Source organism: Candidatus Nitrosotenuis uzonensis (assembly GCF_000723185.1).
Classification (GTDB): Archaea; Thermoproteota; Nitrososphaeria; order Nitrososphaerales; family Nitrosopumilaceae; genus Nitrosotenuis; species Nitrosotenuis uzonensis.
On record NZ_CBTY010000006.1, the window covers coordinates 169,919 to 334,658 of the forward strand.

Genomic DNA, 164,740 nt, shown 5'->3' on the forward strand with positions numbered 1-164,740 from the left:
AAACTTGAAGGCGGAGAAAATCCACACGCACACGATTAGAAAGAATATTTCTTCTCTTTTCTTTTATTAAACAAATTTTAAGCTGTTCTTTTCACCTGATTTTGCAGAGGTCGCCTAGCTCGGTAGGGCGCGGGCCTTGAGAGCCTGTGTGCGCAAGCACCCGGGGGTTCAAATCCCTCTCTCTGCGCTATTTTCCCAGATTGCTTATCTGTGCAAGCAGTGCTGATAGCTGGATCTCCGGGTTTGCACCTGACAGGATGCGATAGTCGTATTCTGCGATTGCCTGCGATATCTCCGCAAGGTTTGGCTGCTTTGTCCTGTATACTGCCTCATTAAGATACTTTAGAAAATCAGATTCTGACATTCCATATACCTTGATCAGTTCTATCATCTTGTTTCTTGCCTCCAAGATCTTGCCTGCCACTGCAAGCTTTAGCACTGCATCTACATCGGAGGTTCTAGTGAGACCTGCAGATGCCTTGACGTTTTCTTCTGTGACGGCTCCAAGACTTGATGATGCCTGAAGCAGGTTGATTGCGTGTCTTAGGTCGCCTTCGGTATAATCATAAATCATCTTGAGGCCATCTTCGTCGACTTTTACCTTTTCCTTTTTTGCAATTTCCTTTAGGTGTGTAACCACGTCATTTTCCTCTATTCTTGTGAACTTGAAGACTGCGCATCTGCTCTGTATTGGCTCTATTATCTTTGATATGTTGTTTGCAATCAGGATAAACCTGCAGAACTTTGATGTATCCTCTATTATCCTGCGTAGTGCAGTCTGGGCATCACCTGTCATCTCGTCAGCCTCATCTAAAATGATTATTTTGAACGGAATTTCGGTATCAAGGCCTGCAAATCTTGAGAATTTTTTTACCCTCTCTCGTACCATGTTTATTCCGCGTTCGTCTGATGCATTAAGCTCCAATGTGTATTCGCGCCACCTTTCCCCAAGAATCTCCCTTGAAAGGCAAAGTGCAAGTGTCGTCTTTCCAATTCCAGCAGAGCCTGAAAACAGCAAATGTGGCATCTCCGAGACGTTCTTTAGGAGAGCGGTGATACTTCCAACTATCTCTTTCTGGTTTACAATATCTGAGATTTTCTGCGGCCTGTACTTTTCAACCCACATGGTGTTTGAAATTGACATTTAGTGGATCTGAGAACACATTACTAATAAACCACGCTTGCAAGGATCAAAAGATCCAAGCTACTTGTAAACACAATTGATCGATCGTATCCATTAAATCCTTGAACGATGTTTTTTAAATGTTGAAAATTAACGACCTCCTTCAGGTTTATTCCATTGGGTACGCCATACAGGATGTAAAGACGGTAATCAATCATGATTTTAAGATAAACGTGTCTGGAATTACGATCGACGGAAAACAGGGCGAGGTACTCAACCTTCCTCGCTGGATTGGGCAGACACTAGAGTCAGAAAATCACGCAGAAATCCAAGAGACCGACATGGGAGTTGAGCTTACACAGTCAATATCAAAGGAGAATTTTCAGGGCGAAGAGCTGTCGCACCTAGAGCCTGACTTTTACATCAAAGTTACAGGATACATCCAAAGACAGTCAGAGAAAGAAAAGGACAAATTGCAAAGTCTTCTTAAAATGCTCATACGCAGGAGGCTCGGCAAGATAATTCCCAGGGCAAATTCTATGGATCTTACAGCCGATCTGGCAAAAAAATTATCCGTTGAAGAGAGGGCGCTGTACAACCAGATTCACAAGAATAGCGCAGAATTCATGGAACAAGTATTTGGTGAGGAAAAATGACACTGGAAACACAAACACAATCCGCATTAATTGATCAGATACAGAACTTTCTTGCTTCATTTAAGGACAAGTCCGGAACTTTCCATTATGTAGAAGAAATAGACCAGATGATGGCAAAGCAGACCAAGTATATCGTAGTAGACTATAATGATGTAGTCTCTCAAAAGGAGATCGAAGTAAAGTTTAATCTGGAGCCAGACGCAGTGCTGTACGCGTTCTCTAGAGCAATCAAGAACATTCTCGAGGAAAGATTCCCTGATTACGCGCAAAAGATTTCAGATGACATACGAGTAAGGATTGCGAACTATCCTATTCAGAGAAGCCTTCGCCAGATAAACGCAGAGGTTATCGGCAAGATGACAAGCGTTTCTGGCATGGTTGTGCGCGCATCGGAGGTAAAACCGCTTGCAAAGAACATGGTATACAAGTGCCCAGAAGGTCACCTGACAGAGATTCCGCTTGAGCGCGGTATGATGATATTTACGCCTACCAAGTGCTCGCACGAAAAGTGCTCACAAAGAGACCTGCGAATAGACCCTGAGACAAGCAAATTCATCGACTTTCAGATTGTAAGGTTGCAGGAACTTCCAGAAGATCTCCCTCCGGGACAGCTGCCCCATTATGTTGATGTGACAATAAAGCAGGACTTGGTGGACAACGCAAGGCCAGGTGACAGGATAATACTTACAGGAATCGTACGAATAGAGCAGGAACAGATAACCGGAACGCGTGTGCACAGCGGGTTGCACAGGTTAAGAATTGAAGGAAACAACATAGAGTTTCTGGGAGGCAAGGGGTCAAAAAATTCCAGACGTTCAGAAAGAGAAGAGATCTCACCAGAAGAGGAAAAAATAATCAAATCTCTTGCGAGAAGCCCAGACGTATATGAGAGACTGATTGGCTCGTTTGCACCACACATCCAGGGGCACGCAATAATCAAGGAATCAATTTTATTGTTAATGGTCGGCTCGACGCAGAGAGTTCTTCAGGATGGCACAAAGATAAGAGGCGACATCAACGTGTTTCTTGTCGGTGATCCTGGCTGCCTTGATGGTTCTACCAAGGTAATACTGGCAGACGGCAGAATCGTGGATCTTGAATCACTAGGAAAAAATCATCTTGAGGAAATAAACGTCAGAATGCAACACGAATACGGTGATGACACGGCTACAGTATTTCATAAATATGAAAACCAAAAGGTAATTGAAATTGTGACTGAAACTGGGAAAAACATAATTGGGACGTACAACCATCCACTGTTTACAAAAAATGGATGGAAAAGACTTGATGAGCTAAAAGAAGGCGATGAACTAAGAACCATAACGCACATTCCATGCACAATCAAAAATTACGTGCCGACCGACTTTGGCGTGGTTACAAGAAGTGCATATCATGGCAAGATTCCAGAGTTTGTAAACGAGGAGCTCGCCGCATTCATGGGATTTCTCACAGGCGATGGCTGGTGCAGGACAAACGGCTACAGAATTGATTTCATAGTGTCTCAAAAGGAAGAAGATCTCTTGCAGCCGCTGCTTCAGATGGGAAAGAACCTCTTTGGGCTTGAACCAAAAATCTCCAAGCGTGGATACCCCGGACAGCTTGTAATGATGAATGATGGCAGACAGATCACAAGAACAATGTATGTGACAAACGTTGAATACAACTCAAAAAATGTTGTAGAAATGCTGGAATTCCTCAAGGGAGGATCATGCGGTAGGCATGTGCCTTCCTCGATATTCCAGTCCCCAAACAGCGTAGTGGCTTCCTATTTGAAATGGCTGTTTGAAGCAGATGGCACCGTTTTCAACATGGGGCGGGCAAGGCGTGCAATACAGCTGAGATCGACTAGTATCAGATTGTTAAGGGACGTACAGATGCTGTTGCTAAGGTTTGGAATTCATTCCAGAATAATACAGCATGAAACTGGAAGTAATCTTGTTATCCGACGAGGTACATCAATTGTCAAATACGCCAAACACGTCGGATTTGTATCAAATACCAAGGCGTCAAGGTTGAACGATCTTGTCCGATGGGCACTTGAAACAAGACGAAATCAGCGACATGATGAGGAATACGAAAAAATTGTAAAGATAAACTATCTTACAAGATCACAAATTGTGTATGATGTTGAAATTCCAAAAACACACAAATTCATTGCTAATGGTATATTGTCCCACAATACTGCAAAAAGCGAAATGCTAAAGTTCTGTGCCAGAGTGGCACCCAGGGGGCTGTACACCTCTGGTAGGGGATCTACTGCTGCAGGACTTACCGCAGCTGTAGTTCGTGACAAATCCGGAATACTCATGCTCGAAGCTGGAGCCGTAGTTTTGGGCGATCAAGGTTTAGTCTGCATAGACGAATTTGACAAAATGAAGCCAGAAGACAGAAGCGCCCTTCATGAGGTCATGGAACAACAGTCTGCAAGCATTGCAAAGGGTGGTATAGTAGCTACACTTAATGCAAGAACATCAATCCTTGCGGCTGCAAACCCGATGTATGGAAAATATGACCCATTCAAGAACATTACGGAAAACGTGGCATTACCGATCCCATTACTGACAAGGTTTGATCTTATCTTTGTAGTACGTGATATTCCATCAAAGGAAAAGGACAGGAACATTGCAAAGCACATCATCGGTATGCACAAAAAGTCCTCATCTGATACAAGGTCTTTAATCGATGTTGATATTTTCACAAAATACCTCTCATACTGCAAAAGAATCGACCCTATACTCACGCCGGAAGCAGAGGAAAAGATTCTCGAATATTATCTAAAAATGAGAAACGTGGAATCGGAGGAAATGATCACAGTGACGCCAAGGCAGCTTGGAGGACTTGTCAGGCTTGCAACTGCCAGGGCAAGACTCTTACAAAAGGATCAGGTAGACGGCGAGGACGCAGACCGAGCCATATTTCTAATCCAAAGCATGCTGGAGGATGCAGGCGTTGACGTTAACACGGGCAAGGTGGACCTTGGGGTATTACAGGGAAGGCCTCACAGCGAGGTCTCAAAACTGCAGCTGTTCATGGATGTGCTAAAATCACTTGAGGGTGACAGCAAGACTGCAGTAGAAGAGAAGCTGTTCGTAAAGGAGCTTGTCAAGACCACAAAATTCACTGAAGAAGAGGCAAGGAATTTTATTCGAAGAATGCTCCGCGAGGCATCAATTTATGAATCCAAACCCGGCCACTATAACCGTGTATGAGAATAACGGAATTACCACTGGCCAATTCTGCCTTTAAGCTTCTAGAAGAGATAAACATCAAAGAGCTCTTTCCGCCGCAAAAAATGGCAGTTGATGCCGGGCTGCTTGAAGGAGAAAACATTCTGGTCTCTGCTCCTACTGCAAGCGGAAAGACCATCATTGCCATGCTTGCAACAATGCAGTTTCTTGAAAAAAACAGGGCAAAGGCAGTATACCTATCACCTCTGAGAGCACTTGCATCCGAAAAATTCTCAGAATTTAAAAAACTCGAAAAAATCGACTTTGGCAGAAAAATCAACGTGGCAATATCTACGGGAGATTTTGACTCTGTTGACGAGGAGCTGGAAAAGGCAGACGTGATAATACTTACTAACGAAAAAATGGATTCTCTTATACGGCATGGCGTTGAGTGGATAGATAACATCGGACTTGTTATTGCAGACGAGGTACATCTTATTGGCGATGCAGACAGGGGGCCAACACTTGAGATCGTGCTGACCAAGCTCAAGGAGATGGAGTCCAAACCGCAGATTCTGGGGCTGAGTGCAACTATTACAAACTCTGATGAGATTGCTCAATGGCTTGGATGCAAACTGGTATCAAGCGAGTGGCGGCCAGTGCCTCTTGCGGAAGGAGTATTTGACGGTGGCCAGGTATACTGGAGCAACGGTAAATCAGATGAGGTCGAATCCAGTATCAGAGGGCCGGCAATAGACTTGTGCATTGACACGATAAAAAGCGGAGGCCAGTCGATAATATTTGCAGAGACTAGGATGCGTTCTGCATCGCTTGCCACCAAAGGAGCAGAAGCCGTCTCAAGATTGCTCTCTGATTCGGAAAGGGAGGAACTAGATCATATATCGCAAATGATTCTTTCTGAAAACGAGCATACTGACCTTATCAAAACACTAGCATCTCTATTAAAAAAGGGTGTAGGATTCCATCATGCTGGACTGAACCAGAACTGCAGAAAGGTAATAGAAGAAAAATTCAGAGAAGGTAAGATAAAACTGATTGCGTCAACGCCGACTCTGGCAGCAGGTGTCAACCTGCCTGCAAGAAGAGTCGTCATATCGAGCGTGCTCCGTTACGATGTAAAGGCTGGAACGAACAAGCCAATCAGCGTCCTTGAATACAAACAGCTTTGCGGTAGAGCCGGACGGCCCCAATATGACAAATTCGGTGAGGCAGTAATAGTTGGCAACTCTAACAGCTCTGATTTGACAGAATACTATATCAACGGTGTACCGGAGCCAATAGAGTCACAGCTGGCAAATGACAGGTCGCTTCGAATACACATTCTGAGCCACATAGTGTCAAACCCGGGAATAAAAAATGACGATCTACTTGAGTTTTTTTTAAAAACGCTTGCGGGAAGGCAGACAAGAAAGAACACACTCAAGTTTGCAATCGAGATTGCAAAAAAATTCCTCATAAATGAAAAGCTCATAGTGCAAAAGGCAGAAAGATTTGCAGCAACAGAATTTGGCAAAAAGGTCTCGATGCTGTACATTGATCCAGTTTCTGCAATTTACTTTAAACGCGCGCTGGAAATTGTTTCGGAAAATGGAAAACACACTCTTGGATTTCTCCATCTTGTGACAAACTCTGAGGAGTTTTTCCCCAAATTCTCTCTTCGAAACAAGGACTATGAAATGGCAAGTGTCCTGATTGAAAACCGTGCATCCGAGCTTATCGAGAGGATATCAGAGTATGACTGCTCAAGGGGCATGCTTGCGCTCCATTCCTGGATAAACGAAGCATCCGAAGTGAGCCTCTCAGATAACCTGAACGTGGAATCAGGCGATATGCACAGGATGGTGGAGATTGCTGACTGGCTGCTTTACTGCCTGTATGAGCTTGCAAAGCTGTTAGAACGGACGGACCTGCTAGAAGAGATATCCGTACTTAGGGCAAGAATCAGATATGGAATAAAAGAGGAGCTTGTAGATTTGACGCAGATACGCGGCATAGGGCGAGTCCGCGCGCGCAAGCTGTATGATCGGGGAATAAAGACGATTGAAGATCTAAGAAAGATACCAGTCGAGAAGCTAGCTGAGATTGACAAAATTGGGGCCACTCTGGCAGATAATATTAAATCCCAACTGTCAAAAGTTAGGTAGTGCAATCCGAGATAATATCTGCGATAACCGGCTCTGCCATCTCCTTTCTTGTGGTGATTGCACTAACTCCTGTCTTGATAAAGTCGCTGACAAAACACAACTGGACCGTAAAAGACGTCAACCGCGCAGGAGGGGCAATGGTGCCAAGACCTGGTGGCCCTGCAATCATTGTGGCAATCATAATATCAGAAATATCAATATTTTTTCTTCTTCCACAAAGTGAGCTTGTAGCAAAGCAGATTGCCGCAATACTGACCACGACGTCTGCTGCGTTTGTAATAGGATTAATAGATGATAGGAAGGTGATGGGAGGGTGGTTCAAGCCCCTTGCATTGGCAGCATCTTCCATTCCGATAATAGCTCTTGGTGTATACGAACCAAATCTAGCATTTCCGATCTTTGGAGAGGTGAAGATTCCTGCATTGTACCTTGGCGTTATTGTAATTATGATATCGATTACAGGTAATACGATAAACTCTATTGACGTAATGAATGGCATTGCATCGGGATTTATGGCAATAGCATCAATAGCACTCGTACTGTCTCTTATCATACTGCAAAAATACAATGTGGCAATAATGGCCCTGCCGCTGGTATTTGCGTCACTGGCGTTTTACAGATATCACAAGTTTCCAAGCAAGATATTTCCAGGCGACTCAGGAGCGCTTACTCTTGGAGCAATGTATGGCGTTATAGCAATAATCGGACGGGTCGAGGTGGTGGCCGCAATAGCGCTTCTTCCCGCAGTCATCAATTCATTCTTGTTCTTATCCAGCGTCAAGAAGATAGTGGAACACAGACAGATAAAGGGGCCTACAACCCACACCGATGATAACAAAATAACTGCTACGAAAGAAAAGGATGCGCCAATAACTCTTGTGCGGCTCTTAGTAGCAGCAAAACCACTTACAGAAAAAGAGATCGGATTTGCTATTTTCAGACTAGCAACTTTTTCGGCCGTACTTGCTTTAATCTCAGCCTTTCTTATGGGGGTAAGGATTTGGGGCAACCCTTGATGTATTCATTCATTGCAATAATGTGGGTACTCATACTTGCAGGCGGCGGCATACTGGTAGTATTGGTATCACAAATATCTATTTCAGGATACGGAGAGCAGATGGATTTTCTTATTGCCTCGGCAATAAAGGCAGTAATCGCAATAGTGCTTGTGGTGCTCTGGATAATAGTTCTAACAAAGCTGAAAAACAAGATTTTCCAAAAACAGATAAGATCCTAGGACTCCCAGTCTTTCTGTTTTTTGTCATATTCTTGACGCGAATATCTTGGCCTTGCAGGCACTCCTGCAACCACAGTATTGTCTGGCACATCCTTTGTGACAACGGCACCCATTGCAACAACGCTGTTGCGCCCTATGGTCACACCTGCCTTGATCACTGCACGTGATCCGATTATGGCGCCGTCCATTATGGTGACTCCAACCATCTTCTTACTTGGGGGATACGGATCGTTTGTGAGCGAGGCTGCAGGTCCTATGAAGACATTCTTTCCTATTCGCGAGAGAGGTGGGATGTAAACAAGTCCCTCTATCATGGTGTTCTGTCCAATCACCACGTTATAGTCTACATGTGCAAGTGAGCCTATCTTGACGTTATCGCCGATTATGGTGTTATCCCCAACGTATGCAAAATGCCAGATTTTGACATTTTTTCCTATTTTTGCCTTCTCTGAGATGTAGTTGGTGACCAAGCTATCACAGGTGCCATGGTTTTGCGTCTTTAATTATTTTCTGGGGAAGAGAGTTTTTGTGTTTTTCAAGAAATGCAATATCCTGATTTTTGTCCCTCAGCTCATCTGGAAGCATTATTGGAATTTCCTCTATTATGGGATAGAATCTTTCACAATTGGCGCAGTACAGTGAGCCTTCGACTACAACCTGGTCTTTTGATTCCAACTCGTACATTTCCAGCGGAAAGTGTTTGTCTATAGGACATGCCAAGATGTCCAGCATTTTTTTGTTCATTGTAACTCCAAGTATAACGGGACTCCTTTCTGGCTGGAAATAAGTGCTGCTTCGGCTATTCTAGTCACGTTCACTGCATCCTGTGGTGTGACCCGCGGCGTTTTCTTTGATTCTATACAGTCAAGAAAATGCTTTATCTCTAGTGTGAGCGGCTCTGCTTTTTCACTGCGCGGTATCTCAGAGCCCTGGTCTTTTTCAATTCTGACTTCTTGTGAGATAAAGTCAGCTGAAATTATTCCGTCAGTGCACACTGCGCTAAAATGCCTGACACGCGCTGGCGTTATCCAGTTCGATGAGATTATGGCCACCTTGTTGTCCTTGAATCCAAGCATGATGGTGGCAAAGTCTTCATGATCGTGTTTTATCTTTCCAGATCGGGCAAAAACTATCTCCGGGGTGTCATCAAAGAGCCACATTGCTGTGTCGATATCGTGCACCGCTGTATCGTATATTATTCCAACATCTTTTATGTGAAGTGGCATTCTGTTTTCCCTGTGAAATTCCAACATAATCAGCTCGCCGTATGTCTTTGACTTGACAAAGTTCTTCACAGTCTCTACTGCAGGATTGAATCTCTCTATGTATCCGCATGTGAGGGTGACGCCGTTCTTTTTGGCAAGGTGTACAAGCTTTGCACCCTCTTCTGACTTGTACGTCATGGGTTTTTCGATAAATACATGTTTTTTCATCTCTAGCATTTTTGTTGCGAGTTTGTAGTGGGTGGAAGTCGGAGTACAGATGAAAGCAGCGTCAAACTTTTCAGATTCTAACATATCTTCAATTGCAGTGTAATAGTTTACGCCGTACTTTTGGCCAGTGTCTTTTGCCCTTACTGCATCAGCATCGCATACTGCACAGAGGGCGCCAAACTGTGATAGTACTCTTGCGTGATTTTTACCCCAACCGCCTACACCGATTTGAGCTACTCTCATTCTAATACACCGGCGTTATCCAATCCTGATGGTTCTGGTCTGTGCCCATGGCTGCCTTATTGTAGGAATCCAGTATCTGCTTTGTAATGTTTCCTGTTCGTCCGTCCCCTACCTTCTGGCCGTCTATATTTATTATGGGAATTATCTCCGCTGCAGTTCCAGTAAGGAATACTTCATCTGCAAGGTAGATCTGACTTCGAGTTATCTCTTTTTCAATTGTCGAGTATCCTAATTCATCTGCTAATGTCATGACCGAGTCCCTAGTGATCCCTTCCAATGCGGACGAGCTAAGTGGCGGCGTAATCAGGGTGTTATTTTTTACAATGAAAACATTCTCTCCTGGCGCCTCGCTTACATTACCATTAATGTCCAGCATTATTGCCTCGTCGTAACCGTTCCTCTTGCATTCCTGTGTGGCAAGAATGGAATTAAGATAATTGCCTCCCATCTTTGCAAGGGTAGGTGCGGAAAGGTCGCTAAATTTCCGCCACGATGAGATGCCGGCACTTATGCCGTTTTTGTTGAAAAGGTCGCCGAACGGGAAGGCAAACATGGCAGCGTGCGTTGGAGCACTCGGCGTCACGTGAAGATTTATCCCATACTGCCCTACAAAATAAAACGGTCGTATGTAGCAGGATCTTCTTATCTTGTTCTTTTTGCACAAGTTTATGGCAGCGTCAAATATCTGATCATCTGTGTAATTAAGTGAAATAGAGTAGAACTGTCCTGACCTTCTGAATCTTTTGATGTGGTCGTTCAGCCTGAATATGTTTAGGTTTTTTCCGTTCCAATACGCACGTATTCCCTCAAAGATGGATGTGCCATAGTGTATTGCATGCGTGGTGATGGGCACATGTGCCTTCTCATACGTGACGAACTTGCCGTCAAACCAGACATACTTTGAGATTGCCAGCTTCATAACCTGCCTTCAAGTGAGATCTTAATCTATTTTTGTTTGATGCCTACCTTGGGGAACTTCATTCCTGCGATTCTTGTCGTGGTATCCTCGGCTGTAGAATACCTTTCTACTATGTGCCAGTTTGCCTCGATGATCTTTACTACCTGCTCTGGCACGTCATTCTTCCAATCAGTATTCTTGCCTTGAGCCGCCTCGTACATCTTGTTCTTAACTGAGGAAGCTGAGATCTCCTTGCGCGTTCCGACTCGCGGGTTCAATCTGTATGCCTTTAGCATTATTCCCTCAATCTTATCGCCCGTGTATGTGTAATAATCGCGGCCAATACCGCTCAGGATCTGACTTCTCAGCTTCCAAGAGTATGGTGATAGTAGTGGCGGAAAATATCTCCAGAACGGGGAATAGAACGTATAATTTGGAGAGACTTGCACCGAGTCACCAAATACTGAAATTATCATCTCCTTTCTTGTCTGAAAGTCAAACGGGAAACTCCTGCTGTTTATCTCTGTTGTACCGCACATAAAGACTACTGGCATGACTACGACCTCGGATTCTTTTTTTAGCTCCTCTATTATCTGCACATGCGCGTTGGTAAGCGGGTTTAGGTGTGCAAGGTATACTGCAACTGTCAAGCGATTTGATTTGATTTTGGGTATATTTATGATTAAAAGTGGGGACGATGGGACTTGAACCCATGATCTCCAGCGCCCGAGGCTGGCAGTATACCAAGCTAACCTACGTCCCCGATGCTCAAAGAAAATGACACAATATTACTTTTGGTGCGATTGAATGGAAAGTAAAAGCGGGCCAGAAGGGCTTCGATCCCTTGACCACTGGATTAGAAGTCCAGCACTCTATCCATGCTGAGCTACCGGCCCAACGCTTTTCAAATTTATAGCATTTTAAGGGTTTTCACCATCTTTTCTGGTTCGAATCTCTTATCATCTTGAAGAGAAACTGTTGGCAGTATCCTGCATATGCTCCAAAATACTCTCTTAACTCATCGTGCAAAATATGATATCTTCTTTCAGTGAGACTTTCATCAACGGTAAATCTTCCCGGATAATAATTGTGCAACGCACGCAGCATCCACCTGTCAAGTGGGAACGCATCTGTCTTTTCAAGCGAGAATAACATGATGCAGTCTGCCACCTTGTTTCCTATCCCATCAATCTTGCAGAGTTCATCTCTTGCGGTGTGGTAATCTGATTTTTTCAACAGCTCCAAGTCGATTGCACCGCTCCTAACTGCCTCTGATGCAGCGTGTACATATTTTGTCCTGTAGCCAAGACCGCATGATGAGATCTCTGAAATGCTTGCACTTGAGATTTTTTTTGCATCCGGGAATAGAAAGAATTCCTTTCCATTAAATCTGACTTTTTTACCGAATTTTTTTGCAAGTTTGTACAAAGACAGCCTTATGTTCTGTATGTTCGAGTTTGCCGAGACGATAAATGAGATGTAGCATTGAAACGGGTCCTGCCTTAGAAGCCTCATGCCTGCAAACCTCTTTGTGGCCTCCTTGATTATCACATCCTTTGCTATCTCTCTGATTACCTTGTTAAAATTATCACTCTGCCTGAAAAGATCGTATTTTTCACCGCTGTAAGAAACTACGATTTCAGGGTTGCTCTGATCAACTAAAAGCACGTCGTCACCGTGTATTCCGTACCATTTGTTGCCGTATCTTTCCCACAAAAATACTTGGCCGCTGTTTATGGTGTGCTCTAGGTTCAGCATTATACTGAAATTACATCGCCAATCTGCGGTGCATGTGCCTCAAGGCCAAATCTCTGATGAATTTCCTCGGCAAACTTGGTGCAAGAATCTCCGTCACCGTGAACTGTGAGCACCTTGGGGCTTCCCTTCATGCGACTTACCAAATCAAATAATGCAGTTCTGTCAGAATGGCCAGAGAATTCAAACTGGCGTACTTGGGCCTCTGCCTTTTGTTCCCGGCCATGAATCATTACCTTGCCGGTTTCCAGAAGCTTTCTGCCAGGCGTTCCCTCACCTTGGTATGAGACAAGCGCAATGCCGTTCTTTTTATCAAATGCGAGCTCTTGCAGATAGAAAACAGCGTTGCCTCCAACAAGCATTCCTGCAGGAGAAATGACTACGCACGGTTCGCTCAACTCGCGTTTTCGGTGAGCCTGATTCTTTATCCATACTGTGTTCTTTACTGCGTCTCTGAAGACGTCGTAATCACGAAGGTACTCGGGATACTGCATGATTATCTCATTAACACTGAGCGCCATCCCATCCATGACTATTTTGTGCTTGAATTTGGCGTTCTTTAGAACACACGCAATCTCCTGCGAGCGTTCTACTGAGAATGAGGGGATGAACAGCGTTCCCTTTTGGTCAAGTATCTCGTTTGCAAACTCGATTAGTTTTTCCTCGGACTCTTTTCGCGGCATCTGGGTTGTCTGGGAATACGTACTTTCTGTTATGAGAAGGTCGATCTCTCCTATGTCAAGGTCCATCTCGCGTAACATACGAGAACCATTCAGATTCACATCGCCTGTATAGAATATTTTTTTGCCATCTGATTCTACAAGGACAGAACTGCCTCCAACCACGTGGCCCGAATCGCGTAACTCAAAGCTAGAATTGCCTCTCCTTATCCTTTGCTTGTATTCTACGGGTATTGCATGGGAGTACATCTTGTTTACCTCGGGCAGGCCAAACGGATGTATGTCCTTTTCAAGCTTTAACATGTCCTCAATTAGGAGACGGCTAAGATCAAATGTCGGTGGCGTTGCAAACACATCGGCGTTTCCACTTACATACATTAATGGGACATATCCGGAATGGTCAAGGTGTGCATGGCTTATCACTATGGTGTCTACCTCTCTTGGCATGACATGAAGCGGTGTTGCAAGGTTTTTTCCAAGGTTCACGCCATAATCTAAAAGATAGTTTGCCCCATCTGCATTCACCAAAAAGCCAGATCGGCCTACTTCGAGGCCAGCACCTAATACTTTGACCTTCAAGAATTTGATTTTCTCTGGTCTATCTTAATACCTTGCCTCATTTAGCTCGATCATTCCATTTGCGATGTAATCTTCAAAAGCTTTAATTAGTCAAACCTAAGATCCACCTTTATGGGTAGAACTTTCGACCAATGGTGGAATTCAATCCCAGCAGACCTACGCAGCAAAGTACGCGCAGGCGATGAGGGAAACAAACCACTGCTAAACCAGATTAACTGGGTTTGGGTAAAAAATCTGATGGATAAAAGAGCTGACTTGAATCCAACAGCAGCAGAGCTGCTCGACTGGGTAACAAGCGGCCAGATAGATGCAATGCGAAAGTAGAGCACCATCTGATATCATCTTTTTATCTTTTGAAATTTTTCAAATTTTTGCGATCTGATTTTTCTATAACGCTGTTGAATTTTTTAATCATAGTTTAAATAGTTACGAAAAGAGATTACATTTAGTGAAATAAATGCCAATAGCAATACTTCCAGACGTAGATGAGCAAAGATGTATTGGATGCGCACTATGCGTTGAAATCTGTACATCTTTAGGCCCAGACGTACTTCGTGTAAAGCCTGTTGAGGGCTGGAAGAGAGGTAAAGCATTTGTCTTTTATCCAGAAAGATGCATCTCCGACGGAGCATGCATCGGAGTTTGCCCAACAAAGGCAATCTTTTGGATGAGACCAATGAACTACACAGCTGGTCAACCAGTTCCTCTCCACAAGAACGGAGTTTTCGTAAAGGGCTGGGCAGAAGACGCAGGCCTTTAAACGGGTCTTCTTCTATTTCTTTTTACTTTTTATTTTCTTGAGCCTAGTTCTAGCTGGGAATTTTGCAAACTCTTTTAGGAATCTGTCATCCGTGATGTGGACTGTCTTGAACTTGTTGTTTGAAAAGAATTCTGTCCACGTCTTGGCAAATTCTGGAAAGTCATCTGGTTTGTATTGTATGTCTGCCATGACATAGTGTGATGCAGGATAGAGGTCGGAAAGCTCAAGCGGTGTTATTCCAAAGAACGGATTGTAGATGCACACTTGAACCTTGTCAGGCCTGAATTTTTTCATTATCTTGGAGTATTCATCTGAGAGATAATACGGCCTTCTTTGCGAGTCCGGAACTATTACTGCCTCTTTTTTATCAGATCTGAATTTTCGCACAGTCTTGTGGTGCAGGTAAATCTCTGGCCTGAACTGGTCCTCTGGAGATGACAAAAATAGTGCGCGCTCCTTAAAGCGTGGCGTGGTCCTGGCAAAAAACTCCGGGTTTTCCGTGAATATGCCAAGTGTTTCGAATAGCTTGGGATGGGCACGTATCTTCTTTACGGTGTATTCCCACAGCCTTCCTTCATGTATTGCCTGCTTGACTCTGTCTACTTCGGACTTTATTGCGTAGAGGTTGTGTAGTGCGATGGCGTTAGTACGGTCCTGATCGGCAAGGCTTGAAATCTCCTTTGGCGTATGCCTTGAGCATATCTCGCAACTACATGCAAAATACTGCATCTCAGATAGGTGTGCCGTCCTGTCCTCCGTTATGTATCTGTCATGCTTGGCATAGAGCATGTATGATGCCGAATCGAACGTATCGCATCCCAGAGCTACAGCTATTGGTATAGTGAGTGGATGGCCTGCTCCGAACAGGTGGAGCGGAATGGATGATGGGATGAGCTTTTTTGCGTGCAGTATCATCTCTGCTAGAATTTTGTATTCATATGACTCCATCACTTCTACAGGACTTCCAAGTGCAAGCATCTTGTAGCCGAACTCGACTAGCGCCTTTGTGGACCTTTTCACAAGGTCATAATGCTCAGCTCCCTGTATTGGACCGCACCAGATCTGTCCGTTATGGTCGGCTGCATCCAAGGTGTCCTTTGATATCCTCAGGGTATAGTCTACATACTCGGTTGCTTTCTTCTTTGGCAGTCCGTATCCTGTAGGACGGTCAAGCGGTATTGCGATATCTGTCATTATTTTTCTCTCATATGATGCCATCTCTGGCGAAGAAACATCCACTTTGCCATATTCTAGCACCTGATAGCCGCCAGAGTCGGTCATGACTGCACCATCAAAATCTATTATGTCGTGAATGCCGCGTCTCACTGCCTCCTCACCGTACCTGTTCATGGTAATGTACGCGTTTGTTATCACAAGCGAGAATCCGATTTTTTTCAGCTTTTTTGCAGGTATGGACTGGTTTACAGGATGGATCACAGGTACAAATGCAGGCGTTTCTACCTTGCCATGGTTTGTATGCAGAATGCCGATCCTTGCGGCCATGTCTGTCTTTAGTACCTCGAACATATCTCTCACTGTGGAAAGAACCTTGCAAGGTCTCTTTTTTTTGCTACTATTTCAAGCCAGTCGACATTATCTCCACCTGATTTTTTCCCAAGAATCAAGAGTGCCTTCTGGGTCATTTGTTTTATTGAAATGTTGGTGGTATCTATCTGTGCGGTCTTTTTTGCGCCAAAGCTTTTCACTGCGTCATACAAGATGACTCCGAGGATCTCACTCCCGGCATTTTCTATTGCCTTTCTTTTTGTGTATTTTCTTTTCTTGTAAATTGCAATCAATTTGTAGGGATTTTTGCGTAAAATCAGGGCAAATTTAACTTGTGATCTAGGTATCACGTACGGTGCAAGGTGGCCTACGACTATGGCGTTCTGTATTCTAATCTTCTTTACTATCTTTGCCAGCTGGGCCGTATCAACATCGAGCGTGCCACCACTCTTCTTGAAGGCTTTGCTCTCTACTGCAATCTTGTTTAAATCGACAATCTCGACTCTGAGCTTGGAGGCAAGATTTCTTGCCAATGTGTGCTTTCCGACCCCCGGATTTCCTGTTATTACTAACACACACTTGATCAAAGCCGCACCCGATTAAATGATTTGGGCTGTACAATAATATGAAGTCGGCAAGAACTGGCTTCTGTGCAAATAGGGCTTTTAGGCAAGGCGAACGTTGGAAAATCGACGTTTTTTTCGGCTGCAACAGAGACCGCTGTGCCAATAGGAAACTATCCATTCACCACAATTGAGCCAAACGTTGGAGTCACATACGTTAGGACCAAGTGCGCCTGCAAGCATTTTACAATCGTTCATCAGAATCCGCACTGCATGAACGGGATAAGATTGGTGCCGGTCAAGTTGATTGATGTTGCAGGGCTTGTTCCGGGAGCACATGAAGGGAAGGGTCTTGGCAACAAATTCCTTGACGACGCAAGGCAAGCAGAAGTACTAATACACGTAGTTGATATTGCGGGGACAACTGACATACAGGGCCAGCCAGTTCCTGCTGGAACACACGATCCGCTCGAGGATGTGGAGTTTGTCGAATCAGAATTTGATTTGTGGTTCAAGCAGATACTTGATAGGGAATGGCAGAAGCTACTCAGGGAGATCACACAAAAGACGGCCACATTAACGGAAGGAATCGCAAGGAGGTTCAGCGGTCTTGGAGTCAAAGAATTTCTTGTATCTGAGGTTCTCAAAGAATCAGGTCTTGTAACAAAAAAGCCTGCAGAATGGAGCGATAGTGATATTTTGAGTTTTGTGAGAATACTTCGGAAAAAAACAAAGCCTATTCTTATAGCTGCAAACAAGGCCGACTTGTGTAAGGATCTCTCAATCGTGGAAAAGATCAAAGGTCATGTAGTGCTGTGCAGCGCCGAGTCGGAGCTTCTTTTGCGCAAGGCAGTCAAGGCAAATCTGATAAAGTATGTTCCGGGGGATTCAAGCTTTGAAGTGCAGGGTAATGCAACACCGCAACAAAAGCAGGCGCTTGAACTTGTACGCACAGTACTTGGCAAGATAAAGACTACCGGAATACAACAGGCGCTAAATCATGCGGTATTTGAGACGCTCAAATTCATCACTGTATATCCAGTCGAGGATGAGGCAAAACTCACAAACAAGGACGGGGTTGTTCTGCCTGATGCAAGACTGCTGCCTTTGGGATCTACCGCAAGAGATCTTGCGGCAACTATACATGCTGATCTTGCAAAAGGATTCTTGCATGCAGTTGATGTGAAGACAAAGCAGAGAATAGGCGCCGACCACATACTAAAGGACGGAGATGTAATCAAGATAGTCTCCACTATGAGCCGTGGATAAGATGCTGTGTCTTGGGTTTGAGAGCACCGCTCACACATTCTCATGTGCAGTGGTTGAAAAAAAAGACCATAGGGGAAGAATACTTTCTGACGTGAGGAGAATATACCGGCCTCCGGAAGGGCAGGGAATACACCCAAGAGAAGCGTCACGACACCACATAGAGTGCAGCTCTGAAGTACTTGCAGAATGCCTCAAAGAGGCAAACCTGACAATAAAGGACATTGACATCATATCCTATGCTGCAGGGCCTGGGCTTGGACCGTGTCTGAGGGTGGCAGGAGTGATTGCAAGGACGATATCCTCATACTACAAAATTCCAATTTATCCTGTAAACCACGCAATAGGACATATAGAACTTGGCAAGCTTCTCACGGGAGCAAATGATCCGCTGGTACTGCTTGTCTCAGGCGGCCATACCATGCTTGCCGCATTCAAGGGGAAAAAATGGCGCATATTTGGCGAAACACTTGATATCACGCTCGGACAGTTATTGGACCAGTTCGGTCGCTCACTCGGCTTTGCATCTCCATGTGGAAAGAAAATAGAGGATCTTGCACTCCAGTCGGAAAATTATGTAGAACTTCCGTACCTTGTCAAGGGGAATGATGTCTCATTCTCAGGTCTTTTATCTGCTACAAAAAAGATATCAAAGAACGTGGCAGACGCATGCTATTCCTTACAGGAAACTGCATTTGCGATGATTGGCGAGGCAACAGAAAGAGCGCTATCGTTTACGGAAAAAAGGGAGCTTTTAGTGGTGGGCGGTGTTGCTGCAAACAAGAGGCTTTCTGGGATGCTAGAGAAAATATGTACAAGACAGGAAGCCGCGTTTTATGTCTCACCAATACAGTATGCAGGAGACTGTGGCTCACAGATTGCCTGGACTGGGCTGCTTGAATCTACGGTAAAAAATGGAGCCAAGATGAGTGATACTTTTGTGAGGCAGTCTTGGAGACTGGATACTGTGGAAATTAACTATTAAGCGAGTCTATCGCGTTCTGGATGTCTTTTTGCCAGCTGCCGGTGTTAAAGACGCCAAACTTGAACGTTTTCTCGCCTTCTGCAGTCTTGGCAGTAAAGCAGACTTTTTTTATTAGCAGGCCCTCCTTCCAGACCTTGGTGATATCACCCAACTGCACATCAAGCACCGTGTCGCCTATCTTCTTTGTAAAATCAGCAATCCTGCCACGCGTCTTGTCAAAGGCGATGCGTTTGTTTGTAAGCGTGAGTATGCCTGCACCCAGAGTATCCTCGTTACAGTCTTCCTGCTTTAGCCGCTTTTCTGACTCGTCCATGCAGTAAATGCCCAATCTTGGGTTATAATGGTATTTTTTCTGGCAAAAAGAGCAAATATCCACAAATTACACAATGTTGGTATGAAATTGCTCAAAAAGGGAGCAGAAGGAGACATCTATCTTACAAAGTATGACGGAATGATTGCGGTTCTAAAGACACGAAAGAGAAAGCCGTACAGGAATCAGACATTGGACGATAAGATAAGAAGGTACAGGACAATACACGAGGCGATGATCTTGGCGGAGGCCAAGTTGTTTGGCGTGCCGACGCCTCTGGTCTACAGGGTGGATACCAACGAGTGCACCATACTGATGCAGCACATTCCGGGAATTGCAGTAAAAAACCTAAAACAAAAAGAGTTGACTGCGGCGTGCAGCCAAATAGGCAGGATAACAGGAATACTTCATAGGAATGGGGTAATGCACGGGGATCTTACCACGTCTAATTTTATCTCGTACAAAAAAAGGATCTTTGCAATAGATTTTGGCCTTGCACAAAAAACGCCAAGGCTTGAAGATCACGCAGTGGACATAAGACTGTTCAAAGAAATACTTGGAAGTGAGCATGTGGAATGCATGGGCAAGTTGCTTTCGGCGTTTTTGAAGGGATACAGATCATCTGTTGGCACTCAAAGATTTTCTAAGGTAATTCATCATGTGTCTGTAATTGAGGGGCGTGGAAGATATGCGCAGGTCATATGATGTATTTTTTGCATCATCGAACAGGCACAAATATGCTGAGGTAAGGGACATTCTGGAAAAATTCCAGATAAGAGCTGGTTTTTTTAAATTCAATCCTGTTGAGATACAATCAGATTCTATATCTGATATAGCAAGACAAAAGGTCATTGACGCATATGAAAAATGCAAAATGCCGGTAATAGTGGAGGATGTGGGCCTCTACATAACATCGCTTAATGGGTTTCCGGGACCGTACTCGTCATTCGTGTTCAAGACGATAGGTAACAAAGGGATAGTGAGATTGTTGGGAAAAAATCGCAATGCCGAATTTCTCTCCGTCGTTGCATTTTATGATGGCAAAAAAAGACCAAGGCTCTTTGAGGGGAGGGTCCGCGGAAAAATAGCAAAAAGACTGGAACCTGGAGGATGGGGGTATGATCCGATCTTTATTCCTCGGGGAAAAGACAAGGCATATGCACAGCTTGATGACAAAAATTCTGTATCGCACAGGTATAAAGCGCTTGCAAAATTTGCTACCTATATGCTGCAATCCAGCGATCGATAGGCTTTTGCTGATTCTGCAACACTACTATTCTTGAGGACTCGCTATCATCCATTATGGAATAGACACCGCTCTTTTTTGCAAGCTCTGTTGCAAAATGCTGGACCTCTGCAAACTCTAGCATGTTGGTCCTCTCAAGTCTGTTTGTGGACCTACCAATGTGCATGTATGATTTTATCTCGATAAAATGTATGCCGGAGTTTTTTATCATACTGGCAAATGCTTCGATATCCTGCAAAGAATTGTTGTAATCTCTGATAAGTGTCATGCGCAAGACTGTCCGTGTGTTAAGATTTGACATTATCTGCAGAGTATTATGCCATCTCTCCCAAGAGTCGGTGTATCTTGGTTTGTTTATTCTCATAAATGATTCCCGATCCGCTGCGTTTGTAGAAAGGTAAAGCTGGGTTGGAAGCGCGTCCTCATCAACAAGTCTTTGTATCATGTGGGGTTCCTGTCCGTTTGTCACAAGGAATACTGATTTTGTTGCAGGCAGAGATTTGAGGTATCTTATCAGGGCTGGAAGCTTGGGATACATCGTTGGCTCTCCTGAAAGTGAGATTGCATAGTGGCTTGGCATAAGTGACTCGTCAAGCTTTTTTCTGTCTGACTTTGGGTCGCCATAGTGTCCCATGATCAGCTTTCTTCGCTCTTCCATAAGCTTATCTAACATCTGCTTTGGCTCAGCAACCTTTCCGGGATCCATCTGGAGCGAGTCATAAAACTCCATAGGGCGCCAACAGTAAACGCATCTGTTCTCACAATGCATTCCTGCAGGGGAGAACTCCATGCACTGGTGGGTCGATATGCCATAGAATTTGTGCTTGTAGCATCCCACGTCACCCTTGAAAGACTTTTTTGTCCAGTGACACAGCTCCACTGTTGCATGGTCTGCTACGCCATACTTGGCTTTTTTTAGCTGTTTCACTATTGAAGGTCTTATCTGAATTAGATCGTCCTGCTCTACAAACTCTCCTGAACAGCTCAAACTGGAATTGATTGCATTTTGTGCAATATCAAATCTTCTTTGGTGATCGTATTATGAAATTATTACAATATGTATGTTTATTTTGGAAAATAATTTGAACTAAATTTTAAATATTATAATTTCCTATGATGTTTAATGCGGATAGTTGTAATCTATAACAAATAATCCGCGCGTGGCCTAGCAGAACTGCAAGGTGAGCCATGAACGCACTGGCGTTATGGCATCGAGAGGTGTTCTCTCAATGTTCTGCGCTTGAGGCCACGCCCAAATTTTCATGATAAAAAAACTCACTGATTCTGTAAATGGGGACATGCCCAAGACGCAATCAAAAATTTAAATTTATTGTCACAGTCTGGAAGCTGCAATGAAAAAAGGTACGATCATATCAAGACTTCCACATCTGAGAAGGCATCAACAACAGGATGTGCAGGTACCAAGCCATATTGAGACAATACAGGGAAATGGATTTTCTTGGACCGACATTCTCAATCCGACACGCGCTGAAATTGACAAACTAGGCCAGATGTATGATTTTAACACCCTTAATCTGGATGACTCGATATCGAAGATACAGCTTGCTAAAATTGACAACTATGATGATCACTCGTTTATAATATTGCATTTTCCTCCCATGATAATTAAAAAAGGCATGCCACGATTTTCCCAGCTATCTGTATTCATAGGTAAAGATTTTCTTGTCACCATACATAACGGCGACTTAAAGCCGCTAGTAGACATGTTCTTGCAGTGCAAGGAAAACCAGCAACGACGCGTTGAGCTACTCTCAAAGTCGCCCGGATTCCTATTGCATAAAATCATTGATGCACTTGTAGATGATCTGTTGCATACGTTGCGCAGAATTGTGGCTAATCTGGATGAAATTGAAGATGATGTGTTTGACGAGAACAAGTCAACACCAAAAAAGATCTCGCTTTTGAGGCGTGAGATCACAATACTTAGGAGGATAGTGAACCCGCTGCGCAAGATTGTACTGGAAACATCAAAGAGTACGCAGAGATTCTCAAGCCCTGACGATGATCTTGTCATACATTTTGATGATGTCATAGACCACATCGACAAGGTGGTTGAGACACTCGATGAGGCAAAAGAAACGATGGAGATCTACAAGGATACAGACTTTATGCTCTCAACTGAAAAGTCAAACAAGATACTTGCAACTCTTACCATCATATTCACCCTGTCTATTCCAGCAACCGTGATAGGCGCAATGTATGGGATGAATGTGAATCTGCCTGGGGGGATAGAAACAGGCGCGTGGCTATTCCTTGGAGAATATACTACCTTTATTGTGATGTTAATTCTATCTATAATACCGTCAATTCTGATGTTTCTGTGGTTCTACAGGCGTGAATGGCTAGTGTATTAGTTTACTTCCAGGGCGAAAGATAGTTTGCGCCCCACCATACCAAAGCTACGGTTATTGCCATTGCGATAAACCAGCCTTTTCCTTGCATTTACTCGGTTTTTTTATATGGAATAATTAAATTTGTCCCTGATTTTCGGTCGTAGTTACGTTAATACCCCTTTTGTGGGGAGTAGTGCTTGCGGCCTTCGTAGTACAGTGGCTAGTATAGGGGACTGTGGATCCCCGGACAGGGGTTCGATTCCCCTCGAGGGCCTACAATCCTTGATTTCGGTCCCCAAAGGTCGTCGACCTTATACTATTGAAAGGACAATGGACCTGTACAACTACAAGGAAAGAGTAGGTAACGCAATCATACGATACCAGCAGAGCGACGACTACAACACGAAAAAAGTAGTCGAATTTACGAACAAACTGATAGCAGAAAATCTCTCCTACGCCAGAATCTGGAAGTACATCTACAGTCTCCGCGAAATTGACAAGAGACTCGGCGGCAAGAGTTTTGATAGTGTAACAAAACGCGACATCGAGAACCTCATCTCGGAGCTCAACACTTCGCACTACAGCGAGTGGACAAAGCACAGCTACCGGGTCGTAATCAAGAGGTTCTGGAAGTGGCTCAAGGGCGACGAGAACTATCCCACCGAAGTGAAATGGATCAAGGCCTCCTGCAAGCAGAGAAACAAAATCGCAATCAGGCCGGAGGACGTTCTCACATCTGACGAGATTCGTGTGATGGTGGAGAACTGTGCCACCGTCAGGGACAAGGCGATGCTCCTGACTTTGTTCGAGTCTGGCATGAGACCCGGCGAGCTTCTGACGATGCGGATAAGGAATGTGAATTTCGACGAGCAAGGCGCATACATCTCTGCTACTGGAAAGACAGGGGACAAGGTGGTCTTCGTCTATCTCTCGGCACCTCTGTTGAGCCAGTGGATTTCACAGCATCCACAGAACAGCGACCCAGATTCATTTCTGTGGATAAGCCTGAACCAGAGAAACTACCTCTCTTCCAATATCACTTGCAAAAGACATCTTTGAATCTCAAGAAATGGAAAAACAATATCTGCAGAGAAAAATACCGTCGAGCTGGTGTTAAAACAATAAAAAAAGAATTATGAGATGGTCATAGATCCGCATTGCAGTTCATGCAGTATCTCTGACCGTCTGACGTGACATCTTGGTCCTTCTTGGGATGATCGCACTTCTTAGGTAGTCTTTGTATTTTCACTGTCTGAATCTCTGACAAGATCTTGGCAAGGTAATCTGCTTTGCCTTGTGATACTCTTGCCATGCCTCTTCTGATTCTATCTACTGAATATCTGTCATCGTACGGACTTTCATTGAATATCTTGACAGTTTGGACCTCACAATCTCTTAGATTCTCTATCATTTTGATTGCAGTTTTGAGAGTCATTAACACTTTAAACTCGAGTTGTTTTTTGAATTTTACAATTATAGAATATCCTTCATTAATTGTTAAATAATTACGAATTAAAATATTATTGATGACAGATATCGCGAAATTCCGTAAAATTATTGGTGAAATAAAGACATTGAAAAAACTTCATTGGAAGGATCCTAAAACATCAGTTTGGATAAGCAAGGTTTTACGTTACCTGAAAAACGAATTTGGGGAAGATTCAGATTATTATAAACAGTTTTACCGTGCTACTCATGGGCCTGTGGCAGTTTCATCTGGGACTCCTGATCATGTGTTTCAGCAGAGTCATCTAGAAAGATTGGAAAGATATGGTGGATATTTGAAAGCATTCTTAGAAGAGCTTCAAGAAGAGGATCCGATCCAAGAAAGTAAATTCCCAAAAGAACTGAAACTCCATCCAAAAATTGTTGCTGTGAGTGAAAAACTCTATCGCAACAAACACTACTCACAAGCAATTTTTGAGGCTGTTAAGGTATTGGAAATGGAGATTAAGACAAAAAGCCGAATCAGAGACAAAATTGGTGTCAACTTGGTTAATCATGTCTTCAATAAAGATCATCCAACTATCAAGATAGTTGAAGGGGATGAATCCGCACAAATCGATGAAAGAGAAGGATTCAGATTCTTGTACATGGGAGCATTCCTTGGAATAAAAGATCCTAAGTCTCATTCAACGCCTAATTTAGAAGATTCAGCAAAGGCCTTGGAGTATATTGCCTTTCTTAGTCTTTTGATGAAGCGATTAGATGAAGCATCTGTTTGAAATACTGTCTAATCGCCTTCGCTCATTCTGGTTTTCCCTTTTCCACGCGGGGCTCTGGGAAAAGGACGCTCCCGCTGAAACCAGATGGCTCGGCTCCGGAATTAACCAAACGAGGTGATTGAATGTTCGTGCTAAATGGGAATGCTGACAGGATTCTTGAGACCTTGATGTCCTGCGGCTTGACGGAATACGAGTCTAAGGTCTACTTCACTCTGCTTCTGACAGAGAAATCGAAGATGCTTGAACTCTCCAAGAAGAGTTCCGTCCCTCAGTCCAAAATCTACCTTACAGTAGACGGTCTAAGGGACAAGGGTCTGGTGGACGTGAGCGATGAGATGCCCAAGACCGCCGCACCCAGAAAGTTCGAGCCGTATCTGGGCAAGGCGATAAATGAGAAGCAGAAGGAAATCTCGAACCTGATAGAGTCGGGAAACTCCATCAGGGACATAATCTACGGTCTGAGACCCGTGGCGGTGAAATACAAGAACAAGTATCGGGTCTTCGAGCCGAAGCACAGGAGAAAATGTCTGACCTGACAGCTACACAGAACTCAGCAAAAAGCTAAATAGTTCTGTTAGGTATACAAAACTCAAGAATTGAAGGACAAATCTAACACAAGTTCTCCTTCGATAGTAAAAGGGACCGAAACCCGTGATGGGGCTCCCCTCGAGGGCCTTCAATCCTTGATTTCGGGCCCCAAACGTCGTCGACCTTTTACTATTGAGAGGACAATGGACCTGTACAACTACAACAGGGGGGGACTAGACACAGCATAATGGAACTTCATGAACCATATGGAAAGAAAGATAATGACTACAAAGAGGATTTTGAGAAGTTTTGCAGAAAATTATTTAGTTCCAGAATCTAATTCTCTGCAGCATGGAAAAATCGAAACTGGAAAAGAAATTCACTTCTATGATTGACACTTTCAGACAGGAATATGAGAAACTGTCCCCTGAAGAAAAACGATATTGCGGTCCAGCAGAGTCACTAAGCAAGCTTTGTCAAATTTACATTATCACATGCAAAGATTACGAATTGTACTTGGTCATCAAGACGAGTTTTCCAGATCTTCCGGATAAATTAGTCAAGGTAATTGAGGTCACACCGAAGAACTTTGAAAAACAGCTCGAGGATTTTTCAAATCAGGACATCTGGAAGAGAGAAATCGAAGGTGAATTCGGAAAAACTAGAACGTATGATTTCTTTCTACCGCAAATAGTTGAGTTTGGAAGAAAGATGAGGCAGAGAAGTCTGGAACTGCAGAGTAAATTAACTGGCTTTTGGGGGAATTCTCTTGCCTTTTGGGATTTTGCAGGCAGCATAGATGATATCGATCTTGACGCAAAAGCAAAATTCACAATCCAAGTCTGCAAGAACTCATTCACACGTTTACAAGCACAAACGACGAACGATGATGTTCAGCCTTCAACATTCGCCCCCAAGACAGGGTGGGGCGCATATTTCTATCCATTCATACTGATTGGAGAATTCAAAAAGACTTTCATGGGACAGTTGTCAGGCGGTGATCATCTTCACCTTGACGACACCGTATATGACGGCAAATTCGATCACATCCATCTGATAGTCAATAGAGATGGTTTGGTGGGACTTGATACCGAGGAAGGAACCAAGGCAAATAATGTCATCAACACGATATTTGGAACTGCCTTGCTGCTTGGATTGAATTGTTATGCCAATAGACTACATGAGTTGGCTACCGTGTTTGTCAAGGACAGATTGTTCGTGCATTCGTGGCAAATCGCAGGATTGCGTACTGTGCCATATGACTATAGGAGCAGGTATGTCAAGCTGGACGTATTACGTCGATTGAGTGTTCCTATTGAGGTTTTAACGGAAATACTTCAGACGGCAGAAAAGATCTGGCAGGGCAAGTTTGCGGGTGAGCTCAGGCTGTTACTAGAATCATACACTCACGCGCAAAACAACGAATTGCTACAGTCATTCAACACATCATGGTTGGTAATTGAGAAATACTTGAGGCAGAAGTGGGACAAAAAACTACAATCTGACGGAATGAGAAAGCAGCTGAAAAACTGGGATCTTGGCAGGATTCTTGATGTCTTGAAAACTGATGATGACATAACAGCTGACGATTTCCATAAAATGGACGAACTAAGAGAAACCCGTAACATCGTTTTTCATGGCAAAGATGAGATTGATGTGAAGAAATCAATAGAATGTTTTGAGGCGGCCCTTACAATCATAAGGAATGAGACGGAAGTCAGCAAAAAATTCGATTCTTCACAATTTGAGACAATCGATGTCTAAGCGCAATATCTGCATTATTTGTTTTTTTGATCTTTTTTACGATTATTTGTATTTGTTTTACTTTTAATCTCCTCAAATTTTTGTGTCGCAACTTCGATTTTTAGATTAATGAGCTCGAGTTTTAGATTTTCTATCTCTAAACGAGCGTCAACATTTTTAATTTCTTCTTGTTGATTTATTTTTAATGAATCTTGATGATCTGGTTTTTGTGGACTATCCGATTTATCCACATCTGACTTGAGAGAATTGGATAGTTTCTTTACGTATAAGGGAATCGCAGTCCCACTTACAGCAATAATTAACAAACCGAGGGCGAATATTTCTACTCCCAATCCTAGGAACCTAAATGCTACATCTAATATCCGATCTTGTGATTTTCCTTCTGGAAGATCGATTCCGTGATTCGCTTCTATTGCACCAGCAATAAGAAATGCTACACCAGCAGAAGACAACACTCCGCCAACAGTAAGCAATACTGCTAATCCGACATTAGTCATTGCGATTTTTTTATCAAATTCATATTTGTCCAAATTGCTACCATCGTTGTATCTCACGTAATTGGTTTAAACTTACCTTTCGGCAACCTATCGTATTTATCTATAGTAAAAAACTATAATATTATAGTAAATTACTATAATTGGTGAAAACAATGGACGAAACCATGCACAGAATACTGGATATGTTATCAAGGAACCTGGGAAGGCCGATGTCGATACACGAGCTTACCAGCAAAATGGAGCAGACGTACGGCAGCGCCTACTACGCTAACATACATGAAAAAATCCAGGAAATGGCTCAGGATCTCTTAATCACACTTTCGAGGTCCGGCAGGTCTTCCATAATATCTCCCTACTTTGAGAACTATCTGCTAATCGACTTTTTTGCGGAAATGGAGCTGATTAGGAAGCAAGACTTTCTGAAGGGAAGGCAGGAGATGCAGATGCTGATGATGGAAATACACACTTTCATGCACAACATCCCTTTCATCAAATCCATCTCCTTGATGAGTCCGGAAAGAAACTCGAAGCTGAACAAGGCCGAGATCATGTTTCATTTGAAATCTTCAAACAAAAAATCATCTGAAGAGGCAAAGATTGAGATCAGTGCCATAATGGCCAACCTTCAGAGAATGCACAACATCAGAATAGACTATCTGATTTTGGAGGATGAAACGTTTCTTGACCTGCTGAGATCAAACGAGAGTAATCCCGTCAGGGAGATGCTGCACAACAAGATCACAATTCTGTATCCGCAGAGCTTTTGGATGTCGATAAGGGGAGAGATTTTGAGGGGCACCACGATAGTCACGGAAGAGAGCGAGACGCACCCCGCAAAGATAAGCGAAGAGAATCTGGTCTTCAATCTCGCGAGGTTCGGCTACACGGAGTTTGGGCCAAAACTAGAACAAGGTAGACCTATCTGTATGGAGTACATCATATCCGCGATAATGTTTCACAAAGACGCAAGAAGGATGGATGCAATCCCGATAATTCTTGCAAAGAACTCCAAGAAAACAAGCTACGACCTACTGCTCTTTTTGGCGCGAAGATATGATTTCGAGGGGAAGATACTGGGCATCCTCAAGGCGCTCAGAAACCTCGTCGCGCACGGGATGGCCAACGTTGACGAGTCTATAAGGCTGCTCGAGGCCATGAAAATAGAAGAGGTCAAGGCAAACGCTAAGAGCATGAAGGAGAAACTGAGGCTGTATAATGTCACTTGACAACACAAAGCTGCTTGATTTTCTAGGAGAAGTCGACAAAGAGCTGAGTCGCAGAATTGTGGTGGTGGCAGTAGGCGGGACTGCGATGACTCTTTTGAAGGCAAAGCCGTCCACCATCGACGTTGACTTCACGATACCGGGGGAGTTCTACGACGAGTTTGAAAAGGCAAAGAAGATCGTCAATCCGGGATTCAGAGTCGATCTATTCCAGGACGGTGCGGTGTTTATCACGATGCTTTCAGAAGACTATCTGAAGAAAAGCAAGCCGATAAGGACCAAATTGAAAAACATACAGTTGAGGGCGTTGAATCCTGTAGACATAGTCATTACAAAAATTGCCAGACTGGACGAAAGGGATGAGCAAGACATAGAGTCATGCATCAAGAAATTCAAGATCAAAAAGAGTCAGATCATAAAACGCGCAAAGGCCATCGGTTATTCTGGTAATGATGAGGTTTTCAAAGGCAACCTAGAAATCATGCTGAAAAAGTTTTTTGGATGAATAAAAGAGCATATGAAAACCTGGATCATGCTGTTTTAATCGTTGATTCACTAAATGATGAACATGTCGAATAAAACCGAAATCACAATGGCGATGCTCATGGCAATGCAACCGAGCCATCATCTACTCTACATAAAATCAAGGGTGATGAAAAGAGCACTAGACGATCCGAATTTTGGACTCAAGAAACCGATTGATGATAAAGAACTTGAACTGTTGACAAGAGAACTCTTACGCATCGAGATAATTGCAACTACTATTCACTATGCAGAAGTTTTTGCATCCAGATTATTGGCAATGAAAAAATACAAACGGTTTCATAAGTTTCTCCTTGAATACTATCCAAGCGAGATTATAAAATTCTATAAAAATATGAATAAAAAGAACAACAGCTATGTTTCAAGCTTGTTGCAATATCCACGGATGAGCCGGATATTGCCCAATGAATCCAAAAAAGAAATAGAAAAATCAGTGCGAGACGTGCGCTTAGAGCTGAATAAACTGGCAAAATTCTATCTGAAATGGCACGACTTTTACAACAGCTATAAGCACGGTTTTAGGGTATTTGCAAGCAAGCCAAACCCATATGACGACTTTACGCTAGCTGGATACATCACCGACCCTAAGAGTCTCAACTCGTTTCAAGTGCGATTGACAAACGACAAAATCGAAGAGGCGTTAGATTACTGCGATTTTATGTTCAAAATTCTTAGCACTACCGAGGACATATTCATTCAACATAAAATTAGAAAAAATAATAAGATGAAAATTACCGTATTCGTAAAAAATAGAAGGCGCAAATAACGTAAAAAGTCTGAATCCGATAATTAGTTATTTTCACATTAAGCAGTTTCAAGATACGGCTTTTCCAGTGCGAAAAGAATGGATTGCCTGCATTTGAACTTCGGTATCTTCTCGGCAGGCGTCATATGACTATTGAATTCTGGATATTTGTTGATCCCATAAAGTGACACAGTAGTGGCTCTTACGACTCCATCTAAGTCGTCCCATTCCTCTACACCATTTATTGCAAGTATCTGTGCCACCGTTTCTTTTGGATATTGTGCCAACAGTCCTTTTTGCGCTAGATCTTTAATGTAGCGAATTGCATCGGGTATCTCATCCATTTTTATCATTTTGGTTCTTATCCCAATTGTATTTAGCGCCTCAATGTAAGTGGAGAAAGGAATCTCTTTACCTGGATGCCTTTCTATAATGGTTTCAGTGCGAATGATTTTTTCTATTCTGTCTTGATTGAATTGAAAATCAGGATGGGACAGTTCTGTGATGTTTACGACTTCACAAGCCTCTTCTGACACCATCTTAGCGATTACACTGAAACTCATAGTTGGCTTTCCACTAAATGTCATATTGGAATCATCGGATAATGCAGCCATGTTTGCACCAATTTTCTTCTCTTTTTTTGCGATGGACAGGGCCATCATCATGGATTTTATCATTGGGTGGGGATACCATTGTTCATCACTTTGTTTATCTATTGTTTTTAGATATTCCAACATGGTTTTGCGAAAAACTCCGAAGGACAGAAATTGAAATGATCTCTGATCTATGAACTGTTGCATGACTTTAAGGCCTTTTTCGTATTTTACCGAATCAACTTTACTTTGAATTGGAGGAGACAGGCTATTACATTCCCATTTGTCAGGAGTCTTGAGTTCAACATATGATGGATATGGAACTTTTCGCAGCAATTGCCCAGTCTCTCTTAATTTATTGACGTACCTTTCAATTCCCATTTTTAACATGTTCAGATTAGTCTGTGCCTCTGCAAAAACATAGAAAGCAAGGGCCTCCTGCATATCTCCAGAAAACTCATCAAAAACTACCCATTTCCCTCTAAGTTTGTCCCAATTTACATAGAAGCATCCCTCTCGAAGCTCTTGAAAATGAGAATGAATACCAGAACGATTTTCCATGTTTTTGATTAGAAAGTCGACGTTAAACCCATCCGTATTTTGGCCGGTTTTCTTGAGAATCTCGTAGATGCTTCTTTGGTCGTTGAGCTTATCATGAAGGTAAGAGAGCCTGTATTTTCTTGCACACTTTGCAGCAGCCTTATCTATTCTATCGTTATGACATCCAAATTTTTCATCTCGGATTCTCTTGCCGCACATACCTTAAGGCAAATTACATCTTTACCTGTATGTCAGATTTTCAAAAACCGGACATGCGTAATATTCCGACCCTATATGAAACAGAGGATATCCCGGCACATGGGAAGATAATCTACCAGAAATGGGAGATTTCACAAATTGGTTTTTACTGGCTTATTGCAGAGCTTGACATAAAGGAAAAAATTGCATATGGATACGCCAATCTCAACAATGACATGTTTGCAGAATGGGGCTACATTAGCATCACTGAGCTTATGGACAATAATGCTGTGCAATGTCAGGACTGGGAACCATGCACTTTTGAGCAGGCCCAAAAAATAATGAAGCAAAAGCGTTCAGGATAGAACCACATTTAGATAGCAAATACAATAAACAGGCATGAAAGTGCTGTATTTTGAACAAAAGATAACACTAAAGGATGACTATCCGCAACCAAAATCTGGAGAAGCCCTAGTAAGAGTTAGACTTGCAGGAATATGTGGAACCGACCTTGAGATGATACGCGGCTACATGGACTATACTGGTGTGCTAGGACACGAGTTTGTAGGAGTGGTGGAAAAGTCCAATAATTATGACCTTGTAGGAAAGCGCGTTGTGGGGGAAATTAACGCAGGCTGTGGTAGATGTACATACTGTTCATCTGGACTTGAGAGACACTGTCCGCAAAGAACTGTTCTTGGAATCTACAAACGTGATGGCGCATTCGCACAATATCTCTCACTGCCAGAAAAAAACCTACACACTATACCTGACTCGATCTCTGATGAGGAGGCAGTATTCATAGAGCCGCTAGCTGCCGCATTTGAAATAGAAGAGCAGATTCGTATACAAGAAAATCAGAAAATAGCAATAGTTGGTGACGGCCGGCTTGCCCAGCTGATTGTGCGCGTGTTAAAAATAAAAAACAAAAACATCACATGTTTTGGAAGACACCAAAACAAGCTGCATATGTTACAAAAAATGCAGATTGCGGCCAAGATGGGCATCTCAAAAGATGACGAGCACACATTTGATGTGGTAGTGGAAGCAACAGGCAACGAAAGCGGTTTTTCTGACGCGATAAAGCTAGCGAAACCTCGTGGCACGATAATTCTTAAATCGACCTTGGCGTCAAAGGGAAATCTGGATTTTGCACCTGCAATAATTAACGAAATAACCATGGTCGGCTCCAGATGCGGGCCATTCAGACCTGCAATCGAGGCGTTAGCATCTGGCGTAGTAAAAGTAAATGATATGGTATCTGCAGTTTATCCTATTGAGGAATTTGAGAAAGCATTCGAGGAAGCAAAAAAGCCTACAAATATCAAGATCCTTCTAAGACCTTAAAAGATCCCATACTTGCTTGACTCCATTTCTTCTTTAATGGCAAACTTTATCCTAAGCCCTTTTTGATCCATTTTTTGCTGTAGCCAGAACAAAAACTTTTTCTCAGGAGTCTTTCCCTTTAACTTTTCAAAGTCATGACCCATCTGATCTGCAAGCTTTTGTACCAGATCCGCACGCACGGAAACTACAAAAAAATGCCATCCAAAGGCGAACTCAGAATCGGTTACCACAAAACCATCGGTTTCATGAACCATCTCTTCCAAAAGAGTGAGTGTGGATGTTATCTCGCGGCTTGACTTGTCATAATCAGTTGCGGAAACATTGATGTTTACTCTGCTCATGAGTTTAGTTACCTTTTGCAAGATAAAAGGCTGACTGTGAAATCATTCAAGGAGATGCTTTACTTCTATATTGAAAAAGTTACGCAGAATTTCAACGTACGCCTTTATGGGGTCGGGCATCTCCTCGGTACACGAAAGTCCGAGTTTTTTTGCATTTATCCATATTGTCACAGTCTGCAATATGGTTAGAAATCTATCATTTCCTGCATCAGGAGATCCTATTGCCTTGGTATACCTTTCTGCATGTTCCCAGGCGGTGGTAAAGTCAATACACTCTGTGTCAAATACAGCTCTGATCTGATCCTTGAGTGTCTTTGTAGTTTTAAGTGGTGTACTGTGCAATATATATGGAAAGTTTACCTTGCTTGGAAGCACCCATGGCAGCGGATCAAATATTGTAATTATCCTAGCTTTGTCAAGCTTGGAAAATTTTTCCATCATAATTTCTGTTACCGTTGTGTCGGAAAACCAGAACAGGATCACAGTCGCATCAGAAATATCGGATTCTAATATGTCCTCACATCGTACTTGAGATTTTTCCAGACCACGCGTTGTTTTCTTGGCCTTTTCGATTTTTTTCACATCGATGTCGATGCCAACTGATCTTGCTCCAAACTCTTTCTCAGCAATTACAAGCGAATTTCCTGTACCGCATCCAAGATGATAAAACACATCGTTCTTACCAAGGTCTGCAAACCTGAATATGTCCCTTAACGAATCATCTAGAAGCTGGACATCATCGCCCGATATTATTGAGGGTGGCAAGGACGAGATATATTCTTCAATTCTCACAAATTGTTTTATGGTTTTGGAGATTATAACTTACTCTCTGATGTTCTCAAGATTGGAGACTGCTTGCCACAGCGTCACTCTAACATATGACGGCATGTTTGGATCCTGTGTAATATCGTCAAGCTGGCTTATTGCGTTTGCTGCCCTTACCGACATTGGATCATCACTTGATTTGAGGCTGCCGATTAGATCCGTGAGGCTTTTTTTGATATTTTTTGGGGTAGTGGGGTTTGCGGCAACTTGCGTTAGAGTCTGAACTGCCATATCAAATGATTTTTGGTTTTGTGCCTTTTTGTCCGCCATGCCCGCTATCTTGTAGATAATACTTAATTTAAAATCATACCTCTACAAAAACGCTGTCTGACTCTATTACTGTCCTGTATGATTTCAAATCACTTATTTTTGCTGGAAATTTTTCCAGCTTTCCTGTCTGGCAGTTAAACTTTGCTCCGTGCCAGCCGCATGTGACCGTATTGCCTTCAAGGGCTCCTTCAGAGAGACTGGCCCCAGCATGCGTACACGTATCATCACATGCATAAAAATTACCATTTATGTTTGCAACTAGGATGTCCCTGCCGTCCACTGAGACCTTTTGCATCTTTCCTTGCGGAATGTCTGATATCTTTCCAACTATTATCTTGCCCATGATTTAGAAGATCTTACTGCCGATAATAGCTTTACGGGACAAACTTGACCGTGTTTTCCAATTTGCCTAGCATTTCTATTTCCATCTCTATTTTGTCCCCATCCTGCAGAAAAACCGCATTGGGCTTGTTTAGCATCACTCCTGCAGGCGTACCTGTTGAGATTACGTCTCCTTTTTCCAGAGTCATGACTTTGCTTATCTTTGAGATGATGGATGGTATCTTGATGAACATGTTGGATGTGGAGGAATCCTGCCTTAGGCTTTCGTTGATCCAAGTCCTCAATTTCAGATTCTGAGGATCAGCAATCTCATCTGCAGTCGTTATCCATGGTCCGCATGGGGCAAACGTGTCAAATCCTTTTGCTCTGCCAAACTGCTTATCCTGTGCTTGTACATCCCTTGCAGAAACGTCGTTGAACACCATGTATCCAAAAATATGCGAGAGAGACTCACTTTCAGGTATGTTCTTTCCACCCTTCCCAATTACGAGCGCAAGCTCCACCTCATAATCAAGTTGTTTTACAAAACTCGGACAAACAATCTCAGAGTTTGTCCCATTAAGGGTAGTTCTTGGAATCATTACTATTGCTGGCTCTTGCGGGGGCGTCAAGTTCTGCTCCTTTGCATGGTCTACATAATTGAATGCAAGGCAAATTATCTTTGGCGGATTTGGAATTGGTGCCAAAATCTTTACGTCGGAGATACTCACAGCATAATCTAACTTTGGATTTTGTGATATTACCTCACTGTACCAGCCATCAAAGAGAAATTCTTTGATTGTCAGTGGAATCGGAATTCCAGTCTTTGAAATTATCTCTTCTTTTGTGGCTATTTTTCCATCCTTGACAAAACCATAAGTTTCCTTACCTGAAATCAAAAATCTACCTACCTTCATGTCTTATCACTTGTGAGTGTAAATTGCCTGCAACTGTGAATCCTTTCTGCAGTAACCAAATCTAACAAACTGAATTTCTGCTCCCTCTTTGAGCTGGTTGTAATATGGTTCTGTAAATACGTTGAGCTCCTCAAGACTATTCTCATTGAATTCTTCTCCATGAAACAGTATGCTTGGAACCAGTATCTTTAGTCTCTGTGCAGTGTTCTCTGATAACCAATGTATCTTTGGAATATCTTGTCTCAAGTCGTCTCCTGTGTATTGACCTTCAAGAGCAGAATCATTGCGTGTTATCTTGATGTTGCCAAGTCCCATGAATCGTATCGTATCTTCTGGCTTTGCACGTGCCAAGTCGTCTTCCTCAACTAGGAGACTCTGTCCTAGCTCGACAATCCTTGTACCAAGATCTTTTGTAGGGTGATTATGCATAGTTATTGTCTTTGGCAGCCCACTCACATCAATTACCTTGGGGTTTTTTATCATATGAAGCCTAATACTTTCACCATCAACTATTTTGCGATTGAATGATTCTAGTGTTTCAAACGGGGCTTGAGTGTCTGCCTTTGTGAACCCAAGGGAGAGGACGAATTTTCTTATGGCATCCGGCCTTATTCCGCGGCGCCTAAGTGCTTCAAGTGTGGGAAGACGGGGATCATCATATCCTGAAACCTTTCCCTCTTCGATTAGTGGTCTTAGAATCCTCTTTGAGACAGGCATGCCCTCAAAACCCAGTCTTGAGAATTCAATCACCTTGGGTTTGCGCATCTTTAATGCTTCCAGTATGGAATAATACAACTCGTTTCTCAGCTCATACTCTTTAGTCCTGAATGCATGCGTTACCCCATCAATACTGTCCTCTATTGCAACTGCAAAATCGTAACTTGGATATACCCTGTACTTGTCGCCAAGTAATGGGTGTTTTGTCTCTATTATTCTGAACATTACAGGATCCCTCATCACGGTATTCTCAGACTTCATGTCTCCACGAAACCGTACTATTGCATCACCCTGTTTGTATTTTGAAAACATCTTCTCCCATCTGTCAAAATTCTGCACCTGTTCTCCGAGGCTGCATTTGCAAGCTTTCATTTCACGCCTGTTGGCAGAAATTGTCTCCTGTTTGCAAGTGCATACATACGCAAAGCCGCCTTCTAGCATCTCTTTGCCCTTTTTGTAGAGAATCTCAATGTCATCTGAGGTGTTTTTTACAACATCATATCTTACACCAAGCCAATCTAGGCCTACTTTTATTGCTGCATAATATTCAAGTCTTTCAGCCTCCGGGTTGGTATCGTCAAATCGCAGGATCAGTTTTCCACCATACATTCGTGCATATTCTTCATCAATTATGGCCGCCTTTGCATGCCCTATGTGGGGGTAACCGTTGGGTTCTGGGGGAAATCTTGTTATCACCTTTCCATGTTCTGCTCCTTCAAGAGGAGGCAATCCCTGCTGTTCTTCATGCTTTGGTTTTTCCTCAAGAAGATCAGCAAAATTCTGTTCCACCTCTTTTCTTATCTGGCTAGCGCTCATCTTGTTTACCGATGCAACTATTTCAGAAATGATTGGCATTATCTCCTTGACATGTGCCCGCAGATGTGATTCTTGGCCAAGCACCTTGGCAAGAACTATTTTGTCTTGCGTTTTTCCATGATCAAGAGCATTCTGCAGCGCTAACTTGCGTATTTTCTCCTTTGTCTCATCGTCCAAATTACAAACTCCTTTTTACGACAAAATCCAAAAGCGACATCATCTCTGACTTGGCTGTACCTGAATATGGTGATAATGCATTCCTTGCCTTTTCTGCATACTGCAAGGCTGATTTCCTCACATCGTGCTCTATCTGAAGCGAGCGCATTAATTCCACTGCCTGATTTATCTGGCTTTTTGTTGCCTTGGGGTTTCCAAAAACTGCCATTATTGCCTTTTTCCTTTTAGCGTCCGCCTTTCTTATTGCCAAAACTATGGGAAGTGATTTTTTGCCTTCGCGTAGATCATTTCCCACCGGCTTCTTTGTCACTTTTGGATCCCCTAGCACGCCGATAAGATCATCAATTATCTGGAATGCCACGCCCAAGTTTCTTCCAAATGATGCAAGATTTTCGATATCTCTTCCTGTTCTCTTGGCGCATATTGCTCCCATGGCACACGAAACCTCAAAGAGGGCTGATGTTTTTTTCTCCACCATCTTTATGTAGTCTTCTCTCTTGGGAATTTTCTTTCCTTCCGCCATCTTTATGTCAAGCACTTGTCCCTCGCAGACATCCACACATGCTTCTGCAAGCCTTTCTACTAGCTTTGATGAAACTGCTGTATTATGGACGTTGGAAATGGAAACGGTCTGAAACGCTTTTGAGAAAAGAACATCGCCTGCAAGTATGGCAAGAGGCATCCCGTACCGTGTATGCACTGTGGGAACGCCATGCCTTATCTCGTCATTGTCCATGATATCATCATGAACAAGCGTGAAATTGTGGATCATCTCTATTGCAGATGCAGCTGCGAGGGCGTCTTTTATTGAACCTCCAAGCATCTGGCAGCTCTTAATTACAAGGTATGGGCGTAACCTTTTTCCGCCATTAACTATGAGGTGTGAAGCAGCTCTGTAAAGTTCCTCGGGTCTTCCATCAAGTCTTACCTTTAGGTATCTGTTTACCTGTTTTGCTGTGTTCGGAAGAGTTGAGGTCAATTCAACAGTCTCCAGTTACCTGTTGGAAAGTGATGTTTAAGTGATTCTTCCAGCCTGTTTTTTTGTTCTATCCACTTTGCAAGTGTTTTATGGTGTTTTTGCAGCATGGTGTTATCTGATTTTTCCAAAAGATGCAGAGCAACTAGCATCCAAGGGCAGTAATTCTGGGGATTCCTTTCTATATCGGAGAACAACTCATCAGGGGATGCCCACTTTACCTCGCTTATCTCGTCCTCCACCAACTTGACCGAAAACGAATCGTCAACTATTCCCACAAGAGTTCCGCAGATCTCGTTCTCAGAGCCTATGTTCTTGTATGGTACATGGTATTCGAACTTGAACAAATAGTCCAATCTGCACGAAGCGCCTATCTCCTCTGGAAGCCTTCTCTCAGCAGATGAGACGTACGTTTCGCTCTTCCTTGGATGGCTTGCCACCGTTCCATCCCAGTCCCCTGGCCAAAGCATCTTGCTTGGGCTTCTTCTGGTCAGCAATAATCTGTCTTTTTTATCAAATAAAAGTACTGTGAATGCCCTGTGAAGCTTGCCATCAGGTAGGTGACATCTCACCTTCTCTTCCATTCCAATGGGATTGTCATCCTTGTCTACCAAAATGAGATATTCTGACATCTATCTTCCTCCAAACAACGTGCCTTCGAATTTGGACCTTTGCACTGCCTTTACTATTCTCTCAGGATGGTTTCCATTCACGAAAAACACCTTCAATCCGATCTTTGAGATTGCAGTAGCTTCCTCAACCTTGCGGCTCATGCCGCCAGTCACATCCATCGACACGTCCTTTGCGGAAAAAGCCTCGCCATTCATTTGACGTATGAGTTTTTGTGATTTTAAATCAGAATAAAGTCCGTCAACGTTTAGTACAAATATGGAAAGACGTGGCCGCAGAAATTTTGCAAGTATGCTCATTATCTTGTCCCCTGACAGTATGTATGATTTTTTATTTCCGTACCAGAGGGCATCACCAAATGTGACCGGAACCAGTCCTGATGATGCGATCTTTCCTATCTCTTTTATCTTGACTGGTATGGGCTTGTTCCCAGACATAAAGTCGGTGGGGGGCAGACAGTAGGGATTTAGATTATTTTTCTCAAGAATATCAAGTATTATCTTGTTGAGCTCTACCATAGAGTTCTTTACAACAGACACCCCATGCATGTTGTATTTGGCTGGCTTGGTATGCATGTCGTATTTTACTGACCAATAGTGACCAAATGAGCCGCCACCGTGAACTATAACAAATGGCTCTTTTATCCTGCGCAGCTGGGATGCAATCCTGGTAATGGTGACCATTCTTGGTGAAAGGGGTTTTTCCTTGTTGGTAATAATTGAGCCGCCAAGCTTGATTAGGATCATAATGTCCCTTCCGAAAGCAGGCAGTTAAAAATCATAGGTGCCATCTTATGGGATAATCATTTAGCTAGTGTACAGCCAATCCAGAACTATGTTAGCTCAAGTTTGTGTTGCAGTCCTAGCATATCCACTTTAACTCCGAAACACTGATGCCCGCTCTCACAGAGAACCTTCATGGTACTTTCAATGTTGGACTGGTCCACTAGTGCGATAATGCATCCTCCATCTCCGGCCCCGGTTATCTTTGCGCCGTAGCTGGTGCTCTTTGCAAGATCCACCATGACGTTAAGCTTATCATTTGATACGCCAATCTGTTCAAGATATTTCTGATTCTGAGACATTCTCTGACCGACAACTCTAAGATCACCATTTTTGAGTGCTTCCAGTGCATCTTCGATCAGCCTTTCCTCTTGGGTGCATAAGAGTGAGAATATTGCAGGATTGTTGTCTTTGTATTTTCTTACACGCGACACAACGGAGCTTGTCGAATGAGAGATCTGCGAGTCTGCCACGATCAGAGTGAAATTGGGCTCAAAATCCAATTTGGCAGCATACCCGTCGCGATGGTATTCTATTGCGCCTCCAAGAGTGCATACTGTGGTGTCTGCCCCTGAAGTGCTCTCAAATACTGTTCTTTCTGCTTCTAGTGCAAGCTCAAGTACGCGATCCCTTGTCTGGTCTGCAAAGAGCCCCAGAATGGAGCTTGCTGCAGCAACACAGCATGCAGATGAGGAACCAAGGCCTACTCCTGCAGGAAATTCTGCATATATGCCGATCCTGATACCCGATGTGGAATTGTATTCTGCAAGAATCTTCTTCGCAAGGTGTACGATCGGTCTTAAGGACGGCTCAACAGAAGACACTTGGTCACTAGTTGATAACAGCGCGTTACCAACCGATGATGTTATCTCTATTTTACCATTGTCCATTAGCTCAGACTCTACTGTTATTCGCCTATCTATGGCGCACAGTATTGCTTTTCCGCCATATACGATAAAGTGTTCACCAAACAAGATTATCTTGCCTGGTGCAGATGATACCGACTTCAACTAAACACAATTGAGGCGTAGCCTACAACGGAGTCCTTGCTTCCCGCAACGTCGCCGCTTGTGGCGTATTTGAGAAGCATTGCTTCCCTTGCGCCAAGTTCCTTGCATGCAACCATTGTAGCTGCAATCGCACCGTATCCGCACGCACTCACCCTCCTGTTCTCTAGCACATCGTAGAATCTTTCCACATCCATTTCTAGTATGGGCTCAATTAGCGCTTTGTCTTGTCTGTGCGCTATTTCGTTCTGCTCGTAGTGTGTAAAATCCGAAGAGCCTATTATCACTGCTTTTTTCTCCTTGGCAATATTGGCTACAGCCCGCCCAACTTCCAATGCAAATTCATAGTCTTGGTTTAAAATGCAAATCGGCAGGATTGTGAATTTGGACTTGTAATATTGGAGCATGGGCACCTGTACCTCTATGCTATGTTCTCGTGTGTGGGAGAAAAAGTCTATCTCTATCATTCTGGACAATTTGTTTATTTTTTCTGCAGCATCCGAGTCAACTTCCACGTTGCCCAGAGGGCTGGCCCAAACTGCATCCTTCATAGTGGCCACTTGGCAACCAAGACCCCAGTGATTAGGGCCTAGTATTATTGCAACTTCAAAGTCCTGTTCAGATATTGCCTCAAACGAGTGAGTTGCAATAGGACCAGAATACATGTATCCTGCATGGGGACAGATTGCGCCAAATATCTTCTTTGACAGCTTGGTTTTGCCTACGCCGTATTCGTTGTAAATGGAACTCTTGATTGACTGTATAAGCTCATCCTTTTCGCTTGGGTAGAACATGCCAGCAACCGCCGGTGTTCTAACTCGCATTTACTCGTTTTCCTCGTCTGTTATCTTTGTCTCGAAATCGTCTATTTCGTACTTCATAGGATCGGTTTCTTGCATCTGGCCCTTCTGAATAAGTATCTCACGTGCTAGGAGCCAAAACACTGTGGCAAGCGACTTTCTTCCCCTGTTGTTTGCTGGTATGACAAGGTCAATCTTTGATGTGACATTGTCTGTGTTTGAGATTCCAATTACTGGTATACCTGCATTTGTTGCCTCTATTATGGCCTGAGAGTCAACCTGCGGATCTGAGATTATGACTAGCTTTGGCTCAGTGTAATATGGAAGGGACGGATTGGTAAGTGTTCCAGGCATGAATCTGCCTAACATCTTTCTTGCACCTGTTATCTCACAGAACTTTTCTATGGGTGTGCTTGCATATTCTCTGCCAGAGCACACTAGAATTTTTTCAGATTCTATTCTGTTGATGAACTTGGCTGCAGTGTTTATCCTTGCAAGTGTCTTGTCAAGGTCTATCATATAGAGGCCTTCGGGGCTTGCCTTTGTGATAAATGGCTGCATGAACGTGGTCTTTACAGTGGTACCTACCCTGATTCCTGTGGACAGGATCTTCTTTTTGATGTCTTGACTTTCTGCCTGCTGAGCCATGTGATTTTAAACCTCTGCCATACCCGATATTAAACTATGCTCTGATAGGCGTATGAGCTCGTTCAGCTTTGATACCCGCTCGCCTCCAAGTACGCCTACCTTTAACATCTTGGAACCGGTGGCAACTCCTATGTGGGAGATCTGATGGTCAGTGGACTCGCCAGATCTATGGGATGTTATGATTCCTATCTTGTTCTTTGTTGCTATCTGGGCAAACTCCAATGCATCATAGAGGCTTCCTGCCTGATTTACCTTGAGTATGACACCGCTGCATGATTTTTTGATAATTGCTTTCTTGAGAATCTTTGGGTTGGTGACGGTAAGATCATCGCCTGTAACGTATGTTCTTGGAAACTTTTTTCTAATAATGGCCATCTCGGAGAACGCCTCTTCATGTACTGCGTCCTCGGCGTAGATGAGTTTGTATTTTTTGATAATGTTTGATGCAAAGTCAATTTGTTCTTCCGGGGTGTTCTCAAACCCTGCTCTTTCGTAGACGTATTTCTTCTTCTTTTCGTCCCACTGTGTGGATGATGCAAAGTCGACCCCGAGTGCAACCTCCTTTCCGAGAGTGTATCCGAGCCTCTCGCAAGCCTTTGCGGAAATCTCTAGTGCTTCCTCGTTGTCCATCTGAGGTGCCCACCCCCCCTCATCTCCTCTGCCGTTTGTAAACCGTGAATCTGATTCCTGGAGGAGCTTACCAAGCTCTCTGTGCACTGCAAAGTTTCTCTCTATTGCCTCCCTTGGAGATTTTGCGCCGATGGAACAGATCAGAATCTCTTGTATATCTGGGGTACCTGGGCCTGCATGGGCGCCCCCACCCAAAATATTTCCAAGTGGAAAGGGGAATTTTGGCCTCTTTGTTTGGGATATTATCTTGAACATGGGCTCATCAAGGGCTTTTGCTGCAGAGTCTGTGGCAGCGATTGTCAGGGAATATGCTACGGCGCCTCCTATCTTTGAATAGTTTGGGGTGTTATCGATTTTTCTTATTTGAGATTGGATTGACTTGAGATCGTCAGAGTCCAGGCCAATGAATTTTTTTATGTTTTCGTTTAGGATCTGAAGGCTTTTTTCCGGCTTGTTGTCTGCAAAACTTTGGGCTTCGTATTTTCCAACACTTGCACCTGATGGAGCACATGCCCTGCCAAGATACCTTTTGTCAGAAATTATGTCAATTTCGATTGTTTTACTTCCACGGCTGTTGTAGACAAGCCTTCCTTTAACGGAAGTTATCTTTGGCAAATTACTCTAGCTCAGATTGTACTTCCAGGTATCGTCTCTGGATTGCCTCGTAGAACGGGATTATCTGCTGCATTGTCTCAACAGTGGTCAGCATCATCCTTCTACAGCAATATCTTTTCAGGCCGAGCGAATCTAGAACCTTACCGGGTTCCTCTCCTGACTTTATTCTATTTTGATAATCTTCATGTCTGTCCGCAATAAGATTTCCACAAGTAAAACATCTGACTGGAATTAACACGAAATCAAAAAGTGATCAAGGATTATAAAAACCCTGCACGGACGCTTTGTGCGGGAGTTGCCAAGCCCGGCCAACGGCGCTAGCTTGAGGGGCTAGTATCTTAGGATTTCGTGGGTTCAAATCCCACTTCCCGCATTTTTACAATATTTACTATTTCATCCTCAATTATCTTCTTGAATAGGGAACTAAAATTAGCCTTACAACTGGGATCATGTCTGAATGAGAGTGTGATTTCTCATTCCACAAACTATGTGTGCAGATTAAGAGTTTTTCCATATTTTACAAAAAGCTACTTGCCTTTCATACTTTTGATTAGCTCAGAGCGCCTCATCTCCTCTGTGATGGCAATTCTAGTTTCCTCAACTAAGATTCTGTCTACATCAAGCTTCTTTCTTGCCTCTTTGATTATCTTATCAAAATGCGCAAACGGGTATAATGTAAGGTAAAGCTCTTCCATCACATCAAACAGACTTTGCGCATCTTCAGCTCTGCCTACTCTTATTTTGTCATAGATATTCCTTCTTAACTCACCTATGCAATCCATAAGTCCAAGAACGTATGATTCCTCTCTTACGCCAAGAGATTCGTGGGTAGGAACTTGGTTGCCCTCTAGTATGGCAAGCAGGGACGATGCCTCGACGAATTCCTGTTCTGGAGTTACAAGGTATCTATGTAAGCTGGAATCAGTATGTTTTCTGTATTTTTCCAACAGTCTTCTTGCAGTCTCTATTTTTTTTCTTGCACTTTTTGTATTATTCCTGTGACATTCGATTATTGCCTCACTGGACAAATTCACAATCTGGCGCGTGTTCTTCAGTAGCATCTCTCGTTCATCGTTAGTCTTTTCGAGGATTTTTGATATCTTTCCGAGCGAGTTTTTTGCTCCCTTTAACATACCACAGGACACAATGACTTGGATAAAGTCTTTTTCCAATGAATTTATTTTATGTAAAACTTGAAGCTTGGCATGGAAATTACGGTAAAACAGATGTATCAGATTGAGGAAAATGGTCACCAGATGGGCTTCCCAAGACAGCTTATGATGGAAAATGCCGGCGCATCGATGGTAAAGAATCTTGTAAATCAATTCGGCGATCTATCATCAAAAAAGGTTCTCGTGTTTGCTGGGCTTGGTAACAACGGTGGCGATGCACTTGTGGTTGCAAGACATCTTGCAGGACATGGAAGCTCTGTTTCTGTAGTACTCCTTGGAAATCCCAAAGACATCAAGACTGTAGAATGCAGGACAAACTGGCAGGTGTTGCAAAAGATGAAGTCGGTTTCAATCAAGACACTGGAGGATGCAAGCTCGATGGAGCCTGATATAATAATTGACGGAATTCTGGGTACTGGAATCTCCGGAACAATAAGGGAACCACACGCATCGGCAATAGATCTGATTAACCATCTCTCAGCTTACAAGGTTGCAGTTGACGTCCCCTCAGGATTAAACCCTGACACAGGAGAGACGGCCAACAAATTTGTCAAAGCTGACATGACAGTTACGTTTCATAGGATGAAAAGAGGAATACCAAAAAGAATAGATCTATGCGGCAGGATATTTGTAGAAAAGATAGGCATACCGCCTGAGGCAGAGATGGGCGTTCTATGATAGTACACCAGATACCTGTGGGCAAGATGCAGAACTTTACTTATGTTGTAGAGGATGAGAACACAAGCGAGGCGATAATAATAGACCCATCATGGGATCTCCAAACTGTAATGAACGTAGTTGAAAAGAACGGCTTGAAAGTAAAGTATGTCGTTAATACTCACCACCATTTTGATCACACGATAGGAAATGAAGCAATTTCAAAGCAGACTGGCGCAAAGATAATCCAACACAAGATGTCCCAGCTAAAGTACGACATACCTGTATCTGATGGTGATACAATAAACTTTGGAAACTCGGAATTAAAGGTGATACACACCCCAGGCCATTCCAAGGACAGCATGTGTCTTGTAGGTGACGGAAAGATATTCTCCGGTGACACGCTATTTGTTGGCACATGCGGCCGAGTAGACCTTCCTGGTGGAGATGCACGGGAATTGTACCACAGTCTTGTTGACACACTCCGAAGCCTTGATGACGATCTCATGGTGTATCCTGGACATGACTATGGCTCGACACCTACGTCAACGCTGGGAACGCAGAAAAAGACAAACTTTGTAATGCAGCCAAGAACGGAGCAAGAATTTCTGGAAATAATGGGGCAGTAATTGCAAAAAAATATCGATATACTTGTTGACACAAAAAAAGGACAGGCTCTTATTGACTGTCTTGAGAAAAAACAATTCCTGTTCTCACTTGTTATATCATACACCGATACATGCACAGTTCCAGGAATAACGATGGCAGGAAAAAGTGCGGAACTATTACAGTACACGCCTCCTGCGGATGCAGAATTTTTGAACTTTGGATATTGTAAGTGTGTTAATGCAGTTCCAGTATCACCGGACGGCAAGCCTACGCCAGGACTTTTGACAAAGACGGCGCTAGAATCTGCAAGTATACCTAACGTGGTGATAAATGCAGGGAGCAAAATCGCCCCGATGCTGCCTTATTTTGAAACTGGTCTGCCATACGGAAAAAATATTGCTATTGAGGCGGCAATGTCGTTGGATACAGTATCGCGCGCAGTAGAATATGGCAGGATGATAGGGAGATGTCTTGGCTCTACTACTGACTGTTTGCTAATAGGTGAAAGCATACCTGGGGGCACTACTACTGCGCAAGCGGTGCTCTCAGGATTAGGATTTGAGGCAAAGGTGAGCAGCAGCATGGAGCATAATCCATTGCATTTGAAAAACAGGATCGCCCTGGAGGCGCTGGGAAGAACGAGCAGAAAAGATCCCTTCAGCATAGTAGCTGGAGTTGGAGACCCATTGATACCTGCTATCGCAGGCATACTTTCTACTGCGTCCCTGCAGACAAAGGTCATACTTGCAGGTGGTACGCAGATGGCCGCAGTGCTCGCCTTTGCAAAATCTGCAGGATATAACAGGGACAACACCGCCATCGCCACCACCTCTTATGTGATTGATGACAAATCGGCCAATCTAGTTGATACTGTAAGACAAATAGACCAAATACCTGTATTTGGTGTTCGACTGGCTCTTGGAGACTCTAGAATTGACGGACTTAGGGCCTATGCAAACGGGTCGGTAAAAGAGGGAGTGGGTGCAGGCGGTGCATCTCTTGCAGCAATGCTCAAAGTTGGAATTGGCTCATCACACTTGTTGCATCTTGCAGAAAACCAGTATGAAGAAATCTTTGCAAACGCTGCCTAGGTGCAGGCGTGATAATGACTATTTTACTGTTACTGACTTGGCAAGGTTTCTTGGATAATCAGGATCGGTATTCTTTTCTACTGCACAATAATATGCTAGCAGTTGAATTGGGATGATCTCTATTAGCGGATAGAACGCATCATCTATTGCAGGAATCTCTATCCAAAAATCGTATACATCACTAGGCTTGTCGGATATTCCGATTATTTTTGCACCTCGAGCCTTTATCTCACGCGCGCTGGTCAGGGTGTCACTATAGGTATGATCATTAGGATTGATAATGATCACATAGACACTAGAGTCCATGAGTGCAAGTGGGCCGTGTTTGAGCTCGCCGCCGGGTATGCCTTCTGCGTGTATGTATGTGAGTTCCTTTAACTTGAGGGCTGACTCTGATGCAATCGGATAATGAACTGCTCGACCTAGAATGTAAATGTCTTTTATCTCACGCAATTCCTTTGCAATCTCTTTTATCTTTGTATGGTCTGCAAGAATTCTTGATACGGCGTCTGATATCTTACGCTCGTCAAGTTTGATACATCCGTCACAGAGCTTTTCGGTTATTTTGTATATTATGCTCAGCTGCGCAGTAAAGCTCTTGGTTGCCGCAACGCCTATCTCTGGACCGCAGTTCATTCCCATCACCAAGGCAGATTCTTGCGCAAGCGATGAAGTAAGAATATTGACAATTGATAGTATCTTTGCATTTGATTTCTTTGCAATATTGACTGCTTCCAGCACATCTGCACTCTCACCACTCTGAGATATTGCGATGAGGATAGAGTTAGGCTCTATGGCATCTGGGGAAAAGAAGAGTTCGCTTGAGATTATTGGCTCTGTTTTTATCTTGGCGTATTTCTGCCACAGATATTTTGCCACAAGGGCTGCGTTGTAACTAGTCCCACTTCCTGTGATGTAGATGTTTCTTGCATGCCTGATGAATTCGGTGGCATTGCTTACTGCATCGCGTGAGCTTTCGCCAGCCCTGACTATTGTGTCGGGCTGCTCTGAGATTTCCTTTAATGTAAAGTGTGCGTAATCTCCCTTGTAGACATCGGCAAATTCCTTTGACACTTTTGTTACCTGGTGCTTGACTGGATTTCCATCAAAGTTGAATATCTGCAGTCCAAGCCTGTCTAGGATGACAAATTCGCCGTTGTCAAGATAAATTACATCGTCAGTTTTTTCAATGAAGCCAAGCACATCGCTGGAAAGAAAGTATCCGTTCTTTCCGATTCCTATTATGAGAGGCTCGTGGTATTTTGCAGCCGCAAGTGTGCCGCTCTCAAACATTGCAACAAATGCATAGTGGCCCTTTAGCTGTGATGTTGTTTTTATCATGGATTTTTTTATATCTAGCAATTCATCAAAGTTAAACTGCAAAAGATTTGCAATCACCTCGCTGTCTGTCTGGCTCTTGAACTGGTATCCGCGTTTTTCCAGATCAGCCTTTAATTCAGAATAATTCTCAATGATGCCGTTGTGCACTATGGCTATCTTGCCTGAACTGCTAGGATGTGGATGGGCATTAACATCGGTAACATTGCCATGTGTAGCCCACCTAGTATGGCCTATTCCTATATGTCCTGGGAGAGTATCAAGATGAAGCATATTGTTGACATCTGACACCTTTCCTACACCCTTTTTCACAAGTATCTCTTGCTGGTCCTTTGTTGCAACGCCTACACTATCATAGCCTCTGTACTCCATTCTCTTCAGACCGCGAACCAGAATGGGGGCCGCACTACCATCTCCATAATATCCTATTATCGAACACATTTGATATCTGATCTATTCTTGTTGCTAATAAAAATAAGCTTCTTAGGATTCGTCTTTGGATTCTGGTTCTTCAGAAGTGCCATCGGTTGCCTCAACGGTTTCTGCAGCGGTTTCCTCGACTGCAGTTCGTTCTGTTTTTGACTGTAGGTTTTCCAAGATTCTTGGTGATAGTGAGATGTTCGATTCCTCCTCTACTGTTACCGTATATGATGGAATTGTAATGACCCTGTCACCTATGCTGACATGGCCGTGCACTATGGCCTGCCTTGCCTGATACGGAGTCTTGAACGCGAATTTTCTTTGTACTATTGTTTGCAGTCGTCTTGAGAGAAGCATATTGATATCAAGATTCAATACGTCATCAAGTGTGGCGCCGTCCTTGACTAGCCCTATCCTTGTAAGTGATTTCATAAGTATGGGTTCTTTCTGTTCTCTTATTTCCTGTCTTAGTGCTAACAATGATCTTGCTTGATGTCTGACTCTTGAAAGCTCAGTCCTTGCCTTCCACAACTCTCTTTTGTTCTTTAGACCGTATGTTCCAAGAGTATTGAGGTCTTCCATCATAAAGTCGTAGTTCAGTGGGCGCTTGGGTCTTTTCCATACTCTGCTTGGATATTTTGGATCTCCCATTCACTTACACCTATTTCTTGGCCTTTGCATCAGCTGCAGGCTTTGCAGGAGCTTTTGCCGGTGCCGCTGCAGGTGCAGCCGCTGCAGCTGGTGCTGCTGCCGCTGCAGGTGCAGCCGCTGCAGCTGGTGCTGCAGCCCCTGCTGGTAACACCTTGCCTCCTTTTCTTACTCCAACTGATGCTCCCTTACGACCTGTCGTACGGGTTCGCTGTCCTCTAACTTTTAATCCATACATGTGACGAAATCCCCTCCAACTGTTAACTTGTTTTTCTCTCTCAATATCGTTTCTTACGGTAAAATCAATATCTGAAGTGATAAGATGCATAGTCTTACCTGTTTCCAAATCCTTCCTTCTGTTAAGAAGCCAGGCAGGAAAATTAACTGACGATGTGTCCCTGAGTGACTTTTCAATAATCTCTACTTGAGACTCGGTAAGAAATCCAATGTGGCTGTCTGGATTCAAGTCCAGAGTCCTGATTATGGCATTTGCAAAGTTCTTTCCTACGCCCTTTATCTGAGTGAGTCCCACTAGGAGCTTTTTATCTCCTGGAATATCCTTTCCGATTATCCTGACAATGTGTCTGTAGTCTTGTGCGGACAAGTATTGGAACGTCGGCCCAACCCCGATAAAAACCCTGCTCAAATAGGTATGGTACGATGATGGAATGTTCAGTAATGTTATATGATAATTTGTCTGTAATGGTATTGTTTGGCCGATCTTAGGGAGACAATTCGTAAAATATATGGTTCCTCACCAGCTTATTCTCAGACAAGGGCTGGACTCCCAGAAAATTACGAGCAAATCAGGACGATCCGTGATCTTTTGGACATCAACTACAAGATGGTAGACGCAAGAGAGCAAATAAGACAGAATCTTATTGCAGCAATGCGCTCTGGCCAAAAAAAATACCCTGGAATAATAGGATATGATGATGACGTCGTACCGGCACTTGATAGGGCGATTCTCTCAGGACATGACATATTCCTTGTAGGGCAAATAGGACAAGCCAAGACAAGGCTTGCAGAGACGATAGCAAAACACTTGCTCTCGCCAATTCCTGTGATAGAGGGAAGCATCACTAATGATTCTCCAATGGATCTGCCTGCAGATGATCTGGCATTGTTGCTCGAAGGACAAGAGCCGGACAGCAGTTCACCAAAATTTCATATCGGTCCAGAGAGTGTGGAAAAAATTCTTGACAACAAATTTGATACCAAAGTAAAATGGGTTGAAGGTGCTCAGAGATTTAGATACGTACTTGCAACGCCAGACATATCGGTAAAAGATCTAGTCGGTTACATTGACGCAATAAAGGTAGCAAAAAAAGGAGTGGAAATGTACAAGATAGATTCATACTCTCCGGGACAATTAATGCAGGCAAAACATGGAATCTTCTGTATAGATGAGCTGCCCGTGCTCGATCCAAGAAAACAAGTAGCACTTCTGTCAGTACTGCAGGAAGGAAGGTATACGACTGGTTCGTATCCTGTTATATTTGAGCCAAAGACTATGTTCTTTGCAACCGCAAATCCGATTGACTATACTCACTCTGGTAAAATAATAGAGCCGCTATACGATAGGCTGAAAAGTCACATTCACACTCATTATCCTAAAACGATAGATGATGAGACATTGATAATGCTGCAGGAAGCAAAAACTCCGCAATGTGTGATACCATCATTTGTGTTAAAGACTCTGGCAAGATTGGTACAAAAGGCACGGACAAGCCCCGAGATTAATCAGACAAAGGGAGTAAGCGTAAGATTCGGAATACATGGATTGGAACTACTTGTCGGGGAGTCGGAAAGGACAAGGGCTATTCCAAAGCAAAGTGCCACAGTTCTCCGGCATTCTGATATGTATTGCCTATCACAGATAGCCAAGTTTGAGCTCTCTGAAATAGATGACACACTTGAGAACCGATTACGTGTATTCAGGCATATTCTTGATGACTCTATTCGGGAAACATGTCTTGAGTATTTGCATGGATTGGATGCCTCTGCACTTGATGCAATAAAACAAGAATTCTCAGGGAAAACATTCCGAGCATCACAGAAAATTGTTTGGAAGGACGGCGAAGCTTCGTACGAGAGCCAATTGGGTGGTTTTGCGCGCCTCACAGAACTGGTGGAAAGCCAAGTAAAACAGGTAGCGGATGTACAAAAGGAGCTTGAAAGTAAAATGTCGGAGAGCGGTGTCTTGAACAAAAACATACTGCTGACTGATTCTGCTGCCGGAGAGCTTAGAGCGGCCGTACTTGAGATGATACTTGATGGACTGTGCTTTACGAGCCCAAAAGTTCTTGAAAGAAAAGAGGGCACATATGTCGCAGTCTGATCACACAAATTTTGTATATTCTGCAAGCAGGGAGGAAACAGGTGGAGAAAAAAACGAGGGCTATGAGCCTCTTGACCAAAAAACATTACAGATCTTATTGGAATCCCTTGCAAGGCAATCAATAAGAGAGAAAGCTCCAACCTTGGATGAGCTTGAAGGAATTTTGAAAAATGATCTAGAGTCAAAATCCGATTCTGGAACCAAGACAAAATCCGAGGATACGCCAAAAAGCGACGATCTGCATTCTATTACAAAACTGCTTTTGGAGCATGGATATCTAAAAGATGAGAAACACTGGCTTACAAAAAAAGGGTTTTTCGCAATTGGTGATCACATATTGAGGGATATTATGAGTGAGCTGAAGACAGGAGATTTTGGACTGCATGAAACGCGAGCTGTTGGTACAGGCACCACCATACTTGACACCACAAAAAAATTCGAAATTGGAGATGACATAAGGATACTAAATGTTCCGACTACAATACTGAATACAATAACAAGAATAACAAAAAGCAAGGATCTTAGGTTTCCACTCGACATTGAGATAGACGACTTTGAACAGTTTGAAACTGTGGATGATGTGAGGGCAGCAGTAGTATATTGCATAGATCTGAGCTCAACAATGAAATCAGCGCTTGCAGGTTCTGGAATGAGCAGAATTGAGGCTGCCAAAAAGGCACTTTGGTCACTTTACGTTCTAAACAAAAGGTTCTTTCCAAACGACACCATCATGATTATAGGTTTTGCATCAATGGCATCAATAGTCAATCCCGTTGACATTCCGTTTCTAAAAACATATGATGCAAATGACGAGTTTCTTCATTACACCAACTATCAGGCAGCACTCAGATTGGCAAGAAAAATACTACAAAAAGAATCCGCGACAAACAAGCGCATAGTACTGATCACCGATGGCCAACCAAGTGCCTGCTTTGTTGATGATGAATTCCAAAAAAATAAGATACTTGAGGAAAAACCGTATTCTAATTTTTATGCGCCAAATATGTCTCTTCTCTCAAAGATAAGAGAAGAGAAAAACATCAAAATCGAAGATTCTGGAAGCCTTGTCTATTTGTGTTATCGTTACAAAAAGGTTGATCCGAAAATAGACGAAAGAACTATTTTGGAAGCAAAAAAATGCAGACGCGAGAACATAGAAATAGATTCCATAGTGGTAAGCGAGGAAATGGAGCTTTTAACATATGTGCAAGAAATGGAAAAGCGGATTCACGGCCGCACATATCATATCAACCAGGACAACATGGACAAGGTACTGGTGGTAGACTATATTTTTAACACCAAGAAGATATTAGGTTCCAAAAACATGTAGTTGCATGACCGAAAAAAGTGAGAATGCCAAAGTAATAGAGCACCTTTTCAATCCTGAGATATCTGTCATCCTCTCAGAACTTGAACATGGGCCGAAGGCATCATCAAACCTTGCACAGTCTTTAGGCATATCCGAACAGGAAATAAGAGAACGACTTGGACTTCTCATTCAAACAGGGTATGTATATGCTAGCAAGATTCCACTTGAATACTCTGTTGACACAGAAAAAATTGCCAAGCTGATGGAAAATGATGAGAACTACAAGGGTGTAGTCGACGGACTTACAGAGCTTGATAGCTACCTTAACTAGACTTTCTGCGAGTTTTTACTGCATAAATAACTGCAATGCCTACTCCAACGAATCCAGAAATTATTGCCGCCTGTCCAAATATGTTGAGTGCCACGATAGATTTGTCAGGCATGTGCGATAGACCTATGAGTGCTCGAGTCTCCTGCGAATCGATATTTTCAAGCACCATCCTATATTCTCCTTTTGATGATAAGTCAAACTGCTCTTCGGTCCTGTCTTCATCGATGGTTTTAGAAACTATTTGGTTGCCGAGAGGATCAAAAATCCTCACCGACATTGTCACGCCTGACAGCTCGGTATGTACTATGTAAATTCCTGTTTTCGCTACCGCCGGATCCATCTGCCGACTAAGCTCAAGCGGAGAAGCCTGACTTACGAGGCCATCAGTTATGGCAACTCCCTGCGTAATTATGGCAGAACCATAAAATGAGATTACCATGCCTGCAGCAACCAATCCTCCTGCCACAAAAAGCACCAGATGGGGTTTTTTCATATTTTATCCCTCTGCATGCCATATTATTGAGTTGTGTTTCTAATTGGATCCTAAAAGTTAGCCTATACTAACAAAGTTAGCCTAGGCTAACTTTTAAATAAACAAAATTACAACATCTACTGTACGTTGAAGCCGTTTTCAAAAATGATATTTGCCCTAGTAATCACTGCGATCATCGCATCATTTTACTTTGCATATCCTATATCGTCAATTGCAAACAACGAGGAAAAGACGTTTGTAACACACAGTGGTGCGGTAATTCGAACCACAGGCGATGTGCTTGATCCAGTATATTTGCCACAGACCGTCGAAATAGATCCGGAAAAATACCTGCGTGAGTTCAATTATGGGCGAGTTTCGACACTCGCAGACGGCACAACGTTACGTGAATTCACCATAATTGCGCGTGATGATCAAATAATGGAGATATCTCCTGGAGTTTTCTACAATGTCTGGACGTTTAACGGAACTGTGCCTGGGCCCACAATTAGGGCCACCGAAGGAGATCTTATAAGAGTACACTTTGTAAACGAGGGCTCAAAACAGCACACGATACATTTTCACGGGATACACGCTGCCGAAATGGACGGTGTCTTTGAGATCGTAGGAAGTGGTGGGGGCCAGTTCACATACGAATTTGTAGCAGGTCCGGCAGGAGTACATCCATATCACTGCCATGTCATGCCGTTAGAGGAACACATTGCACACGGTCTGTATGGTGCATACATTGTGGATCCCAAGCAGCCTAGGGCGCCAGCAGACGAGATGGTAATGGTGCTCAACGGATTTGACACAGACTTTGATACTGAAAACAATTTTTACGCTGCAAACACTATCCCGTTTTACTACCAACACCATCCAATCAAGATAGAGCAGGGTAAGCTGATCAGAATCTATGTTCTCAACATACTGGAGTTTGACCAGATAAACAATTTCCACCTACACGGCAATCTGTACTACTATTATCCTACGGGTACATCTAGTGTACCGTGGACATACACTGACATGATTACACTGTCACAGGGAGAGCGAGGCATTATGGAGTTCACATATGATTATCCTGGAAAGTATCTTTTCCATGCACATAAAACGGAATTTGCTGAAAAGGGTTGGACGGGACTGTTCTTAGTCGAGGGCAAGTACTGATGGAATCTGCAAAGTCATCGCGTGTAAAGCTTGTAGTAAGCGGCATAATCCCGTTGGTGCTTCTTGGCATCATGATATTTTACCTATTTGGCCCTGGCTCAGAACTTTTGAACTTTGGAATTCCACTGCCTCAGATCACATTAGAGAAAATCGAGTTTGTTGATTCTGAAATCCATGTCACGGTCAGGAATACTGGGCCAATAGAAGTCTCTATCGCGCAAGCAGACGTAAACGATAGAGTGCAGCCAGCCGCAATAGAGCCTGACAGACATCTTGCTAGATTCGAAGCTGCAAAGGTGCGAATTCCATATTCTTGGAATGAGGCAGAACCGTATGAGATAGGACTCACAGTACATGATGGGACCAGGTTCTCATCCTCAGTGACGGCTGCAGCGCCTGCAATGAAACCAAGCCTTGAGCTTGTATCTTATTTTGCGATAATTGGAACATACGTGGGAATAATACCTGTGTTGATAGGACTTTTATGGTTCCCATTTATAGCAAAGATGAGCCGCGCAAAATACACATTCTTTTTGGCCATCACTGTAGGTCTTTTGATATTTCTTGGAATAGACGCAATAGAGGAAGGAGTAGAAATATCTGCGCAAAGGCTAGCAGGGGCGTTTAACGGACAACTCTTGATTGCAACTGTTACAATATGCTCGTTTGTTGCACTTTACTATATCTCAGAAAGACTGGTCAGTAGAGTTTCAGCGGCATCAAAATCTGTTGCAATCGCGTTAATGGTGGCAATAGGAATAGGATTGCACAATCTCGGAGAAGGACTTGCGATTGGAGCTGCGATAGGATTAGGTGAGGTCGCGCTGAGTACATTCCTTATTGTAGGATTCACAATACACAACACTACAGAGGGCCTTGCAATAGCTGCACCAATGGCAAGGCAGAAGCCTATGATTGCAAAGCTTGCCGCAATGGGATTGATTGCAGGCGCACCTGCAATATTTGGTGCATGGATTGGCGGATTCGAGTACTCCCCTGTCACATCCATAATATTTCTCTCAGTTGGGGCAGGAGCGATATTTCAGGTGGTAGCCGTCATCTTGAACTGGATACGATGTGACGGATCTCTACTGTCAGCGCCAGTTGTGGCTGGCATAGCTATAGGGATGATTATAATGTACATTACCAGCATCATCATCTAGAAAGGCTCTGGGTGTATGGTTATCACAGAATTCTTGAAGTGATCCCTGATGCGGTGCTCTATCTGTGACGTCAAATCATGAACACTTTCAATCGAAAGATCTCTATCAAAAGAACAGTTGATATCGATCTTAAGCAGATTGTCGTACTTTAAGGTGACAATCCTTCCTATCTTTCTTACCTCGGTTCGCTCCTTTAGCAGTGCAATGATCTTCTCATCCGCAGTCTTGTATTCAGTTAGGTCTGTTGGAATAGCTATGTGTGGTTCAAGATGTACTGTGATGTTGTCAATTTCAGGCACTTGGCTTCGTATTTTTTCTTCTATTTTGTCTGATAATTCATGTGCCTTCTCAAGGCTCATGTTTCTATCTACCATCACGTGAAAACTTACAAACTTGGCGCCTTTTGTGACATGGTGTGACACATTATGGATTCCCTTGACACCTGAAACACTAGATGCAATGTCGAATATTCTGGAGTCGATGGGTACACCCTTCCAGCTTGGCTCAAAGTGTACTGTTATCTCCGAATTTGGAATGGATTTTTTGATATTGTCCTCCACATTACTGCTTATTTCGTGTGCCTTGTCAAAACTGACATCAGCTCTTACTGAGACTGTCACATCTGCAAATATCGTATCCCCTGATCGTCGCATTAGGACTTGACCCACATCCAACACACCGTCAGTTGCTAGGACTGTCTGTCTTACTTTCTTGACAAGTTCTGGTGAGATGATATCGGTGAGCTCTTGTGCAGTTCTATACACAAGCTTTAGACTCAAGACAACAAGTAACACTCCAAGGATTAGGGCTGCTGCAAAGTCTGCATCATGGAAACCAAGATTTGCCATTACTATGCCTGCAATTACAACCATGGTGGAGCCAAGATCTAAGAATGCATGGTAAAAATCGGCCTTCAGAGTGGTGCCGCCTACCTTGTTAATTGATCTTTTAAGAAGAATGATTCTGAAAATATCGATGCCTATTGTGTATATGGCCGCCGCTATGGCATAAAGTCCAGGAGCAAAACTACTCGGACTCTGGATTCTGTCTACCGCCTCGTAAATGAAAAAAACGGCAATTAGGAATATTGCAATTCCGCCTATCATGCCTCCAAGTGACTCGACCTTGCCGTGTCCGTATGTGTGCTCTGCATCAGGCGGTTTTACTGCATAGCGTGCAGCCAAAAGCAGCACCAAGGTGACAACGCTGTCCAAAAGTGCATGAATGCTGTCTGTTAGTAATGCAAGACTGCCTGACACCATTCCAAAAACGAATTCAACTACAAAGGCAGAAAGTATGGCAACTAGGGATATCTTCAGAACGCTGGTCCGTTGCACAAAGATGCTACGCATTAAATCATTACCGCCAAGCTGTAATAACTCGCTTTGCGAATAAATCATACGATAACGTTATCTTTGGCGGACTCGGATCTGACGTAAATTGAACAAGTTGGTTTTGCTTGCAATAATGGGCATATTATTAATCCCGTTGGCCTCTAGCGCTTTTGCTGCAAACCCGAATCTATACGTCTCTGCGGAAAATCCACTACACAACAACCATTTTGCTGGTTCGATGGTAGTAGAAGTAGTAATAAGCGATCCGTCGCTCTCTGACACCTCGGAAGGAAAGGGTGAGCCTGATGTGACCGTAAACGGAAAGGATCTGCGTATGGTGCAGGCAACAGATGGAAAATGGTATGGGTACTTTGCAAATGTGGATAAGGCAAGGGCAGCTGATCAGACCGTGCCAACAGGACAACCAGGAAAGGGGCTTGATTTTGGCGTGTTTTGTAGCAAGGATACAATATCACTTGGTCCATCATTTACCCAGTCTGAAGGAATTGCAGTGCCCAGAGCTATGACTGGTTCAACAAATGGGCAGACAGGATTTAACACATGCACGGGTACCCCATCAGGACCCAACATAAACAACGTGATCAAATTTCCAAAATCAATTAACACCAATCCGAGCATTCAACCAGGACAGATAAACCTGAATGCGGATGCTTGGCCGATAATTCAGCTTTATTCGTTTAACAATGATGTAGTAGTACAGTACAACGCGGCCGGCGGTACGCAGCAAGTCAAGCTGCAATATGATGACATTCCTAACATCGGGCTGAGTCTTGATAGGACATCGTATCCACCAAACTCTGAGGTATTTGTTACTATTAATGACATGCAGCTAAACCAGGATCCTACCGCACGCGATTCGTGGACTTTTAACGTGGAATCCCCACAAGCAGTATTCTACCATGCTTTCACGGAAAACGGCTCACCTGCCGCAAGCGGAGCAGGGCTTGTAAACCTGATGTCACATTTATCAAATATAGGATTTGAGAAGAACGGGAAACTCTCAATGGTGCTTGGTAGTGTAGTCAAGCTAAAGTCAAACGGTTTTCAGGCAGCGTCAGTATCTGATTCTACTACCACATATCAGAAAATAGTCACATTTGTTGAAACGCAGCCAAACTCTGCAGTGTTTGAGACGGGCGACTTTGGGGATGTCTCTAGCATTGGAATACTCTCTAGCGCGCCAAGGGGGCAATCTGCAACAATCCAGTACAACTCCAAGTCAACATCTATTGTATCGGGACTTGACACAGCAGACATATCGCTTGGCTCAAACAGGGTGCTTTCAGGACAAAAAATCCCTGTCACAGTAGTGGATCCTGATCAAAATATCAACAACGGCGTAAGGGACAGACTTGAGGTCTTCAGAAGCTCAGCACTAATTCCATCGATGACTATAGGAAATCCGATCACGCTAGAATCTGCAAGCGGTGTCAAGTTCCATGCAAACTCTGGCGATAACATTTTGACTACGGGCACCTCTGTGAGTTCATCAGTTCCTGACAAGAATTCTGACAGGCTGATAATTGATACACGACCTAACTCGTTCGGATTTGCAAAGATCTCAATGAACCTTGGTATAAGCGCGTCGCAGTTGCAATCCATGCTGATAAATACGGGACAGGGAGACATGGGAACGAACTGGGTAAACTATGATATGCGTTCTTTTGCAAATCAACTTGGAATTTCCAGCTTTTCTGGCACCTCGATATCATTGTTTTTCTCGTCTGACAGTTCAACTGTCACGCTACTGGGAGCAGGAAGCGTATCATCGCAAGGATTTGCCCAGATTAGCGACGCGACAGTCACCCAGATAAGCTCTAAATCCGGCCCTGTCTTTCTTGTTGTCGACTTTGGCACAGCCGGTAATGTTGCATCTGAAACTGACACGCAGCCGCTAGTGTTTGATCTTTTCTCTTTTGGAAAGAAAGGTAACGCCGATGTGAATAACGCAATATACAGATTTGAGCTAAGAGAAACTGCGCAAAATTCTTCCACGTTTACTGGAACGCTAGAGTATGTAATTGCAAGTCAGTTAAATCAATTTGATGCAAATCTGATAAGGACACTAAGAACGATAGATCAAGATGTAAAGTTCTTTGTTAACCAGAGACTCATAGACGAGAAGGGAATCAACATAGCGTACGCTGATAGAGATGCGACTGGACTGACAACAGAGACTTCGACAAAAACAGATGTCAGGACCAACTCTGGAACGGTATCACTTAACTCAAAGACATTCAGATTCGGCTCTCCTGTCACAGTTACTTTGATGGACCCTGATCTTAATGTCAACCATGACACGGTTGACATTTATTCTGTGATTGACAATCCTGCTTCCTCAGATGTGGATGCTGTAGGAGGCTCAGGTGGAATACTTCTTGAGGTGCTAATAAAGGACATACGTTACAAGCGGTGTACCATAAACGGCGTTGAATACGGGGGACTGGCCTCAACCGGATTTACGCTAGTTGAAACTGGACCCAACACAGGCCGATTCGAGGGGACGTTTAAGATGCCCTCAAAGATTTGCAACAGGAGCGGCACAGAGCTTATCTCCACCGCAGGCGGAATAGTAGATCTCAAGTACTATGATTTTAGAGATTCATCAGGACAACAAAATATTATCAGCCTCTCAAAGGACACAAAAACCCAGACGACACAAACTCCAACAAAAACGACACCAGCACTCCCGTCCAAATCAAAGGTGTATGTACTTCCCACATACGGCAAAACAACGGATGTAGTACTGACTGGAAAGATACCAAACTACAAACAAGGCACCACGATCCAGCTGTTGCTCACAATGCCTGACGGCAAAACAACAAAGCTTGACGCATTTGCAACAAAACAGGGATTGTACAAGACACTGATAACACTAAAACACAACTCGCCAACTGGCAAGTACACAGTTGATATCAAGTACATGCAGTCACAGATAGGCAAAATCTCATTTGATGTGGTAAGATCAAGCTCGGGCATTCTGAGATAAATTGATTGGGTCAAAAAAGGTTCAAGAAAAGTATAATCAAGTCAATTTTTGTTTCATAGAATACATAAATACCCTGAAATGTTGTACAAGCCTAGAAATGAGAGTATCAGCAAGGATTGCACTGTTATCTTTGATCCTATTTTCGCTTGGTACCTCCAGCGCATTTGCCCAAGTCGACATTCCGCCGCTCTCTGTCAAGACGGAGCTACCACTTTACGACCAAGGTGATACGGTAGTATTCAAAGGACACGTAAAGAACTTGGATGCAAACAACATGATAGATCTTACAGTCAGAGTAGTCGGACCACTGGTCAATGGCACTTCTAGTAACATTTTACAGGTAAAACAGATTACACCGCAGCTTAACGGTGATTATGAAGGTTTTTTCATAGTTTCAGGCCCGCTCTGGAAGACAAAGGGCGATTACAGGATTCTAGTTAATTATGGTCCACAAAAGGCAGATACTACATTCTTCTTCAATGGTGGAACTGGCGCTTCCGTAATAGACACACCGCCGCCACCGCCGCCTCCAAAATGTGGCCCTGGAGAGGTTTTACAAAATAATGTATGCGTACCGTTTACCCAGCCGCCACCGCAATGTGGAACTGGCACCGTATATGACCCAGTTTCAAAGACATGTGTAGTGGCACAGCCAGTGCAATGTCCTCCAGGACAGATACTCTCAGGAGGTATTTGCGTTGACGAGCCACCAAAGCCTATAGACAAGCCGGTAGTCTGTGGACCTGGAACGGTGCCAAACGCACAAGGCATATGTGTTCCGGCGCCAAAAGCTGATGACAAGGGTGGATGTCTGATTGCAACTGCCGCATTTGGCTCTGAGCTGGCACCTCAAGTACAGCTACTCAGGGAGGTAAGAGATAACGTTCTGCTTAGCACACACTCTGGAACTGGATTTATGAGTGCATTTAACGCAGTGTACTACTCGTTCAGTCCAACGGTGGCAGACTGGGAAAGAGACAATCCTGTATTCAAGGAACTGGTAAAGACAGCAATCACGCCAATGCTCTCAACACTCTCAATACTCAACTACGTTGATATCGATTCTGAGGGACAGATGCTAGGGTATGGCATAGGAATCATACTGCTAAATATCGGCATGTACTTTGTCGTTCCGGCAGTTGTGATTATCAAAGTCAGGGGACTATTGCAAAAAAGGCGCCTCTAGATTATATATCCTGACATCTCACTTCATTTATGCACGTAGAATACGAGGAATTTGAGTCGATTCCGGACATCTTTTCATACATGGCATCTGTGATGCCTCCGATGAAAAACACGATGCCGATCAACTATTACAAAGGCTACATCTTTGCATTCATCCCATTGACACATAGCAATGACAACGTATACCTTATGATATACACAAAGGGCACACTTGACGGCAGGATACTAGAGTTTGACATAAATGCAAATACATACCGCAAAGTCAACGCAATAGAGAGGGCAGACAAGACTTACTTTATTGTGATGACGCCGAAAAGAAACACCCTTGCAGACGAAGCAATAAAGAGTCTGTAAAGCGGGTGTAAATTTTTCTACCCGGTGTGTTCGATTCGGACACCGAACGGAATAATACTATTGGAGTGTATTGGTAATCTGGTATTTGGGGCTGTCGTCAATTTACATCCCGTTGTTGACCTTAAGCCTTGGATGCCAATTTTTTCAAGTTATCTGGTATAGTTTGGCGCAGCCACGGATCTGCTTCTTGCGTATCGTTCCACAATCTCCTCTGGAAGCTTGCCGTTAAAGAGATCTTTGCACAGTCCGCGCAGGTATCTCATGATTGCCCACGTTCCTGCTTTGATAAGACCGTACATGAATAGCTTCATTGGAGGCCCGTACGTCTTGTTCCTGAGTATGATTGGGACTATGTCGTTGATGACTCTTAGGTTGTTCTCCCAACATCTCCAAAAGAGTGTGAATTGGGCCTCGTTTAGGTTGCCAAAGTGCATCGAGTTTTTCTCGGAAAAGTCTTGGTATAGAAGAGGAGCAACAAGTCCTCTAAAGTTGGTCTTTCTAAAGTCCTCTATGAGGTCAATCGTGTATTGAGTTTCATCTGGCGTCTCGTCTGGCCAGCCTATGATGAGCGTAGCTGCAGGGAACCAGTGGTTCTCGTTCATTATTCTGGCGCCCTCTCTTACCACCCATCCCCATTCGTCTGTGGAAAATGGTTTTGTCTTGACGCCAAGATGTTTTTTGACCATCCTTGGGGCTACTGTTTCAATTCCGAGATTAGTGGCAAGCCATCTGCCCGTAGTATGCATGTTATTTATCTCGGACATTTGTTTTAGCAATAGTGGGTCTGCAGCTACTGCAGAAAATGTCATGTGGGTAGTTCCTACAAAATTTGCACCCATTGACTTTAGGCTGCGCCATAACTCTGTAATTGCGTCTCGATTTGGCTGAAAGTCCTTGCTTTCACATCCGTAAAGCAGCATCTCGTCTGAGTGCAACCAAATTGAATCAAATCCGTAATCGAGGTTTATCTTTGCCTCGTGCTGAAGTCTTTCTATCGGGAGATCTTTTTTGGATCTCTTGTTTACATCGCAAAAGTCGCATCCCCTTCCACATCCCCTCATTGCCTCTATGAGTGAGTTGACAGTAGGACCTTCAATGATTGGTATGTTTTGTATGTTCTTGACAAAACAGTGCATCAGTTCTGGAGCGTCTCCATTTTCAAGGTCTTTGAACAAGTCAAGTGCCAATTCGTCTGCCTCTCCAACCACAACTGTGTCGATTCCGTGAATCTTCATCCTGTCAGTCTTTGCAAGCTCCCAAGCTCCATTTCCACCAACTACGACATGAAAATCATATTGTTTTTTTAGCTGAATTATTTTTGCACACATTCGCTTGAACTTCATTGCAACATAGGAAAGCTTTTCAGGAGACATTGTAGTCGTTACTGGTGCCATGCCTAATGGGTCCATTACGTTAATTCCGACAACCTTGGTATCAGGACCAATGCATTTTTCCAGATAATCAGGATTTGCAACAAAGACCTCGTCTCTTCTGTATCCCTGCAATAATGCGCTCTCAACACGTCTTAGGCCGACCTGTGCTACCTTTGCCTCTCCAGTATTTTGGTCCGTCTCAACTGCGGGACAGAACACTTTGTCAAATACCCATTCTGGCAAAAGCTCGTATGGCCCACAAGCTATGAACCCATAAAGAAAATTGCCACGATAATTAGTCATAAGACTGCGGTCTGCAGTCAGTACTATTCTCTTGCCAGCCAACTATGGTTAGACTTCTAATATAGTATAAATTATTTTCTGACTGTTTTTCATAGTTGGTTTTTAGCTGGAATTACTCGTGAATGCGAAATAATCACATTGCATGGAGTCGCATCTGAGTGAGGCAGAATTTACGATTTGTTTAGGATTTGGGGAGATTGATGCCTCATGTGGTCTGCAGTCCACGTAGGTGCCTCCAGTTTTGTCTAATCTGATGATTTTCGTGGTACTGAGAATACTCACTGGCGTCAATGACAATGCAGAAATAAAACAATCTTGGAATTAATTGCGTGCGGCCTTTGCCCTGTTTGCAATGTTCGCGGCAACTGCCCCAGCACCTATGCCGTTATCTATGTTTACCACGGATAGCCCTAATGAGCAGCTCTGGAGCATTGATGCAAGTGCCGCAACACCCTTCTCACCATACCCGTATCCTACAGAAGTTGGCAGGCCTATTACTGGAACATCTACAAGAGATGATACCACTGATGCAAGTGCTCCTTCCATGCCTGCGGCGACTATTATCACGTCTACATCCTCTTGGATGAATTTTTTAATAACTGGAAACATTCTATGCATCCCGGCTATTCCTACATCGTAGGTGCAAATACACGAGCAGCTCATTGCCTCGCAGGTGAGCCTTGCTTCCTCGGCAATCCCAATATCGGAGGTTCCTGCGGTGATTATTCCTATCTTTCCTCCTGTATTCTTGAGCTTCTTGTAGATTAGGAGTGTCGTAGTGTTCTTTCCGGATTTGATCTTGAACTTGTTTCTTTTTACAAATACTAGCATTTTTTTGTAATCTTGTTTGGGAATCCTTGAGACTAGTACAAAGTCGGATTTTACAAGTGTCTTTTGAACTATCTTCTTTACTTCGTCAAGCTGCTTTCTTTCCGCAAAAATGACTTCGGGAATTCCCTTGCGGTATTTTCTTCCAACATCTATCTGTGCAAACTCTTCAATCTTTTCGATGGAGTAAAGCGAGAGCAGTTTTCTTGCCTTCGGCACGCTTATCTTTCCGTCTCTGAGTGATTCTAACACGTCGTGAATTTCCAATATCAAAGATTGTGGTGTGTTCTATAAAAAATCTGGTTAGATGCCGGCAAGGGCCGTCTTGACGCTGTTTACTCCCTTTTCAAACCATTCCTTCTCCTCTGAGTTGAGGTCAAGCTCTATTATCTTCTCTACACCTTTCCTTCCAATCACAGCAGGAACGCCTATTGAGACATCCGAGTGGCCATATTGTCCTGTGAGAGGTGTTGCCACAGGAATGACTTTCTTTCTGTCTTTTATGATGGCCTCTACTATTGCAGATATGGCATTACCTGGGGCGTGTACTGTTGCGCCTTTTAGCTCGATTACCTTGGCCGCAACGCCTCTTGTGTCTTTTACGATCTGATCCAGCTTTTCCTTTGGTAGGATGCTGGCAAGCGGAATTCCTGACACCGTGGAAAATCTTGGAAGCGGAAGCATATTCTCGCCATGTTCTCCTATGACAAGGGCCCTTATGGAATCGCGAGAGTGGCCAGTTGACTCGTGGATAAACTGAATGAATCTTGAGAGATCGAGCATATTTCCCATTCCGACAATTCTGCTGGGCTCAAATCCTGACGTCTTGTATGTTATGTGCACCATAGGATCAAGCGGGTTTGTTACCGGAACTATGATTGCATTGCTTGCGTGTTTTTTGATGTTTTCTACAACATCCTTTACAATGCCTGCGTTTATCTTGAGAAGATCCATTCTGGTCATGCCGGGCTTTCTGCCAGAGCCGGCCACAACAACTACAATATCTGAGCCTTTCATGTCTGCATAGTCGTTCGAACCTCTAATGTGTACATCTACGCCCTGCTCTGAGAGCATGTGGTTCAAGTCCATCGCCTCGCCTTGAGGCAGTCCATTTACTACGTCTAAAAGCAGTATGTCCTTGTCGACCTTTCGGAGTGCGGAAAACAATGCCGCATCGCCGCCAACTTTGCCTGAACCAATTATTGTAAGCATATTGTGCGACTTTTCCACTCTGTAATTAAATCTATCCTGATGGACTGAAGTACAACTATGCTTGCATGTATGAGCATTTTGAAAATTCTATCTGTCGGTTTTCTGTAACCATCAAAATCACTGATGCTATGTGAGAATTTATATGCATTTTTGTAATCTGCTTTGTAATGGTTCTGGTAATTGATTCTCAGATAGCTGGAATATCTGGAGATATGATGTTATCATCACTTGTACATATTGGGGCCAACAAATCAAAAATAATAGACGGTGCATACTCTGCGCAAGACTTTCTTCCTGGCTCCAAGATAAAGAAAATCTCTTTTGGTAATGTGTACAAACACGGCATACATGCAACCAGGCTTACTCTGAAGCTTGATGAGGTGCACCATGAAAGAAAAGGAACAGAAATTGCAGGCTGCATAGCCAAAACTGCAAGGAAAATTGGATTATCACAAAGAGCGCAGGAATTTGCAGAAAATACGATACAGACGCTGATTGGAGCTGAGGCCAAGGTTCATGGAATCTCAAAGAACTCGGTACATTTTCATGAAGCATCCAGCATCGATACCGTAATAGACATTATAGGATGTGCTATAGCGCTGGACGACCTGAAGTGTTTTGATCAGGAAATAGTTGCAACGCCGGTAGCAGTTGGAAGCGGTACAGTGACCTTCTCACACGGAACCGTGTCAAATCCGGCAGGAGCAATACTGGAGATATTTAAAAAATCAAAGATACTAGTACAGGGTAGTAGTATAACGGACGAGCTAACAACGCCTACTGGAGCTAGTATTCTTGTAAATCTGGCAGACAGGTGTTCTGAATTCTATCCTCAGATGAAGATAAGCTCAATTGGATATGGAGCAGGTCAGAAAGACTTTGATGGAATATCTAACGTGCTCAAAATAGTGCGCGGTGATGCTTTTGACAGATTAAAGTCGGATCGGGTGGGAATTTTGGAGACCAATCTGGATGATGTTTCGGGCGAATTACTGGCCCACTCTATTGACAAGATCATGTCTGCAGGAGCAAAAGATGTTACTGTGATCCCAGCAGTGACAAAAAAAGGCAGACCAAGCCATGTAATGTCTGTGATATGCGATCCTTCACATGTGGATAGAATCACTGATCTGATTTTCTCAGAAACAGGTACTCTTGGTGTACGGATTCGCTTCTCAGATAGAATAACAGTTCCAAGAAAACTGCTTACTCTAAAAATAATGATACGTGGTAAAGAATTCAAAGTTAGATGCAAGATAAGGGAACAAAAGCAGTTCAAAGTGGAGTACGATGATATCAAGACCGTATCGGACAGACTCAACCTGCCGTTCAAGGATGCTGAAGGTATGATAAAAACACAGGTGGGCAGACAGCTAAAATGAGCAAGATTGAAAGCCTGGTTTCGTGGTTCTCGGGCAAGGCAGGCGTAATAGTCGCACTGTCCGGAGGAGTTGACAGTGCAGTTGTTGCGTACGCGGCACACAGGGCACTTGGCAGAGGAGCTCTGGCAGTGACTGCGGACTACAAGACTTTGGCACAAGAAGAACTAGAGTCAGCAAAGAAGATTTGCAATGAAATAGGAATAAGGCACAGAATAATCTCATACAGTGAACTTGAAAACGAAGACTTTGTAAGAAACGACAAGAATAGATGCTTTTACTGCCGTAGCGAGCTCTCACAACATCTGATCAACGTGGCAAGGTCGGAACGAATTGATCTGATAGTGGATGGCACAAACGTTGATGATCTTGGAGACTACAGGCCTGGAATCTACGCTCTAAAGAGCAACGGAATACGCAGTCCTCTCGTGGAAGTTGGGATAACAAAAAATCAGGTTCGCAGTATTGCACAGTGTGCTGGACTGTCAGTGTATGATCGACCGTCAAATGCGTGTCTTGCATCCAGGATTCCTTGGGGCCAGCGTGTTACTGCAGAAAGGCTTGCACGAATAGAGATTGGAGAGATATTCGTGAAGCAGATATTTGGGGCAAAACAGGTGCGGGTAAGGGATATTGATGGCACCGCAAGAATCGAGGTCGGCCAAGACGAACTGGGTTTGCTATTGGATAAAACAAAGCTTGACGATCTGACATCGAAGCTAAAGTCAATCGGATTTACTGCAGTACAAGTAGACCCTCATGGATACAGGTCTGGAAAGATAAACGTGATTGCAGATTGATTTACCTTGATCATGCTGCCTCAACTCCGATGAACGAGGAGGTCATACAAGAGATGATGCCATACCTTAAGGAAAATTTTGGCAATCCTTCATCCATTCATAGGCTTGGCCGAGTAGCTGCCAAGGCACTTGATTCTGCAAGGAAAAGAATAGCTGACTTGATAAACGCCAGCCCGGATGAGATACTGCTGACCTCGGGTGGTACGGAATCTAACAACACTGCCCTGTTTGGAATGGTGCATCAAGGCAAGAGACTCATAACATCATCAATTGAGCACGATGCAGTACTTGAGCCGTGCAAGAAGCTACAAAGGCTTGGTTGCGATGTGGTTTACCTTCCAGTAGACAGCTCTGGCATGGTAGATCTTGATGCGTTGAGAAACTCGATCACAAACGATACAGCGCTTGTGAGCATAATGTACGCTAACAACGAGGTAGGTACAGTCCAGCCTGTAGATGAGATTGCAAGGATCTGCAGACAGCACAACGTGCCGTTTCATTCAGATGCGGTCCAGGCAGTGGGAAAGATCAAAGTTGATGTTAAAGAAAGCGGGATTGATTTGATGTCGATATCATCGCACAAGATTAACGGGCCCAAGGGCGTCGGAGCTCTATACGTTAGACGCGGAATGAAAATCGAGCCACTTGTCTTGGGGGGAGGTCAAGAAAGCGGATTGCGTTCTGGAACTGAAAACGTTGCAAGCATTGTGGGGTTTGGTAAGGCATGCCAGATTGCAAAAGAAAATCTTGCATCAAACTATGAGCGTCTTAAGACACTTCGTGACAGACTCGTCAGGAGAACGACAAACGAGATAACACATGTGACTTTGAACGGAGAGAGAGAAAAGAGGCTTCCTAACAATGCCCACTTTACTTTTCTTGGGGTTAATGGAGAGGATCTGATAATCAAACTTGACGAGCACGGTATTGCAGCATCTACTGGTTCTGCATGCTCTGTCAAGACACAAAAGGCATCACACGTTCTTATGGCGATGGGATTCTCTCATGAACAGATAACCGGCTCTCTAAGACTTACGGTAGGGTATGGAAATACGCAAGATGACATTGACAAAACAGTAGACATACTCAAGGAAATCGTATCTGATCTACGAAGCGTTTCACCGTTTAAGGCAAAGTATGACTTTTAGATAATCTTTGGCTTCCTCTCTTTGCGGAAAGGAACATCATCGATACTATGGACACTACAAGGACCAGCATAGCTATTGTGCCAAATTCAGGTATGACGTATGTTCCGATTATCTCAATGTCAGAGTCGCCCTCGAGGAACTGTATTGTGATTATTCTAGAGTCCGGGCTTACAGATGACTCTTGATATGGGACTTGGACTCCGTCAATCTGGATAATGTATGTATCATCAGTTCCATCGGGTTTTTTTGCATCTATCCAGTTTCTTCCAAGATCCAAAATTATGGTACCGTCATTATCTGCTTGTATCTGAATCACAAGCGCTAGCATGGCAGGATCTACGAACATGTTCTTGACTGTCCCGCCACGTATTGTGTATGGAACATCAAACGTTCCAGAATCACCAGCTCTTACCTCAAAGATCTGGGTTATCGCGCTTGCAGTATTTTTTGTCTGGAACTGGAAACTGGTCTCGTAAATGTTGCCGCTTGGGCCGTAAGATGCCTGTACTGTATAGTTGCCATCTGCCTTAAAGTACGGGCCGTCTGCTGGAAAAGTGTAGGTAAAGCTACCATCTTGGGCTACTGTGACTTGTGCTATGTGCACCCGGTTGTTATTGTTGTATACCTGGATGAGCAAATCCGTATCTGGAAGAACTGCATCAACCCTTCCCAAAATGACTACTGTGTCGCCCTGTTCGTAGAACTTTTCTGCAACGCATATTCTGCAATCAGGAGATTGTGCAAATGCATGCTGTGCAAAGACAAATACAATACTTGATACAAAAATCAAAACAAGGTGGGAGTAATTCACGATAAACTTGCTATCTGATTGTATATTTCTTTTTCGTGGAAATTGTCTAAAAAATGAAAAAAGTAGTGGCCTTAGTATCTTGGGAAGATGCTAAGTCGTGTTCTTGCAGTCACTGCAATTATGGATATAATTGCCACCGCTAGAACTATTGCTGCTATTGTGCCAAATTCTGGAACTGCCCAAGTACCGATTATTTCAATCTGTGTTGTGCCTTCTGCAAAGAAGATCTCGACAGTCCTTGAGGTACCGTCGCTATCTATCTCGTCAAAGTCGGCTTCCTCATCATCTGTTAGTATGATGAAGTCAGTGTCACCACTGTTGGACTCTGATTTCAGAACGCTTCTTGGGATTTGCAAGATGATTGAGCCGTCGCTTCGTGCGTCAATCGTCAACACAACTGATTTTGTCTCACTGCTGACGGAAGCCTTCTTCACAACTGCAGAACCATAGATCTCGTATGGTATACAGTATGTCTTGTTTCCGCCTTTTACTGCAATCTCGTTTGCATGGCATGCTCCTCCTGTCTCTACTCCGGGTGCACCAACAAGCTCGACTTGGACTTTGTCGTTGATCTCTTGTGGTCCGTATTGAGCCCTGATGGTGTATATGCCGTTTTGCTTGAAGAGTGGGCCTGCTGTGATGAATGCTGTCTCGAATGTGTTGTCTCCAGCAACCTCAACTTGTCTTACAGTTACAATGTTGCCTTGTGGGCCCTGTACTGTAATTGTGACTGGTGCATCGCCTCTAAGATTTGAAACGGCCCCGACTACTCTGATCTCTGTGCTGTGATCATATAGTGTTCTGTCCGTCCAGATCTTTAATGGAACTTTGGCTTTTTGTGCCAGGTTTGCTTTGTAGTAGAGATCATCACCACCGCAATCCGGGCATGCCTCTTCCAAAAAGGTAGATGCATAAGTTGGTACTGTTGCTAAAGTGCCTGCTGCAGCCATTATGGCAATTAGCACGGATAGTGCATAACTATTCATCTTGATTGGCGATTAGAGTACTGACTATTTATGTATATTTAAAAAATGAAAAAAGTAGAGGATCTAGTATTTTGGCAGTATGTTCAGTCTACTTCGTGAGGTGACTGCAATTATGGATATAATTGCCACCGCTAGGATTATGACTGCTATTGTGCCAAATTCTGGGATTACCCAAGTACCGATGATCTCAATCTGAGTTGTTCCGTCCTCGAACGGGATGGTCAGTGTGCGATCACGCGATGTGGACACTTCTGCAGGCGATTCTAATAACTCTGAGCCGTCTACTAGGACGATAAAGTCTTGATCTTCACCGGACATGCCGTCAGCGCCAAATCTTGAATCGATTACGCTTCTTGGCAGTGTGATGGTCAATTCTCCGCCGTTGCTACTAGTGGTCTCGATCTCTATTATTAACGACTTGGCATCAATATCTGGAGTGATACTGATGACTTTGCCGCCTCTGATAGAGTATGTTATTAGGTCATCACTGCCTTCTATCTTGAAGGTCTTACCTGATGGTCCTCCTGGAGCGGATCCTGCGAACTCAAAGGTCGTTTCTGCGGTTCTTGTATCAGTTCCGTAGAGGACTTTGATTGTGTAGGTGCCAGCTGATCTCCAAAGTGCTCCTCCTGCTGTAATCTCGACTCCGTAGGTTTTATCCTCGGATACATCAATTTGCTCGACAGTAACCAAGTTACCATTGGCGGCAATTACCTGTAACGTTACTGGGTAGCCAGAAAGCCTATCTCTGACTTGACCTGTAACAGTAATTATGTCGCCGTCCTCGTAAGAGTCTTGGTCTGTAGTTACCGTGATTGCATCTATGATTTGAGCATAAGCTGGTATAGATACACCTGTGGCCAGAATTGCAAATACTGCTATTGCTGCGTACAGAGTACTCATGTTGCTTATCGGTGCTACCAAATACTATTTAAGCTTAAGAAAAAAATCATTGACTAAAAACAAAAAATATTGATTTCGGATGGGATCTTGATTAAATATATATAAAGTCTTTTAGGAGGTTTGACAGTTTGTGTGGTAATTTTGCATATTTAGCTAATGCTATCGAAGGTGAGCAAGTTGGCAACTAAGAAGAGTCACGTACTAGTACCTGATCACGTGTATGTCCCAAAACATGAGATCATGACAAAAAAGGAGGCAGAAGAAGTACTAAAGAAATTCAACTGCAAGCCTACTGAAATGCCGTTGATATTTTCAAACGATCCTGCGATCATAGGACTTGGCGTAAAACCTGGTGATATGATAAAAATCACAAGAAAGAGCCCAACTGCAGGTGAGAGCATCTACTACAGATACGCGGTGGAAGTATAATGGCAGACTCTTCAAACAAACGATGGCCAATCATACAGGACATTCTAAAAAGGGAAGGAATCGCACGACAACACCTCAATTCATTTGACGAATTTTTAGAGCGCGGCTTGCAAAGTATCATTGATGAAGTAACCCAAATTGAAATTGAAAACGCCGAATACCCGTACAAGATCCAACTTGGCAAAGTAAAGCTGCAACAGCCGCGAATGATGGAACTTGACGGCTCTATCACACATATAACTCCGGCAGAGGCAAGACTCAGAAATGTTTCATATTCTGCCCCTATAATGATGGAGGCAAGCGTTGTTGAGGACGGCAAGATTCTAGAGTCAAGATTCGTACACATAGGTGACATACCTGTAATGGTAAGATCAAATGCGTGCATACTGCACAACTTTTCAACACAAAAGCTAATCGAACACGGCGAGGATCCAAACGATCCTGGTGGATATTTCATAATTAATGGATCTGAACGAGTCATAGTTGGACTTGAGGATCTCTCGTACAACAAAATTATCGTAGACAAGGAAAAGGTCGGAGGCAATGACGTATTCAAGGCAAAAGTGTACTCTTCGATTGTGGGATACAGGGCAAAGCTTGAACTTGTGATGAAAAATGATGGATTGATTGTAGCAAGAATTCCGGGTTCACCTGTTGATATCCCAGTGGTCACTCTGATGAGGGCACTCGGACTAGAATCTGACAGGGAGATTGCAGCAGCGGTGTCTTTGGTTGATTCTATACAGAATGAGCTAGAGGCATCGTTTGAAAAGGCAGCTGACGTGCAAACTACAAAGGATGCAATTGTGTATATCAGTAAAAGAATCGCACCTGGAATGCTTGAAGAATTCCAAATAAAGCGTGCAGAAACACTGCTTGACTGGGGGCTCTTGCCACACCTTGGCAAACATCAAGAAAATAGAAGAGAAAAGGCACAGTTCCTCGGAGAGGCTGCATGCAAACTAATTGAGCTAAAACTTGGGTGGATCTCACCTGATGACAAGGATCATTATGGTAACAAGGTAATAAAATTCGCAGGACAGATGCTAGCAGACCTTTTCAGGACAGCATTTAGAAATCTTGTGCGCGACATGAAATACCAGCTTGAAAGATCTGGTCAAAAGCGAGGTATCAACGCGGTTGCAGCTGCGATAAGACCTGGCATCGTCTCTGACAAACTCAATAACGCAATTGCTACTGGTAATTGGGGACGAGGAAGAGTCGGCGTCACACAACTTCTTGATAGGACCAATTACCTTTCGACAATATCTCACCTAAGAAGAATTCAGTCTCCGCTGTCAAGGACTCAGCCAAACTTTGAGGCAAGAGATCTGCACCCGACACATTTTGGAAGAATTTGCCCATCTGAAACTCCAGAAGGATCAAACTGTGGGCTGGTAAAGAATTTGGCGCTATCTGCTATTATTTCAGTTAATGTTTCGCCCGAGGAGATAGTGGAAAAGCTCTACGATCTTGGTACTGTTCACTTTACTGATGCAAAAGAGGATCTAAAGCGAGATGGTACGCGTATCTTTGTCGATGGTCGACTCGTCGGTTATTACAAGGACGGCGACAAGCTTGTCGAATCACTCCGTGATCTTAGGCGAAGCTCCAAAATACATCCGCACGTTGGAATTTCATTTTTCAAGCCTAATGTCGAAGGCGCGACAAAGAGACTATATGTTAACTGCAATGCAGGACGTGTCCTAAGACCGCTAATTGTAATAAAGGACGGTAAGCCACTTGTAACTCAGGAATTAATCGAAAAGGTCTCAAAGAAGCTCATGTCATGGAATGACCTTCTGAGAATGGGGGTAATAGAGCTAATTGATGCAAACGAGGAGGAGAACTTTTACATCACACTTGATGACAAGGACACAAAAAAATACACGCATCTTGAGATATTTCCGTCAGCAATATTGGGTGCAGGGGCATCAATCATTCCGTATCCGGAACACAACCAGTCTCCAAGAAATACGTACGAGTCTGCAATGGCAAAGCAAAGTCTTGGATTTTCAACTCCTATGATGAATACTAGCACTTATGTAAGACAGCACTTTATGTGGTATCCACAAACACCAATTGTTACAACAAAAGCCATGAATCTACTCGGACTTGAAGACAGGCCGGCAGGACAGAACTGTGTTGTGGCAGTGTTGCCGTTTGATGGTTACAATATCGAGGATGCAATTGTTATCTCAAAGGCAGCAGTAGACAGGGGCCTTGGAAGAACATTCTTCTTTAGAATTTACGAGGCGGAGGCAAAGCAGTATCCTGGAGGGATGAGAGACAACTTTGAGATTCCGAATGCCGAGGATAACATTCGCGGCTACAAGGGAGAAAAAGCATACAGACTACTTGAAGAGGACGGAGTCATTGCAACAGAATCCGCAGCAATTGGTGGCGATATACTGATCGGCAAGACAAGCCCGCCGCGATTCATGGAAGAATACAGGGAGTTTGAATCAAAGGGACCGTATAGACGTGACACATCTATAGGTGTAAGGCCATCTGAGACGGGAGTCGTGGATACCGTGGTGATGACTCAGTCAAGTGAGGGTGGCAAGATGTACAAGATTAGGGTAAGGGACATGAGGATTCCTGAAATTGGCGACAAGTTTGCGTCAAGACACGGACAAAAGGGAGTTGTAGGCATTCTAGCAAGATACGAAGATCTACCATACACTGCAGAGGGAATAATCCCAGATGTACTGATCAATCCACACGCATTCCCATCTCGTATGACTGTTGGCATGTTCATGGAATCAATTTCAGGTAAGGCAGCTGCTGTCAGAGGTGCCAAGTTCGATGGCTCGGCCTTTGTCGGAGAAAAAATGGATGAGATAAAATCGGCACTTGAGAATAGCGGACTGAAATATTCTGGTAAGGAGACAATGTATGATGGAAGAACTGGCAAGCCATTTCCAGTCGATGTCTTTATTGGAGTAGTGTATTATCAAAAACTTCACCACATGGTTGCAGACAAGATTCATGCAAGAGCAAGAGGCCAGGTCCAAATGCTCACAAAGCAGCCAACTGAGGGAAGAGCAAGGGGGGGAGGTCTTAGATTTGGTGAAATGGAACGAGATTGTTTGATTGCGTACGGCGCGTCAATGATTCTAAAAGACAGACTTCTTGATGAATCTGACAAATCTGAGATATACGTCTGTGAAAGATGTGGACTTGTAGCGTACCATGATGTTAAACAAAGAAAATACTTGTGCAGGGTGTGCGGAGACAAGGCAAAAGTCTCATCCGTCTCAGTCGCATATGCATTTAAACTACTACTGCAAGAAATGCAAAGCCTCAATGTGGCCCCAAGATTGATGATAAAGGAGAAGGTGTAATGTCGGTTCAAACAGTAAAGTCAATTGACGGAATTAGGTTTTCTGTGTGGTCGCCAACTGAAATAAGAAAGTATTCGGTGGCAGAGATAACCGCACCAGAAACGTATGATGAGGACGGAATGGCAGTGCAAGGAGGGTTGATGGATGGCAGACTTGGAACCTTGGAGCCAGGACAAAAATGCCTCACATGCGGCAACACTGCAGCAAGGTGCCCTGGCCACTTTGGACACATCGAGCTTGCAGAACCTGTGCTGCACATAGCATTCATTGACAATATTCACAAACTGCTTCTGGCAACGTGTCGCTCTTGTTCAAGACTCAAACTTCCGCAAGAAGAACTTGATTCATACTCGCAAATCCGGAAAAAAGAGGCCGCCTACACCATAATATCGCAAAAGAGAATTCCTGAAGAAATACTGGACAAGGCAAAAAAGGCAAAAGAGTGTCCGCACTGCGGAAAGCCACAATATGACCTGATATTTACAAAGCCTACCATATTCATAGAAAAGACAGAGATAGGAGAACACAGACTGCTTCCAATCACGATAAGGGAGAGATTCACGCAGATTCGAGACGAGGATCTCAAACTGCTAGGATATGATCCGACCACGGCAAGACCTGAATGGTTCATCTTACAAGTACTACCAGTTCCGCCAGTCACTGTGAGACCGTCAATCATACTTGAAACTGGAATCAGATCTGAGGATGATCTGACGCACAAGATGGTGGATATCATAAGGGTCAATCAGAGACTAAAGGAAAGCAAGGATGCAGGAACACCGCCACTCATAGTTCAGGATCTGGTGGACCTATTACAATATCATACAACCACATACTTTGACAACGAGGTCTCAGGAATACCGCAGGCTCACCACCGCTCTGGAAGACCGCTAAAAACACTAACGCAACGACTCAAAGGAAAGGAAGGAAGATTCAGAGGATCTCTTTCTGGCAAAAGAGTGGACTTTTCAAGCAGAACCGTTATCTCGCCAGATCCAAGCTTGGACCTGTCGGAGGTGGGCGTCCCAGAAGCTGTAGCCAAGAAGCTCACAATTCCGGAAATTATCACAGAATGGAATATTGAAAGGATGAGAGAGCTTGTAATCAACGGCCCGGAGAAATTCCCAGGCGTCAATTATATTGTAAGACCTGATGGGGTAAAAATCAGACTTGACTTTGTAGAGGATAGGACAACAATTGCGCAAAACTTGGAAGTTGGATACCTTGTGGAAAGACACCTCTCAGATGGAGACATTGTAATGTTCAACAGGCAGCCATCGCTGCATCAGATGTCCATCATGGCGCACTATGTGAGAGTGCTTCCGGGAAAGACCTTTAGGCTACATCCGTCAGTTTGCCCACCGTACAACGCAGATTTTGATGGCGATGAGATGAACCTGCACGTACCGCAAAGTGAAGAGGCAAGAGCAGAGGCCATACTTTTGATGAGAGTCCAGGATCAGCTAATCTCTCCAAGATATGGAGGGCCAATCATTGGCGGACTCAGGGACTTTATCACCGGCTCGTACCTGCTAACAAAAGATGATACACTGCTCACTCCGCAAGAATTTGCCAACTATGCAATGCTTGGAGGATATGAAGGAACATTCCCAGAGCCAGCAGCAAAAGGCAAGGACGGACCGATGTATACTGGCAAGCAACTATTCTCGCTATTCTTACCGTCTGACTTTAATTTTGTAATCACATCCAAGTGGTCCAAGGGTACAAAAGGACAGCAAAAGGATGTAGTGATAAAAAACGGGCAGCTGATTTCTGGAGTAATAGACAAAGCGTCAATTGGCGCAGAAGAGCCGGAAAGCGTGCTACATAGAATTGCAAAAGACTATGGCAACGCAACAGCAAAGAAATTCCTCAACTCTGTTCTCATTGTTGCAAAACAGTTTATCACACACTATGGATTTAGCTACGGATATGCTGACCTTGAGCTGTCCGAGAAGGTAAAAGGCGAAATAAACTCGGCAATCGAAGAGACGTATAATCAGGTCTATGACCTCATATCGCAGGCAAAGAAGGGGACTTTGAGACTGACAAGAGGTCTTTCCGCAGAGGAAGCACTTGAAGCATATATTGTAAACGAACTATCAAAGGCAAGGGACAAGGCGGGAAACACGGCAGACCAGCAGCTAGAAAAGAACAATGCTGCAAGAATAATGGCTACCACGGGTGCAAGAGGCTCATCACTTAACATAGGTCAGATGGCAGGAGCACTAGGACAACAGTCTCTGCGTGGAAACAGAATAAACAAAGGATACAACAACAGATCTCTGCCGCATTTTAAAGAAGGTGATGATAATCCTGACGCTCACGGATTTGTAAAATCAAACTATAGAGATGGACTTTCTGCAATCGAATTCTTCTTCCACGCGATGGGAGGCAGGGAGGGACTTGTAGACACAGCAGTCAGAACACAACAGTCTGGATACATGCAAAGAAGACTTGTCAACGCACTTGAGCACATCAAGCTGGAATATGATGGAACAGTCAGAGATCCGCATGGACACATAATACAGTTCCTGTACGGTGAAGACGGAATTGACGTGGCAAAGTCCGACCATGGTGAGGCATTCAACATCAACAGGCTGATCGAATCGGAGACAATAGTTGATTCTGGCAAAAAGGCAACAAAAGAGGAGGCAGAGGAACTACTCAAAAAATACACTAAAACATTTAACCCAAGATTGACAAAGCTTGTAGAAGAAGGAATACTCAATTCAAAGCTTAGTAGGGATGGAGCCGAGAAGGTGCTCAAGAAAGCACTTGATCTTTACAACAAGGCAAAGGCAGAGCCTGGACAGGCAGTAGGCATAGTTACCGCACAGTCAATCGGAGAGCCGGGCACACAGATGACACTTAGAACATTCCACTTTGCAGGAATCAGGGAAAGAAACGTAACACTGGGTCTTCCAAGACTTATTGAACTGGTAGATGCCAGAAAAAAACCCGTAACGCCTACGATGGACATCTATCTTGAGGAAAAATACAAAAAGTCAAGAGAGAAGGCAATCGAGGTTGCACGAAACACGTTACAGACAAAGGTAAGCGCACTAGTCGCAAATGTTGATACGGATTATTCCACACAAATTACAATCGAGCTTAGTGAAGCAGCTTTGAGCCAGAGGGGTTGCACTATTGAAGAGGTTGAAACTGCACTTGCATCAAACAAAAAATTCAAGCTAGAAACGGCAGGACACACAATAAAGCTGAACTTGGCTGAAGCATCTGATGCTCCCACAGTAATAGCAATCAGAAACAAGGTGCTAAACACAATTGTAAAAGGAGTTCCTGACATAACCAGAGTCACAGTGGCACAAAAAGATGATGAGTGGGTCATTCAGACTACAGGCTCTAACCTTTCAAAGGTTCTTGAAATTGATGGTATAGACAAGCAGAACGTGAGGACAAACAACGTGTTTGAGATTGCTGCAACGCTTGGAATAGAGGCTGCACGAAATGCACTAATCAATGAGCTGAGCACAACCTTGGAGGATCAGGGACTAGAAGTTGACTCCAGATACATCATGCTAGTGGCAGACATGATGTGCTCTAGAGGATATTTGCAGCAAATAGGAAGACACGGTATCGCAGGAACAAAAGATAGTGTGCTTGCAAGAGCTGCATTTGAAATCACGGTACCCACAATCGCCGAGGCTGCGCTTACTGGCGAAGTTGAAGAGCTAAAGGGCGTAACTGAAAACGTAATTGTTGGAAGCAACATTCCTGTTGGCTCTGGAACAGTTGACTTGTTCATGCAAGTCTCCAAACACTAGGCTCTCTTACACAGGTAAAATTTTTATTTACAATCAGATCGAACTCGCTCTAGTTGTTTGAGTTTATCAACGGCACTGAACTCAAAGTTCTGATAAACTTTGGGTTTTCAATGTTAGCTGGGATTCTAATAGGTATAGAACGAGAGAGCCGTGGCAAACCTGCTGGAATAAGTACATTTTCACTTGTAATTTCAGGTTCGATGGTCTTCACGTTTTTGTCTTCGCAGGTAGATCCTGCCTCGACCACAAGGATTGCAGCATATGTGGTTGGAGGAATAGGATTTCTGGGTGGCGGCATGATCATAAAAGGTGATATAAAAAATATCTTCAATCTTACGACTGCAGCAAGTATCTGGTTTGCGGCATCAATTGGGATGGCAATCGGATTTGGCTATTACTTTCTTGCGATAATAGGAATAATAGTGTGCGTTCTAACACCTCGCATTCCTCATATTACCAAGATTAAAAAATCCAAAGCCGTCCCCAAGTCACAAAATTCAGAAGATGACTACACGCCACCACTGGATTCTGACTAGGAACATACATGCTGGTAATTAGTTAACTTCAAAAATTGCATTGAATCATACTAACTGTTGATTGTTTTATTGTTGATGGCATTCATGATTTTCGGGGCATATGCACAGCAGATTCCAGACTACTACAAGCCGTATGCACCAATTTATACTGACAAAGAAGTGTATACTTGGACTGATAAAGTTAGAATAACAATAGTGGCGCCAAGCTGGAACGCAGACAGATACTCAATAGATACAATAGGAGATGAGACATCACACGCAGTGAAAATTTCAACGTCGACCAAATCGCTTTCGCCATACCGACTGACTGAGACAAGTCAGAACAGCGGAGTGTTCACAGGAGAGGTGATACTTACTGGATTCTCACATGATGTTGATGGTGATGGCAGACCGGATACAAACCCGCGTACTGTGGGAGCTGGACCTACTGGCGGTATGTTGGAAACAAAAAGAGATGACGGACTAACGGTCTCATTTGAGTTTGCTGACGGCGTGGTGCTAACAAATTCTGCCAAAGTAAGCTGGAATTCTGGAACTATACGATTCTCAAATCCAAGCTATCTTATCTCAGATACTGTCGTTGTTCGAGTAGTAGATCCTGACATGAATTTGAATCCTGAAGCACCTGATACCCTTACAGTAGATGTGGTGTCGGACTCTGATTCTGCAGGTGTGTCTGTTTCTGCAACTGAAACATTAGATGACTCTGGCATATTCGAGGTTGCGGTAATACTTACTCAAACCGGCAAGTCAAGCGGTAATAGGCTACATGCGCTTCCTGGAGATGCGATTACGGCAATATACAAGGACAGAACACTACCTACCCCGTTTAGCATTTCGGATCACAAAGACGTGATTGCAACTGCGACGGTTGGGTCGATAACTCCGCAAACACAAAGGATTAGACTCGGCGACCTCTTCTTTACAGATTTTACAGGAAACCGTATAGAACAATTAATGCAGTCACAACAGGTGCAGATTGTGAATCGTGTGACAAACAATGAAGATTATCAACAAGATTTTGTTTGTATAATGCAAATAAGTGATGCAACCAATACAATAATCTCAATCGCGTGGATTAGTGGCCAGCTCAGAGCAGGACAAAGCTTTGACGTTTCGCAATCGTGGGTTCCAAAAGAAAGCGGCACTTATAAGATTGAAACTTTTGTATGGAAATCACTTGATGATCCGCGTGCACTCTCACAAAACAGTGAAAGGGAAATTCGCGTGCAGTAGAGGATAAGAATCTTATAATATTGATACATCATTAACGCATGGCTAAAACTATGCTGTCTATACTGACAGCAGGTGCTTTGTTCTCAGCTGCACTTTTTGCATCTTTTGGGATGGCAGAATCTGTAGATGCACTCAAGGCACAAAACACTCCGACTACAAAATCGTTCGGCCAAAAGACTGCGTCAAAAATCTGTGGTGATCAGCTTTGTACAGAGGCAAGAAAGCCGGTACTCTCAAAACCAGAAAAGCCGGTCGCGTGTACCATGGAATACATGCCTGTATGCGGTGTTGACGGCAAGACATACGGCAATATGTGTATGGCAAATGCTGAAGGAGTAGCAGTTGCATACAAGGGCGAGTGCACAGCAACTCCACAACAAAAACCGATGGCATGCACAAAAGAATACATGCCTGTATGCGGTGTTGACGGCAAGACATACGGCAATATGTGTATGGCAAATGCAGCTGGCGTCTCTGTAGAATACAAAGGAGAATGCACTGCAAAACCTGCAGATAAGGTGCATATATCAAAAATTGTTACGGGTACAGCAACCTCAATCCAAGATCCAGGTCTTGGACACGAATCACACCAACTTGCAGTGATATTACCGCCAAGCGACAAAATCTACAAAGGAATGCTGACATATTCTGCGTCAGAACCAGTACAACTTGTAGCATTGACTGGACCTCTTGCAGAAGGACAAGACAAGGGACAACCAATATGGACACCTGACGGCAAGACCAAGTTTGCATTGACGCTAATTGAGGCAGATCCTGCTGGAACATGGAACTTTGCAGCAAACGCACTTGCAGTGCACACTAAAAAGACAGAACCATTCACGGTAAGCTATACGGTAAGCTATGTAGAAAAACAAAGATCAGAGACAGTAAAGACGGGTACAGCAACCTCAATCCAAGATCCAGGTCTTGGACACGAATCACACCAACTTGCAGTGATATTACCGCCAAGCGACAAACCATACAGCGGACTTGTAACATTTGCAGCATCCGAACCAGTACAACTTGTTGTACTACATGGCCCTCTTGCAGAAGGACAAGACAAGGGACAACCAATATGGACACCTGACGGCAAGACCAAGTTTGCTCTAACTTTGGTTGAAACGCAAGCCTCGGGGACATGGAACTTTGCTGGAAACGCACTTGCAGTGCACACTAAAAAGACAGAACCATTCACGGTAAGCTATACGGTCGTAGCGGCTCAATAAACACCATTTTTTATTTTTTGAGTTTGTTATTGATCAAATTTTTCAATGATAAGTCTATAAAGGAGATTTTTGGGATCGTCATTACACTGTGATAATATGGGCAAATTACTTGAAAAAGCACTAAAGGACGCACTCTCTGAGAACAAGTGTATACTGGGAGAAAAACAAGTATTACAGTCAATCAAGAACGCAAAGCTTGTAATCGTTTCAAAGTCGCTCTCAAAAGAATCATCTGATAAGATAACTGATTCTGCAAACGGACAAAAAATATCAACCCTGCAGTTTGATGGATCGTCAGTAGCGCTTGGAAGACTTTGCGGATTGCAATTCAGGGTATCCGCAGCATCACTTACGGCAATCCCAGATTCTAACGTCAAAGCAATTCTAAAAGAAGAGACAAAATGAAAATCTGTAATTTCTCTCAAAGTTTAAATGAGACGCAAATCGTGTCGGAATAATTAAGGAAAATGCCTCAAACAATCAAATTAACAACTGATCAAATGCGATTGATTTCGCTTTTTCAAAACGTAACCGGAGCATCTGCACGTGATTGCGTTGAGGATGAGAAACAAAATCGGGTTATTTTTGTTGTAAATGAGGGAAAGATGGGTCTTGCTATAGGAAAGGGTGGCTCACACATTAGAAATTTGCAAAATATCATAAAGAAAAATGTAGAACTAGTAGAATACTCTGATGATCCAGTAAAGTTTTTGAAAAACATGCTCAACAACAAACTTGTATCGGATGTCAAACTGAACAAAAGACTTGATGGTTCTACGCAAGCAATAGTTATAGTTGACGCAAAGAAAAAAGGAATTGTTGTAGGCCGTGAGGGCAAGAATGCGGAAAAAGCACGTCTTCTGGCAAAAAGATACTTTGAAATTACAAGCGTTTTAATTAACAGTCCTGATAAAGTGAGCGAGTGATAGTATGGCAAAGTCTCCATTAGGGTTATTTGCAGGAAGAGTTCTGAAGACAAAACGAAAGCGACAGCGATGGTCCATTGGAACATACAAGCGAAGAACTTTAGGTCTTGACCGAAAGTCAAACCCGATGGGTGGTTCGCCACAAGCACGGGGAATTGTTTTGGAAAAAGTAGGAATTGAGGCAAAGCAGCCAAACTCAGCTGTCAGAAAATGTGTCAGAGTTCAGCTTATCAAAAATGGAAGAACGATCACTGCATTTCTTCCGCGAGACGGAGCAATGAACTTCATCGATGAACATGACGAGGTTCACGTAGAAGGAATGGGGGCATCAATGGGTGGCGCAATGGGAGATATCCCTGGAGTACGATTCAAGGTTTTCAAGGTAAACGGTACCTCACTGCGCGAGCTTGTCAGGGGCAGAAAAGAAAAACCTAGGAGATGAGAAGATGACCGAGAGTCCAAATCTTTTGCTGTTTAGAAAATGGGATCTTTCCGGAGTTGAAATCAACGATCCGGGGCTCAAGACTGTAATCTCACTTAAAAAATCAATCATGCCGCTTACATTTGGAAGATCCTCGCTCAAACGCTTCAACAAAACAGAGGTCAACATAGTTGAGCGACTTGCAAACAAACTAATGCATTTTGGAAAAAAATATGCAAAGAACACCGGAAGAATGGGTGGCAAGAAAACAAGAGCAATCAACACAGTAAAGGCCGCATTTGAGATAATTCATCTAAAGACTGGAAAGAATCCAGTGGAGGTTTTAGTGAGGGCAATTGAGCACTCTTCTCCTAACGAGGACACCACAAGAATAGTGTATGGTGGTACTGCATACCATGTGTCAGTCGATGTCTCGCCTCTAAGACGCGTTGACCTTGCATTACGGTTCATTGCAGACGGCGTAAAAGAATCATCGTTCTCAAACCCCAAATCCATGGAAGAATACTTGGCCGAACACCTTATTGCAGCATCAAGCAACGATCCTACAGCCCCATCTGTAAAGAAAAAGAACGAGCTGGAAAGAATAGCACAAGCATCCAGATAAAATAAAGTAGCCCGAGGCAGATTCGAACTGCCGTCTCGGCGTATCCACTCATGAGATCCAGAGCGCCGAATCCTTAGCCTGAAAGATCATTTGGCCGCTAGACTATCGGGCTACTGAAAACTGCACAAATACCTTGGAATATAAAATTACTTCAGCCTACTTCGTACGCACTTCCCGAATCGCAGTTGCATAATCACAATCAGCTCTTAGTCTCATATATGGAATGAGCCTGTAATGTATGGAGTACAGATGTTTTTCCTTGTACAGTATGTTTTTCTGCAGTAATGATGCGATTCCTCTTGATGCTACAGTAAGTGATACATCAAATTCGGCACACACAGCATCACGCTTTTTTTGATACTGCTCGAGTGTAAATGCTACACTGTCAAGCTCTAATATGAGCGGCCAGACAATCTCCTTCCAGACAAATCTTCGGTTTTCGGTACCGGACGCGTACTTGCCTTTCTCACTCAACGTTAAATAGCATTAACAAATTAGTTATAACTGCATAGTTGTTTCAAAAAGAAATTGAAGAATCGTTACAACTCTTAGAAAAAAAATGGCAAGTTGATCCTGTTCTAAAGGACTTTATGCTTGCAAAAAGAACAGACGTGTCCGATCATCCAATCAAAGTGGGCGATGTCATATTTCACGTCCCGTTTCTGAATGATGAAAAAAAATTTATACTTTGGAAATGCTTCTGGCCAGATTGCCACAACTGCTGTGAAAGACAAGGCCGACTCCCACTTACCTCTGATGACTTGATTACAATAGGACGTGGCCTGAAATACCAAAAGGCGTCAGATTTTATAAAGAATGAAACATTGGTGGCAAGCTGGATTGAATCCAGTCCTTCAGGTGGTCAGATCGTAATGACATCCGTAAACCTGAAAAGAAAACAGGATGAAACTGAAGCGGACGACGGCACACACGTAAGATGCAGGTTTCTTGATGATGCTGGCGCATGCAAGCTGCATCCTGCCAGGCCCGGCGTATGTTATTTATATCCATTCTCAACATGGCTTGAAAATGATAGGGGTATGGCAAGGGTTCACTCTACATTCCAGTTCACTGGGGACTGCCCAGGATTCTATCTTTCAGAATCGCTTGATCCTATGAAAGAAATTCTAAAGGAGTATGCAGTCACAATATATGATTACAACATGAAATATACAAGAACTCAAAGAGAAGGCTTTGGATGTTCTAGCTTTGTCTAAGCCTTTGCCACTTTCATCAGGTCACGCATGTGTATTTCCATGCCGAATCTCTGCTCGTTCTTTTTCATGTACCTGAATATGGAAATTAAATCAACAATACTTCGTATAGCAGAAAAGTTTCCATTCATCTTTGCGCGAATAAAATTCAAAACCTTACCATAAATTGCAAAATATTGCAGAACTTCCTCTCTGTATTTTGGTAGATCGTGCATATTCCTTACAAAAATATCCGCACAGATCATACTGGGTATGATCCCCTCGCCGAGCAGAGGATACACAGTCCCTATGGACTCGCCTACACCTACTACCTTACCGTGATAGAATGGCTCGCACATGTTAGGCGTTGCAAGCCTGATGGGGCGCCCAACTGTCTTGGTGACTTTGCCACCATATTTCTCAAAGAATTTGTCAGTTTCAACTATGTGGTTTTTCTTATAGTCTCCTGCCCCTATGTGAGCCATATTCTCGTTTAGAGGGAAATACCAGAAATATCCAGTCATACCGGAAAATGGTTTGACAAAAAAATCGTCAATTGGAACCTTACCGTCATACTGGATTTTGTACTGGTAAGTTGGAAGGAAAAAATCTTTTTTGATTTTTGGCAAGTAGCTTCTATGGAATCCTGTACAATCTACAATTAGGTCAAACTCTTTTTCTAATTCTTCAAGCTTTGGAACCACGCCGTAATGTATCTTGACTCCCTCTGCCATTTTCTTTATCAGGCCGATTTTGTCAAACGTGACAAGACCTTTTAACTTGATATCAAATCTTTCGTTGTTGTTCATATCAATGTGCATATCCTTTCCATGATGTATGATGAAATCATCAAAGTTTATTCCAGATTTTGCGCACAGACCTCGCATCTCGTTAGCAGATGTGCCCCATGCACAAATAGAGTCGTGGTTTTCCTCTGTCATGCGCTCGAACCCTACTACATCATGGTCTTTTTTGAGTCTGGATAGAAGGTATCCGCCAGCTACACCAACTCCTACTACGGCTATTTTCATTTGAGTAAAAGTCTCTTCTAGTCTAATAAATAGAATATGCGCCAAAGCCGGCTAGAGGTAACATCATCTATTCTATGTACAAGGCCGGTTTGAACGGTCTTGCCATCCTAGCCTTGTTTTTAGGATCAAACTTGGAAGGATCAGACTCTGCAAACACCTGTATGTCTACTGCAAACTCTTTTTTTACAAGCCCTGAGAGCTCGGAAGCAAGGATTCTGCCTTCGTCTATGGGTTCTGTGTTTGCCCTAATCTTCCTCATTTCAGTTGATTCAGCCAAGATGGAATTTACCGACTTTTTGACAAAATCTGGATCTTTTTTGATATTTTCGGTTTCCGGATCTGCTATGAGATCTTTTATGATGGCCCCTATGTTTGTCTGGCCGGAGATCACAGACCTTGCTATCTTTTGGAACGCCTTACTCTTCCACGAATCTGCAGTGTACAGGATAATTTTCTGCGGTGATATTTTAGTTACCTTGAGAACATTCTTGATGTCATCTATGGTTGACTGGAGAAGCTCCTCTGATTGCATTGCAATCTTGTCAGCTTCGTTGGTGGCCCTTGGCCATTCTGATCTTGATGCCAAACCTGGATTCCCAAGCCTTTCCCACATTTCCTCTGCAATATGAGGTGCAAACGGAGATAGCATTGCCACTCGCACACTGAGAATCTTGTGCAGTATTCCTGAGATGTCAGTTCTTCCCTTCGCTTCGGTTCTTTTTAGGTACCACTGTAAGTCTGATTCAAAACTGAACAGGATGTGATGAAGGGCTTCTCGTAATCTCATCTTTTCAATAGCGCCTGTAGTTTGTGTGATCAGGCTGTCCAGCTTACCTAAAATCCATTTATCCTCTGATTGCATGGAGGGAGAGGTTCCGGACTTGTACTTTACACAATCATCGTAAATCGTCTCAAGCTTGCTCTTTATGGTATTGACTGATTCCAAGTTAAAATCTGCATCTTGCAGAAGCTCAGCTGATATTATTATGGCAAGTCGAATGGGATCCGCACCATAATCACTGATTGCCTTACGTAGTGGAATTATGTTTCCCATGGACTTTGACATTTTTTTTCCGTCCATTAGCACCGAACCATTTACTACTATCTGCTTTGGCCACAGATTTTCTGGGAATATAGCAACATGATTTAGCACAAAAAATGTTAGATGGTTTGGGACAAGATCACGGCCAGAATGTCTTGCATCTACTGGATAAAAGTAAGCAAAATCATAGCGAATCCTACTGAGGGTTTTCTGTTGTATTTTACACCTTGCAGATATCTCAGACGCATTTCCTTTTTCAAAAAACACAAACTCAAAGAATTCGTCTGTCAGGTTATCAGCTGACAATTCTCCGGCATTGACATATTTGGCCAAAATGTAATATGCCATGTAAATTACCGAGTCGGAAAGACTTTCTACAATCCATCCTTGGTCCCAGGGGAGGTTGGTTCCAAGACCGTGCTGTCTTGCACATGCTCTTTGCCGAAGCCAGCCCACCACATAGTTGAATTCCGTTCTGATCTCGTTTGGAAGTATACTCATCCTCTCAAAACACAGGTTTGCCTTGTCCTTCCATGATTGGTCAAGGTAATTGAGAAACCACTGGTTGTTGAGCAGCTTTACAACACACTCTGCCCCGCATCTGCACCTCACAGGCCCGTTATTGAGCTCCAGAAGCACATCAGAATTTTTGGATTCTGCAAGCCATGCCTTTATTTCTTCTTTGGCATCTGAGACTTTGAGTCCTGCGAATCTCCCTGTATTCTCTCTGAGAACACCAGAATAGAACTCCTTTGAGTACAATTCATTTGTAGCCTCATCGAGCCTTGTGTCATCCTGATCTTTGATCCCAAGCCTTTCGACAATCTCTTTTGCCGGAATCTCGCCAAATTCATCCGTCCTGATAATTGAAATGGGTGTAATACTTATGGTGGGATCCTTTTTTTGATAATCTACAAGTGCTTGATAGTCAAACGGCGCATGTGCAGGAACAGACATAACGATTCCAGTACCTGTCTGAGATTCGACAAAACTTGCTGGAAAAATTGGTATATTCTTATCCATTATGGTAACATGCTTGCCTACAAACTCGGAACCTGGAACTTCTTGGATCAATGATACTGTCTTGTTCAAAAATTCCATTTTCCTTGCACATTCTGGACTAACAAGCCAAATCTCATCATCTACTTTCACCTTTTGGTATGTTATCTGCGGATTTATCCAAAGATTCGTTACTCCAAAAATTGTCTCCGGCCTTAGCGTAGCTGTTGGTATTATCATTCCATCCAGATGAAATTTTACTAGAATGTACTCGGTAAAGTCTGGTTCCACGTCCCCCTGTGTATCATGCTGTGATACCGGGTTCTGATCCTTTGGACACCAGCCCACCGGGTGAGAGCCCTGCACGATATAGTTAAGCGATTTGAGTTTTCTGAACTGCCATTCTATGAATTTCTTGTAGACGGGATCTATGGTGGTGAACTCTCGCCTCCAGTCTATCGAGTATCCCATCTCTATCATTCCCTGCTTGATTTCTTCATGAAAATAGTCTGCTATCTTGACAGGCTCTACAAACTCCTTTATCGTACTCTGCGGAACGTGATATATCTTTTCAAAATTTTCGATTAGTTCTCTGTCTCCTTCTTGAACGCGTTTTGCCATACCAAGTATGGGCGTGCCTGTATAATGGAAACCCATCGGAAACAATGTGTTGAATCCCTGCATACGCAAAAAACGTGCATGTACATCAGCTAGCGTGTAGGTCCTACCATGCCCTATGTGTTGGGGAGAGTTTGGATACGGGTATGCCACAGTGACAAATTTTTTCGGTCTATGATCTGGCTCTATCTCAAACTCTTTCTGAGATGTCCATATGTTGCGCCATTTCCTTTCTATTTCATTCCATGGAATCATACGTTCACTGTCTTTTTGATTAGCAACTCTGCATGTGATATTGCCTCTGCAAGCCTTGCTGTGTCCTTTCCGCCACCCTGACCAAATCTAGCGTCACCGCCCCCTGATCCGCCAAGCTTTGATGATATTTCTTTTACTAAATCACCTGCCTTAAACTGTGCCTGCTCTCCAGCAAATACTATGATTCGAATTCCAGATCCTCTTACAACAAGTGCACAGTACAGTAAAGTAGGCTCCTGTCTTATTGCATCCTCGCCAACTGCGATGTGAAATTCCTCATCCAACTCCTCATCTATTGTACTATAGAATTTGATTGGGCCGAATCTCTTTGCGGATTCTATTGCTTGGCGTGCAACCGTGGAGCTTGTTCTCTTTATTAACTGCTTTAGCTTCTTCTTGGCCGATTCTGAATCGCTCATCGCATGTTCAAATGACTTGATAATCTTCTCTCTGTTGGAGCCAAGCGATTTTATTATTGAGATGATGTCTTCTTCCTGTTTTTGTACAAACTCTATTGCCGATCTACCTGAAACAAATTCCAGTCGTATGACTCCATCTTGGATCCTCTCAGACTTGGTAATCTTGATAAGGCCTAACTCGCCGGTCCTCCTGACATGTGTTCCGCCGCATGCCTCTACGTCAAAATCTTCAATTCTAACTATTCTAACTGATTTTACGGGTACAACCCCTCCCTGGTAAATCCTAAATCCAAACGTTTGCTCTGCCTGTCCCCTTTCATATTCTTGGATGGTGACTGGCAGATTTTTTTGAATTACGGTATTTGCAAAGCTTTCTATCTTTCTTATTTCCTCATCTGTTAGGCTGGAGTGATGAGTTATGTCCAGTCTCCCATAGTCTTTTTCCTTGAACGCAGAGTGTTGCCACACCCAAGAGCCAAGTACGTTTCTTGCAGATGAGTTGATTACATGGGTGCTGGTGTGATGCTTTGTAATGCCGGAGCGCCTATCGATGTCTATTTCACATGATACTAATTGGCCTTCCTTTGGGGCGATGCCGCTTATCTCATGCAATACAACGTTGCCATGTTTTGTGACATCTATTACACTCTGGCCGTTTATCCTGCCATGATCGGGCTCTTGCCCTCCGCCCCTTGCATAAAATGACGTTCTATCAAGCACTACAAATTTACTTTTCAGTACTCTGAGTACCTTGGCATCAAATTTTACAGGATCGTCTTTATAGAACAGCAAATCAGTTTCAGGAATGCCAGTGAGGTCAAACTCCTCAACAGCCTTCTTCTTTTCGGACTGGTGGAGATCAGATAGTTTTGTGTAAAAACTGTCTGGAATTTCTGATATTACATTATATTCTTTGAGATAGTCTGGGGTTACGCCGTCTGACTCGTAAAGCCTTATCATATCGTCCACGTTTAACACCTTTTTCTGAGATTTCAAATTATGGGCAATTTTTTCCATCCTGGATTTTGATTCGTGGTACCTGCCTACTTCAATTCCTATTATGGTTTTTACCTCTGATCTATACTGCTCAAGCTCCGGGTATGTCTTTTTCAGATAGTCTATGTGGCTATCGATTAGCTCGTCAAGGTCAACTCGCAATCCGAGTCTGTCTATGGTGGCCATTATTCTGCGGAGTATTATTCTGAGGTTATACCCGCCTCCCACGTTGCTTGGAAGTGCTCCATCGGATATGGCAAAAATCAACGTCCTTAGGTGATCTGCAATCATGTAAATTCCCTCAAGCGGTGTGATTATCCTGGTCATCTTATCATCAGTCAGTCCGGATTCTTTTATGGCCGACCTTCTTACGTGAGAAAGATCCGGATACTTTTCAAGCCCCTTTGCAATTTCTGTAAAATACCTGGTGAGCATCACGGAGTCAAAATCGATTCCAGACTTTTGCAGTAGTTTCTCTGTTATGGGTCCAAAGCAACAGTCATACGCCGTTGGTGTGCCCATCGTTATCCATGCAAATCTTTCAAGACCTGCGCCCATGTCTATGATTCTCTGATCAAGCGTAGTGTGGTTTCCAAGCTCACCTTGAAATTCGGTGAACACGGCATTTCCAAGCTCAAGGCCTCTTACATAGTATTCAAGCGATGAACCAAAGGAACCGCCTCCGGCCCACACATCTTCAACAAAGACTATCTCGCTTTTGTTTATTCCAAATGCGTCTGTTAGGAGTCTGAAATCAAGGTCTACACATTCGTCCTTCCAGTATCCACTGCCATTTGGTATGCTGTGTTGGCCAATCATGCAAAAACTGGAAAAATGCCTTCCTGTGACCCCGACATTTTCAATATCCTTGAATCTCAGACACGTTTGGGGAACTATGAGCGGATTTGCAGGAAACTCAAATACGACCTTTGAGCCCATCACCCTTTGAAAATCAACAATGGATGCGATTGTAAAGTAAAGATCGTCTCTCCATCTGCACACTACTGGATATCTGCTAATTGACGTATGACCGTTCTTTACAAAAAACGATTCTACCTGCCTCCATGCATCAGTATAGTCAAAACGCTTTGAGGTTGGAGGGTTTCCAATAAACGAATAAGTGTCATCAGAATGCTCCGGGCATTGATTCCTGCCATCCAAGGTCCAGAAAAACCGCTTGCACACAGAGCATGATTTGCGGATAAACCCCTGCTCTTCGAACAGCTTGACCTTGTAATACCTGTCCGGTTCGGATGAAAACTTGGCAAGAATCTCTTCCTTATTCATCTTCTGAGTGTCAACCTGACCGATATTAAGGAATGTCGATTGCGCCGACCGGATTGCCATAAATTAAATACAATCCTTGTTGCAAGCTCTTCGTATGTTTGGCCGCAAGCCCAAGGGAATCAAAGAGGGAGACTATGTCTTTGCATCAAAGCCTGATGGCCAATTCAACAACATTGTTTTTGGAATGGCAACTGGAGTGAATGGGAAAAAAATCGGCGTAAGCGGACTTGTAGTTAACGCGGTAGGACTGAAAAACAAAATAGCGCAAGGAAAGGCCGGACCTAGATCTGTCGAAATTCTACAAAACCCGACTCCGGAAAACTGCATTCTGGCATTCATATATCGAACGGAACATGAAACATTCAACGAAGTTCTTGACGTTGATGAAAACAAGGTGATTCCAATCTCGGAGAAGGCATACTATGTCCTTGACGGTTGGATAAGGGAATCCATTCCAGAACTGCTAAATAATGTGCTTTCTTTACCTGATGGCCCAGAGCGGGATCAGGCAAAGCGTGTTGTCAAGCAAAGAATGGACACACTCTATGACAAAAATCTAAAACAGAATCTCTATTCTGTATGCAGAAGCTTGAAGATTCTTAACTGATCCGCATAGTTTTATATTATCCTCAAAGAACAGCCACAATACGATGGAATACGTTTACGCTGCATTAATTTTGCACAAACTAAAGATGGAAGTTAACGAAGCTAACATTAGTAACATCATAAAGGCTACCGGAGCTACAGTAAATGAGGCCCAAGTCAAGGCGCTCGTTTCAGCCCTCGCAGATGTAAATATCGAAGAGGCAATCAAGGCAGCACCAGTCGCAGTGGCAGCAGCACCGGCAGCGGCAGCAGCTGCAGCAGCACCGGCGGCAGAGGCCAAGAAGGAAGAAGCACCAGGTAAATCTGAAGAACAGGCCATGGAAGGTCTTGCTTCTCTATTCGGCTAAGTCTTTCTACAAATTTTTCACCTTTAATTTTATCTAGTTTGTTGTACTGGACATTCTATTGTCTGATACCACATTTGCATTCCTCATCCATGCCATAGATCTGTTCGGAACAATGGCTTTTGCCGTGACCGGGGCATTCAAGGCAATAGAGCACAAATCTGACATAGTCGGAATCATCATACTTTCAATAATTACTGGAGTTGCAGGCGGAACAATACGTGATGTGATAATTGGCAGACTTCCTCCCAACTCTATTACCGATCCGTCGTATGTTGGTATCTGTATGGCATCTGGCGTGACACTTTTCTTTTTGTATCCTCATCTGCACAAACACTGGAATGTTTTCCTAAAGTTTGATGCCATAGGAATTGGTGTGTTCTCAATAACTGGGGCCACATTTGCATACAACATCTTCGGATTGAACTTTCTTGCAATTGCGTTTGCAGGAATACTCACGGCAGTAGGAGGCGGAATACTGCGAGATGTATTTGTAAACGAGGTTCCAATAGTGTTCGTAAAGGAGCTATATGTTACAGCAAGCTTTGTCGGGATAGTGTTCTTTTACTTTTTACTTGTACTGCAGGCGCCGCTCTACGCCGCATCTATTGCTGGCATTTTGGTAACCACGATACTCAGGCTAGTTGCAATGAAATACAACTGGAACTTGCCAAGGGCAAGAGAGCGATAAACTATGCAGGAGTGTATCCTTTTGCCTTTGAGGCTACTGCCTGGGCTCTCGCATTCGCTCTTTGCAAGACCTGCTCTTTTGTCTCGTCCGTCATGTAGCCTGCCTCTATTGCAACAGAACGCGAGCCCTGAGCTGCTTTTGCAAGCACCTGTTTGATGTTATCGGCTGTAATGTATGCTGCCTCGATTGAAAGCGAAACTGCCTCTTGATGCGCCTGTGCAAACAGGTTCCTGTACTGTTCTAGATCTATTATGAGCTCTTCTCTTTTGTACTGTATGCCGTCCTCGATCGCAGTATCAAGGAGTATTCCTGCCTCAACAGTCTTGATATCAAGCTTTTGGAGCAGTGTGGCAAGTTTTTCAGGCACTGGCTGGCCCTTCTTTACCGGCGTGGAATCCTTTAGAATCCAGATTGTTCCCTGGTCTATTTTGGTTGGAATGCCTGCTTCTTTGAATTCGGTGAGCATCGGTCCAGGAGCAATTCCCGTATTTTTGGCAGGAACTGTGACATCGATGCTTGCAATATCTCCGCCCCTTGCGTACATCATCACCTTGTTCTTTCCAAGCAAAACGTTCAGCTTAAACGGAGACATGTTTGTGAACATGAGAACACACTGTCCAGTAAGGGACTCTACGAGCTTTTGCAACCCTGGGATACTCAAAGTGGAAAGTGCCTTTTTTGCAACTTTGTCTTTTATGCTGATTACTTCAACCTGACCTAGAAACTTTTTTCGTAACGGCAACAGCTGTGAGGATCTTACCTTTTCCATTCTTACAAGTGCCATGACCTTGTATTTTTTTGGCAATTCTTGTAGCTGCTGGTACATCTGAGCTTTCTTTTGTGGATAGACTGTTCTGTTCTCGTGCATTTACTTTCTTACCTGTTGTACTTGTTTGATTGGTTTTCCCATTGACGTCTTTACCATTATTCTTCTGATGTTCTTGTCCCCGCTTGGAAGCTTTTTCTCAATTGCACTGATCACTGCGTGGGCATTTGCCGCAAGATCCTCATCACTCATTGACTCATCGCCAATCTTGCACGATATTGACAGAGAGTTTTTTACTTTCACTCTAATTGATGATCTAAATCTGTCCAAAAATGACTCGATGGGTGCGTTAAACGGAACTGGCACTGGCATCTTTCCCCTCGGGCCAAGCAGCTGACCGAGCACCTTACCGACTGTTGTCATAAGTTGCGTGTCGGCAAGGAAGAAATCGTAATTGTTGATGAACTTGCGCGCCTCGCGCTTGTTTGCAGCAAGTGAGTTTATCTCATCAGAACCTATGACCCTGTCAGCATTGGCGTTTTTTGCCTTCAGTCCCATGTCTCCTCCTGCCATCACACAGACAGTAGTTGGCGTGCTAAGTTTCTTTGGAAGCTGGATTGTCTCGTTCATGGCAAATCCTTTTTTGACATCAATATCCTTTAGCACTACGTACAGCTCAACTGATTGTCTGAACTTGCGCTCCTTGTCAGTTGACTTTGCATCCTTTATCATTTTGACTAATTCTGACTCGTTGATCAACGAAGTCACTCCAAGAAAGCCTATTTAAAATCGTTTGTTGGGCAAAAAAGAAAATCTCCCGAAAATTGTAAATTTTTCTAAAAACGGCGGGGATACTTTGTATATAATACAACTTCTTGCATTCAAACTTACATTTATTAACATCAAATCCGGAATTTCGGAGACATTGCATAAACTAGATGACCTTGACCTAAAGCTTTTGTATGAATTGACTCGTGATGGAAGCATCTCTGTTCCAAACCTATCAAAGAAGATGGGGATAAACGCATCCGTGCTTTACAGCAGGATCAAGCGCCTGACAAAAAAGAATATCATAAAGAAATTTACGGTCGTAGTCGATGAGGCGCAGCTTGGAATAGGCGTCAAGGCCACAATAGGCATCAACAGGGATCCGAAACTAAAGGATGCAATTCACAAGCAACTTTTACAGACTCCGGAAATCGTGTCGATATCGGAGGTCACAGGCAGATTTGACATCATGGTGGGCGTTCATGCCGAAAACCTTGAGAAGCTTCACAACATAGTCATTGACAAGATAGGTAAAATCGAAGGAATACAGAGCACCGAAACATTTGTTGAGCTTCAAAAGACGGATAAAGAGCCTTCCTACCTTGTCTCAAAATAGCTAATTGAATTTGCTATCCCATTTTCCTGCATTGATTTCTGCAGTGAATTCTTTTGGAGTTTTACCCTCTATTTTAATTCCCAAGGAGACGCATGTTCCTGCAACCTCTTTTGCAACTGACTTTAGCGATGATGCATATGACGACTCTAGTTTGGCTTTTGCGACCTTTACCAGCGAGTCGACGTTGATATCGCCAACCCATGTTGAGCCGCTTGTACCTGAGCCCTTTTGTATGCCTGCCTCTTTTAGGATCAAGGCGGCAGCGGAGGGGATGCCTATAATTACTTCCCATTTCTTGGTTTTGGTGTCGACTGATACTGTAACTGGAACCTTCATGCCCTCAAAGTCCTTGGTCTTGGTGTTGATAGTGTTTATGATCTCCATGATGTTCACTCCCAAAGGACCAAGTGCTGGGCCTAGCGGAGGACCTGCAGATGCTTGCCCTCCTGTAACAAGTGCGGAAATGGACTGAGTATCAGACATAATTTGGCTCACTTTGCTGAAGATTTAATCCTTCCTAAGCAGACGATATTTTCAAATAGTTAGAGTCTACCGTTACTGGCAGCTGGTATGGGGCATCAAGTAAAATTACGGTTGCCTCTTGCTTGTCATTATCGACCCTTGTCACGGTTGCCTTCATTCCCTTGAACGGGCCGCCGATAATCTCAACTACATTGTCTACTGCAATCTGCGGGGCGGTACTCTTTGTAACAAGGTATCCTTCGATATCTTTGAACTCCATCTCTCCTCTGAGCTGCCCTCGTATGTGTCTTATTCCTTGCAACGCATCAAAGGCTGCATTTGCATCTTTTGCCTCAATTACAATGTATCCCTTCAAGTTATCAACCAGAAGAACCGACAAAAGATTAAGACTGCCTGTCTTTATCTTGTTTTGCAACAAGTTGAGCACTACCTTTTCTTGACCTCCAGTGGTCCTGACTGCAAAAAGATGCGACTTGATTTCTTGAGACAAATTTATCACTATCTGAATACGGAGAATACAAACTGAATTATAAATCCAATCGCCCCAATGGCACCAACGCCCAAAAGAACCAGTCTTAGGTGTTGCATATAGTCCTCTTTGTCTGACTTTTTGGCAAGCTTCATAGTGTTTGCCATGTTCTTGAGGGTAGTTTTTACATCCATCGCTGGAAGTTAATATGGTGTCCTTATATCTCTTATTTCGATGGAACTGCTGGTTGCATACGAAAAGGATCCTGCTGGTTACAACATGGCAAAATTCATCTCAAAAGGCCTCAAAAAAGACGGTGACCTCTTTAGGGGCAAAAACTTTGATCTACTAATAATTCCAACGCCTGCAATATCTGCTGACTGGCTTGAGGAAAAGTACGTCTATGACGGTTTTGTGTTCTTATCAAAACACGCAGCCCAATCGGGCGAGCTTGCACTTACATGTCATAGTACTGGAAATTTCGCAGATGCGCAGTTTGGAGGCAGGGAAAGACAGGTGGCAGTACCACACCCACATCTTCAAAAAGCCTACATGAAGTCACTCTGGCAAAGAAAGAGCGACTATGCAAAATTTCAGATCATAATAGAGGCTACGCACCACGGGCCGACTGCTCTGAGCAAACCAACACTGTTTATAGAAATAGGCACTACTGAAAGACAGTGGGTTGACGAGAATCTTTGCAGCTCGGTTGCAAGTATCATACTAAAGACGTTATCTGAGCCGCTGGAGGACAGCCCGGTGGCAATTTGTATTGGTGGTACGCATTACCCTGAAAAATTCACAAAAGAGCTAATACACGGAAAGTATGCACTTGGAACCGTGATTCCAAAGCATGCCCTTGATCTTCTTGACGAGGATCTGTTCTCACACATTATGAGCAGGAATAGGCATGCTACGGCTGCGCTTGTCGACTGGGCAGGACTTGGCAAACAAAAACAAAAAGTACTTGATTTGCTAAAGACGACCAATCTGGAAGTGGTAAGAGTTTGAACGAACTAGAGCAGCGAGTCTACAAGAAACTTCTTCGAGTTCCCAAGGGTAAGGTAACGACATATGGTGATCTTGCAAAGGCCGTCGGAATAAAAAACGGCCAGCGTGTAATCGGCCAGATAATGAACAAAAATCCATTTCCTGTGATAATTCCGTGTCACCGCGTAGTGAATTCTGATGGGAAGATTGGCGGGTATTTCTACGGCCAGAATGTAAAGACTGAGATGCTATCAAAAGAAGGAGTGACAATAAAGGACGGGAAAATTCAAAATTGGGAAAAGACTCTTTTTAGATTCTAGGACTTTCTGTGCGCCTTTACTTCATCTATGAGAGTTCTTAGATGAGCGATGTTTCTTACGGTGTTTCCTCCGACTTTGCGGTACAGATTCCAAAATTCTGGATTTGTAATTTCCTTTCTATCCTTTGCAACTTTGAGTCTGTAACGCAGTGCCCTTACTTTCTTTACATATACTTGTTTTTTGCCTACGCGGGCACCCTTGCGACCTTTCTTTGATCCAGTGGTAGTTCCTCGCTTTCTCTTTTGCATCTTCTTGAACTTTGATCTACCGCGTGACGTGCCGCCTGCTGGTTTTATCGTAATCGCGCCTGCTGAAATTAGACTGCGTATATTGTCGCGTGTGATCGCATCTGCAATATCGTCTGAGCTCTCAGGATCAAACTTTATCCTGGCTAGTCCTACTCCAACAACTCGCGAGACAAGTCGCTTTTTAGCTTTAAGATTTACTACCACTTGTCCTCACCCTGGCGTTGAATATCTTAAATTTCTTCTCTGTTGCCTTGGCAACTATCTCGAGTCTTTTTTTAGTACCTACACTATGCGCAATTCTTACTCCGTCTGACTTTGGATCAAGTCTTTGCAAATCGACTAGATTGTGAACTAGATTATCTGTAAACCCCGAGGGGTGTAAACCGCGTGCAGATTTTGGACCACCGTATCCTACCTTTACAAGGCCCGGTCTACCGCGGAATTTTTGTTTTCGCTGGTGATTGTCAACTCCCTTGGGTTTTCTCCAAGATGATACTGCCAGTCTTTTGTATCTCCAACTTTCCTGTCTTACAAATTCTGGTCGGTGCTCTGCGACTTTCTGTCTTGCAGCCAGCTTTTCCTTATTAATAGTCAACAGACAGACTCTTTGATTTTACAATAAATAGGTTACTTGAAGCTAGAGCAGGCAAAAGGAAGAGATAATAACGTAACCTGCAAGCCCATGTTATTCAATGAAGACGCATGGATCTTCAATTGCGAGGTGGAATTTTAGAAAATGACAGAATCAAAAACCGCCCTTTCGGCCAAGTTCTTATCGCAGGTTGCTAGCTTTGGGATTTCTCCCTCAAAAATATACCGGAACCTGCCTGTAGAGAAGCTGGTGGAGGCTGCAATAAAGAGAAATGAGGGAATACTCACAAGCACGAATTCACTTGCAGTAAAGACAGGCAAGTATACTGGAAGGTCTCCAGACGACCGCTTCATAGTAGATGATGATGAAACTCATGATAATGTAGACTGGGGCAAGATAAATCACCCATTTCCAATAGACAGATTTGATAAGATTCTAACTAAGATGAAAAAATTTGTGGAGGGGAAGGAGATCTTTGTATTCGACGGCTTTGTGGGTGCAGACAAGGAAAATCGACTTGCAATACGCGTAATAAACGATCATGCGTGGCAAAGTCTTTTTGCGCGCCAGCTTTTCATAAGGCCCTCCGCAGCAGAGCTGGAAGAACATGAACCAGAATTTACGGTAATGTGCATAAACGATTTTGAGGCAATCCCGGAGGTAGATGGAACTGCATCTAACGTGTTCATCCTCATCAACCTGACAAAAAAACTGGTATTAATCGGCGGCACCAGCTATGCAGGAGAAATGAAAAAATCAATGTTCTCAGTAATGAACTATCTCCTCCCAAAGAAGGGAATCTTTCCAATGCATTGCTCTGCAAATATTGGAAAGAACGGAGACACCGCATTATTTTTTGGGCTGTCCGGAACAGGCAAAACCAGCCTTTCAGCTGACACAAACAGGATGTTGATTGGAGATGATGAACACGGTTGGTCAGATAATGGTGTCTTTAACTTTGAAGGAGGCTGTTATGCAAAATGCATCAACTTGAATCAAGAGTCAGAGCCTCAGATATGGAACGCAATCAAATCCGGCGCCGTACTTGAAAACGTAGTAATTGATAAGCAAACACTCAAACCTAACTTTGATGACAGCTCACTGACTGAAAACACGAGAGCAGCATATCCACTAGAATACATCCCAAGCGCAGTGTTTCCAAGTGTTGGTGGAAATCCAAAAGTGATGGTATTTCTTACAGCAGATGCGTTGGGAGTCTTACCTCCAGTATCGAGACTCACAAAGGAAGGAGCAATGTTCCACTTTATGTCTGGCTACACTAGCAAGCTTGCAGGAACGGAAAGGGGAATCAAAGAGCCCAAGGCAACATTCTCTGAGTGTTTCGGAGCTCCATTCATGCCAAGACCTGCGACAGTATATGCAAAATTGCTTGGAGATAAAATCCGAAAGCACAACACGGTCGTATATCTTATCAACACGGGCTGGTCTGGAGGCCCGTATGGCGTTGGTAAGAGAATTAGCATAAAGTATAGTAGGGCGATGGTAACTGCTGCTCTAACTGGGGCTCTTGATATTGTAAAATACAGACACGACGATCTATTCAATCTGGATGTTCCAACCACATGTCCTGACGTTCCGCCGGAGGTACTTGATCCAAGACAGACTTGGCAGGACAAGGATGCATATGATCTGTCTGCAAAAAAATTAGCACAAATGTTTGTGGACAACTTTAAAAAATTCAAGAACGTAGCGCAAGAAATAATCGATGCTGGACCAAAACCGTAGGTTACCTAAGACGAATTATCAAGCCTAATGCGATTATCCCTGATACCGCTAGTACAACGATCAACACTTGCTGGCCTGGAATATTCAGAGCTCTAAGGTCGAACATCTGCCTTTGTGTAGCATGTTCAACTATTATGCTACTGTAAACTGTTTTTGTCTCATTGTTGGCCTTCAGCTCAGCCTGTATCCAGTATGTTCCTGGTTGGTAAATTGCAACTGGTTCATGTCTGGTTGGAGTGACTGAGACGCTGTTGACAAGCCTGGAATCCGAATTGAATACGGATATCTTCGCATACGACCATTCCTCTTGATAGTATAGAGAAAAGTCCAGTTTACCGCCGTCATCTGATACATGTATTGCAGCATCTGATATACGCAGTATGACTGGTATGCGGTATTTGGTTTGGCCGTCGGAGATAATGATCCTGCCTTCATATTGACCTGCAGATTGGTCTACTAGTGAAGCTGTAATCTCTAGCAGATTTCCGCTAATAGAATAACTGAATTCTGCCACTGGATGTTCAAAATCAAACTCAACTTGTATGTCGGAATCTTCTTGATTTAGCGTCTTTAACTGAAAGATGGTTGTACTACTCGTTTCAAACGGTGACAGATCAAAGATGGCGTGGTCTGGAATAATGATGAGATTTGCACCAAAGGCACGAGTAACATTCAGCCTGCCAGCACCGCTGACCTCGTACGGAAAGCCAGTGCCGAATGTATCTGCAACAGGATCCGCCGTAGTAGTAAGTATTGATGCGACTTCCTGCGGACTAAGTGATGGCGATTTTTGTAAAAGCAGAGCACTTGCGCCTGCAACGTGAGGTGCTGCAAAACTTGTCCCGCTTGTGAGATTATAGCCTCCGTTTATCGATGTAGTGTTTACAAAAACACCGGGGGCAACAAGATTCGGTTTTATATAAAATGGCGAGACTGGACCCCTTGAGCTAAAAAAAGAGACAAAGTCTGGATGATAGAAAATGTTGATGGTGCCGACAGTCTTGTTTTGTAGCATATTTGCCAGATCAAGCCCATCCTCATTTGATATGGATACTGTTGGAATTCGCGGCTTGTAGTCAGGACCCTCCTCTTTGTTTCTAAGATCACCAAGGAAGATTCCCGGCTCATTATTGAATACAATGAGTGCTTTTGCTCCAGCGTTTGCGGAATTCTTTTCTTTCTGTGAAAAGTATATCAGCTCATTTTCTTTATCACTGCCTCTCTGAACTAACAATATCTTGTCTTTTGCGTCAATTTTTGCGAGATCCTCTTCCCTGCCGTACTTGCCAAACACAATCTCGCCAGTTATAGTCTGACTTGTGGGCTGCATGCCTACCATGGGCAACACTTGAAATCGTTTGCCATCAACCTGTAGCGTCGCTACTAAACTCGCGGTTATGTTATTGTATGTGGCGCCAACTGTGATAGCATGTGGGTCCTTACCCGGGCTCCCTATGGTCATCCTATCCGGACCGCTATTTCCAGCAGCAACTATTACCACAACACCGCTACGAACTGCGTCGTTTATAGCATCCTCAATTCTGTCATTTGTGCGATTCACTCCAAGGCTTATGTTGATAATATCTGCACCATCTGAGATGGCTCGTTTTATTGCGTTGACAATGAGCTCCGACGAGACTGCGTTGCCTGTATCGGATACACGGTAAGCCAGAATCTTCGCATCAGGTGCAATTCCTCTCATGATTCCATTTGCGGCAATTATTCCTGCCACCTCGGTTCCATGACCATTTATGTCCATGGGGCTGTTGTCGTTTTCAACAAAGTCGTATCCACCAACAACTTTGCTGTCATGTCCAAAGCCTAACAGGTCGGGATGATTATAGTCTACTCCAGTGTCAATGACTGCAACTTTGATTCCATTCCCTGTGAAACCAAGTCCATGGGGCTGTTGAACACCGACATATTTGGAACTCTTGTCCAACTGAATATCAAGTGCTGGTTCGTCATGAATTTTGTTCGATAGCAAAATAATACATGATGCGATAAGGCAGAAACAAAAAACTACAACGCTTGGGTTTTTCATTATGATCGGTATATCGACTAGTAAATACCGATGTTTATAATATTGCCAAATTAATTCCGGATGACATTAACGTTCTGTAAAATCAGAGTAATACCAAATCGTTAAATTATGAATGGATTTATCAGTTACATGGGAAAATATACACTTCCTGAAGTACCATATGCATACGATGCATTGGAGCCACACATTGACGCAAAAACGATGGAAATACACCACACAAAACATCACCAGGCATACACAAATGGTCTGAATGACAACTGGGAAAAACTGCCCGCAGATCTTCAAAGCAAAGACCTGCTCGACGTTCTTGCAAACATAAACCAGGTGCCAGAGGCAGTACGGGGTGCAATTAACTTTCATGGCGGAGGATACGACAACCACCGACTGTTTTGGAACAACATGAAAGCAAACGGTGGTGGAACACCAGGGGGGGCACTTGCAGATGCCATAAACAAGACATTTGGAAGCTTTGATGCCTTCAAAGAGCAGTTCTCAGCTAAAACTACGGCAATACAAGGAAGCGGCTGGGGGTGGCTTGTCTTTAATCCAAAATCAAACAACGTAGAATACAAAGCAATGCCAAACCAAACTAGTCCAAGAACCGAAGGATTAGTACCTCTACTGGGACTTGATGTCTGGGAACATGCGTACTATTTGAAATACCAAAACAAGCGAGCAGACTACGTAGGTGCGTGGTGGAACGTGGTTAACTGGGATGAAGTGGCAAGTCGCTTCTCCAAGGCAAAATAATTCTTCTCTTTTTTTTGTTCATTCTTCCAACCAATCATTTTTGATCTTTGCATTGGTGCCTATTGCAAAAGCTATTCCTTTCCATGGCTCTGAGAATTTGTTGTAAAATCGGTGCGGCACTCTAGGTGGTATGAATATGAGTGTCTTTGGATGTACTGTCCTAGTGGTACTGCCTACTGTGACAAGACATTTTCCATCAAGGCAGTAGACTATGACAAACTCATTTCTGTGTGTATGCATCTTGTGCACCTGACCAGCTTCTATTCTTGCTTCAAGCCCTGCGATTCTATTACCTTTGATTTTTTCGTTTAGCAACATTTTGATTTTGAGCTTGTCTGTAGGATGCTCATTTTTGTACGGATACTGCCATCTTGATCTTGATCTTGTAAATTTTCCATTTTTTGATAAGGGCATATTTCTTTGTAGTACATGAATGCATTTATAGGATACTGGAGCAAGTTCGGGGTAAATGAGTGAGGAACAAGCACAACAACTTCTATACCAGATGCAAGTCTTGGAATCTTTTGCGGCAAATCTTGAACAAAAAGAACATGCAATAGTTACGTTTCTTCGAGAAGCAATGGCATCCATACAGTCGATTAAAGCAATTCAGAATCAGGAATCTGAATCTCTTGTGCCCGTTGGGCTCGGCACGTATGTCAAGGCCACGATTTTTGGAAATTCCAAAGTAATACAAGACATCGGAGCTGGAATTGCAGTTGAAAAAGACCCAGAGTCTGCGATAAACTATCTGGAAACTAGAATAAAGGAACTGCAAGTGGCACTCAATGATACATCTACTCAAAAACACGAAACGATGATGAGAATCGAACAACTAAAAGAAGAAATGAATAATTTCATTCAATCTGCAAATCCGTCACAACAATAGGCGAGATTAATGTTTGACAAATTACGTTCTGCATTCTCATCTGCTGTTAAGAGCTTCGGAGAAAAGGAACTAAAAGCAAGTGATATTGATGACATCCTATTTCAGCTTGAGATTGCGTTAATGGAATCTGATGTCGCTACGGAAGTTATTGAATCGATCAAATCTGATTTGAAAAAACAACTGGTGGGAACATCCGTTGACAAAAAAGAGATCGAAGGGTTTGTAAAAAATAGCCTTGTCAAGATAATATCTGATCTTTTCGACGCAGCAGGAACTATTGATATAATTGAAAAGATTCAATCTAAAAAAAATGCTGGAGAACCATGCGTTATCTTGTTTGTCGGAATTAACGGAACTGGAAAGACTACCACTCTTGCCAAGATTGCGTATCTTTTAAAAGAAAATAAATTTTCAATAGTGATTGCAGCAGCAGATACTTTCAGGGCCGGTGCAATAGAACAGATTACAGAGCATGCAAACAGATTGAATCTTAAAGTGATTGCTCAAAACTATGGTGCGGATCCTGCAGCAGTAGCAAGAGATGCAGTATTACATGCAAAATCACATAAAATTGATTGTGTTCTGATTGACACGGCGGGAAGGATGCAGACTAGTAGAAACCTGATGGACCAAATTGAGAAGATCACTAAAGTTGTAAAGCCTGATTTGAAGATCTTTGTAGGTGATTCACTTGCTGGAAACGATACTGTAAACCAAGCAAGAGAGTTCTATCAACATACAGAATTTGATGGTGCTATACTGACAAAAAGTGACGCGGATGCAAGGGGAGGAGCAGCTTTATCCGTTGTAAAGATAACATCAAAACCTGTTATTTATGTGGGCATGGGTCAAGAATATGCTGACATAAGACCATTTGATAAGAAACTGTTTCTTGAAACAGTATTTGGAGAAGGTTTGAGTATGGTACAACCAGAACCAAAACCAGAACCAAAACCAGAACCAAAACCAGAACCAAAACCAGAACCAAAACCAGAACCAAAACCAGAACCAAAACCAGAACCAAAACCAGAACCAAAACCAGAACCAAAACCAGAACCAAAACCAGAACCAAACAAAATCACTGATCCGTTCGAAGGCATCAAAGACGATGACATATCGAAATTTGCAGACCTGTATGATGTAGCTCCACCAGAAAACGATGAACAAGCATTCCTAATGGCTAGTAGAATACGAAAATGGATATCTGATGGACGTCCAAAACCTGAAGAGCAGAAGAAAAAAGAACATGATGAGACTGAACAGGAGAAAGTTAAAGAAGACAGGAAAGAAAAACCAAAGAAGAAAGGATTTTTCGGATGGATGAAAAAATGATCAAAACCAAAGATCTCTTAACACTTGGTGAACTTGACAGAAAACAAATCGTACAGATATTAGAACTTGCAATAAAGATGAAAAAGGATCTAAAAAAAGGCATAACAAAACCAGTTCTAAAAAATAAAACACTGGCCATGATATTCCAGAAACCCTCCACACGAACCAGAGTCAGCTTTGAGACTGGAATGTTCCAGCTTGGAGGTCACGCAATACATATGTCTGCACAAGATCTACAACTGTCGCGTGGTGAAACTATAGATGACACCGCTAAAACACTTTCAAGATATGTTGACATAATAATGGCACGAGTCTATGATCACTCTACAATAGTCTCGCTTGCCGAGTCTGCAAGCGTTCCAGTAATTAATGGCCTATCAAATTCTTTTCACCCGTGCCAGATCCTAGCAGATCTGATGACAATTAAGGAAAAGAAAAGACGCTTTAATGGACTCAAACTTGCATGGATTGGAGATGGGAATAACGTCTGTAATTCTATGATATATGGCTGCTCGCGTGTGGGCATCTCGATTTCAATCGCAACACCAAAAGGATTTGAGCCGAATTTACAAGTGGTAAAAGAATGCCGTAACCTCACTGAAATTAATTTGTTCCAGGATCCAAATATGGCAGTAAAAGACGCTGACATCATAGTTACAGATACATTTGTTTCAATACATGACAAACCTGGTCGACTTGAAAAATTCTACCCGAAATACCAAGTAAACTCGTCACTTATGGAGCGAGCCAAAAAAGACGCCATTTTCATGCATTGCCTACCTGCAAAAAGGGGTCAAGAAGTAACCTCATCCGTAATTGACGGATCGCAATCTGTTGTATGGGATGAAGCTGAGAATCGCCTTCATACTCAAAAAGCGCTGCTTGCACTGCTTACTTTCTAACGTTTATAAGAGCTGTTTCGAGATTTGTCCAATATCGCAATGGCATATTCGACGATACTCCGACGTTTACGTGAGGAAAAAACTAACTATAAGAAGCGTAAGCTAATGCTAATGAGCAGGCGTGATTTTGTAACCGTACAAATCTCAAACGAAAACACCTTGGTACAAATCCACAAGCCTGAATTTACTGGCGATAAAGTAATTGCATCTGCACACTCCAGATTCCTTATATCAAAAGGCTGGAAAGGTTCAAGAAAGAACGTACCTGCAGCATATCTGACAGGCTATTATGCCGGAAAAAAGGCACTCTCAAAAGGGGCCAAAGACGTGATCTTGTATAGTGGCACAAGAAAATACACACAGAGAATGGCAGCTGCATTAAGGGGTATCATAGATGCCGGCCTTGAGGTACCTGCAGACAAGGAAGCACTTCCAAATGATGCCAGAATTAATGGCGAGCATCTTAAAGTCAAAAACGATATTGCAAAAATAAAATCATCCATAGATGGTGAGGTCAAGTAAGTATGAGCCAAACATCACAGCAAAGACCACCACGAGAAAAACGTGCACCGCGAAGGGAAGAAGAACAGCCATGGGTTCCAAGAACAGAACTCGGCAAAAAAGTCGCAGCTGGAGTTATCACGTCAATGGACGAAATTTACGCTAATGGACTTAGAATTCAAGAAGCAGGGATCATCAAAAAACTTTTGCCAGATCTTAGAACAGAAGTAATTGATGTTGGAATGGTCCAGACCATGACACCAAACGGGCAGCGCACCAAATTCAAGGCAATGGTAGCTGCAGGAAATGAAAATGGCTACCTTGGAATCGGTCAAGGCAAATCAAAACAAATGAGAGTCGCAATCGAAAAAGCAACTACAAACGCATATCTTAACGTAAGTCCAGTAAAGCTGGGTTGTGGCAGCTGGGAATGCAGATGCGACCAATCCCACTCTGTGCCGTTCAAGGTGAGAGGAAAAGGAGGAAGCGTGGTCGTTGAAATCGTTCCTGCCCCAAGAGGCCTAGGACTTGTTGCAGGAGGAAAAATAAGAAATCTTCTCAAACTTGCAGGACTTAAGGATGCTTGGACAACGGCAAAAGGCTCAACTGCTACAATGAATTCAACATCAAAGGCTGTCTTAGAGTGCCTCAGACAGACATTCAGCCAAGGTTGATTGAAATGGCAAAAGCATACCTTGTAGTCAGAATGCACGGGCAAATCAATGTCCCTCATTGGGCTACCAACACTTTGGAACTACTCAAATTAGACAAAAAATTCAGAGCTACAATAGTTCCTGCCAAAGATAACACACTTGGCATGCTTAATAGAATAAAGCATTATGTTTCATGGCAGGAAGCTGATCTGAATATTACAAAAGAATTGTTTAACAAAAAAGCAAGAAAATCAGGATATAAAAAAATAACAGACGATGATCTAGTGCAGCTAGGCTTCAAATCAATTGACGAACTTGCTTCTTCAATAACTGAAGGAAAAACATCTATGAATAGGATTAAACCGATCAAACCTTGGTTTGCCCTCTCTCCACCAAAAAAAGGATTCAAACGAAGTACAAGAAAGACTTACGGGGAAGGCGGAATCTTGGGACAAAATAAAGAACTTGCAGAGCTTGTAAGGAGCATGATCTAGATGGCAACAAGACTGCGAAAAACAAGAAAATTCAGAGGGTCCAGAACGCATGGCTGGGGTCAGATAGGACAGCACAGAGCAAGCGGCCACAAAGGGGGTCTTGGAAAAGCAGGACTGCACAAGCACCTTTTCAGCACATTACTGAAGGACAACCCTGATCACTTCGGTCATGATTCCACTCATCCACCTCACCCGATTGTTACAAAGAAATGGGCAAGTCTTAGGGACCTAGATGACATCTTTGCCAAACACGGCAAACAAGAAGGCAGCAAAAAGGTATTAGATCTTGACGGCTTAGGATATGACAAACTTCTAGGAGGAGGACAAGTACAAGGTGCCTACTCCATCAAAGTCCAGCGATACACCGCTTCTGCAGAAGAAAAGATCAAAAAGGCAGGGGGAGAGGTGTTAGCTGTTGAGTGAGGGCACAGCGACAGGCTTTGTCAAAAAAGTCGTTGAAAAAGTAGAACCATATCTAGTACAAGTACCAAAACCGAAAAAGAAACTATCTTTGCAGACAAGACTGCTTTGGTGCGGACTTGCATTACTTATCTATCAGGTAATGGGCCAGACACCACTTTTCGGTGCAACCGCTCCTGAATTTGACTTTCTGGCCTTTGCAAGGGTGATTTTTGCATCCCAGCAGGGAACCCTAATAGAGCTTGGAATAGGACCAATAGTTACGGCTGGATTACTCATGCAACTCTTGAAGGGTTCTGAGATTCTCAAATTCGACTTTACAAAGCCTGACGAAAGAGGAGTCTTCCAGACTGCAACAAAACTTGTAACTTACATAGTGATTATAGTAGAATCAATAGTGTATGCTACCGCAGTATATGGACCAGGAGTAACAAACCCGACCGTACTGTACGTGATAATTGGACAGCTGATCTCGGCGTCCATCATAATCATGTTCCTTGATGAGCTGATTCAGAAAGGATGGGGGCTTGGAAGTGGAATCAGTCTTTTCATCATGGCAGGAGTTGCCCAGCAGATTCTCTGGAGCATATTCAGTCCGCTAATCGCAGGAGATGGCACGCCGATAGGTGTGGTGCCATTTGTAGCACACTCATTCATGCAGGGTGACATATCTGAGATATTCTTTAGGGCAAACCAGCTGCCTAGCATATTTGGTTTATGCATTACTGCGGGAATTCTGCTTATTCTAGTGTATACTCAATCAATCAAAGTCGAAATACCTATTGTATCTACAAAGTATAGGGGATTTGCCGCCACGTATCCAATCAAGCTAATGTACGTCTCAAACATCCCAGTAATTCTGGCGTCTGCACTTACTGCAAACGCAGTGTTCATAGGCCAGATGATGTGGGCCAACTTTAATCCGCGCAACGATAACATTTTGTTTAACATAATAGGCCAGTTTGATCTTACAAGTCCGTCAACGCCGATAGGCGGCATAATCTACTACATCACGCCTCCAAGAGGACTGGATCTAGCCGTACTTGATCCTACAAGGGCAGTAGTATACGTTCTTTTTATGATCGGAATAGTTGTTGTATTTGGAAGGTTATGGGTAGAGCTTGGCGGTCTGTCTCCAAAGAGCGCAGCAAAGAACCTGCTTGATGCAGATGTGCAAATTCCAGGATTTAGAAAGTCGAACCAGCCGGTCGAAGCATTACTCAACAAGTACATTCCATCAGTTACGATAATTGGATCTATGATACTAGGCGCATTGGCCGGTGTCTCAGACGTGCTTGGCGTATTCGGAAGTGGAATTGGAATATTGCTCATGGTCGATATTCTGATAAATTATTACCAACAACTGATTCGAGAACAGGTCGAAGTTGTCATGCCCCGCCTTGGTGCGTTACTTGGTAGAAAGTAAAAAAGTCGTCATAGTTGGGATTGCCGGCGTAGGCAAGACTACGCTGGTGGCAAAGATAGTAGAGATACTCAACTCCAAGAAAAAAAGCGTGAGTGTTCACAGCTTCGGTACAATAATGTTCGAAGAGGCAAAAAGAATGGGCATCAAAGATCGTGACGAACTAAGAAAACTTCCAGTGGAAAAACAAAAGGAACTACAAATGATGGCAGCAAAAACAATATCTGGATTTAACGATAACGTTGTAATCATCGACACGCATGCATTCATATCTACAAAAGAAGGATTCTACCCCGGTCTTCCATATCACGTGCTCGGGGAACTGAAGCCTGAAAATCTAATAACCGTGTCTGCAAGGCCCGAAGAGATCTACAATAGAAGGATGAAGGACTCGACAAGACACCGGGACATTATATCTATTGAGAATATAAAAAAAGAACTTGCTGTTCAGGACGCCATGCTGTCTAGCTGCGCTGTACTGACAGGCTCTCCAATGAAATCAGTACTGAACTCAGAGGGAAAGGTTGAAGAAGCAGCTAATGAGGTAATAAACGCAATAGGTCTTTGAAATGGAACCGGTAATAATATTGCATTTTTTGGAATCACTCTTGTTGCAGGGTGATTTTTTTGGGATACATAAAGGTCCGCTGGGAAGCGCAGACCCGATAGTAAAAGGTATGGTACCTTCCATGTTTGGAATAGTTGGATTTGCAGTGTTGTTGAACCTGTTTAATGCAGTGGTCAGACGCAAGCTGGTAGACCAAGAGAAACTCAAAAGAATAATGAAGGAAACCCGAGCTTGGCAGAAGGAGCGTATGGCTGCGTTTAGGGCAAAGGACATGGAAAAACAGGCAGAGCTTAACAAAAAATCCGCCTATATGACAAAACTCAATCAGGAAATGATGCAGATGAACATGAGGCCTATGATGATTACCTTCGTTCCACTGATTTTGATCTTCTATTTTGTACTACCACCGTTATTCTCGTACACAGTTGCAGTATCTCCAATCCCACTCAATGTAATCCCTGGAAACTACTTTGAGCTTACATGCACTGCCGAAAAAGTTGACGGACAGATATGCCAACATGTAAACGAGGTCTATTTTTGGGCTTGGTACTTTTTGTCCTCGATTGCGCTTAGCGGCATCATTATGAAGCTGACCAAGACATCGATGGATCTAACCTGAATTGCCAAAATCAATTATAGTTTCAGGCCCACCAGCCATCGGCAAGACTACTGTATCAAAAGGCCTTGCCAAAGAATTTGGAATGCAGAGCCTCAGTGGCGGCGACGTGCTCAAGGAACTGGCAAAGGAACAGGGATTTAAAACGGAAAGAGACGATTGGTGGGACACAAAAGACGGGATGAAGTTTCTTGACCAGAGAAAAGACAACTATGAATTTGACAGAAAAGTCGATGAGAGGCTAAAAGAAATATTCCTAAAGGGCAACGTAGTCATTACAAGCTACACACTTCCATGGCTTGTTAAAGGTGGTATCAAGATCTGGCTTGGAGGATCAAGGAAGATAAGTGCGGAACGGATGCAGACACGTGATAACATGTCTCATTCTGAGGCATTTGAGATTGTAAAAAAAAGATATGATGAGAACAAAATGCTCTACAAAAAACTATACGGATTTGACTTTGGAGACGACTTGTCGGTATTTGATATAGTGATAGACACGGATGGACTGGATGCAAAGACCGTGCTTAACATGGCAATTCAAAAGGCAAGGGCTCTGCTTTGACGCTGCCGCAACTGCAAAATCTCGTGGTAATTGATCAGGATCTGATCGATGAAAACCATGGGGTGTACTATGACAAAAGAACAGTCGAGGATCTCCTAAACTATGGTCTGATACTGCTTGACAAGCCACCAGGACCCACAAGTCATGAGACTGTGGCGTGGGCAAAACGAATACTAAAGATTCCAAAAATCGGCCACAGTGGAACCCTTGATCCGCAGGTCTCAGGAGTGCTTCCTCTGGGACTTGGTGAGGCGACAAAGGCGCTTGGAGTACTCCTGCTTGGACCAAAAGAATACTATGGTCTTGGAAGGCTTCACTCCCTTCCCAGCAAGGAAAAACTGTATGGAGTGCTGAACCAATTCAAAGGTGAGATATTTCAAAAGCCTCCGCAACGTTCGTCAGTTTTACGACAGACAAGAACAAGACACATTTACGAGCTTGAGGTTGTTGAACAAAAAGAGAGACTCTTGCTCTTGCGGGTGTTATGCGAGGCAGGAACATACATCAGAAAACTATTCTACGATATAGGTGAGATACTAGGACCTGGTGCCACTATGATAGAGCTTAGGCGCTCACGAGTCTACCAGTTTAATGAAAGCCAAAAGCTGATCACACTGCATGAGTTGGCCGACGCATACGCAGAATGGAAGGAAAAAGGAGATGATTCCAAGCTTCGTAAGATGATTCTTCCAATAGAATATGCTTTGACTGAAATAAAGTCTGTAGTAATACGCGATTCGGCAGTGGATGCTCTATGCCATGGAGCGCAGCTTGCAATTCCAGGAATACTGCAGATATCACCAAACCTATCAAAAGGAGACCTTGTTGGAATCTATACTCAGAAGGGAGAAGTTGTTGCACTGGCAGAATCCCTAATGTCGGAGGCTGAAATCAAGGACGCAACAAAAGGTTACGCATTCGTGACAAAAAGGATAATCATGGCACCTAACACATATCCAAAAAACTGGCGAACAAAACCAAAACAGAAAGACCAATAAAATGCTTCCAAAAGGACTTGTAATTGCGGTAGTTTCTGGCATGTTGGCATCCGGTGTACTAGGTGCATATTTTATCAAAATTGCATCAGAGCAGTACGAACTGGAGTTCGTGGAGGGACCATCTGTTTCAGTAATGGTGGAAAAACCTGACTACAAACTAGGCGAGACTGTAAGAATAACCATAATCAATTCTGGAACGGAAAAGATTGAGATTGCAAAGGATCTTCCTACAATACAAATAAGAGCATTGGATGGAACTGTGTTTTACTCTGAGTATCTTAGCCCTCTGATACTGGAACAAAAACAAGAACGCTTTTTTGATTGGAATCAGCGAAAAAGTGATGGCTCTCAAGTACTTGAAGGCAGGTACGTGGTTGATGTACTAGTATATGGTGAAGACAAACAAAAGCTCACTGATCGTCTGACAATTAACATACTCAAGTAGGAAAAATTTAAAACGAGTCTGCCAAATGTGAAGTTAGGTTGGCAAAAATCAAGGTAGGACTTGTCGGTATAGGTAACTGCTTTTCTGGACTTATTCAAGGAATAGAATACTATAGGCAGAATCCAAAGCAAAAGGTAATTGGTATAATGCACGAGAAAATCGGCAATTACTCTATTCATGACTTGGATTTTGTGGCAGGATTCGACGTGGGAATAAACAAGGTAGGCAAGACAATCAACGAGGCCATATATGAATACCCAAACATGGTGGATTGGATCCCAAAAAACAAAATGCCAAAGACAAAATCGCTAGTATATGAAAGCCCAGCGCTTGACGGTGTGGGAATCTGGGTCGAGAACAGAGTCAAACCACTCAAAAGCAAAAAGAGCTCAGAGCAACTTGCGCGTGAAATAAAAAAGACAATAGACAAGACCGGCGCTGAAATAATAGTATCGTATCTTCCAGTAGGATCTGAGAAAGCAACGCAGTTTTGGGCACAGATATGCCTTGACACAAACACTGCGTTTGTAAATTGCATTCCATCTTTTATTGCATCAAATAAAAAATGGGGAGATAAATTTGCACAAAAAAAGATTCCAGTAATAGGCGATGACATAAAAGGCCAGGTTGGCGCAACCATAGTTCATAGGACTCTGGCAAAGCTTTGCGATGATCGTGGAACGAAAATCGAGAAAACATATCAGATTAACGTTGGTGGAAACACCGACTTTCTCAACATGAAAGAGCAAGAGAGGCTAGTTAGCAAGAGGATTTCAAAAACTGAAAGCGTACAGAGCCAACTTTCTCAGAGACTTGCAGATGACCAAATCTATGTCGGACCGTCCGATTTTATCCCGTTCCTAGGCAACACAAAACTGATGTTCATGAGAATAGAGGGAAGACAATGGGCAAACATCCCGTACAATATGGAAGTGCGACTTGAGGTCGATGACAAGGCAAACTCTGCAGGAATAGTAATTGACGCTGCCCGTCTTGCAAAAATTGCGCTGGAAAGAAAGATTGGTGGCCCGGTAATACCTGCATGTGCATACCTAATGAAGCATCCGCCAAAACAGATGAGCGATCCGCAAGCAAAAGCAGAGCTTGAAAAATTCATCAAGGCATAATCTCTGCAGTGGAAAATCACTATTATATAATCAAATTTTGGATGAATCATGTCGCAAGACATATGCCGGGGTCGCCTAGCCTGGTAGGGCGCGCGCCTGGAATTTACAAAAACCATAAAGCGCGTACTCGCAAGGGTTCGAGAGTTCAAATCTCTCTCCCGGCGCCTTGATTTTTCTTAAAATCAACGAAACTGGTAGTGCTGGGCATCTTTTTATATTATAGTAAGCTATAGTACATTATAATGCATACGAGTATACAAGTTGAAAAAGAGATCAAGGCACGTCTTGACAAGCTCAAAAATCATCCTCGTGAGACCTACAACGACGTGCTTGCTAGACTCATAAAAATAGCCCAAGATGATGATGTGCTAAGTCCTGCAGTAATCAAAAACATCGAGGAAGGAATAGCGGACATAAAGGCAGGCCGTGTCTATAGCTCAGCCCAAGTAAAAAAGAAGCTGGGACTAAAGTAAGATGGAATGGCAGGTAGTATGGTCTGAGAAATCGGTAAAACAGTTAGAAAAAATCGACAAAAAAGACGCACAAAGAATCTATGATTGTGTTCTGGACTGTGCCAATGATCCGTTTAGGGTAGCAACTAGGTTGAGTGGTTCACCTTTTTTTATATTGCGCGTCGGGAGTTATCGAGTGATTTTAGACTTGCAACAAAACAATTTGGTTGTTTTTGTAATTCAAGTAGATCTTCGAAAAAGGATCTACAAATAAGCTTTAGTAGTTTTACACCCATGAGAGGCGGCATCAAACTGAATTAACAAATCTCTCTCCCGGCGCCTTGATTTTTTCAGGGTTTGGACATAAATTTTTGAAAATCTAAAAAAGCTTGTTGGGCTTTTAACTCATCAAGTTCAAATCCCATGCTGTATACTCAAAACAAGTAATTGAAGAGTCTATCTTCTATGATTTGCGAATTTTTGTATATTGCATTATCATCATGTTGTATTCACAAGCCATTAATGGTTCTGCCATCAAGAATAACTGTTGGCCAAGTTCAACATTGCAATTATTGGAGGGGGAATACTAGGTACTGCAATATCTTACTGGCTTTCAGCACTTTCTGACGTAAGAGTATGTGTACTAGAAAAAGAAATATCTGTAGCTGCACATGCAAGCGGTAGAAACACCGGTGTAGTGCATTCGCCGTTCTATCTTGATCCGCAAAAAAAGAAAAAGATCGCCGCAGCATCGTTGATATCGCATAGCATGTGGAAAAAGCTTGCATCCAACGGAAACATTCCGTGGAACGAATGTGGCACACTAGAAGTGGCACTTGATGAGGCACAACACAAATCACTTGAAAAATACGTACGATGGGGACAGCAAAACGGCATTCCAGACAGTGAGTTAAAACTGCTTGACGCAAGCGGAGTCTCTACAATGGAACCTAATGTAAAATGTCATTCAGGATTGTATTGCACCCGGGACGTTTCCACTGACTTTGGTGCACTTACATACGAATTATGCAAGATATCAGAAGATGCTGGAACCAAATTCGTATTCGGAAAGGCAGCAACAAAGATAACTGCATCCGCAGACAATGTAGTGATATCGCTTAGTGACCAATCAAACATAGAATGCGATTTTATGATAAATTGTGCTGGTGGGCATTCACTTGATATTGCAAAAAAGATCGGACTTGGCATAAGCTATACCGCATTGCACTTTCGAGGTGAGTATTGGGTGGCAGACAAGCAACACGCAAATCTTGTAAATACCAACGTCTATTCTGTGGCAAAATTCCCAAACTTTCCTTTTCTTGATCCACATTGGATAAAAAAGGCCAATGGGCAAACCGAGATCGGTCCTAATGCTGTACCTGTATCTGATGCGGAAGCCTACTCTGGCTACATTGGAAGTGTGCCAAAAACTCTCTCAAAACTAAAGGAGATCTTGAGTGGAAATGCCGCAAAATTACTTGTAAACCAAGAGTTTCTCTCACTTGTGTCAAAGGAATGGAGGAGCTCCCTTTCCAAGAGTGCGATGGTAAACAGAGTAAAAGAATTCATCCCTGCAATAAGCCCGTCACATTTTACAAAAAAGGGAACTGCTGGAATACGCAGCCCAATAGTTGCAAATGACGGCAAATTTGTATCGGAAATCCTAGAGCTTGAATCTGAAAACTCGTTACACATTATAAATTACAATTCGCCAGGAGCTACTGGCGCTCCTGCATATGCGGCATCACTTGTAGATAGGATGCAACAAAAAGGATTGATAAAGATCACATCTAAAAATACTATGTGGGATTACTCTAAGATAATTGAGAATATGCCGTAATCAAAATTCATATTGTTTGCCTGTTCTCAAAAAGTGATGTTGCCTGACAGATGCTCGATTAGGGAAGGGGGAAGACCATGCGTCAACCCACCTGAATTTGTCATGTCGATTCTCTCAAAGGACGGGGAATACATGATTGGTGTAACATGTGAGAATCACAAGAATGTGTTCTCAGATAAGATGCAAGTGTTGCAGGAGGAGGGCAAGCTTCCTCAAGGGCAGATCAACTTTACAGCGCTAAAGGCAGTCGGTACAGATTGCATCAAGGCACATCCTGATGATCTGATAAACATAGAGTGATTACACGACAGAGTAAACCATCTTTTTTCCTTCAAGACCGCGAACGAGATTGAGTACTGTTAGCTGTGCCATCTTGGCGCGTGTCTCTTCGGTTGAACTTCCTATATGGGGTGCAAGAACTATATTCTGCATTTTTGTGAGATTGTTTTTAACTCCAATCGGCTCGCATTCAAAAACATCCAATGCAGCCCCAGCAATCCTTTTCGATTTTAGTGCGGTGAGAAGATCGTATTCGTTTACTATTTTACCGCGTGCCGTGTTTATCAGAAATGAACTGCTTTTCATTTTTGCAAAAGTAACTTTGTTTATGAGGTGATGAGTTTGATGACTATATGGCACATGCACGGAAAGCACATCACTTTCTGCAACAAGCCTGCTCATGCTGACGTATTTTGCACCGTTTCTCTTCTCGGCACTTTTGGAAAGTGGCGTCCTGCTGTGATAGATCACATTCATTCCAAATGGCTTGACTCTTTTTGCTACCGCCCTACCTATCCTACCCATACCAAGTATCCCAAGCGTTTTTCCACAAAGATCGACGCCGACATAATCATGCGCACCAAATATGGTGCGCCATCTTCCTGCACGAATCAACCTGTCCCCTTCAGTTACGCGGCGCATTACATCAAGCATTAGTGCAACCGTAAGATCCGCAGTCGCATCTGTGAGAACATCTGGGGTGTAACCGATCGCAATCTTGCGTTCTTTTGCAGCCTGCAAGTCTATGTGGTCATATCCAACGCTGTACGTGCTGATTACTCTGAGATTCCTTGCTGCATCAAAAACATCCCTGTCTATTCTGTCATAAGGAAAGCATACTAGGCCTACCGCATCCGCAATCTTGCGTTGGAGCAGATTTTTTGGCATTGGTATTTTTCCTGAATGTATCTCAAGGCGATATTTTTTTTGAATCTCTTTGATTGCAAAGTCATGCAGTTTTCGTGTGAGTAGAACTTTTGGTTTAGCTTTCACTTTATGCAAGTATTTTATCAAATCTTTATATGATTTGTTGTCTGTACAGATGTGACAGCAGTTGAAAGACGAAGAAGAGTTTGCGCTGTGTGTTGAATGTGGCAACGCAATAGAAAAGTGTGTCTGTGTATGCCCATATTGCGGCGAACGCGACAAGTGCGAATGTGCATTGTTTGAGGCAGCAACGGGCGGATAAAATAGAATATTCTTAATAACAAACAAGGTGTAGAAACAAGGTGAGCACGGACATCAGCTGGTTGATTGGCGGCCCTCAGGGAAGCGGCGTGGAATCTGCAGCCAACATATTTTCTCGGGCATGCGCAGCTATGGGGTATAACATCTTTGGAAAAAGAGAATACTATTCTAACATAAAAGGTGAGCACAGCTACTTTGTGGTCCGGGTCTCGGACAGGGAAGTAAGATCAAGTGTAAATGATGTTTCGGTTATGGTCGCATTCGATGCAGAGACGATATTTAGACACTATGATGAAATTGCAAAGGACGGCGCGATAATATACGATTCTGATATTGCCCAAGTAAAGATAGACGAGGTACATACCATAGATGCACCGTATAAGGCAAGACTGCTAAAACAGCTTGAACTCAACAACAAAAAGCCGATCGTCTCAGAACTGCTTGAAATTGCAAAGGACAAGGGCGTGAAGATTTACACGGTTTCATTTAAGACAATACTTGCAAACCTTGCAGATGAAATGAACAACCCACGACTGAAGGGAATGGTGAGAATGTACAACGTACTTGCAGTCTCATTTTCACTGGGATTACTAAAGATGCCACCGCAGACAATTCTGGAATCAATTGATATGATATTTGCAAAAAAGAAAGCAATAGCTGACATCAACAAGAGCGCCGCAACGTATGCTTACAATTATGCATCTGTCAAGTTTACAGACTGTGCACAACTGCTCAAGCCTGTACAAAAGCAAAGTGACATGATTTTGGTGCAGGGATATCAAGGAACTGCACTCGGCAAGATGGCATGCGGCTGCCGGTTCCAATCATACTACCCCATAACGCCTGCGTCAGATGAGAGCGTATTCCTCGAGTCAAACGAAATACTGGAGGTCAAGGACAACAGGCCCGGCTCCACACTTGTAATCCAAACTGAGGATGAGATATCAGCTATGGGCATGATGATAGGCAGCGCATTGACTGGAACAAGATCCTCTACTAGTACATCAGGTCCTGGGTTTTCTCTTATGGCAGAAGCCCTTGGATGGGCAGGAATCAATGAGGTGCCGATAGTTATCACTTTATACCAAAGAAGTGGACCATCTACAGGACTTCCTACAAGGCACGGGCAGGATGATCTGCTGTTTGCAATCAACGCAGGGCACGGCGAATTTCCAAGAATTGTTTATGCGTCAGGCGATGTTGAGGAGAGCTTTTACGATACTGCACGGTGCTTTAACTATGCTGACATGTACCAGCTTCCGGTAATACACATGATGGACAAATTCCTTGCAAGCTCCGTTCTTACATGCAAAAAATTTGATACAAACAAGATCACCATAAACCGCGGCAAGCTATTGGAAAAAATAGACAATGGAGATTACAGAAGATTCGAGCTTACCGACGATAACATCTCCCCAAGATCCAAACTGGGCCTTGAGAACGGAATATTCTGGAACACTGGCGATGAAAGCGACGAGAAAGGACACATCACGGAGGATCCAGTATTGAGAGTTCAGATGATGGACAAGCGTCTTGCAAAGCTCTCACACATTCTAAAGACTGTGCCTGATGAGGAGCAGGCAGTCTCGTTTGGAACCGCGGAGACATGTATAGTAAGCTGGGGCTCACCAAAGGGGCCGATTCTGGACGCACTTGAAATGCTACAAAAGGAGAACATCAAGATAGGATTCATTCAGATAAAGCTGATACACCCATTCCCGGTCCAATACATGAAATTCCTGCTCAAAGACGTCAAGACGATAATTGACATAGAGGCAAACCAGACAGGCCAGCTAGGCCAGGTGCTAAAGCAGAATCTTGAGAGGGGACCAGACTATTACATCCTAAAATATACTGGACGGGCCATGACCTCAACTGAGATATACGATTCACTAAAAAACATAATAGAAAAGAAGGCGCAAGAAAGGCAGGTACTCACACATGGAGCTTAATCTGGGCGATTACAAGACTGACGTGCACAACGACTGGTGCCCTGGCTGTGTGCTTCCTGACACCATGATACACTGCAATCCGTCAGTAAAGCAAATCCAGCAAGTCAGCGTGGGCGAGAGAGTGCTAGGAAGGGACGGATTCTACCACAAGGTTAGCGAGGTAATGGCACACATTCATCGTGGCAAGGTGTTCAAGATAATGACAAAGTTTTTTGGCCCTACGTATCTTACCGACGAGCATCCAGTGCTGATTGTAAGACGTGAGCATCCAAAACTGCACAACAAAAACTTTGACGCGATATGGACTAGGGCTGACCAAATAAAAGAAAAAGACTATCTTGTTTACCCAATACAAAAGGAAGAATTAGATAGAGAATACATCCAGGTTGACTACAAACTAAAAGACACGCTCAGCAAACTTTCAGATAAAATTCCGCTAAATGATGATGTTTTAAGAATGTTTGGTTACTATATTGCAGAAGGATACGTGCATGGCAGATCTGTATGTTTCACCTTTAATTCAAGAGAGCTGGAATTTCTAAATGATGTAGAAAATACAATGCTGCAGGTTTTTGGACTGAGAGGAACAAGAAAAACAAAACGAAACGCAACCACAATAGCATTCCACTGTGCACCGTTAGGAAGGGTCTTTCTTGAATGGTTCGGCCAGAAGGCACTTGATAAAAAAATCCCCCATTTTGCAATGCTGCTTCCAGCAGAAAAGCAGAAGAGCCTGATAAAGGGTATGTGGCGCGGAGATGGTTGGATAAGCACAAAGCAGCTTCGAGGCAACTTCAAGACTGTATCAAAAATCCTTTCCGAACAACTCAAAACATTATTGTTGCGGCAAGGAGTGGTGCCTACTATCTCTGTCAACAAAAAATATGGCATTCATAAAGAATCTTATTCGATTCAGGTTGTCAATGACCGTGATTTTGCAATATTATGTAAGATAATCGATGAAAAACTCGAACAAAAACTGCATACTGGCAAGCCCACTTCTTCCATCATCACACCTGATTACATGCTTATCCCTGTCAGAAAAATCGAGAGTTTTGACTATGACGGACCTGTCTATAATCTAGAGGTAGACGATGTTAACTCGTATGTAAGCGAGAATGCCATTTTGCATAACTGCGGAGATTTTGGCATTGTAAATGCAATACAAATGTCGCTCTCAGAAATGCAGATTCCACGTCACAAGGCTGCAATATTCTCAGGAATCGGCTGCTCTGGGAAAACATCGCATTTTATCAACGTCTATGGTGTGCACACGCTGCATGGAAGGGTCCTAACATTTGCACAGGGCGCCAAGCTTGCAAATCCTGACATGGAAATAATAGCGGTGGGAGGAGACGGAGACGGATTGGGAATTGGGGCAGGACACTTTGTGGCAGCAGGGCGTAGAAATCTTGACATGACATACATCATATTCAACAACGGAGTATACGGGTTAACAAAAGGCCAAGCGTCGCCTACACTTAAGCTTGGCGAAAAAACAAAATCACTCCCAGCACCAAACACAAACTATAACGTAAATCCTATAGGCCTTGCAATAGCCAGCGGGTTTACTTTTGTTGCAAGAGGATATGCGTACGACGTGCGACACCTAAAGGATCTGATAGTTGCTGCAGTGCAACACAAGGGGCTTGCATTCCTTGACGTGCTGCAGCCATGCCCTACATATAATGATATTAACACAAGGGACTGGTATGCCGGAATGGACAGAGTCGATGAGGTGACAAAAAAACCACAACCGCGAACGTATCACCTTGAGGATACCGGCTATGATCCGGTGGTCCACTATGGCTCTGAAACCGAGCTTAACGAAAAACTCGCACAGGCACTAATAAAATCGCTAGAATGGGACACAAAGATTCCGACCGGAATATTCTACAAAAACGAGGTGATAAGCCAGTATGATAAGAGAATCATGGACAAAATTCCAAACTATCTTGAAAACTATCCTGCAATACAGACAATATCTGCAAACGGCAGGCCTACTACGGACATTTCTCCCATATTGGACTCGCTTTCAATATGAGGTGATCTGGTGACGGAAAACACACAAACCGATGCAAAGTCAGAATATCTATCAATATGCGATATCTGGAAGGACAGTGTACACAAAATAATAACAAAGGCAGAGTTCCAGACTCCGCTTTACATCCAGGCCTATACACAGGTCCATGCAGAATTCCTGCATTCCATCGATAACATTTATGGCACTTGTTATATGTGGCAAAAACAGTATTTTGACAAGCTTGGAATAGACAAGAATGCAATCGATGCGTATGCCAAACTGTACGAAAATCTCACAGAATATGTAATAAAGTCGATGGACGCATATGCCGAATATCAAAAATATCGTGCTGATGTGGCAATCGAGGCCATGAAATCTGGCAATATCTATGTGCGCCAATGCCTCGATATGTACGCCAAAATGATCTCGTTGTGGAACGCGAGCCTCAAAAAATGATTTACCCACAAATGCTTATGGAAAATTAATTTAACCTCGACCTACAAGGTGTAAACTATAATTGAATTTGACTGAAGCAAACAAGATATTTAGAAAATCTATAATCAAAGGCTATTTTGAGCCAAACCTCCTCAATCTGGACTTTAGCAAATCTAACATAAAGCATCCAACCATACCTGACGATGGCCTGATGCAGTCAAATCTGCTGCACATATTTTTTGATATTGAGACGGGAGCTGACTATCCTGACGGCGATGAGTGGTTCATCGCCGAATTCCTGTTTCCTTACAGCATCAAAATACCTGACAGCGTAAAGGGGCCTGATTATTTTACCACCTTGTCACTTGAAGGAGGGAGCAACTATTGGCACCACCGCGAGCTCATACGCTTCAAGTACGGCAAATCAAAAAAACTCATAGAGTCATTGGATTTTTTGGAAACTAAATATCGCGAGCTACACTCACTTCTAGAACCACTTGAAAAAGACATCAAATGACAGGCTTCCAGACGTTGTTTACAAGGTTGAATTTTTTCTCGCTTGCAAATAATGTGTGAAGCTTCCATTTTCTTGTCTCGACATCGAAAATGTAGATGACTTTTGATACCTGATGTGGTATGTTAACCGAGCTGAGCTGGAACGGCAGAAGCTCACTTACAAAGTCAAGCTTCTCAAGAGCATTATCAAACCAACTGCGATCATCCACATCAAGAACAAACCCGATGACGGGAATGCCATTAAAACTAATTTCAATTTTAAGTGCGTTTCCCCTACCGCGACGCCTCTTCATCTCCTTGAAGATCGCCTTTACCTTGTCCCATCTTCGATGCTCAAACCATTTGAAGAATTCTTCGTTAAACTCTAGTGGCACTGAAATGTATAGAGTGCTGACAAATCCTGGTTCAGGTTCTGCAAGCTCGTGCTGCTGTACCCTGAAACGCTCACCGAATATCTCATAGATTACCTCGCTCTCCCAGGGCGAGATTCCAAAATATTGCATGGATGCTTCTAGAAATTCACCACTCAATGTCTTTTTGCCTTGAAAATTATAATTAAAGTTTCAAGCCAAAATCAGATCGTGTTCAGGTATTTCCACAGGTAAAACAGGCCCACCGTACCGATGACAAAAATCATGGGTTTCCAGGCAAAAACCGGTATGCTCGGAGTTGTCAGCTTTATCTTGTAGTTGTCAAACACTGTATGGACGTAGTTTTTGACCTTGTCGCTCCAGACACTGTATTCTATTTGGTGTTTTCTCAAAAGGCTCTCTACCTCGTAAATTACTGGTGTTCTCTGGCAGAAAAGATGCTGCAGATAATCTCTTGAGACCTCAACTTCTGCTTGTATTGCGACAAATCCTTTTTTGATATCAAACATCCTCAGATGCATTTCCCAGGGTTTTTTGAGCTTCAATGAGAGGCCATCCCCTATCTGGCGCTCCTGTTTGTGCTCGAACTTGACCTTGGTAAAGCCCTCTATGGCAAGTATCCTTAGAATTTCTTCGGCGCTTTTTTTGACAATCACCGTGAGTTGTTCTACTCCCTTCTCATCAATATCGACTGTCTGCCTCTGACCGTTTTCCAAGGATATCGTTTTTGGATACTTTGTAAGATATTCCTGAACCAACGCTGTCATTTCTTAAAATCTGTTATTTAAAGCAATTACGTGATGAGAATCTACGAGCTGCTCTGGAACCCTCGCACGTACACACACATCTCCGAGGGAACAATCATCTCTTCTGGGCTTATTCTCCTATCAGTTAGGCTTGCACCGGAGTCTCTTACTATTGCAATTGGAGTTGATTCTGCACCTTCGCCCATCCTGTGATTTGCAATCGATGCCAGATTGTCTGCAGTTGCCTTCAGGGTTACCTTGAGGGGATTTCCGTCAAGGTCTATCTGGCCGCGCATGTCCTGCACCGGTTCAAAGCCAGCGCAAGCAATCGCAATTCCAGTTGTCCCCGACCTTGCTGGCATCAGCCTACTGTCAACTATGATGATGCCTGTATGAATTCCCATCTCCAAGTAAAGTCTTCTTTTAAGGTTCTCTGCTACCTTGTATGATTCATCCGGATACAAAATCACCTTGCCGCTCTTGACGTTCGACTTGTCAATGCCAGCATTTGGCGCAAGCACTCCGTCATATGATGCCAGAATGAAACCTGATACTCCACCAAATATCATATCTGATTCACGTAGAATTATTTCTGCAAACTTGGAAGCCATCTTGTACTTGCGAGATAGACTTTCAGCATCCGCTGACGGTACGGTGTCTGCTAGATTCAGGATGCGGCCCTGAGAGTTGGCAACGTATTTGCTCGATATTACAATAATATCGCCGTCTACAATCTTGTCTTTGAGCAGGTCAATTACATCATGGTATAGGTCAAACGGCCCGTCCTTTCTTGATGCCTTTACCGGGATGACACTTAGCATGACATGACTGTGGACATCGTACTTTTAATTGTCTCCAAAGCTTTTAATCCGAATTCAAAGATGTGTGCTCTGTGAACATTACAGAGAAGATACTCGCACGAGCGTCATCAAAGTCTCGAGTGGCTCCAGACGACATTGTGTTTGCAAACGTGGACAAGGCGATGATTCACGACGTGTCCGGCCCAGGAGTGATAAAGGTATTTGAGAAGCTCAAAAAGGAGGGCATTCCAGTTGAGAAGCTCTGGGATTCTTCGAAAATTTGGGTCGCAGAGGATCACTTTGTCCCATCTGCTGAAAAGATATCGGCCGAAAATATCGTCAAGCTAACCAAGTTTACCAAGCAATATGGGATTGAAAAACACTTCAAATACGGAATGGGGCAATACGGAATATGTCATACACTGTCCCACGAGGAAGCAATGGTGCTTCCAGGCGAGGTGTATGTTGGCGGAGACTCTCATACGAACACCACTGGTGCGCTTGGTGCTTTTGCCTGCGGACTAGGACACACTGATGTGGCCTACGTGCTTCTAAACGGCAAGATATGGTTCAAGGTGCCGCAGACTCTATACTTTAAGCTAAATGGAAGACTTTCTGATAACGTCATGGCAAAAGACTTCATACTCAAAATAATAGGTGACATAGGCACAGACGGCGCGGCATACGAGACCATGCAGTTTGGAGGAACTGGCATCTCTGAGATGTCAGTAGAATCAAGGCTCACTTTGTGTAACATGACTACAGAAGCGGGAGCAAAAAATGGAATCATCGAGCCTGATCAAAAAGTGTTTGAATATCTTGCACAGCGAGGTGCAACAAAATACTCTCCAGTGTATGGTGATGAGGATGCAGAGTATGCCAAGGTGTATGAATACGAAGCATCAGAACTTGAGCCCCTTGTGGCAAAACCATATTCGCCTGAAAATATTGCGGTCGTACGCGACGTGGCGGGGGTGGAGCTTGACAAATCGTATATTGGATCATGCACCGGGGCAAAATATGAAGACCTTGAGGCTGCCGCAAGGATATTGAAAGGAAGAAAGGTCAAAATAAGAACGGAAGTGCTACCTGCGGCGATCTCAATTTACAAGAGAGCAATGGAAAATGGACTGATCAAAATATTTCTTGACGCCGGCGTCACTGTGGGACCGCCAACATGCGGTGCCTGCTGCGGTGCGCACATGGGCGTCCTTGCAAAGGACGAAGTATGCATTAGTACAACCAACAGAAACTTTCCAGGACGAATGGGGCATGTAGAATCAAAAACCTACCTTGCATCGCCTCTTGTTGCAGCAGCGTCTGCAGTTACAGGAAAGATAACGGACCCACGTGATCTGAGATGACAGGCAAGGTAATCAAATACGAGCGTGACAATATAGACACGGACGTCATACTTCCAGGACAATATCTGAAGCTTCATGACTATGATGAGATAGCAAAACACGCAATGGAGGGAATTGACCCGACATTCCACTCGAAGGTAAAGCCCGGTGATTACATTGTGGCTGGAAAAAACTTTGGGTGCGGCTCTAGCAGGGAACATGCGCCTATAGCGCTTAGCCACTGCGGAATAAAGGGCGTTCTGGCAATCTCGTTTGCAAGGATCTTTTATCGAAACGCAGTAGATGGGGCATTTCTTCTTCCAATAGAAATAGACGAGCAGACGTACAAAAAGATCTCAGATGGGGATCAAATTGAAGTTGACACACAGAAAAACCAGATAAAGAACATTACCAAGAACGAAACGTATGCTATCAAGCCATTCTCCGAGATTGTGGCAAAGATAATCGAGGCTGGTGGTCTCTTCAAGTACAAACCTTAGCGCGGCGCTTTTAGATTTTATATCCAGTGCGTGTAGCTTTACTGTAATGCCTAGGACTATTTTTGAGAAGATATGGGATGATCACAAGGTGACAGAGATTGACGGGAGATCTCTACTATATGTTGACAGGCACCTTGTCCATGAGGTGACATCGCCACAGGCATTTGACGGACTTAGGATTAACAAGCGCAAAGTGAGGAGAACCGATCTTACATTTGCTACGATGGATCACAACGTGCCAACGTCCAACAGGTCCCTTCCTATAGTAGACCAGATATCTGCAACGCAGATAAGAACTTTAGAGCAGAACTGCAAGGAATTCGGAATACCGCTTTTCGATCTGCACAGTCCGTATCAGGGTATAGTGCATGTGATAGGGCCGGAGCTTGGCATAACACTTCCAGGTACGACCATAGTATGCGGTGATAGCCACACGTCAACCCACGGGGCATTCGGAGCATTTGCGTTGGGAATAGGCACAAGCGACGTAGAGCACGTTCTTGCTACTCAATGTATCGTGCTTGACAAGCCAAAGACTTTTGAAATAAGAGTGGATGGAAAGAGGAAAAACCCACACACCATAACAGCAAAGGATATCATACTGTCAATAATAAAGAAAATCGGCACAGGTGGGGGGACGGGCACAGTAATAGAATACCGCGGCCAAACAATCTCCGATCTAACAATGGAGGAGAGGATGACAATATGCAACATGTCAATAGAGGCAGGAGCTCGAGCAGGGCTTGTGGCTCCTGATCAGAAGACATTTGAGTATTTGCGGGGTAGAATGTATACGCCAAAAAACTATGATGATCTTGTGTTACAGTGGCAAGAGCATCTGAAAACTGATAGCAACGCCAAATTCGACAAGACATTCTCTATTGACGTAACGGACATAGCGCCGCAAGTAAGCTGGGGTACAAACCCTGCGATGACGACCGATGTAACGGATGTGGTGCCAAGTCCTGATGAATATGCCAAGGGCAACAGGAGCGAGGAGGCTGCAGCAAAAAAGGCACTTGAATACATGGGACTTGTGCCGGGCACGCCAATCACCGATATTAAGGTAGACCGGGTCTTTATCGGCTCGTGCACAAACGCAAGGCTGCAGGATCTCATAGAGGCAGCAAGCATCATAAATGGAAACAAGGTGGCGCCAAACGTGAGGGCCATGGTGGTTCCGGGCTCGCAGCAGGTAAAAAAACAGGCAGAAGATCTTGGCCTTGATAAAATATTCAAGGATGCAAATTTTGAGTGGCGTGAGTCCGGGTGTAGTATGTGCCTTGGGATGAATCCGGACATTCTGGCACGCGGAGAAAGGTGCGCTAGCACATCGAACAGAAACTTTGAGGGCCGGCAGGGCTCTGGAGGAAGAACCCATCTTGTGAGTCCTATAATGGCAGCCGCGGCAGCGATTGCAGGACACTTTGTAGACGTAAGGGAGATGGTCTGATATAGAAAAATTCCACATAGTGAAAAGTATGGCAACTCCGCTTGATAGAGCCAATGTCGACACGGACCAGATTGTGCCAAAACAATTTCTCAAACTTGTACAGCGGACAGGATTTGGCAAATTCCTCTTCTATGACTGGCGCTTTGAGCCTGACGGAAGTCCCAAAAAGGATTTTGTCCTAAACGATGAGCGTTACTCGGCGTCCCACATACTGCTTGCGGGGGATAACTTTGGATGCGGCTCTAGCAGGGAGCACGCAGCGTGGGCACTCAAAGACTATGGCTTTGATGTGATCATAGCACCTTCCTTTGCAGACATATTCTACAACAATTGCTTCAAAAATGGTATACTGCCGATTTCCGTTGATAGGGCTATGATAGATGATCTTATGAGAACAAACTTGCCAATAGAGGTGGACCTGCAAAATCAAACAATAAAATACGACGGCAAGTCGATCTCGTTTGACATAGACCCAAGCAGAAAGAAGACGCTACTTGAAGGACTAGATGATATTGCCGTCACACTTCAACATGAAGAAAAGATATCTGCCTTTGAGAAGGCGCATCATCTCTGAGACATCTTTGTAATTATCTTTCTTACTGTATCTTTTTTTCGTTCAAGCACGTTTGGCGATTCGACATCAAGCCAATCTGTCTTGCCTATGTCAAACGAACTTACGAGCCCTTCTTTTGAGAGTTCCTGCAGTATGTCGTAGGAAAGGTTGAGGTTCTTTTTTTTGCGCATTTTTCTCCTTATAATTTGTATTATCTTTGGAGAGAGAACATAGATTCCAGTGCACTCATGATCATGCATTTTAACAAGCGGTTTTTCGATGAATTGCATGACTTTGCCGTCTTGGACTTTTGCAAATCCAGTCTCCTCTTTACGGTATTGTCGTGTAGCTATGCACGCCATGCTCTTTTTTGCAACAAAATGCTTGTACATTTTTTGTATGTCAACGGCACCTATGTTATCAACAAACCATAGCACAAACGGCTCGCCATTCACTATCTTTTGTAGATGCATAAGGTCACCTGCAGTTCCGCTCTCAGAATCTTGTACGAATCTGATCTTTGAGGTACCCTCAAAATAATGCCTTATCTGACCGCCTAGACCAGCAATGTCCGTGACTATGACTATCTCTGAGATCATCTTTAGCGATGAGAGGTAATCTGTAATGTATGATATGAGTGGCCTTCCGTCAAGTGGGATCATTGCCTTTGGGAAATAATCCGTAAAGGGCCTTCCACGCGTCCCTTTTCCACCTGCTAAAATTACTGCTTTCAATCTACCTGTATGATTTCTGCTTTCTTCTTCTGGCTCCAGGACCGCCAAACTTCTTTGGTTCCTTCCTTCTTGCATCGCCGCTCAGAAGATGTTTATCAAAATCATTGATCTTCTTTTTCAGATCAGTCCTTACTGGCTTGGTAAATGGGTGCTCCTTTGGCTCTTTTTTGGATTTGGTCCATCCTGTGAGTGCTCTTGAGATTGCAGTTGCCGCAGCATACGCCTGGCCCATGAAGCCGCCGCCCTTGACCCTTACTGAAATGTCCACTTTGCTTCTTAGCTCGCCAAGTAGCTCAAGCGGACCTAGAATTACTTCTCTTGCAGTCTCTTGTGGAATCATCTCAGCTGGAACGTTGTTTATCCTTACTCTACCAGTGCCCTTAGTTATGTACACGTGAGCCCTTGAGGTCTTTCTTGTCGCAAAATAGATCTCAGTCTTGGGTGTCATTGTGTCCAGCCTACCTCCCTTGCCAGATCTGCCATTGTGGTGTAGTTTGCCGAAGGCCTTGTTATCTTTGCGTTTTCTAAAATCATCTTGTCTTTGGAGCGTAATTCAGATGGGACGCCAATGTATGTTCTAAGTCGCTTCAATGCAGCATGGCCTGAGGGCTTTTTCCTTGGAAGCATTCCACGTATCATTCTCTCTATGATTGTGTCAGGCCTTCTTGGGTGATACGGGCCGTGCTTTGGATGCAGAACGCTAGACACTTTCAAAAAGTTGCGGTATTCGTCGATTATATTGCGTCTGTTGCCGCTGATCATTATCTTCTCGCAGTTTACTATGGAGACATGATTGCCCTGTAGTAAAAGCTTGGCAACGTTTGAGCTGAGCCTACCAGCAAGAAGGTCAGTACCGTCAACTATGATTATCTGGGCTTGTTTATCCAATTATTCTCACTCCTTTACCTGTAGGAAATTTTGAGATTATGTCGTTGTGATTGATTATTCTGCCGCCTGAGCTTTGGATTTTTCTTGCTGCCGCAGTAGATATGGAAAAACAGTATAATGTGATTTTATGTGATATGTTTCCGGTTCCTAGGACTTTGCCTGGTACTATAACCACATCGTTTTCCTTGGTGACGCTTCCTAGTCTTCCCACGTTTACAACCCGCCTTGCTATGGTAGGTTTTTGAAGCATCTCTGCCAGCTTTGACCAAATCGGAGCCTTGTTCTTAGTCGATGCCAACTTTAGATCCTTTACTGTTCTGATGACTAATTGATTGGTCATAGATTTAGCCCATTTGCAACCCAAATATAATATGTATGATCAGGCTTTGAGCTCTGCAATCATACCCTTGAATTCTTCAAGTCTCTGCTCAAGTTCATCTATTGCAGAAACGACTATCTGTTCTGGAGCGAGTGCGCCTGTCGTTTCAACTGTCAAGATGTATTCTTCCGGCTTGTCCGTGTGGGTAAGAACTGAGATATTCGCAGAATTCCACTTTGCATGATCTGTTCCACGGCCAAGCCTTGCATATGCTTCCAACTTTACCTTCTGGCCAGGGGCAATCTGGACTATGGGAATCTTGTCGGAAACGGGCTTTATCGTTTCGTCCTCTGAGCTCATCTCAGCCGAAGTAACAATACGCGTGCTGTCTGTGTTGCCAGAATCGATTACAAGCATTACCCTGCAGTTTGAGCATCCAGTCTTGCTTTGGCAAGCACATTTGAGTGGCTCTGCAAATCTTTTCAGATCCGTCTTTATGGGAATTAGACCAAGTCTATGGGCTATTCCCTCATCTGACATGACTGAAGAATTTTCAATAATGTCGACTGTGTCTATGGCAAAGACTGGCACACCGTTAAGGCATATCCTCCTTAGGGCATTTGCATACTGGAGAGGAACACCCTTCAGTTTGACTGAAATGCGTTGTGTGTCTTTTGAAAGTACTTCTAAGGAAGGCAAACAGAAAAAATTTTGTCAGTCCACATAAAAATCTAGCGTGTTTTTGACAGAGATAAATACCGATCATTCCTTACCTACGCCATGACCGATGTGACCGTGATTAGGCATTCTGTGGGTGGAGAAAAGTTTGAGATTCTGGTAAAGCCAGATCCTGCATTGGAATACAAGCTTGGCAAAAGAAAGGATATTTCCACAGTTCTAGTATCTGATGAGGTCTATACGGATTCCGGCAAGGGAACCAGGGCCTCAACTGAGAAACTACTCAAGGCATTCAACACCCAAGATACAAATGCGATAATAGAACAAATTCTAAGAAAAGGTGATCTAAATCTTACCACAGATCAGCGAAGAAAAATGATTGGGGAAAAAAGAAAACAGATCATCGAGTTTATCGCAAAAACATATGTGGATCCACGATCACACCTGCCGCACCCGCCGCTTAGGATAGAGCAGGCTCTAGAGCAAGCGCGCGTCTCAATCGACCCGTTCAAAAACACCGACGAGCAGGCAAAAGACATAGTTGAAAAATTGCGCTCAATAATTCCGCTAAAGTCCGAAAACCTTCTGTTGGAGATTACGGTTCCGGCTCAGTATGCTTCGCAGTCGTATGCGGTTCTGAAATCGACCGGCACTTTGAAAAAAGAAGAATGGCAAAATAACGGTTCACTTAAAGCAATACTAGAAATACCTGCGGGCGCAAGGGCAAACGTGATCGACAGACTCGGCTCAATAACCAAGGGGACAGCCACTGTGGAGATGGTAAAATAATGGATGATATAAAACGCAAATACGTAATCCCGGGAGATGTGATAACAAGCGGCCCTTACAGAGCTGAGGACAACGTACATCTTTTTGGTGACAAGATTATTGCAACAACTGTGGGAATCTCTGAAATCTATGACAGCGGAGTACGTGTCATCCCTCTAACTGGAATCTATATTCCAAGAATTGATGATTTTGTTATCGGCAAGGTAAAATCGCATACTTCTCTTTCATGGGAGGTCGACATTAATTCATGCTATCCTGGCATACTTCCTGCTCAAGACGTCTTTGGACGTGATTTTAATCCTAAAACACACGAGCTCACATCAAGACTCAAGACCGGTGACCTAATTGCGTGCAGAATTGCAAACTTTGATCGTTCAAGAGACCCACTAATCACAATAGGTGATAGGGACTTGGGCAAAATTGAGGATGGCGAGCTTGTCAAGATATCGCCATCCAAGGTACCGCGACTTATTGGAAAGCGCGGCTCCATGATTCAGACTATAGAAAACGCCACAAAAGCGATGATAACAATAGGACAGAACGGGTACATTGTAGTCTCGGCTGAAAATCCAGATGGATTATTAAAGGCACTGGATGCCATCAAAATGGTTGAAGAACAGGCACACGTTCCAAATTTGACCGAAAGAATACAAGAAATGTTAGGATCAAAAAGTGAATAAAAATGGGAGTAAAAAAATCAGATATAGTACTGTTAGATGACAAAGGAATCAGATGCGACGGCAGAAAAATAGACGAGCCGCGCAGAATAATGATCAAGGCAGGCGTCCTCAAGAACGCTAATGGATCTGCCTACATAGAGTTTGGCGAAAACAAGATCCTTGCAGGCGTGTTCGGACCAAGAGACGTACACCCAAAACATCTTGCAAACACAGACAGGGGAATACTCAGATGCAGATACCACATGCAGCCTTTCTCGGTAGGCGAGAGAAAGAATCCTGCACCGTCAAGAAGGGAGATTGAGATTTCAAAAGTAATCAAGGAAGCATTGGAACCGGCAGTAATGCTTGAGAGTTTTCCAAGGACAGTAGTGGATGTGTTCATAGAGATTCTACAGGCTGACGGCGGTTCAAGATGCGCTGCACTTGATGCCGCTGCTGTAGCGCTTGCAGATGCGGGCATACCAATGCGAGACATGGTATCAGCATGCGCAGCCGGCAAAGTGGCAGACACGATTGTTCTTGACATTAACAACGAGGAGGATCAGGAAGGCCAGGCCGATATGCCTGTTGCGTACATGCCTAACCTTGGCAAAGTAACTCTTATCCAGCTTGACGGAGTGCTGACGCCTGAAGAATATGAGAAATGCGTCAACACTGCAATAGGTGGGTGCAAGCTTGTATACGAGATACAAAAGAACGCGTTACGCGAAAAGTTTTTCGGTGAAAATTCATGAGTGGCATACTGGATGATCTAAAAAAGAAAAAAGTCCTCTCACTTATCAAAGAAGGGCAACGAATTGACGGCAGAGCACTTGATGAGCCAAGACAGATTACAATAGATGTTGGCGTGATTCCAAAGGCTGAGGGCTCTGCTAGGATAAGACTTGGCGATACAGAAGTGGTTTGTGGAGTAAAAATTCAGCCTGACAAGCCATTCCCTGATCTTGGGGACAGGGGCATCTTCATATGCACAGCGGAAATACTTCCTCTGGCAGATCCAAGCGTGGAGCCGGGTCCGCCTGGAGAGGAAGTAATTGAGCTAGCACGAGTTGTAGACAGGGGCATCAGAGAAAGTGGAATGATTGATCTTACAAAACTGGTGCTTGAGAAGAATAAATCGGTAATAGGACTATTTGTCGATAACAGCGTTACAGATTATGACGGGAACCTTTTTGACGCTTGTTCTTATGCATCAGTGGCAAGCATACTTTCTTGCAGAGTGCCTAAATGGGAGCTCGTAAATGACACACCGACCCTTGTTGAGGGTCAGTTCTCGGAACCGCCAATCACTACCATCCCAGTTTCTGTGACTATGGGAAAGATAGGCGATACCATAATAGTGGACCCGAATGCAGACGAGTGGGCCTGCATGGATGCAAGGATAACCATGACTACAAACAACGCAGGTAACATATGTGCAATCCAGAAGGGTGGAACCGACGGATTTACAGTAGAACAGCTTATGCAGTGTTCCAAGGTCGCAATCTCGACCGGAGCAAAAATAAGGGAGATAATCAAGTCCATAGGTAAGTAAGAATGCTCAAAAAAGGCGCATCACTGATAGGTTTTGGAGCCAAATATGGCATCAAACACAGGAAAAAGTATACACAGGTTCATGTATTATTAAAGTCAAAAAGAAAGTGCCCTGAATGCGGCTCGATAAAGTTTGGCAGGCAGGCAGTGGGAATCTGGGCATGCAAAAAATGCGGCTACAAGGTTGCCGGTACTGCTTACGATGTCAGCGTTTAGTGCTAGAATAGAGATCCGTGCAAAAGAAAAGACAAGGGCGATCTTCGATTCCATAAGAACTGATGATAAATTCTATCCTGAGAATCCGACCAGGACCAAATTTGAAGTGAAACAAAACAAGATGCAAATAACAATAGAATCAGATGAGATCTCGCACTTGAGGGCCAACCTCAACTCGATACTCCGGCTAATCCAGGCAAGCGAAGATTCTATAGAATCGGTAAAGATATAAGAAAAAACAAGAGCAATGACTTGATGTCGTCCGGACAACAGATTCCTCCATGGCTGCAAGAGCAGATAATGAAACTCCAGCAGTCGCAACAAAACCTCCAGTCTATAATGGCGCAAAAACAACAGGTCGACATGGAACAGATAGAATCGGACAGGGCGCTTGAGGAATTAAAGAAAATAGCTGACAGCGAGACCGTCTACAAGCACAGTGGATCAATTCTGATAAAGTCCACAAAAGCTGCCTTGATTGCAGAATTGGAGGAGAAAAAAGAGCTTGCAAACACGCGCTCTGCAGTTCTGGCAAAGCAGGAAGCAAGACTCAAGGAAAGCATAAAGGAACAAGAGACAAAGATAAACGAGATGATTCGCGGCGGACAAAAACCTAGTCCACAATAAATTATTAACAATATAACGTATTTCTGGTTAAATGAAAATCGAGGCCATTCGAATAGTAGTGGATGAGCGTGAAAGAAAAAGCGGTATCCCGGATCTACTCAGAGCGGTGGGCGTGAACCTTGAAGTAAAGACACTGCCAATAGGGGATTACATAGTGGCACCTGAGACAATAATTGAACGGAAGAGCATCCATGATCTAATATCGTCCGTCTTTGATGGAAGGCTTTTTGATCAGTGCAATAGACTCAAAGAACACTTTGCCAATCCTGTCATACTCATGGAAGGTAATGTTGATGAAATAGAGCACATAGTAGAAAACCCACTAGTGTTCTACGGCGCAGTATCTAGCATTGCGATTGACTTTAAAATTCCTATAATTCCTACCCCGAGCGCTGCGCATACAGCAAAGCTGCTAATATCAATGAGCTCTCGCAAAGAGGTAACCAGAGGACCGTTTCTAAAAAAGATAAAAAAATCAGACGATTTGCAAAGACAGCAACTTTCCGTGCTCTGCAGCCTGCCTGGTATAGGAGAAAAGCTTGCGGTAAGAATGCTCCAAAAATTTGGCTCACCATCAAGGACTCTCAATGCATCGTTTGCAGAGCTTGCAAAGGTTGAAGGCCTTGGCGAGGCTAGGGCAAAGAAGATAAAGCAAATGCTCGAGCAGCAAAGCAAATTCAAAAAAGAATCCAACCAGAAGACCCTTGATAACTAATGTTTGACATACTTGTATCATCGCAATGGCTAGCAGAACACTTGGATGATGACCTGGTGGTGGTCGATACAAGATCAAAAGTGGCGTACATGTACGGCCATATTCCAAACTCTGTGTCAATAACAGTCGAGCAGGTTATATCGATTAATGAGCACGGTGCGCACCTTGTACCGGAGCCAGATGTGTTATCTGGGTTATTTGGTGCATCAGGAATAGACAGGGACAAGACTGTGATAGTTGCAGGCGAAGCAATGGATCCTTCGCTTGCAAGGGTGGCATGGACACTGCAGTATCTTGGACATGAGAACCTCAAGATTCTGGACTTGGGAATCAGCGCCTGGCAGAATACTGGACTGGCAATGACAAGGATGCAACCAAAGATGGCGACAACAAAGTTTGTTCCAAACATAAACTCAAAGATGCGAATACGGGCAGAAGAGCTAAAGGAAAAACTTGGCAGCGTGCAGATCCTTGATGCGCGAACTCCTCAGGAGTTTTTCGGAGGACATCTGCCCGGCTCGGTACTTATTCCATTTACTGACGGAATAGGCCAGAGCAACATCTTTGAGTCAAAAGACAATCTTAAAAGATTGTTTGAGCAAAAGAATGTTCTTACGGACAGAGAAATCATCTGCTATTGCATGCACGGACACCGCGCTTCAAGTCTGTTTTACCAGCTAAAACATGCCGGCTTTGACAATGTCCGGCTATACGATGGCTCGTTTATAGACTGGTATTCAAGAAGGTTTCCTCTTCAATAGTTTTCTTGTAAGCCGATTTCCGCAGATTGGGCAGGCATTCACTGCAGTGAACTCTTTTTTGCAGGCAGAGCAATAATGCCTCCACCTTCCAACATCGCGTATTCCATTTGTCATGACTGGATGGATTGATATCTTCATGTTTTTAGCCAGATTGGAAACCGCAAAATCATCGGTGACTATATGGCCTCCTGTTTGGAGGGCAAGAGCAACAGCAGAAATATCTGCCTTTGAAAGCTCCTGAAAGTCGCCCGTCTTTTTTGCCATGTCCACTACTACCTTGATACTCTGAGGTTCCGCATCCATTATCTTCAATCTGCCTGTCTGGATTAGAATTTCAATGGCCCCGTGGCATTTCTTTATGTGTTCTATTTCCTCAAAGACAAGTGAAGTAGTATGTCCCAACTCTGGTGATGCAAACGGGATGCCAGCATAAAACGCGCTGGCATCGTAAATTCTAAAACCCAAGCTTGCTCATCTGTCTGAGGCCTTGGCGCTTTATCCTGACAAACACCGCCTGGATCTTGTGTTTTTTTATCACTATGGGCTCTTCAAAGCTTGCAGTCTTGATCACTTGGGCGTCCATGACTATATTAGTGTCATGTGAGCATATGATCTGGATTTTCTCATCTGGCACCACAATTGACGGCAGGCGTCTGACGGGGGCTACTGGCGTGATTATGAGAACGTCTAGACTTTCATGCAGTATGGGGCCGCCAAGAGAGAAAGAATGTCCTGTAGAGCCACTTGGCGTTGAGATCATAACTCCATCCATTTTCTGCTTTACTACGTCGTTCTGAAACTTTATCTCAAACTCTGATGTCTTGGTAAGATTCTGCCTGTTGATGTAAATCTCGTTTAGGGCAGGGGGAAACTCCTCGCCGCCCACTGAGGCAACAACCCTGGTTCTCTTGTCAAGCCATATTTTGTTTGCTTTGATATCGTCTATTGCATGGTCTATCCTGTCTATTGTAATCTCAGATAATATGCCACGGTTGCCTCCCACATTGATCGTAAGAAGAGGCGTCTCGGTCTTCAGACTCCTAAACGTCCTCAATGTCGTGCCGTCGCCACCAAGGGTTACAATCAGGTCCAGTTTTTTGTCTGCAAGGTCGTCAACAGACTCAACCTTTTTTGCACCATCTACGAAGACAGGCGCTATGGTGAACACCTCGGCCTTGTTAGCAAGAAATTTTTTTGCTACCTTTTTTGCGGCACTTTCGGCCTCCTCTGAGCCAAACTTGCTTACGACTGCGACCCGGGATAGTTTCAACCACAACCCATTGTGCAGGTTCATTTAAAAATCATCGGCTTCCAAACAAGAAAAACAATTAAGTATGAACTCGGTGGGTGTAATTTGAAATGAGTTACGCTCATCCAGAAGTACTAGTTGACACCGAATGGGTGTCAAAGAATCTCAACAACGCCAATACGCAAATAGTGGAGGTCGATTATGATCCTGAAAATGGATACAGAAAAGGCCACATTACAGGGGCAAGGTTGGTGTGGTGGAGGCGTGACATAAACGACCCTCAGACGCGTGATATTGTAAACAAGCAGCAGTTTGAAGCACTGATGTCAAAAAACGGAATAAAGCCAGATACTGAGGTGATTCTTTATGGCGATTTTAACAACTGGTTTGCTGCTTTTGCATTCTGGGTTTTCAAGTATTATGGCCACAAAAACGTGAAGATAATGAACGGCGGCAGGAAAAAATGGGAGCTTGAAAAGCGACCATATGTTACTGAAGAGCCTGCAATCGCATCTACAAACTATGTAGCACAGCCGCCTGACGAGGGGCTGAGGGCATACCTGTTCGATGTGAGACGCGCCCTTGACAAAAGCGAGATTGCTCTAGTTGATGTGCGTTCTCCAAAAGAGTTCACAGGTGAGATTACTGCACCACCAGAATATCCGATGGAACACGCGCAGAGAGGCGGACACATTCCAAAGGCGCAGAATATACCGTGGGCAACCGCAATAAATGACGCTGACGGTACGTTCAAGTCAGTAGAAGAGCTAAAGCAGAACTACGTTCCAAAGGGAATCACACCAGATAAGGAGGTCATTTGCTACTGCAGAATCGGCGAACGCTCTTCACATTCATGGTTTGTCTTAAAGTACCTTCTTGGATACCCGCAGGTAAGGAACTATGATGGTTCGTGGACCGAATGGGGAAACATGATAGGCAACCCTATTGAAAAGTAAGTTGAGCCAAGAACTACCAATTCTAAAAAAAGGCGCATACTATACAATCCGCGACGGTCAGGACGATCTGATAATGGAGGACAGGACAAAACGCGGTCTCACAGTCCGAGAAAGGTCGCTAGATGAGAAGATACCAGTCCTTGCAGACAAGGGTATGATTCATGATATGGACGGCATAGGGCACAAGGTTGCGATAAGATGGTATTTTCCCAAAAAAGAGTACGATCTTGCAAAAGTGCTAGTGCATGCGGAGTCCATGGAAAAAAGGTATGCCGAGCTTCGTGAGCTTACGTGTCCGGACGATTCTGAATAGAGAAGATTTTTAAACAAATTGGGCCAAAACTAGCTTAATGTCACTTTTACTCAAAGATCGCATTTACACGATGGAATCTACCACTGCAAAGAGGGGCGTTTATCCGCTTCACGGTTACAAGCTTGGTCTTTACAGGCTACCAATAAAACTGGAAGACCCTGCAGAGATGAAGTCGATAGTGGAAGGGCTCAAAAAAACATTCACTATGGATACCTTTGCGGATAGAGTCTATGCAACGTATACCTGGACGGAGGAGAACATGCCGGATCTGGATGCGAAAGGATATGAGAGTGTGCAGCTTTCAATCACAGTTGAAATTGTAACTGGAGAGGTAGTGGATATCATATACCAGATATTCCCAATAGAAAAATTCGGGGATCAACAGTGGGTCAAAGACTACCGCAAAAAGGCGGACTATTATGCAAAGATGATAATTGACACCATACTAAGAAACACCATTTTAGCAGACAAGATGGTAGAATATTTTGTAAAGACGGAAAAGATGGAGCAAGAGGCAGCGCTCAAAAAACTTGAGGAGATAACCCCGCTTGCCAAGATTGTTCCAAATGCAAAGCCAAAGCCAAAGGTGGAAGCACCAACGGACGCAGCTCAACCACAAGCAGCAGCTGCAGCGGAGGTCAGAGACGGAGCAAAACCTGGCCCAATCGACGTTGATTACAAATCGCACATGCCTCCCAGCGCTGCATATACTGTACCGTCAAACAAAAACGTCATCAAGACTTGGGGAAGGGTTGGAACCGACAATAACACGCTAGGCGTTTGGGGCGAGTTTGTTGCAGTTGACTTTGACATTTGCATTGCAGACGGAGCATGCATTGATGCTTGCCCAGTCGGTGTTTACGAATGGTTCGACACGCCAGGGAATCCGGCATCTGAGAAAAAACCGCTTATGGCGCGTGAACCGGATTGCATATTCTGTTTGGCATGTGAGGGAGTATGTCCGCCTCAGGCAATAAAGATCTTCCAGCGCAAATCCTAAAAACGTCTGGTATATTCTGAGGATGTAATGGCAGTAAATCCATTTACAATCTTTGTATTTGACATTTTCATATTCTCTGCCATTTTACTTACTGTGTACACTGTGAACTTTTATTATTTGGCGTTCCGCTCCATTAGAAGAAAGGACAAGTATCCGGTGGCCTCGCTTGGGACACCGACCGTGACTATCCAACTTCCAATCTACAACGAAAAATACGTGGCAGCAAGGCTGGTCAAATCCGTGTGCGATATGGATTATCCAAAAGATAGAATGAAGATAATGGTGCTTGACGATTCTGACGATGAGACCGTCGAGATAATAAGCGACCTTGTCACTGAATACAAGAAAAAAGGATATGATATTGCACACATCAGGCGTGGGACAAGAAAAGGCTACAAGGCAGGCGCTCTCAAGTACGCGATGAATCTTACTGACACCGAATTTGTCGCAATATTTGATGCCGATTTTATACCGCCGTCATGGTTTTTGAAACGTGCGATCCCGTATTTTGCGTCACCAAATATAGGTCTGGTGCAGTGCAGGTGGGGACACGTCAATGAGAATTATTCGGCAATGACACAGGCACAGGCACTGAGCCTTGACTTCCACTTTCTAATTGAGCAAAAGGCAAAGAGCAACTCACACCTTTACATGAACTTTAATGGCACTGCAGGTATATGGAGAACTGAGTGTATCGATGATGCAGGTGGATGGCATACGTCTACGCTTGTAGAAGATCTTGATCTGAGCTATAGGGCACAGATGAAAGGATGGAAGTGCATATTTATCCCGGATATAGTTGTCGACGCAGAGCTGCCGGTCCAGATGAATGCTGCAAAAAGACAGCAGTTCAGGTGGGCAAAAGGGGCAATACAATGTGCCGTCAAACTGCTTGGGGATATACTGATAAAAAGAAACATTCCGTTCGAGACCAAGATACAGGCATTTGTGCAGCTTACAAGGCACTTTGGGTATCCGCTTTTGCTCATCCAGTTTTTGGCATTGCCTATATTGCTTGCAGCCAACATAAACTTGCATGTGGTAAAATTCGTGCCAGCCCTTACGATAGCCACGTATCTTGCAATGGGTCCTGTCGCATATCTTCTTGTCATATACAATGTATGGGGAAAGAACTGGAAGCAAAAGGCAAAGATTCTACCATACCTTCTGATCTATTCTGCAGGCATGGCAGTCAATAACACAGTGGCAGTATTTGATGGAATGTTTGGCAAAAAAAATGAGTTCCTGCGGACGCCAAAATATGGCATAGTGAACAAATCAGATGATTGGCGAGATAAAGCGTACAACCTGCCGTTCACAAAGACAACACTGCTTGAGATCTTCTTTGGAGTATACGGACTGATTGGAATAATGATTGCGATATTCTCAAAAAATCCTGTGTTTGCACCGATCATTGCAATACCGACAATAGGGTTCTTTTACATCGCATACCTTAGCTTTGCACACTCTAAATTTAAAAGAAATAAATCCCGCACCCCAGTTACAAAATCGGAAAAGATGGCTGATAGTTACTATAAGATGGCCCTTGTTGGCATGTTTGCAATTATAATATTTGGGGCATACATGGCATATCAGGGATACAAGACTGACGTATATCCGCTTGATATCTCTAGGGGTAAGCTAGACAGAATAGCTGGCGGCAACAATCCAATCCAGATGCTTGAGGACCTCAGGGATGTCAAGACACAATTGCCAAAGAAAGGTAATCCAGTATGGATATTCCCAACAGATACCACTAACTTTGATAGGATTCAGGCGGACATTGATTCTATGATGGAGACTATAGTATCGGTACAAAACGAGCCAAAGAACAGTGAGGCATTCAACACAGCAATGCTTGACATTCATTCAAGGGCAATAATGTTAAGGCAAAACCTGATGGATGCTACGCCCTACATGTATGCAAGCTTTTCAAATATTATATTCAGCTCCATTTGGATTGCTGCCATACTTGGAATATTTGCGATACTGAAAAGAAAGAAGGAGCAGCTAAAATCATACGACAAGTCGGAAGACGTCTAGCCTCGCAGAATCTTGGATAGGACGCCCTGCTTTCTCGGTTCTACTTTGTTATCTTCTGATTTTTCCTCAGAGAGCCTAAACTGTGAGATCATCTTTTGCAGCTGAGTTGCAAGCTCCGATAGCTGGTTTGCAGCAGATGCAATCTCGTGCGTCTGAGCAGTCTGCTGTTGTATAGCTGCAGATGCTTCCTCGGTTGCAGCCGCGTTCTGCTCTGCGACTGCTGCAATATCTGATGTATTTGCAGCTACTTCCTTTACTTTAACTACCTCGATCTGTGTGCCATCTGAGAGCTTTTTGACGTTGTTGGAGACTGATTTTATCTCAGCTGCTATATCGTCAAGGGATTTTAGTGAAGAATCAATTATCAGCTTTCCCTGGTTTACCTCAGTAGCACTAACCTCAATGTCCTGCACCACTGTCTGGGCATCCTCTTGAATCTGTTTTAGTTTCTCGTTTATCTCATCTGACGATCTTGCTGAGCTTTCTGCAAGGCGTCGTACTTCATCTGCCACTACTGCGAATCCTCTACCGGCCTCACCTGCACGGGCTGCCTCTATTGCGGCATTGAGTGCAAGCAGGTTTGTCTGGTCCGCAATCTGTCTTATGACATCTAACACTGCCGTTATCTCGCTAGTCCTGGCTGCAAGCTGGTGTACTTTTTGGGCAGATTGATTTGTGACTTTTATAATATTCTTCATTCTCTCGCCTGCCTCCTTTGCTGACTCTGATCCCTTCTCGGAGAGATTGCCTACGTGATTTGTTATTTCTACAGACTCGATCGCGTTTACCGCAAGATCCGAGATTGACTTGGAGAGCTCATCTACAATCTGTTTTGATTTTGAGAGTCCTTGCGCTTGCGATTCCGATCCCCTTGATACTTGATCCACTGTGGACGCAATTTGTTGAACTGACGAATTTAGCTCAGTTCCAGACGCTGCTATCTGCTGTGCGCTAGCAGAAACTGACTGAGCCGCAGCGTTTACTTCGGTTATTATGTTTTTAAGGTTGCTTGCCATCTGGCTTTCTGCCATGATGAGCCTGCCTATCTCATCATTTGATTTGGGCTGTTCTACTGTTACTGTAAGATCACCGTTGCTTATTCTTGACGCAATATCTGTTGCCTTTACTATGGGTTTTGTAATTGAGCGCGAAATAAAGAATGCAAATACTCCCACTGCCACATTCACGGTTATTCCAAGCATGACTGCTTGGAATGTCAGACCTGAGAGGTATTCTTGGGCTCTTGCATCATCTAACTGGCTTGCAATCTGACTTGATGAGTAATAGTTTCCAACTGAAATTGTCAAGACGGACACTATTGCAATTGCGTTAAACAGAATCTGCAATTTCCAGTTAAGTGAGCCATTAAATCCTTTGATCATAATGTATGTTTTTCATACTGTTGGATTATAGGCACAAGTGTGTTTGAGATAAACAAATTATTTGATGCTCATCGTGCGTATGTCTTGGTAATTATAACATAACCATATTATTATTAGTACGGTACAATACCGTACAACATGATAACATGCGAATATTGCACAAAGCAGTTCGTTGAAACCCTTACCGGTCTAACCGAAAAAACACTGCACGAGATACTTCATGGACCAGAATTGGTCAATGAGTAGCTACGCTCCTTTTTATCTTATTTTAGCCACATCTTTTATTATCAATAGCACTACGTAATGCTGTGAGCGCAAAAAAGACTGCAAAAAAATCAGCAGAAAAGCAACCTACCTCCGGCCTTGCTAAAAAAGATAGCATGACGCTTGCAAAAAAAGTAGCGGCAGTATCGGACTCTACAAAGGCTCTCTCAAAAGAATTAAAATCAATGTCAAAGATTTTTGCTGATAATCAAAAAGTGCTTATCTCTATTAAGGATATGATAGATTCACTGACCTCTGCTCTTGAGCAGATCCAAAAACAATCAAAACAAATGACGCTCATAGAGGAGGACAACCAACGCTTGTTTGCAGGACTTAACCAGGTCAGGGCGCAAGCATCCATGATTACAAAAATAAACGAACATGCGGCGCGACTACAAGATCAGGTAAACAAGATATCGCAGGCCCAAAAGGAGGCACCAGATCCGGAAAGCATAATCAAGGCAGTATCTGATAGCCAAAACTCAATCCAAAACAACACTCACATGATAATCAAAATAGCTCAGAGGATAGACAAGATACAGGAAGACCTAACAGACCTCTCATCGAAGACTGAACACATCTTTACTGTCAATGAGGAAATGGCTGGTCTCAAAGAAAAAATACATGCACTTCACGAAAGAGCGGAAAAAAGCAACGTCGAATCGGAGATTGCATCCATTAAACAGGATCTTTTAGGAATTATCGAAAAGACAGGACAGGCATCGAAAATAGCGGCGGAGCTAGGCCTGATTCAGGAAAAAATAGGTTCTATATCGCAAAAGGCAGAGGGAATAGAATCTCTTGCAGGGAAGGTACAGCAACTTCAGGATATGCTCTTCTCAAATATGGCAAAGACCGAGGCAGTCACTCACCTTACAGGTGAGGTCCAAAAATTGGAATCTGAAATCTCCTCTCTAATTAAGAGGGCAGATGCCAACGCGTTTGTTGGAGAGAGCCTCAAGTCGGTACAGGAAGACTTTACATCCTTTAAGGAAAATGTGTTTAACAAGACCAATACCATTGATCAGAAAATATCTGCCATGTCTGATATGATAAAAAGATCTGATGCATCAATGTCTGAATTTCACAAAAAAACGGACAAGCTGTTCGGTGAGTTGCATGACGTACGAAACGTTACAAACAAGTCATCATCTAACGCATCAAAGGAGATAGTAGCTCTGCTCAAGCTGTCTGAATTCCAGTCTAACATCAGAATTGCAGCCGAGTCAAAATATGGCGAGATAAAAGATATCGAGAGGATGGCAGAGCAGACAGCATCGATAATCAATTTGTTTGACCGTCTCTCAATAGAATCGGAAGACAAGGTATCGCTTCCACACGAGGTAAGGCAGTGGGCAATAGGAAAAATGCTTGATTGTGCTGACCGGTGGGAGATACGCTTTGCCGACCTCTTCAACGTTCTGATAGGCAAGCTTGGAAAAGAGCTTGTAAAAGAAAACATCAGAATACAGCAGGTAAGAGATATTTTTGGAATACGTGGCGTTGACGAAATAAGAAAAGAGCTTAATCTGCAGCCATAACAGGCTTGCCATATTTTTGAGCAGTCAGATACCCCAGGTCTCATTCCACATTATGTTCAGATGACCTAATCATCACTCTGCAGGCTATAATGACTCGTAGCACAGATAATTTTAATTCTGTGGGAGTGTGGGCCTTTATCTAGTAGGCATCAAAGCATGTCTGACATAACAATTTTTCACTAAAGTGTTGTACAAGACTATCTTTGTTGTTAAAAAAAATTTCGGGGACTGGGCATTATGAATTCCCAGATTCTTGACAGGGTAGTAGCTTCAGGAATCTGTGGAATCAAAAAGGCAGAACTGAAAAAAATCTATGGCAAGGAGTGCGAGGATTCGCTTGAAACGCTTGCCAAGGATGATAAAATTGTGGTGGACAGCAAAGGAATAGCACATTATGTGTGGAGCAAGGAAAACTATATCTCTCATTTATCAGAGCATGATCCGAAATTCAAGATAATCTCAAGGTTGGTCAAGAACCTTGAGAATACCATAAACCAGATGAAAGTGGAAGAATCAGCCAAGCAGGAACAAAGGCCGGTGGATTTTAAGATGCATTTTGATCATGCGATCGTCGAGCTCTCATCGTCGCTTGGATGGGTTCCATTTGTTGGGATACGGGAAAAAATATGCAAGATGCTTGGAATCTCGCAGGAGTCTTTCTATTCATTGGCGTTAGAGTTAATCGAGTCAAATCACGGCAAATATGAAATTTCGACAGGGGGTCAGGAAGGTATCCATGTGCGCGGATTATTGCACGGATACATAAGGAGACTATGACGACCTATCCATACGGTCTGAAAGAGAATCCATACCCTAGCAGCCCTACGCCAACCGAACAGGACGCAAAAATCCTAGGCGGAACAAGACATCAGGAGGCAAAGGATGCAATCGTCAATTGTATATCTGACCTATACAGAAAGGTCTCCCGACGAAATTCCACCGATGATGATTTCAGATTGATTACCGTGGTACAGGATGTAGGGTCTGGCAAAACTCATCTTGCATTGCACATAAAGACGCTCAAGACAAGGCAGGACATAGCTACAAGCTATGTAGACCTTTCAACAATATCGCCCAAGACAAACGAGGGAATCTATAACGCAATAATCGAGGGATTTGGTAAGGAAATATTTGCCGAGCTTAGAGAAAGGCTTCTCTGGCAGATCTGTGAGCGAGCACAAAAGGGTGACATGCTTGCAAGGAAGGTTATTGGATACGGGTTTGTAGACAGACTAAAGGGTACTACGATGAAACAAAAGACCGAAGATATAGTTTATGATAAAAAGCCTATCCTAAAAGAGCATCTTGCAACATATCTTCAATTTAACCACTCATCTCACGAGTCTACCGTGCTCAAGAACATAATCCTTAGAGAATCTGACAGAATAACCAATCTTGACGAGCTACACGGAAGACTGGGAGCAATTGCCAAGTTCAGTCATGACTTGCTTGGAAAGGTGATTCTCTTTGAACTCGATGAGTTTGACTCTAACGAGGCAACGTTGGAGTTCATAAAATCTTTGATAAACGCACACATACCTGCGTCAGTACTGCTGTTGATTACAACACCATCCGTATACCTTGATGTGCAAAGGGTAAACCCATCAGTATTTGACAGGTTGGAAAAAGCCAACTACAAAATAGATCTGGCCGGGGCCAATTCTATTGACGAATTGATTGAAATAGCAATAGAATACATCAAGGAGGCTGACAAGACTGAGCGTTTCAACAAAAAAGAACAACAGGAACTTGCAGCGAAAATACGTGTCCTATGTGACGAGTTTCCCGAGTTTAGAAATGTGCGTTCCATAATCAATATACTGAATCATGCAGTTGAAGTTGCATCACGTATGGGAGAGTCGGAAATATCTGAGGCAGTCATAGATGAAACAATAAAGCAGACATATCCTGGTCTGAAGATAAAGGGAAGCATAATGGAAGTGCCTATATCGGAATTTATCAAAATCAAGCGGACGTCTGGAACAACTCAGAATCAGGTAAAACAGGCAGTTTCAAATCTTATCAACTATGCCCATGAGATGGGTAATGTCTCAAAATCTAACAAGCCTAATCCTTCGTTTGACGCTGTGTATTCCGATCCATTCGGAAATAAAATAGGAGTTACAGTAGTGATGGATTCCAATCATACAAAGAACTTTGAGACAATATCAAATGTGGTAAAGTCATCCGCATTCGTTGATAAACTGGTGATTCTAACAAATACAAGTATACCGCAGTCAGGACAGGCCACCATAGTGAACGTAGACAAGTCCAAGGTAATTGATCTGCTTTACTTTAACAACAAGTACACTGAGCGTAAGCTAGAAGAGCCAGAAACGGAGAAAATCAGGATGCTGGCCAAGACAATCTGTGTGATTTAGCCAAAGCAATTTTAGTCGTTCTGTTTTCTGTTTGATATGCAAAGATTGTCACTGCAGAACAAAAATGGTGATTTTGTGGCCCAGATCGGGAGCACAGTTGGTACCGTAAGTACTTTTGTGTTTGTATTAATCGGGATCATATCTATAATTAGTACCGCAGATAGACAAATCTGGGACTGAGTAATAGGAATGTCAGATGATGAGCTAAAGAAACTAATGGACAGAGTACATGTAGGGGTAACATCGTTTAACTACAATGGTATAGGAGTGCCATGCCTTATACTGGCTGAGAAAAAGTTTGACGATATAATGGTAAAAGTTGCAGGAAAGCCGCTCTCAGTTGACACGAATTTGAACATACTTCAGGACGGGCTTGGGCATGTGTTTGTAGAAATAGTACTTACGTTCTCGGAGGGCGGCATAGAGGAGAGAATATTGCTTTATGCAAATGAATCATTATCATTTTTTGAATCGCTTGCAAGCAGCTCTATGCTCGCGCTTTCGTCTCCTCACTCTCAAGTGGGAAAAGATAACGTGTTCATGATACAACTACCACGACCAGAAAAAATAACAAATGCTCTTGACATTATCAAAAAAGGTCTGGAAGCAAAAAAGTAGATTGTCATCATCAAAGCCAAAACGCTAGTACATAACAGACAACATTAATCAGTGACTGCTTTTGGCAAGTGATCTATGGCAAAATCACCTGATCTTCCCGCGCATCTTGACCAGGAAGTCAAGCCATACACAAACGTAGATGTGATCAAGCTTTCCGAATCGATACTCATACCTCTTGCATGTAAACACATGGTTAGGGCAAACACGGATGAAATCATAGTTGTGGATGAGAATGAGAATCCAATAGGAATAGTTACAGATGAGGACATTATAAAAAAAACATCTGAGGACTATGTCAATCCTGCAAAAACCACACTTGGGGACATAATGACATTTCCGCTAATATCTATAGATCAACACGCCACGTTGTCTGACGCATTGGAGCGCATGAAAGAACACAAGATAAGAAAGCTAGTTGTAGTCTCTGATGACAAAAAGATAGTTGGCATACTCTACAAAAACACCATCATTAATTTAATGAAAAAATATCTTGCTACCAGACAAGAAAAGAAATCTGCACTATGGTCTATAATGTGGAATCTCGGACTTGTCTTGCAATTTGCCGGAGTTCTCATGTTCGTTCCTGCCATAATTGCTACAGTATTGTGGGAGACAGTTCCTGCTACGGGAATATATCTAATGTCCACGCTATTATTCGTCACAGGGTTTTTCATGAACTCGTACGGGGAAAGACACCCACTTAAGATACATGGTGCCGCAGTGCTGGTATTTGCAAGTTTCCTGCTTTTGGTGCTATTTGGCACAATACCACACTGGCTGCTGATGCCGCATGACGAAGTAGAGCCAAGCGTTCACTTTGTTAGGAGCTTCTTTGAGAGCGCCGCCGGTTTTACGACAGGAGGTCTGTCCGTACTTTCATCTCCTGACGATCTACCTCAAAGCTTTACATTCTATCGTAGCTACACGCAATTTGTAGGCGGACTGAGCTTTATCTATCTGATAGTCACGGCGTTTTATCCAGAACACAAACTCCACACCATGAGGAGTTTTATCTCAGGCAGAATCCCCCAACTAAGGGAGCTTTTTGTCACTATAACAATACTGTTTTCAGTTTACATAACGATTCTTGCAGTGGCACTGTTTTATCTTGGAGAGCGGAACATTATAGACAACTTTGCGCTTGCGATGAGTGCTCTTTCCACTGGTGGCTGGATTCCAAACTCCCAGATTTTAGTGGATCTGACAATTCCGGAATATGTTGCAATAATACTGGGCATGATATTGGGGGCGCTTCCATTTGGATTCCATTATGCGTTTGTGAGAACAAAATTCATGTCAGTACACATCAGCAAGGAAGTCGCTCTGTATTTTGGGATTCTAGGTCTGGCATCTATAGCATTCCTATTTTCTATGGATGTGAATCCGATAGACAGCGTATTCACAGTCGTCTCTGGAAGTACGACTACTGGATTTCAGACATTAAATCTGAAGAATCTCAATCCGCTTGCAGGTACTGTACTGACAATCGTGATGATAATTGGGGGCTGTGGATTTTCAACCGCAGGTGGACTGAAGGTGTACAGACTGTTCAAACTAGTGGGCATAAAAGACATATTAAAAAAGAAACAGTCGCAATCGGACAAAAACGAGATAATAACGGCCGTAGCTCTTATCGTACTGCTTCCAATAATACCTCTGTTTGCGGCATTCCACATGGCAGGTCTTGGGCATGATTTTGAAGACTCTTATTTTGATGCAGTTTCCGCGTTCACAACAACTGGACTTGGAACTGGAACGATAGGAGCAGGTCTGGACTCGTACACCATGACTGCGTTTGCATTCTTGATGATATTTGGAAGAATCGAGATAATACTACTTTTGTACATGTTTGTACCCAAGCTTATACCGTAAAGTTGCGCGGATTTGTTATACAAGGAGAATGCGGCTGCCGGGATTTGAACCCGGGTCACAGAATTGGCAATCCCGCGTACTGGCCAGGCTATACTACAGCCGCATGATTGTTTAGACTAAATCAAACCTATTAAACCGTAACGATTAGTGACGCTAAAAAAATCAAATACTAAGTTTTAATGAAAGGCTATACTAGTTGTATAGTGGACAAAAGGCTCGAGCAGAAAATAGATGAAAAGATACACGAGACATTATCGAAAATAGGAGAGGTAAAGGATCTTGCAAGATTGTTGGATCCTCAAAAAGGTGATGACAAATCCTTTCAGTATGGGATAATGGTAGGCAGATTGTATAACTCGTTTTACTATCAGAGCAGGCGCATTCTCAAGCGAGTGCCTACGAGCGAAGAGTTCTCGGAGTTTTTGGATATTCTTACTAGCAGACGAGATGAGCTCTTAAGGAATCTCTAACTGGCTTTTGCCTGAATCACTTTGATTGTTGGAGTAATTGGAAGCTTGACACATGCCCCTGCAAGCGCCTTTTTTGCCGCTTCCACATGTTCTTTCCTCACATGCATTTCCATGATGACTTGTCCTTGGTTTACTCTGGCTGCCAAGCTTACTGCCTTGCCGAATGCACGTCTCATACCTTCTTGAAGTCTGTCTGCACCTGCGGTTGCAATCATTTTGTTTTCGCGAAGCAAGACGTGTGGGTAAATTCTGAGAACTGAAAAGTAGCCTGTTTCTCCGGTGGTCTGCTCGAGCGTCTTGTTTGCAGAAAGCCTTGCTGACTCTATTGCCATGTGACGAATCTGCATCTTTTCATTTGAGCATAATTGTACAATGTAATCGTACTCGCCTCTTTTTCCACCTTGGAATTTTGCAATCTTTGGTTGCGGCTTTCCTTTGATGAACTCTTTTCGTGTATATGGCTGTCCGTTTCCTATTCTGTAACATCCGCCGTGCATATTATCACCGATGAAGCCAGATGTAAGACACATATATTTTAACGGTTAGCAGATGAGCACGCCCTTTCTTCTTACGCTTATATGGCAAGCAACACAATTTTTGCCAAATGAGCAATGAGACGGAGCCAACAATTGAAGGCATACTAGTTGACGATCATACTCTTGTGTCTGATAGGGCTGTACAAAACTATCTTGAACAGCGAGGATATGGAGAGACGCGCCATGACAAGTTCTTTCTAAAGCCATTTGAGTCTCTGTACTTTCTGTTCTACAATAAGCTAGTTGTGACCAAATCCAGAAAGAAGATGAGCTTTGATCAGCTCTTACAGGTCTGTACTGAATTCGACCAGAATGCACTTACAAAATTTCTCATATACAGGGATCTTAGGGTCAGGGGATACGCAGTAAAGGATGGCTTTGGGTTTGGATCTGACTTTCGTGTTTACGAGAGGGGGCAGTTTGGAGAAAAAGGTGCCAAATACCTGGTATTCGGTCTAGCAGAGGGAAGGCAGGAAAAGATTGGGCAGCTACAAAAGAACATCGAGGAGATAACAAAGATGGGAAAGGAACCAATTTTGGCTGTGATCGAACGCCGCGGTGAGGTAATCTATTACAAGATATCGCAGATACGGTTTGTCGAAAACACAAAAAACATAGACGCATCGGGTTTTGTATTCGGATGAATCTCTGGCCGTAATTGGAATTTAGTTCAAAAAAGATGCTCCCGCCGGGATTTGAACCCGGGATCACTGCCTTGAGAGGGCAGTATGCTTAACCGGACTACACCACAGGAGCTTGAACACATCCTGATTTTGACACAATTTAAAGGATTAGTCCATGCGTTTCATTATTGAATAGTTTTGTTAAAAAATAGTCATTTGCACATTTAAGAAAAATCGGAAAGCAGTCCAGTCGTGGAACTAGAGCAAACACTACGGAGACTCTCATTTTTGGATCATCCGTCAGGTCTTGGAGGATGCAAAAGTCATGGAACCACACTCGATTGCTGCGAGTATGACATCACTGTATTTGACAAAAAAATAATGCAGCCCGAAGTTTTTGAGTTCGATGGCAATCTTGTGCGCATTCATCACGGAAATATCGAAGAATCAAATCCGGACGTGTTGCAAAAATACGAACACATGTCGGTCATCTCAGACAGTGAGTGGAAACTGCAAATGTTAATGTCAAAAATCAAGGAAAAAAAAGACAGGATTCGCAATACATGCATAAAAAACCACCTAATTGATGCAGCGTTATATGCTGCAAGAGCAAAAAAAGGTTCTAGGAGAGACCCGTTCGCACCTGCGTGGGTAAAATGTGCAGCATATTGTATTGCTGATGCCCTCGTTCTGTACAATAGAAAGCAGCGCAGCCCTACTCATATGCTGGAGTTTATACGCAAATCCGAAAAAAGCAAGGAAAATGAATTTACGATAGCCGCCGAAGTAATAGGCCTTGAGAGGGCCACACCGTCGTTACTTGAGAGAATGGCAAAGTCTACCATAGGATTCTCAGATATGACTGAAAATAATGGACATGCTAAGATAATACTGAAAAAATACGAGTATCTGACGAATAATTCGCTTCTTAGTGATTGTTATTTTTATTTGAGTTACATAAACAGGAACAATCTACTCTTGATCAAAGACCAAATTCATAGGAGACAGGATCTGGTTCACGTGCTAAAGACTGCCATGGACTTTGAGCATGATGTTACCAAAATAGAAAAAGATGCATCCTCACTTCATAATCTTGCAAATGATCTAGTGTCCAGCATGTGCGGCCATGCCTGAAACAGCTTTTCAAAAAGCATTGGATAAGCTTTAAAACTATGTGCTAGGATCCATACTACATGGTAGATCAAGCTTGCGGTTGCGAAGCAGATAGCGGTGATCCGGAATTCAAATGTGATTGTGAAATGCAAGGACACTGCCTTTGCAGCGCAGATTGTAAATGCAACTCTTCCGTTTGTAAGGAAGCAGTTGCCGAGTTAAGATAAGCGATCTTATCTCTATTTTTTGTTTTATTTTTATGAGAAAACGGCGTTTTGCTGTTAAACTGGACTGTCGTCTTCTGGATCAAATCCCCATGATTTGACCAGCTCTTTCTGGAATTTCTCTAACTGTGTCTCATTTAGCGAGTTACCGCAGTTTTTGTGTGTAGGGACGACAACCATGCCTGCAAGCTTGTACTCTACCTCAAAAAGATGAACCTTGGCGCAATCACACATTTCTAGCTGTGATCTGAAAACTCCTCTATATTTGCCTAGCTCATCTTTGGGAAATAACGTTTAACTAGGTATTTGAACAAAAAATTATGTTTGAAAAGGATATTTTTGACTGTTTTATTCTCTATACTGCTTCTTACCACCGGTTATGCCAGCACTGCATCCGCACAGTTCCAAGCTGGTGGAGTTAGCAAACAGGGAAGCTGGTATGTAGGAGAAGGTCTAAAGAAAGGCAATTTTTTTAGTTATTCTCTTTGTCACATTGATTACAAGGATTGCTCGCAATTTAGAATAGATTTTTGGATCGAATCTGACCAGAAAGTGGGAAGTGAGGATCAGTGGAAAGTACCGACGGTAGTGTACGATGGTGCCCAGATCATCAAGGGCACTATGTATCTTGGCAAGATTGCGCCGGAACCGACAGGGGGAACGGACAATCTTACTCCATACCGTGCTGCATTCAAATCTTCAATTGCATGGCTTTCAGCATATGCTACTGCTGATACTGGCTCTCTTACGGGCAAAGGACCTAAGAACTTTAATGCGCCATCTTGGGGTAAGATAGGAAACATCGGCGGCGAGCAAATCATTCCTACTGCAGAAGAGAAAATCGCGGTACCTGATGGAGTCTTTGATACGGTTCAAATAAGCTGGAAGACTGGTGGCAAAATAAACCGAGTCTGGGTAGTAGATGAATTTCCATTCCCGATAAAGGCAGACACATATGCGCACGTTGCGGAGGGAGTACCGCCGCAGGAATATCGATTTGAGCTGCTTGACTATCAACAAAACATAGTAAATGATCCGTTTGTGGGAATCAAGGACACGGCATCATTAAAGAGCCAGCTTGGATGCGAAACTAACTATTCATTATCATCAGTTGCCAAGAACACAAACACCAATAGTATGATTATAGAACTAAAGTATGGTCCAAACAAGCCAAAACAGGGCTGCGATTTGGAATTGATAATTAATTTCAAAAGGTCGGTAAATCAGGAAGAATTTGAGAATCAGATTCATTATGACATACTTGTGGTCAAGCAGACGCCTGATGGATTATCGCCTACAAGATCAATTGCGGACGAAGAAAAACGAAACACCTTGTTTACCACGTCTGGTCAAGTTAGAAGGATGATTGAGGTCAAGGAGTCAGGACCTACAAAGTACGCAATTTTTGTGTATGGGACTGGACCTGAAACTACACAGCCTAATGCAGCAAAGGCAGGATTCATTACATTTGATGTGCAGGTACAGGGAGGATCACAAGTTACGCCACCGCCTCCTCCGCCACCACCGCCGCAAGTACAGATTCCTGCATGGATAAAGAACAACGCCAAGTGGTGGGCAGACGGAACTATAGGTGATAATGATTTCGTCTCTGGCATACAGTATCTTATCAATCAAAAAATAATCAAAATCCCACCTACTACTCCAGGCTCTAGCAGCACGGCAAATGTGATCCCTGCATGGATAAAGAACAACGCCAAGTGGTGGGCAGACGGAACTATAGGTGATAATGATTTCGTCTCTGGCATACAGTATCTGATTACTAACGGAATTATCAAAATAACCTCATAATCTTACTGTCTTGGTCCGCAAACTCTTGTTCGTTCCATTGGGGATAATGCTAGGTGCAGCCGCGATCGGTCTTGCATATCCGTTATTAATAGGACTTCCCGGCTCCGAACAGAACGTGATTCCAAGGTTTGCATCAAAATGGCATGTGGGAGCAGGCGCTGAGAATCAGCCGAGCATGCAGTATTTGGTAAGGCATCAGGATATGGAGTTTCTTGCAAAGCTGATATTTCTTGAACAAGCAGGCGACGAGCAAAACGTAACACTGATCATAGATGATAAAAAAACCGGAGCTCATTTTGAGAACACACTCCGACTAGGGCAGGCATATGTGTTCATTGACGTACCTAGTGAAATCAAACCATATGTTCACGCACTTGATGTCACTGTATTTTCGGTACGGGATGTCGTGGTGCAGCCTCAATATCTTGTGGTGGGAGCAGAGTGGGGGACCACATTCATTGGCAAGTTTACGCCAAAGCTAAAGGTAGTCCAGTATGGGGACACAGAATTTGAATTTGGCATTCTCAAGACATTCATTATATCATACAAGGTAAACGATATTGAGAATCGCTTCTGGATATCAGAAAGTCTTCCTCTCCCTGTAAGGGCAGAATATTACACTCTTGATGGGAGCCCAGATTATTCCTATGACTTGGTCTGGCTTGAAACATCCGAGCCGCTCCTGCCAAGCTGATATACCTCCGAGAGCAACCAATCGCAATACTCTGTAACCTTTTGATCAAAGTAACACCAAACATGCAGAGAATGAGGCAAGATGTCAATTCTGCCACCATCAAACATTATGCGCACTCCTTCCTTGCCTTCATACATGTATGCATCATCTGCCTGCACACTGCCAAAAATCTCTCTTGCCTTGCTCTTTATGACACTGCGTTCTATGGGAAAGTTCCGTCGCTGCCTATCTATTATGATGGACAGATCCCGCTTTCCATACATTTCGAACTCGTTTATTTTCTCACGATGTGGGAAGTTAACAAGAAGTTGGACATTGTATTTTCTGCCAACATCAAATCCTATCTCGGTGATCTTCGTGTATGCTATTGCAGGATTTTTCTTCAAGAGGATCCTAATTTGTGGCAGATTTGATTTTAGGCTTGCCTGAAGTTCTGAGCTCATCATGCTAAAGAACATAAGAAAACTCATTCAAAGTTTGGTTATATTTTTTTGAGTGTTGGCAGAGGCCAGAGAATCTTGGATGGACTTTGTATCTGTATACTGTCTGAATCTTGTTATCTTGGAATTGTGTACTGTGTATATGTGCACGAATTTGGCAACAAATCTTGTGCTGGAGGATTTTGGGATCCCTTCGTATCTGCCGGTCACAACTATGTTTTCGCCCGCATCCAGAAACTCTTCTGGTATGGCATGGAATTCTTCAAAATTTGAGAGCATTTCTGGAAAGTATTTGTCAAAAACCGCTCCCTTCCCAACAAATGTGCCTCCGTTTGGCATTCCGTTCATAGTTGACCATTCTATATCCTTGGCACACATATTCTGGCATGATTCTTTATCTTGGGCCTTGAATGCGTCATAAAAATTTCTGATAGTTTCTGCGTTTGGTGACATTGCAGCTGTACTGTTATCATTCTATTTAAGATGGTTTTTTTACGTCTTGGACTTTGTTATTGTATGGCAATGCCGATGGACTATGATAGTATGAGAGAAGATGAGAGTTCCGAGCGGGCAAGCAGCGTTGATGACTATAAGGTAACGTGCATGAGGTTCATCGAGGACATCTCAAAGGACTATCTTGCCTGGGTTGATTATTACAAACTGCCTCCGGATGAGGACAAGAAAAGAAGAGATCGAATAGCCTCTGTCATAGTAAGAACTAACGAGTGGATTGCCAAGGTAGCGCAAACCATCAAGGGAATAGATGTAGTGATGAACGACGGAATACAAAAGATGGCTGAATCAACAGCGGGGCAGCCGTTTCAGATTGGAGTGTTTGTCAACAAACAGTCCGGTTATACCATGTCAAAGCCTGGTTTAATTGACGTTAACATCAAGGCTGTGGGCAGGGAAGGAAGGAAGACAAAGATAATAGAGCATTACAAGGGACAGCAGTTCCGGCTAGAGTCGACTACCAAAGTTTTCATCGATGAGACGAATATTCCGCAGCAAGCATTCGATATGATGGATGTACACCTCATACTTGATGCTACGGCAGCACAACAGCGTGACTTGATATCGTTTACAATCAGTGTGGCTGAGATGGAAAATGGCTACGAATTTGACAAACGTGGCGTCTCAACGATAATACACATAGTCTAAACTCATACGATGAGTCAATCTAGAAGCAGTTTCTGAACCCCTTCTTTTGTTATGTGCATCTTTACCAGTTCTCTGTCTTTTAATATGAATACTTGGTCGTGATGTGAGAACAAGTCCATGAGGTCGTTTATACCTGCATTCAAAAGTGTATCGAGCCTGTAATTGCAAAACGTCATACCTGGTAGCCTGTTCTCATCATATTGTGATTCCAAATGTATGGCCTCCTTGAGTGATGAATTGGATATGTTCTCTATTACAAAATCAAACCAACACACTGGCTTATTGTGGGATTCTTTTACAATTCTGTCTACTATCTGGGCAGTGTACCTACCAAAGTTTTTACTCTCTGGACTGTATGGATGAATCGTGCTGTCAAACCAATCTAGTTTTTTTAGCAACTTGACTGATTTGTATGATGGTGGCCCACAAAAAGTTCTGAACCAGCTACCATCATTGAGAAATCTGTCAATAGATTTGAGAAGCCATGACATCGACTCGTCATCAGAATACAGGATCAGATCGTGTTTTTTTCTTACCTGATCTTGTTTTTCTAGCCATTTGTCGACTAGGTCTTTTACAATGGCGTTAACTGAGACTCCTTTCTGGGATGCAACCCTGTTCAGCTTTGCATGTGTCTTCTCATCAAATCCGCGTATTGACAGATCTTTTGTCATAGCAATCATATTACATGCCTGTATATATTATATGCTAGAATGCTAGCATTATTGACAATCTATATATAATGCTAGAATGCTAGCATTATTAATGAAACAAGTAAACGGAGTAGATATAGAAAAACTTTCAGAAACAATGAATGCGATAAGGGGAAATCCTGATATCGCCAAGTTCAACTTCAGGGCAACTAACAAATGGCTTGGAGGAGGGCACAATCGCACCACAATCAACGAGTTTGACGGAGCGTGCAGCATGCACAACAGGGCGATCTCGTTTGTAATTGATGAGGATGAGCCGCCAGTACTTTTGGGTCAGGATCAGGGCGCAAATCCTGTCGAATATGCACTCACAGCACTTGCAGGATGTCTGACCACAAGCTTGGTGTACCACGCATCTGCCATGGGGATCAAAATAGATGAGGTGGAATCCACACTTGAAGGGAATCTTGACATTCGTGGATTTCTTGGACTCTCAGAGGGAATAAGAAATGGATACAATGGAATTCAGGTTGCCTTCAAAATCAAATCTGATGCACCAAAAGAGCAGCTTCAAGAGCTGGTGGATATTGCAAAAAAGCGTTCACCGGTATTTGATATTGTTTCGAATCCGACACCAATAAGTGTGCGTCTGGACAACTAGGCACACCTCTCTATTTTTTATATTCGGTATTATTGATTTCTACTTCTACTACTATCCTTGCCTCATGTGCACGCTCCTCACCGGGATACTTGAGCTCTGATATCTTTTCTGCCAGTTTGGTGTCAGTTACAAGGGAGGCCATACCATCATATTCCTTACCTTCGAATACGACCTTGACCTGCGGGGCTGCTTTTGCATTTTTGAGCCAATCCGAATCTGCGTTTCTTCTTGAAAAGTAGATTTTCCCGTTATAGTATACGGCGCGCAGCCATACTGCGTGTTCTGTACCGCTTCTTCGACCCCTTGTTATCAAAATGGCCTTGAATGCAGATTCTTCTTGCACACACAAAAATCCAAAGTCAAGTAATTTAACCTCATTGCTTGAAATTTGTAATTTTTGCATCCAATAAATGAACCCTGAAAAATACCACATGGCAACCCAGCTAGAAGTAGAAAACGTATGCACTGCGGACGAATTTACAGGCAAAAAAGTAGTAGACAGAGAAGGCATAATGTATGGAAAGGTAAAACATATTCACATAAACGCAAATACCCTTGTGGTATCTGGCGTTACCGTTCATCAAGGCTTTCACAAAGACTACTATCTTCCAACTGAATACATAGACAGGTTTACTGCCAAATCACTGCTACTATCACACCCACCAATCAGAACCGACATCCCGGTAGTTGATATTGACGGTAATAAACTTGGAAAGGTAAAGCGCCTTGTAAAAAATAGCGAAACCAATGAACTTGACTCTATAGAGGTATCCAGTGCATTGCATTCAAGATTGATCTCAAAGAGCGACATATGGGGAATTGGCGAAAGAGTAACGCTGAAGCTAACTAAAGAACAGTTCAAGCAACTCAAGTAACTAAACTTTCTCACTTTTTATCCGGGATCGGATTAACTGGTCTTTAAGGCACACGAAAGACATGTGGGCGTACCTTCGCGCAGCGTAATTTCCACATTCGAGCTATGACATACATGACACAAGCCCTTCATAGAAGCAAAAAATTTTTTCTAACTTAAATTGTTTTTGCAATAATTTTTTGCTCTAGTTTCTCAGCGTTTATACTCTGCTAGATAGACTTGATCGTAGTGCAGTCGATTGAGACTAGATCTCTGAAAAAGATCTACAATTCAAACACCATTGCAGTAAATGATATATCATTTTCAGTAGAGGAAGGAGAGATCTTTGGATTTCTTGGCCCGAACGGCGCTGGCAAGTCAACCACTATGATGATCCTCACCACATTGCTAAAGCCCACATCGGGTTCTGCATTTGTTGCAGGATTTGATGTTGCGACAGAACCGAAAAAAGTAAGGCAACGCATTGGCTACGTCCAGCAAGAAATTACCATAGACGAATACCTGTCCGGAAGGGAGAACTTGCTTTTACATGCAAGGCTAAATCATATTCCAAAGGATCAGATGCGGGGAAGGATTGATGAACTGCTAGAACTTGTGGAGCTAAAAGAAAAGCAGGATGATGCTGCAATTACCTATTCTGGTGGCATGAGAAAGCGGCTTGAGATTGCAGGTGGGTTATTACACCGGCCCAAAGTACTGTTTCTTGACGAGCCTACTGTTGGGCTGGATATACAGACTCGCCAGAAAATATGGGAGTATATCAAAAAAATACACACAGAATACAAGATGACGATATTTCTTACCACACATTACATGGAGGAGGCAGATAGGCTGTGCGATAGGATAGGAATTATAGACAATGGGAAAATCCAAGCAATAGACACACCTAAAAACCTGAAAAACGCGCTAGGAAGTGGAATAATAACACTACTAATTGAGAACAAGATTGCTGCGGCCGGGCTTGTTTCGGCCATACGTAAAATCGAATTTGTCAGAGATGTCACTGAACACGACGGAAAGATTACAGTGTTTTCATCAAAGGGAGCGGAGGTGGCCCCTATGATATTTTCGCTTTCCACAGAGCTAGGGGTCACGATCCAATCAATCTCAATTACAGAGCCAACGCTGGATGATGTGTTCATCTCATACACAGGAAGGGATCTGCGGGATGGTAACTCTAGCTCGTATGACCAAAAAAAGGAACACAGGAAAATGAAGGGGATACGGGCTTGATCATTTATGACACATACACAATATTTTGGCGCGAGTTAAAGCGGTACAGAAAATCGCGCAGCGGCGTTCTGATAAGGCTCATCCAGCCTGCAATATGGATTATAGTTATAGGGCACACATTTGCTGGAACAAGGCCGCTCATCCAGTCGGTGGGCTTTGATGGAACGTATCTTGAATTCATGGCACCGGGAGTTATCATACTGACTGCAATATTTACCAGCATATTTGGCGGAGTGAACACGCTTTGGGACAGAAGATATGGGTTCATGAATAAAGCGTTGACATCACCTATATCCAGATCCTCCATCGCACTGGGTAAAATGCTTGCAATATCTCTGATTTCAGCTCTACAGGCAGCACTGATAATCGGCATTGCAATAATAATCGGCGTGACATTTCCAAATCCACTTGTAATTCTACCAATAATGGCAATAGTCATTTTATTCTCACTTGGATTTTCTGGAATATCTGTAGTGGTTGCGGCAACTGCAAAATCACAGGAGACCTTCTGGGGAATAATTAATTTTCTTGGAATGCCACTGTTCATGCTCAGTCCTGCACTGTTTCCTCTAGAACTACTTCCTGAATGGCTGGCAACTGCGGCCAAGATGAATCCGGTAACGTATACAGTACTTTTGGTAAGGGGCCTGATGACAGGCGTTACTGAAGGCGTCTCAACCGCACTGAGCCTTGGTGTGATAGGCGTATTTGTGGTGATAATGATTGGCCTTGCAAGCTATGTGTTCACACGCGAGGTCAACAAGCCATTTTAATGGTTAAATTTGACTAAAATTACAACAAATACTTACTTTTGAGATCTTTTTTGTAAATTGAAACTCATGCCTAAATGCAACGAAAAATAGCTTTAGTTACAGCATTGATTGTTTTTGCCGCCGCATTTTATCCTGCATTTGCCGCAGGCGAGTATTATTATGTTAAAAGCTGGGGAGGCCAAGGCCTTGCAAAGACGGGCGTGTTCACCTTTCCACAGCACGTAACTGTAGATTCTGCTGGCAACGTATACGTAACTGATCTTGGCAACTCTAGGGTTCAAAAGTTCGACAACGAGGGAACTTTCTTACATGCATGGGGCTCAAAAGGAACTAGAGCAAGCGAATTTCACGCACCGGCAGGAATTGCAACTGCGGGTGGATTTGTGTATGTAGTTGATCATGAACTGCACTCTGTTAAGAAATTTGATACCAACGGCAAATTCGTCACATCATGGGGTTCCGAGGGAAGCGAGGCAGGAAAATTCAAGCTTCCAAATGGAATTGCAATATCAAAGGACAACTATGTCTATGTAGTGGACACTGGCAATAGCAGAGTTCAAAAGTTCGATACCGAGGGAAAACTGGTATCCGTGATAGGCTCAAGTGGGACTGGCAATGGCCAGTTTCTTACGCCACTTGGTGTAGCAGTGGATTCGGAAGGAAATATCTATGTTGCAGATTATGGCAACAAGCGAATCCAAAAGTTTGGCTCTGATGGATCTTTTTCAAAGTCTTTTGCTCAGACAGTTGGCGGCTCAAAAATGTCACCTGACGGCATAACTGTCGACGCATCAGGAAACTTGATCATTGCAGATATTGCCAACAACCGCGTTGTTGTACTGGACAAAGATGGAAATACAATTAGTACTTTTGGAAAGACTGGAACTGGGAATTCACAATTTAATATGGTAAAGGATGTGGCTGCAGAGTCTGACGGTGATCTATTTGTGGTCGACTCAAGCAACCATAGGATACAAAAATTTACAATAAACACGCAAAAGACATCCACACAGACGACTCAAACCACACAGACACAAACAACACAGACACAGACTTCACAACTTACAACGACTACCGATTTCAAAAAGCCGACGGTGGTTCCTCCAAAGGATATCTATGTTGAGGCAACTGGCGGATTGACCGTGGTATCAATTGGACAGGCAATAGCAAATGACGAGTCAGGAATACAATCACTTACAAATAACGCGCCGCAACAGTTTCCACTTGGGACTACTACTGTAATCTGGACAGCAATTGACAAGGCTGGAAATGTAGGTATTGCAACACAAATTGTCACGGTAGGGGATTCGACACCGCCTGTCATATCTGGCTTATCTGACATCATAAAGGAGTCACAAGGTCCACAGAACACAATCGAGCTTGGTAACCCACAGGTCACAGATCAAGTTGGCGTACTTTCAATCGAAAATGATGCTCCGGCATACTTTGCACTTGGTCAAACAAAGGTAACTTGGACTGCAACTGACGTGGCAAAAAACACGGCAACGTTTGTCCAGACAGTCACAATCACAGACACAAAGCCGCCAAAAATCAAGACTGCACCGGATATAGTAATGGAAGCAACAGGACTTGATAATAACGCAGTCTCACTTGGAGAACCTGCAGTCACTGACAATTCTGAAATTGCGTCAATAACGAACAATGCTCCGGATCTCTTTTCAGTTGGTGAGACGGTGGTAACTTGGACGGTGATTGACGCTGCAGGAAATGTTGCAGAGGCAACACAAAAAGTGGTAATCATGGATACTACGGCTCCAGTGATATTGCAACCAGAAAAAATTGTATCGGAAGCAGTATCGCTTACAGACAATCATATTGCGCTTGTACCACCACAAGTCACTGACATTCAACAAGTGAGAATAACAAATGACGCACCTGCATCATTTCCCATAGGAGATACCGTGGTTACCTGGACTGCGATGGATCTATCTGGGAATAACTCTACTATAACTCAAACCGTATCGATAGTTGATACTACGGCTCCCATCGTGACTGCGCCTGCAGACATAACGCAGGAAGCAACCGGCATCAAAGGAAATGTGGTCGCATTAGGAGAGCCGACAATACAGGATGTGAGCAAAATATCGTCTGTTACAAATGATGCTCCGTCTGACTTTCCATTTGGAACAACTGTTGTAACTTGGACTGTAAGTGATGAATATGGAAACATATCTACTGCGAACCAAACAGTGATTATAGTTGATACCACTCAGCCTACAATCGTGCCACCAAAAGATGTGTTAGTGGAGGCTACGAGCATTAATGAGAACACGGCAATTCTTGGAGAGCCAAAAATATCCGACCTTGTAGGGATAGAATCACTATCAAATGACGCACCGGGATTCTTCCCGCTAGGACAGACCACGGTAGTGTGGACTGTTTCTGACACTTCAGGAAATACTGCATCTGCATCGCAAGTGGTAACAGTAGTTGATACAACTGCTCCACAAATTACTGTCCCTGACAATGTGGTGGTGGAAGCGACAGGTCCATCAGGTGCTAATGTGTCAATAGGAACAGCAACTGCAACTGATGCAATTGGAGTTGAATCGATAACAAGCGACGCCCCATCCGTTTTTGCACTCGGCGAGACCATAGTGACATGGACTGCAACTGACTCGTCAGGAAATTCGGCCACCGCAACACAAAATGTAACTGTAGTTGACACTACTGCGCCTATTGTTATACCGAAATCTGATATTGTCTTTGAGGCAACATCAATCAATAACAATAATGTCGTACTAATAGAGCCTGAGA

Annotated in this window: 184 protein-coding genes, 9 tRNA genes and 1 pseudogene (1 of these 194 only partly in view); 117 read left to right on the forward strand and 77 right to left on the reverse strand. The window is 43.4% G+C overall.

Annotated features, from left to right (window positions below):
- On the forward strand, positions 1–39 hold the final stretch of the coding sequence (locus tag NITUZ_RS01575; protein ID WP_048194533.1) for a 4Fe-4S dicluster domain-containing protein. 495 nt of this gene lie to the left of the window's left edge; the window shows 39 of its 534 coding nt (coding positions 496–534); the start codon falls outside the window, past its left edge; its stop codon occupies positions 37–39.
- Positions 40–103: 64 nt separating this feature from the next.
- Positions 104–187 (forward strand) — tRNA-Ser (locus NITUZ_RS01580).
- Here NITUZ_RS01580 and NITUZ_RS01585 read toward each other — a convergent pair.
- Positions 188–1,144 (reverse strand): replication factor C small subunit, encoded by a 957-nt coding sequence (locus tag NITUZ_RS01585; protein ID WP_244443783.1) that lies wholly within the window; start codon positions 1,142–1,144, stop codon positions 188–190.
- A gap of 122 nt (positions 1,145–1,266) precedes the next feature.
- Between NITUZ_RS01585 and NITUZ_RS01590 the strand changes: the two genes are divergently transcribed.
- From NITUZ_RS01590 to NITUZ_RS01615, 5 genes are read left to right on the forward strand one after another with little or no spacing between them, the layout of a single operon-like run.
- Entirely contained in the window at positions 1,267–1,779 is a 513-nt protein-coding gene (locus tag NITUZ_RS01590) for a DNA replication complex GINS family protein (RefSeq protein ID WP_048194534.1), read from the forward strand.
- On the forward strand, positions 1,776–4,988 hold the full coding sequence (locus NITUZ_RS09780) for an LAGLIDADG family homing endonuclease (protein ID WP_081844828.1): 3,213 nt from the start codon (positions 1,776–1,778) through the stop codon (positions 4,986–4,988). Before NITUZ_RS01590 ends, NITUZ_RS09780 begins: the two co-directional genes overlap by 4 nt.
- The gene (locus NITUZ_RS01605; protein WP_048194537.1) at positions 4,985–7,111 is read left to right on the forward strand and encodes a DEAD/DEAH box helicase; all 2,127 of its coding nucleotides are present in this window, start codon (positions 4,985–4,987) and stop codon (positions 7,109–7,111) included. Before NITUZ_RS09780 ends, NITUZ_RS01605 begins: the two co-directional genes overlap by 4 nt.
- On the forward strand, positions 7,111–8,127 hold the full coding sequence (locus NITUZ_RS01610; RefSeq protein WP_048194539.1) for an MraY family glycosyltransferase: 1,017 nt from the start codon (positions 7,111–7,113) through the stop codon (positions 8,125–8,127). Before NITUZ_RS01605 ends, NITUZ_RS01610 begins: the two co-directional genes overlap by 1 nt.
- Positions 8,127–8,348 carry a hypothetical protein gene (locus NITUZ_RS01615; protein WP_048194541.1) on the forward strand — a complete coding sequence of 74 codons (222 nt, stop codon included), beginning with the start codon at positions 8,127–8,129 and terminating at the stop codon, positions 8,346–8,348. Before NITUZ_RS01610 ends, NITUZ_RS01615 begins: the two co-directional genes overlap by 1 nt.
- On the opposite strand, the gene NITUZ_RS01620 is transcribed toward NITUZ_RS01615, so the two are convergent.
- The 9 genes from NITUZ_RS01620 to NITUZ_RS01660 all read right to left on the reverse strand — a co-directional run bounded on the left by NITUZ_RS01620 (position 8,345) and on the right by NITUZ_RS01660 (position 13,936).
- A complete protein-coding gene (locus NITUZ_RS01620; protein ID WP_048194543.1) occupies positions 8,345–8,818 on the reverse strand; it encodes an acyltransferase in 474 nt (157 codons plus the stop codon). The two genes, NITUZ_RS01615 and NITUZ_RS01620, sit on opposite strands and share 4 nt — an antisense overlap.
- Positions 8,819–8,822: 4 nt before the next feature.
- Positions 8,823–9,092: a Trm112 family protein gene (locus tag NITUZ_RS01625; RefSeq protein WP_048194545.1), complete on the reverse strand. Its 270-nt coding sequence runs from the start codon at positions 9,090–9,092 to the stop codon at positions 8,823–8,825.
- Complete coding sequence (locus NITUZ_RS01630; RefSeq protein WP_048194547.1) at positions 9,089–10,024, reverse strand: Gfo/Idh/MocA family protein; 936 nt, start codon at positions 10,022–10,024, stop codon at positions 9,089–9,091. The genes NITUZ_RS01625 and NITUZ_RS01630 overlap by 4 nt, the downstream gene beginning before the upstream one ends.
- Position 10,025: 1 nt before the next feature.
- Positions 10,026–10,943 (reverse strand): branched-chain amino acid transaminase, encoded by a 918-nt coding sequence (locus NITUZ_RS01635; RefSeq protein ID WP_048194548.1) that lies wholly within the window; start codon positions 10,941–10,943, stop codon positions 10,026–10,028.
- A 26-nt stretch (positions 10,944–10,969) separates the two neighbouring features.
- Positions 10,970–11,572, reverse strand: coding sequence for a hypothetical protein (locus tag NITUZ_RS01640; RefSeq protein WP_155991223.1), 603 nt, complete (start codon positions 11,570–11,572; stop codon positions 10,970–10,972).
- Between the two features lie 39 nt (positions 11,573–11,611).
- A tRNA-Pro gene (locus NITUZ_RS01645) sits at positions 11,612–11,685 on the reverse strand.
- A gap of 58 nt (positions 11,686–11,743) precedes the next feature.
- Positions 11,744–11,818 (reverse strand) — tRNA-Arg (locus NITUZ_RS01650).
- A gap of 34 nt (positions 11,819–11,852) precedes the next feature.
- On the reverse strand, positions 11,853–12,680 hold the full coding sequence (locus NITUZ_RS01655; RefSeq protein WP_048194550.1) for a DNA-3-methyladenine glycosylase family protein: 828 nt from the start codon (positions 12,678–12,680) through the stop codon (positions 11,853–11,855).
- Positions 12,680–13,936 (reverse strand): MBL fold metallo-hydrolase, encoded by a 1,257-nt coding sequence (locus tag NITUZ_RS01660; RefSeq protein WP_048194553.1) that lies wholly within the window; start codon positions 13,934–13,936, stop codon positions 12,680–12,682. Before NITUZ_RS01660 ends, NITUZ_RS01655 begins: the two co-directional genes overlap by 1 nt.
- Positions 13,937–14,047: 111 nt before the next feature.
- On the opposite strand from NITUZ_RS01660, the gene NITUZ_RS01665 reads away from it, so the two are divergent.
- Both NITUZ_RS01665 and NITUZ_RS01670 read left to right on the forward strand, forming a co-directional pair.
- Positions 14,048–14,260, forward strand: coding sequence for a hypothetical protein (locus NITUZ_RS01665; RefSeq protein ID WP_048194555.1), 213 nt, complete (start codon positions 14,048–14,050; stop codon positions 14,258–14,260).
- A gap of 133 nt (positions 14,261–14,393) precedes the next feature.
- A complete protein-coding gene (locus NITUZ_RS01670; protein ID WP_048194556.1) occupies positions 14,394–14,696 on the forward strand; it encodes an ATP-binding protein in 303 nt (100 codons plus the stop codon).
- Positions 14,697–14,708: 12 nt separating this feature from the next.
- Here NITUZ_RS01670 and tgtA read toward each other — a convergent pair whose 3' ends face one another.
- Both tgtA and NITUZ_RS01680 read right to left on the reverse strand, forming a co-directional pair.
- Positions 14,709–16,223: a tRNA guanosine(15) transglycosylase TgtA gene (gene tgtA / locus NITUZ_RS01675; RefSeq protein WP_048194558.1), complete on the reverse strand. Its 1,515-nt coding sequence runs from the start codon at positions 16,221–16,223 to the stop codon at positions 14,709–14,711.
- A 5-nt stretch (positions 16,224–16,228) separates the two neighbouring features.
- Positions 16,229–16,777, reverse strand: coding sequence for an adenylate kinase family protein (locus NITUZ_RS01680; RefSeq protein WP_048194561.1), 549 nt, complete (start codon positions 16,775–16,777; stop codon positions 16,229–16,231).
- 75 nt (positions 16,778–16,852) lie between these two features.
- Here NITUZ_RS01680 and NITUZ_RS01685 point away from each other — a divergent pair, with 75 nt between their 5' ends.
- A complete protein-coding gene (locus NITUZ_RS01685) occupies positions 16,853–18,034 on the forward strand; it encodes a redox-regulated ATPase YchF (protein ID WP_048194563.1) in 1,182 nt (393 codons plus the stop codon).
- Between the two features lies 1 nt (position 18,035).
- Complete coding sequence (gene kae1 / locus NITUZ_RS01690) at positions 18,036–19,016, forward strand: KEOPS complex N(6)-L-threonylcarbamoyladenine synthase Kae1 (protein WP_048194564.1); 981 nt, start codon at positions 18,036–18,038, stop codon at positions 19,014–19,016.
- On the opposite strand, the gene NITUZ_RS01695 is transcribed toward kae1, so the two are convergent.
- Complete coding sequence (locus NITUZ_RS01695) at positions 19,006–19,329, reverse strand: hypothetical protein (protein WP_048194566.1); 324 nt, start codon at positions 19,327–19,329, stop codon at positions 19,006–19,008. The two genes, kae1 and NITUZ_RS01695, sit on opposite strands and share 11 nt — an antisense overlap.
- 81 nt (positions 19,330–19,410) lie before the next feature.
- Here NITUZ_RS01695 and NITUZ_RS01700 point away from each other — a divergent pair, with 81 nt between their 5' ends.
- A complete protein-coding gene (locus NITUZ_RS01700; protein WP_048194922.1) occupies positions 19,411–20,031 on the forward strand; it encodes a KEOPS complex kinase/ATPase Bud32 in 621 nt (206 codons plus the stop codon).
- Positions 20,015–20,575 (forward strand): RdgB/HAM1 family non-canonical purine NTP pyrophosphatase, encoded by a 561-nt coding sequence (gene rdgB, locus NITUZ_RS01705; protein ID WP_048194568.1) that lies wholly within the window; start codon positions 20,015–20,017, stop codon positions 20,573–20,575. Before NITUZ_RS01700 ends, rdgB begins: the two co-directional genes overlap by 17 nt.
- Here the strand turns inward: rdgB and twy1 are convergent.
- The gene (twy1, locus tag NITUZ_RS01710; RefSeq protein WP_048194570.1) at positions 20,544–21,560 is read right to left on the reverse strand and encodes a 4-demethylwyosine synthase TYW1; all 1,017 of its coding nucleotides are present in this window, start codon (positions 21,558–21,560) and stop codon (positions 20,544–20,546) included. The two genes, rdgB and twy1, sit on opposite strands and share 32 nt — an antisense overlap.
- 364 nt (positions 21,561–21,924) lie before the next feature.
- On the opposite strand from twy1, the gene NITUZ_RS01715 reads away from it, so the two are divergent.
- From NITUZ_RS01715 to NITUZ_RS01725, 3 genes are all read left to right on the forward strand, one after another.
- Positions 21,925–22,947, forward strand: a complete 1,023-nt coding sequence (locus NITUZ_RS01715; protein ID WP_048194572.1) for a magnesium transporter CorA family protein — start codon at positions 21,925–21,927, stop codon at positions 22,945–22,947.
- Between the two features lie 181 nt (positions 22,948–23,128).
- Positions 23,129–23,200 (forward strand) — tRNA-His (locus tag NITUZ_RS01720).
- 56 nt (positions 23,201–23,256) lie between these two features.
- Entirely contained in the window at positions 23,257–23,985 is a 729-nt protein-coding gene (locus NITUZ_RS01725) for a tyrosine-type recombinase/integrase (RefSeq protein WP_048194574.1), read from the forward strand.
- Between the two features lie 85 nt (positions 23,986–24,070).
- Here the strand turns inward: NITUZ_RS01725 and NITUZ_RS01730 are convergent, their stop codons facing one another.
- Positions 24,071–24,361: a hypothetical protein gene (locus tag NITUZ_RS01730; RefSeq protein ID WP_048194576.1), complete on the reverse strand. Its 291-nt coding sequence runs from the start codon at positions 24,359–24,361 to the stop codon at positions 24,071–24,073.
- Positions 24,362–24,452: 91 nt separating this feature from the next.
- Here NITUZ_RS01730 and NITUZ_RS01735 point away from each other — a divergent pair, with 91 nt between their 5' ends.
- From NITUZ_RS01735 to NITUZ_RS01745, 4 genes are all read left to right on the forward strand, one after another.
- Positions 24,453–25,151: a TIGR02391 family protein gene (locus tag NITUZ_RS01735; RefSeq protein ID WP_155991226.1), complete on the forward strand. Its 699-nt coding sequence runs from the start codon at positions 24,453–24,455 to the stop codon at positions 25,149–25,151.
- A gap of 122 nt (positions 25,152–25,273) precedes the next feature.
- Positions 25,274–25,687, forward strand: coding sequence for a helix-turn-helix domain-containing protein (locus NITUZ_RS01740; protein ID WP_048194584.1), 414 nt, complete (start codon positions 25,274–25,276; stop codon positions 25,685–25,687).
- Positions 25,688–25,945: 258 nt separating this feature from the next.
- Positions 25,946–26,074, forward strand: coding sequence for a hypothetical protein (locus NITUZ_RS10330; protein WP_275040816.1), 129 nt, complete (start codon positions 25,946–25,948; stop codon positions 26,072–26,074).
- Positions 26,031–27,443 (forward strand): hypothetical protein, encoded by a 1,413-nt coding sequence (locus tag NITUZ_RS01745; RefSeq protein ID WP_048194586.1) that lies wholly within the window; start codon positions 26,031–26,033, stop codon positions 27,441–27,443. Before NITUZ_RS10330 ends, NITUZ_RS01745 begins: the two co-directional genes overlap by 44 nt.
- 14 nt (positions 27,444–27,457) lie before the next feature.
- Here the strand turns inward: NITUZ_RS01745 and NITUZ_RS01750 are convergent, their stop codons facing one another.
- Positions 27,458–27,973: a hypothetical protein gene (locus NITUZ_RS01750; RefSeq protein ID WP_155991229.1), complete on the reverse strand. Its 516-nt coding sequence runs from the start codon at positions 27,971–27,973 to the stop codon at positions 27,458–27,460.
- A gap of 110 nt (positions 27,974–28,083) precedes the next feature.
- On the opposite strand from NITUZ_RS01750, the gene NITUZ_RS01755 reads away from it, so the two are divergent.
- The 3 genes from NITUZ_RS01755 (at position 28,084) to NITUZ_RS01765 (ending at position 30,472) form a co-directional block, all read left to right on the forward strand.
- Positions 28,084–29,166 carry a hypothetical protein gene (locus NITUZ_RS01755; protein ID WP_177309434.1) on the forward strand — a complete coding sequence of 361 codons (1,083 nt, stop codon included), beginning with the start codon at positions 28,084–28,086 and terminating at the stop codon, positions 29,164–29,166.
- Positions 29,156–29,668, forward strand: a complete 513-nt coding sequence (locus NITUZ_RS09605; protein ID WP_052370028.1) for a DUF6036 family nucleotidyltransferase — start codon at positions 29,156–29,158, stop codon at positions 29,666–29,668. The genes NITUZ_RS01755 and NITUZ_RS09605 overlap by 11 nt, the downstream gene beginning before the upstream one ends.
- A gap of 99 nt (positions 29,669–29,767) precedes the next feature.
- The gene (locus NITUZ_RS01765; RefSeq protein ID WP_155991232.1) at positions 29,768–30,472 is read left to right on the forward strand and encodes a hypothetical protein; all 705 of its coding nucleotides are present in this window, start codon (positions 29,768–29,770) and stop codon (positions 30,470–30,472) included.
- Between the two features lie 38 nt (positions 30,473–30,510).
- Here NITUZ_RS01765 and NITUZ_RS01770 read toward each other — a convergent pair whose 3' ends face one another.
- The gene (locus NITUZ_RS01770) at positions 30,511–31,605 is read right to left on the reverse strand and encodes a hypothetical protein (protein WP_155991235.1); all 1,095 of its coding nucleotides are present in this window, start codon (positions 31,603–31,605) and stop codon (positions 30,511–30,513) included.
- A 227-nt stretch (positions 31,606–31,832) separates the two neighbouring features.
- Here NITUZ_RS01770 and NITUZ_RS01775 point away from each other — a divergent pair, with 227 nt between their 5' ends.
- Both NITUZ_RS01775 and NITUZ_RS01780 read left to right on the forward strand, forming a co-directional pair.
- A complete protein-coding gene (locus NITUZ_RS01775) occupies positions 31,833–32,147 on the forward strand; it encodes a hypothetical protein (protein ID WP_052370029.1) in 315 nt (104 codons plus the stop codon).
- Between the two features lie 34 nt (positions 32,148–32,181).
- Entirely contained in the window at positions 32,182–33,129 is a 948-nt protein-coding gene (locus tag NITUZ_RS01780) for an MDR/zinc-dependent alcohol dehydrogenase-like family protein (RefSeq protein WP_048194599.1), read from the forward strand.
- Here NITUZ_RS01780 and NITUZ_RS01785 read toward each other — a convergent pair.
- From NITUZ_RS01785 to NITUZ_RS01850, 14 genes are all read right to left on the reverse strand, one after another.
- Positions 33,126–33,470 carry a hypothetical protein gene (locus tag NITUZ_RS01785; protein ID WP_048194601.1) on the reverse strand — a complete coding sequence of 115 codons (345 nt, stop codon included), beginning with the start codon at positions 33,468–33,470 and terminating at the stop codon, positions 33,126–33,128. The two genes, NITUZ_RS01780 and NITUZ_RS01785, sit on opposite strands and share 4 nt — an antisense overlap.
- Positions 33,471–33,512: 42 nt before the next feature.
- Positions 33,513–34,262 (reverse strand): class I SAM-dependent methyltransferase, encoded by a 750-nt coding sequence (locus tag NITUZ_RS01790; protein ID WP_048194602.1) that lies wholly within the window; start codon positions 34,260–34,262, stop codon positions 33,513–33,515.
- 30 nt (positions 34,263–34,292) lie between these two features.
- Positions 34,293–34,565, reverse strand: a complete 273-nt coding sequence (locus NITUZ_RS01795; RefSeq protein ID WP_048194604.1) for a stationary phase-response protein — start codon at positions 34,563–34,565, stop codon at positions 34,293–34,295.
- A gap of 34 nt (positions 34,566–34,599) precedes the next feature.
- Positions 34,600–34,908, reverse strand: a complete 309-nt coding sequence (locus tag NITUZ_RS01800; RefSeq protein WP_048194605.1) for a Rieske (2Fe-2S) protein — start codon at positions 34,906–34,908, stop codon at positions 34,600–34,602.
- Positions 34,909–34,939: 31 nt separating this feature from the next.
- Entirely contained in the window at positions 34,940–35,803 is an 864-nt protein-coding gene (locus NITUZ_RS01805; protein ID WP_048194607.1) for a fumarylacetoacetate hydrolase family protein, read from the reverse strand.
- A 6-nt stretch (positions 35,804–35,809) separates the two neighbouring features.
- Positions 35,810–37,513: a glutamate--tRNA ligase gene (gene gltX / locus NITUZ_RS01810; RefSeq protein WP_048194609.1), complete on the reverse strand. Its 1,704-nt coding sequence runs from the start codon at positions 37,511–37,513 to the stop codon at positions 35,810–35,812.
- A gap of 1 nt (position 37,514) precedes the next feature.
- Positions 37,515–38,492, reverse strand: coding sequence for a polyprenyl synthetase family protein (locus NITUZ_RS01815; protein ID WP_244443784.1), 978 nt, complete (start codon positions 38,490–38,492; stop codon positions 37,515–37,517).
- On the reverse strand, positions 38,489–39,121 hold the full coding sequence (gene idi / locus NITUZ_RS01820) for an isopentenyl-diphosphate Delta-isomerase (RefSeq protein WP_048194613.1): 633 nt from the start codon (positions 39,119–39,121) through the stop codon (positions 38,489–38,491). The genes NITUZ_RS01815 and idi overlap by 4 nt, the downstream gene beginning before the upstream one ends.
- Complete coding sequence (locus NITUZ_RS01825) at positions 39,122–39,865, reverse strand: isopentenyl phosphate kinase (RefSeq protein ID WP_048194615.1); 744 nt, start codon at positions 39,863–39,865, stop codon at positions 39,122–39,124. It lies immediately after the preceding gene.
- A gap of 86 nt (positions 39,866–39,951) precedes the next feature.
- Entirely contained in the window at positions 39,952–40,911 is a 960-nt protein-coding gene (gene mvk / locus NITUZ_RS01830) for a mevalonate kinase (RefSeq protein ID WP_048194617.1), read from the reverse strand.
- Positions 40,908–41,732 carry an MEMO1 family protein gene (locus NITUZ_RS01835; protein WP_048194623.1) on the reverse strand — a complete coding sequence of 275 codons (825 nt, stop codon included), beginning with the start codon at positions 41,730–41,732 and terminating at the stop codon, positions 40,908–40,910. The genes mvk and NITUZ_RS01835 overlap by 4 nt, the downstream gene beginning before the upstream one ends.
- Complete coding sequence (rpsB, locus tag NITUZ_RS01840; RefSeq protein ID WP_048194625.1) at positions 41,733–42,356, reverse strand: 30S ribosomal protein S2; 624 nt, start codon at positions 42,354–42,356, stop codon at positions 41,733–41,735.
- 6 nt (positions 42,357–42,362) lie between these two features.
- Positions 42,363–43,601 carry a phosphopyruvate hydratase gene (gene eno / locus NITUZ_RS01845; RefSeq protein WP_048194627.1) on the reverse strand — a complete coding sequence of 413 codons (1,239 nt, stop codon included), beginning with the start codon at positions 43,599–43,601 and terminating at the stop codon, positions 42,363–42,365.
- A gap of 1 nt (position 43,602) precedes the next feature.
- Positions 43,603–43,839 (reverse strand): DNA-directed RNA polymerase subunit N, encoded by a 237-nt coding sequence (locus NITUZ_RS01850; RefSeq protein ID WP_048194629.1) that lies wholly within the window; start codon positions 43,837–43,839, stop codon positions 43,603–43,605.
- Positions 43,840–43,889: 50 nt separating this feature from the next.
- On the opposite strand from NITUZ_RS01850, the gene NITUZ_RS01855 reads away from it, so the two are divergent.
- A tRNA-Leu gene (locus NITUZ_RS01855) sits at positions 43,890–43,974 on the forward strand.
- Between the two features lie 154 nt (positions 43,975–44,128).
- On the opposite strand, the gene NITUZ_RS01860 is transcribed toward NITUZ_RS01855, so the two are convergent.
- Positions 44,129–44,734: a translin family protein gene (locus tag NITUZ_RS01860; protein ID WP_048194631.1), complete on the reverse strand. Its 606-nt coding sequence runs from the start codon at positions 44,732–44,734 to the stop codon at positions 44,129–44,131.
- A gap of 72 nt (positions 44,735–44,806) precedes the next feature.
- On the opposite strand from NITUZ_RS01860, the gene NITUZ_RS01865 reads away from it, so the two are divergent.
- Genes NITUZ_RS01865 through cobT form a run of 3 tightly spaced genes read left to right on the forward strand, consistent with a single transcriptional unit; the run spans position 44,807 to position 47,130 of the window.
- Positions 44,807–45,451: an NAD(P)H-hydrate epimerase gene (locus tag NITUZ_RS01865; RefSeq protein WP_048194927.1), complete on the forward strand. Its 645-nt coding sequence runs from the start codon at positions 44,807–44,809 to the stop codon at positions 45,449–45,451.
- Positions 45,448–46,059, forward strand: a complete 612-nt coding sequence (locus NITUZ_RS01870) for a hydroxyacylglutathione hydrolase family protein (RefSeq protein WP_048194632.1) — start codon at positions 45,448–45,450, stop codon at positions 46,057–46,059. The genes NITUZ_RS01865 and NITUZ_RS01870 overlap by 4 nt, the downstream gene beginning before the upstream one ends.
- Positions 46,060–47,130 (forward strand): nicotinate mononucleotide-dependent phosphoribosyltransferase CobT, encoded by a 1,071-nt coding sequence (gene cobT / locus NITUZ_RS01875; protein WP_048194634.1) that lies wholly within the window; start codon positions 46,060–46,062, stop codon positions 47,128–47,130. It abuts the gene before it with no gap.
- Positions 47,131–47,148: 18 nt separating this feature from the next.
- Here cobT and glmS read toward each other — a convergent pair whose 3' ends face one another.
- From glmS to NITUZ_RS01890, 3 genes are read right to left on the reverse strand one after another with little or no spacing between them, the layout of a single operon-like run.
- Positions 47,149–48,909 carry a glutamine--fructose-6-phosphate transaminase (isomerizing) gene (glmS, locus tag NITUZ_RS01880; RefSeq protein WP_048194636.1) on the reverse strand — a complete coding sequence of 587 codons (1,761 nt, stop codon included), beginning with the start codon at positions 48,907–48,909 and terminating at the stop codon, positions 47,149–47,151.
- 42 nt (positions 48,910–48,951) lie between these two features.
- Positions 48,952–49,539: a 30S ribosomal protein S4 gene (locus NITUZ_RS01885; RefSeq protein ID WP_048194638.1), complete on the reverse strand. Its 588-nt coding sequence runs from the start codon at positions 49,537–49,539 to the stop codon at positions 48,952–48,954.
- Positions 49,540–49,549: 10 nt separating this feature from the next.
- A complete protein-coding gene (locus NITUZ_RS01890; RefSeq protein WP_048194640.1) occupies positions 49,550–50,140 on the reverse strand; it encodes a 30S ribosomal protein S13 in 591 nt (196 codons plus the stop codon).
- A gap of 108 nt (positions 50,141–50,248) precedes the next feature.
- Between NITUZ_RS01890 and NITUZ_RS01895 the strand changes: the two genes are divergently transcribed.
- From NITUZ_RS01895 to NITUZ_RS01905, 3 genes are read left to right on the forward strand one after another with little or no spacing between them, the layout of a single operon-like run.
- Entirely contained in the window at positions 50,249–51,877 is a 1,629-nt protein-coding gene (locus NITUZ_RS01895) for an AAA family ATPase (protein ID WP_048194642.1), read from the forward strand.
- Positions 51,864–53,207 (forward strand): VWA domain-containing protein, encoded by a 1,344-nt coding sequence (locus NITUZ_RS01900; RefSeq protein ID WP_177309435.1) that lies wholly within the window; start codon positions 51,864–51,866, stop codon positions 53,205–53,207. The genes NITUZ_RS01895 and NITUZ_RS01900 overlap by 14 nt, the downstream gene beginning before the upstream one ends.
- A 4-nt stretch (positions 53,208–53,211) precedes the next feature.
- The gene (locus NITUZ_RS01905; protein WP_048194646.1) at positions 53,212–53,517 is read left to right on the forward strand and encodes a helix-turn-helix domain-containing protein; all 306 of its coding nucleotides are present in this window, start codon (positions 53,212–53,214) and stop codon (positions 53,515–53,517) included.
- Here the strand turns inward: NITUZ_RS01905 and NITUZ_RS01910 are convergent.
- Positions 53,510–54,010: a hypothetical protein gene (locus NITUZ_RS01910; protein ID WP_048194652.1), complete on the reverse strand. Its 501-nt coding sequence runs from the start codon at positions 54,008–54,010 to the stop codon at positions 53,510–53,512. The genes NITUZ_RS01905 and NITUZ_RS01910 overlap by 8 nt on opposite strands.
- A 144-nt stretch (positions 54,011–54,154) precedes the next feature.
- Between NITUZ_RS01910 and NITUZ_RS01915 the strand changes: the two genes are divergently transcribed.
- Together NITUZ_RS01915 and NITUZ_RS01920 are read left to right on the forward strand one after the other, a co-directional pair.
- Complete coding sequence (locus NITUZ_RS01915) at positions 54,155–55,156, forward strand: multicopper oxidase domain-containing protein (protein WP_048194929.1); 1,002 nt, start codon at positions 54,155–54,157, stop codon at positions 55,154–55,156.
- The gene (locus NITUZ_RS01920) at positions 55,156–56,319 is read left to right on the forward strand and encodes a ZIP family metal transporter (RefSeq protein WP_048194653.1); all 1,164 of its coding nucleotides are present in this window, start codon (positions 55,156–55,158) and stop codon (positions 56,317–56,319) included. The genes NITUZ_RS01915 and NITUZ_RS01920 overlap by 1 nt, the downstream gene beginning before the upstream one ends.
- On the opposite strand, the gene NITUZ_RS01925 is transcribed toward NITUZ_RS01920, so the two are convergent.
- The gene (locus tag NITUZ_RS01925; protein ID WP_048194931.1) at positions 56,316–57,662 is read right to left on the reverse strand and encodes a cation diffusion facilitator family transporter; all 1,347 of its coding nucleotides are present in this window, start codon (positions 57,660–57,662) and stop codon (positions 56,316–56,318) included. The genes NITUZ_RS01920 and NITUZ_RS01925 overlap by 4 nt on opposite strands.
- A gap of 97 nt (positions 57,663–57,759) precedes the next feature.
- Here NITUZ_RS01925 and NITUZ_RS01930 point away from each other — a divergent pair, with 97 nt between their 5' ends.
- The 3 genes from NITUZ_RS01930 (at position 57,760) to NITUZ_RS01940 (ending at position 62,202) form a co-directional block, all read left to right on the forward strand.
- A complete protein-coding gene (locus tag NITUZ_RS01930) occupies positions 57,760–60,663 on the forward strand; it encodes a hypothetical protein (RefSeq protein ID WP_052370030.1) in 2,904 nt (967 codons plus the stop codon).
- 97 nt (positions 60,664–60,760) lie between these two features.
- Entirely contained in the window at positions 60,761–61,849 is a 1,089-nt protein-coding gene (locus NITUZ_RS10100) for an EB domain-containing protein (protein WP_048194655.1), read from the forward strand.
- A gap of 29 nt (positions 61,850–61,878) precedes the next feature.
- Positions 61,879–62,202, forward strand: coding sequence for a hypothetical protein (locus NITUZ_RS01940; protein ID WP_048194657.1), 324 nt, complete (start codon positions 61,879–61,881; stop codon positions 62,200–62,202).
- Between the two features lie 149 nt (positions 62,203–62,351).
- On the opposite strand, the gene NITUZ_RS01945 is transcribed toward NITUZ_RS01940, so the two are convergent.
- From NITUZ_RS01945 to NITUZ_RS01955, 3 genes are all read right to left on the reverse strand, one after another.
- The gene (locus NITUZ_RS01945) at positions 62,352–63,878 is read right to left on the reverse strand and encodes a radical SAM protein (protein WP_048194935.1); all 1,527 of its coding nucleotides are present in this window, start codon (positions 63,876–63,878) and stop codon (positions 62,352–62,354) included.
- A gap of 321 nt (positions 63,879–64,199) precedes the next feature.
- Positions 64,200–64,973: a nickel pincer cofactor biosynthesis protein LarB gene (gene larB, locus NITUZ_RS01950; protein WP_048194658.1), complete on the reverse strand. Its 774-nt coding sequence runs from the start codon at positions 64,971–64,973 to the stop codon at positions 64,200–64,202.
- A gap of 36 nt (positions 64,974–65,009) precedes the next feature.
- Positions 65,010–65,918 (reverse strand): malate dehydrogenase, encoded by a 909-nt coding sequence (locus NITUZ_RS01955; protein ID WP_048194660.1) that lies wholly within the window; start codon positions 65,916–65,918, stop codon positions 65,010–65,012.
- Between the two features lie 167 nt (positions 65,919–66,085).
- Between NITUZ_RS01955 and larC the strand changes: the two genes are divergently transcribed.
- The 3 genes from larC to NITUZ_RS01970 are packed head-to-tail and all read left to right on the forward strand — an operon-like array spanning position 66,086 to position 69,245.
- Positions 66,086–67,300 (forward strand): nickel pincer cofactor biosynthesis protein LarC, encoded by a 1,215-nt coding sequence (gene larC / locus NITUZ_RS01960; RefSeq protein ID WP_048194662.1) that lies wholly within the window; start codon positions 66,086–66,088, stop codon positions 67,298–67,300.
- Complete coding sequence (gene larE, locus NITUZ_RS01965; RefSeq protein WP_048194663.1) at positions 67,297–68,097, forward strand: ATP-dependent sacrificial sulfur transferase LarE; 801 nt, start codon at positions 67,297–67,299, stop codon at positions 68,095–68,097. The genes larC and larE overlap by 4 nt, the downstream gene beginning before the upstream one ends.
- Complete coding sequence (locus tag NITUZ_RS01970) at positions 68,094–69,245, forward strand: cysteine desulfurase family protein (RefSeq protein ID WP_048194665.1); 1,152 nt, start codon at positions 68,094–68,096, stop codon at positions 69,243–69,245. The genes larE and NITUZ_RS01970 overlap by 4 nt, the downstream gene beginning before the upstream one ends.
- On the opposite strand, the gene NITUZ_RS01975 is transcribed toward NITUZ_RS01970, so the two are convergent.
- The 3 genes from NITUZ_RS01975 to NITUZ_RS01985 all read right to left on the reverse strand — a co-directional run bounded on the left by NITUZ_RS01975 (position 69,223) and on the right by NITUZ_RS01985 (position 71,945).
- Positions 69,223–70,056, reverse strand: a complete 834-nt coding sequence (locus NITUZ_RS01975; protein ID WP_048194666.1) for a PEFG-CTERM sorting domain-containing protein — start codon at positions 70,054–70,056, stop codon at positions 69,223–69,225. The two genes, NITUZ_RS01970 and NITUZ_RS01975, sit on opposite strands and share 23 nt — an antisense overlap.
- 71 nt (positions 70,057–70,127) lie before the next feature.
- Positions 70,128–71,042 carry a PEFG-CTERM sorting domain-containing protein gene (locus tag NITUZ_RS01980; RefSeq protein WP_081844831.1) on the reverse strand — a complete coding sequence of 305 codons (915 nt, stop codon included), beginning with the start codon at positions 71,040–71,042 and terminating at the stop codon, positions 70,128–70,130.
- A gap of 63 nt (positions 71,043–71,105) precedes the next feature.
- Complete coding sequence (locus tag NITUZ_RS01985; protein ID WP_048194938.1) at positions 71,106–71,945, reverse strand: PEFG-CTERM sorting domain-containing protein; 840 nt, start codon at positions 71,943–71,945, stop codon at positions 71,106–71,108.
- Positions 71,946–72,122: 177 nt separating this feature from the next.
- On the opposite strand from NITUZ_RS01985, the gene NITUZ_RS01990 reads away from it, so the two are divergent.
- The 10 genes from NITUZ_RS01990 (at position 72,123) to NITUZ_RS02035 (ending at position 84,479) form a co-directional block, all read left to right on the forward strand.
- A complete protein-coding gene (locus NITUZ_RS01990; RefSeq protein WP_048194940.1) occupies positions 72,123–72,374 on the forward strand; it encodes a DNA-directed RNA polymerase subunit H in 252 nt (83 codons plus the stop codon).
- Positions 72,374–75,721, forward strand: a complete 3,348-nt coding sequence (locus NITUZ_RS01995; protein WP_048194668.1) for a DNA-directed RNA polymerase subunit B — start codon at positions 72,374–72,376, stop codon at positions 75,719–75,721. Before NITUZ_RS01990 ends, NITUZ_RS01995 begins: the two co-directional genes overlap by 1 nt.
- The gene (locus NITUZ_RS02000; protein WP_048194671.1) at positions 75,721–79,509 is read left to right on the forward strand and encodes a DNA-directed RNA polymerase subunit A'; all 3,789 of its coding nucleotides are present in this window, start codon (positions 75,721–75,723) and stop codon (positions 79,507–79,509) included. Before NITUZ_RS01995 ends, NITUZ_RS02000 begins: the two co-directional genes overlap by 1 nt.
- Positions 79,510–79,562: 53 nt before the next feature.
- Positions 79,563–80,045 carry an MgtC/SapB family protein gene (locus NITUZ_RS02005; protein ID WP_052370033.1) on the forward strand — a complete coding sequence of 161 codons (483 nt, stop codon included), beginning with the start codon at positions 79,563–79,565 and terminating at the stop codon, positions 80,043–80,045.
- Between the two features lie 57 nt (positions 80,046–80,102).
- Positions 80,103–81,281, forward strand: a complete 1,179-nt coding sequence (locus NITUZ_RS02010; protein ID WP_244443786.1) for a hypothetical protein — start codon at positions 80,103–80,105, stop codon at positions 81,279–81,281.
- A 38-nt stretch (positions 81,282–81,319) separates the two neighbouring features.
- Complete coding sequence (locus tag NITUZ_RS10250; RefSeq protein WP_048194675.1) at positions 81,320–82,507, forward strand: Kazal-type serine protease inhibitor family protein; 1,188 nt, start codon at positions 81,320–81,322, stop codon at positions 82,505–82,507.
- A gap of 96 nt (positions 82,508–82,603) precedes the next feature.
- Positions 82,604–82,912: a ribosomal L7Ae/L30e/S12e/Gadd45 family protein gene (locus tag NITUZ_RS02020; protein ID WP_048194677.1), complete on the forward strand. Its 309-nt coding sequence runs from the start codon at positions 82,604–82,606 to the stop codon at positions 82,910–82,912.
- A gap of 62 nt (positions 82,913–82,974) precedes the next feature.
- Positions 82,975–83,433 carry a NusA-like transcription termination signal-binding factor gene (locus NITUZ_RS02025; RefSeq protein WP_048194679.1) on the forward strand — a complete coding sequence of 153 codons (459 nt, stop codon included), beginning with the start codon at positions 82,975–82,977 and terminating at the stop codon, positions 83,431–83,433.
- Positions 83,434–83,437: 4 nt separating this feature from the next.
- A complete protein-coding gene (locus NITUZ_RS02030; protein ID WP_048194682.1) occupies positions 83,438–83,875 on the forward strand; it encodes a 30S ribosomal protein S12 in 438 nt (145 codons plus the stop codon).
- 4 nt (positions 83,876–83,879) lie between these two features.
- Complete coding sequence (locus NITUZ_RS02035; protein WP_048194946.1) at positions 83,880–84,479, forward strand: 30S ribosomal protein S7; 600 nt, start codon at positions 83,880–83,882, stop codon at positions 84,477–84,479.
- A 7-nt stretch (positions 84,480–84,486) separates the two neighbouring features.
- On the opposite strand, the gene NITUZ_RS09965 is transcribed toward NITUZ_RS02035, so the two are convergent.
- Positions 84,487–84,591, reverse strand: a tRNA-Gln gene (locus NITUZ_RS09965).
- A 44-nt stretch (positions 84,592–84,635) separates the two neighbouring features.
- A complete protein-coding gene (locus NITUZ_RS02040; RefSeq protein WP_048194684.1) occupies positions 84,636–84,953 on the reverse strand; it encodes a hypothetical protein in 318 nt (105 codons plus the stop codon).
- Between the two features lie 38 nt (positions 84,954–84,991).
- Here NITUZ_RS02040 and NITUZ_RS02045 point away from each other — a divergent pair, with 38 nt between their 5' ends.
- The gene (locus NITUZ_RS02045) at positions 84,992–85,696 is read left to right on the forward strand and encodes a YkgJ family cysteine cluster protein (protein ID WP_048194686.1); all 705 of its coding nucleotides are present in this window, start codon (positions 84,992–84,994) and stop codon (positions 85,694–85,696) included.
- Here the strand turns inward: NITUZ_RS02045 and NITUZ_RS02050 are convergent.
- The 3 genes from NITUZ_RS02050 to alaS all read right to left on the reverse strand — a co-directional run bounded on the left by NITUZ_RS02050 (position 85,693) and on the right by alaS (position 92,319).
- Positions 85,693–86,703 (reverse strand): NAD(P)/FAD-dependent oxidoreductase, encoded by a 1,011-nt coding sequence (locus NITUZ_RS02050; protein ID WP_048194688.1) that lies wholly within the window; start codon positions 86,701–86,703, stop codon positions 85,693–85,695. The genes NITUZ_RS02045 and NITUZ_RS02050 overlap by 4 nt on opposite strands.
- A gap of 67 nt (positions 86,704–86,770) precedes the next feature.
- On the reverse strand, positions 86,771–89,617 hold the full coding sequence (gene leuS, locus NITUZ_RS02055) for a leucine--tRNA ligase (protein WP_048194690.1): 2,847 nt from the start codon (positions 89,615–89,617) through the stop codon (positions 86,771–86,773).
- Positions 89,614–92,319, reverse strand: a complete 2,706-nt coding sequence (gene alaS, locus NITUZ_RS02060) for an alanine--tRNA ligase (RefSeq protein ID WP_048194692.1) — start codon at positions 92,317–92,319, stop codon at positions 89,614–89,616. Before alaS ends, leuS begins: the two co-directional genes overlap by 4 nt.
- Positions 92,320–92,413: 94 nt before the next feature.
- Here alaS and NITUZ_RS02065 point away from each other — a divergent pair, with 94 nt between their 5' ends.
- The 3 genes from NITUZ_RS02065 to NITUZ_RS02075 are packed head-to-tail and all read left to right on the forward strand — an operon-like array spanning position 92,414 to position 93,960.
- Positions 92,414–92,926, forward strand: coding sequence for a hypothetical protein (locus NITUZ_RS02065; protein WP_048194694.1), 513 nt, complete (start codon positions 92,414–92,416; stop codon positions 92,924–92,926).
- 43 nt (positions 92,927–92,969) lie between these two features.
- On the forward strand, positions 92,970–93,272 hold the full coding sequence (gene rpl12p / locus NITUZ_RS02070; protein ID WP_048194696.1) for a 50S ribosomal protein P1: 303 nt from the start codon (positions 92,970–92,972) through the stop codon (positions 93,270–93,272).
- A 58-nt stretch (positions 93,273–93,330) separates the two neighbouring features.
- Positions 93,331–93,960 carry a trimeric intracellular cation channel family protein gene (locus NITUZ_RS02075; RefSeq protein WP_275040817.1) on the forward strand — a complete coding sequence of 210 codons (630 nt, stop codon included), beginning with the start codon at positions 93,331–93,333 and terminating at the stop codon, positions 93,958–93,960.
- A gap of 1 nt (position 93,961) precedes the next feature.
- Here the strand turns inward: NITUZ_RS02075 and NITUZ_RS02080 are convergent, their stop codons facing one another.
- Both NITUZ_RS02080 and NITUZ_RS02085 read right to left on the reverse strand, forming a co-directional pair.
- Positions 93,962–94,828, reverse strand: a complete 867-nt coding sequence (locus tag NITUZ_RS02080; protein WP_048194697.1) for a 50S ribosomal protein L10 — start codon at positions 94,826–94,828, stop codon at positions 93,962–93,964.
- On the reverse strand, positions 94,829–95,485 hold the full coding sequence (locus NITUZ_RS02085; protein WP_048194698.1) for a 50S ribosomal protein L1: 657 nt from the start codon (positions 95,483–95,485) through the stop codon (positions 94,829–94,831). It abuts the gene before it with no gap.
- A gap of 166 nt (positions 95,486–95,651) precedes the next feature.
- Here NITUZ_RS02085 and NITUZ_RS02090 point away from each other — a divergent pair, with 166 nt between their 5' ends.
- A complete protein-coding gene (locus NITUZ_RS02090; protein WP_048194950.1) occupies positions 95,652–96,110 on the forward strand; it encodes an Lrp/AsnC family transcriptional regulator in 459 nt (152 codons plus the stop codon).
- Here the strand turns inward: NITUZ_RS02090 and NITUZ_RS02095 are convergent, their stop codons facing one another.
- From NITUZ_RS02095 to NITUZ_RS02105, 3 genes are read right to left on the reverse strand one after another with little or no spacing between them, the layout of a single operon-like run.
- Entirely contained in the window at positions 96,111–96,593 is a 483-nt protein-coding gene (locus NITUZ_RS02095; RefSeq protein ID WP_048194700.1) for a 50S ribosomal protein L11, read from the reverse strand.
- Between the two features lie 34 nt (positions 96,594–96,627).
- Complete coding sequence (locus NITUZ_RS02100) at positions 96,628–97,083, reverse strand: transcription elongation factor Spt5 (RefSeq protein ID WP_048194952.1); 456 nt, start codon at positions 97,081–97,083, stop codon at positions 96,628–96,630.
- Positions 97,084–97,091: 8 nt separating this feature from the next.
- Positions 97,092–97,256 (reverse strand): SecE/sec61-gamma family protein translocase subunit, encoded by a 165-nt coding sequence (locus NITUZ_RS02105; RefSeq protein WP_048194702.1) that lies wholly within the window; start codon positions 97,254–97,256, stop codon positions 97,092–97,094.
- A gap of 40 nt (positions 97,257–97,296) precedes the next feature.
- Between NITUZ_RS02105 and NITUZ_RS02110 the strand changes: the two genes are divergently transcribed.
- Both NITUZ_RS02110 and NITUZ_RS02115 read left to right on the forward strand, forming a co-directional pair.
- Positions 97,297–98,073 carry a D-aminoacyl-tRNA deacylase gene (locus tag NITUZ_RS02110; RefSeq protein ID WP_048194704.1) on the forward strand — a complete coding sequence of 259 codons (777 nt, stop codon included), beginning with the start codon at positions 97,297–97,299 and terminating at the stop codon, positions 98,071–98,073.
- Positions 98,070–98,372 (forward strand): MGMT family protein, encoded by a 303-nt coding sequence (locus tag NITUZ_RS02115; protein WP_048194706.1) that lies wholly within the window; start codon positions 98,070–98,072, stop codon positions 98,370–98,372. Before NITUZ_RS02110 ends, NITUZ_RS02115 begins: the two co-directional genes overlap by 4 nt.
- Here the strand turns inward: NITUZ_RS02115 and NITUZ_RS02120 are convergent.
- Together NITUZ_RS02120 and NITUZ_RS02125 are read right to left on the reverse strand one after the other, a co-directional pair.
- The gene (locus NITUZ_RS02120; RefSeq protein WP_048194708.1) at positions 98,369–98,824 is read right to left on the reverse strand and encodes a 50S ribosomal protein L19e; all 456 of its coding nucleotides are present in this window, start codon (positions 98,822–98,824) and stop codon (positions 98,369–98,371) included. The two genes, NITUZ_RS02115 and NITUZ_RS02120, sit on opposite strands and share 4 nt — an antisense overlap.
- Complete coding sequence (locus NITUZ_RS02125) at positions 98,808–99,215, reverse strand: 50S ribosomal protein L32e (protein ID WP_048194710.1); 408 nt, start codon at positions 99,213–99,215, stop codon at positions 98,808–98,810. Before NITUZ_RS02125 ends, NITUZ_RS02120 begins: the two co-directional genes overlap by 17 nt.
- Before the next feature lie 141 nt (positions 99,216–99,356).
- On the opposite strand from NITUZ_RS02125, the gene pckA reads away from it, so the two are divergent.
- Entirely contained in the window at positions 99,357–100,958 is a 1,602-nt protein-coding gene (gene pckA / locus NITUZ_RS02130; protein ID WP_081844833.1) for a phosphoenolpyruvate carboxykinase (ATP), read from the forward strand.
- Between the two features lies 1 nt (position 100,959).
- Here pckA and NITUZ_RS02135 read toward each other — a convergent pair whose 3' ends face one another.
- The gene (locus tag NITUZ_RS02135; RefSeq protein ID WP_177309436.1) at positions 100,960–102,900 is read right to left on the reverse strand and encodes a S8 family serine peptidase; all 1,941 of its coding nucleotides are present in this window, start codon (positions 102,898–102,900) and stop codon (positions 100,960–100,962) included.
- A gap of 231 nt (positions 102,901–103,131) precedes the next feature.
- Here NITUZ_RS02135 and NITUZ_RS02140 point away from each other — a divergent pair, with 231 nt between their 5' ends.
- Entirely contained in the window at positions 103,132–103,752 is a 621-nt protein-coding gene (locus tag NITUZ_RS02140; protein ID WP_048194714.1) for a superoxide dismutase, read from the forward strand.
- An 18-nt stretch (positions 103,753–103,770) separates the two neighbouring features.
- Here the strand turns inward: NITUZ_RS02140 and NITUZ_RS02145 are convergent, their stop codons facing one another.
- Entirely contained in the window at positions 103,771–104,166 is a 396-nt protein-coding gene (locus NITUZ_RS02145) for a cupin domain-containing protein (protein ID WP_048194719.1), read from the reverse strand.
- Positions 104,167–104,221: 55 nt separating this feature from the next.
- Between NITUZ_RS02145 and pfdA the strand changes: the two genes are divergently transcribed.
- The 19 genes from pfdA to NITUZ_RS02240 all read left to right on the forward strand — a co-directional run bounded on the left by pfdA (position 104,222) and on the right by NITUZ_RS02240 (position 117,280).
- A complete protein-coding gene (gene pfdA, locus NITUZ_RS02150; RefSeq protein ID WP_048194720.1) occupies positions 104,222–104,641 on the forward strand; it encodes a prefoldin subunit alpha in 420 nt (139 codons plus the stop codon).
- Between the two features lie 9 nt (positions 104,642–104,650).
- Positions 104,651–105,973 (forward strand): signal recognition particle-docking protein FtsY, encoded by a 1,323-nt coding sequence (gene ftsY / locus NITUZ_RS02155; RefSeq protein ID WP_048194726.1) that lies wholly within the window; start codon positions 104,651–104,653, stop codon positions 105,971–105,973.
- The gene (argF, locus tag NITUZ_RS02160; protein ID WP_048194727.1) at positions 105,970–106,875 is read left to right on the forward strand and encodes an ornithine carbamoyltransferase; all 906 of its coding nucleotides are present in this window, start codon (positions 105,970–105,972) and stop codon (positions 106,873–106,875) included. The genes ftsY and argF overlap by 4 nt, the downstream gene beginning before the upstream one ends.
- Positions 106,876–106,899: 24 nt before the next feature.
- Positions 106,900–107,397: a 50S ribosomal protein L18 gene (locus tag NITUZ_RS02165; protein WP_244443788.1), complete on the forward strand. Its 498-nt coding sequence runs from the start codon at positions 106,900–106,902 to the stop codon at positions 107,395–107,397.
- A 2-nt stretch (positions 107,398–107,399) separates the two neighbouring features.
- Complete coding sequence (locus NITUZ_RS02170; RefSeq protein WP_048194731.1) at positions 107,400–108,050, forward strand: 30S ribosomal protein S5; 651 nt, start codon at positions 107,400–107,402, stop codon at positions 108,048–108,050.
- A gap of 5 nt (positions 108,051–108,055) precedes the next feature.
- Positions 108,056–108,523: a 50S ribosomal protein L30 gene (locus NITUZ_RS02175; protein ID WP_048194957.1), complete on the forward strand. Its 468-nt coding sequence runs from the start codon at positions 108,056–108,058 to the stop codon at positions 108,521–108,523.
- Positions 108,524–108,946, forward strand: coding sequence for an uL15 family ribosomal protein (locus NITUZ_RS02180; protein ID WP_048194734.1), 423 nt, complete (start codon positions 108,524–108,526; stop codon positions 108,944–108,946).
- Positions 108,939–110,369: a preprotein translocase subunit SecY gene (secY, locus tag NITUZ_RS02185; protein WP_048194736.1), complete on the forward strand. Its 1,431-nt coding sequence runs from the start codon at positions 108,939–108,941 to the stop codon at positions 110,367–110,369. The genes NITUZ_RS02180 and secY overlap by 8 nt, the downstream gene beginning before the upstream one ends.
- Positions 110,356–110,934, forward strand: coding sequence for an adenylate kinase (locus tag NITUZ_RS02190; protein ID WP_048194739.1), 579 nt, complete (start codon positions 110,356–110,358; stop codon positions 110,932–110,934). Before secY ends, NITUZ_RS02190 begins: the two co-directional genes overlap by 14 nt.
- A 1-nt stretch (position 110,935) precedes the next feature.
- On the forward strand, positions 110,936–111,553 hold the full coding sequence (locus tag NITUZ_RS02195) for an EMC3/TMCO1 family protein (RefSeq protein WP_048194741.1): 618 nt from the start codon (positions 110,936–110,938) through the stop codon (positions 111,551–111,553).
- Between the two features lies 1 nt (position 111,554).
- Positions 111,555–112,115, forward strand: a complete 561-nt coding sequence (gene cmk / locus NITUZ_RS02200; protein ID WP_048194743.1) for a (d)CMP kinase — start codon at positions 111,555–111,557, stop codon at positions 112,113–112,115.
- Positions 112,112–113,113 (forward strand): RNA-guided pseudouridylation complex pseudouridine synthase subunit Cbf5, encoded by a 1,002-nt coding sequence (locus NITUZ_RS02205; RefSeq protein WP_048194746.1) that lies wholly within the window; start codon positions 112,112–112,114, stop codon positions 113,111–113,113. The genes cmk and NITUZ_RS02205 overlap by 4 nt, the downstream gene beginning before the upstream one ends.
- A 1-nt stretch (position 113,114) precedes the next feature.
- Positions 113,115–113,558: a hypothetical protein gene (locus NITUZ_RS02210; RefSeq protein ID WP_048194748.1), complete on the forward strand. Its 444-nt coding sequence runs from the start codon at positions 113,115–113,117 to the stop codon at positions 113,556–113,558.
- A gap of 38 nt (positions 113,559–113,596) precedes the next feature.
- Entirely contained in the window at positions 113,597–114,685 is a 1,089-nt protein-coding gene (locus tag NITUZ_RS02215) for an inositol-3-phosphate synthase (RefSeq protein ID WP_048194751.1), read from the forward strand.
- 64 nt (positions 114,686–114,749) lie between these two features.
- A tRNA-Ser gene (locus NITUZ_RS02220) sits at positions 114,750–114,849 on the forward strand.
- A 78-nt stretch (positions 114,850–114,927) separates the two neighbouring features.
- Complete coding sequence (locus NITUZ_RS02225) at positions 114,928–115,158, forward strand: DUF7557 family protein (RefSeq protein ID WP_048194753.1); 231 nt, start codon at positions 114,928–114,930, stop codon at positions 115,156–115,158.
- 1 nt (position 115,159) lies between these two features.
- Entirely contained in the window at positions 115,160–115,411 is a 252-nt protein-coding gene (locus tag NITUZ_RS10385; RefSeq protein ID WP_048194756.1) for a type II toxin-antitoxin system RelE family toxin, read from the forward strand.
- Positions 115,412–115,684: 273 nt separating this feature from the next.
- Positions 115,685–116,980 carry an NAD(P)/FAD-dependent oxidoreductase gene (locus NITUZ_RS02235; RefSeq protein WP_048194758.1) on the forward strand — a complete coding sequence of 432 codons (1,296 nt, stop codon included), beginning with the start codon at positions 115,685–115,687 and terminating at the stop codon, positions 116,978–116,980.
- Between the two features lie 36 nt (positions 116,981–117,016).
- Positions 117,017–117,280, forward strand: a complete 264-nt coding sequence (locus tag NITUZ_RS02240) for a hypothetical protein (protein ID WP_048194958.1) — start codon at positions 117,017–117,019, stop codon at positions 117,278–117,280.
- On the opposite strand, the gene NITUZ_RS02245 is transcribed toward NITUZ_RS02240, so the two are convergent.
- On the reverse strand, positions 117,281–118,252 hold the full coding sequence (locus NITUZ_RS02245) for a 2-hydroxyacid dehydrogenase (RefSeq protein WP_048194960.1): 972 nt from the start codon (positions 118,250–118,252) through the stop codon (positions 117,281–117,283). It abuts the gene before it with no gap.
- 61 nt (positions 118,253–118,313) lie between these two features.
- Here NITUZ_RS02245 and NITUZ_RS10335 point away from each other — a divergent pair, with 61 nt between their 5' ends.
- From NITUZ_RS10335 to NITUZ_RS02265, 6 genes and pseudogenes are all read left to right on the forward strand, one after another.
- A complete protein-coding gene (locus NITUZ_RS10335; RefSeq protein ID WP_255569370.1) occupies positions 118,314–118,448 on the forward strand; it encodes a hypothetical protein in 135 nt (44 codons plus the stop codon).
- A gap of 40 nt (positions 118,449–118,488) precedes the next feature.
- Complete coding sequence (locus tag NITUZ_RS02250; RefSeq protein WP_048194760.1) at positions 118,489–120,399, forward strand: 2-oxoacid:ferredoxin oxidoreductase subunit alpha; 1,911 nt, start codon at positions 118,489–118,491, stop codon at positions 120,397–120,399.
- A gap of 64 nt (positions 120,400–120,463) precedes the next feature.
- Positions 120,464–121,522 (forward strand): annotated as a pseudogene (locus tag NITUZ_RS10255) (LAGLIDADG family homing endonuclease); the annotation flags it as partial.
- Positions 121,523–122,443 (forward strand): thiamine pyrophosphate-dependent enzyme, encoded by a 921-nt coding sequence (locus NITUZ_RS10260; protein WP_048194962.1) that lies wholly within the window; start codon positions 121,523–121,525, stop codon positions 122,441–122,443.
- Positions 122,444–122,452: 9 nt separating this feature from the next.
- Positions 122,453–122,878, forward strand: coding sequence for a hypothetical protein (locus NITUZ_RS09610; protein ID WP_052370035.1), 426 nt, complete (start codon positions 122,453–122,455; stop codon positions 122,876–122,878).
- A gap of 61 nt (positions 122,879–122,939) precedes the next feature.
- Entirely contained in the window at positions 122,940–123,374 is a 435-nt protein-coding gene (locus NITUZ_RS02265; RefSeq protein WP_048194762.1) for a hypothetical protein, read from the forward strand.
- Here the strand turns inward: NITUZ_RS02265 and NITUZ_RS02270 are convergent.
- From NITUZ_RS02270 to NITUZ_RS02280, 3 genes are read right to left on the reverse strand one after another with little or no spacing between them, the layout of a single operon-like run.
- Complete coding sequence (locus tag NITUZ_RS02270) at positions 123,367–123,903, reverse strand: hypothetical protein (protein WP_239654837.1); 537 nt, start codon at positions 123,901–123,903, stop codon at positions 123,367–123,369. The genes NITUZ_RS02265 and NITUZ_RS02270 overlap by 8 nt on opposite strands.
- A gap of 44 nt (positions 123,904–123,947) precedes the next feature.
- On the reverse strand, positions 123,948–124,511 hold the full coding sequence (locus tag NITUZ_RS02275; RefSeq protein WP_048194764.1) for a hypothetical protein: 564 nt from the start codon (positions 124,509–124,511) through the stop codon (positions 123,948–123,950).
- A 41-nt stretch (positions 124,512–124,552) separates the two neighbouring features.
- Entirely contained in the window at positions 124,553–125,311 is a 759-nt protein-coding gene (locus NITUZ_RS02280; RefSeq protein ID WP_048194766.1) for a coenzyme F420-0:L-glutamate ligase, read from the reverse strand.
- Between the two features lie 71 nt (positions 125,312–125,382).
- On the opposite strand from NITUZ_RS02280, the gene NITUZ_RS02285 reads away from it, so the two are divergent.
- The 4 genes from NITUZ_RS02285 to leuD are packed head-to-tail and all read left to right on the forward strand — an operon-like array spanning position 125,383 to position 129,160.
- Entirely contained in the window at positions 125,383–126,654 is a 1,272-nt protein-coding gene (locus NITUZ_RS02285) for a 3-isopropylmalate dehydratase large subunit (RefSeq protein WP_048194768.1), read from the forward strand.
- Positions 126,651–127,133, forward strand: coding sequence for a LeuD/DmdB family oxidoreductase small subunit (locus NITUZ_RS02290; protein ID WP_048194770.1), 483 nt, complete (start codon positions 126,651–126,653; stop codon positions 127,131–127,133). Before NITUZ_RS02285 ends, NITUZ_RS02290 begins: the two co-directional genes overlap by 4 nt.
- A 46-nt stretch (positions 127,134–127,179) precedes the next feature.
- Positions 127,180–128,586 (forward strand): 3-isopropylmalate dehydratase large subunit, encoded by a 1,407-nt coding sequence (gene leuC / locus NITUZ_RS02295; protein ID WP_048194772.1) that lies wholly within the window; start codon positions 127,180–127,182, stop codon positions 128,584–128,586.
- A gap of 1 nt (position 128,587) precedes the next feature.
- Positions 128,588–129,160, forward strand: coding sequence for a 3-isopropylmalate dehydratase small subunit (gene leuD, locus NITUZ_RS02300; protein ID WP_048194774.1), 573 nt, complete (start codon positions 128,588–128,590; stop codon positions 129,158–129,160).
- Here the strand turns inward: leuD and NITUZ_RS02305 are convergent.
- Genes NITUZ_RS02305 through NITUZ_RS02325 form a run of 5 tightly spaced genes read right to left on the reverse strand, consistent with a single transcriptional unit; the run spans position 129,151 to position 131,779 of the window.
- Positions 129,151–129,921, reverse strand: a complete 771-nt coding sequence (locus NITUZ_RS02305) for a nucleotidyltransferase family protein (RefSeq protein WP_320409000.1) — start codon at positions 129,919–129,921, stop codon at positions 129,151–129,153. The genes leuD and NITUZ_RS02305 overlap by 10 nt on opposite strands.
- Entirely contained in the window at positions 129,875–130,321 is a 447-nt protein-coding gene (rpsI, locus tag NITUZ_RS02310) for a 30S ribosomal protein S9 (protein WP_048194779.1), read from the reverse strand. Before rpsI ends, NITUZ_RS02305 begins: the two co-directional genes overlap by 47 nt.
- The gene (locus NITUZ_RS02315; protein WP_052370036.1) at positions 130,318–130,761 is read right to left on the reverse strand and encodes a 50S ribosomal protein L13; all 444 of its coding nucleotides are present in this window, start codon (positions 130,759–130,761) and stop codon (positions 130,318–130,320) included. The genes rpsI and NITUZ_RS02315 overlap by 4 nt, the downstream gene beginning before the upstream one ends.
- Positions 130,754–131,101, reverse strand: a complete 348-nt coding sequence (locus tag NITUZ_RS02320) for a 50S ribosomal protein L18e (protein WP_048194781.1) — start codon at positions 131,099–131,101, stop codon at positions 130,754–130,756. Before NITUZ_RS02320 ends, NITUZ_RS02315 begins: the two co-directional genes overlap by 8 nt.
- Before the next feature lie 39 nt (positions 131,102–131,140).
- Positions 131,141–131,779: a DNA-directed RNA polymerase subunit D gene (locus tag NITUZ_RS02325; RefSeq protein WP_048194783.1), complete on the reverse strand. Its 639-nt coding sequence runs from the start codon at positions 131,777–131,779 to the stop codon at positions 131,141–131,143.
- An 81-nt stretch (positions 131,780–131,860) separates the two neighbouring features.
- On the opposite strand from NITUZ_RS02325, the gene NITUZ_RS02330 reads away from it, so the two are divergent.
- The 9 genes from NITUZ_RS02330 to NITUZ_RS02370 are packed head-to-tail and all read left to right on the forward strand — an operon-like array spanning position 131,861 to position 137,079.
- Positions 131,861–132,547, forward strand: a complete 687-nt coding sequence (locus NITUZ_RS02330) for a ribosome assembly factor SBDS (protein ID WP_048194785.1) — start codon at positions 131,861–131,863, stop codon at positions 132,545–132,547.
- Positions 132,547–133,227 carry an exosome complex RNA-binding protein Rrp4 gene (gene rrp4 / locus NITUZ_RS02335; protein WP_048194787.1) on the forward strand — a complete coding sequence of 227 codons (681 nt, stop codon included), beginning with the start codon at positions 132,547–132,549 and terminating at the stop codon, positions 133,225–133,227. The genes NITUZ_RS02330 and rrp4 overlap by 1 nt, the downstream gene beginning before the upstream one ends.
- A 2-nt stretch (positions 133,228–133,229) precedes the next feature.
- On the forward strand, positions 133,230–133,961 hold the full coding sequence (rrp41, locus tag NITUZ_RS02340; RefSeq protein ID WP_048194789.1) for an exosome complex exonuclease Rrp41: 732 nt from the start codon (positions 133,230–133,232) through the stop codon (positions 133,959–133,961).
- Positions 133,958–134,761: an exosome complex protein Rrp42 gene (rrp42, locus tag NITUZ_RS02345; protein ID WP_048194791.1), complete on the forward strand. Its 804-nt coding sequence runs from the start codon at positions 133,958–133,960 to the stop codon at positions 134,759–134,761. The genes rrp41 and rrp42 overlap by 4 nt, the downstream gene beginning before the upstream one ends.
- 2 nt (positions 134,762–134,763) lie before the next feature.
- The gene (locus NITUZ_RS02350) at positions 134,764–134,976 is read left to right on the forward strand and encodes an eL43 family ribosomal protein (protein WP_048194793.1); all 213 of its coding nucleotides are present in this window, start codon (positions 134,764–134,766) and stop codon (positions 134,974–134,976) included.
- On the forward strand, positions 134,963–135,208 hold the full coding sequence (locus NITUZ_RS02355; RefSeq protein WP_048194795.1) for a KEOPS complex subunit Pcc1: 246 nt from the start codon (positions 134,963–134,965) through the stop codon (positions 135,206–135,208). Before NITUZ_RS02350 ends, NITUZ_RS02355 begins: the two co-directional genes overlap by 14 nt.
- A gap of 23 nt (positions 135,209–135,231) precedes the next feature.
- Positions 135,232–135,603 (forward strand): prefoldin subunit beta, encoded by a 372-nt coding sequence (locus NITUZ_RS02360; RefSeq protein WP_048194797.1) that lies wholly within the window; start codon positions 135,232–135,234, stop codon positions 135,601–135,603.
- 31 nt (positions 135,604–135,634) lie between these two features.
- Positions 135,635–136,318 (forward strand): ERCC4 domain-containing protein, encoded by a 684-nt coding sequence (locus tag NITUZ_RS02365; protein ID WP_048194799.1) that lies wholly within the window; start codon positions 135,635–135,637, stop codon positions 136,316–136,318.
- Positions 136,318–137,079, forward strand: a complete 762-nt coding sequence (locus tag NITUZ_RS02370) for a sulfurtransferase (protein WP_275040819.1) — start codon at positions 136,318–136,320, stop codon at positions 137,077–137,079. Before NITUZ_RS02365 ends, NITUZ_RS02370 begins: the two co-directional genes overlap by 1 nt.
- On the opposite strand, the gene NITUZ_RS02375 is transcribed toward NITUZ_RS02370, so the two are convergent.
- Together NITUZ_RS02375 and NITUZ_RS02380 are read right to left on the reverse strand one after the other, a co-directional pair.
- The gene (locus tag NITUZ_RS02375; protein WP_048194801.1) at positions 137,056–137,544 is read right to left on the reverse strand and encodes an NOB1 family endonuclease; all 489 of its coding nucleotides are present in this window, start codon (positions 137,542–137,544) and stop codon (positions 137,056–137,058) included. The genes NITUZ_RS02370 and NITUZ_RS02375 overlap by 24 nt on opposite strands.
- A complete protein-coding gene (locus NITUZ_RS02380; RefSeq protein ID WP_048194802.1) occupies positions 137,534–138,349 on the reverse strand; it encodes an NAD(+)/NADH kinase in 816 nt (271 codons plus the stop codon). Before NITUZ_RS02380 ends, NITUZ_RS02375 begins: the two co-directional genes overlap by 11 nt.
- Positions 138,350–138,438: 89 nt before the next feature.
- On the opposite strand from NITUZ_RS02380, the gene NITUZ_RS02385 reads away from it, so the two are divergent.
- The 4 genes from NITUZ_RS02385 to NITUZ_RS02400 all read left to right on the forward strand — a co-directional run bounded on the left by NITUZ_RS02385 (position 138,439) and on the right by NITUZ_RS02400 (position 142,640).
- Positions 138,439–139,284 (forward strand): sulfurtransferase, encoded by an 846-nt coding sequence (locus NITUZ_RS02385; RefSeq protein ID WP_048194804.1) that lies wholly within the window; start codon positions 138,439–138,441, stop codon positions 139,282–139,284.
- A gap of 1 nt (position 139,285) precedes the next feature.
- The gene (locus NITUZ_RS02390; protein WP_048194806.1) at positions 139,286–139,597 is read left to right on the forward strand and encodes a hypothetical protein; all 312 of its coding nucleotides are present in this window, start codon (positions 139,286–139,288) and stop codon (positions 139,595–139,597) included.
- Between the two features lie 688 nt (positions 139,598–140,285).
- A complete protein-coding gene (locus NITUZ_RS10390; RefSeq protein ID WP_420887305.1) occupies positions 140,286–140,597 on the forward strand; it encodes a 4Fe-4S dicluster domain-containing protein in 312 nt (103 codons plus the stop codon).
- Positions 140,598–140,624: 27 nt separating this feature from the next.
- The gene (locus NITUZ_RS02400; RefSeq protein ID WP_048194810.1) at positions 140,625–142,640 is read left to right on the forward strand and encodes a cellulose synthase family protein; all 2,016 of its coding nucleotides are present in this window, start codon (positions 140,625–140,627) and stop codon (positions 142,638–142,640) included.
- Here the strand turns inward: NITUZ_RS02400 and NITUZ_RS02405 are convergent.
- Positions 142,637–144,022, reverse strand: a complete 1,386-nt coding sequence (locus NITUZ_RS02405; protein ID WP_048194812.1) for a methyl-accepting chemotaxis protein — start codon at positions 144,020–144,022, stop codon at positions 142,637–142,639. The genes NITUZ_RS02400 and NITUZ_RS02405 overlap by 4 nt on opposite strands.
- Before the next feature lie 308 nt (positions 144,023–144,330).
- Between NITUZ_RS02405 and NITUZ_RS02410 the strand changes: the two genes are divergently transcribed.
- The 5 genes from NITUZ_RS02410 (at position 144,331) to NITUZ_RS02430 (ending at position 150,698) form a co-directional block, all read left to right on the forward strand.
- Entirely contained in the window at positions 144,331–145,827 is a 1,497-nt protein-coding gene (locus tag NITUZ_RS02410; protein ID WP_048194814.1) for a hypothetical protein, read from the forward strand.
- A gap of 237 nt (positions 145,828–146,064) precedes the next feature.
- The gene (locus tag NITUZ_RS02415) at positions 146,065–146,604 is read left to right on the forward strand and encodes a hypothetical protein (RefSeq protein ID WP_048194816.1); all 540 of its coding nucleotides are present in this window, start codon (positions 146,065–146,067) and stop codon (positions 146,602–146,604) included.
- Positions 146,601–148,208: an ATP-binding protein gene (locus tag NITUZ_RS02420; protein WP_048194818.1), complete on the forward strand. Its 1,608-nt coding sequence runs from the start codon at positions 146,601–146,603 to the stop codon at positions 148,206–148,208. Before NITUZ_RS02415 ends, NITUZ_RS02420 begins: the two co-directional genes overlap by 4 nt.
- A 189-nt stretch (positions 148,209–148,397) precedes the next feature.
- Positions 148,398–148,826, forward strand: coding sequence for a hypothetical protein (locus NITUZ_RS02425; protein WP_048194820.1), 429 nt, complete (start codon positions 148,398–148,400; stop codon positions 148,824–148,826).
- Between the two features lie 75 nt (positions 148,827–148,901).
- Complete coding sequence (locus tag NITUZ_RS02430) at positions 148,902–150,698, forward strand: potassium transporter TrkG (RefSeq protein WP_048194823.1); 1,797 nt, start codon at positions 148,902–148,904, stop codon at positions 150,696–150,698.
- A gap of 29 nt (positions 150,699–150,727) precedes the next feature.
- Here the strand turns inward: NITUZ_RS02430 and NITUZ_RS02435 are convergent.
- Positions 150,728–150,801 (reverse strand) — tRNA-Gly (locus tag NITUZ_RS02435).
- A 100-nt stretch (positions 150,802–150,901) separates the two neighbouring features.
- On the opposite strand from NITUZ_RS02435, the gene NITUZ_RS02440 reads away from it, so the two are divergent.
- The gene (locus NITUZ_RS02440; RefSeq protein ID WP_048194825.1) at positions 150,902–151,168 is read left to right on the forward strand and encodes a hypothetical protein; all 267 of its coding nucleotides are present in this window, start codon (positions 150,902–150,904) and stop codon (positions 151,166–151,168) included.
- Here the strand turns inward: NITUZ_RS02440 and NITUZ_RS02445 are convergent.
- The gene (locus NITUZ_RS02445; protein WP_048194827.1) at positions 151,165–151,665 is read right to left on the reverse strand and encodes a 50S ribosomal protein L16; all 501 of its coding nucleotides are present in this window, start codon (positions 151,663–151,665) and stop codon (positions 151,165–151,167) included. The genes NITUZ_RS02440 and NITUZ_RS02445 overlap by 4 nt on opposite strands.
- A gap of 107 nt (positions 151,666–151,772) precedes the next feature.
- On the opposite strand from NITUZ_RS02445, the gene endA reads away from it, so the two are divergent.
- A complete protein-coding gene (gene endA, locus NITUZ_RS02450; protein ID WP_048194829.1) occupies positions 151,773–152,348 on the forward strand; it encodes a tRNA-intron lyase in 576 nt (191 codons plus the stop codon).
- Between the two features lie 36 nt (positions 152,349–152,384).
- On the opposite strand, the gene NITUZ_RS02455 is transcribed toward endA, so the two are convergent.
- Positions 152,385–152,460 (reverse strand) — tRNA-Glu (locus NITUZ_RS02455).
- Positions 152,461–152,579: 119 nt separating this feature from the next.
- Here NITUZ_RS02455 and NITUZ_RS02460 point away from each other — a divergent pair.
- Positions 152,580–153,461, forward strand: a complete 882-nt coding sequence (locus NITUZ_RS02460; protein ID WP_048194831.1) for a hypothetical protein — start codon at positions 152,580–152,582, stop codon at positions 153,459–153,461.
- Positions 153,462–153,721: 260 nt separating this feature from the next.
- On the opposite strand, the gene NITUZ_RS10105 is transcribed toward NITUZ_RS02460, so the two are convergent.
- Positions 153,722–153,898, reverse strand: a complete 177-nt coding sequence (locus NITUZ_RS10105; protein ID WP_177309437.1) for a hypothetical protein — start codon at positions 153,896–153,898, stop codon at positions 153,722–153,724.
- A gap of 90 nt (positions 153,899–153,988) precedes the next feature.
- On the opposite strand from NITUZ_RS10105, the gene NITUZ_RS02465 reads away from it, so the two are divergent.
- Together NITUZ_RS02465 and NITUZ_RS02470 are read left to right on the forward strand one after the other, a co-directional pair.
- The gene (locus tag NITUZ_RS02465; protein ID WP_244443791.1) at positions 153,989–155,473 is read left to right on the forward strand and encodes a peptidase; all 1,485 of its coding nucleotides are present in this window, start codon (positions 153,989–153,991) and stop codon (positions 155,471–155,473) included.
- Positions 155,474–155,498: 25 nt separating this feature from the next.
- Complete coding sequence (locus NITUZ_RS02470; RefSeq protein WP_155991241.1) at positions 155,499–156,167, forward strand: hypothetical protein; 669 nt, start codon at positions 155,499–155,501, stop codon at positions 156,165–156,167.
- Here NITUZ_RS02470 and NITUZ_RS02475 read toward each other — a convergent pair.
- Both NITUZ_RS02475 and NITUZ_RS02480 read right to left on the reverse strand, forming a co-directional pair.
- A complete protein-coding gene (locus NITUZ_RS02475) occupies positions 156,119–156,610 on the reverse strand; it encodes a hypothetical protein (RefSeq protein WP_320409001.1) in 492 nt (163 codons plus the stop codon). The two genes, NITUZ_RS02470 and NITUZ_RS02475, sit on opposite strands and share 49 nt — an antisense overlap.
- A 27-nt stretch (positions 156,611–156,637) precedes the next feature.
- Positions 156,638–157,060 carry a nuclear transport factor 2 family protein gene (locus NITUZ_RS02480; protein WP_048194835.1) on the reverse strand — a complete coding sequence of 141 codons (423 nt, stop codon included), beginning with the start codon at positions 157,058–157,060 and terminating at the stop codon, positions 156,638–156,640.
- A 63-nt stretch (positions 157,061–157,123) separates the two neighbouring features.
- Between NITUZ_RS02480 and NITUZ_RS02485 the strand changes: the two genes are divergently transcribed.
- On the forward strand, positions 157,124–157,768 hold the full coding sequence (locus NITUZ_RS02485) for a hypothetical protein (protein ID WP_048194837.1): 645 nt from the start codon (positions 157,124–157,126) through the stop codon (positions 157,766–157,768).
- Positions 157,769–157,782: 14 nt separating this feature from the next.
- Here NITUZ_RS02485 and NITUZ_RS02490 read toward each other — a convergent pair whose 3' ends face one another.
- Complete coding sequence (locus NITUZ_RS02490) at positions 157,783–158,442, reverse strand: plasmid partition protein ParG (protein ID WP_048194839.1); 660 nt, start codon at positions 158,440–158,442, stop codon at positions 157,783–157,785.
- Positions 158,443–158,533: 91 nt separating this feature from the next.
- Here NITUZ_RS02490 and NITUZ_RS02495 point away from each other — a divergent pair, with 91 nt between their 5' ends.
- Positions 158,534–159,082: an OsmC family protein gene (locus NITUZ_RS02495; protein ID WP_048194841.1), complete on the forward strand. Its 549-nt coding sequence runs from the start codon at positions 158,534–158,536 to the stop codon at positions 159,080–159,082.
- Positions 159,083–159,092: 10 nt separating this feature from the next.
- Here NITUZ_RS02495 and NITUZ_RS02500 read toward each other — a convergent pair whose 3' ends face one another.
- Positions 159,093–159,425: a nitroreductase/quinone reductase family protein gene (locus NITUZ_RS02500; protein ID WP_048194977.1), complete on the reverse strand. Its 333-nt coding sequence runs from the start codon at positions 159,423–159,425 to the stop codon at positions 159,093–159,095.
- Positions 159,426–159,492: 67 nt separating this feature from the next.
- Between NITUZ_RS02500 and NITUZ_RS02505 the strand changes: the two genes are divergently transcribed.
- The 4 genes from NITUZ_RS02505 to NITUZ_RS02525 all read left to right on the forward strand — a co-directional run.
- Positions 159,493–159,957, forward strand: a complete 465-nt coding sequence (locus NITUZ_RS02505; protein ID WP_239654828.1) for a PRC-barrel domain-containing protein — start codon at positions 159,493–159,495, stop codon at positions 159,955–159,957.
- A gap of 227 nt (positions 159,958–160,184) precedes the next feature.
- Positions 160,185–161,189, forward strand: coding sequence for an ATP-binding cassette domain-containing protein (locus NITUZ_RS02510; protein WP_048194983.1), 1,005 nt, complete (start codon positions 160,185–160,187; stop codon positions 161,187–161,189).
- The gene (locus NITUZ_RS02515; protein ID WP_048194844.1) at positions 161,186–161,962 is read left to right on the forward strand and encodes an ABC transporter permease; all 777 of its coding nucleotides are present in this window, start codon (positions 161,186–161,188) and stop codon (positions 161,960–161,962) included. The genes NITUZ_RS02510 and NITUZ_RS02515 overlap by 4 nt, the downstream gene beginning before the upstream one ends.
- Positions 161,963–162,036: 74 nt before the next feature.
- A partial coding sequence (locus NITUZ_RS02525; protein ID WP_155991250.1) for an HYR domain-containing protein occupies positions 162,037–164,740 on the forward strand: 2,704 nt, incomplete at its 3' end.

Bases quoted from the DNA above. Each gene is read 5' to 3' on its own strand.
- NITUZ_RS01585 (WP_244443783.1), bottom strand. From the start codon at position 1,144: ATGTCAATTTCAAACACCATGTGGGTTGAAAAGTACAGGCCGCAGAAA.
- NITUZ_RS09780 (WP_081844828.1), top strand. From the start codon at position 1,776: ATGACACTGGAAACACAAACACAATCCGCATTAATTGATCAGATACAG.
- NITUZ_RS01605 (WP_048194537.1), top strand. From the start codon at position 4,985: ATGAGAATAACGGAATTACCACTGGCCAATTCTGCCTTTAAGCTTCTA.
- NITUZ_RS01615 (WP_048194541.1), top strand. From the start codon at position 8,127: ATGTATTCATTCATTGCAATAATGTGGGTACTCATACTTGCAGGCGGC.
- NITUZ_RS01625 (WP_048194545.1), bottom strand. From the start codon at position 9,092: ATGAACAAAAAAATGCTGGACATCTTGGCATGTCCTATAGACAAACAC.
- NITUZ_RS01630 (WP_048194547.1), bottom strand. From the start codon at position 10,024: ATGAGAGTAGCTCAAATCGGTGTAGGCGGTTGGGGTAAAAATCACGCA.
- NITUZ_RS01635 (WP_048194548.1), bottom strand. From the start codon at position 10,943: ATGAAGCTGGCAATCTCAAAGTATGTCTGGTTTGACGGCAAGTTCGTC.
- NITUZ_RS01655 (WP_048194550.1), bottom strand. From the start codon at position 12,680: ATGCTGAACCTAGAGCACACCATAAACAGCGGCCAAGTATTTTTGTGG.
- NITUZ_RS01665 (WP_048194555.1), top strand. From the start codon at position 14,048: ATGGGTAGAACTTTCGACCAATGGTGGAATTCAATCCCAGCAGACCTA.
- NITUZ_RS01670 (WP_048194556.1), top strand. From the start codon at position 14,394: ATGCCAATAGCAATACTTCCAGACGTAGATGAGCAAAGATGTATTGGA.
- tgtA (WP_048194558.1), bottom strand. From the start codon at position 16,223: ATGTTCGAGGTACTAAAGACAGACATGGCCGCAAGGATCGGCATTCTG.
- kae1 (WP_048194564.1), top strand. From the start codon at position 18,036: ATGCTGTGTCTTGGGTTTGAGAGCACCGCTCACACATTCTCATGTGCA.
- NITUZ_RS01695 (WP_048194566.1), bottom strand. From the start codon at position 19,329: ATGGACGAGTCAGAAAAGCGGCTAAAGCAGGAAGACTGTAACGAGGAT.
- NITUZ_RS01700 (WP_048194922.1), top strand. From the start codon at position 19,411: ATGAAATTGCTCAAAAAGGGAGCAGAAGGAGACATCTATCTTACAAAG.
- rdgB (WP_048194568.1), top strand. From the start codon at position 20,015: ATGCGCAGGTCATATGATGTATTTTTTGCATCATCGAACAGGCACAAA.
- NITUZ_RS01715 (WP_048194572.1), top strand. From the start codon at position 21,925: ATGAAAAAAGGTACGATCATATCAAGACTTCCACATCTGAGAAGGCAT.
- NITUZ_RS01725 (WP_048194574.1), top strand. From the start codon at position 23,257: ATGGACCTGTACAACTACAAGGAAAGAGTAGGTAACGCAATCATACGA.
- NITUZ_RS01730 (WP_048194576.1), bottom strand. From the start codon at position 24,361: ATGACTCTCAAAACTGCAATCAAAATGATAGAGAATCTAAGAGATTGT.
- NITUZ_RS01735 (WP_155991226.1), top strand. From the start codon at position 24,453: ATGACAGATATCGCGAAATTCCGTAAAATTATTGGTGAAATAAAGACA.
- NITUZ_RS01740 (WP_048194584.1), top strand. From the start codon at position 25,274: ATGTTCGTGCTAAATGGGAATGCTGACAGGATTCTTGAGACCTTGATG.
- NITUZ_RS10330 (WP_275040816.1), top strand. From the start codon at position 25,946: ATGGAAAGAAAGATAATGACTACAAAGAGGATTTTGAGAAGTTTTGCA.
- NITUZ_RS01745 (WP_048194586.1), top strand. From the start codon at position 26,031: ATGGAAAAATCGAAACTGGAAAAGAAATTCACTTCTATGATTGACACT.
- NITUZ_RS09605 (WP_052370028.1), top strand. From the start codon at position 29,156: ATGTCACTTGACAACACAAAGCTGCTTGATTTTCTAGGAGAAGTCGAC.
- NITUZ_RS01765 (WP_155991232.1), top strand. From the start codon at position 29,768: ATGGCAATGCAACCGAGCCATCATCTACTCTACATAAAATCAAGGGTG.
- NITUZ_RS01770 (WP_155991235.1), bottom strand. From the start codon at position 31,605: ATGGAAAATCGTTCTGGTATTCATTCTCATTTTCAAGAGCTTCGAGAG.
- NITUZ_RS01775 (WP_052370029.1), top strand. From the start codon at position 31,833: ATGTCAGATTTTCAAAAACCGGACATGCGTAATATTCCGACCCTATAT.
- NITUZ_RS01780 (WP_048194599.1), top strand. From the start codon at position 32,182: ATGAAAGTGCTGTATTTTGAACAAAAGATAACACTAAAGGATGACTAT.
- NITUZ_RS01785 (WP_048194601.1), bottom strand. From the start codon at position 33,470: ATGAGCAGAGTAAACATCAATGTTTCCGCAACTGATTATGACAAGTCA.
- NITUZ_RS01795 (WP_048194604.1), bottom strand. From the start codon at position 34,565: ATGGCGGACAAAAAGGCACAAAACCAAAAATCATTTGATATGGCAGTT.
- NITUZ_RS01800 (WP_048194605.1), bottom strand. From the start codon at position 34,908: ATGGGCAAGATAATAGTTGGAAAGATATCAGACATTCCGCAAGGAAAG.
- NITUZ_RS01805 (WP_048194607.1), bottom strand. From the start codon at position 35,803: ATGAAGGTAGGTAGATTTTTGATTTCAGGTAAGGAAACTTATGGTTTT.
- idi (WP_048194613.1), bottom strand. From the start codon at position 39,121: ATGTCAGAATATCTCATTTTGGTAGACAAGGATGACAATCCCATTGGA.
- NITUZ_RS01825 (WP_048194615.1), bottom strand. From the start codon at position 39,865: ATGATCCTAATCAAGCTTGGCGGCTCAATTATTACCAACAAGGAAAAA.
- NITUZ_RS01835 (WP_048194623.1), bottom strand. From the start codon at position 41,732: ATGCGAGTTAGAACACCGGCGGTTGCTGGCATGTTCTACCCAAGCGAA.
- rpsB (WP_048194625.1), bottom strand. From the start codon at position 42,356: ATGGCTCAGCAGGCAGAAAGTCAAGACATCAAAAAGAAGATCCTGTCC.
- NITUZ_RS01860 (WP_048194631.1), bottom strand. From the start codon at position 44,734: ATGTTAAAGGGAGCAAAAAACTCGCTCGGAAAGATATCAAAAATCCTC.
- NITUZ_RS01865 (WP_048194927.1), top strand. From the start codon at position 44,807: ATGGAAATTACGGTAAAACAGATGTATCAGATTGAGGAAAATGGTCAC.
- NITUZ_RS01870 (WP_048194632.1), top strand. From the start codon at position 45,448: ATGATAGTACACCAGATACCTGTGGGCAAGATGCAGAACTTTACTTAT.
- glmS (WP_048194636.1), bottom strand. From the start codon at position 48,909: ATGTGTTCGATAATAGGATATTATGGAGATGGTAGTGCGGCCCCCATT.
- NITUZ_RS01885 (WP_048194638.1), bottom strand. From the start codon at position 49,539: ATGGGAGATCCAAAATATCCAAGCAGAGTATGGAAAAGACCCAAGCGC.
- NITUZ_RS01900 (WP_177309435.1), top strand. From the start codon at position 51,864: ATGTCGCAGTCTGATCACACAAATTTTGTATATTCTGCAAGCAGGGAG.
- NITUZ_RS01905 (WP_048194646.1), top strand. From the start codon at position 53,212: ATGACCGAAAAAAGTGAGAATGCCAAAGTAATAGAGCACCTTTTCAAT.
- NITUZ_RS01910 (WP_048194652.1), bottom strand. From the start codon at position 54,010: ATGAAAAAACCCCATCTGGTGCTTTTTGTGGCAGGAGGATTGGTTGCT.
- NITUZ_RS01915 (WP_048194929.1), top strand. From the start codon at position 54,155: ATGATATTTGCCCTAGTAATCACTGCGATCATCGCATCATTTTACTTT.
- NITUZ_RS01920 (WP_048194653.1), top strand. From the start codon at position 55,156: ATGGAATCTGCAAAGTCATCGCGTGTAAAGCTTGTAGTAAGCGGCATA.
- NITUZ_RS10100 (WP_048194655.1), top strand. From the start codon at position 60,761: ATGAGAGTATCAGCAAGGATTGCACTGTTATCTTTGATCCTATTTTCG.
- NITUZ_RS01940 (WP_048194657.1), top strand. From the start codon at position 61,879: ATGCACGTAGAATACGAGGAATTTGAGTCGATTCCGGACATCTTTTCA.
- NITUZ_RS01945 (WP_048194935.1), bottom strand. From the start codon at position 63,878: ATGACTAATTATCGTGGCAATTTTCTTTATGGGTTCATAGCTTGTGGG.
- NITUZ_RS01955 (WP_048194660.1), bottom strand. From the start codon at position 65,918: ATGCTTACAATAATTGGTTCAGGCAAAGTTGGCGGCGATGCGGCATTG.
- larC (WP_048194662.1), top strand. From the start codon at position 66,086: ATGGTTCTGGTAATTGATTCTCAGATAGCTGGAATATCTGGAGATATG.
- larE (WP_048194663.1), top strand. From the start codon at position 67,297: ATGAGCAAGATTGAAAGCCTGGTTTCGTGGTTCTCGGGCAAGGCAGGC.
- NITUZ_RS01980 (WP_081844831.1), bottom strand. From the start codon at position 71,042: ATGAATAGTTATGCACTATCCGTGCTAATTGCCATAATGGCTGCAGCA.
- NITUZ_RS01985 (WP_048194938.1), bottom strand. From the start codon at position 71,945: ATGAGTACTCTGTACGCAGCAATAGCAGTATTTGCAATTCTGGCCACA.
- NITUZ_RS01995 (WP_048194668.1), top strand. From the start codon at position 72,374: ATGGCAGACTCTTCAAACAAACGATGGCCAATCATACAGGACATTCTA.
- NITUZ_RS02000 (WP_048194671.1), top strand. From the start codon at position 75,721: ATGTCGGTTCAAACAGTAAAGTCAATTGACGGAATTAGGTTTTCTGTG.
- NITUZ_RS10250 (WP_048194675.1), top strand. From the start codon at position 81,320: ATGGCTAAAACTATGCTGTCTATACTGACAGCAGGTGCTTTGTTCTCA.
- NITUZ_RS02020 (WP_048194677.1), top strand. From the start codon at position 82,604: ATGGGCAAATTACTTGAAAAAGCACTAAAGGACGCACTCTCTGAGAAC.
- NITUZ_RS02025 (WP_048194679.1), top strand. From the start codon at position 82,975: ATGCCTCAAACAATCAAATTAACAACTGATCAAATGCGATTGATTTCG.
- NITUZ_RS02030 (WP_048194682.1), top strand. From the start codon at position 83,438: ATGGCAAAGTCTCCATTAGGGTTATTTGCAGGAAGAGTTCTGAAGACA.
- NITUZ_RS02035 (WP_048194946.1), top strand. From the start codon at position 83,880: ATGACCGAGAGTCCAAATCTTTTGCTGTTTAGAAAATGGGATCTTTCC.
- NITUZ_RS02050 (WP_048194688.1), bottom strand. From the start codon at position 86,703: ATGAAAATAGCCGTAGTAGGAGTTGGTGTAGCTGGCGGATACCTTCTA.
- leuS (WP_048194690.1), bottom strand. From the start codon at position 89,617: ATGATTCCATGGAATGAAATAGAAAGGAAATGGCGCAACATATGGACA.
- alaS (WP_048194692.1), bottom strand. From the start codon at position 92,319: ATGAATAAGGAAGAGATTCTTGCCAAGTTTTCATCCGAACCGGACAGG.
- NITUZ_RS02065 (WP_048194694.1), top strand. From the start codon at position 92,414: ATGTTTGGCCGCAAGCCCAAGGGAATCAAAGAGGGAGACTATGTCTTT.
- rpl12p (WP_048194696.1), top strand. From the start codon at position 92,970: ATGGAATACGTTTACGCTGCATTAATTTTGCACAAACTAAAGATGGAA.
- NITUZ_RS02080 (WP_048194697.1), bottom strand. From the start codon at position 94,828: ATGCACGAGAACAGAACAGTCTATCCACAAAAGAAAGCTCAGATGTAC.
- NITUZ_RS02095 (WP_048194700.1), bottom strand. From the start codon at position 96,593: ATGTCTGATACTCAGTCCATTTCCGCACTTGTTACAGGAGGGCAAGCA.
- NITUZ_RS02105 (WP_048194702.1), bottom strand. From the start codon at position 97,256: ATGGATGTAAAAACTACCCTCAAGAACATGGCAAACACTATGAAGCTT.
- NITUZ_RS02110 (WP_048194704.1), top strand. From the start codon at position 97,297: ATGGAACTGCTGGTTGCATACGAAAAGGATCCTGCTGGTTACAACATG.
- pckA (WP_081844833.1), top strand. From the start codon at position 99,357: ATGACAGAATCAAAAACCGCCCTTTCGGCCAAGTTCTTATCGCAGGTT.
- NITUZ_RS02140 (WP_048194714.1), top strand. From the start codon at position 103,132: ATGGGAAAATATACACTTCCTGAAGTACCATATGCATACGATGCATTG.
- NITUZ_RS02145 (WP_048194719.1), bottom strand. From the start codon at position 104,166: ATGCCCTTATCAAAAAATGGAAAATTTACAAGATCAAGATCAAGATGG.
- pfdA (WP_048194720.1), top strand. From the start codon at position 104,222: ATGAGTGAGGAACAAGCACAACAACTTCTATACCAGATGCAAGTCTTG.
- ftsY (WP_048194726.1), top strand. From the start codon at position 104,651: ATGTTTGACAAATTACGTTCTGCATTCTCATCTGCTGTTAAGAGCTTC.
- argF (WP_048194727.1), top strand. From the start codon at position 105,970: ATGATCAAAACCAAAGATCTCTTAACACTTGGTGAACTTGACAGAAAA.
- NITUZ_RS02170 (WP_048194731.1), top strand. From the start codon at position 107,400: ATGAGCCAAACATCACAGCAAAGACCACCACGAGAAAAACGTGCACCG.
- NITUZ_RS02175 (WP_048194957.1), top strand. From the start codon at position 108,056: ATGGCAAAAGCATACCTTGTAGTCAGAATGCACGGGCAAATCAATGTC.
- NITUZ_RS02180 (WP_048194734.1), top strand. From the start codon at position 108,524: ATGGCAACAAGACTGCGAAAAACAAGAAAATTCAGAGGGTCCAGAACG.
- NITUZ_RS02195 (WP_048194741.1), top strand. From the start codon at position 110,936: ATGGAACCGGTAATAATATTGCATTTTTTGGAATCACTCTTGTTGCAG.
- NITUZ_RS02210 (WP_048194748.1), top strand. From the start codon at position 113,115: ATGCTTCCAAAAGGACTTGTAATTGCGGTAGTTTCTGGCATGTTGGCA.
- NITUZ_RS02225 (WP_048194753.1), top strand. From the start codon at position 114,928: ATGCATACGAGTATACAAGTTGAAAAAGAGATCAAGGCACGTCTTGAC.
- NITUZ_RS10385 (WP_048194756.1), top strand. From the start codon at position 115,160: ATGGAATGGCAGGTAGTATGGTCTGAGAAATCGGTAAAACAGTTAGAA.
- NITUZ_RS02240 (WP_048194958.1), top strand. From the start codon at position 117,017: ATGTTGCCTGACAGATGCTCGATTAGGGAAGGGGGAAGACCATGCGTC.
- NITUZ_RS02275 (WP_048194764.1), bottom strand. From the start codon at position 124,511: ATGACAGCGTTGGTTCAGGAATATCTTACAAAGTATCCAAAAACGATA.
- NITUZ_RS02280 (WP_048194766.1), bottom strand. From the start codon at position 125,311: ATGCTAAGTGTCATCCCGGTAAAGGCATCAAGAAAGGACGGGCCGTTT.
- NITUZ_RS02290 (WP_048194770.1), top strand. From the start codon at position 126,651: ATGACAGGCAAGGTAATCAAATACGAGCGTGACAATATAGACACGGAC.
- leuC (WP_048194772.1), top strand. From the start codon at position 127,180: ATGCCTAGGACTATTTTTGAGAAGATATGGGATGATCACAAGGTGACA.
- rpsI (WP_048194779.1), bottom strand. From the start codon at position 130,321: ATGACACCCAAGACTGAGATCTATTTTGCGACAAGAAAGACCTCAAGG.
- NITUZ_RS02320 (WP_048194781.1), bottom strand. From the start codon at position 131,101: ATGACCAATCAATTAGTCATCAGAACAGTAAAGGATCTAAAGTTGGCA.
- NITUZ_RS02330 (WP_048194785.1), top strand. From the start codon at position 131,861: ATGACCGATGTGACCGTGATTAGGCATTCTGTGGGTGGAGAAAAGTTT.
- rrp4 (WP_048194787.1), top strand. From the start codon at position 132,547: ATGGATGATATAAAACGCAAATACGTAATCCCGGGAGATGTGATAACA.
- rrp41 (WP_048194789.1), top strand. From the start codon at position 133,230: ATGGGAGTAAAAAAATCAGATATAGTACTGTTAGATGACAAAGGAATC.
- rrp42 (WP_048194791.1), top strand. From the start codon at position 133,958: ATGAGTGGCATACTGGATGATCTAAAAAAGAAAAAAGTCCTCTCACTT.
- NITUZ_RS02350 (WP_048194793.1), top strand. From the start codon at position 134,764: ATGCTCAAAAAAGGCGCATCACTGATAGGTTTTGGAGCCAAATATGGC.
- NITUZ_RS02355 (WP_048194795.1), top strand. From the start codon at position 134,963: ATGTCAGCGTTTAGTGCTAGAATAGAGATCCGTGCAAAAGAAAAGACA.
- NITUZ_RS02360 (WP_048194797.1), top strand. From the start codon at position 135,232: ATGTCGTCCGGACAACAGATTCCTCCATGGCTGCAAGAGCAGATAATG.
- NITUZ_RS02365 (WP_048194799.1), top strand. From the start codon at position 135,635: ATGAAAATCGAGGCCATTCGAATAGTAGTGGATGAGCGTGAAAGAAAA.
- NITUZ_RS02370 (WP_275040819.1), top strand. From the start codon at position 136,318: ATGTTTGACATACTTGTATCATCGCAATGGCTAGCAGAACACTTGGAT.
- NITUZ_RS02385 (WP_048194804.1), top strand. From the start codon at position 138,439: ATGAGTTACGCTCATCCAGAAGTACTAGTTGACACCGAATGGGTGTCA.
- NITUZ_RS10390 (WP_420887305.1), top strand. From the start codon at position 140,286: ATGCCTCCCAGCGCTGCATATACTGTACCGTCAAACAAAAACGTCATC.
- NITUZ_RS02400 (WP_048194810.1), top strand. From the start codon at position 140,625: ATGGCAGTAAATCCATTTACAATCTTTGTATTTGACATTTTCATATTC.
- NITUZ_RS02405 (WP_048194812.1), bottom strand. From the start codon at position 144,022: ATGATCAAAGGATTTAATGGCTCACTTAACTGGAAATTGCAGATTCTG.
- NITUZ_RS02415 (WP_048194816.1), top strand. From the start codon at position 146,065: ATGAATTCCCAGATTCTTGACAGGGTAGTAGCTTCAGGAATCTGTGGA.
- NITUZ_RS02420 (WP_048194818.1), top strand. From the start codon at position 146,601: ATGACGACCTATCCATACGGTCTGAAAGAGAATCCATACCCTAGCAGC.
- NITUZ_RS02425 (WP_048194820.1), top strand. From the start codon at position 148,398: ATGTCAGATGATGAGCTAAAGAAACTAATGGACAGAGTACATGTAGGG.
- NITUZ_RS02430 (WP_048194823.1), top strand. From the start codon at position 148,902: ATGGCAAAATCACCTGATCTTCCCGCGCATCTTGACCAGGAAGTCAAG.
- NITUZ_RS02445 (WP_048194827.1), bottom strand. From the start codon at position 151,665: ATGCACGGCGGATGTTACAGAATAGGAAACGGACAGCCATATACACGA.
- endA (WP_048194829.1), top strand. From the start codon at position 151,773: ATGAGCAATGAGACGGAGCCAACAATTGAAGGCATACTAGTTGACGAT.
- NITUZ_RS10105 (WP_177309437.1), bottom strand. From the start codon at position 153,898: ATGTGTGATTGCGCCAAGGTTCATCTTTTTGAGGTAGAGTACAAGCTT.
- NITUZ_RS02475 (WP_320409001.1), bottom strand. From the start codon at position 156,610: ATGAGCTCAGAACTTCAGGCAAGCCTAAAATCAAATCTGCCACAAATT.
- NITUZ_RS02480 (WP_048194835.1), bottom strand. From the start codon at position 157,060: ATGTCACCAAACGCAGAAACTATCAGAAATTTTTATGACGCATTCAAG.
- NITUZ_RS02485 (WP_048194837.1), top strand. From the start codon at position 157,124: ATGGCAATGCCGATGGACTATGATAGTATGAGAGAAGATGAGAGTTCC.
- NITUZ_RS02490 (WP_048194839.1), bottom strand. From the start codon at position 158,442: ATGACAAAAGATCTGTCAATACGCGGATTTGATGAGAAGACACATGCA.
- NITUZ_RS02495 (WP_048194841.1), top strand. From the start codon at position 158,534: ATGAAACAAGTAAACGGAGTAGATATAGAAAAACTTTCAGAAACAATG.
- NITUZ_RS02505 (WP_239654828.1), top strand. From the start codon at position 159,493: ATGAACCCTGAAAAATACCACATGGCAACCCAGCTAGAAGTAGAAAAC.